This window comes from Sphingomonas sp. NY01, from assembly GCF_038809135.1.
GTDB lineage: Bacteria > Pseudomonadota > Alphaproteobacteria > Sphingomonadales > Sphingomonadaceae > Sphingomonas > Sphingomonas carotinifaciens.
In genome coordinates this window covers 717,352-938,882 of sequence record NZ_CP101722.1, presented here as the reverse complement: position 1 = coordinate 938,882, position 221,531 = coordinate 717,352, and the positions used below count along the sequence as shown (strand labels likewise).

The window sequence follows — 221,531 nt, the reverse complement described above, 5'->3', positions numbered from 1 at the left end:
GCGACCATCTCCTCACGGCTCAGCCCCCGCGCATCGATGAAGTCGGTCATGCCGAACTGGCGGCCCCAGCTTTCGCGCTCCGGGTTCAGGTCGACGCCGACGATGCGGTTCGCCCCCACCATCCGCGCGCCCTGGATGACGTTCAGGCCGATGCCGCCCAGCCCGAAGACCACGACATTGTCGCCTGCCTGCACCTTGGCGGTGTTGGTGACCGCGCCCACGCCCGTCGTCACGCCGCAACCGATGTAGCAGCTCGTCTGGAACGGCGCGTCCTCGCGGATCTTGGCCACCGCGATCTCAGGGAGCACGGTGAAGTTCGAGAAGGTCGAGCAGCCCATATAGTGGAAGATCGGCTGCCCCTTGTAGCTGAACCGCGTCGTCCCGTCGGGCATCAGCCCTTTGCCCTGCGTGGCGCGGATCGCGGTGCACAGGTTGGTCTTGCCCGACAGGCACGATTTACACTGGCGGCATTCGGGCGTGTAGAGCGGGATCACATGGTCGCCCGGCGCCACGCTGGTCACGCCCGCCCCCACCTCGCGCACGATCCCGGCGCCTTCATGGCCCAGCACGCTCGGGAACAACCCCTCGCTGTCCAGCCCGTCCAGCGTATAGGCATCGGTGTGGCAGATGCCCGTCGCCATGATCTCGACCAGCACCTCGCCGGCCTTGGGCCCTTCCAGGTCCAGTTCCACGATCTCCAGCGGCTTCTTCGCCTCGAACGCAACGGCGGCACGGGTCTTCATCGATGATCTCCTCGGGCGTGCCCTAACGCCGCTTGGGGGCGCCATGCAACCAACCGGGCCTCCCCGCCATTGACGCGTAGCTACAGGAGACGATCCATGACCGATTTCAAGAAGGGCGACGAAGTGACCTGGAAAAGCCATGGCGGCACCGCGCATGGCACTGTCGAAAAGAAGGTCACCAACGATACCAAGATCAAGGGCCATCAGGTCCGCGCGTCCAAGGACGAGCCGCAATACATTGTAGAGAGTGACAATGGCGGAAAGGCGGCGCACAAGGCGAGGGCGCTCCATAAGGCGTGATTCACACGCCCCCCGCACAAGGGGGACCGCTAGAGAATAGGAAGGACAGAGATGGCCACTGCCAAGCAGGAAGCCGGCGCCAAGAAGGCCGCGACGAAGCAGACCAACGAGGGCACGGGCATCCACGCCCCGGTCCAGCCGTCCGAGGAACTGGGCGCCATTGTCGGCAACGACAAGCTGCCGCGCAGCCAGGTAATCAGCAAGGTCTGGGACTATATCAAGTCCAACAACCTGCAGAATCCTGAGAACAAGCGCGAGATCCTCGCCGACGACAACCTCAAGAAGGTGTTCGGCAAGGACAAGGCGACGATGTTCGAGATGAACAAGTTCATCTCCGCCCATCTGAAGAAGTAAGACCGGCCGGGGGGCCCCGCCGCGCAGGTCGCAGGCGGCGCCCCCCGCCTCCTATAGACCGAACCGGAAACCGTATCCCACGCCCAGCGTGAACTGCGCCCGGCGCCCCCGCTCGCGGACGAGCGGCGAGTCGCCCGCGGCCTCGCCCAGCCGCTCCAGACTGCCGAACACGGTGATCGCGCTGCGCCGGTCCAGCGGATGCGCCATCGACCCGCCGACGCCGTAGGACAGCACGCCGCCATCCGCATCGTATCGCGCCAGCCCGGTGCGCAGCGACTGGCCCGCATCCACCCCGAAATAGGTCTGCATGAAATCCGGACTGGCCAGCGTCGCGCGCGGCCCGAACCGCACGATGCTGCGCCCCAGCCGCGCGCGGTAGCTGCCGCCGATATCGGCCACCACTCCCTGATGCCCGCCAAAACCCTGCCGCACCTCGCCGCGCAGGCTCCACTGCCGCGCCGGGCCGAACGCCTTCTCGACGAAGCCGCCCGCCTCGCCCGCCGCCTTCACATTGCCCATGCCGACCAGCGCATCGCTGCCGCCCCCGATCAGGAAAGGCGACCCGCCGTCGCGCTCGTCACGCCCGAACCGGATCTTGACCAGCGGCCCTGCACGCCACCCGCCGCCGTTCACCGCATTCCATCCGATCCCGTCGGGCACGGAGGCGAACAGCACGTCCCGGTAATTGATCCGCAGGTCCGGAAACACCGACAGCGACACGTCCCGCGATCCGAGCCAGGCCGGGCTCAACACCGGCGCCGCGCCGATCGTGATGCTCCACCCCTCGGGCTGCGCGGGCGGTATCCGTGCCGGTGCCGCCTCCGGTCGCGACTCCTGCGCCGCCACCGGCACGGCCAGCAACGCCGCCGTCATCAACGCCATTCCACGCATCACCATCATCCCCGATCAGCAGAGTTCGAGGATACTGCCCCGTCGGCAGCGAGATGGCGATAGTGGCGCACCCAAACGCGCCAGCTGCCCGGCATACCACTTACCAGTCCGAGTGGAATGCGATCGCCTTCGCTCACCCTCACCCTTTTCGCGGCTGCGCCGCTCCCTCCCGCATCGGGTCGGTCATGCCCCCGGCATGACCTGAACAGTGCGGGGCACTGTTCACCCGATGCTCCCGGCGGGAGAGGAAAAAGACGCTGCAGGCGGCGAAGGGTGAGGGCGACCACGTCTGATCGAATTCGACCCTAGAGCATCATGCGCAAAACCTGATGCAACATCCGTTCGGCCTGAGCGAAGTCGAAGGCCAAGCGCCAGGGGCTGTGCTTCGACTTCGCTCAGCACGAACGGAACGGGATGGATCGGATTTAACGCAGCTTGCTCTAGTGCCGCGCCCAACGACACAGCCCGGTCACACCCCTCCGCCGCCCCCCCCGTCCGTTCGTCTCGAGTAGCCGTCGAGTAGCAGCGCAGCTGCGTATCGAGACGGCGTATCGAGAGACAGGTTGGCGCACGCAGCGATGCCCCGGTACACCCCTGTCAGAACTGTGCGGCACGAACGGATCAGGTGCCCCGAACACCAGTTAGCGCAAATCCAGTTCCAGCGGCTTGCGCGCAGCGCGCTTCGCCGGCGTCGGACTCGCCTTCGCTACCGGCACCGCACGCGCCACCGGCGGTCGTGGCGTCGGCGTCGCTACCGGCACCGGCACCGGCTCAGGCTTGTCGACCACCCCCGCCTCGACCCGCGCCAGCCGATCCGCGACCAGCGTCGCATCCAGCATCTGCCGCGTATCCCGCAGCGCCGCCACCTCGCGTTCCAGCGCGTCGATCCGCGCCGCCATCATCTTCCACCGCACGGCATCCTGCGTTTCGGCGACCATCGCCTGTGCGGCCTTTTCCTGACGCGCCCGATCGGCCCGATCGGCGGCATCGAGGCGCGCGGTATCGTAATCCCCCGCCGGCGCCCGCTCGCAACCGCCAAGCATCATCGCCGCCACCAGCATCACGACAGGCAACGGCACCAATGGTCGCATCGCGGCAGCATCCGGCTGGATGGGAAAGGAAGGTGGTGACCCCGACTGGATTCGAACCAGTGGCCCCCAGATTAGGAATCTGATGCTCTATCCGACTGAGCTACGGAGTCACGCCGCGCCCTGATACAACCGCCATCGCGACGGGTCCAGTGGCCCCGGCGGCTCCGACAGGCCGACGCCGGATCAGTTCAACTGCTTGGGCGGCGCCACCGGCAGGGGCAGCGGCGCGATCGGCACACCCTCGTCGATCAGCGCCCGGGCTTCCGCCAGGCTGGCCTGCCCATGGATCACCGTCTCGGCGGCCTCGCCGGCATGGATCGCCCGCGCCTTTTCGGCAAAGGCGCTACCCACCCAGGTCGAGGATTCCAGCGCCTTGGCCTGCGCATCCGCCAGCATCTTCAGCGCCGCCTTCACCGTATCCGGCGATGGCGGTTTCCGGGACGGCTCCTGGCGCTGGTTGCCCTTGGCGCCGATCTGCGGGGCCATCACCGCCTTTTCGATCGTCGCATCGTCGCACAACGGGCAGCGCACCTGCCCCGCCTCGCGCTGCGCGGCATAATCCGCCGACGATCCGAACCACGCCTCGAAGACATGGCCGCCGCCGCAGCGCAGGTCGAACACGATCATGCCGGCACGACCTGCACCGGCGGGATCGCACGCCGATGCGACAGGGCCGGTACGCGTGCGCGCACCTCGGCCGTGCGCGCCGCGTCGATCTTGGCAAAGCCCAGTCCCGCCGCCTCGCCCAGATCGAGCAACACCTCGCCCCAGGGATCGACCAGTAGCGAATGGCCATAGGTCGCGCGGCCATCCTCGTGCAGCCCGGCCTGCGCCGCCGCCACGACATGCACCCCCGCCTCGATCGCCCGCGCCTTGAGCAGGACGTGCCAGTGCGCCGCCCCGGTCGGCCGGGTAAAGGCGGCGGGCACGCTCATCACCGTCGCCCCCGCTTCCGCCAGCTCCGCGAACAGCGCCGGAAACCGCAGGTCGTAACAGATGGCAAGGCCCAGCCGCCCGACCGGCGTGTCGACCGCGACCGCCGCCTCGCCCCCGGCATAGCTCGCTGATTCGCGCCAGCTTTCCCCGGTCGGCAGGTCGACGTCGAACAGATGCATCTTGTCGTACCGCGCGCGCACCGCACCGCTGCCGTCGATCACGAAGCCGCGATTGGCATAGCGGCCATCCTCGTGCCGCACCGCCAGCGATCCCAGATGCACCCAGACGCCGTGCTTCGCCGCCGCCTCGCGCGTCGCGGCCAGCACCCGGTCCTCGTCCTCCGCCACGATCGCCGCCGCGGCCCGCCCCCGGTCACGGTCAAGCACCCCCGACATTTCGGGCGTGAATACCATCGCGGCGCCCTCGGCCCGGCTCGCCGCCACCGCCTCGGCCACGGTGCGCGCGTTGACGGCGGGATCGATCCCGCTCGTCATCTGGAGGACACCGATCCTCATGCCGCCAGCAGCGGGTCCAGTCCTCCCTGCCGGTCCAGCGCCGCCAGATCGTCGGAGCCGCCGATATGCCGCCCGTCGATGAACACCTGCGGCACGGTGGTGCGCCCGTTCGCGCGCTGGATCATCTCCGCGCGCCGCGGGCCGCCCATCGTGATGTCGAACTCCTCGGGGCTGACGCCCTTGGAGGCGAGCAGCGACTTGGCGCGTGTGCAATAGGGACAGAACGCCTTGGTGTAGATTTCGACCTTTGCCATGCACGAACAGGTGTGGATGCCGGCCGGGCTTGTCAATCATCCTCTGCCAGCACGCGCGCCCAGCACAGCAGCGTCACCGACGCCGCGCCCGCCGCCAGCAGCGCGCGGGCGCACGCATCCGCGGTCGCTCCGGTCGTATAAACATCGTCGACCAGCACCACCCGCCGCCCGGCGACCGCCGCGCGCTCCACCACCCGAAAGGCGCCGCGCGTCACCCGCGCGCGTGCCTTGCCGCCCAGTCCGCGCAGCAGGGGCGTGCGCCGCCACCGCACCAGGGCACCCGGTTCGTGCGCCACCCCGGTCAACCGCGACAGCGCCTGCCCCAACAGCGCCGCCTGGTTGAACCCGCGCGACCATAGCCGCCAACGATGCAGCGGCACCGGGACCAGCACCTCCGCCCCCGCCGGCATCCGCGCCACCATCAACCGCGCCATCGTCTCGGCCAGCCCGATCCGCCCGCCATGCTTCAGCTTGACCGGCAACATCCGCGACACCGGCCCATAGGCCACCACCGCGCGCACCCCCGCCAGCCGCGGCGGCCGGGCGATGCATGAGGCGCACCGCGCCCCCGCGCCCCGATCATGCGAAAACGGCCGGTCGCATCCCACACAGGCCGGCACGCCCAGAAACCGCAGGCCGGACCAACAGGCGGTGCATAGCCGGTGATCCGCCTCCACCACTACCCCGCATGCCGGACAGCGCGGCGGCAGCGCCCAGCTTACCACCGGCGCACCCGTTCGCCGCCACGTCTTGCCCCACCACCCCATGCCGATGCTTGTCGTTGAGCCCGGATCGGCGCACAAGCCGGCGCGTGAACGCTCCTGCCATCTTCGACCGCGCGGCGCGCCGCCGCCGCCGCGACCGCGCCGCATCCCATTTCGCCGAATACGACTTCCTGCGCGCCGCCATGCTCGACGGCATCGCCGAGCGCCTGGGCTCGGTGAAGCGGTCGTTCGAGGCGGTTCTCGATCTCGGCTGTTTCGATGCCGGCTTTGCGGCCCCGCCCGGCGCCCGCGTCGTTCGCGTCGATCCCGGCTTCGCCTTTGCCCGCGCCGCCGGCGGCGTGCAGGCGGACGAGGATCGCCTGCCCTTTGCCGATGCCTCCTTCGATCTGGTGGTCAGCGCCGGTGTCCTCGACCAGCTGGACGACCTGCCCGGCGCACTCACCCTGATCCGCCGCGTGCTACGCCCCGACGGCCTGTTCCTCGGCGCGTTCACCGGCGCGGGCAGCCTGCCCCGCCTGCGCGCCGCCCTGCGCGCCGGTGAGGCGGAGCGTCCCGTCGCCCGCCTCCACCCCCAGGTCGATGTGCGATCCGCCGGCGACCTGCTGATGCGCGCCGGCTTTGCGTTGCCCGTCGCCGATCTCGAGACGCTCGATGTCGGCTACCGCGACATCGGCCGCCTGCTGGACGATCTGCGGGGCATGGCGGCATCCAACGTGCTGGCCGACCGGCGCGCGATCACCCGCAGCGCGCTCGCCGCCACTGCCGCCGCCTTTGCCGCGGATGCCGGCGACAATGGCCGCACCGTGGAGCGGTTCGGGATCGTCTTCCTGACCGGCTGGGCACCCGATCCCTCGCAACCGCTGCCCGCCCGCCGCGGCAGCGCTACCACCTCGCTCGCCCAGGCGCTCAAGCCACCCGGCTGAAGCGTCAGAGGATCATACCGCCCGCGTCGCGCGCCAGGATACGGCCCATCGCGTCGAACAACTGATCCATCGCCACCGGCTTGAAGATCACCTCGTCCGCGCCCGCATCGATGCAGCGCGCGCGCAGGTCGATCGCGGTGTCGGCGGTGACGACGATGATCGGCACCTGGCCGCGCGCGTCGCCGCGTGCGCGGATGTGGCGGATCGCGGTGATCCCGTCCATGCCGGGCATGCGCAGGTCGATCAGCACCACCTGGAAATCCTGCGCATCGATCAGGGCCAATCCGCGCTCGGCATCCTCCGCCTCGGTCATGCTCGCGCCCGCTACATCCAGCATGTCGCGAACCACGCGCCGGTTCATGCGGTCATCCTCGATGAAGAGCACGTTCATGGCGCTCGTCAGGCTCCTGCCGGCAGCGGGTCGTGGCGGCTGTTCATGGTCCGGCTGTAGTCGCTAAGCCGCTCGCGAGACAAGCACTTGCTCACCGTGACGCGACGGACCGAACAACGCGGCGACCACCGCGGCGCCGGCCACCGGCTTTGCTATCACCTGCGTTATGCCAGCGGCTTTCCAGGCGGCGATCTGCTGGGGATCGGGGGCCGGCCACAACAGGGCCACGGGCGGTCCGCCCCGCGCCGCGGCCGCGATCGCCTCCACCGCGCCTTCGTCGCGCACGCTGGCCTCGTCTACCAGCACGGCGGCGACATGGCCCTGCGCCATCCGCGTTGCCGCGTCCTCCGCCGATGCGGCAAAGGCAACCGCGCCGTGCGCCGCGAACAGGCTGCGCCACATCGCGCGCTGGATGGGATTGCGATCGACCACCAGCAGCACGCGCTCATCCGGAATTTCCACCGCATCCGGCGCCGCGGCGCGCACCAGCGGCAGGGTCAGCGTGAAATCGGTGCCTTCGCCGACCCGACTCGCCACCGCGACATCGCCCCCCATCGCCCGCGCCAGATTGCGGCAGATGGCCAGTCCCAGGCCGGTGCCACCGAACCGCCGCGTCGTGCTGGCATCCGCCTGCCGGAACGATTCGAAGATATCCTCCAGCTTGTCGGGCGGGATGCCGATGCCGGTATCGCGCACCCGGATGTGCAGCATCTCCCCTTCGCACCAGCCGGACAGGCCGACCGACCCCGCCTGGGTGAACTTCATCGCATTGGACAACAGGTTGAACACGATCTGGCGGACGCGCGCGGCATCGCCCTGCACCCAGCGCGGACATTCGCCCAGCGCCAGCGCGAAGGACAACCCCTTGGCCGCCGCCTGTTCTTCCCACAAGCGGCTGGCATCACGGATTGTCGCTTCCAGATCGTACGGCGCCTGCTCGATCGTCAGCCGCCCCGTCTCCATCTTCGCCACATCCAGGATATCGTCCACCAGCGCGCGCATCGTGATCCCCGCCCCATGCACCACCCCCAGCCGGTCGCGCAGGTCGGCCGACAGGCCACGGTCGGTCAGCATCACCTCCGTCATGCCCAATATGCCGTTCAGGGGCGTGCGGATTTCGTGGCTGGTGGTCGCCAGGAACTCGGTCTTGGCGGCCAGCGCCTTGCCCAGCGCCGCGTTCGTCTCCGCCAGGTCGTCATTGGCCGCCCGGATCGCGTTGCGGCTGCGTTGCAGGGTGAACAGCCAGATGCCGAGCAGCGCGATGATGATCGCGGTCGCCGCCACCGTGCCGATCAAGATCCATCGCTGCGTCCGCGCCTGTGCCCGCTCGAACAGGACCTTGCGCTGAAGGTCGTTGGCCTTCAGCGTGGCGATGCGGAGTTCCTGGTTCGCGAAGTCGAACCGCGCGCCCATCAGCGCCGTGCTCGTCGTCGTCGCCAGCTTCGTCGCCTCGTCGTCCAGCCGCTTCAGCGCCACCAGATGCGCCAGCGCCCGCTCCGCCTCCCCCAGCGCGCGATAGGTCTCGAACGCCGTCTGATGCGCCTCGCGCTGCACGATCGTGGTCTTGCTCAGGTCCACGCCCGCGAAACTCTCCCCGATCAGCTGCCCGGCCCGCGCTAAGTCCCCCTGCTGCAACGCCGCCTGCGCCGACACGCTGAGCAACGACCGCCGATCGGTGTCGCTTCCCTTCGGCAATAGATCTTCGGCAAGCGAAATTGAACGTCGTGCTCCTCTAAAATCCTCTCTCGCCAACTGATTTCTTGCGAGATTGCGCAGTATTTGTGCCTGCAATGTGGTGCTGCCCATCTGTTCCGCCAGATGGTACGCATTCTGAAGCTGTTTTACGGCAGCCAGTCGCTGACCATCATCCTCAAGAACAAGGGCTGTATTATTTAATATGGCCAGCGATAGGGCATCATCTACGCGATAATCCCGCCTTGCTTGGCGAAGATACCGCAAAGACGAACCATAGTCCTTGGCATCGAAATACAGGATGGAGATCTGCACGAGCGCCATGGCTTGGCTGCGTTCGATACCAAGTCGGTGAAATATCCGGTACGCGGCCTGATAACTTTCCAACGCGGCGGCCACTCTCCCCTGTGCTGAATCAAGCCCTCCTTTGGTCAGCATTATGTCGGCAAATAACCTCGTATTCGCGGACATGTTTTTGGCATGCTTGAAAGCATTAGAAATTGGGGAGGCCGCACGGTCAGGTTGCCCGAGGCGGATATATGCTTCTGCTTGCAGCCACATTGCAGTCGCTTGCGCGACGGCACGCGCCCGCTGGTCAGTCAGACTGACTGCCTCTTGAGAGGCAATCTGCGCGATCCGTGCGCTACTTGCCGGATCGCGCAGCATGTTCGCCTTGGCTGCTGCAATACCGCGGTCGACGCGTTCCGCCGAGGTTTCGGCTTGGGCGACAGCCGCCGGAAAGAAGAATATAACGAGAAAAAGGGTCAGCGATCGAAGAATGGCACCTTCAGCCACGCTGCACCCCGGAAAAGCGGGCAAATGGCAAACGCGCTTCGGATGTGGCCGCAAGATGCCGCCCCTCGTCGAAGAATTGCAGCAAGGCATCCAATCCGATCGGGCGACTGATCAGGAACCCCTGCACCATGTCGCACCCCATCACGGTCAGCAGCGCCAGTGCCGCCTGCGTCTCCACGCCTTCCGCGACTACCTCCATCTCTAGCGCGTGCGCCAGATCGATGGTCGACCGCACGATCAGGGGATCGCGGTTGGAACTGGTCAGTTGCGTGACGAACAGCTTGTCGATCTTCAACTCGCACGCCGGCAACTGCTTCAGATAGGCCAGCGATGACAGCCCCGCGCCGTAATCGTCGATGGCGACATCGATACCGATCTCGGCAAAGATCTTCAGATTGGCGATCGCGCTTTCCGGATCGCGGATCACCGAGGTTTCGGTGATCTCGAACCCGATCTTCGCGCCGCCATGCTGCACCAGAGTGCAGGCTTCGGCCACGAAGCGCGTATCGCTCAGCAACACGCCTGCGATGTTGATGAAGACGGGCACGTCATAGCCGCGTGCCGCCATCGTCTTCTGATCGGTGATGACCTGGCGCAGCGTCCACAGCGTCAGCGCGACGATATCGCGCGAATCTTCGGCGATGGGAATGAAGTCGCCCGGCAGCACTAGACCGCGCGTCGGATGCCGCCACCGGATCAATGCCTCGACGCTGGCGATCTGCTGGCGCCGGACATGAACCTTGGGCTGATATTGCAGAAACAATTCGTCCGAGCGGCCGATGGCGACGTGCAGGTCGCGCGCCAGGGCGATCCGATCGATTCGTGCCGTTTCCACCGGCAGGTCGCGTTCCACCGGGCGACGCTCGATCCGGGCATCGGCCAGCGCCTGCTCGGCCTCCTCGATCATCCGCACATCGTCATGGTGCGGCATGGAGGCCGCGGTGGCCCCCAGTGCCACATCCAGCGCATATCGCTCGCCATCGATGTCCACGGGCGAATCGAACAGCGCGGTCAGCACGTCCAGCATGGCGGCCAGCACGTCGCGGTCCTCGCCGAACGCGACGATCTCCACTTGCGTCGGCCCCAGCACACGCACCTGGGCGCCATCGATCGCCAGCAACGCCCGTTCGGCGACATCGGCCATCAAAACATCGCACCGCTGGCGTCCGACATGGCGGCGCAAAATGGCGAAGTTGACGATCTCGACCAGGATCAGGAACTGGAATCGCTTGCCCGCTCCGACAGGGGGAAAGCCGATTTCCCCCTCGTCTTCGGGCGGGATCGACGCCGGATCGAGCCGGGACAGGGAGGACGGGCTGCGCTTCACGCCTCCACCGCTACGCGTCGCGCCTTGAAGATTGGGTTAAGGATCCCACCCGAATTCCGCATTAAACGCCCGCAACAAAGATGGTTAATGGGTTCTTAACTGCGTTGTCGGGTGGTTAATTTTCTCTTAATAGATAGGGGCACCTCTTCCGGGGGTGCCAATGAGGAGAAAGCAAAATGCTGAAGTTCATTCTGGCGCTGATCCACGGCGAGACCATCCGCCCCTGGTAAGCGGTACCCGGTCCGGTGAACATGCGCTCGCGGTGCGGGGGCATGGTGCACCGGGCCACCTGCATGCCGCCCGGCGCTATCGGTGTCAGGCGCGCAGCGCGTCGATCAGGCGCAGCATGAACGCCGCGCCCCGCTGCATCTGAGCGATCTCGATATATTCGTCCGGCTGATGCGCCTGCTCGATCGAGCCTGGGCCGCAGATGATCGTTGAAAATCCCGCCTGCTGGAACTGCCCCGCCTCCGCGGCATAGGGTACCGCCCGCACCGGTCCGTTATCGCCTGCCAACCGGCGCGCCAGCGTCTCGGCGGCGCCGTTCTGCTCGGGCGCGAAGCTCGGGGTCAGGGATCGGCGCACCACCTCCACGCCTGCCCCTGGAAAGCGCGCGCGCAGCGACGCGTCTGCCTCCGCGCAGGCTCGCAGGAAGGGCGCCAGGATCGCCTCCGGATCCTGCCCCGGTATCGTGCGCAGATCGAAGGCGAAGCGACATTCGCGCGCCAGGATGTTGACCGCCGTTCCTCCCTGCACCTGTCCGATGGTCAGGGTGGCATGATGGGGACAAAATGGCCCGTCGGGATCGCCCTGGGTCGCCACTTGCTCCGCCAGATCCACCAGCCGCTGCATCAGGCGCACCGCGACCATGTTCGCGGAAATTCCCAGGTGAGTCAGGCTCGAATGCGCCTCATGGCCGGTGACGGTCACCACCCACGTCGCGATCCCCTTGTGCCCGGCGACCACCTCCATGTTCGTCGGCTCCCCCACCACCACCGCCGCCGGTCGGGGCAGCGTCCGCGCAATCTCCCCGATCATCGCCGGTGCCCCCAGGCACCCCACCTCCTCGTCATAGGAAAAGGCCAAATGCACCGGGCGTTGCAAACCGCGCCGCATGGCGAGCGGTGCGGTGGCCAGCGCCAGCGCCAGATATCCCTTCATGTCGCACGTACCCCGCCCGAACAGGCGGTCGCCCCGCTGCGTCAGGACCCAGGGGTCGCTCGTCCATGGTTGGCCATCGACCGGCACCACATCGCTATGCCCCGACAGCACGACCCCGCCCTCCACGACAGGCCCCAGCGTGGCATAGTAATTCGCCTTTGAGCCATCGGCGTTGCCGACCCGCCGACCCGTCACGCCGAGCGGCGCCAGCCGATCCTCCACATAGTCGATCAACGCGAGGTTCGACTCGCGCGAGGTGGTGTCGATCGCGATCAGATCCGACAGGACAGCGGTGGCTTCGGCGGCAAGCGTGTCTGGGGTCATCCCCCACCTTAGTCAGCCATGGCGCCCTGGCTCAACCCGCTGCAATTCAACATGGAACGGCCGCCGGATCCGCATGGTCCCGGCGGCCGCCCATCGTCACTCCCCTCGCGTCAATAATCGCGCGAGTAGCGAAGAGCCCCGCTCGATCCACCGAACGAGCCGGTGGCGGTCAACAGGCTCAGCGTCCGGGTCAACGCGATCTCCAACTGTGTCGCGGTGAAGCCACGGGCATCGGTGACGATCTCGATATAGATATCGTCGGTCAGATATTTGCCCGCCGCCAGGCTGGTGCCGCGGCCGGTCGCCTCATCGCCGCCCAGCACCCGCAGCCGGTCGAAGCCGGTGGCCGAGCGCAGCTTGCCCAGCGGGTTCAGCCCGCCGCCCGAACCACGCAGCGAGTTGAGCGCGGAGGCCAGCTGGATCGCCTCGGTCGCCGACAGGTTCTCGGGGTTGGTCCCGAACAACAGACGGCTCAGCACCTCGTCCTGCGGCAATGCGGGTGTAGAGGTGAAGGCGATCTGCGGCCGCTGGCCGGTGCCCGTCACGTTGATGACCGCGGTGATGCCATCGGTCGTGGTCGTCGCCTGGATGTTGATGTCCGGATCGGTCAGCGCACCGCCGCGGAAGCGGACGATGCCGCGGTTCACGTCGAACCGCTTGCCGGCGAACGAGTAGGTGCCGCGCACCAGGTCCAGCCCGCCAGAGATCGTCGGCGCCGCACTGGTGCCGCCCACGCGCAGGTCCATTTCCCATTCGGACTCGAGGCCCATGCCGGAGACGAACAGCTGGTTGTCGGCGCGGACGCGGATGTCGAGCTTGAACAGGCCGACGGGGGCGGCGGCGGGACGGTCGGTGGGGCGTCCGGGGCGCAGTTCGGAGCGGCGGCGGATGCCGGTCAGCTCGGGCACCTCGGCCTGCCCCTGGCGGATGATCTCATACCGTGCGTTGGGCACGGTCAGGTCGCCCTGGATCAGCCCGCCGTCGCGCCCGTGGGTCAACCGGATCGTGCCGCTGGTGGTAGCCGCCAGCGCATCGCTGTTCGCCAGCCGGGCGTTGTTCAGCTGCGCGCGGATATCGATCGGATAGCCGCTGTCCGCCGCCAACCCGACCGTTCCTTGCGCCTGCACGGTGCCGTCGCCGGCGCGCGCCTGCATCCGGGTGATCTCCAGCCGGTCGTTGGAGAAACGTGCCTGCAACTGCATCTGCGACAGGCGCGTGCCATAGGTTTCGTTGTCGTAGGTAAGGTTGTCGGCGCGGATCAGGCCGTTCAGCTGCGGTGCCGACACCCGGCCGGAGAAATCCGCCGCGATGGCGATCGGCCCGGTCAGTTGCTGCTCCGGCAGCGCCGCGAACGAGAACAACACGGCGGACGGACCATTATAGCGGATACCGCCGGACAGCGGCGCGGACATCAGCCGCTCCGTCCATGATCCGGCACCCGGCGGCAGCGGGCGGAGATTGGCGAGCATGCGGCCTACCACGGTCTGCCCGCGACGCACCAGCGCCCGCGCCTCGCCGCCATCGGCCAGCAGGCGACCGGCGAACACCACGTCCACCGGCTCCGACACCGCCGCAAGGCCGGTACGCTGGAAGTCGCTGATCGTCAGTCGTGCATCGGCGGTCGGGAAGGTCGCCCCGCTCGCCTGTGCATAGTCCAGGCTGCCGGTCGCCTGCCCGGAGATGCCCAGATTGGGCATGAAGGCGCTGAGCACCGCCAGGTTCATCCGGTCCAGCCGCACCTGCGCCTGGGTTGCCGCGCCATAGGAGCCGGCGAGACGCGCCGATCCCTGGTCGAACGTGATCTGCGTCGGCGCCAGGCGATAGGTACCGTTCGCATTGGTGATGCGGGCCGGATTGGCGGTGCGGAAATTGATTCCGTTCGCCAGCCCCTGCAACGCCACCAGATACTGGTTCGGCGAAAGCTGCGCATTGGCCGCCACCCGGAACGGCACGCCGCTCGATCCGGTCAGCAGCGCCTGCGCCGTGCCGCGCCCGCCGGTATAGTTCACCTTGGCCCGTGCCGCCTCGATCACCGTCGGGCCGTAGCGCGTATCGCCGAGCTGCACATCGGCCACGACCTGCGGGGCGGAGGGCAGCATGACGATGCTGGCATTGGCCAGCGCGCGACCGATGGTGAAATCGACCATGCCGGGCACGCGCGCATTATAGGCACGCGCATTCACGTCGGCGCGCTGGTTGCCGCCCTGATCGGCGAGACGCACCTGACCGGAGATGCCCTGACCGGCGAATTGCAGCCCGCCCGCAAAGGGCCCGCGCGGGCTCTGCACGATGCGGCCATTGGCGGTGATCCCCGCGAACAGCACGCGGCGCACGTCGACCGCCAGTTGATTGCCGGGCCGCACCAGCACGTCCGCGGTGAACGGGCCGTAATTGGTGCCGCCGGTGGCGTTCACCGCATAAGCACCGCCCTGCCCCACGACACGCGCATTGAGGTCGACCAGACCCACGCCGACCCCCGGCCGCGGCGCGCGCAGCACCACCACCGGATTGGTCTGCGATCCCGTCACCCGCGCGAACAGCGGGCCATATTGGGTGGAATAGGCATCGGCATTCACCGCCACCGCGCCGGAGGCCGGATCGTACCGTCCCTGCCCCTGCGTGATGCGGAATTGCGGCGCGTTCATCCGGAGATTGCGGAAGGTGACGATGCCTTCCGGGCTGTACCCGACATCGGCGCGGATCGCCGCATTGCCGCCCAGGAAGCTGCGTGCCCCTTCGTTGAAGATCTGCGAGGTACGCGCCACCACCCGGCCGGTCACTCCGAAGCCCGTCGGCGTCGCGACCAGATTGGCATCGGTCGACAGGTTGATGATGCCGATGCTCTCCACGCGGTAGTTGTTCACCCGCCCCTTCAGCGCACCGGTGTAGCGGCCCGTCTCCATGTTCGCGACGATCACCGCGGTCGCATCGATATTGTCGGAACGGATACGCAGATTGTCGGACAGGATGTTGGGCATCGCGATCGCGAAGTCACCCTGGATGGCGACGTTGTTGGCCAGCCCGCCCACCGCGGCGTTCAGCCCAGCGACGCGCTTCGCACGCGCCTTGACCGGCACCAGGATGCGGTCGCTGTTCACCCGCGCCAGACCTTCAGCGTACAGGTTCTCGACGCTGGTCTCGCCAAAGCCGATCGCGCCTGCGCGAACCTTGTAATCCACGGTCGGCGTCGCGAACGCACCGTCGAGGACCACGCGGGCCAGCACGTCCCGCCCGGTCAGGTTCGGCGCGATCGCGCCCGGCGTCAGCAGCCTGGCATCGACCGCGAAGTTGCCGAAGCGGCTGTTGGCGAGATCGATCAGACCGCCCGCATCCACCACCAGGGCATCGGAGCGCAGCTTGGCGCGGGTATCGGCCCGCCGCTCGTTCAACGTGGTATCGATCGCCACCTGCAACGCAGGCGCGGTCAGCCGTTCGACCGGCCCTTCCAGATACAGGCCGGGCCGCGTCTGTCCGCGAACTTCGATATGTCCGTCGCGTGCCGCAACCCGCAGATTGGCGAGTTCACCCCCGCCCAGCGTCGCCAGCGCGCGACCGTTCCACGACTTCCAGCCGCCCGCGCCGTCCACCGACACGTTCAGCGGCGCCTTCAGCGAGGCCATCGACGCCACCACGCCGCCCACCGGCGCGGACAGCTTCACATCGACGCTCAGCTTGTCCTGATCGGGTACCGCATCGAGGATCAGGCGCAGCGAGTCGCCGCCCGCGACGCCCTGCCCGCGCAGCGCGTTGGCAGAGGCCTGAATCTGCGCACGCCGGTCCGCGATATGGACCGCGCTGTCGATGCCCAGCACATGGCGCTGGCCGGTCACCGCCGGCTCGATCACGAAGCGCGCGATCCGCAAACGGTTCACGTCGATGTCGAGATCGGGCAGCAGCGGCGCATTGGGGTCGCTCGGCGTCGGCTTCAGCTCGGGCTGGCGCGCCAGCGTGACGAGACCGGCCGACAGGCTGCGCACATCGACATGGTTGTTCGCAAAGGCAAACGGGCGCCAGTCCACCTCCAGCCGCGGGCTGGACAGGAACACGCCCTTGGGATCGCTGACCCTCAGGTCGGACAGCGTCATGCGGCCATAAAGCGACCCGTCGATCCGCCCGACCTTGATGTTCAGCCCGGATGCGGTCGTGTACCCGCCCAACTGGTCCGCCACGAAGCGCCGGCCGGGATCGGTGTTGATCCCGAACACGATGATCGCCAGCAGGGCGACGATCGACAGGATGGCGATGCCGATCCATTTCAGCACGCGCTGCCACAAGGGGCGCTTGGCAGGCACCGGCGCCTGATGCGCGTTGTCCGGCTGCGGCTCGGCCATGGTCCGTTCGTCCGTCATCAGAAGGCCTGCCCGATCGAGATATAGAGCGCGATTCTGCCGTCTCCCGGTCGCTTGTTCAGCGGGGTCGCCACGTCGACGCGCATCGGCCCGAAATTGGTATAGAAGCGCCCGCCGATACCCGCACCGAAGCGCAGGTCGGAGAAGGAGGGCAGCGTGCTTTCATAGCTGTTGCCGGCATCGATAAAGGGCACGATGCCGAAATTGCCGAAGCGGTAGCGCGCCTCCAGCGCGAATTCGTTCAAGGAGCGCCCGCCGACCGGATTGCCGTCCGGATCGAGCGGCCCGAGCCGCTGGAAGCCGTAACCGCGCACCGATCCGCCGCCGCCGCCATAATAACGCCGCGACGGCGCCAGGTCGTCGCGGTCGATGCCGAAGATCGATCCGGCGCGCGCGCGCCCGGCGATCACGATGCTGCTGGTCGCGGGGTAGTAGAAGGTGCCTTCCACCATGCTGCGGCCATAGGGGCGCACCGCGCCGCGCACCGACGTTTCCGGGCTGAGGTTCAGCTTCAGGCGGAAGCCCTTGGCCGGGTTCAACAGGCTGTCGGACCGATCCCACACCACCTGTCCGGGCAGGGCCGCGATGCCATAGGTGCCACGCCGCCGCTCGCCACGCGCGAAATCATACACGCTCTCGTTGGTGCCGGTCAGTTCGACGCCGTAGCTATAGGTGAACGGCTTCTGCCAGATCGGGGTCGAATCATAGCTCCACCGTGCCGACAGCGTGCCGATAAAGGCGTCGAACGCGTCGTAATTCAGCCGGCTGGCGGAGGCGACGGCGGTAAAGGTCCGGTCGCGGCGCCCCGCGTTGGAACGGCGGAACGTGCCGCTCGCACCCTGTTCCTGCGTACCGGCGACGACGCTGGCGATCAGCGCGCCCTCCTGTGGGAAGAGGTTGCGATGCGTCCACGTCCCCTCGACCCGGATGCCCTGTCCGACCTGATACCCGGCCGAGCCGCCCAGCGACCGGGCAGGCCCCTTGCTCTGGTTCACCATCAGGTCGATCTGCTCGGTCCCGTCCGGGTTCATCCGGCCGGTTCGCTGCGGCTGGACGGACACCGTCTGGAACAGGCTGGTCGCGATCAGGGCCTCGCGCAGGTCGTCGGTCAGGCGCGAATCGTACAGATCACCCTGCTTGAAGCGCGGGAAGACGTTCAGATGCTCCAGATCGAACACCGGGTCGCCGCTGGTCGTCAACTGGCCGAACGACGATCGCGGCCCGGTTTCCACCGGCAGCGTATAGGCACCGGTCGGCTCGGGGCTCTCGTCTTCCAGCAGGATGTCGCGCTCGCCGACCTTGGCGAAGGGATAGCCCCGCTGCGGCAGGACCAGGCTGACATTGGCTTCCGCGCCCTGGACGCGGGCCGCCTCGATCGGGTCGCCCACCTTCAGCGGCAGGTTGCTGCGGATCAGGTCCGGCGGCGTGGTCGGCTCGGCGTTGATCGTCACCGACGACAGGCGATACAGCCGCCCCGGAGTCGCGGTGACCACCGCGCGCAGGCGGCCGGCCTTGCCATCCTCGCCCGGCACCTGCTCCACCGTCGAGATCGCGGTGGCGTCATAATAGCCCAGGCTGCGCATCAGGCGGATCGCCAGCTGCTCGTCCTCGCGGGCCCGCGCCGATACCTGCGTGGCATTCGCCGCCTTGCCACCGCCCTCGCGCAGCGCCGACAGCGACTTGAACTCGTCCTCCAGGTTCAGCGGCTCCAGCCCCCGGACCGCGGTTTCGTAGCGGATCTCGGGCTGGTCGGTGTCCTTCACATCGGCGGCGGTCTGCAGCGGGGTGGTGTCAAAGGTCGCGAGCGGCTCCAGCGGCTGGGCCAGCACCGGATCCTCGGGGGTGGGCGCGCCCAGCGTGTCGCCAACCTGCGGCGCTGCGGCGCCGTTCGCCGGCGGCAGCGGCTGCGTGGTCGGGCGGGTCGCCGTGCCGGAGGCGGCGGGCTGCGCCGGAGCATTCTGGATCATCGGCTCCAGCGGCGCATTGATGTCGCCGCTCAGCGGCGGCAGCGCGGCATCGAATTCGGATTCCGGGACGATCGGCGCATTCCCCTGGGGGTCCGCTTCCTGATCATCGGCGCGCGGTGCATCGGGGCCTTGCGCGGGCGCACTACCGGGCTGAGCGATCTGCGCTGAAGCGGGAGACACGGCCGCCAGAGCGAACGCCAACCAATATTGCCGGCCATGAAGTACTGCCACGCGAACGAAGTCCCCTTTCCGCTGCGGGGGACCCGTGTTCGGTTTGAACCCCACCTTGACCCGTAACGTTTCGGGTCTGTGTTGGTTTCACTCGGTCACGATCCGGCCCTATCGGCGGCACAGCCGACCAGCCCGGCCAGCGGCGCGACCAGTCCGTCCTGCCCCTCGCGCTCCAGCCGCAGCGTCGCGGCGGACACCAGCGCACCACCGGTCAGGTCCGCGCGCGGCTGCACCGTCAGGTCCAGCGTCGCGGTCGTGCCACCGGTCTGGTACACCGTCGTCGCGGCCAGCCCCAGGCCCGCCATGCCTGTCGCACTCGCGGCGGCCAGATCGACCGGCTTGCCGTCCAGCACGATGCGCAGCCGCCCCGGCTCGGCCATGCCGACGAAGCGGCGGTCGGACGGGCTCCACAGATAGGCGGCACAGCCGGTGCTGGGCAGCGCCTGTGCCGGCAGCGTGCCCAGCGTGGGCTCGGCGAACGGGGCGAAAGCGGCGGCAAGGATCGCGATCATGGCCCCCCTTCTACCATCAGCAGCCAGGCCGGGTAAGCCGCCGCGGCAAGCAGCACGCCCAGCGGCACCGCATCGCTTGCCCGCACCGTGTGTCCGCGCAGCATCCGGACCAGCACGACGGCCAGCCCCAACAGGCTCGCCGCCAGCAGGACCGGCGGCAACATCCGCCACCCCAGCCACAATCCGATCGCCCCCAGCAGCTTGGGGTCGCCGCCGCCCAGCCCTTCGCGTCCACGAACGTGCCGATAGGCAAAGGCGATCGCCCACAACGCGCCGAACCCCGCCACCCCGCCGATGATCCGGTCGGTGAGCGCCGGCAGGCCGGCGACCAGCCCGAGCACCGCCAACGGCCCGGTCAGCCGGTCGGGCAACCAGAAGGCGCGCAGGTCCAGCGCGCCCAGCGCCAGCAACAGCCATCCGAATACGGCCCCCGCCATGCCCGGCCAGCCGGCCACCCAGCCGGCGGACAGGCCGATCGCCAGCCCCAGCCCCTCGATCCGCCAATGAACCGGATCGATCTTCGTGCCGCAGCGGCGACACCGGCCCCGCTGGATACAGGCGCTGACGATCGGCACCAGCTCGCGCGCACGCAGCGTCACGCCGCATCCGTCGCAGGCGGAGCGCCCGGTGGCGATCGATCGTCCCTCCGGCCACCGGATCACCAGCGCCGCGATGAAACTGCCCAGGATCGCGCCCAACAGGCCGAGCGCGATGGCTGCCTCAGTCACCGACCATCCGCCATAGATACCGATACACCCCCAGCAGGTTGATTCCGAACAGCACCACATTCTGCGTGCCCAGCGCCCAATCCTGCGACAGGATTGCCCCGCTGATCCAGCAGATCGACGACGCGGTAAAGATCACGAATCCCCATCCCGTCACCCGCCGCCCGAAATCCAGCGACACCATGAAGGCGGCCAAGATGCCCGACAAGGCCGCCGCCCATTTCAGCGTGGTCATCAACGTTTCCATGATCGCGCCGGCATCCCTCTGCTAAAGCGAGGTTCCTCAACGCGGGATCGACCGCCTCTATCCCCCGGCCCCTTGGCGCCCTATGTCGCTCCCGAAAAAACAGAGTCCTCTGGAGAGAAGCATGTCCACCGATCCCGTCGTGATCCTGTCCTATGCCCGCACGCCCATGGGCTCGTTCCAGGGTTGCCTGGCAGGCGCCACCGCGACGGAGCTTGGAGCCGCCGCCGTCGCCGGCGCGGTCGGGCGCGCGGGTGTTGCGGCCGACGCGGTGGAGCGGATCCTGATGGGCTGCGTGCTTCCCGCCGGCCTGGGACAGGCGCCCGCCCGCCAGGCGGCGATCGGCGCCGGCCTTGGCACCCATGTCGAGGCGACGACCCTCAACAAGATGTGCGGATCGGGCATGCAGGCCGCGATCATGGCGGCGGAGGGGTTGGCTGCCGGATCGGCGGACCTGATCGTCGCGGGCGGCATGGAGAGCATGACGAACGCGCCCTATCTGTCGAAAAAGCATCGCGGCGGCGCGCGCATCGGCCACGACACGATGTACGACCATATGTATCTCGACGGGCTGGAGGATGCCTATGAACCCGGCCGCCTGATGGGCAGCTTCGCCGAGGATACCGCGGCGGAATATCAGTTCACGCGCGAGGCGCAGGACCGCTTCGCGATCGCCTCGCTGGAACGGGCCCAGGCCGCGCAGAAGAGCGGCGCCTTCGACCGCGAGATCGTGCCCGTCACCGTGCGCGGTCGCAAGGGCGACACGGATGTCACCCTCGACGAGCAGCCCGCGCGCGGCGACATTGCGCGCATCCCAACGCTGAAGCCCGCCTTTTCGCGCGACGGCACGATCACCGCGGCCAATGCGTCCTCGATCTCGGACGGTGCCGCGGCACTGGTCATGACCCGGATGAGCGTCGCCGAGCGCCTTGGCCTGACGCCGATCGCCCGCGTCGTCTCGCACGCCGCGCACGCCCATGCGCCCGCGCGTTTCACCACCGCGCCGGTCTTCGCGATGCGCAAGGCGCTGGACAAGGCCGGCTGGCAGGCAGGCGATGTCGACCTGTACGAGGTGAACGAGGCATTCGCCTGCGTCGCGATGATCGCGATGCGCGACCTGGACCTGGGTCATGAGCGGCTGAACGTGCATGGCGGCGCCTGCGCGCTGGGCCATCCGATCGGGGCCAGCGGCGCCCGCGTGCTGGCGACCCTGTTGTCCGCGCTGGAGACGCGCGGCGCACGCCGCGGCGTCGCATCCTTGTGCATCGGCGGCGGCGAGGCGACGGCGATGGCGGTGGAGCGCCTCTAGCCCCGCCTCAGGGCAGGCGCTCGCCCGGCTCCACGCCCCAGAGCCGGTCGACGGTGACATAGCCCGCCTGCCCCTTCACGTCGAACCGGCACCAGCCGCCGCCGCACGCGCTCAGCCGCCCGACCACGCCTGGCGCCGCGCGCCACGCGATGCTGGCGCCGTCGCTCGGCCGGGCATACATCGGCGCCGGCTCCGTTCCGCGCACGATCGCGGTGCGGGTATCGCGCAGCAGCGCGGCCAGCATCCAGCCCTCGGTACCGTCCGGGTCCTGCACGCGGCGCCATTCCTTGAACACCGCCACCACCTTCACCGGCAGGTCGACACGCCGGTACAGCCAGCTGGCCGGATAGCTGCGCGCCGGCCCGGTGCGCATCCGCGCCTGCCCCGCCCCGATCGAGGCATAATAGGGCAGCGCCCGCTTGCCCGGGGCATCGGCCGCCCCGGCATGGTCCGGCATCACCCCCGCCAACACCAGTGCCGCCACGGCACCCGCGATCCACCTGCGCATCGTCAATCAGCCCCCAGTCGTCTATCCGCGCTCTACGCCGAGCCGCCCGGCTCCATCAACCACCGTTGACGTTGGCGGGCGCATGGCTCAATCCGGCGTCATGTCCGACACGCGCCGCTGCCCCCATCCCCGGGTCATCGTCACCCGCGAACTGCCCGATGCGGTGGCCGACCGGATGACCGCGCTGTTCGACGCCAGGCTGAGCCGCGGCGACGCCCGGATGACCACGGACGAACTGGTCGCCGCCGTCGCCGCGTGCGACGTGCTGGTCCCCACCGTCACCGACGTGATCGATGCCGACCTGATCGCCCGCGCCGGCCCGCGCCTGCGCCTGATCGCCAATTTCGGCGCGGGCGTGAACCATATCGATCTTGCCGCCGCCCGCGCGCGCGACATCATCGTCACCAACACCCCCGGCGTCCTGACCGAGGATACCGCGGACATGACCATGGCGCTGATCGTCTCGGTCCCCCGCCGGCTGGCGGAGGGCGAGAAGCTGGTCCGGTCGGGCGAGTGGAAGGGGTGGAGCCCCGGCGGCATGCTCGGCCACCGTATCGGCGGCAAGGCGCTGGGCATCGTCGGCATGGGCCGCATCGGCCAGGCGGTCGCGCGCCGCGCCCGCGCCTTCGGCCTGTCGATCCATTACCATAATCGCCGCCGCCTGCCGCGCAGCATCGAGGACGAACTGGGCGCCACCTGGCACCCCGATCTCGACGAGATGCTGGCGATCGCCGACATCGTCACCATCCACACGCCCCTCAATGCCGACAGCCGCGACCTGATCGATCGTCGCCGCATCGGCCTGATGCGGTCCCATGTCTATCTCATCAACGCCAGCCGCGGCGGCATCGTCGACGAGGAGGCGATGGTCGATGCGCTGGAGGGCGGTCGCCTTGCCGGGGCCGGGCTGGACGTGTGGCGCCATGAACCGCAGATCGACCCGCGCCTGCTGGCGCTGCCCAATGTGGTGATGATCCCGCACATGGGCTCGGCAACGCTCGAAGGGCGCGTCGCGTCGGGCGAAAAGGTGATCGCCAATATCCGCATGTGGGCCGATGGCCATCGCCCGCCCGATCAGGTTCTCGACGGCTGGGCCTGAACAAAGTTTTGATCCAGATCAATTCACTGATCGGAACCGATTGCAGCCCTGCTGCATTGGCCTGTTGCAATTTACCGCAACAGGAGCTTCCAACCATGAAGAAAGTCGCGCTTTGCGTGGCGCTTGCCGCGTCCGCCCTCTCCATGTCCGCCTGCTCGACGCTGCGCGGCGCTGCGATCGGTGGCGCCGGTGGTGCGGGCGTCGCCGCCGCCACGGGTAACAGCGTGGAAAAGGGTGCCGCCGCCGGTGGTGCCGCGGGCGCCGTGATCGGCACCGTCGCAGACTAAACGGAAAGGCGTCAGCCTGATCCGACCAACCGTTCGTGTCGAGTAGCCACCGGGTAGCGGCAAGGCCGCATATCGAGATGGTGTATCGAGAGGCATGTTGCCGCCCATGGCCGCGATGTCCCGATACGCTCCTTTGGAGCTACTGGACACGAACGGATTGGATGAAAGTGCTCGATAAGGGCTACTGACGTCGGGCCTCTTATTTCGCCTGCTGCTCGACCGGCACCGGCGTCAATTCATAGACCTGCAGGTCCTCGCCCGGTAGCACCAGCCGCCAGCGAAACGGCCCGATCCGCTCGACCACGCCGAACAGGTCGCGCTCCGGATCCTCGCCATAGCCGAGCGATCCGTCGCCCGCCTGTTTCTGGCGCGCCCCCATGAACACATAGCGCTTCGTGCCATCGGGATAGAGCCACCCGCCCGGCAATGCGCTCCCCGTCTGCTTGGTGAAGCTCAGCCGCTCGCCATCCTCGCTGCCGACATAGCAGAAGAAAGCCGGAAAACTCCGCACCACCCGCCCGCTCATTACCAGCAATCGGCATTTGTACGATCCGGGTGGCAGGGCGGCATGGTCCAAAGCCGCATCGCCGCGCAACAGGTCGCCCTCGCTCGCCACCGTCGCCCGGCCGCGTCGCTCCAGCCCGGCCTGTGCCGCCGCCCACCGGGCCGGAAGTCCTTCCAGCCGCAGGGCATCGCCGGGGCTGATCGTGCTGCGCCAGGCGGGTTCCTCCTGCGAGGTCACGACCGGCGTCACCGCCGGGCGCACGGGTGCATGCCGCCCGCCACCACAGGCCGCCAGCGCGCCGCACAGGCCGATCCCGATCCACCGCATCATGTTCCCGCCCCTTCGCACCACCGAACCCGGCGATGCCGATACAGACGTTAACGAATGGTTAGAGCAACCCCGGCGATCGGGGTAGTCCGTATCACCAGCGCGACCGGCGATCCGTGAACGGCGCGATGTCGGTCTGCGGCCGATCAGGGCGGCGCGCGGTGCCTTGTGCAAACGGTTCGATCGCGACCGCGGCAAAACCGGCATAGCGCATGTCGGTTTCGGGCGGCATCGCGCATCCCTCCCCCGCCACCGCCATTTCCACCTGATCGATGCCACCGGTCTGGAGCACGTTGCGCACGGACCGGAAACGGTTCCAGGCGACCTGTCGCCCCGCCTCGTCGCGCGTTTCCAGCGGCACGCAGACCAGCGTCGTGCCCTCGGCCCACGCGGCGCCTTCGGGCGTCAGCGCGTCCAGCACCGGGCGCTGATTGGGGTGGAGTTCGCCCACCCCGCGCGAGAAATAGACCTTGCGAATGCCCGGCGCCACGACCGGCGGCGCGCCGTCGGCGGCCGGGCTCGCCGCCTGCAACGCCATCACCACGAGACCGACGATCATCGCATCATGCTCCTTCGCATCCTACAACGAAGAATAGGCGATTTCGGCCCCGATGCCCAGTATGCGGCCCGGCCGATCAGTCGCCGGTCAGGATGCGATCGACCAGTTGCTTCACCGACGGCACGAAGCCGTTGGAATAGAAGGGATCGCGCTTGAAGTTATACGCGGCATGGCCGGCAAACATCAGGTTGCTTTCGACGTCCCCGCCATGCGCGATCTCCTGCAACGTCTTCTGGATGCAGAAGCTGCGCGGATCGGCCAGTCGCCCGGTCGAATTCGTCTCGGTGTCCGCCCAGCTCGAAAACAGGCACTGCGACAGGCAGCCCATACAGTCCGCCTGGTCCTTGCGGATTTCCTTGGTTTCCTCGGGCGTGACGAAGACCAGCGTATTGTCCGGCGTCTTCAGCGCGGTGGTGAAGCCATGCCCGAACCATTCGCGCGCGCGCAGCAGGTCGTTGCGCGTCACCCAGAAATTCTTGCCCTTCACGCCCACGTCGAGCTGGAAGACATGGTCGCCCGCTTCCTGCGTGGAAAAGGCGATCTGCCGGTCCGACCGCGCTTCCAGGTTGCGCAGGAAGGGATTGCGCACCGCCGACGAATAGAAGCCGGTCGGGCTGAACCGGTGGAGCAGCACGTCGCCCTCCTCGATCGTCATCAGCCGCGCCTTCCACGCCTCGGGAATCGGGCTTTCGCGGGTCAGCAGCGGGCGGGTCCCGAACTGGAAGGCGATGCGCCCCAACTCGGGATTGTCGATCCAGTCGTTCCAGTCGCGCAGGTACCAGACGCCGCCGGCCATCACGATCGGCACCTCGTCCGAAATGCCGCCCTCGCGCATCGTCTCGCGCAGCGCCTTGACGCGGGGATAGGGATCTTCCGGCTTCAACGGGTTTTCGGCGTTGGACAGGCCGTTATGCCCGCCCGCCAGCCAGGGATCCTCATAGACCACGCCCGCCAGCCACTCGGCCGCCTTGGAATAGGCGCGCTTCCACAGCGCGCGGAACGCCCGGCCAGAGGACACGATCGGCAGATAGCTGACCTGATGCTCGGCGGCGATCTCGGACAGCTTGTACGGCATGCCCGCACCGCAGGTGACACCCGCGACCAGCCCCTTTGTCCGCTCCAGCACACCCTGCAGCACGCGCTGCGCGCCGCCCATTTCCCACAGCACGTTGATGTTGATCGCGCCGTTGCCGCCGGCAATGTCCCAAGCGCGCTTGACCTGCTGCACCGCGCCCTCGATCGCGTATTCGATCAGTTCCTCGTGCCGCTCGCGCCGGGTCAGCGCGCGGTACACCTGCGGGATGATCTTGCCTTCGGAATCGTAACTATCTGCATTTACTGCGGAAACCGTGCCAATGCCGCCCGCGGCAGCCCAGGCGCCGGCGGATGCGTGGTTCGTCGCGGCCACACCTTTGCCCCCTTCGACGATCGGCCAGACTTCGCGGCCGTTATACAGGATGGGGCTAAGGCCTTTGAACACGACGACACCTTATGGGGGACAGCAAAGCCCCCATATAGCGATTGCCTCGCGCCGTGCGAGCGAATTGCGACTCACCGCGCTCGGCGCAGGAACCCGCAAGGCCTCGCAAGCGCTTGGGCTCCCATGTCCGACACCGGCCTGACCGCCCGCATCCGCGAGAACATCGTCCTGTTCGGCGCCTTGGCCGCCAATCTGGGGATCGGCATCGCCAAGTTCGTGGCCGCCGGGATCACCGGATCATCCTCCATGTTGACGGAGGGCGTCCATTCGGTCGTCGACAGCGGCAATCAGGTACTGCTGCTCTATGGCCAGAAAAAGGCCCGCCGCGCCCCCGATATCGTTCACCCCTTCGGCTATGGGCGCGAGCTGTATTTCTGGGCCTTCGTCGTCGCGATCCTGATCTTCGCGATCGGCGCCGGCGTGTCGATCTATGAAGGGGTGCGCCACATCCGCACGCCAGAGCCGTTGCGCGACCCCACCGTCAACTACATCGTCCTTGTCATCGCCTTTCTGCTGGAGGGTGCGTCCTGGACGATCGCGGTGCGCGAGTTCGCCAAGGCCAAGGGCGATACCGGCTGGTGGCGCGCGATCCACCAGTCCAAGGACCCCGCCGGCTTCATCGTGCTGTTCGAGGATTCGGCCGCGCTGGCCGGCCTCGTCATCGCCGGCATCGGCGTCTGGGCCAGCCATGCCTATGCCGATCCGCGGATCGACGGCGTCGCCTCCGTCCTGATCGGCCTGATCCTTGCCGCGGTCGCGGTGCTGCTCGCCCGCGAGGCCAAGGGGCTGCTGATCGGGGAGCGCGCCGATCCGGTCACCGTTGAGCGCATCCGTGCGCTGGTCGATGCGCAGCCGTGGATCACGCACGTCAACCATGTCCGCACCGTCCATACCGCGCCCGACAGCATCTTCGCCGCGATCAGCGCCGATTTCGTCGACGACCTGCCCATGGGCGAGGCGGAGACGCTGATCGAGCATCTGGAGGACGATCTGCGCGCTGCCGTACCGATGCTCTCGTCCATCTATATTCGCCCCGAAAAGCGCGAAAATGCCCCTCCGCTCGGACCGCGACCTGCGATATGATGGGCCATGCGCCCGCTCCTTCGCCTGCTCGCTCCCCTGCTGCTCTGGCTGGCATCGGCGATGCCGGCGCAGGCCGCGGTCACCATCACCTTCTGGAGCCATGAGCTCGGCAACAGTTTCCCGCACACCTTTTTCAGCTTGCGGGGCGTGGCCGATGCCGGTGGCCCGCCGGTCGACAGCTATTTCGGCTTCACCGCCCGCTCGGTCAGCCCGGCGCTGTTGTTCGGGTCGGTGGCGGGCCGCCTCGATCGCCCCACCCCCGGCTATGTCGCGGGCAGCGACGCGCAATTCTCGGTGGTGATGACCGATGCGCAATATACCGAGATCCTGGCCCTGATCGCCGGCTGGAGCGAGGATGGCGGCGACAGCCGCTACGATCTCGGCACGCGCAACTGCATCCATTTCGTCAAGGAGGCGGCCAGCCGCCTCGGCCTGACCGGGCTCGACCAGCCGAAGCTGATGCGCAAGCCACGCTCCTATCTGAAGGCGGTGGCCGCGGCCAATGCCGGCCGCGTCACTCCGATCGGCCAGCATGGCAGGGCCTATCTCGCCACGCTGCCGCCGATCGCGCCGGTGGCCGCGGCTCAGCCCGCCGGCACGATCTCCACCACGTCGAGCAGCGATTCATAGGCGGGATAGGGCATCGCGATCCGCCAGCGCGCCGGCCCGACCCGCTCGACGATCCCCACCATGTCGCGCGCCCGGTCCCGGCCATAGGCCAGCGGCCGCGCCTCGTCCGCCAGCATCAGCGTCCCCAGAAACACCGCGCGCGCATCGGTATCGGCATAAAGCCGCCCGGCGAAGCGCTGCGATCCGTCCAGCTTGACCAGCCGGCTGCCGCCCTCCGACACCCGGCATCCGAAGAAGGGATAGGCGACGTAGCGCAGGCGCGTCATGCCCTTGGCGCCCAGCTTGATCGTGCGGCAGCGATAGTCGCCGTCGGGCAGCGCGGGGTCGGCCAGCGCCCGGTCGCCATCCGCCAGCGCGCCCAGCGCGGCCGCTGCCCCGGCATGTTCGCTGGCCCGTACCTGCGCCATCGCCTCGACCCATGCGTCGCGCCACTGCCGCAACCGTCCCCGATCCTCCTTGGTGGCCACCCGCCGCCAGTCCGCCCGATCCGCTGCCACGGCCGACCCCGCGACCACCACCAGCACCGCCGCCCCCAACACCCCCCTCATGCCGCGGTCCACCCCCCGTCCATCGCCAGGTTCGCCCCCGTGATCGAACGCGCCTCGTCCCGACACAGAAACAGCGCCATCGCGGCCACCTCCTCACAGGTCACGAACTGCTTGGTCGGCTGCGCGGCCAGCAGCACGTCGTTGATCACCTGATCGCGGCTCAGCTTGCGCGCGGTCATCGTGTCGGGGATCTGCTGCTCGACCAGCGGCGTCCAGACATAGCCCGGCGAGATGCAATTCACGGTGATCCCGTCCATCGCCACCTCCAGCGCCACCGTCTTGGTGATCCCCACCACGCCGTGCTTGGCCGCGACATAGGCCGACTTGTTGGGGCTGGCGACCTGGCTGTGCGCCGACGCGGTGGAGATGATCCGCCCCCAGCCCTTAGCGCGCATGTGCGGCACCGCCACGCGCATCATGTGCCACGCCGCCGACAGGTTGATCGCGATGATCGCGTCGAACTTGTCGACCGGGAACGTGTCGATCGGTGCGACATGCTGGATGCCGGCATTGTTGACGATGATGTCGCACGATCCCGTCTCGGCCACCGCCTGCTCGACCATCGCCGCGATCTCGTCGGGCTGGCGCATGTCGGCGGGCACGTACAGTGCCGCCGCCCCGCTCGCCTCCGCCAGCCGGGCGCGCTTCTCCTCGATCGCCTCCGCCTCGCCAAAGCCGTTGATGACCACCGACGCGCCCGCCTTGGCCAGCACCTCGGCAATCGCAAAGCCGATCCCCGAGGTCGATCCGGTCACGATCGCCGTCTTGCCCTGCAGGAACATGCTCATCCCCCTCACCCTTGCCTTGTGTTCGCCATCAGCATGACGCGAACCCATCGCCCCGTGCAACCGTCGAGGCCGGTCGGGGGTTCATCACGCCAACGCAACTTTCGCCAGGGAAGAGGGGCGCCCATGCGGCTCGACGATTATGACAACGACATCAATGTCGGTGAGGCGCAGGGTGGCGGCGGATTCGGCGGCGGTGGCGGCGGTCTGCTGTTCGGCCTGTTGCCGCTGATCGGCAGCCGCTTCGGATGCGGCGGCATCGTCGTCGTGCTGATCATCCTCGCCGTTCTCGGGCTGAACCCGCTTAATCTGCTTGGCGGCGGCGGTCAGGTCGGCACACCGGTCAGCCGCGGCCCTTCCACCGGCACCGACGTCCGCCAGGTCTGCGACGCCACCCCGGCCAGGCGGGAGACGTGCCAAGCCTACAGCAACGCGCAGAACACCTGGGAACAGATTTTCGCGCAATCGGGCCAGCGGTTCGAGGCGCCGATGCTGCAATTCTACACCGGCTCCGGCCGGTCCGGCTGCGGTGCGGCACAGTCCGCCATGGGTCCGTTCTACTGCCCGTCGGACAACGGCATCTATCTCGACACCAGCTTCTTCGACGAACTCGCCAACCGCTTCGGTGCCCAGGGTGATTTCGCGCGCTATTATGTGATCGCGCACGAATTCGGCCATCACATCCAGCATCTGCTCGGCACCTCGACCGAGGTCAGCCGGGCCCAGGCCAGTGCCGGCCGCGCGGAGGGCAACGCCCTGTCCGTCCGCCTTGAGCTACAGGCCGATTGCTATGCCGGCGTCTGGGCCGCCCGCAACCGCAACCGCCTGGAACCCGGTGATATCGAGGAAGGCATGACCGCCGCCCGCGCGATCGGCGACGACACGCTGCAACGCGAAGCCGGCGGTCGCGTGGTCCCCGACAGCTTCACCCATGGCACCTCAGAACAGCGGATGCGCTGGCTGCGCCGTGGCCTGGAAACCGGCGATCCGGCGCAGTGCAACACCTTCGACGCCGCGATCGGCTAGCACCGATCGGCCAGAACTGGGCATCGGGGGCGGTGACATCACTGCCCCTGACGCCGCGGAGCCAACCGCCGGATCAGAAAGGATGGATCGATCGCCGCCGGCGATCCGACCGATCGAACGGATAATGCCGCTGCCGGTCGGTGCCGCTCGGGCGCCAAAGGCCCACCTCCAGCGTCTGCCACCCTGACGGCATCGCATGATAGCCGTTGATCGACCAGAAAACCCGGCTCGGCATCACCGCGGGAGGATCGGTCACGCGCGTGCCCGGCGCGCCCTGCGGGATCATCCGGGGGAGCGGCGCGCTTTCCACCACGTCATTCGCCGGTATGGCGAGCACCGGTGCCTCCAACGGCGTCACCTTCTCGACCGCGGCGGTCCAACGCGCCTGATGCTCCGCCGCCTTCTCGCGCCGCCATGCATCGCGGCGCCTTTCGCGCCGGCCGCGGACGAAGTTGGAAACGGCGGCACCACTGCCGGCAAGCAGCGTGCCGCCCACGACGATCTCGACAATCACGATCAAACCCACCTACCCGATTACTCCGGACGGGTATATCAATTTGGATGACTGCGAACCTGCGCTGTTTTACAACTTATCAAAAGGTTCCCGGCCATCTAAAGTTTATCCGGCCAAGATCCGGTCACAGCTTCACAAGCATCTTTCCGGTGTTACCCCCGGAAAACAGGGCTAAAAATGCCTCCGGCGTGGCATCAAGTCCTTCAAACACCGTTTCCTGCCGCTGCAAGGCGTCATTCTTCACCAGATCACCCATGTCGGCATAGAATTCACCGGCGCGATCCAAATAGTCGCTGACGATAAATCCCTGCATTCTCACGCGCTTGCCGATCATCTGCGCCAGATGCCGGAGGCTGGTCGGCTTTGCCTCGTTATACACCTCGATCATTCCGCAAATCGCGAAGCGCGCGCGCGGACGGGCATGGGCCAGCGCCGCATCCAGATGGTCGCCGCCGACATTGTCGAAATACACGTCGATCCCCTTGGGCGCGGCTTCGCCCAGCGCCTCGGCGATCGGACGCCCGGACTTGTAATCGACCACCGCGTCCGCGCCGATCTCGCGCACCCATGCGCATTTTTCCGCGCCGCCGGCCGATCCGATCACGGTCATGCCCTTGGCCTTGGCCAGTTGCACCACCGTCGATCCGACGGCCCCGGCCGCGGCGGAGACGAACACCGTGTCGCCGGCCTTGGCCTCGGCCACCGCCAGCAGGCCGAAATAGCCCGTCATCCCCGGCATGCCGAGCTGCCCCAGAAAGGCCTGCGGCGCGACATCGATCGGCGGCAGCGCCTGTACCTGATCGGCAGGCAACACCGCCTCGTCACGCCATCCGGCCATGTGGCTGACCATCGTCCCGACCGGCACGGCATCGGCCCGGCTTTCCACCACCTCGCCCAGCGCATGGCCCTGCATCGGCTGCCCTAGCTCGAACGGCGGGACATAGCTTTTTACGTCGTTCATCCGGCCGCGCATATAGGGGTCGACCGACAGCCACCGGTTGGCGACGCGCACCTGCCCGTCTTCCAGGCTACCCGATTGCTGCTCGACCAGCGCGAAATCGCTGGCCTTGGGCAATCCCTTGGGCCGGTTCGTCAGCGTCCATGCCTGTGCCATCGCGGTGTCTCTCCTGCTTGTTTCTGCGCGGCGATCATGCCGCGCGCCCTGCCAAATCGAAAAGGCCAAATCAAAAAGGCCCGGGCATGCGGCCCGGGCCTTTTCCTTGAACATTCCGGCGGCGCACCGCCGGATCACCTCACCGGATCAATAGGTCCCGGAAAAGCTCTTGTTCAGCCCGTGCGAACCGTCCTGCCCGGCCTGACCCGACTGGCCGGCCTGCTTCGCCTGACCGGTCTGGTTCGACTGCCCGGCCTGACCCGTCTGGCTCATATGGTTGGACTGACCGGTCTGGTCGCGCCGCCCATCTGGGCGATCACCGAACAGCGCCTGTGCGTCTTCCTCGTCGCGCCAATGCTTCTTGGCCTCGTCCGCGGTCTTCGCCAGCGTCACCTTGGTGTCCACGGTCTGCAACCAGCGCGACGGGATGGAGTGATGACGACCACCCGCATCGCTGTCGTTCTTGGTCAGCAGGATGCGGTCGCCACGGACCTTGTCGACCGTGCCGACATGCGTCCCGTCAGAGCCGACCACGTCCATATGCTCGGTCACCTTGTTCAGTAGGTCTCGCTGCCCCTGGCGCTGGGTGCGCCACGTGCCGAACTCGTTCTCGAACTTGGAGCGGTTCTCGCTGCGATACTCGTCATAGTCACGATCGAGTGCCGCGATCTGGCCGGAGCGCCAGCTGTGATAATCATTGTCGCGCTCGGCATAATAACGCTCGTCATAGCGCGAATCGGCCTCGCGCCGACGCTCGGCCTCCTCGTCGCCGAACCACGAGCGGACCTCGTCTCCGGCGCGCGCCATGAAACCGCGCTCTTCATAGTCATAGCCCTGCGGCTGACGCCCGTAATCCTGCGAGGAACGGCCGCCACCGCGATGATCCTGCTGCTCGCGATAGCGCGAGTCCTGGCCGTATCCACCGCCGCGATAGTCGCTGCGCGCCGGACCGTAATCCTCGCCGGCGAAGCGACGATGCCCGTCACCGCGCGAGCCCTCGTCGCGCACGCCGTAGCGTTCGTGATTGCGATAACCGCCATATTCGCCGCCGCGGCCATAGCCGCGCTCGCCGCCACCGAATCGACTGCCCTGATAGTCCTGACCCCGGTTATCCTGACCCCGGTTATCCTGACCCCGGTAATCCTGGCTCCGATAGTCCTGGCTGCGGTAATCCTGGCCCTGCCCGTATCCGCGATCACGCTGGGCGTAACGCTGATGCCCGTAATCGCGCGTGCCATAGCCGCGGCGCTCGTCGTCGAACGACCCGGCGGCGTCATAATCACGCGCGCTGGAATAGGTGTAATCACGACCCGATCCATAGTCGCGACCATAGTCGAAATCGCGGTCGTCCCGGTTACCGCTCCGCGAATTGCGATCGTACGGCATGGTGTCCTCCTGATGTTCGGTCCTACGGCATCCGCCGTGCTGTGACGGCCCGGTCGGATATTCCAGGTTGAACAAGGGTCGAGGCGAATGATGGTTCCCGCCGGCCCGGACGAGCCGGTCGCCTCCCGCGACTAAATCTGGATCAATGCCGCCCGCCGGCGGTGCAGCCGAAAATACCGGGCGGGTGAAACCGCTGTTGCATCGCCCGATCGGCCTCGCTAAGGGCGTCACTTCCAGCCCTCGGGGCCGGACCGGGGCGGGGCCGTAGCTCAGATGGGAGAGCGCTGCAATCGCACTGCAGAGGTCAGGGGTTCGATTCCCCTCGGCTCCACCACCCCGCCTTTTCCGACATCGTCCGCACCGAACCGCCCCGGCACGGGACCCGCGCCCCCGATCCGCCACCTCGCGCGTTCCCCTGTCATGCCTCCTTCTGCGATGCCTGATGCCCTCCCGGCCGCTACCCTGATCCTGATGCGCGACCGCCCTGGCGCGGCATCCGAAATCCTGATGGTCGAGCGGGCCGCGGCACTCGCCTTTGCCGGCGGCGCGCTGGTGTTCCCCGGCGGCCGCATCGATCCCGCCGACCACGCGCGTGCCGATGGTCACGGCCTCCCCATCGACGACGCCGCCGCACGCATCGCCGCCATCCGGGAGACGATCGAGGAAGTCGGCATCGCAGTCGGCCTGGATGCAGCACCCGGCGCCGTGTCCGACCGGGCCGCACTTGCCGGGTCGCTCAGCGCAGCGACACTCGATCTTGCCGCGTTGATCCCCTTTGCCCGCTGGCGGCCGGATCATGCAGTGGCGCGCATCTTCGACACGCGCTTCTATCTCGCCCGCCTGCCCGCCGATGCCCCCGCGCCGGAACCGGATGGCGGGGAAACCGTGCGGGCCTTCTGGACGACGGCACAGGCCGTGCTCGACGCCGCCGAGGCCGGCCGGGCCATGCTCATCTACCCCACCCGCCGCACGCTGGAGCGCCTTGCCCGCTTCGCCGATTTTACGGAGGCCGCCGCCGACGCGGCCCGTCATCCCGTCCGCACGATCACGCCCTTTGTCGATCACCGGGCCGACGGCGACTGGCTCTGCATCCCGGAGGATTGCGGTTATCCGGTCACCGCGGAACGCCTCGCTGCGGCGACCCGCGGCTGATGCGGACGCTGCGCCGGGCGATCGCCGCACTGGTCATCGGCGCCGTCGTCGCGGCGCTGCTGTTCGTCGCCTGGGGAATAATGCGGGGTCGCCCGCAGGATCTGCCCTGGACCCCGCTCGATCTCGGCGCGCCGGTCGGGCTGTTCACCGGCCGCAAGCTGACCGCATTGGGCAGCGATTTTCCGCAATGCCAGCGCCTGCTCGACAAGGCCGGGGTCCGCTACACGGTTTTGCCCCCGCGACGGGACAGCGCGCAATGCGGCTATGACGATGCCGTCCGCCTGACCGGTACGGGCGCGCAGCGTATCGGCTATCGTCCCGCCGGGCTCGGCATCGCCTGTCCGGTCGCCGCAGCCCTGTCGCTCTGGGAATGGACCGTGGTCCAGCCTGCCGCCCAGAAGCGTTTTGGCAGTCGCGTCACCGCCATCGACCATTTCGGCAGCTACAACTGCCGCCGCATCTCCGGGCGCGACAGCGGCACCTGGAGCGAGCATGCCACCGCCGACGCGGTCGATATCGCCGGCTTCCGCCTGGCAGACGGGCGGCGCATCACCGTCGCACGCGACTGGACCGGCGGGGCGGACAATGCCGCGTTTCTGCGCGAGGTACGCGACGGCGCCTGCCGGCTGTTCGCCACGACGCTGTCACCCGACTATAACGCGGCCCATGCCGATCATCTCCATCTCGACCAGGCCGATCGCGGCACCGCCGGCTGGCGGGCATGTCGCTGACTGAAAGCTCTTTTATGCCCCAATCACGCAGCTACGCCGCCTTCCTCTTCGACATGGACGGCACCCTCCTGAACAGCATTCCCTCCGCCATCCGCGCCTGGACCCGCTTCGCACAGCGCCACGACCTGCCGGTCGAACACGTCCTCTCCATCATGCACGGCGTCCGCGCCATCGAAACGATCCGGCGCCTGGCACCGGCCGGCGTCGATCCGGTGGCGGAGGCGGAGGCGCTGACCCGGGACGAGATTGCCGATGTCGGCGATGTGGTGGAGATCCCCGGTGCTGCGGCGATGCTGGCGACGTTGCCGCCGGATCGGTGGGCGCTGGTCACCTCCGCACCACGCGCATTGGCGCGCGCCCGCCTTGCCGCCGCCGGCCTGCCCTTCCCCGCCCACATCGTCACGGCGGACGATGTCTCGCGCGGCAAGCCCGCTCCGGACGCCTTCCTCCTCGGTGCCCGGCGCCTCGGGGTCGACCCGGCCGATTGTCTGGTCTGGGAGGATACCATTGCCGGCATCACCGCGGCCGAGGCGGCGGGTGCCGACGTGATCGCGGTCACCGCCACCCATGCCGCGCCGATGGCAACCCCCTATGCCACCATCACGGACTATCGGACGCTGTCGGTAACCCAGGATGCCGATGGCAGGCTGATGCTGCATTTCGACCAAAAGTCGTAAGGTGTGGAAGGCGCGGTCGAGCCACGACCGGGCCCGCCACCTCAATTCGCCAGCGACGTCCCCGAATCTACCTTTTCCACCCAATGCGGGAAAAAGGCGGGCTGGCGGTTCGACCAGCCCGATGCGGTCGCCGCCGCCTCGCTGATCGACTGGAGCAGCTTGCGCCGCAGCTCGGGACTGAGATGCGGCAACGCCGCCGCCGCGCAAAAGGCCGCGGGCAGCCATGGCCGTACCTCGGCCCCGATCAGCCTCTCGTACAGGAAGCGGAATGCCGCAAAGCTGGTCAGCCGCCCCTGACCCAGATCGAACGCCGCCAGCGTGATGAGCGGCGCCAGAAACGGCTCGGCCGCCTCCAGTCCGCTATCACCCGGAATGCCGCGGCGCAGCTCCGGCAGTGCGTTGTAGAGCCGCGCCTGCGCCCGGATGCTTGCGGCCTCCACCACGTCGCGCGACCAGCGGAGCATGGCGTCCTCGCGGTCCAGCCCGATGTCCAGCGAGCGGCGGATATAGCGCTGGGTCGCCGCGCCGAAGCCGGCGAATTCCTTCATCTCGGCCAGCGTCATCGCGCCTTCCGCCGGTCTCATTCTCGATCCCATGTGCATCACCCCGCCCGCTCGCTCATCGACCGGATGATGATGCACCAGGATGGTTAACATGATCCTGAACGGCCACCACCGGCCTTATCATCAGAGGATCATGGAACGCGCTGCGCCGCAACAAAGATTGCGACGAACCGAAGCCCGCCGCAATCCCCGAAGTCTGTAATGATGCCAAAGGGCAACAATCCGTTGCGTCAGCCGTCTTTCAGGCGGCGCTCCGCTTCTTCGTCATAGCCCGACGAGGGCGCCGGACCGTGATTGTGGACCGGCTGGGTCGAGGAGGGCGGATCGCTGGCATCCATCGACTCGTCCAGCCCGGCGTCGAGCCGGGCATCCCGGCTTTCCGGGTCGCGCGCCAGCCGCTTGCCGATCGAACGATCGCGCCCGGCATCCTGCCGTTCGTTGCGGCCCTCGTTGTTGCTGCCGCTGTTGGATTCGGTGTCGTCGCTGCTCATGGCACACTCCCCATGTGAATACTCGTGTCGCAGGGAGAACGATCAAGCCCAACCGCCGTTCCTCCTGATACGGATCAGCAAAGTTCGCGCACGGTGACCGACTGACCATACATCACCGCCTCGCCCCAGATCGTCATGAAGGCGATATCCGTCGCATCCCGCCCGACCGCGACGCGCGCGATATCCCGGCACGACGCCATGCCGGTGGGGTCGACCAGGCGCCATGCACCGTCCAGCCACAGCTCGGCTACCGCATGGAAGTCGGGTGGATCGACACCGGGCGCATAGGCCGAGACGCACCGCGCCGGGATCGACGCCGCCCGTGCCAGCGCCACCAGCAGATGGGCATAGTCCCGGCACACGCCGGCGCGCATCGCAAAGGTGTCCAGTGCCGTGGTCACCCCGCTGCTCGTCCCCGCCTGGTACCGCAGGGACGCGCGCACCCAATCGGCCAGCGCCTGCGCCAGCGCTCCGCCAGACAGCCCGGCGAATTCGGCCCGGACAAAGCCTTCGAACCGGTCGGACGGACAATATCGGCTCGGCATCAGATAGGCGACCACGGCACCGGGCAGCGCGCGGACCGGGGTCGCGCCGTAGTCCGCCAACACCACCGCCGGCCGCTCCACCCGCACCACCGCGCGATATTCGGCAATCAGCCGCCCCTCGCCGCGTGCCCAGCATCGCTGCCCGATCCCGTCCTCGCCCGGCACCGCGGCGATCGCGGTATCGGACCAGAGGATGAGCGACTCCTGCTCGATACGCTGATCGGCCATCGCGGCGGCCTCCACCTGCAACAGCACGTCCGCCGGTTCGGCAAAGCCGTAGTCGAGCCGCACTTCGATCGACAGCCGCATCGCCCACCCCCAAAAAGAAAGGGCCCGCCGGGGTCGTCCCGACGGGCCCTGATCGCTCCGTTATTCCCTGGCGTCAGTCGCGATTGCCACCGAACAGGCGCAGGATGAACAGGAACATGTTGATGAAGTCCAGATACAGGCTCAGCGCCGACATGATGACCACCCGGCCCTGCATGTCCGTGCCGCGGACCTGATAATACATCTCCTTGGTCCGCTGCGTGTCATAGGCGGTCAGCCCTGCGAACAACAGGACGCCAACCGCGCTGATCACCATGCCCATCGGGCCCGACTGCAGGAACATGTTGATGATGCTGGCGACCAGCAGGCCGACGACACCGATGATCAGGAAGGTGCCGAACACCGACAGGTCACGCTTGGTGGTGTAGCCATACAGGCTCAGCGCCGCGAAACCGGCCGCGGTGGCGAAGAACGCCTGCGCGATCGCCAGCGGGCTGTAGACCAGGAAGATCGTCGACAGCGACAGGCCCATCACGATCGCGAATGCCCAGAACAGCATCTGCATCGTCGAGGTCTTCATCCGCATCTGGCCGAAGCTCAGCGCCAACACGAAGCCCAGCGGCGCGAACATGATGACGTATTTCAGCAGCCCGCCGCCCATGAACACCTGCGCGGCCGGGCTCGATGCACCGCCCCACGCGAACAGCAGCGCGACGATACCCGTCAGCAGCACGCCGGAGGACATGTAGTTGTAAACGGACAGCATGTACGAGCGCAGACCCGCGTCGACCGCGGTAGAGCCCGTCTTGTTGGCGGTGGTTCCGAACGGCGCGGCGCTCGGCCGTGGATCAGACCAGTTAGCCATGGTGAAATTCGCTCCTTTGCCCGGCCATATGCCGGTTGTTCGAAATATCGCTCTGACGACGACTCTTTTCAAGCCACCCGGTTCCGCCCCGCGTCCCAGACATGTTTTGTAACAGCCCGCCCGATTGATGCCCCGGATCGCCGGTTCGGATCGACGACCATGCGGATCGCGCCTACAGTTGCGACATGCCCCGCCTGTTCGTCGCCCTGCGCCCGCCCCCCGCCATTCGCGACCGGCTGATCGACGTGATGGACGGCGTGCCCCATGCCCGGTGGCAGGAGGACGAGCAGCTTCACTGCACCCTGCGTTTCATCGGCGAGGTGGAGCGGCCGGTGGCGGAGGACATCGCCGCCGCGCTGGCGCAGGTCCATGCGCCCGTGCCGGTGGTATCGCTGGCCGGCGTCGGTGCGTTCGACCATCGCGGCCGCGTCGATACGCTCTGGGCGGGGCTGCACCCGGTCGATGCGCTCGCCCATCTCCATCGCAAGGTCGATCAGGCCTGTGTGCGGGCCGGGCTGCCCCCCGAACGGCGCGCCTATCGCCCGCACATCACGGTGGCGCGCCTGTCCCGCTCCGCCGGCACCGCGCCCGAGATCGCCGGCTGGCAGGCCCGCCACCTCGCCTTGTCCAGCGCCCCCTTCCCCCTCCCCCACCTCATCCTCTACCAGAGCCACCTGACCGCCCACGCCGCCCACTACGAGCCCGTCGCCCGCTGGCCGCTGGAACCGGGCGAGGATTCAAGCGGTTCGCACGATGGATCACCGACAAACGATATCAGGGAGTGACAGGATGAAGACGCTTTCCATCGCCACCACCACGCTGCTGCTGACGCTTGCCGCCTGCAACGACGATCTGAAGACGGGCGCGCCCGTGCCGGAGGGCCGCTCGGCGACCGCCATGCTGCGCACCGCCGCCGGGGCCGATGCCGGCCGCGCCACCGCGACCGAAGTCGCCGACGGCATCCGCATCACGGTGGACGCCAGCAACATACCCGCCGGCACGCACGGCACCCATGTCCACACCACCGGCCGCTGCGACGCGCCCGACTTCACCACCGCCGGCGGCCACTGGAACCCCACCGAGCGCAAGCACGGCACGATGAACCCGCAGGGGCCGCATCAGGGCGACCTGCCCAACATGATCGTCGGCACCGACGGCCGCGGCACGATCGCCCTCACCGTTCCGGGTGCGACACTCGCCTCGCTGCTCGATGCCGATGGCGCCGCGATGGTCGTCCACGCGGCCGCCGACGACCTGAAGACCGATCCATCGGGCAACAGCGGCGGCCGCATCGCCTGTGGCGTGTTCCAGCCCGCCTGATCCGCGGGAAGCCGTGCGGGAGCGGGATGACATCGGATCGATCCATCCCCGTTCGGTCGTGTCGAGTAGTTGCCGCTACCCGACACGAACGGATCAAGGCGATGTCATCACCCTGTTAATTGATCGACCGCCCCCGGCGCAGCGTGCCGCGCTCCAGCCGGTCGAGCAGCGAATCGATGCTCGGCGGCTCGGCCTCGTCGTCGATCCGCGGTTCGGCCGCGATCGGCATCGGCGAAGCATCCTCCTCCACCCGGCGGATGGGCGTCATCGCAAAGGTCTCGATGCGCTCGATCTCCTCGGCCGAGGGGAAGGTCGCCACCTCGCCCGGCGGATCGATCCGGATGGTCGATCCCACCGAACCGGCCGGCGACAGCGGCCGGACCGGTTCGCGCGGCACCGCCAGGATCGCGGACGGATCGAACGCGGCAAGCGGCTGATCCAGGTCTTCGGGCAGTGTCCGTTCCTCGGGCGGCGGCGCGGGCACGACCGGCACCTCCAGTTCGGCCGCATTCAGCGGCCGGCGCGGCGGTGCATCCGGATGCGCGTCGGCCCGGCGGATTTCGGGCAGGTCCTCGTCGCTGCGGCGCGCGCGCGGCGCAAGCAGCCCGCCCGTGCCCCATAACAGGAACAGGGCGGACCAGACGATCGCCGCCGCACACCCGCCGCCAACCAGCGCCAGCAACAGCCGTGCGGTCGATCCCAGCGGTGGGTTCGCCGCGGGCACCAGTGCCGCAATCCCGGTCTGGCGCACCCAGCTTTCCAGCGCCTCGGCCCGCGAGGTGAAGACCAGCGCCAGCACCGCCAGCCCGGCGGCCAGGCCACCGGCGATCGGCAGATATCGGGTGGGGGCGGTGGCAGCCATCAGTGTTCCATCGGCGCGGCATCGATCAGCCGCTGATAGACAGGGGCATAGCGCGCAATATTTGACGACCAGTTACGCTCGTCTTCCACGAACTTGCGCCCCTTGTTCCGTCGTTCGTCCCATTGCCCGCGATCGTCCAGTAGCGTCGCCAGCGCATCCGCCAGCGCCGCCGGATCGTCGGGCGGGAACAGCGTGCCCGTCTCGCCATCGCGAATCAACTCGCGATGTCCCCCCACGTCCGATGCCGCGACCAGCCGCCGCTGCGCCATCGCCTCCAGCGGCTTCAACGGGGTGACCAGATCGGTCAGCCGCATCCGCTTGCGGGGATAGGCCAATATGTCGACCAGGCTGTAATATCGCTCCACCTGGTCATGCGGCACACGGCCGACGAAGCGGATCGCCGCGGCCACCGGCGACGCCGCCGCCTGCGCGCGAAGCGCCGCCTCCATCGGCCCGCCGCCGACCATCAGCAACCGGGCCAGCGGCCGTGCAGCCACCAGCCGCGGCATCGCCGCGATCAGGTCGTCCAGCCCTTCATAATCATAAAAGCTGCCGATGAAGCCGATCACCTCACCGCCCTCCAGTCCCAGTTCCGCCGCCAGCGCCGCGTCCCGCGGCAACGGCGTGCCAAACAGGCCGAGGTCGACGCCGTTGGGCGAGACGGTCAGCTTGGCCGGGTCGATCCCCCGTGCGATCAGGTCGGTCTTCAGCCCTTCGCAGATCACCGCCACCGCATCGGCCCGGCGACAGGCCCATGTTTCCAGCGCGCGCGTGGCGCGGTACCGCGCCGATCCTTCGCGCCCCGTGCCGTTGCCGACCGCCGCATCCTCCCAGAAGGCGCGAATCTCGTACACCAGCGGCAATTTGCGCCGCCGTGCGACGACCAGCGCGGCCAGGGCATCCAGCACTGGCGAATGGGCGTGCAGGATGTCGGGCCGAAACGCATCCACCGCCGCCTCGATCCGGCCGGCATAGCGCGCCACGCCGCCGATCTCGCCGCGCCATCCCGCCGGCACCGGCCCTGCTGTGCGGTGAAAGGTCAGGCCGTCCACCGCTTCCACCGCCTGCGCACTCGTGCCCTGGCGAGGGCCGGTCACCGCCGCGACCTGCCACCCGCGCGCTTCCTGGGCCTTCAGGATCGCGCGGGTGCGGAAGGTGTATCCGCTTTGCAGCGGCAGGCCATGGTCCAATATGTGCAGGATACGCATGATGGTCTTGTGAACGTCCCTGCCTTAACGCCGCGTCAATCCCGCCCGGCCTACGGGATGTCGCAACAAGGACCGTATGGGGCGGGTCATGAGGGCGGAGCAACAGGCATGACGGGGGGTGGGCGATGATCGACAATTTCGCGCTCGGCCTCACCCACGGCCTGATGCTGCTGGCGGCGTGGCTGCTCCTCAAGCGCCCCGATCTCGACCGCGAGGATGATGCGGGCGGTCCGCCTGCCCGGTTCAAGCGACGACACCCGCGTGCGTGATCTCGTCTTTATCGCATTTCTGGCGGCGCTGTTCGGCTTCGGGCTGAAACGGCCGTTCCTGCTCGTCCTCGTCTATATCTATATCGACATCGTTTCGCCGCAGCGGCTGACCTATTATCTGCTCAACGCGGTGCCGATCTCGCTCATCGCGGTGCTCGCCGCGGTCGGCGGCTGGGCCCTGACCGACGACAAGCGGGGCCTGCGCATCGCGCCCCGCCAGATCCTGATCGGGCTGCTGCTCGTCTATTGCGGCATCACCACGCGCTTCGCCGATTTCCCCATCGAGGCGGCCGACAAATGGGACTGGGTGTGGAAGGCGCTGGCATTCGGCGCATTTCTGCCGTTCACGCTGCGCACCCGGCTCAGGATCGAGGCGCTGTTGCTGTTCATGACGCTGTCGGCCGGGTCGATCATCATCGTCGGCGGGATCAAGACGCTGGCGTCGGGCGGCGGCTATGGCGAGCTGAACCTGATGGTGACCAACAATACCGGGCTGTACGAGGGCAGCATCATCTCGGCGGTGGCGGTCACGATGATCCCGATCATCCTGTGGCTGGCGAAATACGGTACCATCTTCCGGCCCGATTGGCGGGTGCGCGGCTTCGCCTGGGCGCTGGTTTTTGCCTGCCTGTTGATCCCGGTCGGCACCTCGGCGCGCACCGGCCTGCTGTGCATCGGCCTGCTCGCGGTCCTGATGCTGCGCGACGTGAAGCGGCGCCTGCTCTATCTGGCCGCGCTCGGTGTCGCGGGGCTGATCGCCACCCCGCTGCTGCCCTCTTCCTATACGGAGCGGATGGGCACGATCAAAACCTATCAGGGCGACGAATCCGCCTCTACCCGGCTCGCCGTCTGGGCATGGACCTGGGATTACGCCAAGTCGCATCCCCTGGGCGGCGGCTTCAATGCCTATCTGCAGAACCGGGTGAGCTACGAACTGGTCGAGACTTCAGGCACCGCGGCCAACACGCAAACCGACCGCCGCCGCGCGCAGGACAAGGCCCGCGCCTATCACAGCAGCTATTTCGAGGTGCTGGGCGAACAGGGCTGGCCCGGCGTCATCCTGTGGCTGTCGATCAATATCGGGGGACTGATCCGCATGGAAATCCTACGCCGCCGCCACCGCTCGGAGGACGATCCCCTGCGCTGGGGCGGCGCGCTCGCCGGCGCGCTCCAGCACGCGCACCTCGTCTATCTGCTCGGCGCCGCCTTTGTCGGCATCGCCTTCAACCCCTTCATCTACCAGTTGATCGGCGCCCAGATCGGCCTGGACACCTATCTGAATGCCAGACGCAGCGCCGCCACCAAACGCAACTTCGCGCGCCACGCCGCTCCGGCCGCTGCCTGATCCCCATGGCCGGACTGTTTCTCCACGCCCAGGGCGCCCACGGCCTCGTCGCCGACCCGCACGCCGCCGCCACCGCGCAGTTCACCGCGCTCGGCTTCACGCATCCCCACCACTTCACCTTTCCCGGCTGGCACGGCCTCCACGTCCCCTACATCCTCGGCGGCCCCGACACCCTGCTGGTCGACGGCCCCGACATGGTCGCGGTCGCAGGCACCCTCGCCTTCGACGGACAACTCGGGCAGGACGCCCTGCGCGCCCTGCTCACCGCGTTCGAGCCATCGCGGCTCGACTGGTCGCGTCTTGCCGGGCAGTTCGCGGTACTGATCCGCAAGCGCGGGCGCAGCTTCCTGTTCACCGACTGGTTCGGCGCCTTTCAGCTTTTCCATGACGAGGGCGGCCAGGTCTTCTCGACCTCGCTTCTCGCCGCGCTGGACGTGCAGCAACGCGTACGGTTCTCGCCCCAGGGGCTTTACGAATACGCCTTCAACGTCACGCCCATCGGCGACGATACCGTGTTCGAGGGGCTGCGCACGCTGGGGCCCGACCGCATCGTCGAGCTGCTGCCCGACGGCATCCGCTACCACCCGGTCACGCGCACGCTGCCCGGCATCGATCCCGCCCGCGCGCTGCCCGACCGGATCGCCTCGGCCAGGGCGCGGCTCCATGCGGTCGTCGCGCCGCATGTCGCGGCGTTCGACCGCATCAACAGCCCGCTGTCCGGCGGCCTCGATTCGCGCCTGCTCCTTGCCGCCCTGCGCGAGGCCGGCGCCCGGCCCGACCTCTACGTCTATGGCCCGCCGGGCAGCGAGGACGTCGCCGTCGCGCAGGCGATCGGGCGTGCAGAGGGCGTGCCCGTCGCCTGGATCAACAAGGCCGACACCCATATCGCGCCCGACGCCTTTGCCGACCATGTCGCGCGCGAGTTCCATGTCTGGGACGGCCTGCCCAATTACGGCAACATCTTCGACGGCGGCGGCAACACCGCCGCGGCCCATGCCCGCCATGCGAACGGCGCGCTGGCCGCCTCGGGCGGCTGCGGAGAAATCTTTCGCGATTTCTTCTATCTGCCCGACCGCGCGATGACCGCGGATGCGGTGGCCGCCACCTTCTTCGCCCGCTTCCTCGCCACCGACGCGACCGCGCGCTTCGACCCGCACGCCTTTCTCGACCGCATCGCCGCCAAGATCGCCTCCGCGATCGGCATGCCCCGCCACGCCCGCATCCCCCGCGACCGCATCGAACACATCTACCCCGCCGTCCGCTGCCGCGCCCTGTTCGGCCGCGAGATCAGCACCGAGGCGCGGTTCGGCGCCTATCTGATGCCGTTTCTGGATCACGGCGTCGTCGCCGATGCGATGACGCTGCCCCTGGGCCTGAAGCGCGCCGGCCGGTTCGAGGCGCAACTGATCGCCGCGATCGACCCCGGCCTTGCCGCGCATCCCTCGGCCTATGGCCATGACTTTTCCGGCCCGCCCTCGACCCGGCACCGTTTTTCCGAATGGCAGTCGCGCATCCGCCCGCCCTGGCTGCGCCGGCAAAGCTATGCGCTGCGCCGCCGCCTCGCCGCGCAGGGTGACGAGCATGGCGGCCTGCTCGCCCCCGAATATATGCACCGGGTGATCGATCCCGATTTCCCCGTCATGCGCCGCTGGTTCGAAATGGACCGCGTCGCCGACAGCGGGCTGTGGCGCCGGCTGGCGTGCCTGGAATATCTCGGCCAGTGGCTGGGCAGCCGACTGGCCGAGTGAGCCGGATCAGCGGCCGATCCACCCGCCAAGGCCGAGCATCGCCGGCACGCCGTCCATGACCTTGTTCAACGCCCGGTTCGCGGGCGATATGCAGCCGCGATCGTGCGTCAGCACCGTCTCACGCCCATCGTCCCCGACCCAGGCGATGCGATAGCCCTGCTGGTCGCTCACCTGCTGCTCGCACTGCGTCTGCGCGGTGACCCCGGTCATCGGGCGATAGGGGGCCAAAGCGGCGGCAAGGCGGCGATAGGCGGCGACGCCCGCCTGTCGTTCCTGCGGCCCCCTGGCGGCGACATGCTCCTGCCCGTCGAACGTCACCTGCCCGTTCGGCAACACCGTCACCGCATAGACCGGGCACGTCCCGTAGCAGGGCGACACGCTGTAGCGGATCGTCTCACCCGTTGCAGCCGCGGCCCCGCCCGCCGCGCTATCCGTCATCGTCGTGCAGCCGGCCAGTACTGCGGCCAGTGCGATCAGGCTCAAAGTCTTCGTCATGCGTCATGTCTCCCGTGCAATCGATGACAGGACGAAGCCGCCGGCCTCCAGCCTTTATCCCCCAGCCCTTATCTCGGCGTCACCAGCGCCTTGCGGTCAGGCTGATCCCCGCACCCAGCCGGTTGCCGCGCAGCACCAGCGCCTCGCCCGACCAGTTGCCGACCAGCACCGGCTTGTACGTCACCCCCGGCGCCAGCGTGGCGATGTTGTTCTCGACCACCAGCCCGGTCGAATCGTTCTTCGCCCCCTCGGGCGCGACGGTGATCAGCGTGGAATGATTGTCCTTGTTGCGCCCCACCACGAAGGTGTTGCCCGCAATCCGGCCCTGTGCGCCGTTGGACAGGTCGATCATGTAGTTGGTCGCCTGCCCGCGCGTATCATCGAAGCTGCTGTCGGCCACCGTGATCCGCTTGGCGCGGCTTTTCAGATAATGACCGCCCGTGCCCCGCTCGAACCGGCTGGCAGTGACGGTCAGCGCGCCATAACCACCGATATAGATGCCATGCGCGCCGTTACCGGTCGGGTCCTTGCCCAGCCCGGCAAAGGTCGAATGATCGATGGTGACCGTGCCGGCGGGATCGTCGGCGGACAGGATGCCCGACTGGCTGTCCAGGAACATCGCGTTCTCGACCGTCAGCGGGCCTTTTTCCAGACGGATGCCCGCGCCATTGCCGTCCGCCACCTCCAGATGGGAGAACACGATACCCTCGACACGCGCACCGCGCCCGCGCAACACCAGCGCCGCCTTGTCCTCGCAGGTGACGCGCGTGAACACCACCCGGCCCGGCACCGCCGCGACATAGGCTATGCGGCCCGCATCCTGCACCGCGCATTCGCGGTAGGTGCCCGGCGCGATGCGGATGGTCCCCTCGCCGTCGCCGATCGCGCCCACCGCCTCCTGCAACGTCGCAAAGCCGCGATTGCCGACGGTAAACGGCGCGCCACTCCCCTGTGCCACCGCCGGGCCGGCGATCAGGATCAGGGCAAGGGGAAGCATGAATCGCATCGCGGACTCTCCGACCGGGGGAATGTGCCCGCGATGCCATAGCGGGGCCGCCGACGCGACGGCGGCCCCGCTCATCCGCGTCCCGTTCCGGGTCAGGCCGGCTCGTCGGCCAGTTCCTCGACCAGCGCATCAATGATCGCCTGGTTGAACGCAGGAATGTCATCCGGCTTGCGGCTGGTGATCAGGTTGCCGTCGACCACGACTTCCTCGTCCACCACATCGGCGCCGGCATTTTCCAGATCGGTGCGGATCGAGGGGAAGCTGGTCAGCCGACGGCCATCCACCACGTCCGCCTCCGCCAGCAGCCAGGGGCCGTGGCAGATCGCGGCGACGATCTTGTCGTCCTCCATGAACTCGGTGACGATCTCCACCGCACGCTCGTTCAGGCGCAGCTTGTCCGGGTTGCAGGTGCCGCCCGGCAGCACCAGCGCGTCATAATCGTCGGTGTCGACCTCGTCGACGGTCAGGTCCGGCGTCGCGGTCTCCGCCTTGTTCAGATCCTGCTCCATGCCCTGGATCGGGCCGCGCTTCAGCGAGGCGAGGCTCACCTTGGCGCCCGCCGCCTCCAGCGCCTTGCGCGGTTCGAACAGCTCGACGGTCTCGAACCCGTCTGCCGCCAGCATCAGGACGCGGGCTTGGGATAGATCGGCCATGACAATTCTCCATGGGAGGAAGGGGTATCGGTGAAGGGGAACGCCGCCTCAACCCGCCGCCCCCTGCCCCCGTTCCGGAACGAAGCGACCGCCGGCGCATTTCCCAAGACCATCCGAGGGAGCAACGATGCCCACCAGACTCGTCTATTGCGATGACACCAAGCCCGGCATCACGCGCAAGAAGGTGCGTGGCGGCTGGGGCTATTGGAACGCGAAGGGCGAGCGCATCACCGACCGGGACGAGATCGACCGGCTGAACCGGATTGGCCTGCCCCCGGCCTATGTGAATGCCTGGTATTGCCCCCGGGCGAACGGCCACGTCCAGGCGGTCGGCTGGGACGAGAAGGGCCGCAAGCAATATCGCTATCACACCGACTTCCGCGAAGCGCAGGAAGCGGCAAAATACGAACGCTGCGCCGAATTCGGCCACGCGCTGCCGCGCCTGCGCAAACGGGTGGAGGCGGATCTGGCCTTGCGCGGACTTTGCAAGGAACGCGCCGTGGCCGCCGTCGTCCGGCTGCTCGACATCGCGCATATCCGCGTCGGGAACGAGGCCTATGCCGCCGCCAACAAGAGTTTCGGCGCGACCACGCTGCGCAAGCGCCATGGTCAGGTAAAGGGCCAGACGCTCAAGCTGCGCTATCAGGGCAAGTCGGGCAAGGTGCGCGACTGCCGCATCACCGATCGCTCGCTCGCGCGTTTCGTCAAAAGCTGCCAGGATCTCGACGAACAGCATCTGTTCGCCTGGCTCGACGATGCGGGCGAGGCCCATCCCGTCACCTCCTCCGACGTGAACGCCTATATCAAGCAGGCGACGGGCGGCGATTTCACCGCCAAGCATTTCCGCACCTGGGCCGCCAGCGTCACCGCGTTCGAGGCGCTGGCCCGTGCCGAAAGCGACCTCAGTTTGAAGGCGCTGCTCGAACCCGTCGTCGCACGGCTCGGCAACACCCCCGCCATCGCACGCAAAAGCTATGTCCACCCTTCGCTGATCGCCCTGGTCAAGAAGGGTCAGTCCAGCTTTCGCCAGGCGCTGCGCCTCCCGCGCGCAAAGCGCCACCTCAGCCGAGAGGAATGCGGCCTGATCGCCTTCCTCGAACAGGGCACGCCGGCCTTAGCGGCCGCCTGACCGGGAAGATTGATGTCGAATAATTCCGCCGCTGCCAAAGAGCCCATCTTCGATACCACCAACGTCCCCCGCCAGATCGATCGCCTGATCGACGCCAGCACGCTTTGGGTGCAGACGCACTGGCTGCAGGTGCTGATCGCCTTTGGCATCGGCGCGGTCATCGTCATCGCGCTCCACGCCGCCCGCCGCCTGGGCAATCGCCTGTGCGCGCGCCCCGGTCTCGCTGCGGGCTGGGGCATCATCATCGGCCGCGCCGTGGTGCGGACCAACAACTTCTTCATCATCATGCTCGCGGCGCAACTGGTCGTCGGCTATGCCGGTGCGCCGCGCGAGGTCGCCAGCACCGTCGGATTCCTGTTCACCGTCGCCGCCGTGTTCCAGGCCGCGATCTGGGCGCGCGAGCTGATCCTGGGCGCGATCGAACACCGCACCCAGTCCGAGCATTATTCGGGCGAGGCGCTGCTCTCCGCGATGGGGCTGATCCGCCTGCTCGTCACCTTTGCGCTGTTCGCGATCGCGCTTGTCGTCGTGCTCGACAATCTCGGGGTCAACGTCACCGGTCTGGTCGCCGGTCTCGGCGTCGGCGGCATCGCGATCGGTCTGGCCGCACAGGGCATCTTCGCCGACCTGTTCGCCGCGCTCGCCATCATCTTCGACCGGCCGTTCCGCCGCGGCGACACGATCAGCTACGGCACGACCAGCGGCGTGATCGAATCGATCGGGCTGAAATCGACCCGCATCCGCGCCTTTACCGGCGAGTTGCGCGTCATCTCGAACCGCCAGCTTCTCGACAAGGAGATCCAGAACACCACGGTGCGCAACCATATCCGCATCGGCTTTACCATCGGCGTCACCTACGAAACCGCGCCCGAGACGCTGGAGCGCGTGCCCGCCCTGCTGCGCGAGATCGCCGAGGCCGAAGAGGTGACCGTCGCCCGCGCCGGGTTCGAGACGTTCGGTGCCAGCAGCCTCGACTATGCGCTCCAGTTCGACATCGCCGGCAATGACTGGCCGACCGCCCACGCCAAGCGCGACCGGATCATGGTGGCGATCATCCGCCGCTTCGCCGCCGAGAAGATCGGCATCGCCTATCCGACCCAGACCACCTACACCGCCGCACCCGACGGCACGCTGGTCATGCCCTACGCCCCTTCGCTTACCAAGGGGGCGTAAGGGCCGGGAAGGCTGGATCAACCTTCCCCGATCCGTTCTTCTCCAAGAGGGATCGAACTGCCCCCCACTCCGTTCGCCTCGAGTAGGGATCGAGCTTGTCGAGAGCCCGTATCGAGAGGTGGCCTCCGATACGCCGTCTCGACAAGCTCGCCGGCTACTCCAGACGAACGGGATCGGATCATCGCTCCCGACCTGATAGCCGGCGGGCTCAGATCCCTCCTTCGTCCAGCGACAACAGCGTCGCGTTGCCGCCGGCCGAGGTGGTGTCCACCGACACCGCCCGCTCCGCGCAGAAGCGATACAGGTAATGCGGCCCGCCCGCCTTGGGCCCCGTGCCGGACAGCCCCTCGCCGCCAAAGGGCTGCGACCCGACCACCGCGCCGATCATCGACCGGTTGACGTACAGATTGCCCACTTCCGCCTCTGCCTCGGCGACTTCCACGGCGCGCGCGATACGGCTGTGCAGGCCCATGGTCAGGCCATAGCCCTTGGCATTGACCCGCGCGATCGTCTCGCTCAGCGTCCCCGCCGCCCAGGTCGCGACGTGCAGGATCGGGCCGAACCATTCGCGTTCCAGATCCTCGATCCGGTCCAGTCGGACCAGCGTCGGCGGCACGAACAGGCCGTCCGCCGGCGCGTCCAGCGTCTTGATGACACGCGCGCCCGCCTGCTGCCGATACGCCATCAGCTTGTCATAGGCCGCGCGGTCGATCACCGGCCCGACATCGGTCGCCGGGTCGCCCGTCGGCCCCAGCTTCAGCGTCTCCATCGCACCCGTCAGCATCGCGATCACGCCGTCCGCCACTTCCTCCTGCACCAGCAACAGGCGCAGCGCCGAACACCGCTGCCCCGCCGACCGGAAGGACGAGGTGACGACATCGGCGACCACCTGCTCGGGCAGAGCGGTCGAATCGACGATCATCGCGTTGATCCCGCCGGTTTCCGCGATCAGCGGCACGATCGGGCGGTCGTCATCGGCCACCAGCGTGCGGGCGATCCGCTTGGCGGTCGCGGTCGATCCGGTAAAGGCGACGCCCATCACCCGCGCATCCTCGGTCAGCGCCTGTCCGACCTCCGGTCCGCCCGTCACCAGCACCAGTGCGTCGGCCGGTACGCCAGCCCGGTGGGCAAGCGCGACCGCGGCCCGCGCGATCTCCGGCGTCTGCGGCGCGGGCTTGGCGACGACGGTATTGCCCGTCACCAGGGCCGCAACGGTCTGCCCCAGGAAGATCGCCAGCGGGAAGTTCCACGGGGCGACCGTCGCCCATACGCCACGCCCGTCCATGTGCAGCGTGTTGCGCTCGCCCGTCGGTCCGGGCAGCTCCACTGGCTGCAGCCGCGCCCGGGCTTCGCCGGCGTAATAGCGGCAGAAATCGGCGGCCTCGCGCACTTCCCCGATCGCGTCCGGAATCGTCTTGAACGCCTCCTGCACCAGGATCGCCATCAGCCGGTCGCGTTCCTCCTCCAGCAGATCGGCCAGCCGCTCCAGGATCGCCGCCCGCTCCGCCACCGGCCGCTTCGACCACTCTCCGAACGCCGCCTGAGCACGCGATACGGCGGCCTTGACGTCGGCAGTCTGCGCGTCGCCGGTCTCGCGCGCCACCGGCACATTGACGGCGGATCGAGTCCGCTCCAGCGTCGGAATGTCGCTCAGGTCGATGCCGCCCGAATTGCGATGCCCCGGCCGGAACAGATCGATAGGCAGCGGGATCGACGGGTGCCGCGCTCCGCCGACCGCCGCGATCTTCGCCACCGGGTCCGCCAGTATCTCCGCCTCGGTCAGCCGCGCATCGGCGAGCTGGTGCACGAAACTGGAGTTCGCCCCGTTCTCCAGCAGCCGCCGGACCAGATACGCCAGCAGGTCGCGGTGCCCGCCCACCGGCGCATAGATGCGGCAATGATACCCCTGCTCCCGCACCAGCCGCTCGTACAGCCCATCGCCCATCCCATGCAGCCGCTGAAACTCGAAATCGCGGTGGTTGCCCGCCCATTCCAGGATGGTGGCGACGGTCAGCGCATTGTGGCTGGCAAAGGCGGGGCGGATATTCTCGGCCGCCAGCATGTCCTTGGCGACCGCCAGATAGGACACGTCGGTTGCCGCCTTGCGCGTGAACAGCGGATAGTCCGCCAGCCCCTCGACCTGCGTGCGCTTGATCTCCGAATCCCAGTACGCGCCCTTGACCAGCCGCACGTTCATGATCCGGCCGAGGCTGTTCGCCCATTCGACCACCGGCCGCGCCCGCTTGCCATAAGCCTGCACCGCCATGCCGAAGCCTTCCCAGCCGTTCAGGCTGGGCAGCCCTGCGACCGCGCCGATGATGTCGAGACTCATCTCCAGCCGCTCGGACTCCTCGGCATCCACCGTCAGCGCGATTCCATGCCCCGCCGCCTGCACCGCCAGCGCCTCCAGCATCTCCGTCAGCGCCGGCACGCACTCCGCCCGCCGCGCGACCTCATACCGCGGATGCAATGCCGACAGCTTCACCGACACCGAATGTCCCGCCGCCGCATCGCGGCCCACCGCGTCGATCGCCTGCACATAAGCCTGGAAGTAGCGCTGGGCGTCCTCGTGCGTCCGCGCCGCCTCGCCCAGCATGTCGAAGCTGGCGGTAAAACCCTTGTTCTCCGGCTTCTTCATCCGGCGCGTCGCCTCGTCGATGGTGCGGCCCATCACGAAGATCTCGCCCATCATCCGCATCGCAGCGCCCACGCCCTGGCGCACGAACGGCTCCCCCGCCCGCGCGATCAGGCGCTTGAGCGGTCCCGTCTCGCCCTCGCCGACCAGCGCACGGCCGACGACCAGCCCCCAGGTGGCGGAGTTGACGAGGCGCGACGCCGACTTGCCGGTATGCGCGCGCCAGTCCGCATCGCCCAGCTTGTCCGCGATCAGCAGGTCCGCCGTTTCCGGGTCCGGCACGCGCAGGAATGCCTCGGCCAGGCTGAGCAGCGCGACGCCCTCGGACGAGTTCAGCCGATATTCCTGCAGGAACTGGTTCACCCAGCCACGGCTCTGCGCCGCGCGCAGGTCGGCGAGCAGGCCCGAGGCATGCCCCATGATCCGCTCCCGTGATTCCGGACTGGTTGCTGCGCGGTCCAGCAGCGGTTTTAGAACATCGGGTTCGGCAGCGCGGTACAGCTTGGCCATGTCTTTGCGGGCGTTGGACGCGATGGCAGTCGTCATGTTCAAATATCCGGTCAGGCAAGGCTTGCCGAACGACCCGGCCAGCCCCTAGAAAAGCGATACAGCGCGCTTAGCGCCAAATTCGATGGAGGGGTACTCGCCTGTGACGACGATTACCGTTGCAGCCATGCGGGATCGCATCGGTACGGAAACCGTGTCCGACTGGATCACCGTCACGCAAGCGATGATCGATGGTTTCGCCGAGGCGACCGGCGATCGGCAATTCATCCATGTCGACCCGGCCCGCGCCGCGCAGACGCCGTTCGGCGGTACCATCGCGCATGGTTTCCTGACCCTGTCGCTGATGCCGCAGCTTGCCGAAAAGGTCGCGGATGCCCCCGTCGTACAGGGCATGCGCATGGCGGTGAACTATGGCGGCAACTCCGTCCGCTTCGTCACGCCGGTGCGCTCCGGCGCGCGGATACGCGGCCGCTTCCAGCTCGCCGCCTTCGATGAAAAGCGACCGGGACAATATCAGCAGGTCACCGATTTCACCGTCGAAATCGAGGGTGCCGATACGCCCGCACTCGTCGCGCAGTGGATCACGCTGATCTATCTCTGACCAATTGGCAAAGGATTGTTCCCCGATGCGCTCTGCCGTCCTCGTTTCCACCGCCCGCACCCCGATCGGCCGTGCCTATCGCGGCGCGTTCAACGACCTGCCCTCGCCGACCCTGGCCGCCCATGCGATCAAGGCCGCGCTCGATCGCGCCCGCGTCGACGGCGCCGAGGTCGACGACGTGATCCTGGGTGCCGCGCTCCAGCAAGGTCATCAAGCGACCAACATCGCGCGCCAGTCGCTGCTCCGCGCCGGTTTGCCGACCAGCGTCGCGGGCATGTCGGTCGACCGGCAATGCGCCAGCGGCCTGATGGCGATCGCCACCGCCGCCAAGCAGATCGTCCATGACCGGATGGACGTGGTGATCGGCGGCGGCGTGGAAAGCGTCAGCCTGGTGCAGACGCCCAAGATGAACGTCGCGCCCGATCCGGAACTGAAGGCGATGCATCACGACATCTACATGCCGATGCTGCAAACCGCCGAGGTGGTCGCCAAACGTTATGGCATCACGCGCGCGCAGATGGACGAATATGGCCTGCGCTCGCAACAGCGCACCGCCGAGGCACAGGCGGCCGGCCGCTTCGATGCCGAGATCGTCCCCGTCACCGCGACGATGGCGATCATCGACAAGGAGACCAAGGCGATCAGCCACCGCGAGGTGCCCCTCGCCAAAGATGAGGGCAATCGCCCGGATACGACGGCGGAGGGTCTTGCCGCGCTCAAGGTGGTGCTGCCCGACGGCACGGTCACCGCCGGCAACGCCTCGCAACTGTCGGACGGCGCCTCGGCAAGCGTGCTGATGGAGGAAAAGGAGGCGGAGCGTCGCGGCCTTACCCCACTCGGCCGCTATGTCGGCATGGCGGTCGCCGGCACCGAGCCGGACGAGATGGGCATCGGTCCGGTCTTCGCCGTTCCCAAGCTGCTCGACCGGTTCGGCCTGAAGATGGACGATATCGGTCTGTGGGAGTTGAACGAGGCGTTCGCGGTCCAGGTGCTGTATTGCCGCGACCGGCTCGGCATCCCCGATGATCGCCTGAACGTGAACGGCGGCGCGATCGCGATCGGCCATCCTTATGGCATGTCGGGCGCCCGCATGACCGGCCACGCGCTGATCGAGGGCAAGCGCCGCGGCGTGAAGCATGTCGTCATCACCATGTGCGTCGGCGGCGGCATGGGGGCGGCCGGATTGTTCGAGGTGTTGTAATTGAATCGATAAACGCCGTCGTTTATATCGGACGAAGGCGAGGACATCCGCCTTTCTGCGAACCCCGGCCGCTGCTACGGCCGGGGTTCAACGTTTGGGGCCCGGGCTGCTACCCGAGTCCCGCCCGTGTGCTTACCTGCGCACGACCTCGATGATCTTCAGGACCAGCGTCCCGAAGGCAAAGAGCGTACCCAGGATCAGGCACAGATCGGCTACGGACATCCGTTTTCCTTTCTGCGTCTAGCGGCAGGATCGCCGCCACCACGGATGATGACCGCCTGGTCAGTCGCCCGCAACCATCCGGCCGCCCCCGTCGTTCTCCCGCCGAACACTAAAAGGAGACGATCGATGGCAGACCATGACAGCCCGCAGGAAATTGCCGCCAAGTTCATCGGCAAGCTGAAGGACAGCCCGTATGTGATGATCGGCCTGAACGACGGCCAGCACAGCGAACCGATGACCGCGCAGGTGGATGACGATCATCCCAACACGCTGTTCTTCTTTGCCGGCAAGGACAACCGCATTGCCAAGGGCGGTCAGGCCATGGCCCAGTTCGTCGGCAAGGGGCATGACTTCTTCGCATGCCTGTCGGGCAAGGTCGGCCAGCATAACGATGGCGCTCTGATCGACAAGCTGTGGGACAAGCAGGTCGAAGCCTGGTTCCCGGGCGGCAAGGAAGATCCCAATCTTGCGCTGCTGCGCTTCGATATCGACTCGGCGGAACTCTGGGAAACCGACGTATCGGTCTCCGGTCGCCTGAAGATGCTGTTCGGCGGCACGATCAGCGCGGAGGAATCGTCCAGCCACGCCAAGGTCAATTCGGTCGCCTGACCTTGGAGATGCGGGCGTCGGCCATCCGCCGCCCGCACCCTTTTGATCACCCGTTGGTGGCGATCCATTCCTCAACCACCGGCGCGATGCGGTTGCGCCACTTCGACCCGTTGAAGATGCCGTAATGGCCGACATTCTCGGCCATCAGATACTTCTTCTTGTTGTCGGGCAGCGCCGTCGCCAGCGTCAACGCCGCCTTGGTCTGGCCCAGCCCGGAAATGTCGTCGCGTTCCCCCTCGATCGCCAGCAACGCGATGTCGGTGATCGCCGCCGGATCGACCGGACGACCACGATGCGTCATCTCGCCCTTGGGCAGGGCATGCGTCTGGAAGACCAGCTTCACCGTTTGCAGGTAGAATTCGGCGGTCATGTCGCACACCGCGCGATATTCGTCGTAGAAGTCCTTGGTCTGCTCCGCGCCCTGACCATCGCCCTGAACCAGATGCTTGAACATCTCCCAATGGCTGATCATGTGGTTGCCCAGATTCATCGACATGAACCCGGCGAGTTGCAGAAAACCCGGATAGACGCGGCGGCCGGCGCCGGGATAGGTCATCGGCACCGTGGCGATGGCATTCTGTTCGAACCAGGCGTGCGGCCGCTCGGTCGCCAGCGTATTGACGGCAGTCGGCGCCTCGCGCGTATCGACCGGGCCGCCCATCATCGTCAGCGACTTCGGCCGGCACGGATGCCCATCCGCGCTCATCAGCGCCGCCGCGGCATAGCTGGGCACGGAGGGCTGGCACACCGCCAGCATGTGCGCGCCCGGCCCGATCGCTTCCAGAAAGGCGATCAGATAATCGATATAATCGTCCAGATCGAACCGCCCGGCGGACACCGGCACCAGCCGCGCATCGCGCCAGTCGGTGATATAAACCTCGCATGACGGCAGCATCCGCTCGACGGTGCCGCGCAACAGCGTCGCATAATGCCCCGACATCGGCGCCACGATCAGCAGCTTGGGGCTGTTCTCCACGCCCTCGCGCCGGAACCGCTTCAACTGCCCGAACGGCAGGCGGGTCACGATCTCCTCGGTCACCGCCACCTCGCGACCGTCGATCGTCGTGTGCGTCAATCCGAAGGCCGGCTTTCCGCGAGTCGCGGACGCATGGGCGAACACCTCCAGCGCCGATCCGATAATCGCACCGCCGCCGAAATAAGCGAAGGGATTGGCGGGGTTCTGCAACAGGCCGGCCCCGAAATTGGCCAGCGCGCTTGCACCCGCCATCATCGAACGGTGCATTTCATAGGCGTCGTACAGCATTCGCGATCCTCACTCCCCAAATGGGGTTAGGCCCTGTTTATCACGAAGTGGTCGCCGAATGATGACCAATATATGGCGTCTTCGTCATGTCGGGGCGTTTCGTTCCGCCATCGGATTGATCCCTCAACGCACGAACCCGCCCGTTCGATGCGACGCCCGCACTGTGCCGATCGACCCGCCCCCCGTTGAGCGGCCTGCCCCACACTGCTAGGCGCTTGTCGCATGGCTCGTTCCGCCGCTACTCCGCCCCGCCGTCTCGGCAGCCTGTCGATGGTCTGGACCTTCGCCTCGCGCTATCCGCTGCAGATCGCGATCGCCGCGCTGTCGCTGCTCACCGCGGCGGCAGCGACGCTGTTCATCCCGCGCACCTTTCAGAAGGTGGTCGACAACGGTTTCGCCGCCGGTGCCGACAAGAGCGATGTCGCACCCTATTTCCAGGGGCTGCTGCTCGTCGTGCTGGTGCTGGCGGTGGCGACCGCGGTGCGCTTCTACTTCGTGTCGTGGCTGGGCGAGCGTACCGTTGCCGACATCCGCGCCGCCGTGCACCGCAACCTCCTGCGCCTCGCACCCCGCTATTTCGAGGAAAACCGTCCGTCGGAGATCGCCAGCCGGCTGACCGCCGATACCGCGATCATCGAACAGGTGGTCGGCTCCACCGTGTCGGTGGCACTGCGCAACATGGTGATCGGTGCGGGCGGCCTGATCTACCTGTTCGCGCTTGCCCCCAAGCTGGCGGCGGCGCTGCTGCTCAGCCTGCCGGTCATCATCCTGCCCATCGTCCTGCTCGGCAAGCGGGTGCGCAATTATTCGCGCGACAGCCAGGACCGGCTTGCTGATATCGGTGCGATCGCGGTGGAAACGCTGGGCGCGATGAAGGTGGTGCAGGCGTTCGGCCAGGAAGCCCGCGAGGCCGACCGGTTCGAGGGTGCGGTGTCGCGCGGCTTCGCGGCCTCACGCCGTCGCTTTGCGCTGCGTGCGGTGATGACCGCGCTGGTCATCGGGCTGATCTTCACCGGCATCACCCTGATCCTGTGGGATGCCGTCGCCGACGTCGCCACCGGGGATCTGTCGGGCGGTGCGCTGACCGCGTTCGTCATCACCGGGATCATCGTCACCGGCTCCTTCCAGGCGCTGACCGAGGTGTGGGGCGACCTGCTCCGCGCCGCCGGCGCCGCGCAGCGCCTGGCCGAACTTCTTGCCGAACAGCCCGAGATCGCCGCGCCCCCCGCCCCCGTCGTCCTGCCGATCACCACAATGGGCGCGCTTCGCTTCGAGGACGTCCGCTTTCATTACCCCACCCGCCCCGAGATTGCGGCGCTGAACGGCTTCTCGCTCGACATCCATCCCGGGGAAACCGTGGCGGTGGTCGGCCCCTCGGGCGCCGGCAAGTCGACGCTGTTCCAACTGGCGGAGCGCTTCTACGATCCCGATGCCGGGCGCGTGCTGATCGACGGCGTCGACCTGCGCGAGGCGGACCCGAATGCCATCCGCAACCGCATCGCGATGGTCCCGCAGGAGACGGTGATCTTCGGCGCCTCCGCCCGCGACAATCTACGCTACGGCCACTGGGCCGCCACCGACGAGGAATTGTGGGCCGCGGCCGAGGTCGCCAACGCCGCGGATTTCCTGCGCGCCCTGCCGGAAGGGCTCGACACCTTTCTGGGCGAAGGCGGCGCCCGCCTGTCGGGTGGCCAGCGCCAGCGCCTCACCATCGCCCGCGCGCTGCTGCGCGATGCGCCCATCCTGCTGCTGGACGAGGCGACCAGCGCGCTCGACGCGGAAAGCGAACGCCTGGTGCAACAGGCGCTGGAACGGCTGATGGAGGGGCGCACCACCCTCGTCATCGCGCACCGCCTCGCCACGATCCGTCAGGCCCAGCGCATCATCGTGATGGACGGTGGCCGCATCGTCGAGGAGGGGCGCCATGCCCAGCTCATCACCGAGGGCGGCCTTTACGCCCGCCTCGCCAGCCTCCAGTTCCACGAAGCCGCCTGAGCGATCGCCCGGGCGCCCCTTGCCCCGCCCGCCCGAACCGGCGATGGAGCCACCCGAAAAAAGGGAATCGCCATGTCCATCCTGTCCGACCGCTGGATTCGCGAAACGGCGCTCGCCGATCGCATGATCGAACCCTTTGTGGAGGGGCAGCGCCGCGACGGCTGCATCAGCTACGGCCTGTCCTCCTACGGCTATGACGCGCGCGTCGCCGACGAGTTCAAGATCTTCACCAATGTCGACAATGCCCTGGTCGATCCCAAGGACTTCGCATCGAACAGCTTCGTCGATCGCAAGACGGACGTGTGCATCATCCCGCCCAACAGCTTCGCGCTGGCGCGCACCGTGGAATATTTCCGGGTGCCGCGCGACGTGCTGGTCATCTGCCTCGGCAAGTCGACCTATGCGCGCTGCGGCATCATCGTGAACGTCACCCCGCTGGAGCCCGGCTGGGAGGGACATGTGACGCTGGAATTTTCCAACACCACGCCGCTTCCCGCCAAGATATATGCGAACGAAGGCGCGTGCCAGTTCCTCTTCCTGAAGGGGAACGAGCCCTGCGAGGTCAGCTATGCCGACCGCATGGGCAAATATATGGGCCAGCGCGGCGTGACCCTGCCCAAACTGTAAGGTACTCCTTACAGGGCGAAGCCCCCCCCGATCCCGCGGGATCATGACGCATGAAGGGCGCCGCTCCCCGCGGACAAGGCGGAGAAACGGCACCCCTGTCACTGGACGGACGCCCGCCCCCGGAACGCCCGGCGGCGTGTCAGCGCGAGGCCATCGTCGGCGCGAGCCGGTTCAACCCGGCCTGCGCCACGGCATGCGACGACACCACCGCGCCCGAGGGCATGTCCATCTGCACCACGTCGCGGCGCAGCACGTCGCTGTACAGCGACCGCGCCTCGCTGGCCCGGTTCGTCGCGGCATAGATCGCCGCCAGGTTCAACATCAGTTCCGGACGATCGGGAAAGATGCGGCGTTCGGCCTGCAACGTCCGCTCGGCGCCCGAAAGGTCGCCCGCCGCGATCTGCACATAGCCCGTCCGCTCACCGGCCAATGCCGGCACTGCCATCGTCATCCCCGCCACAATCATCGCCACCCGCGCCACTGCACGCATCGCAACCTCCTATGTTTCACTTTTATGACGCGAGAGTGTCACTTTCGTGACGGCGATGCAAGCACCTATGTCCGGTTCGGCCACGCTTCGTCGCACGGCGAACCGGCCGCAGATTTTGCCGTTCCAATCCAACGTTTTGATCCAGATCAGCATCGGATCGGTATGCTGTTTGTACGATACCGGACCCTTGCTCGGCTGGCCGCGTTACCGGTTCGGACTATACCCACAATGAGGGTTAACGCCGGAACGGCAGCGGCCGGGTTCCGTTCGTTCCCGCATGACTACACGTCCCATGATCCTGGTCGTCGAGGACCAGCCTCTTCTGCTCCTGCACTGCCGGCTGGCGTTCGAGGATGCAGGGTATGACGTCATCCAGGCGGACGACGCGGATACCGCCTTGGAGGCGCTGTCACGTCATCCCGGAATCCGCACAGTGTTCACCGACATCGCGATGCCGGGATCGCTCAACGGCCTCGATCTCGCGGCGCTGATCCAGGCGCGCTGGCCCGACATTTCGGTGCTGGTGACCTCCGGCGCGGTTTCACCCCCGCTCAGCACCATCCCGCCGGGCGTCCGGTTCCTGCCAAAGCCCTATACGGTGCGTCAGCTCATCGACGCGCTGGCCTCGCCGCCGCCCCGTGCCCCGGCGCAGGCGGCCGGCCCCGTTCATGACTGCACCGGCTCTCAGCCGGCCGCCGTCACCGCCACCGCCCCCGTCAGCTTGGCAGGTGCGCCGACCAGATACCCCTGAACCTGCGCGCACCCTTCGGCGCGCAGCATCCGCATCTGTTCCTCGGTTTCCACGCCCTCGGCGACCACCAGCATGTCCAGGCTGCGCCCCAGCCCGATGGTGGCGCGCACGATGGAGCGCGAGGCCCGGTCGTCGCGCATATTGGCGACGAAACTGCGATCGATCTTGATCTTGTTGAAGCCGAACTGTTGCAGGCTGCTGAGCGACGAGCAGCCGGTGCCGAAATCGTCCATGACGACGCCCACCCCGGCGGATTGCAACGCCCGCAGGTTGGCGACCACCACCTCGCGCTCGTCGATCACCACGCCCTCGGTCACTTCCACCTCGATCCGGTGCGCCGCGATCCGGTAGGCGCGCGCGAGACCGAGCAGCCGCGCCGCCAGCGCCGGGTCGCGCAGCTGTTCGGGCGACAGGTTCACCGCGATCCCCTGCGTCGCCGGCCATCCGGATGCGACCGCCAGCGCTTCTTCCAGGATCCAGTCGCCGATCTCGCCCATCAGGCCGTTTTCCTCGGCGACCGGCACGAACACCGCGGGTGACACCGCGCCCAGCGCCGGATGCGTCCACCGCGCCAGCGCCTCGTATCCGACGATCGCCCCCGTGGCGCAATTGGCGATCGGCTGGAACACGACATGCATCTGGCCGCGGTTCAGCGCGTCGCGCAGTTCATGCGCCATCCAGCGCCGCTGCCGCCGTTCCTCGTCCATGCCGCCATCGTAGAGCCGTGCACGGTTCCGCCCGTCCGCCTTGGCCCGGTACAGCGCGATATCGGCGCAACTGTACAGTTCGTCGCCCTGCGTCGCATGGAGCGGCGCCAGCGCGACGCCGATGCTGAACCGTGCGCTCGGCTCGGCGGTTTCGCCGGCCGCCAGCGCGAAGATGCGATCGACCAGCGCGGCGGCATCGATCGCGCCGCCCGGCAGCGGGTGGATGATCGCGAACTCGTCGCCCCCCATGCGCGCCACCGTGTCGGCCGAGCTCGACGCCGCGATCAGCACCGCCGCCATCCGCCGCAGCACGGCATCGCCCGCGGCATGGCCCAGCGTGTCGTTCACGCCCTTGAACCCGTCCAGATCGATCGCCAGCAACGCGCACGGCGCGCCGCCCGCCAGCGTCCGCGCCAGCCGCTCCTCGAACAACAGCCGGTTCGCCAGCCCGGTCAGCGGGTCATGATGCGCCAGGAACTCCACCTGCGCCTCGATCCGCCGCCGTTCCTCCATGGCGCGTCCCATGGTGACGAGGCCACGCGCCAGCATGCCCAGCTCGTCCTGACGATCGACGCCGGCCACCTGGTCGATCTGCTGCCCCGCGCTCAGCCGGCGAAGACTGCCGGCGAAGTGCACGATCGGCACCATCACCCGCCGCCGCAGCCAGACCGCCAGACCGATGGTGAACAACAGCGCGACCAACGCGGCGAACGCCGTGCTGATCACGCCGCGCCGCCCCAGCCACAGCGACTGCGCAGTCGCCTGCTGCAACGCTTCGACCAGGCTCTGGCGGGTGGCGGTGCGACTGCTCTCCAGCGTCTTCAGGGCATCCAGAAAGGCCGGCATCCCCGCCTTGACCGATGCACCGTCGCGTTCGGCGGCATCCAGCAATGCCGTCGCCTGCATGCCGAAGGCGCGCGCACCGGCACGGGTCCGGGCGATGCCGTCGCGCACGGCCGCCGGGCTTTCCGGCATCGCCGCCACCGCGGACAGGGCGTCGCCCGACGCAAAACGCCCGGCATCGTCGCGCAGTGCCTGCAAACGCTCCGGGTCCACCGCCTCGCCGCGCTCCACCGCACGGGTCGCATCGCCGATCGCCAGGCGCAGACGGCGCAACTCGGCATCCGCGGCGTCCTGCTCGCGAACCAGTTGGGCAAGCGAATCGATCCGCTGATCGGCCCGCAACACCTGAAGCTCGGTCGACAGTCCCATTCCCAGGATGCCGAAGAACAACAGCAGCAAACCGATGCAGGTCAGGGAAACTCGGGTCCCAAGAGACGGAAGGTACGAGCCGGACTGCATGTCACGCCGGACTATAGCGAAAAGATTAGGATTGATTAAAAATGATATGCATCGACGCGGCGAAAGGGTTCAAATTGCTCCAAAACCGCAGCAATAATCCTTTTTTGCCACGCCTCATCTCCGCGGCATCAGCACGCCGGGCCGCCCCAATGCTTCTTCGTACAGGGCGGCATAGCGCGCGATCATCACGCTTTCGTCGAACTCCGCCCGCGCCTTGGCCTGATTGGCCGCGCCGACCGTGCGGCGCAGGTTCGCATCGCGCATCAAAGCCTGAATGGCATCGCGCAGCCGCACCTCACCGCCATGTTCGGTGATGAACGGCCGGTTCTCCTCCGCCACCATCAACGGCACGTCGCCCACCGGCGGGCTCGCGATCGGCAGGCCCGCCGCCATCGCCTCCACCACCGAAATCGGGAACTGCTCGCTGCGCGACGACAGCGCCAGCAGGTCGAAGTGCCGGATGAAGCGCCATGGCCGGTCGATGAACCCGGGCATCAGCAACCGGTCGCCGATCCCCATCGCCAGCGCCGCCTGCGCGATCCGCGCCCGCTCCGGCCCTTCGCCGACGATCACCAGCCGGAACCGGCCCGATACCCCGCCCATCGCGCGCACCAGCGCGGTCAGGTCCTTCACGTCGCGCAAGCCCGCCAGCGCCCCGACGACGACCTCCCTGGGATCGCGCACGAACCCCGGAATGGCATCGGCTTCGGGCTCGCGGGCATAGGCCATGGTGGCGATGCCGTTATGGATGCGCCGCACCCGCTCGCGCGGCTGTTTCCAGGTCTGGAGCGCAATTCCCTCCAGCGCCTGCGACGGCACCACCAGCGCGCGCACCGCGCCCAGCGCCATGCGGCGGTACAGGTTGCGCTCCACCTTCAGCCCGCCGGCCTCGTCGGCGTTGAACCCGTCCTCGTGATGGATGATCGGCGGCATACCCCTGGCAAAGACGCGGGCCGCCATCGGCCCGTCGATCGCGCCCCAATTGTAACTCAGCACCAGGTCGAACCGGCGCATATAGGCGGCGATCGCCTCGTATCGCCGGACCGACGGCTTGCCGGTCAGCGGCGGCGCGTCCTGCGCGATCTCGTACCGGATCCCCTTGGCGATGGCGTCGCGCGCGTCCAGCTCGCCGGGCACGCCCGACACGATCACATGCCGCGCGGCATCGCCGAACGCGTTCATCAGGCGTACCGCGCGCGCCTCCTTGCCGCCCAGTGAGAAGGCGGAATGCAGGTGCAGGATGCGAACGGGGTTCGTCATGCCGCCACCCGCGCCAGCAGGCGTTCGATCGCGGCGACCGCGGGCGGCTCGGTCAGCGTCGGCGCATGCCCCACCTCCGGCACGGTCACCAGTTCCGCATCCGGCAGCGCGGCTGCCATCCGCTCCGCCACCCCGGCCGACAATATGTCCGACCGGCCGCCGCGCACCACCAGCACCGGCACCCCCGCCAGCGCCGCCAGCGCCTGCCACATGTCCGGCCCCGCCTCCGCCCCCGGCACCCGAAACGGCTCGGCGATCTTCAGGTCATAGTCCAGCACGATCCGCCCCGATCCGGTCAACCGGTACAGCCGCTTGGCCATGCCCAGCCAGTCGGAAATGTCCCAGCCGGGATAGCTGTCGCCGTGATTCTCCGCCACGCAGCGCGCGGCGTGCATCCAGGTCGGGAAGCTCGATGCGCGACCGACATAGCCGCGGATGCGCGCCAGCCCCGCCGCCTCGATCTCCGGCCCGATATCGTTCAGCACCGCGCCGGCGATCCGCCCCCGCTCCGGCCCTGCCATCAGCATCGTCACGATACCGCCCAGCGACGTCCCGATCGCCACGAACCGCCCGATCCCCGCCTCTGCCAACAACGCCTCGATATCCTGCACATAGGTCAGCGGCACATAGGACATCGGGTCCTTGGCATAGGCACTTTCGCCGCGCCCGCGCATGTCGACCGCGATGACCCGGCGACGGCCGGCGAAACGCTGCGCCACTCCCTCGAAATCGCGCGCGTTGCGGGTCAGGCCGGGCAGGCAGATCAGCGGCGGCAGCGCCGGATCGCCCGGATAGTCGCGCGCATGCAGGCGCAGGCCATCGTTCGACCACCAATATAAATTCTCATACGCCGTCATGCTTGCACCCCGCGCTTAGGCGTCACCATATCGCGGCATGCCCGTTTCCCCGCAAGCATATCGCCCCGAAACCGCAATCCTGACGCTCGGCCCTGCCTTTTACGATCCCGTGGAGGCTGCGAACTTTCCTCAAACGATCCTGCGCTTCCGCAACGACCGTGCCGCCGCGGAGGTCGGTCTGGACGGGCTGGACGATGCCGAATGGATCGCCCATTTCGGCCGCTTCGCGCCCCTGGCCGGCACGCTGCCGCAACCGCTGGCGCTGCGCTACCACGGTCATCAGTTCCGTTCCTACAATCCCGACATCGGCGATGGTCGCGGCTTCACCTTTGCACAGATGCGCGACGACCGGGGCCGCCTGATCGATCTCGGCACCAAGGGTTCGGGACAGACGCCCTATAGCCGCTTCGGCGACGGTCGCCTGACGCTGAAGGGCGGCGTCCGCGAAATCCTCGCGACCGAAATGCTGGAAGCGTTGAACGTGCCCACCTCGCGCACCCTGTCGCTGATCGAGACGGGCGAGGCGCTGGAACGTGGCGACGAGCCTTCGCCCACCCGCGGCGCCGTCCTTGTCCGGCAAAGCCACAGCCATGTCCGCATCGGCACCTTCCAGCGCCTTGCCTATGAACGCGACGAGGAGGCGATGCGCCGCCTCGTCCGTTATGTGCTGACGAACCTCTACGGCGAGGATGGCGACGATCCCGTCCGCCTGCTCACGCTGGTGGTGGAGCGTACCGCCACGCTGGCATCGCGCTACATGGCGGCGGGTTTCGTTCACGGCGTGCTCAATTCGGACAATATCAACGTCACCGGCGAGAGTTTCGATTACGGCCCGTGGCGCTTCGCGCCGACCTGGGACCCGCAGTTCACCGCCGCCTATTTCGACCATGCCGGCCTCTACGCCTTTGCCCGCCAGCCCGAGGCGATCCACTGGGACGTGATGCAACTGGCCGCCTCACTCCGCCTGATTGCCGAAAGCGATCCGCTGATCGCTGCGTTGCAGGGCTTTGCCGAGCGCTATCAGGTCGCCATCCGCGACGCCTTGCTCTGGCGCCTCGGCGTCCGCCCCCGCGGCGAGACCGAGGACCGCACGCTGGTCCAGACGCTGGAGCGTACCCTGCGCGCCACCGATGCGGGCATCGACCGCGTCTTCTTCGACGCTTTCGGCGGCCCGCTCCCCGACTCCTACGACGACGCATGGAACGACCTGCGCGCCGCCCTCCAGTGCTACACCCCCCGCAAACCCCGCACCCACCCCTATTGGCACCGTGAAGCACCCTGTTCGATGCTGATCGACGAGGTGGAGGCGATCTGGGCGCCGATCGACGCGGCGGACGACTGGAGCGCGCTGCATGCGAAGATCGCGGCGATCCGCGTGATGGGGGAGGCGCTCGCCTGAGCCGCCCGGCGCCGTGCCACGCAATCTTGCCCCCCATCCCCCGATCCCCTACCGATACGCGCAACAAGAGGGGCAGGAATGGCCGAAGAGTTGATCTCCTTCGAACCCGCAACGGGGACGGAACTGGCGCGGTTCGCGGTCGGCACCGCGGACGTGGAGGTTGCCGCCGCGCGGGAGGCCTGGGCCGGCTGGGCCGCCCGCCCGCTCGCCTTCCGGATCGAGACGATGCGCCGCTTCGCCAATGTCGTGCGCGCCAAATCGGACGCCTTTACCGACCTGATCGCCCGCGAAACCGGCAAGCCGCTGTGGGAAGCGCGCACCGAGGTGGACTCGGTCGTCGCCAAGGTCGATATCTCGGTGTCCGCCTATGCGGATCGCACGTCGCAGCGCCGGATGGAACAGCCGATGGGCGCGCGCATCGCGGTCCGCCACAAGCCGCACGGCGTGCTGGCGGTACTGGGCCCCTATAACTTTCCAGCGCACCTCCCCAACGGCCACATCGTTCCCGCGCTGATCGCGGGCAATGCGGTGGTGTTCAAGCCGTCGGAGAAGACGCCGGGGGTCGGCGCCTTCATGGTCGACTGCTACCGCGAGGCCGGTGTGCCCGCAGGCTGCATCCGCCTGCTGATCGGCGGCCCGGCGGAGGGCAAGGCGCTGGCCGAACATGCCGGGATCGACGGGCTGCTCTTCACCGGCTCGGCGCGCACCGGCCTCGCCCTCAACCGCCTGTTCGCCGACCGCCCCGAAAAGATCCTCGCGCTGGAAATGGGCGGCAACAACCCGATCGTGGTGTGGGACACGCCGGACCTGCACAGCGCCGCGGTGCTGGTCATCCAGTCCGCCTTCACCACCGCCGGCCAGCGCTGCACCGCCGCGCGCCGCCTGATCGTGGAAAGCCGCCTGTACGACCCGCTAATCGAGACGCTGTGCGGCCTTGTCCGGCGCCTGATCGTCGGCGCGCCGCATGACCAGCCTGCCCCCTTCATGGGTCCGGTCATCGACAATGACGTCGCCGACCAGTTGGGCGAAAGCTTTCTTGCGCTGCTGATGCGCGGCGGCCGCCCGATCCGTCACCTCGAACGCCCCGATCCGGCCCGCCCCTTCCTGTCGCCCGCGATTATCGACGTGACCGGCATGGCGGAGCGGCCCGACATCGAACTGTTCGGCCCCATCCTGCAGGTCAGCCGGGTCGACGATTTCGACGCGGCGATCGCGGAGGCGAACGCCACCCGCTACGGCCTCTCCGCCTCCCTGGTCAGCCAGACCCCCGGCCTCTACGACCGCTTCTGGGCCAACATCCGCGCCGGCATCGTCAACTGGAACAAACCCACCAACGGCGCGGCCTCCAACGCGCCGTTCGGGGGCGTCGGCTGGTCGGGCAATCACCGCCCCAGCGCCTATTACGCCGCGGACTATTGCGCCTATCCGGTGGTCAGCAGCGAAGCCGACTCGGCCCGCGCGAGCCTTGGCGTCGGCCTGCGCGATGCGTAACAAGTTGCGCTAAGGCCTGCCAAAGCATCGGTGCATTGCCGCGCCGCCCATGTCGCGCCACATGGACGATCATGGCTACGCTTCTCGATCCGACCGCGCGGGGACGCGTGATCCTGGTAGGCGCCGGACCCGGCGATCCCGGCCTGCTCACCGTGCGCGCGGTGGAGGCGCTGAAATCCGCGGATGTCGTCGTCCATGACGGGCTGATCGATCCCCGCGTGCTCGACATCGCACCGGCCGGGGCCAGCCGCATCTCGGTCGCCAAGCGCCGCGCCCGCCACACCCTGCCGCAAGAGGCGATCAACGCGCTGATCGTCGCGCACGTGAAGACCGGCGCGATCGTCGTCCGGCTGAAGGGCGGCGACCCGTTCATCTTCGGCCGCGGCGGCGAGGAGGTGGAGGCGGTGCGCGCCGCCGGCCTGACCGTCGAGGTCATTCCCGGCGTATCGGCCGCGCTCGGCTGCGCCGCGGAGGCGATGCTGCCGCTCACCCACCGCGATCACAGCTCGGCGGTGACCTTTGTCGCCGGCCAGTGCAAGGGGCTGACCGATCAGGACTGGTCGGGCCTTGCCGGCCAGGGCCGCACGCTCGTCATCTATATGGGCGTGGCGACCGCGGACGCGATCGCCGACAAGCTGATCGCCGATGGCGTCGCGCCCGACATGCCCGTCGCGGTGCTCGAAAAGGGCACGCTGGAGGGTCACCGCGCGCTGAAGACGCTGCTCGCCGATCTGGGCGCCATGGTCGGCCGCGAGAATGTGCAAAGCCCCGCGATCATCGTCGTCGGCGAGGTCGTGGAACTCTCCGATGCACAGGACCGGCTTGCCGGATGGGCGCGGGTGGCCGAAGGACTGTCGGCATGAAGCTGTTGACCGGAAACGATCTCGCCTCGGGCGATGTGGTGTGGTGGACCGGCGAAAGCTGGTCGCGCCATGTCGAGGATGCGGTGGACGTCGGCACCGGTGGCGAGGCGATCCTGCAGGCGGAGGAAGGCGCGCGCCGCGTCAACGTCCCCTATCTGATCGATGCAGAGGCAGGCCCCGACGGCCCCCGCCCCGCGCATATCAAGGACCGTATCCGCGCGCTCGGCCCCACCGTGCGCCCCGACCTGACGCTGAAACCCGCCGATCCGCAGGCGGGAAGCTGGGTGATCTGATGTACCAGTATGACGAATACGACCAGTCCATCGTCGACGCCCGCGTCGAGGAATTTCGCGACCAGGTAGAGCGTCGCCTGTCCGGCGCGATGACCGAGGATCAGTTCAAGCCGCTGCGGCTGATGAACGGCCTCTATCTGCAACTCCACGCCTATATGCTGCGCATCGCGGTACCCTATGGCACGCTGGACGCGCGCCAGATGCGCATGCTCGGCCACATCGCGCGGAAATATGACCGCGGCTACGGCCACTTCACCACGCGCCAGAACATCCAGTTCAACTGGATCAAGCTGGCCGACGCACCCGATATCCTGGCCGAGCTGGCGACGGTGCAGATGCATGCCATCCAGACGAGCGGCAACTGCATCCGCAACATCTCGTCCGACCAGTTCGCCGGCGCCGCCGCCGACGAGGTGACCGATCCGCGTCCCTGGGCGGAGCTGATCCGCCAATGGTCGACCTTCCATCCGGAATTCACCTACCTGCCGCGCAAGTTCAAGATCGCGGTGATCGCGGCGGACGAGGATCGTGCGGCAATGCGCCTGCACGATATCGGCATCCAGTTGCTGGAGCGGGACGGCCAGCTGGGCGCGAAGATCTTCGTCGGCGGCGGCATGGGCCGCACCCCGATGATCGCGCACGAGGTAAACGACTTCATCACCGCCGACCATCTGATGAGCTATCTGGAGGCCTGCCTGCGGGTCTACAATCGCTATGGCCGGCGCGACAACATCTACAAGGCGCGGATCAAGATCCTGCTGCACGAGATCGGCCCGGACGAGTATCGCCGTCAGGTCGAGGAAGAGTTCGCCCAGATCCGCGACCTCGGCATCGACCCGCCGGTCGCCGAGCTGGAACGTATCTCGGCGATGTTCGCCGCGCCCGCCTTCGCCGCCGACGCGCCCGATATGGTGGATCGCAGCGATCCGGATTTCGCCGTCTGGCTCGACCAGAACGTATCCGCGCACAAGCAGCCCGGCCACGCCGTCGTCACGATCAGCCTGAAGCCGATCGGCGGCATTCCCGGCGATGCGTCCGCCGACCAGATCGACCTGATGGCCGACCTGGCCGAACGCTACAGCTTCGACGAACTGCGCGTCACCCATGCGCAGAACATCGTGCTGCCGCATGTCCGCAAGGCCGACCTGCACGCCATCTGGCAGCAGCTTCGCGATGCCGGACTGGCCGAGGCCAATCTCGACCTCATTTCCGACATCATCGCCTGCCCCGGGCTCGATTATTGCAGCCTGGCCAACGCCCGCTCGATCCCCCTGGCGCAGAAGATCGGCGTGCGCTTCTCCGGCCGCGAGCGCGAACTGGGCGAATTGAAGCTCAAGATCTCGGGCTGCATCAACGCGTGCGGCCACCATCATGCCGGTCACATCGGCATCCTCGGCGTCGACAAGAAGGGCACCGAGAATTACCAGCTGCTGCTCGGTGGTTCGGGCGCGGAGGACGTGTCGCTCGGCAAGATCACCGGTCCCGGTTTCGACGAGGACGGCGTGGTCGATGCGATCGAGCGCGTCACCGACCGCTACATCGCGGTGCGCGAAGAGGGCGAGCGTTTCCTCGACACCTATCGCCGCGTCGGCATGCAGCCCTTCAAGGAAGCGATCTATGGCTGATCTGGCCGGCAACACCGACGCGCTGCTGCGCTTCCGCGACGACGAGCCGCATGACGAGCCCGCCGTCACGCTCGACGCGTTCGCCAGCCAGACCAACGCCACCGCGGTCCGGCTGGAAGCGGGCGACGATGCGCGCGTCCTGATCCCCCATCTCGGCCAGATCGCGCTGGTAGAGGTCAGCTTCCCCACCTATCGCGACGGTCGCGGCTATTCCGCCGCACGGATCCTGCGCGAAGCGGGCTATGAGGGCGAATTGCGCGCCGCCGGCGACGTGCTGGTCGATCAACTGCCCCACATGCGCCGCTGCGGGTTCGACAGCTTCGCGCCCGAGACGCCGATCGATGCCGCGGTGCTGGAACGCAGCCTGTCGCGTTATCCCACGCCCTATCAGGCCGCTGCCGATGCGCGCGTGCCCGTGTGGAAGCTGCGCCATGGCTGAAGCCGCCCGCACGATCGACGCGATCGATACCGCACCGGCCTTCACGCCCGCCGACGCCGCCCGGATGCAGGCGCGCTTTGCCGGCGTGCCCGCGCCAGCGATGCTGGCCGAGCTGCTGACCGGCGAACTGGCCGGGCGGGTCGCGGCGGTGTCGTCCTTCGGTGCGGAGTCGGCGGTGCTGCTCCACATGGTCGCCGCGGTCGATCCGGGCATTCCCGTACTCTTCACCAACACGCAAAAGATGTTCGGGGAGACGCTTGCCTATCGCGACATGCTGGTCGAGCATCTGGGGCTGACCGCGCTGCGCGTCTTTCGCCCCGATCCGCATCTGCTCGCCATCAAGGACCGCGAGGGCATTCGCCACGGCTATGACCCCGATGGCTGCTGCGACCTGCGCAAGGTCGAGCCGCTGGCTCGCGCGCTCGCCCCCTTCGACGCCTGGATTTCGGGCCGCAAGGGTTTTCAGGCCGGCACCCGCACCGCCCTGCCCCGCTTCGAAGCGGATGGCGGGCGCCTGAAGATCAACCCGCTCGCCAACTGGGCGAAGGCCGATCTCGACGCCTATTTCGCGATCCATGCGCTGCCCCGCCATCCGCTCGAAGCGCAGGGCTATCTGTCGATCGGTTGCGCGCCCTGCACCAGTCCGGTGAAGCCCGGCGAAGACGCCCGAGCCGGCCGCTGGCGCGGCATGGGCAAGGTGGAATGCGGCATCCACCAGCCGGTGAGCGAACTCTCGCCACGCTGACTTGTGGCCGTCACAGGACGGATGCAGACTGGCGGTATGAGAGGATCGATCATGCTCGCCGCCGCACTGGCGGCGCATCCCGTCGGCGCGGCGGCGCCCTTCGACGTGCCACCTGCGCCAGACGGTGATCGCCCGCTTGTCGCCTGGATGCCCGGAACGGTGCAGTGCGATGGCGCCGTGGTCGGCCCCGTGACGATGCGACGCCCCTTGACCCGTCTTGGCTGGAGCGGATCGATGCCGCAGATCGCCAGCCTCGCCGTCTCGTTCGACATCGACCAGGCAGGCCGTCCGCTGTCGATCCGGCGGGTGTCCCCGGAATTTCGCCCGTTTTCAGAAGATGTCTTGCCCTCACTCGCCGCCAGCCGCTTTCCGGCGGGCGACGCCCGCGCAGGATGCCGGATCACCTATACGCACCGAATGACCGCGATGACGGATACGCCGGTGGAAGACCTGGTCTCCTACTCGCTGTACCGTCCCGATGGCGCGCTGCCTTGGTCTGGCTGGAACCGCATCTTCACCATGAACGGCAACTGCGCAGACAGGCCGCTCCCGCCACCTCTGGTGCAGGTCTATCCCGATTTTCAGAAGATTCCGGCGACACCGGGATCGCGCGACTGGTCGATGGTGACCTATGACCAGAACGCACGCGGCCGGACGCGAAACGTCCGCACGCTCTACAGCACCGGCAACGCCGCCCTGGATGCGGCAAGCGTCAAAGCGATGCGCGCATCCCGTCATAGCGGCGGCGCGCGTGCAGGCTGCGTGTATCCCTATTGGCGCGCGCCGATGCGGCTGGCGGCGCCCCCCTCACCCGACACCAAGTCGCTTCGCCCGACAACGAGCAACTGCGACGCAAGCGACGACACGTACGCGACACAGCCACGGCTGACCTATCCCGAAGCCTATAGCAAGCGATCGATCGAGGGATGGGCGATCGTCGCCTTCGATGTCGCGCCCTGGGGCGAACTCGGCAATCTGCGCGTGCTGGCCAGCCAGCCCAGCGAGGATTTCGGTCAACAGGCGCTTCAGGTCCTGCGATCGGCACGAAAGGCGCCGTCGCAGGCCGGGCGCGTCGGTTGCGTGGACAAGGTCGTCTTCCGCATGGGGCCGACCGACGAAGAGGCATCCGCTCTTTAAGGGCGGCTGCCTCTGTCTCCCTGCGCCCTCAATACCCCGCGTAGTCGGTAAAGCGGGTGATCGTCGGATCGAACTTCAGCACCACCTTGCCGGTCGCACCGTGGCGCTGCTTGGCGACGATCAGCTCGGCCAGACCGTACACCCGCTCCACCTCGCTCGCCCAGCGCGAATGGTCCTCGAACACCTTGCCGTCATCGCCCTCCATCGGTCGCTTCGGCTCGCGCTGCATCATGTAATAATCCTCGCGAAACACGAACCACACCATGTCCGCGTCCTGCTCGATCGATCCCGATTCGCGCAGGTCCGACAGCATCGGCCGCTTGTCCTCGCGCTGCTCCACCGCGCGGCTGAGCTGCGACAGGGCCAGCACCGGCACGTTCATGTCCTTGGCCAGCGTCTTCAGGCCGCGTGAGATTTCGGAGATTTCCTGCACGCGGTTGTTCTCGGACGATTTGCCCGATCCGCTGAGCAACTGAAGATAGTCGACCACCACCAGGCCGATCTGGTTGTTGTGCCGCCGCTGCAACCGGCGGACGCGGGTGTGCAGGGCGGAGATCGACAGGCCGCCGGTATCGTCGATGAACAGCGGCAACTGCTCCAGCTCCGCCGCGGCGGCCGCCAGCTGCGCGAACTCGCTGCGGCTGATCTTGCCCATGCGCAGCGATTCGGAACTGATCCCGGACTGTTCGGCCAGGATACGCGTCGCCAACTGGTCGGCCGACATTTCCAGGCTGAAGAAGGCGACCTTGGCGCCCACCGACTCGGCCGGCGGAATACCGTCCTGCATGTCGCGCATCCAACGGCGGGCGGCGTTGAACGCGATGTTGGTCGCCAGCGAGGTCTTGCCCATGCCCGGGCGGCCGGCAAGGATCATCAGATCCGAATGATGCATGCCGCCGATCTTGGCGTTGACCGAGTCGAGACCCGTGGTGATGCCCGAGACATGCCCGCCGGAATTCAGCGCGCGTTCCGCCATCTTCACTGCGATCGTCGTCGCCTGCGCGAACGTCTTGGTCGCTCCCTCGGCCCCCCCGTCGGCCGCCACCTTGTACAGCTCGTTCTCCGCCAGCTCGATCTGCGCGCGCGGGTTCACCTCCTCCGACGTATCCATCGCCCGGTCGACCAGCGTGCGGCCCACCTGCACCAGCGAACGCAGCATCGCCAGATCATAGATCTGCGTAGCGAACTGCCGCGCCCCGATCAGGCCGGCGCCCGATCCGGTGAGGCTGGCCAGATAGGCCGGGCCGCCCAGTTCCTTCATGCCCTCATCGGCGTCGAACATCGGGCGCAGCGTGACGGGGGTCGCCAGCATGTCGTTGCTGCGCAGCGTCTTGATCGCCGCAAAGATGCGGCCGTGGACCGGCTCGAAGAAGTGGATGGGCTCCAGCCGGTCGACCAGGTCGTCCGCCAGCCGGTTGTCGATCATCATCGCGCCGAGCATCGCGGCCTCGGCCTCGACGTTGCGGGGGAGCTGCTGCGGTTCGGCAGCGGCGGCAGGGGTCGGGAATGCAAGGGTGGCCATATCCGCCCGTTAGACCCGGCAGCCCGCGCCACTCAAGCGAGATTGCGGCGAATGGCCGCGATTGCAGGCGGTCTGGATCGTGTCTATCGCAACAATCCATGATGGCGGACCCGCGGATCATCAGCGTCGATCTTGACGAGCACAGCCTGGGCTGGCGCTCGGCCGACATCGAGCAGGAGCGGCGGATCGCGATCTTCGACCTGATCGAGACCAACTACTTCGCGCCGCAGCGGCCACAGGCGGACGGCTATGCCGGCCCCTACCGGATCAAACTGGAATCCGAGGAAGGCCGCTTGGGCATCCACATGCACCGCGAGGACGGCACGCATATCGAAACCCTTGTCCTCGCCCTTGGCCGCTTCCGCCGCCCGATCCGCGACTATTTTGCCATCTGCGACAGCTATTTCCAGGCGATCCGGCAGGCGAGTGCGCAGCAGATCGAGACGATCGACATGGCGAGGCGCGGCTTGCACAACGATGCGGCGGAAATGCTGAAGGAACGGCTGGCCGGCAAGATCGAGGTGGATTTCGATACCGCGCGTCGCCTGTTTACTCTGCTCTGCGTCCTGCATATCCGCGGCTGATGCGTCTTCTCCTGCGATTCGGGGCTGCGCTGGCAGCACTCGGCGGGCTCGGGGTCGGCGGCTGGAGCTATGCGACCGGCTGGCATCCCCCGACCGAACGATATCCACTGCAAGGCATCGATCTGCCCGAAAACCCGCCGCCGGTGGAGTGGAAGACGCTGCGTGCGAACGGCGCGGACTTCGCCTATCTGGTCGCGACCTCGGGCGCGGATCGCCGTGATGCGGCGTTCGAGGCGAACTGGGCCGCACTGCCCGATGCCGGCATGCGGCGCGGGGCGGTGCACCTCTTCTCGCTATGCCAGGATGCACTGGCGCAGGCCAACGCCTTCAACACCTTTGTGCCCCGCGCCGGGGACGCTTTGCCCGCCGCGATCGACATCAGCTATCATGATGATTGCACCGCACGGCCCGAACGCGCCGAACTGGTGGAGGATCTGCAGCACTTCATCCAGCGGGTCGAAACGCATCTCGCCAAGCCGGTGCTGCTGCGCGTGTCGAAGGCCGTGGACGCGGATTACCAGCTGTCCGGTGCGCTGCCGCGTCCGATCTGGGCGATGGGCAACATGCTGGAACCCGACTATGCCGCCCGCCCCTGGCGGATGTGGCGTGCCACCGACTTCCGCCGCATCGACGGCGTGGAAGGCCCCGTGAACTGGAACGTCGTCGCCCCATGACCCAAGCCGAAACGCTGATCGCCGCCGCCCGCGCTGCCGCCGTCCACGCGCATGCACCCTATTCGCGCTTCGCGGTGGGTGCCGCCTTGCTGATGAAGGACGGCAGCATCGTCACCGGTGCCAATGTCGAGAATGCCAGCTACGGCCTGTCGCTCTGCGCCGAGACGGTGGCCGTCGCTACCGCCAGTGCGGCGGGCCGTATCCGGGAGGTGGTCGCCGTCGGGGTGATCGGGGGGGCGATGGACGGGACGGGCCGCGCGACCGGCACCACCCCGGTCAGCCCCTGTGGCCGTTGCCGCCAGGTCCTGAACGAAGCCGCGCAACTGGGCGGCGTCGACCTGCCCGTCCATTGCGGATCGGCAGAGGGCGATGCGGTCCGCAGCTACCGCCTGTCCGAGCTGCTGCCCGACGCTTTCGGCCCGGCCGATCTGGGCATGGGGTGACGTAAGCCCCCCGCCCCCCTATCTCGTCACGATGAAGAAGCCGAAACAGGGCCTGCCCACCCGCGAACAGATCCTCGCCTTTATCGAGACATCGGACCAGCCCGCCGGCAAGCGGGAGATCGCGCGCGCCTTTGGCCTCGTCGCGCAGGACAAGATCGCGCTGAAGGCGCTGCTCAAGGACATGGGAGACGAGGGGCTGATCGACAGTGCCCCCGGCCGCGCCTTCCACCGCATGGGCGGACTGCCCCGCGTCACGGTGCTGCGCATCGCCGATGTTGACGATGCCGGCACTATCTGGGCCGTTCCGGAGCGTTGGGAGGCCGAGGACGCGGCGCCGCCGCGCCTGAGGGTGCGCGAGCGCAAGCGGGGCAGTCTTGGGATCGGCGACCGGGTGCTGGCGCGGACCGAGCAGGACGAGCGGGGGTGGACCGCGCATCCGATGAAGACGCTGCCGCGTGCGTCGGAGCAGGTGCTGGGCGTGCTGCGCGAGGAAGGCGGGCGGCTGTGGCTGACCGGCGTCGAGAAGAAGGAACGGCGCGAATTCCTCGTCGCCGACGCGGGCGATGCGGGTCCCGGCGACCTGGTGCTGGCCGAAAAGGCAGGGCGCCCGCCGCGCGTCACGGTGCGCGTGACCGAGCGGCTGGGCGATCCGTTCGCCCCGCGCAGCTTCTCGCTGATCGCGATCCACCGCCACGAGATCCCCGACCAGTTCAAGCCCGAGACGCTGGAGGAAGCGACACGTGTCGCCGCACAGCCGCTGGGCGACGACCGCGAGGATCTGCGTGCGCTGCCCATCGTCGCGATCGACCCGGCGGATGCGCGCGACCATGACGATGCGGTCTGGGCCGCCCCCGACGACGACCCCGCCAATCCCGGCGGATGGAAGGCGGTGGTCGCGATCGCCGATGTCAGCTTCTATGTACGCCCCGGCTCCGCGCTGGATCAGGACGCCCGGCGCCGCGGCAACTCGGTCTACTTCCCCGACCGCGTCGTGCCGATGCTGCCCGAAATCCTGTCCGCCGAGGTGTGTTCGCTGAAGGAAGGCGAAGACCGGGCCGCGCTCGCCTGCCACCTTCAGGTCGGCCGGGACGGCACGTTGAAGGGCTGGCGCTTCAGCCGTGCCGTTGTCCGCATCGCCGCCAACATCGCCTATGAGGACGCGCAGGCGGCGATCGACGGCACGGTGCCACATGCATTGACCGAGACGGCGCTGCGCCCGCTATGGGATTGCTGGGCAGCACTCGCCAAGGCGCGCGATGCGCGCGAGCCGCTGGACCTCGATCTGCCGGAGCGCCGCGTGGTGCTGGACGAGAAGGGCCGCATCCTGTCGGTCGCGCCGCGCGAGCGGCTGGATGCGCACCGCCTGATCGAGGATTACATGATCGCCGCCAATGTCGCGGCGGCCAAGGCGCTGGAAGCGCGCAAGGCGCCCGTCATGTACCGGGTCCACGAACCGCCCTCGCGCGAGAAGCTGGCGGCGCTGAAGGATTATCTGGAAACCTTCGACGTCGCCTTCACCCTTGGACAGGTGATCCGCCCAGCGACGTTCAACCGGGTGCTGGAGCGTGTCGGCGATGCCGATTTCCGCCCGCAGGTGATGGAACAGGTGCTGCGTACCCAGACCCAGGCCTATTATGCGCCGGCCAATCACGGGCATTTCGGCCTGTCGCTGGGCAGCTATGCGCATTTCACCTCGCCGATCCGGCGCTATGCCGATCTGGTCGTCCATCGCGCGCTGGTCGCCGCCTATGCGCTTGGCCCCGGCGGTGTGAAGCCCGATCCGGCCGAGATGGATCGCATCGGCGAGGGGATCAGCCGGCTGGAGCGCCGCGCGATGGAGGCCGAGCGCGAGACGATCGACCGCTATGTCGCGGCCTATCTGTCCGAGCATATCGGCAGCATCGTCGAGGTGCGGGTGACGGGCGTGCAGAATTACGGTCTGTTCGCCACGGTGGAGGGCATTGGCGGCGATGGCCTGCTGGCGGTTCGCGACCTGGGTGGCGAGTATTTCCGCTATGACGAGTCGGCCCGGACGCTGACCGGAGAGGATAGCGGCGACCAATATACGCTGGGCCAGCGCCTGTCGCTGCGACTGGCGGAGGCCAATCCGGTTTCCGGTGCGCTGCGCTTCGAACTGCCCGAAGGCGGCGGGGGCGGCGCGCTACCGGAACGCGACGGCAGGCGCGGGCGCGGCCATCCCCGCGTGCTGAAGCGGCGTGGACGCCCCGGCAACATCCGGCACAACGGGCGCCGGCGTTAATAGCCTCTTTGCCCCGGCGATGCTATCGGCAGGCCGGGGCATCGGGGGCGTGATGAGCAAGGCGAAACATTCGAGACGCAGGATCGTGCAGGCGCTGGTCGGGGCCGGCGCGACGCTGCCGGCGCGGGCGGTCGCGCTGGATGGCGGGGCGGATGCGCGGATGCTGCGGCGCATGGTGCGTTTCGGCGCCGTGGTGGAGGCCAAGCCCGGCCTGTATTATCTCGACGCACAGCGACTGGAAGGCTTTCGCGGCGCATTGCGGCGGCGAAGGGCCGCGCTCTGGGCGGCCCTGTCGGGCATGATCGGCACGATCATGACGGTGTTGCTGATGTCCGCGATCGCGGAATAGCCGCATCGGTGAAGGCCCGGAGGACAAGCCGTTTTCCGATAATCAAGCGCGGTCGCCCTCACCCTTCCGCGGCTGTGCCGCTCCCTCCAGCATCGGGTCGGTTATGCCCCCGGCATGACCTGAACAGTGCGGGGCACTGTTCACCCGATGCTCCCACCGGGAGAGGGAAAGACGCCGAAGGCGGCGAAGGGTGAGAGCGATCAGGCCCGACTTTCGCCGGGACCGGTTTGCCGATCAGTAAGCGCGGCCGATCAGGATGCGCTCCACCGCAGGCGCGCTGGTGAAGATGCAGGGGCCGTCATCGCATCCCGTCTGGCCGGCGGGCGCATTGCGGATCGTCAGCTTCAGCGCCTTCAGCCGCTCCACCACGCTATCGAGCGCGGCACCGGTCGGCTTGGACCAGCGCACATCGACCCAGCCGGGATTCTTCGCCGCCTCGGCGAAATGCGTCTCGACGCCGGCCCAGTCGTCGACGGGGACGATATTCGCGCGCAGCTTCTCGATCGACTGGGCATGCAGCGTCGCCTGGATATCCTCCAGCATCGCCGCGGCCTCACCGACAAAGGCGTCGCGCGCGACGACCTGCGAGTCGAGCTTGCCATCCTCGCGGTACAGGCGGTCGCGGCGGATGACCGAGACGTTGCCGCCGGCCACGTCGCGGCCACCGATCTCGATGACGATCGGCGCGCCCTTCTTCACCCAGCCCCAGCGCTTGGTCGCTGCCTTGGCAGGTCGTGCATCGACCATCGCGCGGATCGGCTCGCCCAGTGCGGACTGCTTCACCAGTTGCGCCTGCAATTCGCGGGCATAATCGACGATCGCGGCATCCTCGGGCTGGTCGCGCAGCATCGGGACGATCACGACCTGCCACGGCGCGATCATCGGCGGCACGCGCAATCCGTCGTCGTCGCCGTGCACCATGATGACCGCACCGATCATCCGGGTCGACACGCCCCAGCTCGTCGTGTTCGCCAGTTCCAGCTGCCCTTCGGCATTCTGGAAACGGATGTTCTGCGCGTGCGCGAAGTTGGTGCCCAGGAAGTGGCTGGTACCCGCCTGCAGCGCCTTGCCGTCCTGCATCATCGCCTCGATCGACCAGGTCTCGACCGCGCCGGGGAAGCGTTCATTCTCCGGCTTCTCGCCGGCAATGACATGGACGCCCAGGCAATCCTCCGCGAAGGAGCGGTAGACCTCCAGCATCTTCAGCGTCTCGCCCTTGGCCTCCTCGGCGGAGGCATGCGCGGTATGCCCCTCCTGCCACAAAAATTCGGCGGTGCGCAGGAACATGCGGGTGCGCATTTCCCAGCGCACGACGTTCGCCCACTGGTTGATGAGCACCGGCAGGTCGCGCCACGACTGCACCCAGCGCGAAAAGGCGGTGCCGATCACCGTTTCGGAGGTGGGGCGCACGACCAGCGGCTCCTCCAGCTTCGCCTCCGGATCGGGCATCAACCCGCCCTTGCCGTTCGGGATCAGGCGGTGGTGCGTGACGACCGCCATCTCCTTGGCGAAACCCTCGACATGCTCGGCCTCCTTTTCAAAATAGGAGAGCGGGATGAAGAGCGGGAAATAGCAATTCTCGTGCCCCGTCGCCTTGATCCGGTCGTCGAGCAGGCGTTGGATACGTTCCCAGATGCCATAGCCCCAGGGCCGGATGACCATGCAGCCGCGCACGCCTGAATCCTCGGCCATATCGGCCTCGGTGATGACGGATTGATACCAGGCGGCGAAATCCTGCTCGCGGGTGACGGAAAGCGCGTGTTTCATGGGGGTGCCCCTATATCAACCGCGGTATTTCGCAACCGGGGTTCCTTCCTCCTGCCCCCACGGCTAGGGCACCGCCATGCCCGGCGATCGAGTTCTTGCTGGCATCGCATTGCGGTTGCTCGCCATCTTCTTCCTGTCCACCATGTCTGCGCTGGTAAAGCTGGCGGAAAGCCGCGGCGCGACGCTGTTCGAGACCATGTTCTGGCGACAGGCGTGCGCGCTGCCCGTCGTGCTCGCCTTCGTCGCGCGCGGCCCGGGCGGGCTGGGATCGCTGCGCACCACGCGGCTGCGCGGGCATCTGGCGCGATCGATGGTCGGCGTCGTCGGCATGGTCTTCACCTTTGGCGCGGTGCTGCTGCTGCCGCTGGCGGAGGCGACGACCTTTCAGTTCACCGTGCCGATCTTCGCCACGATCCTGGGGGCGCTGGTGCTGCGCGAGCGGACCGGCATCCAGCGCTGGAGCGCGGTGCTGGTCGGCTTTGCCGGCGTGCTGGTGGTGGTGCAGCCGGGCAGCAACGATGTGCCCGTCGGCGGCGCGATCGTCGGGTTGCTCGCGGCATTGTTCGTTGCGCTGGTCGCGATCCTGCTACGCCAGTTGCGGGACGAGCCGTCGGGCACGACGGTTTTCTGGTTCTCGACATTGACGCTGCCGCTGATCGCCATTCCTTACGCCTTCCACCTGAAGGCGCATGATCCGCTGACCTGGGCCAATCTCGCCGCGATCGGCATCGTCGGCGGCATGGGCCAGTTGGCGCTGACCGGCGCGGCGAAGATGGCGCCCGTCTCCAGCGTGGTGCCGATGGATTATTCGGGGCTGATCTGGGCGACGCTCTATGGCTGGCTGCTGTTCGGCATGTTGCCGACGCCGATGACCTGGGTGGGCGCGCCGATCATCATCGCCAGCGGCCTGTTTATCGTGTGGCGCGAGCAGCGTCTGGGCAAGCAGCAGACGGCCACGGCCGCGCCGGACGATTAAGGGATCCCCGCGCCGCCGCCCACGAGGGACGGCGGCGCCGGCTCCTTATTCCGCGGCCTTGGCGAGCGTTTCCTTCCAGACCAGCACCGGCTTGCGCGCGGCCTGCGTCTCGTCGAGCCGTGCGCGCGGCGCGAAGTGCGGCGCGGTCTTCAGCGAGGCATCGCCCGCCTTGGCCCGCTCCGCCACCGAGCGCAGCGCGCCGATGAACTGGTCGAGCGCGGCCTTCGACTCGGTCTCGGTCGGCTCCACCAGCATCGCGCCGTGCACCACCAGCGGGAAGTACATGGTCATCGGGTGGAAACCCTCGTCGATCAGCGCCTTGGCGATGTCGATCGTCGAAAAGCCGTCCGCCAGCCCTTCGTCGGAGAAGATCGCCTCGTGCATGCACGGGCCGCTGTTCGCGAAGGGCGCGTCCAGCGTGTTCTCCAGGCTGCGCAGCACGTAATTGGCGTTCAGCACCGCGTCCTCGGCGACCTGGCGCAGACCGTCCGCGCCGTGGCTTAGGATATAGGTCAGCGCGCGGGTGAACATGCCCATCTGGCCGTGGAAGGCGACCATGCGGCCAAAGCTGTCGGCATGATGCTCGTCCGCCGTCTCCTCCTCGACCAGGCGGAAGCCTTCGCCGGTCTTTTCGACAAAGGGCAGCGGCGCGAACGGGGTCAGCGCTTCGGAGAACACCACCGGCCCCGAACCCGGCCCGCCGCCGCCATGCGGGGTGGAAAAGGTCTTGTGCAGGTTGATGTGCATCGCATCGACGCCGAGATCGCCTGGGCGCACGCGCCCGACGATCGCGTTGAAGTTCGCGCCGTCGCAATAGACATAGCCGCCCGCGGCATGGACCGCGTCGGAAATATCCTTCAGGTCGCGCTCGAACAGGCCGCAGGTGTTCGGGTTGGTGATCATCACGCCCGCCACGTCGGGGCCGAGGCGAGCCTTCAGCGCCTCGCTGTCGACCCGGCCATCGGCGGTGGCGGGAATATCCTCCACCTTGAAGCCCGCGAACGCCGCGGTTGCCGGATTGGTGCCGTGCGCCGATTCGGGGACCAGGATGACCTTGCGATGCCCCTCGCCCCGCTTCTCCAGCGCCGCCTTGATCGCGAGAATGCCGCACAGCTCGCCATGCGCGCCCGCCTTGGGGCTCATCGCGACCGAGGTCATGCCGGTCAGCGTCACCAGCCAGTGGGCGAGCTGATGGATCACCTCCAGCGCGCCCTGCACCGTGTCGACCGGTGCCAGCGGGTGCACGTCGGAGAAGCCGGGCAGGCGCGCCATCTTCTCGTTCAGCCGCGGATTGTGCTTCATCGTGCACGACCCAAGCGGGAACAGGCCGAGATCGATCGCGTAGTTCTGGCGCGACAGGCGCGTGTAATGGCGCACCGTCTCCGGCTCGGACAGGCCGGGCAGGCCAATCGCGGCGTCGCGCGTCAGGCCGCCGAGGCGGCTCGCCGCCTTGGGCGCGGGCACGATATCGACGCCCGTCGTGTCGGTGGACCCGATCTCGAAGATCAGCGCCTCTTCGAGCATCAGTGCCTTGTTGCCGGTGAAGGTGGCAGGCGCGCCGCCGTCCTTGGCCTCGGGCGCGCTGGGCTTCCAGCCGCTCTGGTTGATCGTCATGCCAGCACCTCCTGCAGCGCGGTGGCCAGGGTTTCGATATCCTCTGCGGTCGTCGTCTCGGTAACCGCGATCACCAGGCCGTTCGCCAGCGCGTCTTCGCCCGGATACAGCCGGCCGAGCGACACGCCAGCCAGCACGCCGCGCTCCGCCAGCGTGCGAACCACGGGGCGTGCCTCGACCGGCAGCGTCACGGTGAACTCGTTGAAGAACGCATCGTTGACGAGCGACACGCCCGGCACCTGCGCCAGCCGCTCCGCCGCCTGCACCGCCAGCGCATGGTTGAGGCCGGCCAGATCGCGCAGCCCCCTCTCACCCAGCAGCGTCATGTGGATCGAGAAGGCGAGCGCGCACAGCCCCGAATTGGTGCAGATGTTCGACGTCGCCTTTTCCCGGCGGATATGCTGCTCGCGCGTGGACAGCGTCAGCACGAAGCCGCGCTTGCCGTCCGCATCCACCGTCTCGCCGCACAGCCGCCCGGGCATCTGGCGGACATATTTGTCCTTGCACCCGAACAGCCCGACATAGGGTCCGCCGAATTGCAGGCCGACGCCCAGCGACTGGCCTTCGCCCACGACGATATCGGCGTCCATCTCGCCGGGCGAGCGGATCGCCCCCAGCGCGACGGGCTCCGTAACGACCGCGATCAGCAGCGCCTTGTTCGCATGGCACGCATCGGCCAGCGGCGTCAGGTCGGCGATGCGCCCCAGAATGTCCGGATACTGGACGACGACGCACGACGTATCGCCGTCGATCGCCGCGATCAGCGCGTCGATATCGGTTTCGGCGGTCAGTGTCGGCGCGGACGTTGCCAGCGCGTCGCCGGTATATTTCGCCATGGTCTTCGCGACCGAGACATAGTGCGGATGCAACCCCGAGGACAGGATCGCCTTGCCGCGCTTGGTGATGCGGCGCGCCATGCCGATCGCCTCCCAGCAGGCGGTCGAGCCGTCATACATCGAGGCGTTGGCGACGTCGGTGCCGAGCAGGCGCGCGACCTGCGTCTGGAACTCGAACAGCATCTGCAACGTGCCCTGCGCGATTTCCGGCTGATAGGGCGTATAGGCGGTCAGGAACTCGCCGCGCTGGATCATGTGGTCGACGCTGGCGGGCACATGGTGCCGGTATGCACCGCAACCCAGGAAGAAGGGCACCTCGCCCGCCACCGTGTTCTTGCGGGCCAGCGCGGTCATGTGACGCTCGACCGCGAGTTCGGAGGCGTGGTTCGGCAGGCCCGCGATCGGGCCGGACAGGCGCGCGGCTTCGGGTACGTCGACGAACAGATCGTCGACCGAGGACGCGCCGATGACCGACAGCATCGCGCCGCGGTCGGTATCGGTAAGGGGCAGGTAGCGCATCGATGGACTCCTCCCCTCCCAAATGCGGGAGGGGTCGGGGGAGGGCGTGGCGGCGGGGGTGGAAGGGCCTGGATCCCCCCTCCCCCGGTCCCTCCCGCAAGCGGGAGGGGAGATCAGGAATTACAGCTTGGCGACGAAGTCGGCGTAGGCGGATTCGTTCATCAGCGCGTCCAGCTCCGACGGATCGGACACCGTGATCTTGAAGAACCATCCCTCGCCCTCGGGATCGCTGTTCACCAGCGCCGGCTCGTCGGCGAGCGCGGGATTGCCCTCGACCACCGTGCCGGAAACCGGCGCATACACGTCCGACGCGGCCTTGACCGACTCGACCGTCGCGGCCTCGTCACCCTTGGAGAGCGCACGGCCTTCCTCGGGCACGTCGACGAACACGATGTCGCCCAGCGCACCCTGCGCATAGTCGCTGATCCCGACGATGCCGGTCTCGCCGTCGACGTCGATCCACTCATGATCCTGCGTGAAATAACGGCTCATCTTACTTGGCTCCTGCACGAACGTAGCGATGGGGGACGAAGGGCATGGCCGCGACGGTCGCGTCGTGCAGCTTGCCCCGCTGGATCAGCTTCACCGCCGTACCGGGCGTGGCCAGTTCGGCTGGCACATAGGCCATGGCGATCGGGGCACCCAGCGTCGGCGCGAACCCGCCGGAGGTGACGCGACCGATCACCGATCCGTCCTCGGCCACCACGCTGGCCCCTTCGCGCACCGGCTGGCGGCCGGCAACGGTCAGGCCGACGCGGCGGACGGCCGCGCCATTCTCGCGCTCGGCCAGAATACGCTGCGCCCCTGCGAAATCGGCGGCCTCGCGGCGACGCTTGGAAAGCGCAAAGCCCAGATCGGCCATCACCGGCGTCGTTTCCGGGTCGAGGTCGTGGCCGTAAAGCGGCAAACCCGCCTCAAGGCGCAGCGAGTCGCGAGCGCCAAGGCCGATCGGCTTCACCTCCGGCTCGGCGCACAGCGCATCGGCCAGCGCCGCGACCGCCTCGGCCGGCACCGAAATCTCGAACCCGTCCTCACCGGTATAGCCCGAACGGCTGATCCACAGCGGCGTGCCGTTCCAGTCAAAGGCACCGGCGGTCATGAACACCAGCCGCTCGACACCCGGCACCAGACGCGCCAGCGCATCGACCGCCTTCGGCCCCTGCAGAGCCAGCAGCGCCTGTTCGTCGAGCAGGTTCAGCGTCGCATCGTCGGGCATCTGGTCGAGCAGATAGGCGATGTCGTCATATTTGGTCGCGCCGTTGACGACGATGTACAGTTCCTCGCCATCCTCGCCGGTGCGGCGCGTGACCATCAGGTCGTCGAGAATGCCGCCTTCTTCGTTCAGCAGCAGCGAATAGCGCATCTTCGACTCGCCCAGCCCGGTCAGGTCGCCCGGCAGCACGGTTTCCAGCGCCTGCACCACGCCTTCGCCGGTGAAGACCAGCTGGCCCATATGGCTGACGTCGAACAGGCCGGCGGACTGACGGGTCCACAGATGCTCGGCCATGATGCCTTCATACTGGATGGGCATTTCATAGCCGGCAAAGGCGACCATGCGGCCGCCCTTCGCCCGGTGCCAGCCGTCCAGCGGCAATGTCTGGATGATATCGACGCCCTCGGGCGCGTCCTCGACGTTCAGGTCCTGCGTGTCGGTCACGGGCCGTCTCCAAAAGGGGCGATACGGCGCAGCCCCGATGGCGGCGCCCGATCCGATCCCCCTCTGTCACGGAACCTGAGAGCTTTCCCCCGGTTCTGCGACCGGAGTTACCCCTTCGGTGGCGACATGCCAATGACGGGCTGCCGCGCTTTCCAGAGTATCGATGGCCCGCGCGGTCCTTTGGCCTGAGAGATTCCGGGGTGGTTGCTCCTTCGGCGGCCTCGCACCGGCCTGAAAGGCCGAGAGGCGCTCTCCCGCGCGTACCCATGCCGGTTGCCCGACATCGACGCCGTCGCTCTGGCAACGGCGCCGATTCAAGTCAATCGCGTTTCGCCAAGAGGCTGTCTCTTTGAAAACGCGTCAAAGCATGTTTCGGCGGTACCGTCAGCGCGTCGCGTTGTAGCGCAACTGATCGTCGGTAAGCTGGAAGCCGACCAGCGCCTCGAACGAGGAACGCAGCACCGCCGCGCGCACCTCGGGCTGGGTCAGCGGATCGACGGCGGCATCCTCGTCGCCCGCCTTGCGCCGCCGGGTCAGCTTGTCGCGCACGTCCTGCGGAAGGGTGGCGGCCGCGCGCGACACGGTGGTCGTCGCCTGCCCGGCGACCGATCCGCGCGGCTGGCCTGCGTCGAAATGCACGTTCACCCGACCGATCCGCTTGGCGACGACGTTGCTGCCGCCGCGCACCACGGTGATGAAATAGGGCAGGGTCACGTCACGCGCGCCATCGGTGGCGGTGCGCCGTGCATCCACCTGGAAGGTGACGGTGGTGACGATATCGTCGCCGACATCGGCGCAGGTGGAGCGGACGTTGGTCATGTTCGCCACCACGTCGATCGCGCCGGCGTCCCGCGCATTGGCGGAGGTGAACAGCGTCACGTCGCCAGTGCCGGCCGGCACGCCCACCACCGGGCAGGCGGAGCGCACCGCGGTGATGCCGCCCGAGGCGTCGATCTCCCCGGTACGGGCGCAGCCGCCAAGCACGAGCGCCAAGGCCGCAGAAACGAGGATCGATGCTTTCACGAGGGGAACGCCTAAGCTGTGGAACCGGGATGGGCCCTGATAACCGGCTTGGAGGCACGCAAGCAATGGCGTAGAGCGCTTGGCCATGACCGACACGATTTCCCAGGACACGGGCAAGCCGGCGCTGGCGCTGCTGATCGCCGCCCCGCGAGGCTTTTGCGCAGGCGTGGACCGCGCGATCCGCATCGTGGAACTCGCCATCGAGAAGCATGGCGCGCCCGTCTATGTCCGGCACGAAATCGTCCACAACAAGTTCGTGGTCGACAGCCTGAAGGCCAAGGGCGCGGTGTTCGTGGAGGAGCTGCACGAGGTGCCGGACGGCGCGCACGTCGTCTTCTCCGCGCACGGGGTGCCCAAATCGGTGCCGGCCGATGCACAGGACCGTGGCCTCGACTATTTCGACGCGACCTGCCCGCTCGTCTCCAAGGTCCACCGTCAGGCCGAACGGCTGGTCGATCATGGCCGCCACATCGTGTTCATCGGCCATGCCGGCCATCCGGAGGTCATCGGCACCTTCGGGCAGGTGCCGCCGGGATCGATGTCGCTGATCGAAACGGTGGCGGATGCGGAGGTCTTCGCCCCTGCCGACCCGGCGAACCTCGCCTTCCTCACGCAAACGACGCTTTCGGTGGACGACACCGCCGCGGTCGTCGCGGTGCTGCAACGCCGTTTCCCGATGATCCAGGCGCCGCGCGGCGAGGATATCTGCTATGCCACCTCCAACCGGCAGGCGGCGGTAAAGGCGATCGCGGCATCCTGCGATGCGATGCTGGTGATCGGCGCACCCAATTCGTCCAACTCGGTACGCCTTGTCGAGGTCGCCGAGCGCGAGGGCACGCCCGCCATGCTGATCCAGCGCGCCAACGAGCTGGACTGGACCTTCCTCTACGGCGTCGGCACGCTTGGCATCACCGCCGGCGCCTCCGCCCCCGAACTGCTGGTCCGCGAACTGGTCGAACGCCTGTCGACCCGCTTCGACGTCACCGAGCAGGAGGTGGAGACGAACCGCGAGACGATCGCGTTCAAGCTGCCGCGCGCCCTCGACGCCGCCTGACTCCATGGCAGTCTATACGACGGTATCCGCCGAGGCGCTGACCGCGTTTCTGGCGAAGTTCGACCACGGCGCGCTCGTCTCCGCCAAGGGGATCGCCGAAGGGGTGGAGAATTCCAACTATCTGGTCGACACCACCACCGGCCGCTTCATCCTTACGCTGTACGAGAAACGGGTTTCGGCCGACGACCTGCCCTTCTTCCTGGCGCTGCTCGACCATCTGGCCGATGACGGCAATCCGGTGCCCCGCGCCCTGCCCGATCGCAGCGGCGTGGCCATTCACGAACTGGCGGGGCGCCCGGCCTGCCTGATCGAATTCCTGCCCGGCGTATCGGTGACGCAGCCGACGCCGGCGCAGGCGTGGGCCGCCGGCGCCGCGATGGGGGCGATGCATGACAGCCTGTCGGGCTTTGCCGCGACACGGCCCAACACGCTCGGCCCCGATGGCTGGCGCGACCTGCATGCGCGGTGCGGCGCCGATCTGGATGCGATCCATCCCGGCCTGTTCGCCGATACGGCCGCCGCGCTGGAGACGGTGATCGCCCGCTGGCCGACCGCGTTGCCCGTCGCCGCGATCCATGGCGACCTGTTTCCCGACAATGTGCTGATGCTGGATGACCGGGTGACCGGGCTGATCGACTTCTATTTCGCCTGCACCGATATCCGCGCCTATGACCTTGCCGTCATGCACACCGCCTGGGCCTTTGACGGCACCGGTGCGCGCTTCGATGCGGATGTCGGCACGGCACTGGTCGAGGGCTATGCCAGCCGCTTCGCCCTGTCGGGCACCGAGCGCGCCGCGCTGCCGGTGCTGGCACAGGGCGCCTGCCTGCGCTTCATGCTGACCCGCGCCTGGGACTGGCTGAACACGCCGGCCGATGCGCTGGTGACGCGCAAGGACCCGCTCGCCTATTGGCGGCGCTACCAGGCCTATGCGGCGGGTGCGCTGTGAGCGACGCAGCCCTGACCGCGGTCGAGATCGCCACGGACGGCGCGTGCAAGGGCAATCCCGGCCCCGGCGGCTGGGGCGCGCTGATCCGCTCCGGCACCCATGAAAAGGAATTGTCGGGCGGCGAGCCGAACACGACCAACAACCGCATGGAATTGATGGCCGCGATCGAGGCGCTGAACGCGCTGAAGCGCCCCTGCGCGGTGACGCTGTCCACCGACAGCCGCTACGTCATGGACGGCCTGACCAAGTGGATCCACGGCTGGAAGCGCAATGGCTGGCGCACCGCCGACAAGAAGCCGGTGAAGAACGCCGAACTGTGGCAGGCGCTGGTCGCGGCGGCCGAGCGGCACGAGATCAAGTGGCTGTGGGTGAAGGGTCACGCCGGCCACCCGGACAATGAACGCGCCGACAAGCTGGCCAGCGACGCCGCCAGGGCGATCGGCGGCCGCTAGCCCCCGAACCGGCGGGCGGCGTAGCGGTCCGCATCCAGATCGTCCGGCACCGCACCCCCCATCAGCACCGCCGCCGCCAGCGCGGCGCCCGCAGGCGCGGTCTGGATGCCGAAGCCGCCCTGCCCCGCGCACCAGAAGAAGCCCGGCACGCTCGCATCGAAGCCATAGACCGGCAGGCGGTCGGGCGCGAAGCTGCGCAACCCGGCCCAGCGCCGCTCCACCGCCTCGACCCGCCAGTCCACCGCCCCCTCCAACCGGTCGATCGCCACCGCCACATCCATATCCTCCGGCGCAGCATCGCACGGGTCGCTCGGGATCTCGTCATGCGGGCTCAGCCACAATCGGCCGACGGGCTCCGGCTTGAAGTAGAAGCCGCCGTTCACGTCCACCACATGCGGCAGGCCGGCGGGCACAGGCGGCGCGGTGCGCAATTGCACCATCGTCCGGCGATAGGGCGCGATGCCGATCGGCCGCGCACCGGCCACCCGTGCGACCTGGTCCGCCCAGGCGCCGGCCGCGTTCACCAGCACGCGCGCCGCATGGGTGCCGCCCGGCGTCTCGATCGTCCACACCCCGCCCCGACGTTCGGCTTTGCGCACGGCTGCGTCGGTCGCCAGCGTGACACCCGCATGGCGTGCCTGCGCCAGATACAGGGCATGCAGCCCGCCCACATCGATATAGGCGCAGCTCGGCTCGATCACCCCCAGCGTCCAGTCGGGACGCAGGCCCGGCACCCGCGTCGCCGGATCGATGCGGTGGAGTTCGACGCCGCTGCCCTCGAAGGACGCGAGGAACCGGTCGATCGCCGCGCCGTCCTGCGTGCGACCGATATGCAGCGATCCCAGCGGCTGGAGGAAACCGCCCGCCTGCAGCGCCGGGCCGGACGCGGTGGTCAGCGGCTGGATGCCGGGTCCGCCATAGGTTTCCGACCAGAACGCCGCCGAGCGCCCGGTCGCATGACGGCCGGGCATATCCTCCGCCTCCAGCAGCAGCACCCGCGCACCGCCGCTGATCGTCGCGGCCAGGCTGGCACCCGCAATGCCCGCGCCCGCAATCGCGATGTCGTAGATCACGGCGCCACCCGGTCGAGAAACCCGTCGATCGCGGCATAGGCGCGCGTACGGACGGGGGCGATCTCGCGCAGGATCTCATGCGCCGACTCAGGCCCGAAACGCACCACCTCGGCATGCGGCAGGCGGGTCGCGACGGCCGCCGCCATGCGCGCATCGACCAGCCGGTCGGCATCGGCCAGCACGAACTGCACCGGCGTCTTGATCGCCGACAGCCGCGGATCGGCGCGCAGCGCGGCGGTGGCGGCAAAGGCCTGCGCCACCCAGGACCAGCTTGGCGACCCCAGGCAGAGTTGCGGATTGTCCCGCCGCCACGCCTGCTGCTCGGCGAAACAGGCGATGTCGTGGGTCAGCCGCTGCTGGCGTCGTCGCGCGGCGCGCGCACTTTCGCCGCGGCGCCATGCCGGGCGGCGCGGGTCGCCCCGCCCCGCCATCCATGCCGCCAGCCGGTGGCCCAGCACCGCCCCCATCGGCGCGCGCAGGCCCAGCATCGGTGCGACCAGCACCGCGGCATCGGGCGCGAATCGTCCCTCGGCCAGGGCACGCAGGGTCAGGAACCCGCCCATCGAATGCCCCAGCACGGCGTGCCGGGCGCCCGGCCGGTGCCAATCCCGCCAGAAGGCGGCGAGATCGTCGACCAGCGTCGCGAAATCCTCGATATGCCCGGTGTCATCCTCGGCAAGCCGCCCCGATCCGCCCTGCCCGCGCCAGTCGAACGCCGTGATGCTCCACCCTTGCGCGTGGAAATGTTCGAACGCGTCCAGATACTTCTCGAACATGTCCGCCCGGCCGGTCTGAAACAGCAAACGGCGGCGATCGTCGGCGGCCGGCCAGTCGAAGCGGCGATGGCGCCAGCCGTCCGGCGCGGTCCATTCGCCGACGCGTGCGTTCGGATCGAGCTTTCGGCGGGGGGCGACCGGCATCATCCGCCCCGGTTACGTTTTCGAAAGCCCGCCCGTCTATACCCCTGATCCATGGGGTGGGATTTACCACGGGTCGCGCTGATCGCGCTTCTGGCGCTGCTGCTGCTGGCAGCCGGCATCCAGGATGCGCGTACGCGCGAGATCGGCAACGGCAAGAACGCCGCGATCGCGCTGCTCGCGCCCTTGTGGTGGTGGGCATGCGGGCTGTCGCCCTGGCCCGACATGGCCGCGCAACTGGCGATCGGGCTCGGCCTGTTCATCGTGTTCGCGCTGGCCTTCCGCTTTGGCATGATGGGCGGCGGCGACGTCAAGATGATCGCCGCCTTGGGCCTGTGGCTGCCGGTGCAACCGCTGGTCCGGATGCTGGTGGTGATGGCGCTGGCAGGCGGCGTGGTGACGCTGCTGATGCTGATCGAACATCGCTGGCTGCGCCCGCGCGATACCGACGGTCCGGTCGAGGTTCCGTACGGCGTGGCCATCGCCATTGCCGGCCTGCTCACCCTTCGCGAACCGATATTTAACCAGTTTCCGGGTACTTAAATCCTAATCCTCACGCGAACCCGTCGCGGCCACGCGTCCGAAAAGGCTCAAAGAGAATATGGACAGCCGTAAGATCATTCTGTTGGTGGGCGCGCTGGTGGTGGCCGCCGTCACCGCCTTCTTCGCCCGCACGCTGATCGCCGGCAGCGCCGCGCCACAGGCGACCGCAGCCGCCGCCGCGCCGGTGATCGACGGCCCCGAAGTGCTGGTCGCGACCCGCGCCCTGCCGGTGGGCACGATCCTGGACGCCAGCGCGCTGCGCTTCCAGCCCTGGCCCAAGGAGCTGGTCGACGGCGCCTATTACCTGAAGGCACAGACCGATCTGAAGGCGTTGCAGGGCACCGTCGTGCGCAACGCGATCACCGCCGGCCAGCCGGTCACGCAGGGCGCCCTGGTGAAGCCCGGCGACCGCGGCTTCCTGGCGGCGGCGCTCGGCCCCGGCATGCGTGCGGTCACCGTTCCGGTATCCGCGCAAGGGTCGGTCGCCGGCTTCGTCTTCCCCGGCGACCGCATTGATCTGGTGCTGACGCAGGAAGTGGCAGGCGGCGGCGATGGTCCCGCGCTGAAAGTGTCGGAAACCGTGATGCGCAACGTCCGCGTCCTCGCCACCGACCAGCGCACCGACAATCAGGTGGGCGAGGACGGCAAGACCGAGGTCCGCACCTTCTCCACCGTCACCGTCGAATCGACGCCCAAGATGGCCGAGCAGATCGCGGTCGCGCAGACGCTGGGCACCTTGTCGCTGTCGCTGCGCTCGATCGCGGACAATCCCGCCGAGCTGGAAGAGGCGATCGCCTCGGGCGCGGTGAAGGTGCCCGACGGTACCGATCCGGCCGCCGAAAAGGCGATGATGCTGCGCGTCGCCAGCCAGCCGCAGGCCGGCAGCAGCAGCTACGCCACCGGAGCGGACGTGTCGCGCTACCAGCGCAGCACCGTGCCCGGCCGTGCAGCCAGCCAGATGGGTGGCGACGCGCCGGCCGTCGGCGTCGGGGGCGGAACGGGCGGCGGCACCGTCGCCACCACCGGTATCCCGAGCGGCCCGGTCATCCGCGTCGCCCGCGGCAACAACGTGACCGCCGTGCCGGTCCTGGGGAAGTAATCCGATGCGTGCTTGCCTGAACGCCCCGATGTTGAGACCCGCGATACTTGCGCTGGCGGCAACCCTGCCCGCTGTCGCACAGGCCCGCCCGGCCGACCCCGCTCCTGCCGCTGCGGCGGCCGGGAGTGGCGGCGCCGTCATGCAGGTGAACACCGGCCGTGGCCGGCTCATCACCCTGTCCCGGCCGATGAGCGACCTGTTCGTCGCCGACGACTCGATCGCGGACGTGCAGGTCCGCTCGCCTACCCAGCTCTATGTCTTCGGCAAGAAGCCGGGCGAGACGACGATCTCCGCCACCGCGCGCGGCGGTGCGGTCGTCTATGCGACCACGGTGCGTGTCGGCAACAATCTGGATTCGGTCGGGCAGATGCTGCGCCTGACCATGCCGGAGGCGAACATCGTCGCCACCCCGATGAACGGCCTGATCCTGCTGACCGGCACCGTCGCCGCGCCGGAGGACGCCGCGGAAGCGGAGCGGCTGGTACAGGGCTTTGTCGGAGATACCACAAAGGTGCTGTCGCGTCTGAAGACCGCGACGCCGCTGCAGGTGAACCTGCAGGTGCGCATCGCCGAGGTCAGCCGCAGCTTCGTCAAGAATATCGGCGTCAATCTCGGTTCGCTCGACGCGACCGGAGGCTTCAAGTTCGGTATCGCACGAGGAAGCCGAGGAGCGTCGACCTTCACGCCGGGGGGGCCGCTGTTCACGGGCTTTACGGATTCGAGTACCGGCACCAGTCGCCTGCCGCCGAACGCCACCGGCGGCTCCACCATCGGCCTGGCCGGCAAGTTGCTGGGCCTTGATCTGCTGGCCGCGATCGATCTGGGCGAAACGCTGGGTCAGGTGACGACGCTCGCCAACCCGAACCTGACAGCGCTGTCGGGCGAGACCGCGACATTCCTGGCCGGCGGCGAAATCCCGATCCCGTTGGCCTCGGGCTTCGGCGCGGTGAACGTCGAGTTCAAGCAATATGGCATCAGCCTTGCCTATACGCCGACGGTGCTGTCGGACGGACGCATCTCGCTGCGGGTCCGGCCGGAGGTGTCGCAGCTCTCGTCTGCTGGCGCGGTGTCATTCGGTGGGACCACTATCCCCGGCCTGACAACGCGCCGCGCCGAGACGACGCTGGAACTCGGTTCCGGGCAAAGCATGATGATCGGCGGTCTGCTCCAGAACAGCAACGACAACTCGGTCGACAAGACCCCGTGGCTGGGCGACCTGCCGCTGATCGGCAGCCTGTTCCGCTCGAATTCATTCCGCCGCAGCGAATCCGAGCTGGTCATCATCATCACCCCCTATCTGGTGAAGCCGGTGAACAACCAGGCCGACATCGCGCTGCCCACCGACGGCGCGCGCACCCCGCGCGACATTGACCGGGTCATCAAGGGCGAGCTGGGCACCGGCGCCAGCGGCGAGCGCCGCCCGGTGCCGACCATGGCGCCGCCGCGCCAGTCCGCGCCCGCCATCGGCCTGTCCGCCCCTGCGACGGTGGCGCCGCCCACCGCCAAGCCTTCCAAGCCGGCCAAGGGCGTCCCCGCCCCCGGCTTTTCCAACTGATCGGTCCGGGATGCGACACGCCATGACCCACACCCTTACCCTGACATCCTCGCTGGCGGCGGCGCTGCTGCTCGCCGGCTGCACCGGCACGCAGAATCGCGGCGTCGAATCCGTCCACCAGCCGGTGGTTGACCGCAGCGATTATGCGCTCGACCTGGGCGTGATCGGCGGCCGGCTGGCCGCTGGCGAGGAAGAGCGGCTGGACGGCTGGGCGCGCACCCTGCGCCTGGGTTATGGCGACCATGTCGCGATCGACGATCCCGCGACCGAGGCGCCGGGCGCCCGCGCCGAGGTGGCCGAACTGGTCGCGCGCTACGGCCTGCTGCTCGACGAGGCGGCAGCCTCCTCGCAGGCACCGGTCACGCCCGCCACGATCCGCGTCGTGGTCAGCCGGACGCGCGCGGCGGTGCCGGGCTGCCCCGACTGGTCGCGCGACAGCAGCCTGGACTGGAACCAGAACACCTCGTCCAACTATGGCTGCGCGACCAATGCCACGCTGGCCGCGATGGTCGCCAACCCCGCCGATCTGGTCCGGGGCCATGCCGGCCGTGAAACCGCGGACCCGGCGCAGGTCTTCAAGAGCATCGACCTGTATCGCAAGGCCGTGCCCACCGGCGGCGGCGGCACCACGGTGGGCAGTGCCGGCGGCGCTGGTGGCGGTGGCGGCGGTGCCAGCGCGGGGGGCAGCCGCTGATGAACGCTCCCTGGAAACCCGGCGCCATCACCGGGCGCGATCCCTTTGTCGCCTATGTCTGCGACGAGGCCACCGCCGATGCGGTACGCCCGATCGTGACCGAACAGGGCTGGTCGCCGGACAAGGTGCACAAGGGCGGCCTGCGCAACGCGATCCAGTCGCTGTCCGTGTCCGCCAGCCCGCAGATCCTGCTGGTCGACCTGTCCGAATCGGGCGATCCGCTCAACGACATCAATGCCCTGGCCGAGGTGTGCGAGCCCGGCACGGTGGTGATCGCCGCCGGTCAGGTGAACGACGTCCGCCTCTACCGCGACCTGCTGGCCAGCGGCATCCAGGATTATCTGCTGAAGCCGTTGCACCGCGACATGCTGCGCGACGCCTTTGCCCATGCCCAGGCCCTGCTCAGCGCCCCCAAGCATGTCGAGGGGGGGAGCGAGCATCCGCATTGCGCGGTCGCGGTGATCGGCGCGCGCGGCGGGGTCGGCGCCTCCACCGTCGCCACGTCGCTCTCCTGGCTGCTCGCCGAGAAGGAAAAGCGCTCCACCGCGCTTCTCGACCTCGACGTGCATTTCGGCACCGGCGCGCTGGCGCTCGATCTGGAGCCGGGCCGTGGCCTGACCGACGCGATCGAAAATCCCAGCCGCATCGACGGCCTGTTCATCGAGCGCGCCATGGTGCGCGCCTCGGAAAAGCTCGCCGTGCTGTCGGCGGAGGCCCCGATCAACAGCCCGATCATCACCGACGGGTCGGCCTTTCGCGCGCTGGAAGAGGAAATGCGCGGCGCCTTCGAATGCATGGTGATCGATCTGCCGCGCGGCATGCTGGTCCAGCATCCGCAACTGCTCGCCGACGTGCAGACCGTGGTGCTGGTCACCGAACTGACGCTGGCGGCGGCGCGCGACACCATTCGCCTCCTCTCCTGGCTGAAGGCGAACGCAACCCAGGCGCAGGTCGTCGTGCTGGCCAACCGCATGCACCCCGCCGCGCAGGCGGAGATCAGTCGCAAGGACTTCGAAACCTCGATCGAGCGGCGCATCGACCATGTCATGCCCTTCGACCAGAAGCTGGCGGCGCAGGCGGCCAAGCTGGGCAAGACGCTGGCGGAGGCGGGCAAGGCGAGCAAGACCATCGCTCCGCTCGCCGAGATTGCCGGCAATCTGTGCTTTGCGGCGGCGGAAAGCGCCGCGCCGGGTGGCAAGGGCATCAAGGGCGGCCGCGGGCCATCGCTGATGGCGCGGTTCGACTTCAAGGGCCTGATGGCCAAGCGCCCGCCGCGCAAATGATCCGTTCCCGCCCCCAGTCCCGGTTCCCCGGCGGAGCGCCGCGATGAACGACATGCTGCCTTTCATCATGGTCATGGTCGGCATGGCGATCGTCCTGGCGATGATCGTGATGGCCTTTGCCGGCCCCTCCCCGGCCCGCGCACAGGCGCGCCGCATGGCGCAACTGCGCGAGCGGCATTCGGAGGTGGCGGTGATCTCCTCCACCCAGATGCGCCGCATCACCAATGCGCGCGACACGCGGATGGACGAGGCGTTCGGCCGCATCCTGCCCAACCCCGCGCTCCTCGCCAAGCGGCTGGCGATGACGGGCAAGGACTGGACGGTGGGCCAATATGGCATGGTCAATGCCGGCGTGACGCTCGCCATCGCGGTGTTGATGCTGGTGGAGGGGATGCCCTTCCTGCTGGCGCTGTTCGCCGCGATCTTCATCGGCGTGGGCATTCCGCATTTCGTCATCGGCAAGCTGATCCAGCGCCGGGTCGGCCAGTTCACCGCCAAGTTTCCCGACGCGATCGAGCTGCTGGTCCGCGGCCTGCGTTCGGGGCTTCCCATCACCGAGACGATGAGCGTCGTCGCGCAGGAGGTCGAGGGTCCGGTGGGGGAGGAATTCCGCACCATCACCGACAAGATGAAGATCGGCCGCTCGATGGACGTGGCGCTTCAGGAAACCGCCGACCGGCTCGGCACGCCCGAGTTCCAATTCTTCGTCATCACCATCGCCATCCAGCGCGAGACCGGCGGCAACCTGGCCGAAACCCTGTCCAATCTCGCCGACGTGCTGCGCAAGCGCGCGCAGATGAAGCTCAAGATCCGGGCGATGTCGTCGGAATCCAAGGCATCGGCCTATATCGTCGGCTCGCTGCCGTTCATCGTCTTCGGCCTGATCTTCATGGTCAATTCGGCCTATCTGATGAACTTCTTCACCGACGAGCGGCTGATGATCGCGGGGCTTGGCGGCCTGCTGTGGATGGGCATCGGCGTCTTCATCATGGCCAAGATGGTCAGCTTCGAGATCTGAGGGACGATCATGGCCCCCACCACTCCCACCATCCTGGGCATCGACGTGCTCTGGGTCGCGACGATCCTGTCGGGCGTCGCCGCCTTTGCGGTGATGGTCGCGATCTACGCGGTCACCACCTCGCGCGATCCGATGACCAAGCGCGTCAAGGCGCTGAACGACCGGCGCGAACAGTTGAAGGCGGGCATCACCGCCTCCACCAAGCGCCGCGCCAAGCTCGTCCAGCGCAACGACACCGCCGACCGGATGCGCGCCGTGCTGCAATCCCTGTCGGTGTTGCAGGAGGAACAGGTCAAGGCCGCGCAGATCAAGCTGCTGCAGGCCGGCATCCGTTCCAAGGAATGGGCCGTCGCCGTCATCTTCGGCCGGCTGGTCATGCCCATCGTGTTCGGTGGCCTCGCCCTGCTGTGGGTGTACGGCACCGAGGGCTTTGCCGACTGGTCGCCCTTGAAGAAATACATGCTGGTCGCCGGCACCTTCATCCTGTCGTACAAGGCGCCCGACCTGTTCCTGAAGAACAAGATCACCAAGCGGTCCGATGCGATCCGCAAAGGCCTGCCCGACGCGCTCGACCTGCTGGTGATCTGTGCGGAGGCGGGCCTGACCGTCGACGCCGCCTTTCACCGCGTCGCGCGCGAGCTTGGCCGCGCCTATCCCGAACTGGGCGAGGAATTCTCGCTGACCGCGATCGAGCTCGGGTTTCTGACCGACCGGCGTCAGGCGTTCGAGAATCTGGCGATGCGCGTCGATCTGGATGCGGTGAAGGGCGTGGTCACCACCATGATCCAGACCGAGAAATACGGCACGCCACTGGCCTCCGCGCTGCGCGTGCTCTCCGCCGAGTTTCGCAACGAGCGGATGATGCGCGCCGAGGAAAAGGCCGCCCGCCTGCCGGCGATCATGACGGTGCCGCTGATCCTGTTCATCCTGCCGACGCTGTTCGTCGTCATCCTCGGGCCGGCCGCCTGTTCGATCAAGGACTCGCTGATCAGCGGAAGCTGAAACCGACACGCGCCCGGGTCGTTGACCACCCGTAACAGGAGGTTGGCGATGCTGTTTTCGACACCCACGCAATATGCGGTGCTGGCACTGCTCTTCGTCGGCGGCTGGCTGCTGGGGCTGGCCAGCCATCCCGGCGGCCGCAAATGGCGCGAACGCTACACCGCGGAGCGCGATGCCCATGCCACGGTCCGCAAGGAACACGACGCCCGCCTCGACGCGGCGAACGTACGCATCGCGGAACTGGAGCGGGAGAATAACCGCCTTGCCCATGCCGCGCCCGTGGCAACGGCGGCACCGGTGGCGCCGACGGCGCCGGTGGCCAGCGCCCCCATCTCCACCGCGCACGTACCGCCGCGCCCCGTCGCCGCCAGCGCGGCCCGCCCGGCCTTTGGCGGAGAACGCCGCGGCTGGTTCGATTTCGGCGACCGCACCCGCCGTTAAAGCGGATGGGTTTGGCCCAAGTCTAATCGCGTTTCACTTAAAACCCCTCTCCCCTCTGGGGAGCATCAGGTAAACACCGCCCCGCGCTGTTTAATCCATGCCGGGGGCATGAACGACCTGATGCTGGAGGGGGCCGCTGCAAAGCGGTGGGAGGGTGAGGGGTCGCCAAGCAGCGCCGCACTGCTGGTCTACCCCTCACCCTTCCCACTACCTTTGGCAGCGGGCCCCTTCCCTCTCCCCTCTGGGGAGAGGGAGATTGGCCTCATGCATCCCCTTCAGGGCGGGGTATCCTACCCGTTCAGACCGCTCTCCCCGGAGGGGGAGAGAGCTGGGCCCTACTTCCGCAACGCCGCCTGCGCCGCCGCCAGGCGCGCGATCGGCACCCGGTACGGGCTGGCCGAAACGTAATCGAGCCCCACCTGCTCGCAGAACGCGATCGACGCCGGATCGCCACCATGCTCGCCGCAGATACCCAGCTTGATGTCGCCGCGCGTCGCCCGGCCACGTTCGGCGGCCAGGCTGACCAGTTCGCCCACGCCCTCCACGTCCAGGCTGACGAACGGGTCCTTGGCGTAGATGCCCTGCTCGACATAGGTGCTGAGGAAGCGCGCGGCGTCGTCGCGGCTGACGCCCAGCGTCGTCTGCGTCAGGTCGTTGGTCCCGAACGAGAAGAACTCGCCCACCTCGGCGATTTCACCCGCCTTCAGCGCGGCGCGCGGCAGCTCGATCATCGTGCCGACCAGATAGTCGACCTCGCGCCCCCGCTCGGCAAAGACCAGCTTGGCCGCCTTGTCGACCACCGCCTTCATCAATTCCAGCTCGCGCCGCGTCGCGACCAGGGGGATCATCACCTCCGGGATCGGTGCCTCTCCCGACTTCTCGGCCACGTCGATCGCCGCCTCGAAAATCGCCCGCGCCTGCATCTCGTAGATTTCCGGATAGGTGACACCCAACCGGCAACCGCGATGCCCCAGCATCGGATTGAACTCGTGCAGTTCGTTCGCGCGGCGCTTCAGCGTATCGATATCCAGCCCGGCGGCCTGCGCCACCTCGGCGAACTCGGCTTCCTCATGCGGCAGGAACTCGTGCAGCGGCGGATCGAGCAGGCGGACGGTGACCGGCAGGCCCGCCATCACTTCGAAGATCGCAGTGAAATCGCTGCGCTGTTCGGGCAACAGCCGGTCCAGTGCGGCGCGCCGCCCCTGCTCGTCCGATGCCAGGATCATCTGGCGCACCGCGGTGATGCGGTCCGCCTCGAAGAACATGTGCTCGGTGCGGCACAGCCCGACGCCCTCCGCGCCGAACTCGCGCGCGGTCTTGCAGTCGAGCGGCGTTTCCGCGTTCGCGCGCACCTTCAGGCGGCGAACCGCGTCGGCCCATTCCATCAGCGTGCCGAAATCGCCGGCCAGCTCGGGCTGCACGGTCGCGACCTCGCCCACCATCACCTCGCCGCTGGCGCCGTCGATGGTCAGCGTGTCGCCCTCGCGCACTTCACGGCCGGCGCAGCGCAGCACCTTGTCCTTGGCCGAGATCGCCAGCGACCCCGCGCCGGACACACATGGCCGCCCCATGCCGCGCGCCACCACCGCGGCGTGGCTGGTCATGCCGCCCCGCGCGGTCAGGATGCCCTTGGCGGCATGCATGCCGTGAATGTCCTCCGGGCTGGTCTCGACGCGGACCAGGATCACCGACTCGCCCGCCGCCGCGCGCTTTTCCGCCGTGTCGGCGTCGAACACCACCTTGCCCGATGCCGCGCCGGGCGATGCCGGCAGGCCCTTGGTCAGCACGTCGCGCTTCGCCTCGGGGTCCAGCGTCGGGTGCAGCAACTGGTCGAGTGCCGCCGGGTCGACGCGGGCGATCGCCTCCTCGCGGGTGATCAGCCCTTCGTTCGCCATGTCGACCGCGATCTTCAGCGCCGCCTTTGCGGTACGCTTGCCCGACCGGGTCTGGAGCATCCACAGCTTGGCCTGCTCCACCGTGAACTCGATGTCCTGCATGTCGCGGTAATGGGTTTCGAGCTGGTCGAACACCGCGGCCAGTTCGCGGTAGACCTCCGGCATCGCTTCTTCCATCGATGCGGGCTTGGCGCCGGCTTCCTCGCGCGCCGCCTTGGTCAGATATTGCGGCGTGCGGATACCCGCCACCACGTCCTCGCCCTGCGCGTTGATCAGGAACTCGCCATAATAGGCGCGGTCGCCCTTGGACGGATCGCGCGTGAACGCCACGCCGGTCGCCGAGGTGTCGCCCATGTTGCCGAACACCATCGCCTGCACGTTGACCGCGGTGCCCCAATTGGCGGGGATGTCGTTCAGCCGGCGATAGACCTTGGCACGCTCGGACTGCCACGAACCGAACACCGCGCCGACCGCACCCCATAACTGGTCATGCACGTCCTGCGGGAAGGGCTTGCCCCACTGCTCCTCGACCAGCGCCTTGTACTGCGCGACCAGCGCCTTCCAGTCGGCGGCGCTCATCTCGGTATCGAGGGTGAAGCCGTTGTCTTCCTTGGCGATCTCCAGCGCTTCCTCGAACGCGCCATGATCCAGTTCCAGCACCACGTCGGCATACATCTGGATGAAGCGGCGATAGCTGTCCCACGCGAACCGCTCATCGTCCGCCGCCTTCGCCAGGCCCTCGACGGTGTCGTCGTTCAACCCGAGGTTCAGCACCGTGTCCATCATGCCCGGCATCGACACCCGCGCCCCCGAGCGGACCGAGACGAGCAGCGGGTTCGCCGGATCGCCGAAGCGCTTCTCGGTCACCGCCTCGATATGCGCGATCCCCGCCGCCACCTCGTCACGCAAGCTTTGCGGAAACTGCTCGCCATCCTCGTAATAGCGCGTGCACATTTCGGTCGAGATGGTGAACCCCGGCGGCACCGGCAGGCCGATCGACGCCATTTCGGCCAGATTGGCGCCCTTGCCCCCCAGCAGGTTCTTGTCCCCCTTGCCGCCATCCGAAACACCGCCGCCGAACCTGTAGACGTAGGTCATTGTCTTTCCCCTGTTTCGTTTTGTGGTCGCCCAAGAGGGGGCGTATCAGCCTTCAATCCGCGAGAAGTCGGCAACATTGTGCACCGCGGCACGCACCCGCGCCAGCAGGTTCAGCCGAGCCGCCCGGCGCGCAGGATCGGCGTCGTTGACCGTCACCTGGTCGAAAAACGCATCGATCGGCGCACGCAAGGTGGCAAGGGCCGCCATCGCCCCCTCGAAATCCTCCCGCGCCACCGCCTCGCCGGCGCGCGGCTCGGCGGCATCGAGCGCGGCGATCAGATCGCCCTCGGCCTGTTCGGGTGCATAGGACAAAGCGGTCGCCTCGACACCAGTCACCCCTTCCTTCTTCAGGATGTTGGCCGCGCGCTTGTATCCAGCCAGCAGGTTCGCGCCGTCCTCCGTCCCGACAAACGCCTGCAACGCGCGCACGCGGGCGAGCAGCCGGACCAGATCGTCCTCACCGCCCAGCGCGAACACCGCATCGATCAGGTCATGCCGCACGCCCGCCTCGCGCTGCTGCACCTTCAGGCGGTCGGCGAAGAAATCGAGCACATCGCGGCTCACCGCGCTCGCCAAGCGAAAACGAAGTCCGTTGTCGAGGATCAGCGCGATCACGCCCAGGGCCGAACGGCGAAGCGCGAACGGGTCCTTGGAACCGCTGGGCTTCAGATCGGCACCGAAGAAGCCGGTGATGCTGTCCAGCTTGTCCGCCAGGCTGACCGCCACCGTCACCGGCGCGGCCGGCACGTCGTCGCCCTGCCCGACCGGCTTGTAATGGTCGCGCACCGCCTCGGCGACGCGGGTGTCCTCGCCCTGTGCCGCGGCGTAATAGCCGCCCATCAGGCCCTGCAATTCCGGGAACTCGCCGACCATGCCGGTGACGAGATCGGCCTTGGCAAGTCGCGCCGCACGCTCGGCAAGCGCCGCCAATTGCTCCCTCTCCCCTGCGGGGAGAGAGGGCGTTTGGGCACCCACAATGCCCTCTTCCACCAGCCAGCGCGCGAGCTTCGCCACCCGCTCCACCTTGTCAGCGACGGTGCCCAGCTTTTCGTGGAAAACAATCTTTTCCAGCTTGGCCGCCTGCTCTTCCAGCGGCGTCTTCAGGTCCGTCTCGTAGAAGAAGCGCGCATCCGACAGGCGCGCGGCCAGTACCTTACGGTTGCCCTCCACGATCTTGGCGCCGCCATCGCTCGCCGCGATGTTCGCGGTGCAGACGAACGCATTGGCCAGCTTGCCCGCGCCGTCACGACAGACGAAATATTTCTGGTTCACCCGCGCGGTAAGCTGGATCACCTCGGGCGGCACGTCGAGAAACGCCTCGTCGAAGCGGCCGAGCAGCGGCACCGGCCATTCGGTCAGCCCGGCATTCTCCGCCACCAGTCCCTCGTCCTCGACCAGCTCCAGCCCCGCCTCGCGCGCCAGCGTCGCGGCGCGGCTGCGGATCAGCGCGGCACGCTCGTCCTGATCGACCAGCACATGCGCCGCGCGCAGTTGCTCGACATAGCCGTCCGGACCGGTCAGCGTGATCGCCGCCGGCGCGTGAAAGCGGTGGCCGCGCGTCTCGGCGCCGCTGGCGATTCCGGCGATCTCGACCGGCACCACCTGTTCGCCGAACAGCGCGACCAGCCCGTGGAGCGGCCGCACCCAGCGCAGCGACTCGGTGGATTGCGAGGCATCGCCCCAGCGCATCGACTTGGGCCAGGGAAAGGCGCGGATGATCGCCGGGATCGCCTCGGCCAGCACCTCCGCGGTCGCGCGGCCCGGCTTCTCGGTGATCGCGAACAGCACGCCGTCGCGCTCCACCAGTTGCTCGCGCGTCAGCCCGGTCTTGCGCAGGAAGCCTTCCAGCGCCTGTGGCGGCGCGGCGGCACGCGGCCCCTTCACCTCCTCCGACACTGCCTGCGTCGCATCGGGCAACCCCTTCGCGATCAGCGCCAGCCGGCGCGGCGTGGCATAGGTGATCGTCTCGCCCGCGCTCAAGCCGGCCTTGGCCAGTTCGGCGGCGAACAGGCGGGCGAGATCCTCGCGCGCCTTGGCCTGCATGCGGGCGGGAATTTCCTCGGAGCGAAGTTCGAGAAGAAAGTCGCTCATGCCGCCCACCCGTTCTTCTCCATCCATGCGCCGCACGCGCCCTTCGCCAGATCGCGGACCCGCCCGATATAGGCCTGCCGTTCCGCCACCGAGATCACGCCGCGCGCCTGCAGCAGGTTGAAGGTGTGGCTGGCCTTGATCGCCTGTTCGTAGGCCGGGATCGGCAAACCGCGCGCCAGGCTGTTCTCGCATTCGGCCGCCGCCTTGCGAAAGGCGTCGAACAGCGTGTCGGTGTCCGCCACCTCGAAGTTCCACGTGCTCATCTGGCGCTCATTCTCCAGGAACACGTCGCCGTAGGTTACGCCCGCATCGTTGAACGCCAGGTCGTACACATTGTCGACGTCCTGGATGTACATCGCCAGACGCTCCAGCCCATAGGTCAGCTCGCCCGCCACCGGCTTCATGTCGAAACCGCCCATCTGCTGGAAATAGGTGAACTGCGTCACCTCCATGCCGTCGCACCAGACTTCCCAGCCCAGCCCCCAGGCGCCCAGCGTCGGGCTTTCCCAGTCATCCTCGACGAAGCGGATATCGTGCTTGCCCATGTCCACGCCGATCGCGGCGAGACTGCCCAGATACAGGTCCTGCAGATCGGCCGGGCTCGGCTTCAGGATCACTTGATACTGGTAATAATGCTGCAACCGATTGGGGTTCTCGCCGTAACGGCCATCGGTCGGGCGGCGGCATGGCTGGACAAAGGCGGCGTTCCACGCATCCGGCCCCAACGCGCGCAGCGTGGTGGCGGGGTGAAACGTGCCGGCGCCCATCTCCATGTCATAGGGTTGCAGGATCACGCATCCGCGGTCGCTCCAATAGTCATGGAGGGTAAGGATCATGCGCTGGAAGGATAGAGGCTGGGTCACGAGCGTGGCTTTGGCGGATGGGCCCAGAAGGGTCAAGCGAGTGGCACCGCGCGCGCGGAAGGGCTAGATACCGCTGCCACGACCCACCCGAGGAGACCCGGTTTGCTACTGCGTTCGTTCCGCGCGACCCTGACCTCGCTCGCCCTGCTGCTCGCCCTGCCGGCCTGCGCACAGTCCAGTCCCACCCAGGCCAAAGCCGCCAACGACGCCGATCCGGCGCTGTGGGTGGTCAAGGATGCGGACACCACCGTTTATCTGTTCGGCACCATCCACGTGCTGAAGCCCGGCCTGTCCTGGTTCGACGAGGCGGTGAAGACGGCGTTCGACAAATCCGGCGAGCTGGTGCTGGAGATGGTGCAGCCTGATCCCGCCGCCATGCAGCAGATCGTCGCCACCACCGGCATCAACCCCACCGGCCCGACGCTGACCGAGCAACTGCCGGAGGCCAAGCGCCCCGCCTATCTCAAGGCGCTGACCGAGGCGGGCCTGCCTTCCGCCGCGTTCGACCGGATGAAGCCCTGGCTGGCCGCGGTCAGCCTGTCGCTGATGCCGATCCAGAAGCTCGGCTATGACGCGTCGAACGGCCCGGAAACCGTGCTGGCAAGCGCCGCCAAGTCCGCGAACAAGCCGGTGATCGGCCTGGAAACCGCCGAACAGCAGATCGGCTATTTCAACGGCCTGTCGCAGCCGGCCCAGATGCAGTTCCTGGTGTCCACCGTCGATGAACTGCCCGAGGCGGGCAAGACGATGGCGACGATGGTCGACAACTGGTCGCATGGTGACCCGGAGGCCCTCGCCAAGACGATGAACGAAAGCCTGAAGGACTCGCCCGAGGTCGCAAAGGTGCTGCTCACCGAGCGCAATGCACGCTGGGCGAAGTGGATCGCAAACCGCATGAACAAGCCCGGCACCGTCTTCGTCGCGGTCGGCGCCGGGCACCTCGCCGGGCCCGACAGCGTCCAGGCGCAACTGGCCCGGGCAGGCGTGAAGGCGGAACGCGTCGCCTATTGAGGCCCCGCGATTGCCAGCGCGCATGGTTTCGGCTATGCGCGCCGGCTTCCGGCCATGGTCATCCCTGGAGGCGTGGGCGGAAAAGCACATCCATTCGTTTTCGGAGCATATCGCATGAGCGACACCATTACGCTCGCAGCCGAGACGCGTGACCGGGCTGGCAAGGGAGCCTCCCGTTCGCTGCGCCGTGAAGGCCGCGTCCCCGCCGTGATCTACGGCCAGAACAAGGAGCCTGCCGGCATCCATCTCGAAGAGAAGGAACTGGTCAAGGCTCTCATGACCGGTCACTTCTTCAACTCGGTCGTGATGCTGAACGGCGAGCGTACCCTGCCCAAGGACGTCGCGTTCCACCCGGTCACCGACCGTCCGCTGCACGTCGACTTCCTGCGTATCGGCGAGCATTCGACCGTCACCGTCGCGGTGCCGGTGGTGTTCACCGACGAGGACGAGTCGCGCGGCCTGAAGCAGGGCGGCGTGCTCAACATCACCCGTCACGAGGTCGAGCTGGTCGTCGACGCCGCCAACATCCCGGCGGAACTGACCATCTCGCTCAAGGGTCGCGAGATCGGCGATTCGATCCACATCTCCGACGTGGCGCTGCCCAAGGGCGCGCAGCCGGCGATCGAGGATCGCGACTTCGCGATCGCCACGATCGTGCCGCCGACGGTTCCGACTGCCGCCGACGAGGCCGCGGACGCCGATGCCGGTGCCGCTGGCGACGATACGGCCGAGGGCTGATCGTCCCGGTCCCTCCGGGGATCGCCGACGGAAAGGGGGGGCAGGTGGCGGCAACGCCCCTGCCCCCTTTTCGTTCTACCCGTTCGTCTCGAGTAGCCGTCGAGTAGCAGCAAAGCTGCGTATCGAGACGGCGTATCGAGAGACAGGTCGCGTGTGTGGCCCTGTCTCGATACGAGTTCTCGATACGCCCTGCGGGCTACTCGATCTCTACTCGACACGAACGGATGGAAATTGGGTGACTGCGCCAAACCGCCCACCAACCAAGGAGATCGCAGCGTGCAAATCTGGGTCGGACTCGGCAATCCGGGGCCGCAATATGCGATGCACCGGCACAATATCGGCTTCATGATGCTGGACGCGATGGCCGAGATCCACGGCTTCGGCGCGGTCAAGAAGCAGTTCCAGGGCTGGACGCAGGAAGGCCGCATCGGCGCGCACAAGGTGCTGCTGCTGAAGCCTGCCACCTTCATGAATGAAAGCGGCCGCTCGGTGGGCGAGGCGCTGCGCTTCTATAAACTCGGGCCCGACGCGCTTACCGTCTTTCACGACGAACTCGATCTCGCCCCCTTCAAGGTGAAGGTGAAGACCGGCGGCGGGACCGCGGGCCATAACGGCCTGCGCTCGATCGACCAGCATCTCGGGCCCGATTTCCGCCGCGTCCGCCTCGGCATCGGCCATCCCGGCCACAAGGACCGGGTGACCGGTTACGTCCTCGGCAACTATGCCAAGACCGAGATCGAGCCGCTGTCCGACCTGCTCGGCGCCGTCTCGGCGGAGGCCGGCTGGCTGGCGGACGGCGACGACACCCGTTTCATGAACGATGTCGCGCTTAGGATGGGTCAGGCATGAGCACTTCCGGGACGATACGCCGCCTGTTCGCCTCGCTGCTCTACGAGGGCCGGATCGACGATGCCGATCTGATGGCCGATTTGGAAGATAGCTGCCTCGCCCTCGCCGAGGACGACCGCGCCGGGCGCCGCTGGTCGAAGGAGCATGGCTATCGCGGCTATACCAGCTACGCCTCGCTGAACGACCTGCCGATCCGCGATCCGGTGTTCGCGGACCTGAAGAAGAAGCTCGACCGCCACGTCGCGGCCTTTGCGGCGCAATGCGCCTTTGATCTCGGCGGGCGCAAGCTGAAGCTGGACAGCCTGTGGGTCAACGTCCTGAAGCCGGGCGGGCATCATTCCGCGCACATCCACCCGCACAGCGTCGTCTCGGGCACGCTTTATGTCGCGATGCCGCCGGGTTCGGGCGCGTTGAAGCTGGAGGATCCGCGCCTGCCTATGCTGATGGCCGCCCCGCCGCGCCGCCTGGACGCGCCCGACGACCTCGCCACCTTTGCCACCGCGCAGCCGGAGCCCGGCACGGTCCTGCTCTGGGAAAGCTGGCTGCGTCACGAGGTCGTGCCCAACGCCGCCAAGGGCGAGCGGATCAGCGTCAGTTTCAACTACAGATAGTTACGCAGGCGAAAAGGTTCCATCGGTTCGGCGTCGATATGCCACGTTTCGTCGCGGCCTACTCGTCTCCTTAGCATCTGGCATGATTAACGGGCGCCACGCATGGCGCCCTGCCGTGCGGACCAGCGCAGAGAAATCGCACGACATGTTGGAAGCCGTTGTTTTCACCTATGGAATGCTCGCCAGTTTCGTCCTGTCGGGCGCGACTCGCAATGCCAAGGCGCGCCGCGCCAATCCGCGTATGCTGCAATATGTCGGTTATGTGCTGATGAGCTTCTCCGCCGCGCTCGGCATCATGCTGCTCGGCTATGCAGCGATGATGAGCCTGTCCGGCTAAGCATTGAGGTGAGGCGCCGGCGTCGCTAGAGCGGCGCTTTCGCCTCTCTCCACAGGAACGACGCATGGGTTTCCGCTGCGGCATCGTGGGCCTGCCGAATGTCGGCAAGTCCACCCTCTTCAACGCGCTTACCGAGACGGCCGCTGCGCAGGCCGCCAACTATCCCTTCTGCACGATCGAACCGAACGTCGGCAACGTCGCGGTTCCCGATCCGCGTCTCTACACGCTGGCCGAGATCGCCGGTTCGGCCAAGATCATCGAAACGCAGCTCGCCTTTGTCGACATCGCCGGGCTGGTTCGCGGTGCGTCCAAGGGTGAAGGGCTCGGCAACCAGTTTCTCGGCAACATCCGCGAGGTGGACGCGATCGTCCATGTGCTGCGCTGTTTCGAGGACGGCGACGTCACACATGTTGAGGGCAAGGTCGATCCCATCGCCGACGCCGAGACGGTCGAGACCGAGCTGATGCTGGCCGATCTTGAAAGCCTGGAGAAGCGCGTTCCCAATCTCGTCAAGAAGGGGCAGCAGGGCGACAAGGAGGCCAAGATCGGCGCCGCCGTGCTCGGCCAGGCGCTGGAGCTGCTCCGCGACGGCAAGCCCGCCCGCCTGACCCAGCCCAAGGATGCCGAGGAGGAGCGCGTCTTCGCCCAGGCGCAACTGCTCACCGCCAAGCCCGTCCTTTACGTCTGCAATGTCGAGGAAGCGAACGCGGCGAACGGCAATGCCCATTCGCAGGCCGTCTTCGCCAAGGCCGCGGCAGAAGGCGCGCAGGCCGTCGTCGTCTCCGCCGCGATCGAGGCCGACATCGCCACCATGCCGCCCGAGGATCGCCCCGAATTTCTCGGTGAGCTCGGCCTGTCGGAAACCGGTCTCGCCCGCGTCATCCGCGCCGGCTACACGCTGCTCAACCTGCTGACCTTCTTCACCGTCGGTCCCAAGGAGGCGCGCGCCTGGACCGTCCATGCCGGCGCCAAGGCTCCGCAGGCGGCGGGCGAGATCCACACCGATTTCGAACGCGGCTTCATTCGTGCCGAAACCATCGCCTTTGACGACTATGTCGCCTGCAAGGGCGAGGCGGGCGCCCGCGACGCCGGCAAGCTGCGCCAGGAAGGCAAGGAATATGTCGTCCATGACGGCGACGTGATGCTCTTCCGCTTCAACGTCTAATCGCTTCAAGCCCTCCCCCGGGTTGGGGGCCGCCGAACCACCGACCCCTCTCCCCCACGGGGAGAGAGAGGGGCCCACTGCCGTGAGGCAGTGGGAGGGTGAGGGGCCGCCCAGCAGTGCAACGCCGCCCGGCAACCCCCGCTTCCGCCTGTCACATTTCCCCGCTACGCGCTTGCGCCATCATGCGGAAAATCCTCCCCCTTCTCGCCAGCCTCGCCCTCGGCGCCTGCGCCTACCCGGCACACCCGCCTGCCCTCGCGTCGGTGACGCAGCCTGCCCCGCCCCCCGCGGCGAACGAACAGCGCGCACCCGTCACCATCCTCGTTTCGATCGACGGCTTCCGCCCGGATTATCTGAACCGCGGCGTCACCCCTCACCTCTCCGCCCTGGCCAGAACCGGCGTGTCCGCATCGATGCGCCCGTCCTTCCCGTCCAAGACCTTTCCCAATCACTGGACGCTGGTGACGGGCATGGTTCCCGATCGCCACGGCATCGTCGCCAACGGCTTTACCGATCCCGCCCGGCCGACCGAGCCCTTCACCATGGCCTCGGACGATCCTTTCTGGTGGAACGCCGCCGAGCCGATCTGGGTCACCGCCGAGAAGGCCGGTATCCGCACCGCGACGATGTTCTGGCCCGGCTCCAACGTCGCCTGGGGTGGCACGGCGGCGCAAGCATGGCCGCATCGCATCACCGGCGGCATCCGCCCGACCGATTGGCAGCAATTCAATCAGCAGGTGAACGACCGCCAGCGCGTCGACGCCGTGATCGACTGGCTGCGTCGCCCGGCCGAAACCCGCCCCCGCCTGCTCACGCTCTATTTCGACGAGGTCGATACCGCCGGCCACCAGAACGGCCCCGATGCGGCCGAAACGACCCAGGCGATCGCCGCCGTCGATCGGGCGATCGGCGAGCTGGTCGAGGGTCTGGCCCGCCTGAACCAGCCCGCCAACCTCGTCATCGTCGCGGATCACGGCATGGCCGCGACCAGCAGCACGCGCACGATCGCGCTCGATGCGCTTCTTAACCCGGCCGATTACGTCCTGAACGACAGCGGCCCCTACGCCACCTTCACGCCTGTGCCGGGCCATGAGGCGGCGCTTGCCGCCCGCCTGCTCGCCCGGCATCCCCATATGCAGTGCTGGCGCAAGGAGGCGATGCCAGCCCGCTTCCGCTATGGCCGCAACCGCCGGATTCCGCCTTTCCTGTGCCTCGCCGAGACCGGCTGGACGATCAGTGCCAAGGCGCCCGATCGCCCCACCAGCGGCGGCACGCACGGCTATGACCCGGCCGATCCGACCATGGCGGCACTGTTCATCGCCCACGGCCCCGCCTTCATCCCCGGACGACGCCTCGCCCCCTTCGACAACCCGGCGGTCGCCCCCCTCCTGCGCGACCTCATCGGCCTGCCCCCCGGCCAAGGACTCGACGGAACCGACGCCCCGTTCCAAAAGGTGCTGCGGCAATAAGCGAGGGAGGTGCGGGTGCAGTATTTCGAGGACATCGCGGTCGGCGACCGCGCCAGCTTCGGTCGCTACCCTGTCCAGCGCGGCGAGGTGATCGCCTTTGCCGAGAAATATGATCCGCAACCCTTCCACCTGTCGGACGAGGCCGCCGCCAAAACCCATTTCGGGCGGCTGGCGGCCAGCGGCTGGCATAGCTGCGCGATGATGATGGCGATGATCGTCGAACATGGCAGGGACCATCGCCAGGCCGGGCTCGGCTCCCCCGGCCTTGACGAGCTTCGCTGGCTGAAGCCCGTCTATCCCGGCGACACGCTACGCTGCGAAAGCGAGGTACTGGCGGCCCGCACCTCCGAAAGCCGCCCTGCCATCGGGCTGCTCAAGACGCGGGTGACGGTGTTCAACCAGGACGACATCGCGGTACTGTCCTGCGTGTCCAACATCATGATCGCCCGCCGCCCGGACTGAACGGCTCAGCGGCGGCCCCGCCAGTTACGGCCACGATCCCCGCGATAGCCGCCGCGGTTCACCGCACGGTTCTCTCGGCGAAGTTCGCGGCGATCCTGCCGCACGTCGCTGCGATATTCGCGCCGGGCATCGCGGCGCCCCTGCTGGAACTGATCGCGCGTGATCAGCCCGTTGCGATAGGCCTGCCGATTCTGCCGCAGGTCGCCGCGATAATCGCGGCGTTCGCGGCGGACGTCGCGGCCGAAATCGGCCCAGTTGTCGCGAATGGCATCGTTGCGGAAGCCGCGGCGCTGGCCCTGCCAGTAATTGCGCTGACGATCGTTCCAGCGGAACGGCCGGCGGTCGCGATCATAGACGTAGATGCCGGTGCCCGGATAATAGAAGTCGTTGTACCAGCCATAATAGGACGGCACGTAACCGCCGCCGAAGCCGCCGCCATAGGGATAGGCGTCGTAATAGCCCCGGCCATACCCCAGCGACGTGCCGCCATAGCCATAGCCGTCGGCGCAGCCCGACAATGCCGCCACGAACCCCATGGCCAGACCGGCCAAGCCCAGACGCTTCAACACCATCGAACCTCTCCCGAACACGAGGATGCGGCCAGGATACGCGCCGCCTATGGCGATGCAACTCGGCGCGCTTCGATGTTGTTCCGGAAAGCCCGCGTCTACCCTCGCGCGATCGCGACCAGCGCGTCGATCACGCTGCTGCCGGCCAGCGGCCCGAACAACAGCATCAGCAGGTTGAAGCCGATGACCCAGGTCAACACCTTCTCCTCGCGCCGGCTGATACGGCGCGGCGGCGGCGCCGGGGGCCAGGGCGGTGGTGGCGGCTGATCGCGAAAATCGACGAACATGGGGCAACTCCCGGCGGCCAGTCCTCTGCCCGCTGCGGGATCAACGCATCGTCGCGCGCGTCAGTGCCCGGGAAATGCGATCAGCGACGCCACCGCCACGCCGTCCGCCCGCAGGGCATCGGCCCCGCCCAGATCGGGCAGGTCGACCAGGAACTGCGCCTGCACCAACTCGGCCCCTGCCTTGGCCAGCAACCGAACCGCCGCCCGCGCCGTCCCCCCGGTCGCGATCAAATCGTCAACCAACAGCACGCGTGCACCCGGCGCACAGGCATCGGCATGGATCGCGATTCGATCCTGTCCATATTCCAGCGCATAATCCTCGGCGATCGTCGCCCCGGGCAGCTTGCCGTCCTTGCGGATCAGCAGCACGCCGGCGCGCAAAGGCGCCGCCAGCGCCGCGGCGAACAGGAAGCCGCGCGCCTCGATCCCCGCGACGAGGTCGATCGGCCCCGGGACCGCCGCGGCCATGCGGGCGATCGCGGTGGCAAAGCCATCGGCATCGAGCAGCAGCGTGGTGATGTCGCGAAACTGGATGCCGGGTTTCGGAAAATCCGGGATCGTGCGGATCAGCGCCTTCAGGTCGTCATTCTGGGCCATGTCCGCGCCCGTGGCAAAGCCGGCAGGGTCTGTCGAGCGCGAATATGCCGGACCGGGCCCGTTATGCCATCACGCACGGGCCTTGGGGCGGGGCACAGCGCCCCGCCCGCTCAATGCTTCACGTCGCGCCAGACATTCTGATACGCGCCCCAGGCGAGGACGCAGAAGATCGCGATAAAGATCATCGCCGCGAAACCCGCTGCATGGCGCTTTTCCAGATTCGGCTCGGCGGTCCAGGTCAGGAAGGCGGCGACATCCTTTGCCATCTGATCGCGGGTCGCGGCGGTGCCGTCGCTATACTGAACCTGTCCGTCGCTGGTGATCGGCGGCGGCATCGCGATGTTCAGGTTTGCGAAGTACGGGTTGTAGTGCAGCCCTTCCGGCGTCTTCACGTCCGGGAATTCGCGCAGCAGCGCGGCCGGCTGCGGCCGATAGGCATCGGGCCCGACCAGCGAGTAGATATAGTTGCCGCCGTCATGCCGCGCCTTGGCCATCAGCGACAGGTCGGGCGGCAGCGCATTGTTGTTCGCGGCGCGCGCGGCGACCTCGTTGGCGAAGGGCGAGGGGAAGCGATCGGACGGGATGTTCTTGCGCGTCGTCGCCTCGCCCGTCTCCGGATTGATCGTCGGCTGCTCGATCACCCACTGGTTGGCGATCGCCTTCACCTCGGGCTCGTTATAGCCCAGGGCCGCCAGGTCGCGGAACGCAACGAGGCGCAGCGAGTGGCAGGCGGCGCACACTTCCTTGTAGACCTGGAAACCGCGCTGCAACTGGCGCCGGTCGAACCTGCCGAAAATGCCGTCGGATGCCAGATGCGCCTCGCGCGGATGCAGGTGGAACTCCTCCTCCGCGGTCGGGGCGGGCGGCTCCGAGATCAGGCCGGAGACGCTGCCCCACAGCGCGATGGCGAGCACCAGCGTGAATGCGGCGCCGACCAGGAATGCGATCGTACGAACCATGATGTTGTCGGTCCCCTCTCCGGTTCGTGTCTTACGCGAGCGCGGTCTTGGCCGGGCTCGTGCCGCCATGCTTGGCCAGCACCGCCTCGGTGATCGAGTTGGGCAGCGGGCGCGGACGCTCCGACCGTGCGATCAGCGGCAGGATCACCAGGAAGTGCAGGAAATAATAGCCTGCGGTGATCTGGCTGAGGATGATGAAGAACGGCGTCGCCGGAGACCCCCCGCACCAGCCGAGCAGCAGCACGTCCACCACCAGGATCCAGAACGCGATCCGCGCCTTGGGCCGGAAGTTGTTCGACCGCACCGGCGACGAGTCGAGCCAGGGCAGGAAGAACAGCAGCAGGATCGACCCGAACATCGCCAGCACGCCCCACAGCTTGGCCGGCAGGATGAAATCGGCGGTGAAGGCGCGCAGGATCGCGTAGAATGGCCAGAAATACCATTCGGGCACGATGTGCGCGGGCGTGGAAAGCGGGTTGGCCGGGATGTAATTGTCCGGATGGCCCAGATAGTTGGGGAAGAAGAATAGCAGGAAGGCGAACAGCGCCAGGAAGATGCCCAGCCCGAACCCGTCCTTGGCGGTGTAATAGGGGTGGAACGGCACCGTGTCCTGCTCGCCCTTCACGTCCACGCCGGTGGGATTGCCCGAACCCGGGATATGCAGCGCCCAGATGTGCAGGATGATGACACCCGCGATCACGAAGGGCAGCAGATAGTGGAGCGAGAAGAAGCGGTTCAGCGCGGCATTGTCCGGCGCATAGCCGCCGAGCAGCCAGATGCGGATGGTATCGCCGACCACCGGGATCGCCGAGAAGAAGCCGGTGATCACCTGCGCGCCCCAGAAGCTCATCTGCCCCCAGGGAAGGACATAGCCCATGAAGGCGGTCGCCATCATCAGCAGGAAGATGGTCACGCCCAGCAGCCACACCATTTCGCGCGGCGCCTTGTACGATCCGTAATACAGCCCGCGGAAGATGTGGATATAGACGACGATGAAGAACATCGACGCACCGTTGGCGTGCGCATAGCGCAGGAACCAGCCGGCATTCACGTCGCGCATGATGCTTTCGACCGAATCGAACGCCACCGCGCCGTTGGCGGCATAATGCATCGCCAGCACGACGCCCGTCACGATCTGGATCGCGAGCGCAGCGCCGGCAAGGACGCCGAAATTCCAGAAATAGTTCAGGTTGCGCGGCACCGGATAGCCGGCGCCCACCGCGTTGTAGACGAGCCGCGGCACCGGCAGCTTCTCGTCCAGCCAGCGCATCAGCGGCTGCTTCGGCTCGTAATGCTTCGCCCAGGGAAAGCTCATCTGCCGCTCCTCAGCCGACCGTCACGACGGTGTCGGACGTGAATGCATAATCGGGCACCACCAGGTTGGTCGGTGCCGGGCCTTTGCGGATCCGCGCCGCAGTGTCGTAGGCCGACCCATGGCATGGGCAGAAATAGCCGCCGAACGGCCCCTTGTTCTCGCCCTCGCCGGCGCCCAGCGGCACGCAGCCCAGATGGGTGCAGACGCCCAGCGTGATCAGCCAGTTCTTCTTGCCCTCCTTGGTCCGCTCGGCCAGCGTCTGCGGATCGCGCAGCTCGGCGAGCGGCACCGCATCGGCCGCGGCGATCTCCGCCGGGGTCAGGTTGCGCACGAACAGCGGCTGCTTGCGGAAACTGGTCTTGATCGCCTGGCCCGGTGCGATCTTGGACAGGTCGATCTCGGTCGTCGACGCGGCCAGCACATCGGCGGACGGGTTCATCTGGTTGATCAGCGGCAACACGATCGCCACCGCGCCGACGCCCGCGAAGGACACAGCCGCGATATTGATGAAATCGCGGCGGCGGGGATCATGCACCTCTTCGTGGAACGGCTCCGGCGCCTCGCCCGGTGGTATTACGTTGTCCGCTACCGCCATTCCCGATCCCTCAACCCGTTTGCATCTCGTCCGTCCGGCGGCCTGTCGCCACCGTCGACGCCCCTCCGTCCTCGCGGGAGGCACACAAGTGTTAGCCGCGCCCGCCCCGTTTTGCCAACTGCCAATTTCCCATGCGCGCTTTCCGCGGCGAATTCCGCTAGGGACCCGCCCATGCGGATCGCCCTTTTCGAACCCGATATCGCCGGCAATGTCGGCACCATCCTGCGCACCGCCGCCTGTTTCGGCGTCGGCGTCGACCTGATCGAGCCGATGGGCTTCGCCTATTCGGACCGCGCCCTTGCCCGCGCCGGCATGGACTATGCCCGCGCCGCGCAGGTGGTACGCCATGCCGACTGGGATGCCTTTCGGGCGGCGACCCCGGCACGGATCGTCCTGGCCACCACCGCCGGCGCCGTACCCCTGCCCGACATGCGCTTCACCGCCGACGACGTCATCCTGCTCGGCTCGGAAAGCGCAGGGGTGCCGCCGCACGTCCATGCGGCCGTGGACGCGCGCGTCCGCATTCCGATGCGCCCCGGCTTCCGCTCGCTCAACGTCGCCGCCTCCGCCGCGATCCTGCTGGCCGAGGCGCGGCGCCAGACCGGGTGGGACAGGATGACCGATTGACCCCCGCCGCCCCGCCACCGATGACCCCGATGATGACTGCTATGATGAAGACCCGCCCGCTCGACCTGTTGCTCGATGCCGAACAGGACGCCGCCCGCATCTGGTTCGAATCCCTGCGTGATCGCATCTGCGCCGCGTTCGAGGCGATCGAGCGCGAGGCCGGCTCCGACGCCGCCTTCGACTATGTCGCATGGGACCGGCAGGACCCGTCGGGCACCCCCGGCGGCGGCGGCGTGCGCGGCGTGATGAAGGGCCGCGTCTTTGAAAAGGTCGGCGTCAACGTCTCCACCGTCGGCGGCACCTTCGAGGGCGAGTTCGGCAAGACGATCCACGGCGCGGGCGACGATCCCCGTTTCGTCGCCACCGGCATCAGCCTGGTCGCGCACATGGCCAACCCGCACGTGCCTGCGGTGCACATGAACACCCGCTTCCTGACCACCACGAAGCGCTGGTTCGGCGGTGGCGCCGACCTCAACCCGCCCTTGCCGGTGGCCGGGGACACCGCCGACTTCCACGCCGTGCTGCAGGCCGCCTGCGACGCGCATGATCCGGCGCATTATCCCCGCTTCAAGGCTTGGGCGGACGAGTATTTCTATATCCCCCACCGCCAGGTCCACCGCGGCGTCGGCGGCATCTTCTACGATCATCTGGAGGGCGATTTCGACGCCAATTTCGCCTTCACCCGCGCGGTGGGCGAGGCGTTTCTGGACGTCTACCCCCGCATCGTCCGCCGCCGCATGCACGATGCCTTCACGCCCGAGCATCTCGCCGAGCAGCGCCGCTGGCGCGGGCGTTATGCGGAGTTCAACCTCGTCTATGATCGCGGCACGCTGTTCGGGTTGAAGACCGGCGGCAATATCGATGCGATCCTGATGAGCCTGCCGCCGGTCGCAGAATGGGACTGATCGCGGTTGCCGACGATCAGCTCGCCACGATCGTCACCACGCTGGAGATGCGCGAGCGGCCCCGCCCGCGCCCCCTGCCCGATTCGCCGCTGCGGCTGGTGCTGTGGAACAGGCCCGATCCCGCCAAATACCGCGCCCTGTTCGCGCGCGTCGGCGCGCCATGGCTGTGGTTCTCCCGCCTTGCGATGGACGACGCGGCGCTGACCGCGATCATCCATGACCCCGGCATCGCCGTCTTCGCCGCCACCGACGCGCGCGGGATCGAGGTCGGCTTTCTGGAACTCGACCACCGCCATGCGAACACGTGCGAGATCGGCTATTTCGGCTTGGTCCCCGAACTGGCGGGGGCTGGCCATGGCCGCTGGCTGATGGCGCACGCGCTGATGCGCGCCTGGACGCCGGGCGTTACGCGGGTATGGGTCCATACCTGCACGCTCGACCATCCGAGCGCGCTCAACTTCTATCGTGCGCAGGGCTTCACCGCGACCGGCCGCACGATCGAGACCTTTCCCGATCCGCGCGTGCTCGGCCTGTTACCCCTGGATGCCGCGCCTCAGATTCCCCTGCTCGCCAGCCGGCGATAGGCGACCACCGCGATCAGCGCCTGTGCCACGGCGGTCGCCGCAACGACCGCCGCCGCGCACGCCTCCACCACCGCCACGCCGATCGGATTGCCGCCCCCCTCCCCGCTCAGCCAGTCGCCCAGCCACAGGAACGGCTGCCCCGCCAGAAACCCGCCCAGATACGTCACCGACGCCAACCCCATCAGCGCCAGCCCCGCCCCCCGGCTCACCCTGAAACTGCGCCGGAGCGCACCCGCGGCCGACATCCGCCCCTCCGCGACCAGCGCCGGCCCGGTGACCAGCAGACGCCCGGCGACATACAGGCCCGGCACGATCCACAGCAGCATGCCCGCCCCCGTCGGCAGCGACACCAGCACCATCGCCAACAGGAAGCGCGGCCACAGCCGCACCGCCCGGGTCAGCGCCTGGCACGCGGTCTGTTGCGGCGCCAGATACAGCAGCAGGATCGCCGCCGTGCCCAGAAAGCCGATCGCATAGGCGAGCAGATACCAGCCGCCATGCGCTGCGCCCCAATCGCTCAGCGCCTGCATCCACGCATCGGTCCGCGCGGCACCTGCCTCCGCGCCGCTCTCGGGCATCGGCGGCTCGGGTACCAGCAGCGCCAGCGCGAATGCCGGCAGGAAATGAAACACGCCCGCGATGCGCAGCAACAGGTCCCGGTCACGCCGGAACAGGGCCCACGCGTCGCGCAACACGGCGACGGGATCGATGGTCATCAGAATGCCGGAGGCACGTCCTTCTGCAAATCAACGGTCGCGGGCGCCACGACGCCGGCGGTGGCGACATAGAGCCGCGCCACGAAGACATAGGCGATGGTCAGCAACACGGCGTTCACCGCCGCACCCGCGATCCCGGACAATGCGACCGCGACGCCGCTGGACCCCAGCAGCAACCGGGCGACGACGCCTACTACGCCCTGTGCCGCGAGCAGCACCACCAAAAAAACGATGCCGAACAATATCAGGACGCCGATCAGCTTCAGCGTCAGCCCCCGCGTCAACCGAATCGCACGGCGAATCGCGCCCAGCCCCAGCCGCTCGTTCAGCACCACGGCATAGACCAGCATCAGCCGCGCGCTGGCCCAGATCGCCAATATCCCCAGGGCCAGCCCATAGAGCGCGATGAACGCCGCCGCACCGCCGGATAGCCGGGGGATCGCCATCGTATTTCCCTGCGTCGCGGCGGCCGCGGCGAAATCGAAGCCTCCCGCGATCAACGCGGCGAAGATGGGAACGAACAGCACCATGGCGATCACCGCGATCATCAGGGCGATGCCCAGCACGGGCAACAGGCGTGCCCAGCCCTGTCGGCTGGCATCGGCCCGCGTCGTCGCGGGGTGCGTCGCGACCGCCATCACCGCCATCTGCCCCCAGATCATCAGCACCGCCGCGGCCAGTGCGACGAGCGCGGTCAGCCCGCCGTGCAGCACATTGTTCTGGTCCACCACCAGCCCGACCAGCGTCTGGACGACGGACGGCAGGAAGAAGCCCAGCACCGCGATCGGCATCAACACGCCCGTGCGACCGCCCAGAACCTGCGTGGTGCTGTCCCAAATCGCACCGATCTTCACCGTCATGCCGTCCCCCGCTCTGGCCCTTGCCCTGCCGCCGTACGCTAGCGCACGCCGCTTGCTTTGACCATCGGCGTCGCGCCGGCCGCGGCTGCCCGCATCTTGCATGTCGGGCCGGGCGCGCGCACAGACGCGGGCGTGACCGACATTTCCGATATCGAATGGCGGGTCAGCGGCGGCCTGATCCCCTACCCGCAAGGGTTGGCCGAGATGGAGGCGCGCGCCGCGGCGGTGCATGACGGCTCTGCGCGCGAACTCGTCTGGCTGCTCGAACATCCGCCCGTCTATACCGCCGGGACCAGCGCCGATCCGGCCGAGCTGGTCGATCCGCGCTTCCCCGTCTTCGATACGGGGCGGGGCGGCCGCTACACCTATCACGGCCCCGGCCAGCGCACCGGCTATCTGGTGCTGGACCTCAACCGGCGCGGACGCGACGTGCGCGCCTTCGTCCACGCGCTGGAGGACTGGCTGATCGCCGCGTTGCGCGAGCTGGGTGTCGAGGCCTACAGCGTGTGCGGCCGCGTCGGCATCTGGACGCGCGACGGCGGGACTGAGGCCAAGATCGGCGCGATCGGGGTACGGGTAAAGCGCTGGGTGACGCTGCATGGCTTTGCCGTCAACATATCGCCTGATCTCAATCACTTCGGCGGCATCGTGCCGTGCGGCCTGCCCGATTATCCGGTGACCAGCCTGGCGGCGCTGGGTCGCGAGGGTTCGATGGCAACCTTTGATCGCGCCCTTGCGTTGACATTCCCGGCCTTCCTTGAAACTCTCGCTTTGGCCCGACAAAAGCAGGCTTGAGGGCCAGTCGGTATCCGGGTAATGTCCACCGAGATTTGGGTATTAAGGCCATCAAGCCGTTCCAAATCCTCTATCTAGGGAGCTTCCAATGCGTGCAATCATCTCCAAGGTCCTGACCGGCTCGCTCATCGCCGGCGCAGCACTGGCCGTTTCCGCTTGCGGCGGCTCGAACGAAGCCACGACCGAGAACACCATGGTCACCGACATGAACGCGACCGAGGGCATGGACACCATGACCGACAACATGACTGCCGTCGACGGCACCATGAACGGTGGCATGATGGCCAACGACACCATGGGCAACGACATGATGATGTCGAACGACACCATGATGATGTCGAACACCACCACCAACGCGATGTAATCATCGCCACGGGCCTTCGGGCCTTGGTGTGAAAAGGGCCGTCCGGGCGACCGGGCGGCCCTTTTGCCGTCTGGCGCACCGCCATCGGCTGCCAAATTCCCCTGCGTGCGCCATTATCCTTGCGCAACGATCGGCCATTCCCGCCGCTCCCCGCCTCATCCTTCGGAATCGCACGGTATTCCGCCGATTTCTATTGGGTCGCTTGGCGAAAAGCGGTATATTTTGCGGCGCTGAGGAGCACTCCGGGGGAAGGATCGGATCAAGATGATTGTGTTGCGTACCGCGCTCGCGCTCGGCGCGGCGTCGATGGGTTTGGCGGTGGCGGCGCCGGCTTCGGCGCAGTTCTTTTTGCAGTCGCGCGATTTTTCGGGCGCGCCGGTGCAGGGGGACGAGCCGGGGATTATCGGCCAGCCGCTTCCCGGGGCCACGCCGACCGAGCTTCGCGCCGGCCTGACCTGGACGATGCGCGCCGCGCTCAACGTGGCGGCCTTGCAGTGCCAGTTCGAACCGACGCTGGCCTCCGTCGCCAACTACAACGCATTGCTGGGCGACCATTCGGAGGAGTTGAAGAATACCTTCACCACCCTCGACAAGTATTTCCGTCGGAATGCCAAGACGGTGAAGGAGGGACAGATGGCGCTCGACCAGTTCGGCACGCGCACCTATTCCAGCTTCGCCACCGTGTCCGCCCAATATGGCTTCTGCCAGACCGCGGCCTCGATCGCGCGCGAGGCGGTGTTCGCGCCGCGCGGCGCGTTCGGCGATATCGCGTCACGTCGCATGCGCGAGCTGCGCAACAGCCTGACGCCGTGGGGCGAACAGCGCTTCTCGCGCTATATCGGCCGCGACTACACCACCATGCCGCGCCTGGACCCGATCTGCTGGAACAAGAAGGCGGAATGGGTCACCAAGAAGTGCGGCCTGCAAAACTGGCCACCCGCCGGCGGCACCGGCCTCGCCGCGCGTCGATAACCGATCGTGAAAAGGGCCGGGGGCATCGCTCCCGGCCTTTTTAGCAGCCCAGCGCCGCGCTCACTTGGGCGACGCGCTCGGCTACCGGCGCCGGCGCCACCATGACGATCTCATGGCCCAGCCATGTCAGCGCGCGGTGCAGCCGGCCATATTCCGCTATCGCTTCCGCCAGTCCATGCCGGCGATCGGGGTCGGCGACGTAGATCTCCGGCCATGGCGGCACCAGCAGCACGGGATCGTCATAGCGACAGTCCTGCGCGAGCACCGCCGATGGCGGCCGCCCCGCCGCATGCTCCAGCGCGACGCGCGCGTCGACGATCCCGCGGTCGAAGATCGTCGTGCCCGCGCCCACCCGCTTGAAGTCGTCGATCGCCATGGCAAGCGCGCGCTCGGCGAATGCTGCCGGGTCCACCCAGGGGAGCGCACGACCATCGCCGGCCTGTTCGGCCGCGATGATGCGCCGTCCCGGCTCCGGCACGATCTGCACGCCTTTTACGACGAGTGCGTTCAGCAGCGTCGATTTCCCGCCGCCCGAACATCCCGTCATCAGGATGCGGCGGCGGTGCATCAGCGCAGGCCGAGCAGCTTGTGCGTCTGCAACGACAGCCGCCACCGCGGCCGCGCCAGCACCATGTCGACGCAGGCCTCGCGATTGGCGTCGGCACGTGGATCGTCCAGCGGCTGGAGCAGATGATGGGTGAACGCCCATTCCTCCAGCGCTGCCGGGTCCAGTCCTGCCTGTGGCCATACCAGCTTCAGTTCGTCGCCCGCGCGCTGCACCACCATGCTGCCCGCCTTGGGGCTGATGCACACCCAGTCGATACCGGCATGCGCCGCGATCGTGCCGTTCGACTCGATCGCGATCGTAAAGCCTGCGCCATGCAGCGCATCGACCAGCGCATCGTCGATCTGGAGCATCGGCTCGCCCCCGGTCAGTACCACGAAGCGGTTGTCGACACCCTCGCCCCAGAAGCCCGCGACCGCGGCCACCAGCGCGCCGGCATCGGCGAACTTGCCGCCGCCCAGGCCATCGGTGCCGACGAAATCGGTGTCGCAGAAGCGGCACACCGCGGTCGCCCGGTCCTGCTCGCGTCCCGACCACAGGTTGCACCCGGCAAAGCGCACGAACACCGCCCGGCGGCCGGCATGCACGCCCTCCCCCTGCAGGGTCAGGAACATCTCCTTGACGGCGTAGCTCATCGGCTCAGCCCTGCGGGCTTACCGCATAGGCGGTGGGATCGGCGATGCCCGCATCCGCAAAGCCCTTGGAGCGCAACCGGCAACTGTCGCACGCGCCGCAATGCAGGTCGCCCGGCGCCGGGTCGTAACAGGACCAGCTCATCCCCAGGTCCAGCCCCAGCCGCGTACCCTCGCGCACGATATCGGCTTTGGTCATGTGCTGCAGCGGCGCCTGGATCTTGAACGGCTCGCCTTCCACGCCCGCCTTGGTGGCAAGCTCCGCCAGCCGCTCGAACCCGGCGATGAATTCGGGCCGGCAGTCCGGATAGCCGGAATAATCGAGCGCGTTCACGCCGATGAACAGGTCGCGCGCGCCCGCCGCCTCGGCCCAGCCCAGCGCCAGGCTCAGAAAGATCGTGTTGCGCGCCGGCACGTAGGTGATCGGGATGCCCGGTTGCACCCCGTCCTTGGGCACCGCGATATCGGCGGTCAGCGCCGATCCGCCGAACGCGGAGAGGTCCAGCGGCAGCACGATGTGTCGCTCCGCGCCCAGTTCGCGCGCGATCCGGGCGGCCGCCGCCAGTTCGACCTGGTGCCGCTGGTTATAGTCGACCGACAGCGCCAGCAGGCGGTATCCCGCCGCGCGTGCCATGGCTGCGGAAATCATCGAGTCCAGCCCGCCCGATACGAGCGCGACCGCAAGGGGTGCAGTTGATGTCATGATCCGCCCGCCGCTACGCCTGTTGGGCCATGCTTGCAACGAAAAGAAGGGCCGCACCGGCAGGGTGCGGCCCCAGAGAACCAGGCTCGAAGAACCCGATCAAGGGAGAAAGCGTGCTGAAAAACTTCAGGCACGCCAGCGCGTTAGCACGGCATTGGTGAAGGCGGAGTTAAGGTACGCTTTCGCACATACCCTTCCGCCCGATCAGGCGGGTTCCTCCACCGGCACTGGGAACTTCGTCGCGCAGAAGGCGCAGTCGACGTGGATCATCCCGTCGGCATCCGCCATCTCGCGCCGTTCCTCGACCGAGAAGCGCGCGATCACGCCGGCGATATAGTCCGCCGTGCACCGGCATCCGCGCACGATCGGGGTCGAGGCCAGGACGCGCACGTCCTTTTCCTCGTTGAACAACCGCCAGATCAGCGTTTCCAGCGACACGCCCGCATCGGTCAGTTCGTCCGCGCCGATCGTGGTGCCCAGCGCCACCACATGGTCCCATTCGGGATGGTCCAGCCGGACGTGCAGCCGCTCGCGCCCCACCTCGCCCTCGGGCAGGTGCTGGAGGAACAGGCCGCCCGCCACCGTCCGCCCGTCCGCATCCTTGGACACGCCGATGCGCACCAGGCTGGGGATCTGTTCGGACTGGACGAAATACGCCTCCGCGGCATCGGCCAGCCGTGCGCCATCGAGCGGCACGATGCCCTGATACCGCTCGCCCGTCGTCGCCAGGTCGAAGGTGATCGCCAGATAGCCCTGCCCGAAGAGCGCGAACAGCGTCGGCTCCGCCGGCAGTTCCGCCAGCCGCTCGGCATCATACTGGATATAGCCGCGCAGCTCGCCACCCCGGTAATCGCAGACCAGCAACTGCACCACGCCGGTGCCGCTGCGCGTCTGGATCGTCAACTGCCCGTCCACATCCTTCAGCGTCGCGCCGATCAGCGCGGTCAGCGTCAGCGCCTCGGTCAGCAACGCCTCGATCGCCGGGGGATAAGCATGGGCCGACAGGATCGTGTCCAGCACCGGCCCCAGCCGCACGACGCGGCCACGCGCATGGCGTTCCGGGATGGTGAAGCCCAGCGTGCGGTCGAAGTCGGGAAGCGTCGTGTCGTGCATCGGTCTGTCCTTGGCGCCGCGTCCATCCCCCCGCCGGTCGCAACCGGCGCGGCAGGCACGCACACGCATGAAGGGGAAAGAAGTCTCGCCCCTAGATGGGACGCGCCCCCCGCCCCCGCAAGTTCAGCCGATCTGGCCCATGCACCAGCGCAGCACCGCCTTTTGCGCGTGCAGCCGGTTCTCCGCCTCCGCCCAGATCAGCGAGTGCGGACCGTCGATCACGTCCGCGGTCACTTCCTCGCCGCGGTGCGCGGGCAGGCAGTGCAGGAACTTCGCATCGGCCTTGGCGAACGCCATCAGCTCGGGCGTGACCTGATAGGGCGCGAGCGCCGCCAGCTTCGCCTCGGCATGCGCCTGCCCCATCGAGATCCAGGTGTCGGTGACGACGATGTCCGCACCCTCGACCGCCTCGCGCGGGTCGAGTACCACGCGCGCCCGCCCCGACGCCGCGGTGATCGCGGCCTCGTGCGGCGCATATTCGGGCGGGCATGCCGCCACCACGTCGAAGCCGAGCAGCCCGCCCGCCTCCACGATCGAGGCGAGCACGTTGTTGCCGTCGCCCAGCCACGCGACCTTCATGCCCGACAGCGTCTTGCCCGCCTCCTGGATGGTCAGCAGGTCCGCCATGATCTGGCAGGGATGCGACGCATCGGTCAGCCCGTTGATCACCGGAACGGTCGCATAATGCGCCATCTCCTCGACCTTGGCATGGTCGTCGGTGCGGATCATGATCGCGTCGGTATAGCCCGACAGGATGCGCGCGGTATCCGCGATCGATTCGCCCCGGCCGAGCTGCATCGTGCCGGCATCCATCACGATGGAGGTGCCGCCGAGCTGGCGGATCGCCATGTCGAAGCTGACGCGGGTGCGCGTCGAATTCTTTTCGAACACCATCGCCAGCACATGGCCGGCCAGCGGCGCATCGGCATCGGCGCGCCCCTTGGTGAAGCCGGCGCGCGCCGCCTTGCGCGCCGCCGCATCGGCCAGCATGGCGACGACGCCATCGGTCCCCGCATCGGCGAGGTTCAGGAAGTGACGGAGGCTCATCGGATCAACTCCTTTTCGCACCGGCCACGATCCGGGGCGAAACAATCATCATCAATCGTCGGCAACGGGCACATAGACCCGCGCGGCGTCGGACAGCTTGGTGGCGAACTCGGCGACATGGCTTTCGTCGATCACCAGCGGCGGCAGGATGCGCACCACATTCTCGCCGGCCGATACCAGCAACAGCTTATGCTCGTCGCGGCAATGCGCGACGAAGCGGCGGCTGTCGCTCTTCATCTTCAGGCCGAGCATCAGGCCATGGCCGCGCACTTCCTCGAACAGATGATCGTGATTGGGGATCATCTGCTCCAGCGTGGCGCGCAGCCGCTGACCCATCGCCTCGACCTGCTCCAGGAAGCCCGGCTCCTGCAACACGTCCAGCACCGCCTCGCCTGCCGCCATGGCCAGCGGATTGCCGCCATAGGTGGAGCCGTGCGTCCCTGCGACCATGCCCTTGGCCGCTTCCTCGGTGGCAAGGCACGCGCCCAGCGGGAAGCCGCCGCCAATGCCCTTGGCCACCGCCATGATGTCCGGCGTCACGCCGTACAGTTCATGGGCGAAGAACTTGCCGGTGCGGCCATAACCGCACTGCACCTCGTCCAGCACCAGCAACAGGCCGTGCTTGTCGCACGCCTCGCGCAGGCCGCGCAGGAACTCCGGGCTGGCCGGGCGCAGGCCGCCCTCGCCCTGGATCGGCTCCACCAGGAAGCCCGCGGTATTGTCGTCGATCAGCGCCAGCGCGGCATCCAGATCGTCGAACGGCGCATAGGCGAAGCCCGGCAGCAGCGGCTCGAACCCGTCGCGCATCTTGGCCTGGTTGGTGGCGGAAATCGCCCCCAGCGTCCGGCCATGGAACGCGTTGTTGAAGGTGATCAGCGTGTGCCGCTCGGGATTGCCATTGGCATAGTGATAGCGGCGCGCGGTCTTGATCGCGCATTCCACCGCTTCCGCGCCCGAATTGGTGAAGAACACCGTATCGGCAAAGGTCGCATCCACCAGCCGCTGCGCCAGATGCTCGCCCTGCGGGCTGCCATACAGGTTCGACACGTGCATCAGCGTCGCCGCCTGATCGGCGATCGCCTTGACCAGCTTCGGGTGCCCGTGGCCCAGCGCGTTCACCGCGATGCCGCTGGCAAAATCCAGGAACTGCTGCCCGTCCTCACCATACAGGTACACGCCCTCGCCTCGGACCGGACGCACCCCGCACCGTGGGTAGACGGGCATCAGGGCGGTGATGGTCACGGGCGTGCTCCTTCAAACAGCAAGGGCGACCCGTGGTGGGCCGCCCGGAGCGGTGTGTTAGCGGAGATGGGATAGGGGAATCAACACCGCTACGAGGTGGCGGGCGTCGTGGCCGATGCCTGCTGCTGCGGCAGGGTAATATCCGTCACCTCCACGCGGCGTGCCGTCGAACGAACCGGTATGCGACTTCTGATGGAACCTCGCGTCCAGTCCGCCGCCGCGAAGTCCGCGACGAAACTATAGCGTTCCACCCGCGCCATGCCCTCCGGCGGGATCGAGGACGGGGCATAACGCCGGTCGCGCAGCCCGCGTGTGGCGATCTCCACCCAGCGCGGATCCACCTGCTCGGCACTACGCAACGTCTCCACCTCGATCACGCGACCATCGGGCGCGATGTGGAAGGCGACATCGGCCCATAGCGGCGTGTCATTCGCCACGGTGCCGAACACCGCGTCCTGCATGTCGATGGGCGGTCCATAGATCAGCATCGGTCCCTTTACGTTGGGATCGGGCTCGATCTGTTGCATCGCCGTCCGCACCGCGGCCTCGCGTTCCCGTTTGGGCGCCAGTTGCGCGCGCAGCACGCGCACGCCGTTGCGATAGGGCAGGAAAGCGGGCTCCTGCCGCGCCAGGATCGCATCCGCCGCACGCCGGGCGCTGGGCACATAGGATTTCACCATCGTCGCGATCACGCCGAGCAGCACCGCGGATCGCAACATCGCCTGCCCCTCTATATCGGGCATCCCCGACGCTTTGGCGCTCCTCGCCACCCAGGCATAATGATCCAGCGCGGCGAACGGGCGGCCTTCGCGGGCGAAGGCCTCGCCCACGCGCAGCCGTTCCATGAAGATACGCGGATCGTTCTCGGTCAGTCCCTTTTTCAGCGCATCGACCGCATCGATCGCTCCGATCCGCGCCGGGTCCGGAAGTCCGTTGACATTGGACAACAACGCCGTCGCGCGGTGCAGGTCCGCCACGTCGACAGGAAATTGCGCGGCATGGCGTGCGTTGCGTTTGCGCGCTTTCAACAGGGTCGCGCGGCTGCGTCGGTAATCGCCCGCAATGAACTGCGTCTCGGCCAGTGCCAGCGATCGCTGGATTTCCTCGGGCGGCGGGCACTGCCGGGCGATACACGCCGCCAGATCGTCGCGCAGCTTGGACAGTCGTTCACCCGTCACGACGATGCTGGGCGGGGCCGGCAGGGACTGCGGCGCGGACGAAGGCGGCGGAGCAGCGGTGGCCTGTGCGGCCCAGAACAGCGCAAGCATCATCATGTCGTGGCCCCTCCCGTGGCCGTCGGCCCACCTCCCCGGCGACCGACGCCGAATGGGCGCAAGCATCAGGCCATGAAGGGCCCGTCCGATCAAGCCCCTACTGCATTGTTTTCAGGCTTTCTTCGGTTCCTCTCCAGCAGCTGTCGCGTAGCGGCAAGGCCGCATATCGAGCCGGTGTATCGAGAGACAGGCTGCCCCACTCCCGGCCCCCTCGCGTAACCGGCGAGCAGCCGCGAACCTGGATACCCAGCCGCTGTACCGAAAAACAGGTTCCTCCCCTCCCCGTTCGTCTCGAGTAAGCGTCGAGTAGCAGCAAAGCTGCGTATCGAGACGCTGTATCGAGAGACAGGTGGCGCGAAAGCGATACCCGACGCCCCCCCTCAGGACGCTGAAGCCGTCCCCTCCGCCGCATCCAGCCGCGCCTGAAGCAAATTGCGGCAATCGCGATTGAACCGCTCCGCCTTGGCCGCGAAGAAGCCCACCGATCCGACCGCATAGGCCGATACCGCCACCGTGACCCAGGGCACCGCACGCCCGGCGACGCCCGCCGCCTTGGCCCCCTTGGCCACCCGCGCCGCCCCCGGCAGGCCCTTGGTCACCAGATGCCGCCCGGTCTTCATCAGCGTGCCGGCGCGCCTGGCATCGGCAACGATCTCCATCCCCTTCATCACGCCCGCGGACTTGCGCGCCATGTCCGCCAGCTTGCCCGCGCCCTCATGCAGGTCGATCCCCGCGGTCGGGCGCAGCCGCGCGCGGTCCTCTTCGGACAGGCCATAGGCGTCGGCGATCTGCCCGATCAGCGCGTCCAGGCTTTCGCGCCCCACGGTGAACGCCTTGATACCCGCCGATCCCGTCTTCTTCGCGATCAGCCAGCGATTGGCCTTGTAGATGCGGTCCAGCTCACCTTGCGTCATGCGTCGATCACCTCTTCGTCCAGCCGGGCCGCATTCTCCTGGATGAAGGCGAAGCGGTGTGCGGGATTGTTGCCCATCAGCCGGTCGACCAGATCCTTCACCCCCGCCCGCTCCTCATATTCCTGCGGCAGGGTGATGCGGATCATGCTGCGCTTGGCCGGGTCCATCGTCGTTTCGCGCAATTGCTGCGGGTTCATCTCGCCCAGCCCCTTGAAGCGGGCGACCTCCACCTTCTTGCCGCGAAACATGGTGCGCTCCAGTTGCGCGCGGTGCGCATCGTCGCGGGCATAGGCCGACTTGGCGCCTGCGGTCAGGCGGTAGAGCGGCGGCTGCGCCAGATACAGGTGCCCGCGCCGCACCAGGTCGGGCATCTCCTGGAAGAAGAAGGTCATCAGCAGCGTCGCGATATGGGCGCCGTCGACATCGGCGTCGGTCATGATCACCACCCGGTCGTAGCGTAGCTGCGTCGGGTCGCAATCCTTGCGCGTGCCGCATCCCAGCGCCTGGATCAGGTCGGCGATCTCCTGGTTCTGCAGGATCTTGGCGCTGGTCGCGGACGCGACGTTCAGGATCTTGCCGCGGATCGGCAGGATCGCCTGGCTCTTGCGGTCGCGCGCCTGCTTGGCCGATCCGCCGGCCGAATCGCCCTCGACGATGAACAGCTCGGTACCCTCCGGGCTGTCCGCCGAACAGTCGGTCAGCTTGCCGGGCAGGCGCAGCTTCCTTGCGCTGGTCGCCGTCTTGCGCTTGACCTCGCGCTCCTGCTTGCGGCGCAGGCGCTCGTCCATCTTCTCCAGCACATAGCCGAGCAGCGCCTTGCCGCGCTCCATGTTGTTGCTGAGATAATGGTCGAAATGGTCGCGCACCGCCTTCTCGACCAGCCCGGCCGCCTCGGCACTGGTCAGCCGGTCCTTGGTCTGGCTCTGGAATTGCGGATCGCGGATGAAGACCGACAGCATCACCTCGGAACCGACCATCACGTCGTCCGCGGTCAGCTCCTTGGCCTTTTTCTGTCCCACCAGATCGCCGAACGCGCGCAAGCCCCGGACCAGCGCCTGGCGCAGTCCCTGTTCGTGCGTGCCGCCATCGGGCGTCGGGATGGTGTTGCAATACCAGCTATAGCTGCCGTCGCTCCACAGCGGCCAGGCCACCGCCCATTCGACGCGCCCCGCCTCGCCCGGAAAATCCTGGTTGCCGCTGAAGAAATCGGCGGTGGCGCATTCGCGGCTTCCCACCTGTTCCTTCAGATGGTCTGCCAGACCGCCGGGGAACTGGAACACCGCGTCCGCCGGCGTATCGTCGGCGATCAGCTCGGGCGCGCAGTGCCAGCGTATCTCGACGCCCGCGAACAGATACGCCTTGGACCGCACCAGCTTGTGCAGCCGCGCCGGCTTGAAGTGCAGCTCGGGCCCGAAGATCTCGGTGTCGGGCGTGAAGGCGACGCTGGTGCCGCGCCGGTTGGGCGCTGCGCCGACGCTCTCCAGCGGGCCCAGCGTCACTCCGCGCGAAAAGCGCTGGCGATACAGTTGCCGCTCGCGCGCCACCTCCACCACCGTGTCCGACGACAGCGCGTTCACCACCGACACGCCCACGCCGTGCAGGCCGCCCGACGTCGCATAGGCCTTGCCGGTGAACTTTCCGCCCGAATGCAGCGTCGACAGGATCACCTCCAGCGCCGACTTGTCGGGAAATTTCGGGTGCGGGTCGACCGGGATTCCCCGGCCATTGTCGACAATGGTAAGTCGGTTGCCCGGCTCGAGTTTTACCTCGATCCGCGTCGCATGGCCGGCCACCGCCTCGTCCATCGCATTGTCCAGCACCTCGGCCGCCAGATGATGCAACGCCCGCTCATCCGTCCCGCCGATATACATACCCGGCCGCCGCCGCACCGGCTCCAGCCCCTCCAGCACCTCGATCGACGAGGCATCATAGGCGGGGGCCGGGCGGGCCGAACCCGCAAAGAGATCTTCGGACATAACGAGAACTATAGGGTGCGATGCGCCCGAGTACCAGCGTCGCCCTTGCCCATCTTAGGTGTGGCATAGCCGCAACAGATTAATTTGAATTAGGTAGGTTCCGGATAAAACCCAGCAAAACGAACGTTCCGCCGCCCGAGTATCATGAAACCGGGAGACACCATGCGCATCGCTTTCACCGCGGCCACCGCCGCCCTGACGCTGGTCGCAGCGCCTGCCTTCGCACAGGACAGCTACAACCAGGGCGCCGAGACGACCGCCGATGCCCCCTTCGCCGGCGTCTATGTCGGCGGCAGCTTCGGCTATGACGTCCAGCCGAACGACCAGGGTTCGCGCCTGCTGTTCGATCGCAATCTGGACGGCCGCTTCGGTGACACGGTCACGCTGCCCACCGGTGCCAACGCCTTCTCGCCCGGCTTCTGCAAGGGCGCGGCGCGCAGCACCCTGTCGCCGCAGAACGCCGCCACCGGTTGCCGCAACGACAAGAACGGCATCGCCTATTACGCCCGCGTCGGTGCGGACCATCAGGTCGGCAACATCGTGTACGGCGTCGTCGGCGAGTTCGGCAAGGCCGAGATCAACGACAGCGTCAGCGGCTTCTCCACCACGCCCGCCAACTATGTCATGACCCGCGAGCTGGATTGGGAAGCCTCGATCCGCGGCCGCGTCGGCTATGCGGTCGACACCACGCTGTTCTACGGCACCTTCGGCCCCGGCTATGCCCGCATCGACCGCAGCTTCACCACCTCCAACACCGCTAATGCCTTTGCCCTGTCGGGTGATCGCAACCAGTTCGGCTTCCTCGGCGGCGGCGGCATCGAGCAGAAGCTCGGCCGCAACTTCTCGGTCGGCCTGGAATATATGTACCATCAGTATCAGGATGACGACGCGCGCGTCCGCGTGACCCAGGGTACGGCACCGGCGACCAACCCGTTCGTGCTGGCTCCCAACACGAGCGGCACCGACATCCGTCGTTCGGACGACAAGTTCCGCTGGCACTCAATCCGCGCAACGGCGGCGTTCAGGTTCTAAGGCGCAGGCGTGGGTGCCAGTCGGCACCCACGCCGAAGCCCGGCCGTCGGCACACCGTGCCGACCGACGACGCGGCTTCGCCGCGGCGGGACCAAAAGGAAAACACCCGCCAGGAGCGATCCCGGCGGGTGTTTTCGTGTCTGCAATGGGCCCGTCATGGGCAAAAGCCCATGACGTCGGACGCGGCGATAGCCGCGCCGGCCGGGCGGACCACGGGTGCGCGAGCCGCCTTGGCGGCTCTTACCGGACCCGCGGGCCGCCGAACGGCAACGGCGGCGGCGGGCGGCGATCACGCCGCGGCAACTGCGCCTGATAGGCATGGCCGCAATGCTGCACGCAGTACGGGAAGCCCGGATTCACCTTCTGCCCGCAGAAATGGAAATCCGGCTCGCCCGGATGACCCAGCGGCCATTTGCAGATGCGGTCGTTCAGGTCGAGCAGCGTGGTCTTGCCCGCCATGTCGGCATTCGGCTTGGCCGGTACCAGGCGGCGCGGCGGCGCCGGGGTGGATGGCGGCTGCTGTTCACCGGGCGACTGGCGCACGAAGCCACCGGGGCCGACCGAACGCAACACCGGCTGCGGATCGCGCACCGGCTCCGGCGCCGGCGCGGCCTCGCGGACCGGCTCGGGTGCGGCCTCGCGCACCACCTCGCGGACCGGCGCCGGCTCGGCCGGTGCGGGCGGGGGCGGTGGTGCGGGCTCGGGCGGCGCGGCGGCGACCGGCTGCTCCTTCACCTCGGGCTCGTTCGGCTTCACCGGCGAGGGGCGCGCCTGCAGACCCAGCCGGTGCGCCTTGCCGATCACCGCATTGCGGCTGACCCCGCCCAGCGCCTCGGCGATCTGGCTGGCGGTCTGGCCCGCTTCCCACATCGTCTTGAGCGTCTCGATCCGCTCGTCCGTCCACGACATCAACACATTCCCTGCATTTTACCGCGCCTGCATCACGCCACCGGTTGCGGGCGACCCCGGCAGCGGTTACGCGCTTTGCCGATGAGCAGCCAGCCCCCAATCGGCGAAATCCAATCGGCGGTACAGCACGCCCCCGGCGTGCCCGTCATCCGGAACATCAACTGGGGGGGCCTTCGTACCCTCTATATCAAGGAGGTGCGTCGGTTCTTCAAGGTGCAGCTCCAGACGATCTGGGCACCGGCGGTCACCACGCTTCTGTACCTGATCATCTTCACCACCGCGCTCGGCGGCCGTCATGCGGTGCCGGTCGCGGGACAGCAGGTTCCCTTTGGCGACTTCATCGCACCCGGCCTGATCGTCATGGGAATGATGAACAACGCCTTCGCCAATGCCAGCTTCTCGCTGCTGGTCGGCAAGATCCAGGGCACCATCGTCGATTACCTCATGCCGCCCTTGTCCACCGCCGAACTGCTCGCCGCGCTGGTCGGTGGTGCGGTGACGCGCGCGGTGCTGGTCGGCCTGACCGTATGGCTCGCCATGGCGATCTGGCCGGGCGTCCATGTCACGCCCCACGCCATTTTCGCCGTCATCTGGTTCGGTTTGCTCGGCTCGGCCTTTCTGGCACTGCTCGGCGTGCTGACCTCGATCTGGGCGGAAAAGTTCGACCATGCCGCCGCGGTGACCAACTTCGTCGTGCTACCTTTGTCGCTGCTGTCGGGCACCTTCTATTCGGTCGACTCGCTCGCCCCCACCTTCCGCGCGATCAGCCACGCCAACCCGTTCTTCTACATCATCTCGGGCTTCCGCTACGGCTTCCTCGGCCTGGCCGACTCGCCCGTCACGATGGGCGGCATCGTCATGCTCGCCGCCGACGTTGCCATGGCGGTGCTGTGCTACACGCTCCTGCGCAAGGGCTGGAAGCTGAAGAACTAGGGCCTGCCCCCCTTCGCCTCCTCGTCCGTTCGTCTCGAGTAGCCGTCGAGTAGCGGCAACGCCGCGTATCGAGACGGCGTATCGAGAGACCCCCGCCGGATGGAAGCACCTCTCGACACGGTCCCTCGACAAGCTCGATCCCTAGTCGAAAGGCGAACGATCGGACAAGGGTCGATCGGGGCCCTTAGCCCCCCAACGCCTCCACCAGCGTTTTCACCTTCTGCTGCCGCCACTGCGGCAACGGCGCGACCAGCCAATAACCCTGTCGCGAGGGCAGCGCCTCTCCCACCTGCACCAGCCGCCCGGAGGCAAGATCGCGCGCGGCCAGCAGATGCGGCACCACCGCCCGGCCCAGCCCGGCCGCAGCGGCATCGATCGCCAGTCCGGCGTCCGTCACCCGGATCAACGGCACCCCCTCGTCGGGGCTGCCCGGCCAGCCGATCAGCGCGGCGCCGGCGTTACCGGGTGCCACCACCACGACCATGCCGTCCGATTCCAGCGCCTCGCCTTCATGCCCGCCGGGCCCGTCGCCCCAGCGGATCGCCAGGTCCAGGTTCGCTTCGGTGAAATCCAGCCCCTCGTCCGCCGCGATCAGGGTGAAGCGCAGGTCGCCGTCTCCGCCCGCAATCTCGGCCAGACGCGGCATCAGCCACTTTTCGGTCACGTCGCGCGGCGCTGCGATGGTCAGCGACTTGGACGATTGCCCCGCCTGCATGGCGCGCACCGCTTCCTCGAATTGCAGGAAACCGGCGCGGAGAGGGGCAAGCCCCGCCTCCGCCTCGGGCGTCAGTTCCAGCCCGCGGGTCGTGCGCCGGAACAGCACCACGCCCAGCGTGTCCTCCAGCGCGCGGATCTGCTGGCCCACCGCGGCGGGCGTCACCGCGAGTTCGTCCGCGGCGCGCGTGAAGCTCAGATGCCGCGCCGCTGCGTCCAGCACGCGCAGACCGTTCAGCGGCAGGTGCGTCCGCTTCAAGACGCCACCGCCGGTGCCAGCAGGGTGAAGCGCGGGATCGCCACGTCGAAAGTGACGCCGTCCGCGCCGATCATCCGGTACGTGCCCTGCATCGCCCCCGACGGGGTGGCGAGCGGACACCCGGATACATAGTCGAAGCTCGCGCCCGGCTCGATCAGCGGCTGCTCGCCCACCACGCCCTCGCCCTCCACCGAATGGCGCGCGCCGCGCCCGTCGGTGATGACCCAGTGGCGGGTCAGCAACTGCACCGCCGCCGCGCCGTCATTTTCCAGGCGGATATGATAGGCCCAGAACCAGCGCCCGCGCGCCGGCTCGGATTGTTCCGGCAGATAGCTGACCGACACGCGCACGGTAACGCCCGCGGTCGTGGCCGCATGCGGGAACAACGCCTTCACTGCGCCCTCGGTCAAGGCCATCAGCGTCTCCCTCGCACGCCGCCGCGCATCGTCACAGGCCCGCCTGCCGCAGCGCCTGGTCCAGGTCGTCGATCAGGTCGTCGGCATCTTCCAGCCCGACGTTCAGCCGCAGCATACCCTCGGATATGCCCATCTCCAACCGCTTGTCCTCGGCGACCCCGGCATGGGTGGTGGAGGCGGGATGCGTCATCAGCGAGCGCGAATCGCCGATGTTGTTCGAGATGTCGATCAGTTGCAGCCCGTCGAGCAGCGCATGCGCCTGGCTGCGCCCGCCATCCAGTTCGATCGCGAAGATCGCGCCTGCCGCCTTCATCTGGCGCATCGCCAGTTCGTGCTGCGGGTGGCTGGGCAGGCCGGGGTGCAGCACGCGCGGCACGCGGCCCTCCAGGAAACGGCCGACCTTCAGCGCGCTTTCCGACTGGCGGTGGATGCGCAGGTCCAGCGTCTCCAGCCCCTTCAGCACGACCCAGGCGTTGAACGCGGACAGGGTCGGCCCGGTGTTGCGGGTAAAGGGCAGCAGGGTGTTGGTGATGAAATCCTCGGTCCCGCACACGGCGCCCGCCAGCACGCGTCCCTGCCCGTCCATCATCTTGGTCGCCGAATAGGCGGTGACGTCCGCGCCGAAATCCATCGGCCGTTGCAGCGCGGGCGTGGCGAAGGCGTTGTCCACCACGGTCACGATCCCGCGCTCGCGCGCAATGGCGCAGATCGCCGCCAGATCGGCGATGTCCATCGTCGGATTGGCGGGCGTCTCGAAGAAGAAGACCTTGGTCTCGGGCTTTACCGCGTCCAGGAAGGCCTGCGGATCGCGTGCATCGACCACGGTCGTGCCGATGCCGAACTTGGGCAGCAGCGTGTCGGTCAGCCAGCGGCACGATCCGAACGCGGCCCGCCCGCCGACCAGATGGTCGCCCGCCTGCAGCTGGCTGAGCAGCACCGCGGTCATCGCGGCCATGCCCGATGCCATGGTGCGGCACGCCTCGGCGCCTTCCAGCAGGGCGATGCGTTCTTCCAGCATCTGCACCGTCGGGTTCTGCAGGCGGGAATAGGTCATCCCCTCCTGCTCGCCGGCGAACCGCGCCGCCGCGTCGCCCGCACAATCATAGGCGTAGCCGGAGGTGAGGAAGATCGCCTCGGAGGTTTCGCCATATTCCGACCGCGCGGTGCCCCCGCGTACGGCCTGCGTCGCGGGACGCCAGCCGGCGGTGATCGAACGGTCCTGACCAGTCTTGCGCTTCATGATTGCAGCCTTTGCCGGGGCCGGCGGTCATCGGCAAGCCCCGTTGCGGCCTTCCCAACCGCCATGTGGCACGCCACCATGGCGCACGATGCATGTCCCCGCCCCACTTCGTCGCCCCCTGCCCGTCGCGCTGCTGCTGATGGCGGCGGCGCAGGCGCTGTTCACCTGGCGGCTGACCATTCCGCATCGCCTCGTCTTTGACGAGGTGCATTACGTGCCCGCCGCGCGCACCCTGCTGGCGCTGACCGGGCACACCAATATCGAGCATCCCCTGCTCGGCAAGACGCTGATCGCACTCGGCATTCTGCTGTTCGGCGATGGTCCTGCCGGCTGGCGTGCGCTGTCGACGCTGGCGGGCACGGCGACGGTGGGCGGGGTGTTCTGGATCCTGTGGCTGACCACCCGGCGGCTGCGGCCCGCGATCCTCGGCACCCTGCTCGCGCTGTTCAACTTCACCCTGCTCGTCCAGGCGCGCATCGCCATGCTCGACGGCTTCATGGCCGCCTTTGTGGTGCTGGCCGTCGCCGCCATGTTGTGGGCGATGCGCGGGCCCCATGCCACCGCCCGCTGGACGCTGGGCGCCGTTCTGCTCGGGCTGGCCGCGGGAACGAAATGGACCGCGATCCCCTATGTCGGCTATGCCGCACTCGCCATCGCGATCCTTCGGCACCGCGACCCGGCGCGCTGGCCCGGCCTGTCGGTCGTGCGCGCCTGGCTCATCCTCGGCCTTGTCGGCGGCGTCACCTATCTCGCCACCTTCGCGCCCGCCTTTTTCTACTCGGACAATCCGCTGAGCATAGCCACGCTGCTCCCGTTCCAGCTCGACATCTATCACCAGCAGACACAGGTCCTGTCGGCGCACACCTATCAGTCGGACTGGTGGAGCTGGCCGCTGATGCTGCGCCCGATCTGGTATTTCTACGACGTCGCAGACGGCGCACAGCGCGGCATCCTGATGGTCGGCAATCCGGTGGTGATGTGGGGTGGCCTGGTGGCGGTCGCCGCCTGCCTCTGGGGGGCGGTGCGCCGCCGCGACGTCCGGCTGGGCGCGGTCGCCGCACTGTGGCTGGGCAGCTACCTGATCTGGGCGGTCATTCCGAAATCCCTCGGTTTTTTCTACTATTACTACCTGCCCAGCCTGTGGCTGCCGATCGTAATCGCGGTGGCCGCCGACCATTGGCGTGGTGCGTTGCGCGACGGGGACGATATGCTTCTGATCGGTGCTGCGGCCCTGTTCCTGTGGTTCTACCCGATCCTCTCCGCCGCCCCGCTGGCCCATGCCGATTCGTTCCGCCGCTGGACCCTGTTGCCGGACTGGAATTGATGCACGGCGAATCACCCCTGTGCTGAAATCGGCATAGCGGCGTGCAATTTTTCGCCAACGCGCCGCAGACGTTTCTTACAAAAACCAAGATTTCGAACGATTTGCGTTTGTTACATGATAGTAATCTCCCGGCTGGCATGTGGTCATCATGCGTGGGATAGTTGGACAAGATGTAGCGAACCGGACCGTCAGCCATGCCTTTCCGCCTGGAAGCCGAACGACTCACCTTGATCGAACTGGAGCAGCAGGACATCCTGAATGCGATCGACGCGGCCTTGGATGCCATGCGCTATTTCGAGGGACCGGTGATGTCCGACCTGGGGCGGTTCGACGATCCGCTACAGGCCGACCGGCAACTCATCGCCGCCCGCCAGGCGCTTGCCGAAGCCACCGAAGCCCTGCACCGGACCTATCCGGAGCTTGCCGCCGCGCCCCGGTGAGACGCCCTCAATACCGTCCCCAGACAAATCGGGATGACAGCGCGTAATTCCACACCGCGCCGATCAGCACCCCGACCAGCGCGGAGGCTGCCCATTCGCTGCTGCGCACGTCATGCAGGAAGGCGGCGACGCCGACATTGGCGACCGCCCCCACCGAACACACCACGCAGAACGACACCCATCCGTCGACCAGCGCGCGCACCCCCTTCAACCGCCGATCGCGATAGGTCAGCGCGTTGTTCAAAAGGAAGTTGAACGTCATCGCCACCACCGTGGCGAGGATCTGCGCCAGCAGGAAGCTGGCCCCCGCCCCCAGGAACACCAGGCTGAGCGTCGCCATGTGCACGCCCACCCCCAGCACCCCGATCGCCGAGAACATGGCAAAGCGCACCGGCACGAACCGCCCGAACATGCGGTCGTACAGCGCGATCAGATATTCCATCGCAACGACGTGATCGAGCTTCGACTCGCCCTCGGTCCGCACCCGGAAGGTATAGGGCATCTCGACAAAGGCCAGCGGCCGCGGCGCCGCGGTCATGATGTCGAGCAGGATCTTGAAGCCGATCGCCGACAATTCGGGCACCACGGCCCGCGCCACCGTGCTGCGGATCATGAAGAAGCCGCTCATCGGATCGGACAGGTCGGCCTTCAGCACGCGGCGCGACAGCCGGGTCGCCAGCGCCGATTTCGCCACCCGATCGCGGTCCCATTCGCCGGTGCCGCCACCGGCCACGAAACGCGATCCCACCACCAGGTCCAGCGCCTCGTCCCGCTGCAACCGGTCCAGCATCGCGGGCAGCAGCGTCTCGTCATGCTGGAGGTCGCCGTCGATCACCGCGACGAAGGGGGCCGCGGTCGCGCACATCCCCTCGATACAGGCGGAGGACAGGCCACGCCGGCCGATACGCTGGATCACCCGCACGCGTGCGTCCACCCGGCCCAATTCGCGCGCCGCCTCCGCCGTGCCGTCCGGGCTGTCGTCGTCGACGAAGATCGCCTCCCACCGCCGCCCCGCCAGAGCCTGGGTCAACCGCGCGATCAGCACGGGCACGTTCTCCCGCTCGTTGAACGTCGGGATGACGACCGCAAGCTCCAGCAGGTCGGCCATTACAGGCGGGCCAGCACCGCGTCCGTCATCGCCTCCGTCGACAGCGTCCCGCCCAGGTCGGCGGTACGCGCGCCGCCGCGGATCGCATCCGCCACCGCCGCGTCGATCCGGTCGGCCGCGGCCGCCTGCCCCAGCGAATGGCGCAGCATCATCGCGGCGGACAGGATCGCCGCGCACGGATTGGCCTTGCCCCGCCCGGCGATATCGGGTGCCGAGCCATGGATCGGCTCGTACAGCCCCTTGCCGGTCGCGCCCAGCGCGGCGGACGGCAGCATCCCGATCGATCCTGCGCACATCGATGCCTGGTCGGACAGGATATCGCCGAACAGGTTGCCGGTCACGATCACGTCGAACTGGCCGGGATTGCGCACCAGCTGCATCGCGGCATTGTCGACATACATGTGCGAGAGCGTGACATCGGGATAATCGCGCGCCACCTCCAGCACCACGTCGCGCCACAATTGCGAGGTTTCCAGCACATTGGCCTTGTCGACGGAGGTCAGCTTGCCGCGCCGCTTGCGCGCCGTCTCGAATCCGACCCGCGCGATCCGCGCCACCTCCGCCTCGTCATAGCGCATCAGGTCATGCCCCTCGCGCAGGCCCTCCGCGTTCCGGCCCTGCCCCTTGGCACCGAAATAGACGTCGCCGGTCAGTTCGCGCACGATCACCATGTCGATCGCGCTCGCCACCTCGGGGCGCAGCGCGGAGGCATCCTCCAGCCCGGCGAACAGCCGCGCCGGGCGCAGATTGGCGAACAGCCCGAAATGCTTGCGCAGGCCCAATATCGCCTGTTCCGGCCGGAACGCCCGCTCCAGCATGTCGAAGCGCGGATCGCCCACCGCGCCGAACAACAGCGCGTCGGCGCGCTCGGCCACCGCGATCGTCTCGGGCGGCAGCGGATGGCCCGCCGCCTCGTACCCGGCGCCACCGACCGCCGCTTCCTCGAAGGAAAGCCCCAGGTTCAGCGTTTCCAGCACGCGCCGCGCGGCGGCCGTCACCTCCGGACCGATGCCATCGCCTGCGAGTACCGCGATCGTCGCCATCCTGAACCCCTTCGCTTGTCGTCTGGATGCGCGGCCTCTTGCCGGCCGCGCCGCCGTCACGCAACCGCCCTTTTCAACCGCTCCACCAGTCGCTCGCGCGCGGCCAGCACGTCGCTGCGCGGCCCCGGCAGCAGGTCGCGTGCCAGGAAATGCCCGGTGATCCGCAATCCATCAAAGATGTCGGGCCATTCCGCCGCCCCCCCTTCGCGCAGGAAATCGGGCAGGGGCAGCAGCTTGGCCTCATAGCCCCGCGCGGCACCGCGTGCCACCGCCGCGCCGCTGCGTGGGCTGACATAGCCCAGATCCTCGGTCGCCCGGCTGACGGTGCAGGCGGACAGGTCCAGCCCGAAGCCCAGTTCGGCCAGCAACAGCAGCTCATAGCGCACCAGCCCCGTCGCCCAGCCCCGCGCAGAGGGGGCCGCCGCGATCGCGCCCAATACGCCGTCCAGTGCGTCATAGACCCGCGGATAGGGCTGTGCCTCCGGCAGCGCCGCCGCGGTCAGCGCGGTCAGCCATTCCAGCGCGCCCGCCGCCAGCGGCTCGCCGTGCAGCGTCGCGCGCGTATCCACCAGTTCCACGGTCAGCGCCGGCAGCTGCTCGGCGGTGCGCGCCCGCCATTCCCCCGATATCGTGTTCGCCGGCTGCAGGATCGGCCGCAACGTCCGCGACCGGCCGCCCCGGACATAACCGGCCTGCACCCCGTCGCTGCGCGTCAGCGCGCGCACGATCGCGCCATGCTCGCCATGTGCGCGGATCGACAGGATAATGGCGGGCCCCGCGATGCGCATGCGGGTTCAGCGTCTAAGGGTTCGCATCCAGCCACGCAACGGTGACGCCGCCAGGCCCCGGCGCGCCAGCGCGACGCCGCCTTCGAACCCGCCCAGCGTGGCAAGCACGACCCGGTTGACGATGGTCGGGCGCAGCATCAGCAGGTCCAGACATTCGGTGCCACCGGTCGCGAACTGCCGCTTGTGCTGCCCGTCGCCTTCCAGAAAGTCGAACCAGGCGAAGCGGTCGCTGAACAGATCGGCCAGCGCCTCCGCCATCAGCACCGTGCCCGGCGACCGGTCGGCAAAATCGGGATCATGCCCGACATGATCGTAACGAAGCGTCCGCCCCTGCCCGGTACAGCATAGATAGGCGATCGGCCGTTCCCCGACGAACATCGCCCAAGCACGCACCCGGTCTTCGCCCGCAGCCTGCACGATTCCCCGCCGGAACGCGGGGTCGTCGGACAGTGCCGCATCCAGTCCATGGCGCGCCTGATAGGTGCGCGCCGCCAGCGGGATCGCCAGGTCCAGGAACGCGCCGACCTCGGCCGCGCTGCGATATCTGCGCACCGTCCCGCCCAGCCGCTTCGTCTTGCGACGCAAGCCCGACCGCGCCTGACCGGACAGCCCGGCCATCCACGCCTCATGTCCGCGGGCAAGGTCGACATGATGGCGGGTATAACGCTGGCGCACCGCGGTCAGCGGCCACGCCCCCGACAGCGCGTCCAGATGCGCGGCGGGCAGCGAGGTGACCAGATACCCGTCCGCCGCCCCGATCGGCGGCAGCGCAGGGATCTCCCCGGAAAGCACCGCCTCCAGCCCGAGTGGAAGACGCTCCAGACGGCGGGACACGCCGGCCAGGGTCCGCGCGCCGACCTGGAATTTCAGCCTTACCCGCGTCGCGGTCACGCCCGCCGCTCTTCCACCAGGTTCGACCAAAGCTGTTCGGCCTGCCGCCAGCGGGTCCGCAGGCTGTCGGGGCCGAGGACCGCATCCTCCTGCCCCAGCCGCAACGCCGGCATCTCGGCGAAATGCCGGGTCGGCAGCACCGACGCCATCTGGTGCAGTATTTCGCAAAGCGCTTCGAACCGGCGGACATGCACGGCATTGGCACGGGTGGCGGACCGGTTGGCCAATTCGAAACTGTGGCTGACGATCGTCACCGCGGCGTGCCCGGATGCGGCGGCATGTTCCAGCGCGTCGCAGCTTTCCTCGGTCGACAGCGCGCAGATCTGAAAGGTCCGCAAATGTCCCGGCCGGTCCTCGATCACCGTTACCGGCACCTCGATGATGCCCGGTGACCCCGACGGCCATGTGACGGGCGCCACCTGCCGTGCGGGCAGGGTGATGCGGCTATGCTTCCGCTCCGCCCCGTTATGGCTGCTGTCATAGGTGAAGCCCAAGGCCGCCAGCGCCGCCAGCGTGTCGTCATTGGCGGCATAGCTGCCCGCGCGGAACGCGACCGGGCGCGGCGCCCCCGCCGCCATCAGCAACTCGGTCGCCCGGGCCAGCACCACCTGCTGCTCGTCGCGATCATATTCGTAGAGCTGGAACCGGTCATGTGCCGCGCCGCGGTCATCGACCCGCGCCTGCTGCCAGTGCGGGTGGCAGTGCAACTGCACCTCCTGCCCCGCTTCCAGCACCGCCTCCACCATCCGCCGGACGGGATCGATGCCGAAGATGTCCGCCGGCATCGGATCGATGAAAAAGGTCGCCTTCAAACCATGACGACGCAACACATTGAGTTGATAGCTTAATCCGACGCCCATCGGCTCGATGGAACGGTCATAGATCGCCTTCAAGTTCAGTCCGGCGCGATGATGGCGCCAGGCGAACTCGGTATCCACGGTCAGGAAGACAGGCGTCACCATGTCCCTGTGCATAACACAGGACAATGAACATTTCGCTTCCGGATTTCTATTCTCGCTCAACGCGCATGGTAGAAGTCGTAGACCTGCTGCGCAACGCCGGCCGATACGCCGGGCGCGCGCTTCAGGTCTTCCAGGCTGGCATTGCGCACCGCGCGACCGGTGCCGAAATGCATCAACAGCGCCTTCTTGCGCGCCGGGCCGATGCCAGGCACCTCGTCCAGCGGGCTCGCGCCCATCGCCTTGGCGCGCTTCTCGCGGTGCGCGCCGATGACGAAGCGGTGCACCTCGTCGCGCAATCGCTGGAGGTAGAACAGCACCGGCGCGTTCACCGGCAACTGGAACTCGCGACCGTCCATCATGTGGAATACCTCGCGCCCGTCGCGGCCGTGGTGCGGCCCCTTGGCGACGCCCACCAGGCAGACATCCTCGATGCCCAGATCCTCCAGCACCGCCTTGGCGGCGTTCAGCTGTCCGCGGCCGCCGTCGATCAGCACCAGGTCGGGCCAGGTGCCGTCGTCGCGGTCGGGCGCTTCCTCCAGCTGCCGGGCGAAGCGGCGACGGAACACTTCGCGCATCATCGCGAAATCGTCGTTGGTGGCGGCTTCGTTGCCCTTGATGTTGAATTTGCGATACTGACCTTTACGGAACCCCTCGGGCCCCGCGACCACCATCGCGCCCAGCGCGTTGCTGCCCTGGATGTGGCTGTTGTCATAGATTTCGATGCGGTCGGGCGGCTCGGGCAGGTCGAACAACTCCGCGACTTCGCGCAACAATTTGGCCTGGGTCGTACTCTCCGCCAGACGCCGCTCCAACGCCTCCACCGCATTGCGCTTCGCCTGGTCCATCAACCGCCGCCGGTCCCCCCGCTGCGGCACCGCGATCGACACCCGGTACCCCGCCCGCTCGCCCAGCGCCTCGCTCAGCAGCGGCCCCTCGGCAAGATCCCGGTCGAGGAGGATCGACTTGGCCGGTGGCACTTCCTCGTAGAATTGCGTCAGGAAGCTCGTCATCACCTCGTCTTCGGGCACGTCAGTGGTGTGCGCGGGGAAGAAGCTGCGATGCCCCCAATTCTGTCCGCCGCGGATGAAGAAGGCCTGGATGCCGATCACCCCGTCCTTGCACGCCAGCGCGAAGATGTCGGCATCGCCCACCCCTTCCGCGTTGATCGCCTGCGTGCCCTGGATGAAGGTCAGCGCCTTCAACCGGTCGCGCAGCACGGCGGCCAGTTCGAAATCCATGTTCTCCGCCGCGGCCTGCATCTGCGCGCCCAGCTTGGCCTGCACCTGCGTCGATTTGCCGCCCAGGAAGCTCTTCGCGTCCGCCACCAGCTCGCCATAGCCGGCGGCGTCGATCCGCCCCACGCACGGCGCCGAGCAGCGCTTGATCTGGTAAAGCAGGCACGGTCGGTCGCGCGTCTTGAAGAAGCTGTCGGTGCAGCTGCGCAGCAGGAACAGCTTTTGCAGTGCATTCAGCGTATTGTTGACCGACCCTGCGCTGGCGAAGGGGCCGTAGTAATTGCCCACCGCCCGCCTGGCGCCGCGATGCTTCTGCACTCGCGGGAAATCATGGTCCGACCGCAACAGGATGAAGGGGAAGCTTTTATCGTCGCGCAGCAGCACGTTATAGGCGGGGCGGTAATGCTTGATCAGCTGCGCCTCCAGCAGCAGCGCCTCCGCCTCGTTGTTCGTCGTGACGATGGTCATCGACCGGGTCAGCGACACCATGCGCTGCAACCGCTTGGGCAGCCGGTCGACCTGGGTATAGTTCGCCACCCGGTTTTTCAGCGCCCGCGCCTTGCCGACGTACAGCACGTCGCCGCGCGCATCCTGCATCCGGTACACGCCCGCGCGCAGCGGCAGCGTCGCCAGCACGTTGCGGATCGCCGCCACCCCCACCGCCAGATCGGGCGTATCGGCGCCGCGGATGGAGAAGGTGGACTTTTCTTCGTTGAAGCGGTCGACGGTTTTCTCGGACATCGCCCAGGGATTTAGGAGCGGTCACCCCGCCCCGCCAGCCCGTCGCCTCAACCGAAGCGGAAATTGACCGGCCTGGCCAGTGCCGCATTGCCGTCGAACGCATGCGCCTTGAACGGCCCGTCCCGCCCGACCCAGTGGCAGAACAGATGCGCCGACCACGCATTGGGATTGGGCGTGATGCGCCCATGCCGGCGATGCACCCCGCGGTAGAGCACCGCATCCCCCGGCTCCATCGCCAGGCTGGCATAAGGCTGCCCGGCAAAGTCCGCGGTCACCTCCGGCCTGGGATCGACCAGCGCCTCGGTCCCCACCTCCAGCGGCCACGGCTCGCCGTCGCTATAGTCGAGCGTCAGCGACAGGCTGTGGTCGCACGAGGGCCGATCCGAATGCACCCGGCACACATCGCCGTCGCGGTAGATGCGGAAATAATCATAGGTCGGCAGCAACGCCGCCCCCACCAGCGTCTCGATCGTCGGGGTCAGCGCCCAGAGAAAGCCGAGCAGCGGTGGATAATGATAGCCGTACAGTTCCACCGCCGGCCGCGCGAGCAGCGGCGATTCGCGGGCGATCGACTCCAGCCGGCCGCCCGCGCCCTCGATCTCGCCCTTCATCTGGTTGAGCAGCGCGTTGCACACGGTCCGGGGGATCAACCCGCGGACAAGCGCGTAACCATCACGCTGATAATCGCCGACAATCTCCATAGCGGATGGCTATCGCGCCGCGCTCTGGCCGACAAGTCAGGCAGAGGCGAAGAACTTCGTCCCCATCACCCCGATCACGGTCAGCGCCATGAAGGCCACCTGCACGCCGTTGAGCCGGTCGCCGAAGATCACCGCGCCGCCGATCACCACGCCGACCGCGCCCAGCCCGGTCCAGATCGCATAGGCGGTGCCCGCGGGAAGCCCGCGCATCGCCAGCGCCAGCAGACCCATGTTCACGAAGCTGAGCGTGATCGGCACCGCCGATGCCTGCCATGTCGCCACCGTCGCTGCCCATTTCAGGCTGAGCGCCCAGCAGATTTCGGAAAACACCGCGATACCCAGAATGACCCATGCCATCGGATTGCTCCTTTGCAACGGGCTCGTGTCTGACACGCCCGGCGCCGGAAACCCGAAAGAGGCGGCGGGCAAAAAAAGAAAAAGAGGGGCAGCGCCAGCGGCACGCCCCTCTCATACCCCTCGCGATGGAGGGGGTGATCCGTCGATCAGTTCGGCCGACCCAGCCCCGCAATCGTGCGATCCACCATCGCACGGTCGGCGGCGGCGCCGTGATGCTCGGCGATCAACAGACCGGCGGCCCGGGCGGCGGCCTCGGCGGCGCGGGCGCGCACCTCGGCCAGCGCCTGACGCTCGGCCGCGGCGATCTTGTCCTCGGCCATCTTGGCGCGGCGGTCCATCAACTGTTCGGCATCGACCTTGGCCTTGGCCAGGATCTGGTTCGCCTCCGCCTGGGCATGGGCCCGCATCGTCTCGGCATCGGCATGCGCCGACTTCGCCTTGGCCTCATATTCGGCCTTCAGCGCCTCGGCTTCCTTGCGGAGCTTGGCCGCCTCGTCGAGTTGCGTGCGGATCGCGGCGATGCGCGTGTCGAGGGTGCGACCGATCATGGCCGGCACCTTCTTCACGATCATGCCGATCAGCACGACCAGCGCGGCGATCCCCACCCAGCCGGTGGAATCGAACCCGAACGCGGTCGGGCTGGCGACGTGCTCGGCGCCGCCCGGCTCGGTGGTGGAGCCGTGCAGCCCCTCGCCACCGCGTACCGCCTGCGGCTGCAGCCCCTCCGCCGACGCGGCGCCGGACAGGTTTTCCGCCACCAGCGCGCTGCCATTTGCATTAGCCATGCGCCGTTACCTTCCGCACCGCATCCGCCGCCGCGTCCTGGCCCACCTGGGCTCCGGACAGCTTGGCGACCAGATCGCGCGCCGCATCGGCGGCCACGCCCTGAAGATTGGCCAGCGCTTCCGCCTTGGCGTTCGCGATGGCAAGATCATGATGCCCCAGCCGCTCGGCCAGGTCGGCATCTGCCGCCTTGACCTGCGCCTCGAAGGCCTGTGCCGCACGCTGCTTGGCGGCGGTGGTTTCGGCCTGCGCCGCGCTGCGCGCCGCGTCCATTTCGAGCCGCCACGCCTCTTCGACCGTATCGGCCTGTGCCCGCGCAGCCTCGGCCGCGGCGAGATCGCCGGCGATACGGGCTTCACGGTTGTCGACGGTCGCCTGGATCTTGGGCACCATTCCGCGGCCGACCACGAAGTACAGCAGGCCGAAGGTAATCAGGAGCCAGAAGATCTGCGACGCGTAGGTCGCTGCGATCTGAGCAATCTGTGGCATGGGGTCCTCGTGGCCATGTCCACCGGGCGACCAGCATGGCCGCCCGGCGCAACGACGATATTAGGCGACGAACACCAGGATGATCATCGTCACGAAGGCGAGCAGGCCGAGAAGCTCGGCACCGGCGAAGCCGATGAACAGACGGCCCTGCTGGCTGTCGGCCGCACCCGGATTGCGCAGTGCGCCTTCCAGGAACTTGGCGAACACGTTGCCCACGCCCAGCGAGGCGAGGCCCATGCCGATCGCGGCCAGACCGGCACCCAGCATCTTTGCGGCTTCTGCGTCCATTTCAATCACTCCAGTTCAAACACGTTCAGGTATAAAGTCGAAAGGGTCACGCCGTCGGGCGCCTGCCGATCAGTGCAGGTTCACCGCGTCGTTCAGGTACACGCTGGTCAACAGCGCGAACACATAGGCCTGGATCGCCGCCACCAGCAGTTCCAGCAGCGTGATGCCGATCATCAGCAGGAAGCTGGGCACGGTGATGAGCGCGGCATAGGCCGGACCCAGGTTGATGCCGTTGATGACGAACGCCGCCAGCACCTTCAGCAGGATGTGCCCCGCGGTCATCGCGACGAACAGTCGCAGACCCAGCGAGAAGGGGCGCACCAGGAAGCTCATCAGCTCCACGACGAAGATCAGCGGGATCATCAGCGCGGGCGTGCCGTGCGGCACGAACAGCGCGAAGAAGTGGAAGCCGTGGCGGCCGAAGCCGACGATCAGCACGATCGCGAACGAGATCAGCGCCAGGACGCCGGTCACGGTCAAATGGCTGGTCACGGTGAAGGGATGCACGCCCGGCACCACGCCGAACGGCATCAGGCCGATGACGTTGGCGAACAGGATGAACATGAACAGCGAGAAGACATACGGCAGGAAGCGCTTGCCCTCCGGCCCGATGTTCGACGTCAGCATGCCGTTGACGAAGCCGGTGAAGCCCTCCACCGCGGCCTGCCAGCGGCCGGGCACCAGATCGCGCTTCATGCCGCCGATCATGAACACCCACAAAGCGACCAGCGTCACCACCATCCACAATGCGGAATTGGTGAAGGACAGGTCGTATCCGCCGACGATCCACTTCTGGCCGAACACCGGTTCGATCAGGAACTGGTGCATCGGATCGATCTTGCTACCCGATTCTGCCGCCACGCCCGTTTCCCACATACGAAGAACGCCCGGTTATTCCGGGCGCTCGCCTGATATCCGAATAATCTGCCTGAACGCGACGGCTATCCCGAGGAACAGCATCACGATCAGCCCCCAGGGCGCGGTGCCGAACCAGCGGTCGATAAGCCAGCCGATCAGCGCGCTGCCGACAAGACTTCCGATCAGCGCGGAGATGATGCGACTACCCTGGGCATAACCCTTGTCGGTATCGACCTTCACCCCCTGCCGCGACGCTTCGCGGGCCCTGGCATCCCGTAGCCGCTCGTCGAGCGCGGAAAGCCGCGGGTCCTCCGCGCCGTGGAAATCCTGTCCGGGTTCGTTCTCCGCCACGCGCCCACCTCGCCTTTTGAACCTGTCAGCCGGAAGGAAAGCGCACGAACGGCGAGCGACCCCGCCAAGGCGCCGTCCGTTTAGAAAGCGTGGCCCCCCAAGTCAACCGGCTGGCCGCACTAGTGTCACAATCGAAATCTCATCCCCCTCCCCGAAGGGGCGAGGGGAAAGATTCCCATCATTGCCCGGCCTACCCCTCTCCCCAACGGGGAGAGGGAGGGGCCCGTCGCGAAGCGATGGGAGGGTGAGGGGCTGCCAAGCAGCGCAGCACTGCTGGTCTACCCCTCACCCTTCCCACTGCCTGAAGGCAGCGGGCCCCTTCCCTCTCCCCAGAGGGGCGAGGGAAAATATCCCCGCTCACACTCCGACTGCCACCCCCATCAAACGCAGCGCGAATCCCGCTCCGGCGCCGCGCCGGTGCGCGTCTTCCACACCCCGTCCGGCCCCTTGTACTTCTCGCCCGCATCGGTCTGGGCGATCAGGTTGCACCCGCTGGTGAACGCCATCTGCTCGACGGTGGCGCCACTGGCCTGCGCCTTCTGGGTATAGGCGGATTTGCGCTGGATATTGATATTGTTGACCAACGCGCGCAGCTCCGGCGTCGCGGCGCCGACGATGCCGATATAGCCGTCGGGCTGCTCGCCCACTTGGCCCGCCGAGCGCGCCGCCGCATAGGCGGGGTCGCGCTGCGCCCAGGCCGCCGCCGAAAGGCCGCCGATCGCCGCCGTGGCGACCATCATGTTCAACACGAAGCTGCGCATCTTAGAAAATCCCCGGGTTCTGCTGGATCAGCGACTTCGCCTCATTGTCCAGGCGATACACCACTTCCTGCGTCACGTTGATGTTGAGGTTGATCTCGATCGGCTTGTCGGGCGCCGAGATGTTCACGCATCCCCCCGGCGCCATGCCGACCAGCGCGATCGTTATCGCCCCAGCCATCTTCCCCAAGATCGGTGTCCTCTTGTCCATCGTCAATCCCGTCTCGTTTTTGGCACGGTTCCGCTTGCCGGCGGCTGAATGACCCCGCCCGTCGGGGCGGTGCCGGCGGGCGGCGCCGCGCGCTTGTTCTGTTCCTCGATCAGGCTCTGGAGGTTGCGCTGCACCAGTCGCTTGGGGTCCCAGAAGGACTGGGCGGAATCGAGCAGCCCGCGAAACGGCGCCTTGATCCGGATGTTGAACACGAAGGGCAGGCGCTGGAGCCGCCGGATCAGGAAGTTCGACTTGGCGCCCTTGCCCTGGCTCACGCCGGTAAAGCGCACATCGGTCACCATCTCGCCGGCCAGCGGCCCGTTCATCGTCACCCCCAGCGTGCGATAGCGCAGCGAGCGCAGCGCACCGAACGCCAGATTGCCCCACAATCCCAGGTCCTTCTGGCTGAGATCGCCGACATAGGCGAGGGTGCCGCCGCCTTCGCGTACCATCAGCGATCCCTGCTCGATCCGTCCGCCCCTGTCATCGAACACCATCGGCAACTCGCCATCGAACACGCCGGTCGCATTCAAATTCTCGAAGTCGAATTGTTGCAGGAACTGGTCGGCCGCCGCGCCGCGCACATGAAAGGTCATCCGCCGCTCGGCCGGCTGCGAAAAGTCGAGCAGCGTCGGGTCCAGCGTCAGCGATCCGCCGGCAAAGGGCCATGCGCCGCCCTCCACCTTCACTCGCGTATCGCGCAGCGTCCGGTAACGGATCACGCCATCGGTCACCGCGATACCGGGGTTGATCGACTTGATCGTGGCCACCTGATCCGGTGCGCTTTCCAGCGCCAGCAGGTCGGTGAAGCGGATCGTCCCGTTGATCCCCTTCACCGGTCCGAACGCCGCGGCCAGGTCGGTGCCGTCGGTGGCGAACGTTCCCGTCGAGGTGACGCCGTCCGCGCCCCACGCGATATGCCCGTCGCCGCGAACCGTGCCCCGCACATCGGCGATCACACCATAGGTCAGCATGGTGAGCAGCGTGGGCTGGAAGGTCTCGGTAAAGGTCAATCCGGGCACGCGCAGGTCCGCCGCACCCGTCCCGCTCGACAATTGGTGATCGATGGTGACATCGGCGACCTTCACCGTCTGCGACGGCTCGTACAGCGTTCCTGTGGCATGAACCCTGCCGTTCACCAGCGACAGCGTCACGTCGCGTGCCGCCATGCGCTGGAAGCGCGCCGTCTCGGCCGCATCATCCACGTCCAGCACCCCGTTCAGGGTCAGCGCGCCGCCCGCCAGCCGCCATGTCCCGCGCGCACCGTTCAGCAGCAGCGGCACATTGGCGATCTGCCCGCCGGCGCCGGCAAAGAAACCGCTCACCGCTCCGCCCTCGATCCGGCCCTCCAGCCGCCCGATATTCAACCGGGTCACCCGCTCCGCGCTGCCCAGTCGCGCCGCGACATCGCTCAGCACGAAGCCGCGGTCGGACAGGCGCAGCGTCGCATCCTGCGCCGCCAGCGTCACCGGCGTGCCGCCCAGCCGCCCGGCCAGCCGCGCCGTCGCCACCCGCGCGCCGCCGCTCACCCGGGTGCCATCGACCCGCACCACCGCCCCGTCCACCGGACACAGCCTGAGCGCCACGCCCGACAGCACCAGCCCCGACACCGCCACCCGTTCCGCCGCCACCGGCGCGCAACCGGGGTTGACGATCAATCGCCGCCGCCCGTCCCAGCGCGCCTCCACCGGCACCACCAGTCGCTCGATCCGCCCGTCGCCCAGCGGCCCCGACAGGGTCGCGCGCGTCTCGATCCGGGTCGCACCGTCCAGCGCCGCCGAAAAGCGCATCCGGTCCAGTGCCAGCATCGCGCCGCCCGCCCGGTACGGGGCCAGTGTGGCGGTGCCGCGCACCGGTGCGCCGACGCGCGCCTGGGCCAGCGTCGCCGTCACCTGCGGCATCCCGCCGCCTGCCATCGCCAGCCGCGTGTCGATGCGCGCACCGTCCGCACGCCAGTGCAGCCCGCTCCCGCCCGCCAATGCCACGCGCGCCCCGCTCCGCGACGCCAGCGTCAGCCGCGCCACCTCGACCGCCGTCTGCTCCCCCCCTCGCGCCTGCACGTCCGCCTCCACGGCGAACCCCGCCCCCGCCGCCCGCACCGCCCGCGCCAACGCCGACGCCAGCGGCGCCACCGGCGTCCCCTGCCCGCCCGACACCATGCCCGCCACGTCCGCCATCACCCGCGGCGCCACCACGCCCCCACCCAGCCGCACCCGCCCCTCGAACCGCGGCACATCCCCCACGCCATACCGACCGGAAACCGATAGCGCCCGTGCCGTGCCCTGCTCCGCTGTCACGCGTTCGGCGGCCAGATCGACTTGGCCGGATGTTTTGGCGACACTCCCGGCAAAGCTGATCGTGCCGCGCATCGCAGCCGCGCGTGCAAGGGGATGGCGGAAGGCATCCGTCATCAACCGCGCCTGCCCCTGCCAGCGATCCATCGCCGCGCCAAGATTGACCGACACGTCCGCCGCCACCCGCTTCCAGCGCGCATCACCGCACCGCGCATCACCGACACGGAAGACGCCGGAAATGGCGGGCTTGGCGTCGACGATGCGCAGACGCAGCGGCGTTGCAACTTGCGAAAACGTGCAGGAGCCGAATTGCAGGCTGGGCGCGATGGCGGCAATCCGCCCCGCAAAGCCGTCGTTCAGCTGTCCGCGACCGCGCACCGCGATGCCAACCGGTCCTGCCGGCGTTTCCAATCGGATACGGCCATCCTGCACGTCGACGAACAGGTCCGGCAAGGAAAACGGCTTGCCCGATGGCGGCGGCATCAGGCGGTCCAGGCTGCCCAAGGAAACCCGCCCGTCCTTCAGCCTCCCCCTGATCCTCACCCGCCCCGCCAGAACACCCACCACCTCTGGTCCTGAGAGTGTGATCCGCGTCTGGGTTTCAAGCCAATCCGCCACCAGATCGGGGTTTCGCGGATCACCGAAGACGACATTGGCCAGCCGCTGCCCGCCAAACCCCAACGCCTCGACATCATAGCGTGCCCGTACGCCCCGGCGAGCCAGTTCGCGATCGAGTATTCTGGTCGCCAGCGGCATGCGAAACAACCACAGGCCGACCATTCCCGCCACGAGTAGGACAGCCAGTCCCAGGATCAGCCGATATCGCTTCTGCATGCGGCGGGGAGGCGGCGGCGTCTGATCCTCCTCGCTCGCCCCGCTCACGCCTACCCTTCCCTTGCCAATCGTTTTTGCTCTCTACCTTGGGGGGTGGTGGGGTGGCAATTGGGTTGGGGCGGGGATAGTCTGATGGGATGGAGGGGGAGGCGATCATGCGGGGCATCGGGCACGGTTGCGGCAACGGTTGCTGGGAGGGGCCGGGCTGCTGGATCACGAGCTGATTGAATATCTGCTCGCCACCGCCATTCCTCGCCGCGATACCAAGCCCTTAGCCAAGAATCTGCTGCGCGAGTTCGGAGGCATCGGCGGCGTGCTGACCGCCGATGCGGACGCCTTGTTGAAGCAGGACGGAATGGGCGAAACCGCGGTCGCCGCGCTGAAGATCGCTCAGGCCTGCGCGTTGCGACTGGTGCAGACTCACACCGAATCGCGACCGATCTTGTCCAACTGGCAGGCGCTTCTCGACTATCTGCACGCCGACATGGCGCATCACGGCGTGGAGCGATTCCGGGTGCTGCACCTCAACACCAAGAACATGCTGATCCGCGACGAGGTGATGAGCAAGGGGTCGATCGACCAGGCCGCGGTCCATATCCGCGAGGTCATCCGCCGCGCGATCGACCTGAACTCCAGCGCGCTGATCCTGGTTCACAACCATCCGAGCGGCGATCCTTCGCCCAGCAGCGCCGATATCGAAGTGACGCGCAATATCGCGGAAGCCGGACGCAGGCTGGGCATCGCGGTGCACGACCACCTGATCATCGGGGCACGCGGGCATGTCAGCCTGCGCTCGCAGGGCTTGATATGAAAAGGGCCGCCGCCCCGTGACAAGGGGGCGGCGGCCCGGTCGATCAGCCCTGACCGGCGGTGAGGAAGCCCGTCACCTCGGACTTGCTGAGCGACTTGCTCTTGTCGGTGTCCGCCTGAGCGAAGGCAGTGCCCACCCACTTCTTGGTATCCGCCGATTCGGCCTTCGCGGACGGATCGGTCTGCGCCTTCAGGGCGACCATCCATTCGGAGAATTCGGCCTTGCTCAGCGAGCCGTTGCCGTCCTTGTCATAGGTCGCCCACTGGCTGTCCACGACCTGCGCGACCTGGCTGGCGGTCGCCGGCTGCGCCGCGGCTGCTTCGGCAGGAGCGGCCTGTGCCGGATCAGCGCCGGCAGGTGCCGCCGCCGGTGTCGCAGTCTGCGCCGCACCTGGCGAAGTTTGCGCCGGTGCCGTCGTCGTTTGCGCAAGCGCAGGAACAGCAACGGTCATGGCGGTTGCGAGCATAGCGTACTTCAACATCTCGTCTCTCCATTATCATGGTCGGATCGATAAACTGGTAGGATCACGATCGTGATCTTGCGTGAAGCTTGCATCAACCAAGCGTCGATTGTCCATATAGGGGCCGATCCGGTTTATTTGAAGAGGTCGCCCTGCCCTGCTAACGGCTCGGCACACCGTGCTTCCGGAGAGCGGAGCGGGGTGAACCGTGCCGTTCCCGAGACCGAGGTGTTCCATGATTCCGCGCTATTCCCGCCCCCAAATGACTGCGATCTGGGACCCGCAGGCCCGATTCCGCATCTGGTTCGAGATCGAGGCGCACGCCACCGACGCGCTGGCCGCCTTGGGCGTCGTGCCCAAGCAAGCAGCCGAGCGCATCTGGGAAGCCGACAAGGCCGCCGGCAACTTCGACATTGCGCGCATCGATGCGATCGAGGCCGAGACCAAGCATGACGTGATCGCGTTCCTGACCCATGTGTCCGAGCGTACCGGGCCGGAAGCGCGCTTCCTACACCAGGGCATGACCTCGTCCGACGTGCTCGACACCTGCCTGGCGGTGCAGTTGAAGCGTGCCGCCGACATTCTGATTGATGATCTGGACCAGTTGCTCGTCGTGCTGAAGCGTCGCGCCGAGGAGCACAAGCTGACGCCGACGATCGGACGCAGCCACGGCATCCATGCCGAACCCGTCACCTTCGGCCTGAAGCTGGCACAGGCCTATGCCGAGTTCGCACGCAACCGCACCCGCCTGATCGCCGCGCGTGACGATGTCGCGACCTGCGCGATTTCGGGCGCGGTCGGCACCTTCGCCAATATCGACCCTTCGGTCGAGGCGCATGTCGCAGAAAAGCTCGGCCTGTCGGTCGAGCCGGTATCGACGCAGGTGATCCCCCGCGACCGGCACGCGATGTTCTTTGCCACGCTGGGCGTGATCGCCAGTTCGATCGAGCGGCTGGCCACCGAAGTGCGGCATTTGCAGCGCACCGAAGTACTGGAAGCGGAGGAATATTTCTCGCCCGGCCAGAAGGGCTCCTCGGCGATGCCGCACAAGCGCAATCCCGTGCTGACCGAGAACCTGACCGGTCTTGCACGCATGGTGCGCGGCTATGTCACCCCGGCGTTGGAGAATGTCGCGCTGTGGCATGAACGCGACATCAGCCACTCCTCGGTGGAGCGCTATATCGGCCCGGACGCCACGATCACGCTCGATTTCGCACTGGCCCGGCTGACCGGGGTGATCGACAAGCTGGTGGTGTATCCGGCGCGCATGCAGAAGAATCTCGACCGCATGGGCGGGCTGGTCCACTCGCAGCGCGTCCTGCTGGCGCTGACGCAGGCCGGTGTCAGCCGCGAGGATTCCTATCGCTTGGTCCAGCGCAACGCGATGAAAGTGTGGGAATCGGACGGCGCGCTGTCGCTGCTCGACCTGCTGAAGGCGGATAGCGAGGTGACGGCGGCATTGCCCGTGGCGGAGATCGAGGCGAAGTTCGATCTCGATTATCACCTCAAGCATGTCGACACGATCTTTGCGCGCGTTTTCGGCTGAGGAACCTGCGTAAGCGATTGTAAAAGCAGGATGTTCCGAGCTGGCTCGACAGTTGCAATAATTGCAATTAAATTTGCTTAACTTGCAATTGCGGCAATCGCTTCGGCGGTGCAAAAAGACTGTGCCTTTCAGGCATCCTCTCCTAAAAACTTTTCGGCCGCTCTCTGAGCGGCCTTTTTTTTGGTCTGCGTTTCGCGTAGGCATCCGCCATCGCGTCGCCAAACAACGACAAAGACGATTTTCGGGAGAGAATGCCGCCGGAAAAACCGGCACGGTGGCGCGATATACGGGGGTCGAGCAGCGGCGGCTGCTCCCCCCGTTCCAACATCAACATCTCCGGTGCATCGCTGCTGGCAGGGTAGCCGTGCTCACGCGCCGCGACGGTCAGGTGGTCGCACGGAGGACGCAGGGCACCGTGCGCCGCAGGCTCTTCCTGATCACCAACGACGCTTGTCGGCCAGTCAAGAGATGAAAGACGTCGAGCAACAGGCTCTCTCCGCGTCTCCGCGTGAGCGTTCCTCCTTCGCGTCTTCGCGTGAAATTCCTTTTCCGGGACGTAAGCCGTCGGCCCAATCGGTAGAGGCCGTTCAGGGATCTGCCCGCGCCAAGGTGCAAGGAAGGGGATTTCACGCGAAGACGCGAAGATGTTTCGGACATCGGAAAGTCGCGCCCTCATCACTGGTGATGCTGGTCTTCCGATCGATCAGGAGGGAACGGCAATGGCCTGCCCGGGGCCAAATAGCACCTGAGGCGAATCGGCCAGCACCGGGGGGATAGAGGAAAGGCGGCTCCCGGGTGCTCCGCTCAGCTATGTTAGGGAGGTAGCCGAGCGGAGCGACACACCAGATGGGAGAATCGTGTGCCTTGGTCCCGCTGGGGGGCGGGACGCGCCTCTGATGGCGCGTCCACTGGCGCCTGAACAGTGCAAAAATGGAAACTCAGCCATCACGGACGGAAATTATCGGTCATTTCCGGTGGGATGAAGCGGGAAAGCCGACGGAAAAACCGTCAACGATCCCGCTTTCCGTAGCGTCACTCGCCCGCGAACACGTTTTTCAGCTTGGTGAAGAAACCCTGGCTTTCGGGGCATTCTTCACCGGTTTCCGTTTCCCGGAACAATTCCAGCAACTCGCGCTGGCGCGTCGACAGCTTGGTCGGCGTCTCCACCTCGATCTGCACGACCAGATCGCCCTGCCCGCGACCTTGCAGCACGGGCATGCCGGCGCCGCGCTGGCGCAGTTGCTTGCCCGACTGGATGCCCGCCGGAATCTTGATCTCATGCGTGCGGCCATCGAGCCCGGGAATCGACAGCGATCCGCCAAGCGCTGCGGTGGTGAAGCTGATCGGCGCGCGGGCGAACAGCGTCGTCCCCTCACGTTCGAACAGCGCATGCCGCTTGACGTGCAGGAAGATGTAGAGATCCCCCGGCGGTGCGCCCCGCGCCCCGGCCTCGCCTTCGCCCGACAGGCGGATGCGCGTACCCTCGTCCACGCCGGGCGGTACGTTCACCGACAGCGTCTTGGTCTTCTCGATCCGGCCATCGCCGCGACAATCGGCGCAAGGGTCGGCGATGACCTGGCCCGCACCCTGGCAGACCGGGCATGCGCGCTCGACCACGAAGAAGCCCTGCTGTGCCCGTACCTTGCCGTGCCCGTTGCAGTGCTGACAGGTGCGCGCGCTGGTTCCCGGCTTCGCACCGGTGCCGTGGCAGGTGTCACACGCCGCCGACACGTCGACGGTGATCTCCGTATCCTTGCCATGGAACGCCTCTTCCAGGCTGATTTCCATGTCGTAGCGCAGGTCCGCACCGCGCCGCGCGGATTGCCGCCCGCCGCCACGTCCGCCGCCCATGAATTCGCCGAAGACGCTTTCGAAGATGTCGGAGAAGCCGCCGAAATCCTGGGCACCGCCACCACCGCCGCCGCCCTGCTGAAAGGCGGCATGGCCGTACCGGTCATAGGCCGCGCGCTTCTGCGGGTCCTTCAGACAGTCATAGGCTTCGCTGATCGCCTTGAACTTGGCCTCGGAATCCTTGCACCCGGCGTTGCGATCCGGGTGATATTGCATCGCCAGCTTGCGATACCGCGACTTGATCGTCGCGTCGTCCGCAGTCCGCTCGCATTCGAGCAGTTCGTAATAATCGATCGTCGTGCTCATGCTCGTCCCCGCCCCGTGGGCCCCGTCCCCCGGGCGTTCGCGCCGGCGGGACGGGACGGGGTCATGCCCTTAGGCCTTGGTGTCGTCGACTTCCGAGAATTCGGCGTCGACCACGTCGTCCTGCTTGGACGCATCGGCACCGGCGGCGGGCGAAGCGTCGGCCTGCGCCTGCTTCTCGTAGATCGCCTGGCCGAGCTTCATCGCTACCTGGGCCAGGGCCTGGGCCTTTTCGGTCATGCGGTCGGCATCGTCCGATTCGACCGCCGACTTGGTCTCGGCGATCGCCGCCTCGATTTCCGACTTCAGGGCGTCGTCCACCTTGTCGCCATTCTCGGCAAGCTGGCGCTCGGTGGTGTGGATCAGCGATTCGGCGTTGTTCTTCGCCTCCGCTGCCGCACGGCGCTTCTTGTCCTCCTCGGCGAACTGCTCGGCATCGCGCACCATCTGCTCGATGTCGTTGTCCGACAGGCCTCCGCTCGCCTGGATGCGGATCTGCTGCTCCTTGCCGGTGCCCTTGTCCTTGGCGGACACGTTGACGATGCCGTTGGCGTCGATGTCGAAGGTGACCTCGATCTGCGGCACGCCGCGCGGCGCAGGCGGGATGCCGACCAGATCGAACTGGCCCAGCAGCTTGTTGTCCTGCGCCATTTCGCGCTCGCCCTGGAACACGCGGATGGTGACCGCGCCCTGGTTGTCGTCCGCGGTAGAGTAGACCTGGCTCTTCTTGGTCGGGATCGTGGTGTTGCGGTCGATCATCTTGGTCATGATGCCGCCCAGCGTCTCGATACCCAGCGACAGCGGGGTCACGTCGAGCAGCAGCACGTCCTTCACATCGCCCTGCAGCACGCCGGCCTGGATCGCGGCACCCATCGCCACGACCTCGTCCGGGTTCACGCCGGTGTGCGGATCCTTGCCGAAGAAGGTCTTCACCGCCTCGCGGACCTTGGGCATGCGGGTCATGCCGCCGACCAGCACCACTTCGCTGATGTCGTCGGTCTTGACGCCCGCATCGGCCAGCGCCTTCTTCATCGGCTCGATCGTGCGCTTGATCAGGTCGTCGACCAGACGCTCCAGATCGGCGCGCGTGATCGTCTTGACCAGATGCTTCGGCCCGTTCTGATCGGCGGTGATGAACGGCAGGTTGACCTCGGTCGAGGCCGCCGACGACAGCTCGATCTTCGCCTTTTCAGCCGCTTCCTTCAGGCGCTGGAGCGCGAGCTTGTCCTTGGCGAGGTCGATGCCCTCGTCCTTCTTGAAGCCCTCGGCCAGATATTCGACCAGCTTGTTGTCGAAATCCTCGCCGCCCAGGAAGGTGTCGCCATTGGTGGCCTTCACCTCGAACACGCCGTCGCCGATCTCCAGGATCGACACGTCGAAGGTGCCGCCGCCAAGGTCGTAGACCGCGATCGTCTTGCCGTCCTGCTTCTCCAGGCCATAGGCGAGCGCGGCCGCCGTCGGCTCGTTGATGATGCGCAGCACTTCAAGGCCGGCGATCTGGCCGGCGTCCTTGGTCGCCTGGCGCTGTGCGTCGTTGAAATAGGCCGGCACGGTGATCACCGCCTGCGTCACCGTCTCGCCCAGGTAGGATTCGGCGGTTTCCTTCATCTTCTGAAGGGTGAAGGCGCTGATCTGCGACGGGCTGTAATCCTTGCCGCCGGCCGAGACCCACGCGTCGCCATTGGGGCCGCGCGCAATCTTATAGGGCACCAGTTCGGTGTCCTTCTTGGTGATCGGATCGTCGAAGCGGCGGCCGATCAGGCGCTTCACCGCGAAAATGGTGTTGTCGCCGTTCGTCACCGCCTGGCGCTTGGCCGGCTGGCCGACCAGTCGCTCGCCATCCTTGGCGAAGGCGACGATCGACGGCGTCGTGCGCGCGCCTTCCGCATTTTCGATCACCTTGGGCTTGCCGCCTTCCATGACCGAAACGCAGCTGTTCGTGGTGCCCAGATCGATACCGATAACTTTAGCCATGAGTCCTGATAGCCCCTCACACTCTCTAAGAAATGCCCCGGCCGCGCCCCGTTACGGCGGCGCAACCGTTGCGTTGATGGGGCGGATATAGGTGGGCCAATGCTTGCCGCAAGATTGACGGCGTCATAGGGATGTGGACGATTTTCGGAACGGCACGGGAGAGACGGGCGTTGCGCACCGGTTTGGGCATTGTTTGGACGGTGCTGGCGCTCGCCGCGCTGCCCTCCTGCGACACGGCGCGCACCACGGTGGAAGCCGGCGACGCCTGGGCGCGCCTCGGTGCGGTACCGGGCCGACCGGCCGCGGCCTATTTCACCGTGCATGGCGGGCCGGAGGCCAAGACGCTGATCAACGTGACCACCGATGTCGCGATCCGCTCGGAAATGCATGAAAGCATGGCGAACGGCATGCGGCCGATCGCCTCGGTGCCGATCCCGGCGCATACCGACGTGGTGTTCGCGCCGGGTGGGCGGCACGTCATGCTGTTCGACGTCAATCCGGGCGTGAAGCCCGGACGCTACATCACCCTGACGCTGAGCTTCTCCGATGGCCGCCGCATCGTGACGGGTGCCAAGGTGATCGCTGCAGGCGCACCCCGCCCGGCAGATAGCTAATCGCGCGTTAAGCATATCCGGAAAAAGTCCGGATAGGCCGTCGCCGCGGCCCAACCGCATGATCCCCCGTCGGAAATGGGAGTCCGGCGGGAGGATTCGGGGTCATGACGGTCATCAACACCAACGGTGCGGCCCTGCGCGCGCTGGGCGCGTCGCGGCTGGCGGAGACGAGCCTCGACACCGCGATGAACCGGCTGTCGACCGGCAAGCGGATCAATTCGGCCAAGGACGACGCCGCCGGCCTCGCCATCGCGTCGACCATGACCGCACAGATCATGGGCATGCGCCAGGGGATGCGCAATGCGATCGACGGCACCTCGCTGGTCCAGACCGCCGATGGCGCACTGGGCGAGGTGACCAGCATGGCCCAGCGCATCCGCGAGCTGGCGGTGCAGGCGGCGTCGGGTACCTATAGCGACAATGACCGTGCGGCTTTGCAGGTCGAGGTGACAGCGCTCGCCAAGCAGATCGAAACGACGCTGAACAACACGCAATTCAACGGCGTGAAGCTGTTCGATACCGCGCTGTATCACTGGCCTTATGACGAGCCAGAACCGGAGCGTGGCACGAAGATTTCGGTGCAGGCGGGCGCGAACAGCAACGACAGGATCGACATCAAAATCGACAACCTGCCGCTATCTTACCATCGTCGATATAATGGAAGCCAACGGCTTGCGACCCCGGCTACGACATATTCCTCGCAGCAGCATCTCATCACATTCGAAGATTATGACGCCGGCGCAAAGCGTGCCGGGCAAGTGATCACAAAGGAACAGATCGGCACCACCGTTTACCAGCAGCCCGGCGACCAATGGCATGATGAGAATGGTGGCTACTACTATTATACGGGACACGAAGATTTCACCCTCACCGACGAACTGAACGTCACCAACCGCTATCGTTCCGAAAACACGATGAAGCGCATGGACGAGATGCTTTCCAAGGTATCCAGCATGCGCGCCGGCATCGGTGCCACCGCGAACCGGCTGGAATCGGTGGTCAACAACCTGACCACCAACACCACCAACCTGTCCGACGCACGCTCGCGGATTGAGGATGCGGATTTCTCGGTCGAGACGGTGAACCTTGCCCGCGCGCAGATCCTGAAACAGGCCTCCGCCTCGATGCTCGCCCAGGCCAATCAGAGCCAGCAGGACGTGATGAAGCTGCTCGGCAACTAGGGCTTTGCAAGCGCCCGCCGCCGTCCCACCTTTACGGGCGATGCAGCGACGTACCCTGACCCCTGCCGAAACCGCGCTGGCGCGCAGCGTCTTCGGCGACACGATCGACTATGACGCGGTCGGCCTGTCGCCGACCAAATGGGCCTTTTTCCAGCCACGCAATACGGTGATGGCCCCGCGCGGCTGCATCCATTTCCACCCCAAGGGCGGCCTGTGGCGCGAGGATTTCGGCGCCTGCCCGCTGCACGAGCAAGGGCTGTTCATCCACGAGATGGTGCACATCTGGCAGCATCAGCAGGGCATTTGCCTGCCGCTCGCGCGTCATCCTTTCTGCCGGTACGGCTATGCGCTGAAGCCCGGCCAGCCCTTTCGCCGCTACGGGCTGGAACAACAGGCGGAAATCGTGCGTCACGCCTTTCTGCTCGCACACGGGGGCCGGGTGCCCGGCGCCCCCGGCCTTGCGCAATATGAGACGCTGGTCCCCTTCCCTATCGGCCGGCGCTAGCCGTCACAGCGCGTCGAAGTCGATCGGCGCGGTCCGGTCCAGCCAGTTGGGCGCTTCCGGCATCGGGTATTTCAGGCCGGTCGCGCAGTTGAACAGCACGACGCGCTCACCCGCATCCACCTCGCCGGTCGCCAGCGCACCCCGATACGCCGCCAGCGTCGCGCCACCCTCCGGACAGAGCAACAGGCCATCATCGCGTGCGCAGTCCGCCACCGCGCGCAGCGTATCGGCATCGTCCACCGCCAGCGCCTTGCCGCCCGATTCGCGCACCGCGCGCAGGATCAGGAAATCGCCCACCGCGCGCGGCACGCGGATGCCGGCGGCGACGGTATGGGCATTCTCCCAGCGTTCGGCATGCTCGACGCCGTCGTCGAACGCCTTGACGATCGGCGCGCAGCCCGATGCCTGCACCGCGTACATGCGCGGCCGCTCCGGTCCGATCCAGCCGAGCTTTTCCAGCTCGTCGAACGCCTTCCACATGCCGATCAGGCCGGTGCCGCCGCCGGTGGGGTAGAAGATCGCATCGGGCAGCCGCCAGCCGCCCTGTGCGGCCAGTTCCAGCCCCATCGTCTTCTTGCCCTCGATCCGGTACGGCTCCTTCAGCGTCGACAGGTCGAACCACCGCCCCTCCGCCGCGCCCTTCCCCACGATCGCGCCGCAATCGTCGATCAGGCCGTTCACCCGCCACACGCGCGCACCCTGAGCCGCGATCTCCCGCACATTCACCTCGGGGGTGTCTTCGGGGCAGAAGACGATGGTCTCGATCCCGCAGCGGCTGGCATAGGCGGCAAGCGCCGCGCCGGCGTTGCCGTTGGTCGGCATGGCGATGCGGGTGACGCCCAGCTCCTTGGCCATCGCCACCGCCATGACGAGGCCGCGCGCCTTGAAGCTGCCGGTGGGCAGGCGCCCCTCGTCCTTGACCAGCACGTTGGCGCCGCCCGAGCGGGGCACCGGGATCAGCGGCGTCTCGATCTCGCCCAGGCTGACGATGTTTTCGGTACGACGGACAGGCAGCAGTTCGCGCCAGCGCCACAGATCGGTTTCCCGGCCCGACAGCGCATCCTTCGTCAATGCCGCCTGTACCGCATCCAGGTCATAGCGGACGAGCAGCGGGCGCCCGACCCGCGACAGGCCATGAAGCTGGTCCGCCTCGTAGCGCTCGCTGGTCATCGAGCATTCGAGATGGGTAACGAAGGTCGGCCGGTCGGCGCAAAGATTGTCGTTCATGGGCAGGGGTGTAGCGCAAGGATCGCCCTTGCCAACCCTCTCCCCCGCCGAGGGAGAGGGCGCAGCGATGGATCGATCAGTCCGGCTTCTTGGCGACCGCGACCAGTGCCGGGCGGAGCAGGCGATCCTTGATCATATAGCCCGACTGCATTTCCTGCACGATCGTGCCGGGCGCCGCGTCCGAGGGCATTTCCAGCATCGCCTGGTGGCGATTGGGGTCCAGCGTCTCGCCCATCGCGGCGATCTTGGTGATGCCGTGGCGGCCCAGCACGCTGTCCAGCTCGCGGCCCGTCGCCTCCAGCCCCGCGACAAGGCCCTTCATCTTGTCATCCTCGCGCAGGTCGGCGGGGATCGCCTGCAGCGCGCGGCCCAGATTGTCCGCCACCGACAGGATATCGCGGGCGAAATTGGTGGACGCATAGGCGCGTGCGTCCGACACGTCCTTTTCGGCGCGACGGCGGATATTCTGCACCTCGGCGCGGGCATACAGCGTCTGCTGCTGCGCCTCGGCCAGTTGCTCGCGCAAGCTTCCCAGCGCGTCATGCTCCGCCACTTCGGGCGCGGCCTCGGCCGTTTCCTCGCGCAGATCCTGCGTTTCCGGCTGCTTGGTCTCGTTCTCGTTCATCATATTCCCTGTACGCACAAGTCGGGGTCAGCCCATCAGTCGGGCAAGCGTCGCCGCGGTGAAATCCACCATGGGCACGACGCGGGCATAGTTCAACCGCGTGGGGCCGATCACCCCCACCACGCCAACCACCTGCCCGTCCAGCCCGCGAAAGGGTCGCGCGATCACCGAGGATCCGGACAGCGCGAACAGCTTGTTCTCCGCACCGATGAAGATCCGGGTCGAATCGCCCGCCCGCGCCGAATCGAGCAGGCTGGCGATTTCCTGCTTGCCCTCCAGATCGTCGAGCAGATCGCGCACCCGTTCCAGATCGGCGGCGGCGGCGGCATCGATCAGCCGCCCCTGCCCGCGCACGATCAGCACCGGCCGCCGCTCGCCATCCTCGCTCCACACGGCAAGACCGCGTTCGACCAGTTCGCGCGCCGCACCGTCCAGCGCCGCGCGCGTGCCCTTCAGCTCGCGCTCCAGCCGCCCCTGCGCCTCCGCCAGCGTCAGTCCGCCCAGCGTCGCGGTCATGAAATTGCCCGCCTCCACCAGTGCGGAGGAGGTCATGCCGCCCGGCACCTGCAGCACGCGGTTCTCGACCGATCCGTCCTCGCTGACCAGCACCGCCAGCGCCTGTACCGGCGACAGGGGCACGAACCCGATCGAGCGCAGCTTCACCTCGCGCTTGGGCACCATCACCAGCCCCGCGCAGGCCGACAGGCCGGACAGGATCGCGGTGGTCGCCGCCAGCGCCTCCTCGACCGGCCCATGCGTGCCCGCCCGCGCCTCGATCGCGGCGCGTTCCTCCGCACTCGGCTCATGGACGTGCATCATGCCGTCGACGAACAGGCGCAGGCCCTGTTCGGTCGGCATCCGCCCGGCGGAGGTGTGCGGCGCGGCGAGCAGCCCCACCTCCTCCAGTTCCTGCATCACGCCCCGGATGGAGGCCGGCGACAGGTTGATCCCCGACCGGGCGATCGTCTTCGACCCCACCGGCACGCCGCTTTCCAGATAGCTGTCGACCACCACGCGAAAGATGTCGCGGGCGCGCGCACTCAGTTCGATGATCGGCGGGGTGGCCATGGATGTGATCTAGGCTGGCGCACCCCCGAACGGAAGGCTAACCGGGCAACAAACATCCAGAATGAAGGAACGTCCATGCGCCCCTCCGGCCGCACGCCAGACCAGATGCGTCCCATCACCGTCGAGCCCCGTTTCACCCGCCATGCCGAGGGGTCGGTGCTGATCGGGTTCGGCGACACCAAGGTGCTCGTCACCGCCTCGATCGAGGAGCGGGTGCCCCCCTTCCTGCGCGGCAAGGGCGAAGGCTGGGTGACCGCCGAATATGGCATGCTGCCCCGCGCCACCCACACCCGCGGCAGCCGCGAGGCGGCCAAGGGCAAGCAGTCGGGCCGTACGCAGGAGATCCAGCGGCTGATCGGCCGTTCGCTCCGCTCGGTGGTCGACCTGAAGGCGCTGGGCGAGCGGCAGATCGTGCTCGACTGCGACGTGATCCAGGCGGACGGCGGCACGCGCACCGCCTCCATCTCGGGCGCATGGATCGCACTGCGCATGGCGGTCGACACCCTGCTGCGCGACGGCAAGCTGACCAGCGATCCGATCCGGCAGAAGGTAGCCGCGGTGTCGTGCGGCATCCATCAGGGTACGCCCGTCCTCGACCTCGACTATGTCGAGGATTCGGCCGCCGATGCGGACGCCAATTTCGTGCTGCTGGAGAACGGCCATATCGCCGAGGTGCAGGCGACCGCCGAACATGCCACCTATGACGAGGAAGCGCTGCTCCGCCTGCTCCGCCTCGCCCGCATGGGCTGCAACGAGATCTTCGCGGCACAGGCAAAGGCGGTTGCGGCATGAGCGGCGAGGGCCGCGAACCGCAGGCGATCCGCAAGCTCGGCCCCGGCAAGCTGGTGATCGCCAGCCATAACAAGGGCAAGATCGTCGAGATCCGCGAACTGCTGGCGCCCTACGGCGTCGAGCCGGTCTCGGCGGGCGATCTCGACCTGCCGGAGCCGGAAGAGACGGGCACGACCTTTGTCGCCAATGCCGAGCTGAAGGCGCTGGCCGCGGCGGACCTGTCCGGCCTGCCTGCGCTGGCCGACGACAGCGGCCTGTGCGTCGAGGCGCTGGGCGGCGATCCCGGCATCTTTTCGGCGCGCTGGGGCGGTCCGCAAAAGGATTTCGACATGGCGATGCGGCTGGTCGAGGATCGGCTTGGCGAAACCCCGGATGCCCCGCGCGACGCGCATTTCGTCTGCGCGCTGGCGCTGGCCTGGCCGGACGGGCACGTCGAATGGTTCGAGGGGCGGGTCGATGGCACGCTGGTCTGGCCGCCACGCGGCACCCAGGGCCATGGCTATGACCCGATATTCCGGCCCAACGGCTATGACACGACCTTTGCCGAAATGGATTCGGACGCGAAAAGCGGGATCAGCCACCGCGGCGACGCCTTCCGCCAACTGGTGAAGGCGGTGTTCTGATCATGTTTTGAGGGGAGGCGTAAGCACTGCTTGGCCCCCCCTCACCCCGACCCTCTCCCCGGAGGGGAGAGGGAGCAATACGAAAAACCCCTCTCCCTTCCGGGGAGAGGGAGGGGCCCACTGCCACAGGCAGTGGGAGGGTGAGGGGCAGCCCAGCAGTGCAACGCTCCCGGCTCCCCCCTCAATACGCCCGCTCGCCCACCACATTCCCGCTCGGCGCATAGCGGCACACCAGAAAATCATCCTTCGCGTTGCTCGCCATCGCACAGCCCACCTCGCGGCTGTTCCGCCAGACGATCTGCGCATAATGCCCAACATCCTCCCACCGCCCGGTGCGGCTGAAGTTCGGCGTCACGCCGTTCACGAAGTCGCGCTTCTCCGCCACCCAATGCCCGACCATCTCGTCATAGGCATAGGCGCCCCGCGTCCCCGTCCACAAATTCTCGCCTTCGCGGCCCGGTCCCTGCGGCTGGTCGGCATGGCGGAAGCGGCCGGTGCGCGCCATCTCCTCGGCATAGGCGCGCGCGCTTCTCGCCAGCGTGTCGCTCCATGCCAGCGGCGCGATGCCGAGCGCACCGCGCGCCGCATTCTGCCCGTCCAGCATCGCCCGCCGCAACAGCCCCTCGCCACGCGCGACCGGCGCGGTGGAGGGACGCGGCTCGACCACGCGTTCGGGTCCTTGCGCGCAAGACGCGAGCATCAACAGGGCGGCGATCAGCGGGTGGCGTAACGGGATCATCACGGCCATATCGGCGCGCATCATGCCTGCCGCAACGCCCCCCGATCTCGCGCTTTACGTCCATTGGCCCTTCTGCGTCTCCAAATGTCCCTATTGCGACTTCAACAGCCATGTCCGCGAGGCGGTGGATCAGGCGCGCTGGCGCGATGCGCTGCTCGCCGATCTCGCGCATGAGGTGGCGGCGCTGCCGGGCCGGCGGCTGGGTTCGATCTTCTTTGGCGGCGGCACCCCGTCGCTGATGCCGCCGGCCACCGTCGCGGCGATCCTGGACGCCGCCGAGCGCGCCTGGGGCTTTGCGCCGGACATCGAGATCACGCTGGAGGCGAACCCTTCCTCGGTGGAGGCGGCGCGCTTTGCCGATCTGGCCGCCGCCGGGGTCAACCGCGTGTCGCTGGGATTGCAGGCCCTCGACGATGCGGCGCTGCGCTTCCTAGACCGGGCGCACGGCGTGGATGAAGGGTTGCGCGCGCTCGCCACCGCGCAGGCGACCTTCCCGCGTGTCAGCTTCGACCTGATCTATGCCCGCCCGGATCAATCGCTGGCGGCGTGGCAGGCCGAGCTGGCCCGCGCGCTGTCGTTCGGGACCGAACACCTGTCGCTCTACCAGCTCACCATCGAACCCGGCACCCGCTTCGCCACGGAGGCCGCCGCCGGCCGCCTCACCATTCCCGACGGCGATGCCGCCGCCGACCTGTTCGAGGCGACACGCGCCATGACCGCCGCTGCCGGCCTCCCCGCCTATGAAACGTCCAACCACGCCCGCATCGGCGCGGAGAGCCGCCACAACCTCACATACTGGCGCTACGGCGACTATGCCGGCATCGGCCCTGGCGCGCATGGACGGCGCACGGGCCATGCGACCAGCCGCCGTCGCAAGCCGGAGAACTGGCTGTCCGCGGTCGATCGCAACGGGCATGGCATCGAGGTGGAGGATCACCTCGCCCCCGTCACCCGCGCGACCGAGGCGCTGGTGATGGGCCTGCGCCTGCGCGAAGGCGTCGACCTTGCCCGCGTCGAGGCGCTGGCGGACGGCTCAGCGATGATCGACGATGCCGCCGTCCGCCGCTTGTCCGCCCATGGCCTGATCGTCCGGGACGGCCCCCGCCTGATCGTGACGGAGGCCGGTGCGCTGCTGCTCGACGCGATCCTGCGCGACGTCGTGCTGGCCTGACCTACCGCCCGAAGCCGGTCGGCGCGGGCGAGACCGTCACCGTCGTGCCGCCGCGGATCTCCTGCACCTCCAGCGCGCGTTCGGCCACGCCGTCGCGGCCGAAGCGGAACGCCCCGTCGATGCCGGAAAAGCCGTCCTGGTCGCGCAGCCGCGCCTCCGGGAAGGGCGATCCGACCTTCCAGTCACGCGCGATCCGCACCGTCAGCAGCACCGAGTCGTAGCCGAGGCTGGACAGTCGGTACGGCGCCGCGCCGAAGCGGGCGCGGTATTTGGTGGCATATTGGCGGTACAGATTGTTCGACACGCTGGCGAACCACGCACCGTTCAGCGGGGCGCGCGATGCGATCGTGCTTTCCGAATTCCACAATTCGGTGCCGAGCAGGCGGGTGTTCGCACCCGGCCCGCGCTTCACGACCGGCGCCGCCGCGGCCGCCGCGGCACCGCCATCGGCGATCAGCACCGCGTCATAGGGCGCCTTGGCGGTCAGCCGCTGCGCCGCACCGGCAATGCCACCGGCCACGCGACCATAGGGCTGCAACGACACCACCTGCCCGCCGGCACCCTCGACCGCGCGCAGGAAGGCGGTCGATGCGCGTTCCCCGTACAGGCCGTTGGGCACCAAGCCGGCAAAGCTGGTCACGCCGCGCTCCCGGGCAAAGGCGACGACGCGTTCGATCGACTGGCCGGGGGCATAGCCCATCAGATAGGTGCCGTTACCCCCAACACCGGCGTCGTTCGAGAAGCTGACCACCGGCACGCGCGCGGCGCGTGCGACCGGCGCCACCGCGCGCACGTCTTCGGACAGGAGCGGCCCCAGGATCAGTTGCGCACCTTCCGCGATCGCACGCTGTGCCGCCGCCGCGGCGCCAGTGGCGGTGTCGTAGTTGGTGATCCGCACCTTGTCGTTCTGCGTATCGAGCAGCGCCAGCATCGTCGCGTTCGCGATCGAGCGGCCGACACCGGCATTGCTGCCCGACAGCGGCACCAGCAGGGCGACGCGGTTGCGCGCTACGTCGCGCGGGATGCCCGCCTCCACCGTCGGCGCTTCCTGAACCGGCCGGGTCGCCTCGCGCGGTGGCGGCGCCTCCACCGGCCCCCGCGGCACCAGCGTCTGACACGCCCCCAGCAGGCAGGCCGCCGCCAGCGCGATCCACCGCTTCGCCCCCCCGGCCCTCATGGCAAGCTTCGGTTGTATTGGCGCTGCTGCCTCTGCCATGACGTCCCCTGTGACCAACACTACGACCAAACTCGATCCCGGCCTGTATATCGTGGCCACCCCGATCGGCAATCTCGGTGACCTTTCTCCGCGCGCCGCCGATATCCTGGCCGCCGCCGACGTCATCGCGGTGGAGGACAGCCGCGTCACCGCCGGCTTGCTCCGCCATATCGGCGTGAAGCGGCCGATGCAGCCCTATCACGATCACAATGCCGAGCATGTCCGCCCCGCACTGGTGGCGCGCATGGGCGTGGAGGCGGTGGCGCTGGTGTCGGACGCGGGCACGCCGCTGATCTCCGACCCCGGCTACAAGCTGGTCCGCGATGCCCGTGCCGCCGGCCATGCGGTGGTGACGATCCCCGGCCCCTGCGCCGCGATCGCCGCGCTGACCCTGGCGGGCCTGCCCACCGACCGCTTCCTGTTCTGCGGCTTCCTGCCCCCCAAGGAAAAGGCGCGCGCCGACGCCATCGCTGAAATCGCGGGCATCCGGGCGACGCTGGTATTTTACGAGTCCGGGCCGCGGCTGGCAGCGACGTTGGCGGCGCTTGCGGTGGGGCTGGGGGACCGGGGGGCGGCGGTGACGCGCGAGATCACCAAGCGGTTCGAGGAAGCGGTGACGGGCACGCTGTCCACGCTCGCGGCGCGCTATGCGGAGGGCGGTCCGAAGGGCGAGATCGTCGTCGTCGTCGCCCCCCCCGGCGAGGCACCGCCGCCCAGCGCGGAGGATGCCGATACCGCACTGGCCGAGGCGTTGACCCGCCTGCCCGCCTCCAAGGCCGCGGGCGAGGTGGCCAAGCGCTTCGGGCTGGACCGCAAGGCTCTGTATGCCCGCGCGATGGCGATGAAGGCACCCGAATAAGGAACACCCGCCCCCCTCGCCGGTTCGCATGTCCGACAAAGGGGACGACGATGCCAGGATCGACAGCGGATCGGAATGCGCGCGGGCGCGGGGCGACCAGCCCATGGGCGGTGCCGCCGCGCGGGTGGAAGGACGTGCTGCTGCGGAGCTGGCGCGAGGCGGGCACCGACAACATAAGCCTGATCGCCTCCGGCGTCGCCTTTTGCGCGATCCTCGCCCTGGTGCCGATGCTGGGTGCGGTGGTGCTGAGCTACGGCCTGTTCGCGACGCCGCAGACAGTGGTCGACAATGTCCGCACGCTGATGGAGGTGATGCCAACCGATGCCGCGCAGCTGATCGGCGAACAACTGGCCAATCTGGTCACCAGTTCGGACGGCAAGAAGGGGTTCGGCCTCCTTATCGCGCTCGCCATCGCGCTATACGGCGCAATGAAGGGCGCGACCGCAGTCATCACCGCGCTCAACATCGCCTATGACGAGGAGGAAAGCCGCGGCTTCGTCGCGCTCAACCTGCTGGCGCTGGGCATCACCGCCGGGGCCGTGGTGCTGGCGGTGCTCGCCATCGTCTCGATCACCGCGCTCGGCGCGTTGCAGAGCCTGTTTCCCGATCTGCCGACCGTGCTGGTGGTTCTGGGCAAGATCCTGTCCTACGCGATCATGACCGGTGTCGCGGCCGCGGCGGCGGCGACGCTGTATCGCTTCGGGCCCGACCGCGATCATGCGCGCTGGATCTGGTTGACGCCCGGATCGCTGCTCGCCGCGCTCATCTGGCTGCTGGTGACGCTCGGCTTCGGCTTCTACGTCGCCAATTTCGGCAGCTACAACGCGACCTACGGGTCGCTGGGCGCGGCGGTGGTGTTGCTTACCTGGCTGTACCTGTCGGCCTATATCCTGCTGCTCGGTGCCGAGTTGAACTGCGAGCTGGAACGGCAGACGGCGGAGGACACCACCACCGGCGCGGCCCGCCCGATGGGCGACCGCAACGCCTATGCCGCCGACACGGTGGCGAGCGGCAGCGCCGCGGTGCATCCGGGCCCGAAACAGGCCGAGCCCGCCGGGCCGGTACGCGAGGCGGCACGGGGCTATGCGCTGACCCGCGTCGTTCCCGCCAGAAGCGGGCTGGTGCCGACCCTGCTCGTCACCGGCGGCCTGGCGCTGCTGCGCCGTCGCGGACGGGCCGGGGCAGGCGCGGCCCTGTTGGCGGCCGGTGGCACGATCAGCTTCCTGCGCCGCCGCTGAACCGATGCGAACGCCCTCCCCCGCCCGCCGCGCCGCCGAGTCCGCCGGGCGTCGCGGCGAACGTCTGGCCGGCTGGTGGCTGCGACTGAAGGGCTGGCGCATCCTCGCCCGCCGCGTGCGCACGCCGGCCGGGGAAGTGGACATCGTCGCCCGAAAAGCGGCCATCGTCGCATTCGTCGAGGTGAAGACCCGCAAGTCCGCCAACGATCTCGCCTTTGCGATCGACGAGCGCCGCCTGTCCCGCGTCGCCGCGGCGGCCGAAATGCTGGCACCGACCTATGCCGGGCCGGGTGACGATATCCGCATCGACGTCATCCTGCTCGCCCCCGGCACCCGGCCGCAGCATATCGAGAATGCTTGGCAGCCCTGAGCCCCTCCGGATGACAGGGCCGATGCCGCCCCCTACATGCCGCGACGACCATCTTTCCGAAAGGATCACCATGCCGCTCAACGTCGCCGTCCAGATGGACCCGCTCGACCAGATCAACATCGCGGGCGATTCTACCTTCGCGCTGATGCTGTCGGCGCAGGCGCGCGGCCACCGGCTGTTCCATTACGCCGCCGGGGACCTTAACTGGTCCGACGGCCGGCTGTGGACGAAGGCGCATCCGGTAACCGTGCAGCGGGTGGCCGGCGACCATTTCCACTTCGACGCACCGGTCAGGCTCGACCTCGGCGACGAGGCGGACGTGGTGCTGATGCGGCAGGACCCGCCCTTCGACCTCGGCTATATCACCGCCACGCACCTGCTGGAGCGGATCGCGCACAAGACGTTGGTGGTGAACGACCCCGCCCAGGTCCGCAACGCGCCCGAAAAGGTCTTCGTGCTCGATTATGCGCGCTTCATGCCGTCGACGCTGGTCACCCGTTCGCTGGAGGAAGCGCGCGCCTTCCTAGCCGAGCATGGCGAGATCGTGGTGAAGCCGCTGCACGGCAATGGCGGCAAGGCGATCTTCAAGGTCGGCAGCGACGGCGCCAACCTGTCGGCGCTGATCGAGGTATTCAACCAGACATGGCGCGAGCCACACATGATCCAGGCGTTCCTGCCGGCCGTCGCCAAGGGCGACAAGCGCATCGTGCTGGTCGATGGCGAAGTGGCAGGTGCGATCAACCGCCTGCCCGGCGAGGGTGAGATCCGTTCCAACCTGGCGGTCGGCGGATCGGCGGAAAAGACCGAACTCACGGCGCGCGAACGCGAGATATGCGAAGCGCTCGGCCCCGAACTGCGCGCCCGCGGCCTGTTGTTCGTCGGCATCGACGTGATCGGCGGCGAGTGGCTGACCGAAATCAACGTCACCTCGCCCACCGGCATCGTCGCGATCGAACGGTTCGACGGCACCGATGTCGCGGGCCTGATCTGGGACGCGATCGAGGGCAAGCTGGCCTGACCCCGCTCGTCCCGGCAGGGGAGAGGGAGCCGATTTCGGGAACCCCCGCCCCTCCCCGCGGGTAATCCTACCAGCACATGACCGATTTCATCCTGAACCTGATCGCCTGGGGCGGCTATTTCGGCATCTTCCTGCTGATGGCGCTGGAAAATATCGTGCCGCCGGTGCCGTCCGAGGTCATCATGGGGTTGGGCGGCATGGCGGTGGCGCGCGGCGACATGGCGATGATCCCGCTGATCCTGTGGGGAACGCTGGGCACCACCGTCGGCAACTACTTCTGGTATTATATCGGCCGCCATATTGGCTATGAACGCTTCCGCCCCTTTGTCGACCGGCACGGCCGCTGGCTGACGATGGAATGGGAGGATGTCGAGCGGCTGCACCGCTTCTTCGTCAAGCATGGGCAGTGGGTGGTGTTCGTCTTCCGCTTCATGCCCGCCTTTCGCACGATCATCTCGCTGCCCGCGGGCATGACGCGCATGCCGCTAGGGCGCTTCCTGGTGTGGACCTTTGCGGGCAGCACGATCTGGAACGCGATCCTGGCCTATGCCGGACTGTTGCTGGGATCGCGCTTCGAGGTGCTGGACCGGTATGTCGGCCCGGCCGCCGTCGCGCTGACCGTGTTGATCGTCATCGGCTATGTCTGGCGCGTCGTGACCTGGAAGCCGCGCGCCGGGCGCTAGGCCCGCGGATGCGCGTTGCGATACACATCCAGCAGGTGCGCGGCATCGACCGCGGTATAGACCTGCGTCGAACTCAGGCTGGCATGACCCAGCAGCTCCTGCAACTGCCGCAGATCGGCGCCGCGCCCCAGCAGATGCGTCGCGAAACTGTGGCGCAGCGCGTGCGGCGTGACCCGGTCGCCCAGGTCGAGCCGTGCCCGCGCCGCGCGAACCGAGCGCCGCACGACCGCCGGCGACAGCACCCCGCCCCGCGCGCCGCGGAACAGCGGCGCCTCGCGCTCCAGCCGCCACGGCTGCTCGGCGGCATAGGCCTCGACCGCGCGGGCGACCTGCGGCAGCAGCGGCACGATCCGCGTCTTGCCGCGCTTGCCCAGCACCCGGATCGTCTCGCCCAGCGGCAATATGCCCGCCGGCAGGGCCAGCGCCTCGCCGATGCGCAGACCCGCCCCGTACAGCAGCATCAGCACCGCCCAGTCGCGCGCCGCGATCCACGGTTCGCGCGCATCCTCCGACACCTCCTCCGCCAGCGCCAGCACGTCGGCAGGCGCCACCGGCCGCGGCACCCCGGCCTTTACCCGCGGCCCGCGCAGGCGCGGCGGCTCGACCCCCGCCCAGTCCAGAAAGGCGCGCACCGCCGACAGTTCGCGCGCGGCCGATGCGTTCGACAGCTCCTCGCCCCGCCGGTGCGCCAGAAACGCACGCAGGTCCGCGGCCGTGATCCGCGACAGGTCGCCCCTTGCCACCCGGCCGCCCCAATGGCTGCCCAGAAACGCCAGCAATCGCTCCGCCGTCGCCTGATAGGCGCGCACGGTATGCGGCGAGCGGCGGCGCGCATTCGCCAGATGATCGGCGAATGCCAATGGCAGGACCGCCGCTCGCCCCATATTGTCCATGTATTCCAACGACCTGTCGTAACTGACGAGAATTATTAACCTTGGCGATCTTAGACGGTCCCATGGCCTCCTCAACCCTGTCCCTCGATCCTGTGTTCGATGAAGAGCGGCGCATGGCGGCCCTTCAGGCGCATGCGCTGCTCGACAGCGAGCCGGAGCGCGAGTTCGACGCGCTGGTCAGCCTGGCGGCGGACATGCTGGACTGCCCGCTGGCCGCGCTCACCCTGATCGACCGCGACCGCCTGTGGGTAAAGGCGGGTATCGGCGACCTGCCGGTCGAGGTGCCGCGCAGCGTCGCCATCTGCAACCATACCATCCGCAAGCCCGACCAGTTCATCGTCGACGATCTGAGCAAGGATGCCGATTTCGCCGGCAATCCGCTGGTCGTTGAAAATGGCCTGCGCTTCTATGCCGGCATGCCGATCCATGCGCCCGACCGGCAGGGCGTGGCCCAACCGATCGGATCGCTGTGCGTGATGGACGCCACGCCCCGCTCGCTCAACGAATCGGGCATGCGGACGCTGCGCCATCTGACGACGCTGGCCGAGGCGCTGATCGCGGCGCGTGCCATTGCGCGGCGGGCGACCGACATCGCCGAACTCAGCGAACGCCAGGCCAGCGACCTGCGCGCCAAGGACCGCACCTTCCAGCAGGCCGAGCGCATTTCGATGATCGGATCGTGGCGCCTGTCGATACCCGAGCGGATCGCATCCTGGTCCGACGGCGTGTTCCGCATCCACGAACTGCCGCTGGGCGAGGAGCCCGATATCGATACCGCGATGAACTATTATCCGGCAAGCGAGCGCCAGCAGTTGAACGATGCCGTGGCCCATGCCGTCGAAACCGGCATCCCGTTCGACCTGGAGCTTGACTTCACCACCGCCACCGGCCGCCTGCGGCGCGTGCGGGTGATGGGCGAGCGGGAGGAAAGCGACGGGCAGGTGACCGCGGTCGTCGGCGTGTTCCAGGACATCACCGATCGCCACGCGCTGGAAATGACGCTGCGCCGCACCGCCAGTACCGACGCGTTGACCGGCATCTGCAACCGTGCCGCCTTCGACCGTGCGCTGGAGGGGGCGATCGATCGGGCGCGCCAATCGGGCGCGCTGATGGCGCTCGCGTTGATCGACCTCGACGGCTTCAAGCTGATCAACGACACGCTGGGGCACATGGCCGGCGACGACATCCTGCGCGAAGTCGGCCGGCGGCTGCGCGCGCCGTGGCTGCAGAACTGCTATGTCGCGCGACTGGGCGGCGACGAATTCGCGGTCATCGTCGAGGATGCGGGCCTGCTCGCCCGCATCGACCAGTTCCGCCAGCAACTGGAGGAAACGCTGTCGGTGTCGGTGACGGCCGAGGGCCTGACGATGACGTGCGCGGGCACGGTCGGCATGCGCCTGTGGACGCCCGAGACGCAGACGGTGCGCGATTTCGTTCACCGCACCGATGCGATCCTGTACGCCGCCAAGCGTGCGCGCGTCGGCGAGCGTCGCAAGGGTGATCGCCGACGCGCCGCCTGACCCGTTACGCTTCGGGGTTCACGACGAGTCATCCAGTGCCCATATAGCGCGGCCATGTCCTCGCGTGCCCGCGTCCTCGTCCTGAACTCCGCGCTCGGTCCCCTCGACTACCGTGTGCCGCACGGCATGACGGTCGAGCCGGGGTCAATCGTCGTCGCGCCCCTGGGTCCCCGCCAGCTGCTCGGCGTGGTGTGGGAGCCGGAGCGGATGCCATCGGATGCGGAGGTGGGCGACAACCGCCTGCGCCCGTTGCTCGGGGTCTCCGACGTGCCGCCGCTGGGCGACGCGCTGCGCCGGCTGATCGAATGGACCGCCGATTATTATCTGGCGCCGCCCGCCGCGGTGGTGCGCATGGCGCTGTCCTCCAACGCCGCGCTGGAGGGCGCGCGCACCGCCACCGAATACCGCGCGACCGGTCATGTTCCCGATCGCCTGACGCCGCAGCGCGCGCAGGCGCTGGAGCGGATCGGCGACCGCCAGGGCCTGATCCGCGAGTTGGCGACGATCGCCGACGTGTCGGATGCGGTGATCCGCGGCCTCGTCAAGGTCGGTGCGATCGAGGGAGTGGAGGTCGATATCGACAGCCCCTTTCCCCTGCCTGATCCGCAGCATCACGTTCCCGCATTGTCGGACGACCAGCGCGCCGCCGCCGACCGCCTCGTCGCCGATGTCGCCGCGCAGGCTTTCGCGCCCGTGCTGCTCGACGGCGTCACCGGATCGGGCAAGACCGAGGTCTATTTCGAGGCAGTGGCCGAGGCGGTGCGCGAGGGGCGGCAGGTGCTGGTCCTGCTGCCCGAGATCGCGCTCACCGAACCCTTCCTCAAGCGGTTTCACGACCGTTTTGGCTGCGAGCCGGTGGCCTGGCATTCGGGCCTGCGCTCGACGCAGCGGCGGCGCGCGTGGCGGGCGATCGCCAGCGGCCAGGCGCTGGTCACGGTGGGGGCCCGCTCCGCGCTGTTCCTGCCCTATCGCAACCTGGGGCTGATCGTCGTCGACGAGGCGCACGAAACCAGCTTCAAGCAGGAAGACGGCGTGCATTACCATGCCCGCGACGTGGCGGTGATGCGGGGCAAGTTCGAACCGTGCCCGGTCATCCTCGCCTCCGCCACCCCTGCGATCGAGACCCGCCAGCAGGTCGCACAGGGTCGCTATGCCGAGGTGAAGCTGCCCGGTCGCTTCGGTGCCGCCGAGATGCCCGCCATCGCCGCGATCGACCTGATCCACGAGCCGCCCGAGCGTGGCCGCTGGATTTCGCCCCGCCTCGTCAAGGCAATGACCGAGACGCTGGAGAAGCGCGAACAGTCGCTGCTGTTCCTGAACCGTCGCGGCTATGCGCCGCTGACGCTGTGCCGTACCTGCGGCCACCGCTTCCAGTGCCCCAACTGCACCGCCTGGATGGTCGAACACCGCCTCGTCCGCCGCCTCGCCTGTCATCACTGCGGCCACGTCATGCCGACCCCACGCGCCTGCCCTGAATGCCAGGGCGAGGACACCCTCGTCGCCTGCGGTCCCGGCGTCGAGCGCATCGCCGACGAGGTTGCCACGCTGTTTCCGGAGGCGAAAACGGCCGTCGTCACCTCCGACACCATCTGGTCCCCGGCCAAGGCCGCCGAGTTTGTCGGCCGGATGGAGGCAGGCGACATCGACATCGTGGTCGGTACGCAACTCGTCACCAAGGGCTACCACTTCCCCAACCTGACGCTGGTCGGCGTGATCGATGCCGATCTGGGGCTGGAAGGCGGCGACCTGCGCGCGGCCGAGCGGACCTTTCAGCAGATCTGTCAGGTTTCGGGTCGGGCCGGGCGCGGCGAGAAGCCCGGCCAGGTGTTCATTCAGACGCACAGCCCGAAGGCCGGCGTCATGCAGGCGCTGGTCACGGGCGATGCCGAATCCTTCTACGCCGCGGAGACCGAGGCACGGCGCGATGCCGGCGCACCGCCCTTCGGCCGTTATGCCGCGATCGTGGTGTCGTCGGAGGAGCAGGCCGCGGCGCAGGAGATCGCCAGCCTGGTCGGGCGCCGCGCGCCGCAGGTGGAGGGCATGCACGTCTATGGCCCCGCCCCGGCGCCGCTCGCCATGCTGCGCGGGCGTCATCGCTACCGCCTGCTGGTTCATGCGCGCCGGGCGCTCGACGTGCAGGCGGTGATCCGGGAATGGCTGGGCGCGCTGGAATGGTCGCCCAAGGTCAGGGTCGCGGTGGACGTCGACCCCTATAGCTTCCTGTAGCCGCCGCGCCGGGCGGCGCGGATCAGGCCGCGTGCTCGGCCAGGATGGTCAGGCCCTTGGGCGTGACCTCGGCAAAGCCGCCGCGGATGGTCAGCGTCTCGGGCTCGCCCTTTTCGGTGCGATGGATACGCAGCGCGCCGTCGCGGATCGTCGACATGAAGGGCGCATGCCCCTCCAGCACGCCGAAGTCGCCCTCGGTGCCGGGCACGACGACCATGTGCACCTCCTCCGAGCGGAGGAGCTTTTCGGGGGTGACGAGTTCGAAATGCAGCATTCTGGTAAGCTCCCCCCTCCCGCTCGCGGGAGGGGCTGGGGGAGAAAAGTTCGGCACAGACCCCGCGTCGCGCAGGACCATGCCGGGCCCCCTCCCGCGCGTGGCAGGAGGGGACAGGCGCCTTTAGGCTTCCTTGGCCATCTTCTCGGCCTTGGCGACGACCTCGTCGATGCCGCCGACCATGTAGAAGGCTGCCTCGGGCAGATGGTCATACTCGCCGTCGACCACCGCCTTGAACGAGCGGATCGTGTCCTCGATCTGCACGAACTTGCCCGAGATGCCGGTGAAGACCTCGGCGACGTGGAAGGGCTGGCTGAGGAAGCGCTGGATCTTGCGCGCGCGGGTCACGGTCAGCTTGTCCTCTTCGGACAGCTCGTCCATGCCCAGGATCGCGATGATGTCCTGCAGCGACTTGTAGCGCTGGAGCAGCGACTGCACCGCACGCGCGGTGTCGTAATGCTCCTGGCCCACCGTGCGCGGCTCCAGCACGCGGCTGGTCGAATCGAGCGGATCGACCGCCGGGTAGATGCCCAGCTCCGAGATCGCGCGGTTCAGCACGGTCGTGGCGTCAAGGTGCGCGAACGAGGTCGCCGGCGCCGGATCGGTCAAGTCGTCCGCGGGAACGTACACGGCCTGCACGGACGTGATCGAGCCCTTGTTGGTCGAGGTGATGCGCTCCTGCAGCGCGCCCATGTCGGTCGACAGCGTCGGCTGATAGCCCACCGCCGAGGGGATGCGGCCGAGCAGCGCCGACACTTCCGCACCCGCCTGGGTGAAGCGGAAGATGTTGTCGACGAAGAACAGCACGTCCTGGCCTTCCTGATCGCGGAAATATTCCGCAATGGTCAGGCCCGACAGGGCGACGCGGGCACGCGCGCCCGGCGGCTCGTTCATCTGGCCGAACACCAGCGCGACCTTCGAGCCCTCCGAGATCGGATTGCCGTCGGCGTCCTTGGCGATGACGCCCGCGTCCAGGAACTCGTGATACAGGTCGTTGCCTTCACGCGTCCGCTCGCCGACGCCTGCGAACACCGAGGTGCCGCCGTGACCCTTGGCGATGTTGTTGATCAGCTCCTGGATCAGCACGGTCTTGCCGACGCCGGCGCCGCCGAACAGGCCGATCTTGCCGCCCTTGGCGTAGGGCGCCAGCAGGTCGATGACCTTGATGCCGGTGACCAGGATCGCGCTTTCGGTCGACTGGTCGATGAACTCCGGCGCCTTGGCATGGATCGGCGCGCGCAGGTCGGTGCCGACCGGCCCACGCTCGTCGATCGGCTCACCGACGACGTTCATGATGCGGCCGAGCGTCGCGGGGCCGACGGGAACCGAAATCTGCGCGCCGGTATCGGTCACGGTCTGGCCGCGGGTCAGGCCCTCGGTCGAGTCCATCGCGATGGTGCGGACGGTGTTCTCGCCGAGATGCTGCGCAACCTCGAGCACCAGGCGGTTGCCGTTATTCTCGGTCACCAGCGCCGACAGGATCGCCGGCAGGGTGTTGGGGAAGTGCACGTCGACGACCGCGCCGATGACCTGCGCGATGCGTCCTACATTGTTCGTCTGGCCCGTCGACTGGATCGGGCGGATATCGTCAGCGGCGGTTGCCATGGCGGTTCTTCCTGCTTCGAAACTTAGAGCGCTTCGGCGCCCGAGATGATTTCCACCAGTTCGGTCGTGATCGCGGCCTGGCGGGTACGGTTATACTGGATGGACAGACGGTTGATCATGTCGCCCGCGTTGCGGGTCGCATTGTCCATCGCATTCATGCGGCTGCCCTGTTCCGATGCGGCGTTTTCCAGCAGCGCGCGGAAGATCTGCACCGCCACGTTGCGCGGCAGCAGGTCGTCCAGGATTGCCTCTTCGCTCGGCTCATACTCGACCACGGCATCGGCGGACACCGCGGACTTGGCCGGCTGCGGCGGCACGGGCACCGGGATCAGTTGCTGGCCGACCGGCTCCTGCACCAGCGCCGAGACGAACTTGGCGTAGAACAGATGCGCCACGTCGAATTCGCCGCGGCCATAGCGCGCGATCAGGTCGTCGGCGATCGCGCGGGCATCGTCGAACGCGACCGACTTGATCTGGCCCATCTCGTGATCGGCCAGGATCGCGTTCGGGAAGAAGCGACGCAGCACGCGCCCCTTCTTGCCGGCGATGTAGAACTTCACCGTCTTGCCTTGCGCGATCAGCTCGTCCGCCTTGCGACGCGCGGCGCGCACGATGTTGGTGTTGAACGCACCGGCCAGACCACGCTCGGAGGTCGCGACGACGAGAAGCTGCACCTGGTCCTTGCCGGTGCCCGCCAAGAGCGGCGACGCGCCGGTGCCGCCGACGCGGCTCGCCAGGCTGGCCATTACCGTCTCCAGCCGCTCGGCATAGGGACGGCCGTTCTGCGCCGCTTCCTGCGCACGGCGCAGCTTGGCGGCGGCGACCATCTTCATCGCCTTGGTGATCTTCTGGGTCGACTTGACCGAGTTGATCCGAACTTTGAGGGCCTTGAGGCTTGCCATCTTGGTCCTTGTTTCTCCCCCGCCACGGGAGCGGAGGTTGCCATCAACGGAAGCGCTTGGGGCGGCCCCTCACCCAGCCCCCTCCCCGGCGGGGAGAGGGCTATGGTTCACTTATGCGAAGGTCTTCGCGAACTGGTCGAGCGCAGCCTTGAGCTTGGCCTTGGCTTCGTCGCCCAGATCCTTGGTGTCGCGGATCAGGCCCAGCACGCCGGCGTGATTGGCGCGCAGGTCGGCGAGCATCGCCGCCTCGTAGCGCGTCACCTGCGCGACGGGGACGGTGTCCAGATAGCCTTGCGTGCCCGCGAAGATCGACGCCGTCTGCTCCTCAAAGGGCAGCGGGTTGAACTGCGGCTGCTTCAGCAACTCGGTCAGGCGCGCGCCGCGGTTGAGCAGCTTCTGCGTCGAGGCGTCGAGATCCGATCCGAACTGCGCGAACGCCGCCATCTCGCGATACTGTGCCAGCTCCAGCTTGATCGAGCCCGACACCTTCTTCATCGCCTTGGTCTGCGCGGCCGAGCCGACGCGGCTGACCGACAGACCGACGTTGATCGCCGGGCGGATGCCCGCGAAGAACAGGTCGGTTTCAAGGAAGATCTGGCCATCGGTGATCGAGATCACGTTGGTCGGGATGTAGGCCGACACGTCGCCCGCCTGCGTCTCGATGATCGGCAGCGCGGTCAGCGAGCCGTTGCCGTTGTCGTCGTTCATCTTCGCCGCGCGCTCCAGCAGGCGCGAGTGGAGATAGAACACGTCGCCCGGATAGGCTTCGCGGCCCGGCGGACGGCGCAGCAGCAGCGACATCTGACGATAGGCGACCGCCTGCTTCGACAGGTCGTCATACACGATCACGGCATGCATGCCGTTGTCGCGGAAATACTCGCCCATCGCGCAGCCGGTATAGGGCGCGAGGAACTGCAGCGGGGCCGGGTCCGACGCGGTGGCGGCGACGACGATGGAATATTCCATCGCGCCATTCTCTTCCAGCGTGCGGACGAGCTGCGCCACCGTGGAGCGCTTCTGGCCGACCGCGACATAGACGCAGTACAGCTTCTTCGACTCGTCGGTGCCGGCGTTCGCCGTCTTCTGGTTGATGAAGGTATCCAGCGCGATCGCCGACTTGCCGGTCTGACGGTCGCCGATGATCAGCTCGCGCTGGCCACGGCCGACGGGCACCAGCGCGTCGATCGCCTTCAAACCGGTCTGCACCGGCTCGTGCACCGACTTGCGCGGGATGATGCCCGGCGCCTTCACCTCGACGCGGCTGCGCTTCTCGGCGACGATCGGGCCCTTGCCGTCGATCGGGTTGCCAAGGCCGTCGACCACGCGGCCGAGCAGCCCCTTGCCCACCGGCACGTCCACGATGGTGCCGGTGCGCTTGACGGTGTCGCCCTCGCGGATCTCGGCGTCCGAGCCGAAGATCACGACGCCGACATTGTCGGCTTCCAGGTTCAGCGCCATGCCCTGCACGCCATTGGCGAACTCGACCATCTCGCCCGCCTGGACGTTGTCCAGACCGTAGATGCGCGCGATGCCGTCACCGACGGACAACACCTGACCGGTTTCGGAGACCTGGGCCTGGTCGCCGAAATTGGCGATCTGGTCCTTGATGACCTTGGAGATTTCTGCGGCGCGGATATCCATGGAACGTCAGCCTTTCATCGCGCTGGCGAGCGCATTCAAACGGGTGCGGATCGAGGAATCGATCATCTGGGAGCCGATGCGGACGACCAGCCCGCCGAGCAGCGAGGGATCGACCGACAGGTCGACCGAGACGTCGCGGCCGACACGCTGGCGCAACTGCTGCTTCAGCGCGGCGACCTGATCGTCGGTCAGCGGGTGGGCGCTCGTGACTTCCGCCGTCGTCTCGCCGCGATGGCGGCTGGCAAGCTGGCGAAAGGCGCGGATGATCTGCGACAACTGGCCCAGGCGACGGTTTTCCGCCAGCACGCCCAGGAAATTGCGGGTGGTGGCATCGACGCCCAACTGGTCGGCAACGGCGAGCACCGCCTTGACCGCCGCGCCGCGCGCCACGACCGGGCTGGTCGTCAGGTCGCGAAACTCGGCCGACTGGGCGAGCGCGTCGCGCACGGCCAGCAGGCTTGCTTCGACCGTGTCGATGCTGCGGCCCTGCTCGGCCAGTTCGAACAGGGCGAGCGCATAGCGTCCGCCCAAGCTCGCCTGGATGCCGCCTGTGCCACCTAGATTTCCGCCGGACATCTCCACGGACGCGAATTCCTCGTAATTACAAACGGGTTGCCCCCATGGGGAACGGGGCGCGAAATCGCGCCTCGGATGGGTTGGCGCGCGAGTAGCATCGGGAACCCGGCGATGCAAGCTGCGCCACCCCTTCCCATGACGGGATGGTAACAAGATCGTCATACCGGCGCCATGTCGTTTTGAACGCAATCCGCGGGATGCGGTTTTGCCGCGACCACCCTAGATCATGCACATGGACGAGGACCGGGCCTGGATCGCCTTTGCAAGCCGCGACCGCGACGCCGACGGCCGCTTCGTCGTCGCGGTGCGCTCCACCGGCATCTATTGCCGGCCGAGCTGCCCCGCGCGCCGCCCGGCACGCGACAAGGTCGCCTTCTACAAGGATGCCGCGGATGCAAAAGCGGCGGGCTACCGGTCCTGCCGCCGCTGCCATCCGGACACGGTGGCGCGCGATGCGACGGCGGTCGCACGGGCCGCAGCCATGCTGGCGCGGGACGGTGCAGTGCCGCTCGACCGGCTGGCGCAGGCGGTCGGCTATGCCCCGCATCATTTCCACCGGTTGTTCAAGCGCGCCACCGGCGTGACGCCCGCCGCCTATGCCCGCGCGCTGCGCTCGGGCCGGGCGATTGCGGCGCTCGCCGCGGAAAACAGCGTGACCGAGGCGATCTACGCCGCCGGGCATGACACGCCCAGCCGCTTCTATGCCGCCGATGCGCCCCGGCTGGGCATGTCGCCCAGCGCGTGGCGGCACGGCGGCAGGGGGAGACGATCCGCTGGACGATGGTCGCGACCGGCATGGGGCCGCTGCTCTTTGCTACGACCGCCCGGGGGCCGTGCCGGATTGCACTGGGCGAGGATGGCGCCGCACTCGCCGCCCGCTTCCCGGCGGCGACGATCCGGCCGGGCGACGCCGTCCTGCATGACCTGGCCGAGCGGCTCGTGACCTTGGCCGAATGCCCGGCGCGCAGCGACCTGCCGCCCGACATACGGGCCACCGCTTTTCAGGAAGCGATCTGGCAGGCGCTGCGCACGGTCCCGCCGGGCGCACCATGCAGCCACGCCGAATGCGTGGCTTCGGCCGGCGGCGCGGACTAGGGCGCCTCGCCCCCCGGCGCGGCCTGCTCGGCATTGCCGCGGATGCGGGCCAGCGCTTCCTGCACCTTGTCGCTGTCAAGCAGCGCCAGCAACTGTGCCGCCGGGTTGTCCGCCGGCGCGTGCGGATCAAAGGCCAGAGGACGCAGGGTCGCGCGCGCGCCCTTGACGTCGCCCAGCTCGATCGCCTGTGCCGCCACCATGAAGCGCAGGCCCTGGTCCTGCGGCACCAGCTCGAACGCGCGGTACAGCCCCTGCACCGCCGCATTGGTCGGCTTCGCGCCGGCCATGCGATAGCTGCGATAATAAAGCGACAGCGGCTCGGCGGCGTCGGGATCCAGCCGGTTCGCCTTCACGATCCAGCGCCGCGCCTCCGCCCACCGCGCCGCATCGCGGGAATTGCCCGCACGGCGCATCAGCACCATCGCCTTGTAGGTCAGCGCCTGCACGGACTTCGGATCCTTGGCCAGCGCCCGGTCCGCCGCCGCCTCGGCCGCCGCATCCTCCCCCGCATCATACGCCATCTCGGCCAGCCAGCCCTGCACCACCGGATCGTCCCCATAAGGCCCCACCGTGCGCAATGCGCGGTCATAGACGTCGCGGCCCGTTTCGCGATTGACGCCGCGTTCGGATCGCATGCGCAAACCGATCATCGCCTGCTCGCCCTCGCTCAGCGTGCGGACCGCGATGGGCGGTACGGGCAGCATCGTGTACGGCAGGATCACGTTGGTGATGCGCGACGAGTTGAGATAGCGATCGAGATCCTTGTCCAGCGCCTTCAAACCACCGAATGCCGCTTCCCCTGCCTTCAGGCTGGGCACGCCTTCGTTCAACTGGCGCAGATAGGTGCCCAACTGGTTCTCGCGCTCTTTGCTGAACATCAGATAATGGGTCAGCAGCCAGCCGCGCGCATAGACCGCCGCCCGTTGTTCGACACTGAGCTTGCGACGCGTGGAATCGAACAGCGTCTCGATGTTCATGTCGGTACGTAGCAAGCTGTAAGCGCGGTGCATCGCAGCCACGCCGACGCGCAGCGCCTCCTTGTCGAAGGTGGCGGTGCTGACGAACTCGGCATAGCCTTCCGAATACCAGGCCGGATAGGCGGTGGATGCGTTGCCCAGCAGGAAGTGATGGGCATATTCGTGGAACAGCACGATCTGCGGATCGATGCTGCCCTCGCTGCTGCCGCGGCGCGGCGTGAACGCGATCGACCCGCTGGCCCGCGGCTGGTAGAAGCCGGCGATGTTGGGGCATTTGCCGCACAACGACTGCACCTCGTTGGCGCTGGCCACCGTATAGACGGTGACCGGGTTGCTGGTCTGGCCGGGCTGCTCCGCCACCGCGTGCATGCGCCGCATCGCCCCGTCCAGCTGTTCCAGCCGCGTCGCCATGCGGCGGATATCGTCCTCGCCGGTATTGGCATAGATCACGAAGTGCTTCGCACGTGCCTCGCGCCATTCCGCCGCGGCCGGCGTGGCCATACCCAGCGCCAGCGCGACACCGGCGACCCATCCCCCGAAACGCATCATCCCGTCGGCCCTCCCAAGCCCGTATTTCGCCCTATAGCGAAACAGGGCCGATGTGCGAGGGGAAGATCACCCCGCCTTGCGACAGGAATAGACCAGCTTTTCGTTGGGTAGCGGCGGCAGCGTCGCGCGGATCGCCGCCTGCTGGCGGGCCAGCGCGTCCTGCACCGCGTCCGCCGCCGAACAGCCATTGACCGGCTTGCCGCCCCGCGCCGCGCGCGCCGCCGCCATGCCGGCTGCCGACAGGAAATAACGTGTATCGGCATAGGTGCGGGTCAGCGGGTCGAAGCGCTGCACGGACACCGTCTGCTCGTCGTCGGGCACCGCGATCCGTTCCCAACGCGCATCGCCCTCGGCAAATTGCTGCGTGCCGTTCATGCACCCCGCCCGGCCCCATTCCAGCGTCACCTCCGCGGTGGACGACATCGTCACCCGGCTGCGTTCGGGCTGCAGCGTGCAGACCAGCCGGCCAATGGCCGCGTCGCGGATCGGCATGGTCGCCGGCGCGACCGTGTCGGCGGGCAGTTCGGGCTCCCCCGATGGCCGCGCGACGAACACCACCACCGCCGCCAGCACGCCCAGCCCGCCACCGGACACCGCCCAGATCGCCGCGCGCCGCTGACCGCGCGATTCGAACAGCCCCGCCGCGCCGATGCCGAGCGCCCCTGCGACCAGCAGCAGCCCGGCCAGCGCCATCACATTCTCGCGCGTCCGCTCCGCCTCGTCACGGGCGTGGTCAAGCGCCGCCTGCCGCTTCAGCGCGGCGGCCCCTGCCGCCTCGCGGCGGGCGGCGGCGGCATCCTCGGTGGCGCGGGCATCGGCGGCGCTGTCCTCGCGCAGCCGTTCCTCGATTGAGGTGCAGGGTCCGCCGGCCGAGACATAAGGCTGCTGCGCGTCGCGCAGGAAGCCCATCAACTCGGTATCCGCGATCGCGAAGCCGAAGGTCGAATCACCCTCGTCGGCGCGGGTCAGCGCGGAGTTGACGCCGATCACCCGCCCGCACGGATCGAGCAGCGGTCCGCCGGAATTGCCGCGCGCGATGCTGGCGGTGTGGAGCAGCACCTCGATCCCCGTCAGACTGCGCCGCCCGGACGCCACGCCCTGCGAGCGGACCGGCGACAGCGGCCGGATATAATCCGCCGCCGACTGCGCGGTCGCCAGATCGACATTGCCGGGATAGCCCAGCGCGATCACCGCATTCCCCTCCGCCACCGGCCCCGTATAGAGCGCAACCGGCGGCAGCCGCGCCTCGGTGATCTCGATCAGCGCCAGGTCGCGCCGCGCGTCATAGGCGACGACCCGGCCCTGATAGGATTTGCTGCCCTCCGACGGCACGATGCCGACCACGACATTGTCCGGGTAACGCTCGGCCAGTTCCACGACATGCGCGTTGGTGACGATGCGGTTCGGTGCGACCGCGAAGCCCGATCCGTGGCCGAAGCCCGCGACCTGATCGTCGACCACCGCGATGGTCACCACCCGCACCACCCCCCGGGCCGCCGCCGCGATGTCGTCGGCCCGCGCGGGTACGGCCAGGCCGACAAGGAAAACGAATGCGAGGGCCAACCGGACGATCATCGCGCCCTCCTATCGCCCGGACGCGCCGCGCGGCAACCGCTTCTGCGCGGGCATGCGGGATCGGTGCGCGGGATCGTTGGTTAGGTATATGGTAAAGCTTGCCGTTTAGGCACCGATACCACTTGCAAGGGATTCGGGTCGGATGAGCGCGTTCGGGCGTCGCAGTGGAATGGGATCGGGTCAGCCCGCACGGCCGGCCTTTGGCGTCGCACGGCCGATGCACACCGGACAGGCCGGGGCGCGCGTGGTGCCGGCCGCCGAACAGGATCTGCCCCCTTCCGCCTTTGCCGCCCCCGAACCTGCCCCGCTGCCCGGCGGCGACATCGACGCCATCGGTCCCGGCACCATGCCCGGGCTGCAGATGGACGCGATGCAGCGCCTGGCCGATCGCCAGGCCTCCAGCGGTGACGCCGGCAGCAGCCGGGCCGAGGGGTTCGAAGCCTCGGTCCACAAGATCAAGGAACAGGTGCTGCCGCGCCTGCTGGAACGCGTCGATCCGGAGGCCGCGGCGACGCTCGGCAAGGACGAGCTGGCCGAGGAATTCCGCCCGATTATCGGCGAGGTGCTTGCCGAGCTGAAGCTGACGCTCAACCGGCGCGAGCAGTTCGCGCTGGAAAAGGTGCTGGTCGACGAGTTGCTCGGTCTCGGCCCGCTCGAGGAGCTGCTCGCCGATCCCAACGTGTCCGACATCATGGTCAACGGCCCCGAGCAGACCTATGTCGAGCGCAAGGGCAAGCTGGAGATCGCCAACATCCAGTTCCGCGACGAGGAACATCTGTTCCAGATCGCGCAGCGCATCTGCAACTCGGTCGGCCGCCGCGTCGACCAGACCACGCCGCTCGCCGACGCCCGCCTGAAGGACGGCAGCCGCGTCAACGTCATCGTGCCGCCGCTCAGCTTGCGCGGCACCGCGATCTCGATCCGCAAATTCTCCGCCAAGCCGATCACGCTCGACATGATGGCGGGCTTCGGCAGCATGTCGCCGAAGATGGCGACCGCGCTGAAGATCGCGGGCGCCAGCCGGTTCAACGTCGTCATCTCGGGCGGCACCGGCTCGGGCAAGACGACGATGCTCAACGCCCTGTCCAAGATGATCGACCCGGGCGAGCGCGTGCTGACCATCGAGGACGCGGCCGAGCTTCGCCTGCAACAGCCGCATTGGCTGCCGCTCGAAACCCGTCCCGCAAACCTTGAAGGTCAGGGCGAGATCTCGATCCGCGACCTCGTCAAGAACGCGCTGCGCATGCGCCCCGACCGCATCATCCTGGGCGAAATCCGCGGCGCGGAATGTTTCGACATGCTCGCCGCGATGAACACCGGTCACGACGGATCGATGTGCACGCTCCACTCCAACTCCCCGCGCGAGGCGCTGGCGCGTATGGAGAACATGGTGATGATGTCCGACATCAAGGTGCCCAAGGAGGCGATCAGCCGCCAGATCGCCGACTCGGTCGACCTCATCATCCAGGTGAAGCGCCTGCGCGACGGCAGCCGCCGCGTCACCAACATCACCGAGGTGATCGGCATGGAGGGCCCGGTGATCGTCACGCAGGAGCTGTTCAAGTTCGAATATCTGGACGAGTCGGCCGAAGGAAAGATCATCGGCGAATATCGCTCCATGGGCCTGCGCCCCTATACGCTCGACAAGGCCAAGCAGTTCGGCTTCGACCAGGCGTTCCTGGAGGCGTGTCTCTAAAGGGCACGGCGGCGCCACTGGCGCGTCGCCGGCGCTTGCTCTAGGGCCGGCGGCACGATGCGCCGCCTGCTGGTCCTGGCCCCCCTGTTGATCGCCCCGTTGGTGGTGGCGACGACCCATGCCGGGCAACAGGCGTCCCCGCCCAGCGTCGTGGCCGAGGCCACGCGCGATCCCGGCACGGGCCGGCTGGCGGACGACACCGAAAATCGCTGGGTGCCCTTCACCCTGACGCCGGGCAACCAGATCCGCTTCACCATGACGCTGGACGGGCGGCCGGTGTCGGCGATCCTCGACACCGGGGTCAGCTTCACCGTGCTGGCGCGCACCTCGAAGGCGGTGGTGCAGAAACGCCTGCGCAGCGGTGGCAGCGCGACCGCGATCGGCGGCGCGGTGGCGGTCGGCTGGATGCCGACGCGTCGCGTCGAACTGGGCGGCCTGACCCGCACCGGCGGCGGCGTCACCGTGGCGGACCTGCCCGCCATCGCGACGGGCGATGCCGAGCCGGTCGACCTGCTGGTCGGGCGCGACCTGACCGCGCTTTACGCGCTCGACATCGATTATGCGGGAAAGCGCTTCCGCCTGCTCCCCTCCGGCCGGATGCCTTTCGCCGGCGCGGTCGCCCCCCTCACCATCTCGGCGCAGCGGCGCGTGTACGAAAGCGCGATGCGGCTGGGTGCTGGCCGACTGGCGCCGGTCATCGTCGACACCGGCGACGGATCGTCGGTCACCGTCACCCGCGCCGGCTGGACCGCGGCCAGGCTCGATCGCCTGCCCGTCACCAGCACGATCGGCTTCGGGCTGGGCGGCGCCAGCGTCAACGACCTGGCGATCGTCCCGCACCTGACGCTGGGCACGCTCGACGCGCAGAATGTGGAGGTGCGGATCGAGCCGCCGGGCGGCTTCAGCCAGTCGATCGGCGTCGCCGGGCGCATTGGCTCGGGCTTTCTCGGGCGGTACCGCGTGCTGCTCGATCCCTATGCCGGGCGCATGGTGCTGAAGGGTGACGGCACGCAGGCCACCCCGCTGCGCTCGACCAGCGGCCTGCTCGTCGGCGTCGCGCCGGATCGCCTGCGTGTGCTGCACGTCATGCGCGGCAGCCCGGCCGAGGCCGCCGGCTGGCGCACCGACGACCTGATCTGCGCGATCGACGGCCAGCCGGTGACGCGGGATTATGCCACCAGCCCGCTTGCCCGATGGTCGGTGGCGGCGCCCGGCACGGTGGTGCGCCTGTCCGACTGCGAGGGGCGCACCCGCGCCCTCACACTGCGCCGCTTCTACTAAGGCGTCTCCCGGTGAAGCGCGCCCGCGACCTCCTGCTGTTGCTGCTCGCCGCCGTCGCGCTGCGCGGCTGGGATATCGGCAACCCGGTGATCCATGTCGACGAGCAATATTATCTGCTGGTCGGCACCCGGCTGCTGAACGGTGCGGTGCCCTATGTTGACATCTGGGATCGCAAGCCGATCGGGCTGTTCCTGCTCTATGCGCTGTTCGCCGCCGCCCCCGGCAAGGGGATCGTCGCCTATCAACTGGCCGCGCTCGCCGCCGCCTGGGGAACCGCGGCGCTGGTGTATCTGGCGGCGGGCCGGATCGGGGTGCGGCGGCGCGGTGCGCTGGCGGCGGGCGCGGTTTATCTGATCGCGCTGATGCTGCTCGGCGGGCGCGGTGGCCAGTCGCCCGTCTTCTACAACCTGCCCATGGCTGCCGCCGGCTGGCTGACGCTGGGCCTGCCCGCGCTCGCCGCGCAAGGGCGACGCACCCGCATCCTGTGGAACGGCGCCGTCGCCTGCCTGCTGGCGGGCATCGCGATCCAGATGAAATACACCCCCGCGATCGAAGGTGCGTTCTTCGGCGTCGCGCATCTCTGGTTCCTCCGCCGTGCACAGGTCCGCTGGCCCGCCATCGTTGCCGCCGCGCTGTTCTGGGCGCTGATCGGCCTTTCCCCCAGCCTCGCCGCGCTCGGCTGGTATTGGGCGCATGGCTGGCTTCAGCCTTTCTGGTTCGCCAACATCACCTCGATCGCGCTGCGGGCGCCCTATCCGCCCGACCAGCTGGCGATGCGGCTGCTCGGCATCGCCGCGCAGCTCGCCCCGGTCATTGTCTCCACCGCGATCGCCTGGCGCCGCCGCCCGCGGGAGGGCACCCGGGCAAGCGCGAACCTGCTCGCCTGGGGCTGGCTCGCCGCCGCCACCGCCGGCTTTTTCGCGATCGGCACCTTTTTCGACCATTATGCGCTGCCGCTGCTCGCCCCCCTGACGCTCGTCGCCGGCCGCTGCTGGGGCCGCTCGACCCGCGCGCTGGTCGCCACGCTCGGTCTCGGCCTGACGATCCTGTCGGTGGAGGCGCTGACCGCGCATGACGATGCGCCCGGTGCCTACCGCACCGCGCGGATCGTCGCCGCGAACAGCGGCACCGGCTGCCCCTATGTGTTCATCGGCGACACCATCATCTATCAACTGGCCGACACCTGCCTGCCGACGCCCTATGCCTTTCCCAACCTGCTCGCCTACACCACCGAGCAGGGCGCGACGGGCATCGACGAAGCGGCCGAAGTCCGCCGCATCCTGGCAAGACGCCCGCCGGTCATCGTCACCTCCGACCGGCGGATGCGGATCTGGAACCCCGGCAGCCTTGCCGCGCTGAAGGCGACGCTGACCCGCGATTACCGCGCCGTGTTCCGCACCCGCCGGGCAAGCTGGCACACCATCGTCTTCCTGCGCCGCGACCTGCCCTACCGCGACCCGCGCTGATCGGATCTAGCGCCGCTTCCCCCACTCCCGCGCCACCGTATAGCCCAGATATCCGGTGCCGAAGAGCGCGTAGAGCGGCTCCGGGATTGCCGCCAGATACGCCGCCATGCCGCGGATCATCGCCTGCGCCATTGCCGGGCGCAGCCCCGCGACGATGCTCATCGGCAGGCTCCACAACAGGAACACGTACATTACGTACAGGAATGCCGGCCGCGCCTGCGCCGTCCAGCGGTCGACCGGCTCGGCAGGTTCGTCGCCCGCCGTCATGCCCGCACCCCCACCCGGTGCGCCAGCCAGCCATACAGGAACGCCTCGTTCGCCGGCCGCCGCTCGGCCAGGGTGATATAGCGTTCGCCGCGCAGCGCCTCGATCGCCTTGACCAGCACCGCCTCGCCGCCACGCCCCCGCCGCACCAGATACGCATCCAGCGCGGTCAGCGTGGCATCGCCGATCCGCCCGTCACGCGCCACCTCCGGATAATCCACCGCGCCCCGGTTCAGCGCGTTCAGCGCGCGCTGAAGAAAGCCGATCGGAACGCGCGGTCCCATGTTCACGCCCCCGTCGAACAGTTCGGCCGCCAGCATCGGCGCGCGCCGCGCGACCCGGTCGATCCCCGGCCCCGTCCAGTAGCGGGTCCGGTAGATGTCCTCCGCCACGCTGCGCGGCAGTTGCCGGATCGCCCCCGCATAGCCCCCGCCCCGCGCCACCGCCTCGGTAATCCCGAAGCGCGTTGGCCCGCCCCGGTCGGCGGGATGGTCGACATAGCCCCCTTCGCGCGCGACCGCGCCTGCAATCAGCCCATCGATATCCGTCATGCCCGTCTCCCCCAGGCAGCAACGAACCATATCGGTTCGCTGTAGGACAGCGATTTCTGCAAGGGGCCGCTATTTTGTTGGAAACGCCCTCAGCGCGCCGGCAGCACCGTCTGCGCCAGCGCCAGCGTGCCGAGCGGCCCCGCCTGGTCGCCCAGTTGCGCGTGGACGATCCGGTTCGCCACCTGCGCGGCATCGACGAAGGGCAGATATCCGGCCAGTTTCGCCACCACCCGCTGCTGCACCATCGGCAACAGATGCTGCTGCCCCATGCCGACGCCGCCGCCGACCACGATCCGCCCGCACGCCAGCGTCAGGAACAACCCGACAAAGCTTTCCGCCAGCGCATCGGCGACAAAGGTCCATGCGGGGTCGTGCGCATCCAGCTCCTGCGCCGGCCGCCCCGCCCGCGCCGCGATCGCCGGACCGGACACCAGTCCCTCCAGGCAATCGCCATGAAACGGGCAAACCCCGGTAAAGCCGTCGCCCGGCATGCGCCGTACGCGGACATGCCCTGCCTCGGGATGCATCCGCCCCGATACCGGATGGCCGCCCGACACGATGCCCATGCCGACGCCGGTGCCGACGGTGACATAGACATGATCGCCCAGCCCCTTGGCCGCGCCCCAGAATCCTTCCGCCAGCGCCGCGCCGGTCACGTCGGTGTGGATCGCGATCCGCTCGCCAAAGCCTTCCGCCAGCGCGCCGCGCACATCCGCTCCGGCCCAGCCGGGCTTGGGCGTCGCCAGCATCCGCCCGTAATCGGCGCCATGGGCGTCCAGCGCGATCGGCCCGAAACTGCCGATGCCCAGCGCTTCGGGCGCATAGGCGTCACGCCATTCGGCCAGCTTGGCGGCCAGCACCCCAGCGTGGTGGCCGGATCGGTGGTGGGGAAGCGCTCGGACACCAGGATCTCACGTCCCCGGCCGATCAGCACGATCGACTTGGTGCCACCCAGCTCGACGCCGGCGACGATGCGATCGGCAGCTTCGGTCATTATTTTCTCCCAACCCCCATGATGTAATCGATTGTTGCGGTGCGCGGTACGACGGAGCGGGTCAAGGGGCTGTACGCCCCGCGCCGATCGCATCGATCCAGTCCGGCAGTTCGGCCAGCTTCGTCAGTTCGCGGAACCGCGGATGGTCGCTCGGCGCGCGGCCCTGTTCGTGCACCCACGCCCCCGGCTGCGGCACGAACGCCGCCCAGGCGCCCGCCTCCAGCGCGGGCAGCACGTCCGATCGCATCGAATCGCCCGCCATCACCGCGCGGGCCGGATCGATGCCATGGCGCGCGAACAGCCGGCGGAACGTGTCCGGCGTCTTGTCGCTGACGATCTCGATCCCCGCGAAACGGTCGCCCAGTCCCGAGGCCGCCAGCTTGGCTTCCTGGTGCAGCAGGTCGCCCTTGGTCACCAGGATCAGCCGCCCCCGCTCCGCCAGCCGGTCCAGCGTGTCCTCGATCCCGTCCAGCAGTTCCACCGGATGCGCCAGCAGCCGCCGACCCGCCGCCAGTATCTCGCCGATCGCCCGGACCGGCAGGCGGTCGCCCGCCAGTTCGATCGCGGTTTCCACCATCGACAGGGTAAATCCCTTCGCGCCGTAGCCATAGACGGACAGGTTGCGCATCTCGCACGCGTCCATCGCGGCCCGCGTCACCTGCGCATCGGCAAAGGGCTTGAGCAGCGCGAGCAACGCCGCCTGCGCTTCCTCGAAGTGGCGCATATTGTGCCACAACGTGTCGTCGGCATCCAGGCAGATGAGATCGATTGGCATGGCGCGGCCGTTAGATCAGAACGGCACGCCGGTCCATCGCAGGTCCGGTGGCGGTCACGGCTTCACCGTCACCATCACCACGCCGTGCGCCGGCACCTTGGCGGCGAAGCGCCCCGTCTTGCGGCCCAGCGAACGATGCGCCCACAGGTCGCGCACCTCGGCCCGCACCGCCTTGGTCAACCCGATCTCCGGCCAGTCGACCGCCATGTCCGCTGCCTGTTCCGAACGATTGAACAGGATCACCGCGCGGCTGCCATCCGCCAGCGGGCGTGCCCACACCTCCAGGTCGCCGTCGTCGCGCACCCGCCGGCCCTGTTGCCCCAGCGCATCCTGATCCACCGCGATCACCTCCCGGTTGAGCAGGATCGCACGCGTGTCCGCGCTCATCCCCACGATATCGTTCCCCGCGATCAGCGGCGCCGCCATCATCGCCCACAAGCTGAAATGCGCCCGATATTCCGTGTCGCTCATCCCGCCATTGCCGACCTCCAGCATGTCGGGATCGTTCCAGTGGCCGGGGCCGGCATGCGGGTAGAGCGGCTCGTTCAGGTCGATGATGTCGAGCAGGCCGATCGACCATTTCTCCCGGCCCTTCCAGGCATCACGGATGTCGGCGGACGTGCGCCAAAGATTGCCGATCTTCTTGCCCCATTCCCAGGGGCGGTTGTTGCCCCATTCGCAGATCGCCAGCACCACCGGCCGGCCGGTCGCCTTCAACGCGTCCGACATCAGCGCATAGGCTTCTTCGGCATTGCGCGTGCCGGTCGAGCACCAGTCATATTTCAGGTAATCGACGCCCCAGCGGGCATAGGTCAGCGCGTCCTGATATTCATGGCCCTGGCTGCCCGGCTTGCCGCCGCAGGTCTTGGCGCCCGCGTCCGAATAGATGCCGAACTTCAAACCCTTGGAATGAACATAGTCGGCCAGCGCCTTCAGGCCGGAGGGGAATTTCTCCGCGTTGGCGGTGATGAAGCCGTTCGCGTCGCGCTCGCCGTGCCAGCAATCGTCGATGACGATGTAGCGATAGCCCGCCTCCGCCATGCCATTGCTCGCGATCGCATCCGCCATCGCCCGAACCGTCGCCTCGTCGATACGGCACCCGAACTTGTTCCAGCTATTCCACCCCATCGGCGGCGTCAGCGCCAACCCGTTCGCCTTGCGATTGGGGTCGAGCGACGGCCGCAGCGTATTGGGATCGAGGAACTGGTCCTGTGCCGCGGCCGCACCACCGGTCATCAGCAACAGGGCCGCCATCGCATTCTTAAAGCAATTTGCCATTATTATCCCCTCCGCTGCGTGGTTTAGGCAGAGCCGCGGCGGGACACAAGGGTGGCAAAGTTGCCCGGCCGCATCATCCGTCAGGACGCTGCGGCCGGATCTGTTGCCTTGGATCGAATTCGATCAAACTTGGTCGCCCCCACCTTGCGCTGCTTCCAGCGTCTTTTCCCTCTCCCGCCGGGAGCGGCGCAGCCGCGAAAGGGTGAGGGTAAACGAAGGCGATCGAATTCCACTCTATAGGAAGGGGCGTCCGCCGGTCACCGCGATGGTAGCACCGGTGATGTAGCTCGCCTCGTCAGTCGCCAGCATCACATAGGGCGGCGCCAGTTCGGCGGGCTGCGCCGCGCGGCCCAGCGGCGTGTTCTCGCCGAATGTCTTCACCGCCTCGGGCGGCATAGTGGAGGGGATCAGCGGCGTCCACACCGGCCCTGGCGCGACCGCGTTCACCCGGATCTTCCGCTCGGCCAGCATCTGCGCCAGACCGGCGGTGAAATTGTGGATCGCGCCCTTGGTTGTGGCATAGGCGAGCAGCTGCTGGCTCGGCTGGTCGGCGTTGATCGAGGTCGTGTTGATGATCGACGCGCCCTCGCCCATGTGCGCGACCGCTGCCTTGGACAGGTAGAACATCGCATGGATGTTGGTGGCAAAGGTCTGCTGCCATTCCTCGTCGGGAATGTCCTCGATTGCCTGAAAGCTGCGCTGGTGCGCGGCGTTGTTGACCAGGATGTCGACCCGGCCGAACGCCTCCACCGCCTTGTCGATCACCGCGCGTGCCTGTGCCGGATCGCTGATGTCGCCAGGTACCAGCACCGCCTGCCGACCGGCTTCCTCGACCAGCCGCTTCGTCTCGGCCGCATCGTCATCCTCGTTCAGGTACGAGATCAGCACGTCGGCCCCTTCGCGCGCATAGGCGATGGCGACCGCGCGACCGATGCCGCTGTCGCCGCCGGTGATCACCGCCTTCTTGCCCTCCAGACGACCGCTGCCCTTGTAGCTGGTCTCGCCATGATCGGGGCGCGGGTCCATCGCATCGGTACGGCCGGGGATCGACTGCTGCTGTTCGGGATAAGGCGGCTGGGGACGGTCGGTCATGGGCAAGCTCCTGTATCTGCTCCCCTCCCCAATGGGTCGCAGCGCTCGACGTTCCCGCTCGCGAACCTGGGTTAACGACTTTTCCCCGGCCCGATGCCGTCATTCGAGACTTGCGTGGCCAAGCAATGAAATTACAACGGTCGCAAAGAGGCCCAACAGCCCACCGAAGCGAAGGAGAGTGTCATGCGCGTGATCGACCATGTGATCGCCGGTGCCGGCAGCGGCACCGCGGCGCCCCGCCACGGCGAGGTGTTCGACCCCAATAGCGGCCAGGTCCAGGCCCGCGTGCCGCTGGGCACCGCCGCCGATCTCGACCGCGCCGTCGCCGCCGCTCTTGCTGCGCAGCCCGGCTGGGCGGCCACCAATCCGCAACGCCGCGCACGCGTGATGTTCCGCTTCAAGGAGCTGGTCGAGCGCGAGATGGAGGCGCTGGCCCACCTCCTCTCCGCCGAACACGGCAAGGTCATCGCCGATTCGAAGGGCGACATCCAGCGCGGGCTGGAGGTGATCGAATTCGCCTGCGGCATCCCGCACGTCCTGAAGGGCGAATATACCCAGGGCGCCGGCCCCGGCATCGATGTCTATTCCATGCGCCAGCCACTGGGCATCGGTGCCGGCATCACCCCGTTCAATTTCCCTGGCATGATTCCGATGTGGATGTTCGGCGTCGCCATCGCGTGCGGCAATGCCTTCATCCTGAAGCCGTCCGAACGCGACCCGTCCGTCCCCGTCCGCCTCGCCGAACTGATGCTGGAGGCCGGCGCGCCCGAGGGCATCCTGCAGGTCGTCCACGGTGACAAGGAAATGGTCGACGCGATCCTCGACCACCCCGCCATCTCCGCCGTCAGCTTCGTCGGCTCGTCCGACATCGCGCACTATGTCTATCGCCGCGGTGTCGAGGCGGGCAAGCGCGTGCAGGCGATGGGCGGCGCCAAGAATCACGGCATCGTCATGCCCGATGCCGATCTCGATCAGGTCGTCGCCGATCTGGCGGGCGCCGCCTTCGGCTCGGCGGGCGAACGCTGCATGGCGCTTCCCGTCGTCGTACCCGTCGGCGAGCGCACCGCGGACGCGCTGCGCGAGAAGCTGATCCCGGCGATCGGGGCGCTCCGGGTGGGCGTTTCGACGGATGCGGACGCGCATTACGGCCCCGTCGTCAACGCGGCGCACAAGGCGCGCGTCGAGGGCTGGATCGCCAGGGGCGTGGAAGAGGGCGCAGAGCTGGTCGTCGATGGCCGCGGCTTCTCGCTCCAGGGCCATGAACAGGGCTTCTTCATCGGCCCCTCGCTGTTCGACCATGTCACGCCCGCGATGGACAGCTACCGCGAGGAGATCTTCGGTCCCGTCCTCCAGATCGTCCGCGCGCCCGATTTCGAAACCGCGCTCCGCCTGCCGAGCGAACATCAGTATGGCAACGGCGTCGCCATCTTCACCCGCAACGGCCATGCCGCGCGCGAATTCGCAGCGCGGGTCAATGTCGGCATGGTCGGCATCAACGTGCCGATCCCCGTGCCGGTCGCCTATCACAGCTTCGGCGGCTGGAAACGCTCCGCCTTTGGCGACGTCAACCAGCACGGGATGGAAGGCGTCCGCTTCTGGACCAAGGTGAAGACGGTGACGCAACGCTGGCCCGACGGCTCCGCGCTGTCCACCGGCAGCGAGGATGGCGGGCCGTCGCGCGTGCAGGACGCGTTCGTCATTCCGACCATGGGATGACGCCGATCCCTCCAGCGCCCACCCCCCGGTAACCATCCGATCGCCCGAACAGGACCGCCATGACCGACCAGTTCCAGTTGACCGACGAGCAGCGCGAGATCCAGGACCTCGCCCGCCGCTTCACCGCCGACCGCATCACCCCCTTTGCCGCCGAATGGGATGAGAATCACATCTTCCCGCGCGACACGATCAAGGCGGCCGCCGAGTTGGGCTTCGCCGCCATCTACGTGTCGGAAGAGTCGGGCGGCATCGCGCTCGGCCGGCTGGAGGCGGCGCTGATCATGGAGGCGATGGCCTATGGCTGCCCCTCTACCTCGGCCTTTATCTCGATCCACAACATGGCCTCCTGGATGATCGACCGTTACGGCGACCCCGATCTGAAGGCGCGCTACCTGCCCGATCTGGTCACCATGGACCGGCTCGCCAGCTATTGCCTGACCGAGCCCGGATCGGGCTCGGACGCGGCCGCGCTCAAGACGCGCGCGGTGCGCGACGGCGACGATTATATCGTCACCGGCTCCAAGCAGTTCATCTCCGGCGGCGGCGAGAACGAGGTCTATGTCACCATGGTCCGCACCGGTGAGGAGGGCCCCAAGGGCATTTCCTGCCTGGTGATCGACAAGGACATGCCCGGCGTCTCGTTCGGCGCGAACGAACGCAAGCTTGGCTGGCATTCGCAGCCGACGCGCCAGGTGACGTTCGATCAGGTTCGCGTGCCCGTCGCCAACCGCGTCGGCGCGGAGGGAGAAGGCTTTCGCATCGCGATGACGGGCCTCGACGGCGGCCGCCTCAACATCGGCGCCTGTTCGCTGGGCGGTGCGCAGCGCTGCCTGGACGAAGCGATCACCTATGTGAAGGATCGCAAGCAGTTCAACAAAGCCATCGCCGATTTCCAGGCGACGCAGTTCACGCTGGCCGACATGGCGACCGAACTGGAGGCGTCGCGCGCGCTGCTCTACCTCGCCGCCGCGAAGGTCACCGCCGACGCACCCGACAAGACCCGCTTCGCCGCCATGGCCAAGCGCCTCGCGACCGACACCGGCTCCGCGGTCGTCGACCGCGCGCTGCAACTGCATGGCGGCTATGGCTATCTGATGGATTATCCGATCGAGCGCTTCTGGCGCGACCTGCGCGTTCATTCGATCCTGGAGGGCACGAATCAGGTCATGCGCATGATCGTCGGGCGGGATCTGTTGCGCTGAGACTCCAAACCCCTCTCCCCTCCGGGGAGAGGGAGGGGCCCAGCGCGCAAGCGGTGGGAGGGTGAGGGGCAGACCAGCAGTGGAGCGCTGCTTGGCACCCCCTCACCCTCCCCACGGCTAAAGCCGCGGGTCCCCTCCCTCTCCCCGGCGGGGAGAGGGCAAAAACCTCAAAGACATCTCATAAAAGAAAAAGGCCGCGGGTCCCTCCGGAACCGCGGCCTTTCTCCCATCAAAGCCGAACCGCTTACGCCCCCAAGGGACTCGGCGAACCGAACGGCCCGCTCGGCCGCCGCGTCTTCGGGATCGACGTCCCCGCCTTGGCGATCGTCACCTTCTTCGTCGAAGGATCGGGACGATCCAGATCGTCACCGGCGATCAGCGTCTTGATCTCGTCGCCCGACAACGTCTCGTATTCCAGCAGCGCCCCCGCCAGCAGGTGAAGCTGGTCGACATGGTCGGTCAGCACCTGCTTGGCCTTGGCCAGACCGCCCTCGACGATGGCGCGGATCTCGTCATCGATCAGCTGCTGCGTCTGGTTCGACATCCGTACCGGCTGCGACGACGAATATCCCAGGAAGGATTCGCCCTCGGGCTGCGAATATTCGACCGGACCGACCTTGTCCGACATGCCCCATTTCGTGACCATGTCGCGCGCCAGACCGGTGGCATACTGGATGTCGCCAGACGCGCCGGAGGACACCTTGTCATAGCCGAAGATGATCTCTTCGGCGACACGGCCGCCCATCGACACCGCCAGGTTCGCGTACATCTTGTCGCGGTGATAGCTGTACGAGTCGCGTTCCGGCAGGCGCATCACCATGCCCAGCGCGCGGCCGCGCGGGATGATCGTCGCCTTGTGGATCGGGTCGGAGGCAGGCTCGTGCAGCGCCACGATCGCGTGACCGGCCTCGTGATAGGCGGTCATCCGCTTTTCGTCGTCGGTCATCACCATCGAACGCCGCTCGGCGCCCATCATCACCTTGTCCTTGGCTTCCTCGAACTCGGCCATCGCGACCAGCCGCTTGGACTTGCGCGCCGCCATCAGCGCCGCCTCGTTGACGAGGTTGGCGAGATCGGCGCCCGAGAAGCCTGGCGTGCCGCGTGCGATCGTGCGGGCATCGACGTCGGGCGCCAGCGGCACCTTCTTCATGTGCACTTCGAGGATCTTGACGCGACCATCGATATCCGGGCGCGGCACCACGACCTGACGGTCGAAACGACCGGGACGCAGCAGCGCGGGGTCCAGCACGTCGGGACGGTTGGTCGCCGCGATGATGATGATGCCCTCGTTCGCCTCGAAACCGTCCATCTCGACGAGCAACTGGTTCAGCGTCTGCTCGCGCTCGTCATTGCCGTTGCCGAGGCCGGCACCACGATGACGGCCGACCGCATCGATTTCGTCGATGAAGACGATGCACGGCGCGGACTTCTTGGCCTGCTCGAACATGTCGCGGACGCGGCTCGCGCCGACGCCGACGAACATCTCCACGAAGTCCGAACCCGAGATGGTGAAGAACGGCACGCCCGCCTCACCCGCGATGGCGCGGGCGAGCAGCGTCTTGCCGGTACCCGGCGAGCCGACCAGCAGCGCCCCCTTCGGGATCTTGCCGCCGAGGCGTGCGAACTTCGACGGGTCCTTCAGGAACTCGACGATCTCCTGCAATTCCTCGCGCGCCTCGTCGATGCCGGCGACGTCGTCGAAGGTGACCTTGCCTTCCTTCTGCGTCAGCATGCGCGCACGGCTCTTGCCGAAGCCCATCGCGCCGCTCGCGCCGCCGCCCTTCTGCATCTGGCGCAGCACGAAAAAGGCGATGCCCAAGAAAAGCAGGAACGGCAGCGCGTTGTAGATCATCAGCATCCACACCGAGGGACCCTCATCCACCTTGGCGGTGAAGGTCACGCCCTTTTCGCGCAGGCGCGGGATGAGTTGCGAGTCCTGCACCGGCGTCGTGCGGAACGCCTCGCCGGAGGACAGCGTGCCGGTGATCGATTCGCGCGAGATCACGGCGTCCTTCACCGTGCCCTCATCCACCTTGTCCAGGAAGGTTGAATATTCGATCTGGTTGCCACGCGCGGTCGCGGTCCGGCCGTCGAACATCGTCACGAACAGGGCCAGGGCCAGCAGAATGCCCACCCAGACCAGCAGGCTTTTCATCCAGGGATTGCCCCCACCATCATTGCCGGGGCCAGGCTGCTTGTCGTGGTCGCTCATCGGTGCGTGATACCTTTCCGACTGCCAAGATAGGCGCGGCCCGGTTAATGGCAATGGAACAACCCCGATCAATGTGATCGCCGGGCGCATAAGGGCGTCGAATGGCCCGAAATACCGGCGGCTGCGCCCTGGTCAGCCGGTTCGCCGCGGCGGCGCCGGGCGGAAGCGCCACATGTCGCCCCGCGCACTGCCGATCACGCCCGCCTGCGTCGCCCGCCGCCCCTCGGCCAGACCGTCGAGCAACGCCTCGATCTGCGCCGATTCGCTCCATGGCGGCGTCGTGATGCCCGCCGCCTCGCGCACCGTGCCGATCGCCCGCCGCACCAGCCGCCGCGTCACCTCACGCGGCAATCCCGCCGCCAGCAGCCGCACATTGTCCCCATCCACCTGCGCCCGCTCGCCCCAGAACCATTCGACCGTCGCGCGGATGTCGCCGTCCGCCTCCGCCAGCAACGCCGCGGCGCGCGCCAGATGCGGCGGGTCCAGCCACTCGTTGCGGTCCAACAACTGGCGAAAGCGGGTCCGGTCGTGTCGCGGATCGGCATTGGCGGGATCGTCCACGAACGGCGCCTCGGCCCGGCGGACGATCGCGCGCAACTCGGCACGTCGCCATTCCAGCAGGGGCCGCACCACCACGATCCCGGCGATCACCGTCCGCGCGCGCACCCCCGACAGGCCCGACAGCCCCGATCCGCGCGCCGCGCGCATCAGAAACGTCTCCGCTTGATCGTCGACATGATGCGCGGTCGCGATCGCCTCGGCCCCGATCGCCCGCGCATGCTCGGCAAGGAGCGCATAGCGCGCGGTGCGGGCCCGTGCCTGGATGCTGGAGCCGGCGATCGGCTCGGGCGGGACCAGCGTCGTGTGGGGCACGCCCAGCGTTTCGCACAGCCTGGCCACCATCGCCGCCTCCGCCGCCGCTTCGGGTCGCAGGCGATGGTCCACCGTCGCCGCCCTGATCCGCCCCGGCATCGCCGCCGCCGCCAGCAGCAGCATCGCCATGCTGTCCGGACCACCGGATACCGCCAGCAGCACGGTGGCCGGCCGGTGATTCAGCGCGGCGGTCAGGTCGGCTGCAAAGCGCGCTTCCTGCGCGGCGGCCGTGGCATCGGGGGACATGGATCGACTCGGGGATCTACTGGAGGAGAAACGCAAAACGGGTGCGCCCCGTGGCGCACCCGCTTTCGTTTCGCAAGTCCGTGTCGACCGGCATCAGTAGCGGGGCGGCACGCCCTGCTTGCTCATGCGGCGGCGGTCATAGGCCTTCTTCGCCGCATACCCGCCACCCAGCACCAGACCCAGCGGACCCAGCCGGCGCATGCCCCCGGCGACGATCGCGCCCAGTGCCGCACCCTTCAGTCCGCCCGAGCCGTCACGCCGGCTCATCTCGCGCCCGACCAGCGCGCCAACAATCTTACCGATCATGCCACTTCTCCAAAAACCTTGTCCTTCAGTTCACCGGCACCGCGCAGCACGGCCCAGCCGACCGCGTAGGTGATGGCGATGGGCACGACGACCTTCAGCACATTGGCGGTGATCGCGCCGATCAGCGCCCCGTCCGCGGCGCTGTCGTCGCCGCTCATGCTGTCGATCGCTCCCCCGACCAGCGCGCCTATCGTTGTTGCACCCATGTAAACGATCTCCTTTGTGCAAAGATGTTCGGGCCGGCGGATGGTTCCCGCGCCTATCGCCCGATCATCGCCTCGGGACGCACGACACGGTCGAAGGTCGCCTCGTCGACCAGCCCCAGTTCGAGTCCCGCCTGCTTCAGCGTCTGGCCCTGCTGGTGCGCATGCTTGGCGATCTTGGCGGCATTGTCGTACCCGATCTCGGGCGCCAGCGCGGTGACCAGCATCAGCGAACGATCGACCAGTTCGCCGATCCGCTCGCGATTGGCGGTCATCCCCTCCACCGTCCGCTCGGCAAAGCTTTCCATCGCCACGCTGAGCAATGCGATCGAGCGCAGCACCGCCGCCCCGATCAGCGGCTTGAAGACGTTCAGCTCCATATGCCCCTGCAGGCCACCGATGGTGACGGCGGTGTTGTTGCCCATCACCTGCGCGGCGACCATCGTCATCATCTCGGCCTGGGTCGGGTTGACCTTGCCCGGCATGATCGAGCTGCCGGGCTCGTTGGCCGGCAATTCCAGTTCGCCCAGGCCGGAACGCGGCCCCGACCCCAGCAGCCGGATATCGTTGGCGATCTTGGTCAGCGCCACCGCCAGGACGTTCAGCGTGCCGTGCAGGTCGACCAGCCCGTCATTCGATGCCAGCGCCTCGAACTTGTTGGGCGCGGTAACGAACGGCAGGCCGGTCAGTCCGGCGATCTCCGCGGCCACCGCCTCGGCGAACCCGGCCGGCGCGTTCAGCCCGGTGCCGACGGCCGTGCCCCCTTGCGCCAGCGGCATGATGTTGCGCTCCAGCGTGCCGGCGATCCGGTCGCGCGCATTGGCGAGTTGCTGGACATAGCCGGAGAATTCCTGGCCCAGCGTCAGCGGCGTCGCATCCTGCAAATGGGTACGCCCGATCTTGACCAGATCGTCCCATTCCGCCGCCTTGCCCGCCAGCGCGTCGTGCAGCCGGTCGAGTGCCGGATAAAGCTGCCCCGTCACCGCCAGCGCGGCGGCGACATGCAGGGCGGTCGGAAAGGTATCGTTGGAGGATTGGCCGCGATTCACATCGTCATTGGGATGCACCGGGCTCTTGCCACCGCGCGTGCCGCTCAGCACTTCGTTGGCGCGGCCCGCGATCACCTCGTTGGCGTTCATGTTGGACTGGGTGCCGGACCCCGTTTGCCAGATGACGAGCGGAAACTGGTCGTCCAGCTTGCCCGCCACCACCTCGGCCGCCGCCGACTCGATCGCCTCGGCCTTTGCCGCGTCCAGGCCATGCCTGCGGTTCACCCGCGCCGCCGCCTGCTTCACGATGGCGAGCGCCCGGACGATCTCCACCGGCATCCGCTCGCGCGGGCCGAAGGGGAAGTTTTCGAGGCTGCGTTCGGTCTGCGCGCCCCAATAGGCGTCGGCGGGAACGTCGATCGGGCCGATCGAATCGGTTTCGGTGCGGGTCTGGCTCATGCCACGGGCTACGCGGCTGGCCCCGAAAGGGTTCCCGTCTAAAGCCCTCTCCCCACCGGGGAGAGGTTTGGGTGAGGGGATGCCAAGCAGCGCAACACTGCTTGCCCCCCTTACTTATCGATCACTTCTTCCGCTTGAAGTCCACCGCAACGACGTTGCTGCCATCCTCGACCGGCGTGGCGACGGGGCCGTCATTCTCCGCCTCGTCATGCGGCTCGGGACCGTCGTTCGGCCCCTCGGTCGCCTGAAAGCGCAGTTCGAAATTCACCGCCGGATCGTGGAAGCCGGTGATCGCCGAATAGGGAATGTTCAGCTTCGACGGCACCTGGTTGAAGCTCAGCCCCACCGAGAAGCGCGAGTCGTCGACCAGCAGGTCCCAGTAGCGATTCTGCAGCACGATCGTCATCTCGTCCGGGAACCGGTCGATCAGCCGCTGGGGGATATCCACCCCCGGCGCCTGCGTCTTGAAGGTGATGTAGAAATGGTGGTCACCGGGCAATCCGCCGGCCGCCGCCACGGACCCGAGCACGCGGCCCACCACGGCGCGCAGCGCCTCCTGCACGATTTCATCGTACGGAATCAGGCTGTCTGGCAATCCATCGGTCATGCCCCTTGGACTAGCGGGGTTTGGTGGCGGGTCAAGATTGCTTGGGCCCAAGATTGCATGGAACGCGCCGTAGGGTATGGGGCAGGCATGCGCACCGCCACCGTCCACCGCGCCACCGCGGAAACCGCCATCGACGTGACCGTCAACCTCGACGGGACCGGCCGCTATGCCAACGAAACCGGCATCGGCTTTCTCGACCACATGCTCGACCAGCTTGCCCGCCACTCGCTGATCGACCTGGAGGTGAAGGTCGCGGGAGACCTGCATATCGATGGCCACCACACCACCGAGGATGCCGGGCTGGCGATCGGACAGGCCTTCGCCAAGGCGCTGGGCGACAAGCGCGGCATCCGCCGTTACGGCGAGGCCCTGTCGCCGATGGACGAGACGCTGACCCGCATCGCGCTCGACATTTCCGGGCGGCCCTGGCTCGTCTGGAACGCGACGTTCACCGTCCAGTCGCTCGGCACGCTGCAGACCGAGATGATCGAGCATTTCTTCCACAGCTTCGCGCAGGAGGCGGGCATCACCCTCCACGTCGACCTGCTGCACGGCCACAACAACCACCACATCGCCGAAAGCCTGTTCAAGGGCCTGGCGCGGGCGCTGCGCATGGCGGTGGAGATCGACCCGCGCAAGGCGGACGCCGTCCCCTCGACCAAGGGCGTGCTGTGACGCTGGCGCTGATCGATATCGAATCGGGCAACCTGCATTCGGTGGAAAACGCGCTGCGTGCCGCCGGCGCGACCGATATCGTCATCACCGCCGACCCGGATGTGGTGGCAAGGGCGGACCGCATCGTCCTGCCCGGTGTCGGCGCGTTCGGGGCATGTGCGGCCAATCTCCGCCGGGTCGACGGGCTGGAGGAAGCCCTGCGCACCGCCGCACTGGACCGCGCCCGCCCGTTCCTCGGCGTCTGCGTCGGCATGCAGTTGCTGGCCGACGCCGGCGAGGAAATGGGCACGCATCGTGGACTCGGCTGGGTTCCCGGCCGCGTCCGGCGGCTGGAGCCCGGCACGATGGCGGCCAAGGTGCCGCACATGGGCTGGAACGACGTGGTGCCGACCACCGGCCACCCGCTCATCGTGCCCGGCGAGGCCTATTTCCTGCACAGCTATGCCTTTGAGGGCGAGCATGTCCTCGCCACCACCGACCATGCCGGTCCGGTCACCGCCGCGATCGGCCGCGACACGGTGATCGGCGTGCAGTTTCACCCCGAGAAGAGCCAGCGCTACGGCATCGATCTTCTTTCCCGTTTCCTGGAGTGGCAACCGTGAGCCTGATCGTCTTTCCCGCCATCGATCTGAAGGGTGGCCAGGTCGTCCGCCTCGCCGAAGGCGATATGGACCGTGCCACCGTCTATGGCGACGATCCCGCGCACCAGGCCGAATTGTTCGCGGAAAGCGGCGCGCAGCATCTCCATGTCGTCGATCTCGACGGTGCCTTTGCCGGCAGGTCGGTGAACGGCGACGCGGTGCGCGGCATCGTGTCGCGCTTTCCGGGCCATGTGCAACTGGGTGGCGGCATCCGCACGCCCGAAAGCGTGGAGCAATGGTTCGATCTCGGCGTGTCGCGCGTCGTGATCGGTACCGCCGCGCTAGAAAACCCCGATTTCGTCCGCGACATGGCACGCGCCTTCCCCGGCGGCATCGTCGTCGCGGTCGATGCCAGGGACGGCATGGTCGCGACCAAGGGCTGGGCGGACGTCTCCACCGTCACCGCCACCGACCTTGCCCGCCGGTTCGAGGATGCCGGCGTCGCCGCTTTGCTCTTCACCGATGTCGGCCGCGACGGGCTGCTCAAGGGCTGCAATGTCGAGGCAACGGTCGATCTCGCGCGCAGCGTCGACATCCCCGTCATCGCCAGCGGCGGCGTCGCGGGGATCGGCGACATCCACATGCTCGCCGTTCATCACCGCGATGGGGTGGAAGGCGTGATCACCGGCCGCGCGCTCTACGACGGCCGGCTCGACCTCGCCGCGGCGATCAGCGTGGCGAACGCGGCATGACGGTTCGCGCACGCGTCATCCCCTGTCTCGACGTGGCGAACGGCCGCGTCGTCAAGGGCGTCAACTTCGTCGACCTGATCGATGCGGGCGACCCGGTCGAACAGGCGCGCGCCTATGACGCCGCCGGTGCGGACGAACTCTGCTTCCTCGACATCACCGCCAGCCACGAGGCACGCGGCACCATCCTCGACGTTGTACGCCGCACCGCTGCGGTCTGCTTCATGCCGCTGACCGTGGGCGGGGGCGTCCGCTCCGCCGACGATGCCCGCGCGCTGCTGCTCGCAGGCGCGGACAAGGTCGCGGTTAATTCCGCCGCGGTCACCCGCCCCGAAATCGTCGCCGACATCGCCGAACGCTTCGGCAGCCAGTGCTGCGTCGCCTCGATCGACGCGCGGCGGACGGAGGACGGCTGGGAGGTGTTCACCCATGGCGGCCGGCGCGCGACCGGGATCGATGCGGTCCAACACGCGCTGCGCCTCGCCGACCTTGGCGCTGGCGAATTGCTCGTCACCTCGATGGACCGCGACGGTACACGCGGCGGCTATGACCTCGACCTGATCCGCGCCATCGCCGACCGCACCAGCGTTCCCGTCGTCGCCTCGGGCGGGGTCGGCACGCTGGACGATCTGGTCGCGGGCGTCCGCGACGGCCACGCCTCGGCGGTCCTCGCCGCCTCGATCTTCCATTTCGGCGAGGCCACCGTCGCCGACGCCCACCGCGCGCTTGCCGCCGCCGGCGTACCGGTCCGGACGCACTGAATGGGGTCTACGGCGCAGGCTCCGGTCCATCCACCCAGAACGCACCCCGAACTCTCCGACCTCGCGCTCTTCGCCTGCGCCGTTGCCGCGATCTGGTTCGTCCGCCGCCGCCTGCGCGGACGCCGCCGGGATTGACCGCGCCCGCCGCAGCCGCCACCACGGCCGCCATGGACGCCTTCCACCGCCTCGAAGCCACCATCCGCGACCGGCGCACCGCCGACCCCGCCACCTCCTACGTCGCCAGCCTCTTCGCCAAGGGCCGCCCCAAGATCGCGCAGAAGCTGGGCGAGGAGGCGGTGGAAACGGTGATCGCCGCCATGGCACAGCCCGACAAGCTCGTCTCCGAAGCGGCCGACCTGATGTTCCACCTGTGCGTGCTGCTCGCCGACGCCGGCCTCGACCTGAACGATGTCCGCGCCGAACTCGACCGCCGCGAAGGATTGTCCGGCCATGCCGAAAAGGCCGCGCGTACCAAGGGAGCCTGACCGATGCCGATCGACGCCACCCAGCCCTATGACGACGGGAACATCTTTGCGAGGATCCTGCGAAACGAGATCCCGTCCAGCCGCGTGTACGAGGATGAATGGGCCGTCGCCTTTCACGACATCGCACCCGTCGCCCCGCAGCACATCCTGGTCATCCCGCGCGGCGCTTACGTCTCGTGGGATGATTTCACCGCCCGCGGTTCCGACGCGGAGATCGCCGGCTTCGTCCGCGCGGTCGGCCATGTCGCGCGCGAGGCCGGGCTGGTGGCGCCCGGCTACCGCCTGCTGGCCAATATCGGCGGCGATGCCGGGCAAGAAGTGCCGCATCTTCACGTACATATCTTCGGCGGCCGGCCACTCGGGCCCATGCTGGCGCGATAGGGATTGCGCGCAATAAAATTGCAGCTAACCTACGATCCCATCCAAGACCACGGGCGCACACGGTGCCCGGCTCCCCGGGGGGATTTAAGTACATGATTTTTGGGCGCGTTAAGCCTTTGGACGCCATTTTGGCGACCGCCGAGAAGCGAGGCCTCGAACGCACGCTCGGCGCCTTCCAGCTCACCATGCTGGGCATCGGTGCAGTGATCGGCACCGGCATCTTCGTTCTGACGTCGGAGGCCGCGCAAAAGGCGGGCCCCGGCATGATGATCTCGTTCGTCATCGCCGGGTTCGTCTGCGCGGTGGCCGCGCTCTGCTATTCCGAACTCGCCTCGATGGTCCCGGTCGCCGGGTCCGCCTACACCTATACCTATGCCGTGATGGGCGAGCTGCTCGCCTGGATGGTCGGCTGGGCGCTGATCCTGGAATATGCGGTCGGCGCCTCGGCGGTGGCGGTCGGCTGGTCCGGTTATGTCGTCGGGCAATTGCGCAACCTGTTGGGCATCGACATTCCGATGGAATGGGTGAACGGCCCGTCCGCGGGCGGCTATGTCAACCTGCCGGCGATGATCATCACCGTTCTCGTGACCTGGCTGCTGGTCGTCGGCACCACGGAGAGCGCACGCGTCAACGCGGTGCTGGTCGCGATCAAGGTGGCCGCCCTCACGCTGTTCATCGTGCTGTCCATCCCGATGATGAACGTCGAGAATTTCCAGCCCTTCATGCCCACCGGCATGGTCGGCGTGGCGGGGGCCGCGGCCTCGATCTTCTTTGCCTATGTCGGCTTCGACGCGGTCTCCACTGCGGCGGAGGAAACCAAGAACCCGCAGCGCAACGTGCCGATCGGCCTGATCGCATCGCTGCTCTTCTGCACCATCTTCTACATCCTGGTGTCGGCCGGCGCGATCGGATCGCCGCTGGGCGCGCAGCCGGTGCGCGATGCGGCCGGAACGCTGCTCGCCCCCGGTTCGTCCGAGATCGCCGCCCGCTGCCAGGCGCTGGTCGCGGGCGGTGCACTGGAGCCCCTGCCCTGCTCGCGCGAGGCGCTGGCCCATGTGCTGCGCACCTTCGGCTGGGTGAAGATCGGCAACCTGATCGGCCTTGCCGCCACGCTGGCGCTGCCCTCGGTCGTGCTGATGATGATGTTCGGCCAGACCCGCGTGTTCTTCACCATGGCGCGTGACGGCCTGCTGCCCGACAAGCTCGCCTCGGTGCACCCGCGCTACAAGACGCCGCACGTCGTGACGGTTGTCACCGGCATCGCCGCCACCATCGCCGCCGCCTTCCTGCCGGTGGGCAAGCTGGCCGATTATTCCAATTCGGGTACGCTGTTCGCCTTCTTCATGGTGGCGATCTCGGTGCTGGTGCTGCGCAAGGTCGACCCGACCCGCCATCGCCCCTTCCGCACCCCCGCCATCTGGATCGTCGCCCCGCTCGCGATCGTCGGCTGTCTGTACCTGTATTTCTCGCTGCCGCTGATCGCGATCTTGGTGCTGCCGGTATGGGGCGCGCTGGGGCTGCTCATCTATTTCGGCTACAGCCGCCGCCGCAGCTATGTCGGCCGCGGGATCATCGACGTGGTGGACGACCCCGCGATGCAGCCGGAGATCGCCAAGCCGCTCGACTGACGACTAGGTCGATCGACGCAAAAAGGGGCCGGGGGAGCGATCCTCCGGCCCCTTTTTCGTGGGACCACCCCTGATCAGGTCACCATAATAACAAGGGCCGGAGGATCGCTCCCCCGGCCCTTTGATCATGTCCCGATCGTTGCGCAGGCGTTACCGCGCGATACCGCCCGCCGCCAGCACCGCCAGCGTCACCAGCTCGCTGGCCGTGGAGGTCATCGGCGCGATCTGTACCGGCTTTTCCATGCCGATCAGCATCGGGCCGATCATGTCGTCGCCACCCAGTTCGCGCAGCAGCTTGGCCGAGATATTGGCCGATTGCAGCCCCGGCATGATGAGGACGTTCGCCGGCCCCGACAGCCGCGCGAAGGGGAAGTTCTTCATCTGCTTCGGGTTCAGCGCCACGTCCGGCGCCATCTCGCCCTCATATTCGAAGCTGACCTGCCGGCGGTCGAGCGCCGCCACGCCTGCCCGGACATTGTCGATCCACTGGCCATGCGGGTTGCCGAAGGTCGAGTAGCTGAGGAACGCCACCCGCGGCTCATGCCCCATGCGGCGCGCCACCGCCGCGGTGCGCTCGGCGATATCGGCCAGTTCCTCGCCCGACGGCCGCTCGTTCACCGTGGTGTCGGCGATGAACACGGTGTGGCTCTGCCCGACCAGCAGGTGGATGCCGAACGGCACCTTGCCGTCCACCGGATCGATCACCCGGCGCACGTCGCGGAAGGTCTTGGCATAGGTGCGGGTGACGCCGGTGATCATCGCATCGGCATGGCCGAGCTGGAGCAGCGTCGCGGCAAAGGTGTTGCGGTCCTGGTTGATCAGCCGCTCGGCATCGCGGCGCAGATAGCCGCGACGCTGCAGCCGCTCGTACAGGAAGTCGACCATCTCCGGCACCAGGGTCGAGGTACGGCTATTATGCACCTCATATTCCTCGGGCTTCGACACGCCGAGCGCTGCCAGTCGGTCATGGACATCGTCGCGTCCGACCAGCACCGGGATACCATAGCCGCCTTCCTTGAACGCGATGGCGGCGCGCAAGACCACCTCTTCCTCGCCCTCGGCGAACAGCACGCGCTTGGGATGCGCCCGTGCGCCCTCATAGGCCATGGTCAGTACCGACGTCGTCGGGTTCAGGCGCGCGCGCAGCTTCTGGCGATACGCCGCCATGTCCAGGATCGGCCGCGTCGCCACGCCCGAATCCATCGCCGCCTTGGCGACCGCGGAGGGCACCAGTTCCATCAGCCGCGGATCGAACGGCGCCGGGATGATATATTCGGGGCCGAAGCTGTGCTGCGTGCCGTAAGCCAGCGCCACTTCCTCCGGCACGCGCTGGCGCGCCAGTTCCGCGATGGCATTGGCGGCGGCGATCTTCATCTCGTCGTTGATGCCCGTCGCGCGCACGTCCAGCGCGCCGCGGAAGATGAAGGGGAAGCCGATGACGTTGTTGACCTGGTTCGGATAATCCGACCGGCCGGTCGCCACGATCGCGTCGGGCCGGGCGGCCTTGGCCAGTTCGGGGCGGATTTCCGGCTCCGGATTGGCCATCGCGAAGATGATCGGCGACTTGGCCATGTCCTTGACCATTTCGGGCTTCAGCGCGCCCGCGGCCGACAGCCCCAGGAACACGTCCGCGCCGTGCAGCGCCTCGGTCAGGGTGCGGCGATCGGTGACCGCGGCATGCGCCGACTGCCACTGGTTGATGTCGTCGCGGCCCTGATAGATCACGCCCGTGCGGTCGCACATGATGACGTTGTTCTGGCGAACGCCCATCGCCTTCATCAATTCGGTGCAGGCGATCGCGGCGGCGCCCGCGCCGTTCACGACGACCTTCACGTCCTCCAGCTTCCGGTTGGTCAGCAGGCAGGCGTTGATCAGGCCGGCGGCGCAGATGATCGCGGTGCCGTGCTGGTCGTCGTGGAAGACCGGGATGTTCATCCGCTCGCGCAACGTCTGCTCGATGATGAAGCATTCCGGCGCCTTGATGTCCTCAAGGTTGATACCGCCGAAGCTCGGCTCCATCAGCTCGATCGCATCGATCAGGCGATCGACGTCCTCGGTCTTCAGCTCGATATCGATCGAGTCGACATCGGCGAAGCGCTTGAAGAGCACCGCCTTACCCTCCATCACCGGCTTGGAGGCGAGCGCGCCCAGATTGCCGAGACCCAGGATCGCCGTGCCGTTGGAGATCACCGCGACCAGATTGCCCTTGGCGGTATAGTCATAGGCGGTGGCGGGATCGTCGGCGATCGCCTTCACCGGCACGGCCACGCCTGGCGAATAGGCCAGCGCCAGGTCGCGCTGCGTCGCCATCGGCTTGGACGCGATGATCTCGATCTTGCCCGGCCGCCCCTCGGAGTGGAACAGCAGTGCTTCGCGCTCGGAAAACTGGTCGGTGGGTTCTTCGGACATGGGCGACCTTCGTATGCGGATAACGGGACGCTACGGCTCTTGAAGCTTTCGCCCCCCGCTTTCAAGGCCGTTGCCCGCGCGCGGTGCAACCCCTAACCGGTGGCCATGTCCGCTCCCACCCCGATGATGGCCCAGTATCTCGCGCTCAAGGCGGAGGCCGAGGATTGCCTGCTCTTCTACCGCATGGGCGACTTTTTCGAACTTTTCTTTGAAGATGCGCGGGTTGCAAGCGGCGTGCTGGACATCGCCCTCACCAGCCGCGGCGAGCATGCGGGTGAGAAGATCCCGATGTGCGGCGTGCCCGTCCATGCCGCCACCGCCTATCTGCAACGCCTGATAAAGGCGGGGCACCGCGTCGCCATCGCCGAACAGACCGAAACTCCGGCCGAGGCCAAGGCGCGCGGCGGATCAAAGGCACTGGTCGCGCGCGGCATCGTTCGCGTCGTCACCGCCGGCACGCTGACCGAGGAGGCGCTGCTGGATGCCCGCACCGACAATTGGTGCGTCGCCATCGGTGAAGCGGGCGGCGAGGTCGCGCTGGCCGCCGCCGACGTCTCCACCGGCCGCTTCCTGGTGATCGACGCCAGCGCCGATGCGATCGGCGCCGAGCTTGCCCGCCTTGCGCCTGCCGAGACGATCGCCAGCGAGACGGGCGATTACACCCAGGCCGCCACCGGCCTGCGCCCCAGGGCGGATTTCGACAGCGCAGGCGGTGAGGCACGGCTGAAGCGTCTGTTCGGCGTCGCCACGCTGGATGGCTTCGGCCAGTTCGGCCGCGCTGCGCTCGCCGCCGCCGGCGGGCTCGTCGCCTATCTCGACCACACCGCGAAGGGTGCGCTTCCCTTCCTCCGCCCGCCCGTACTGGTGCAGGCGGCGGGGACGATGGCGATCGACGCCGCCACGCGTGACAGCCTGGAGCTCACCTGCACCACCGGCGGCCAGCGCAAGGGCTCGCTGCTCGACACCGTGGATCGCACCGTGACCGGCGCCGGTGCCCGCGCGCTTGGCGGCGATATCGGTGCGCCGCTGATGGACCGTGCCGCGGTCGAGGCGCGGCTGGATCTGGTGCAATTCTTCCACGACGATCCGGCGCTGCGCGAAACCCTGCGCGGCGCCCTGCGCGCGCTTCCCGATATCGGCCGCGCCCTCGGCCGCCTCGTCGCCCGTCGCGGCTCCCCACGCGACCTCGGCCAGCTTCGCGACGGCCTTGACGGCGCTTGGCGGCTCGCCAACCGGCTGGGGGACGGCCCCGTGCTGCTCGGACAGGTCGTGCCGCACCTGCGCGGCCACGGCGCGCTGATCGACCTGCTCGCCCGCGCGCTCGTCCCCTCCCCCCCGATCGAGGCGTCGGACGGCGGCTATATCGCGGCGGGCTATGATGCGGCGCTCGACGATCTGCGCGACACCGGTGCCGGCGGCCGCCGCGCGATCGCCGCGCTGGAGGCGGAGTTCCGCACCCAGACCGGCATCACGACGCTCAAGATCCGCCATAACGGTGTGCTCGGCTATCATGTCGAGGTGCCGGCGCGCGCCGCCGACGCGCTGATGAAGCCCGACTCGGGCTTTACCCACCGCCAGACCCTGGCCGGCGTCGTCCGCTTCAACACCCCCGCGCTGCACGAGGTCGCCGCGAAAGTGTCGCAGGCCGGCGCGCACGCGCTCGCTGCCGAGGCCGCGCATCTGGAGGAGCTGATCGCCCAGGCGCTCGCCGCGCGCGACCGGATCGCCGCCACCGCCGATGCGCTTGCCCGGCTGGACGTGGCGAGCGCACTGGCCGAGCGCGCGGCGGAGGGCGGCTGGGTCCGCCCCGAACTGGTCGATCATGCCTGTTTCGAGGTGACGGGCGGCCGCCATCCGGTGGTCGAGGCCGCGGTCGCACGCTCTGGCGAGCGTTTCGTCGCCAATGACTGCCAGTTGTCGGAAGGGTCGCGGCTCTGGCTGGTCACCGGGCCGAACATGGGCGGCAAATCCACCTTTCTGCGCCAGAACGCGCTGATCGCGGTACTGGCGCAGGCGGGCAGCTACGTTCCCGCCACCCGCGCGCGCATCGGGCTGGTCGATCGCCTGTTCAGCCGCGTCGGCGCGTCGGACAATCTCGCGCGCGGCCGCTCGACCTTCATGGTCGAGATGGTGGAAACCGCCGCGATCCTGGCACAGGCGACGCCGCGCAGCCTGGTCATCCTGGACGAGGTCGGCCGCGGCACCTCCACCTATGACGGGCTCGCCATCGCCTGGGCGGTGGTGGAGGCGATCCACGAGGATAATCGCTGCCGCTGCCTGTTCGCGACCCATTACCATGAACTGACCCGACTGGCGGAGCGCTGCGAAGCGCTCAGTCTCCATCATGTCCGCGCGCGCGAATGGAAGGGCGAACTGGTGCTGCTGCACGAGGTCGCCACCGGCCCCGCCGACCGCAGCTACGGCCTCGCCGTCGCCCGCCTCGCTGGCATGCCCCCCGCCACCATCGCCCGCGCCAAGTCCGTCCTCGCCCGGCTCGAGGCCGGCCGCGCCCGGACCGGCGGGCTCGCCGCCGGCCTCGACGACCTCCCCCTCTTCGCCGCCGTCGCCCAGGCCGAGGAAGAACAATGCGACGCCATCCGCAGCGCGGTGGAGGCGATCGACGTCGACAGCCTGTCCCCGCGCGAGGCGCTCGACGCGCTCTACCGGCTGAAGGCGCTGGCACGGGACGGATAAGGAACCGCGCCCGACCATCTGCGTAGAGGGGCAAACCCTTCACCCAGAGGCGCATTTTCCATGTCCGACACCCCCGTCTGGTTCATCACCGGCTGTTCCACCGGCTTCGGCCGTGCGCTGGCGGAACGCGTGCTCGCACGCGGATGGCGCGTCGTCGCCACCGCACGCGACCGCGCCCGCGTCGCCGATCTGTCGGGCGATGACGACAGCCTGCTCGCCCTCGATCTCGATGTCACCGACGTCGGCCAGATCGCCGCCGCGGTGGACGCCGCAAAAACGCGCTTCGGCCGCATCGACGTGCTGGTGAACAATGCCGGCTATGGCTACCAGGCCGCGATCGAGGAGGGCGTGGAGGAGGAGATCCGCGCCCAGTTCGACGCCAACGTCTTCGGCCTGTTCGCCCTCACCCGCGCCGTCCTCTCCCTCATGCGCCACGCCGGCCGCGGCCACATCCTCAACATCACCTCCGTCGCCGGCCTCGCCGGCTTCCCCGCCTCCGGCTACTACGCCGCCAGCAAACACGCGGTGGAGGGCTGGTCCGATTCGCTTGCCGCCGAAGTCGCGCCGCTCGGTCTCCACGTCACCTGCGTCGAGCCCGGCCCGTTCCGCACCGACTGGGCCGGCCGCTCGCTGCGCCAGACGCCGAACCGCATCGCCGCCTATGCCGAGACGGCTGGCGCCCGCATGAAAAGCACCAGCGACATCAGCGGTCAGCAGGCCGGCGACCCGGTTCGCGCCGCCGACGCGATGATCGCGCTCACCGAACGCGCCGACCCGCCCCGCCACCTCGTCCTCGGCCGCTGGGGGCACGACGCGGTCGTCCAGCGCCTGCGCGAGCGGCTGGCCGAGATCGAGTCGCTGCGCGACGAAGCACTGGCCACCGACTTTCCCGACGGCGGCTGACGCCCGGCACAACGCGGCTCAACTTGTTCGCGCCAAGCGGCTATGGCCTGATCCATGTCGAGCCGCTTCGAAACACTGTCCCACCGCCGCGCCATCGTCGATCGTCGGGCGCTGGCCGACCGCATTGCCGCGCTGGGGCCTCTACGCGGGGCGGAGGGGCGCAAGCGGATGACGCCGGTGCTGAAGGAGGCGCTGGAGGCTGGGCGGGCGGAGGTGTCGCGGCGCCTGATCGCCTATCCGTCGCGCGGGCTGGAGGCGGCGGCGGGGCAGGCCTATCTAGTCGACCAGATCCTGCGCGTGCTGTTCGATGCGACGACGCAGGGTCTTTATCCGCTCCACAACCCCACCGCCGCCGAACGGCTGACCCTGATCGCGGTCGGCGGCTATGGCCGGGGCGAGATGGCGCCGCACTCGGACGTGGATATCGGCTTTCTCACCCCCTGGAAGCAGACCCCGCATGCCGAGCAGGTCATCGAGTCGATGCTCTATTCGCTCTGGGACCTGGGGCTAAAGGTCGGCCATTCCAGCCGCTCGGTGGACGAGATGATCCGCCAGGCGCGCAGCGACATCACCGTGCGCACCGCCCTGCTCGAATCACGGCTGATCTGCGGCGACGCGGGGCTGTACGAAGAGGCCGGCCGCCGCTTCAAGGCCGAGATCCAGAAGGACACCCACCGCCAGTTCATCGCCGACAAGCTGGCCGAGCGCGATGCGCGCCACCGCAAGATGGGCGACACGCGCTATGTGGTCGAACCCAATGTGAAGGAGGGCAAGGGCGGCCTGCGCGACCTCCATGCGCTGTTCTGGATCGGCAAATACGTCCATGACGTGCAGCGCGCGACCGATCTGGTCGATGCCGGGCTGTTCACGCGGCAGGAATATCGCCAGTTCCACCGTGCCGACAATTTCCTGTGGGCGGTGCGGTGCCACCTGCACGACATCACCGGCCGCGCCGAGGACCGGCTGACCTTCGACGTGCAACGCCAGATCGCCGAGCGGATGCGCTATGCCGATCGCCCCGGCAAGCCGCGCGTCGAGCGCTTCATGCAATTCTACTTCCTACAGGCCAAGACGGTGGGCGCGCTGACCGGCGTCTTCCTGGCGCATCTGGACGAGCGGTTCGCGGCGCGCGGCCACCGCTTCGGCCTTCCCACCATCCGCCGCCGCCCCCGCCGCCTGAACGGCTTCGTCCTTGATCGCGGCCGGCTCGCCCTGCCGCATGACGGCTTCTTCGCCGAGGACCCGGTGCGCCTGATCGAGGTCTTCCAGCTCGCCGACCGTTACGAGCTGGAGGTGCATCCGCTGGCGATGCGCGCCGCCGCGCGCGACGCCAAGCTGGCCGACGAGATCCGCAACGATCCCCGCGCCAATGCGCTGTTCCTCGACGTGCTGACCAGCCCCCGCGATCCCGAACTGGTGCTGCGCTGGATGAACGAGGCGGGGGTGTTCGGCCGCTTCGTGCCCGATTTCGGCCGCGTCGTCGCGCAGATGCAGTTCGACATGTACCATCATTATACGGTGGACGAGCATACGATCCGCGCCATCGGCCTGTTGTCGCGGATCGAGCGCGGCCGGCTGCGCGAGGATCATCCGCTTGCCAGCACGGTGGCCGAACAGATCCTGTCGCGCCGCGTGCTGTTCGTCGCGGTGCTGCTCCACGACATCGCCAAGGGGCGCGGCGGAGACCATTCGATCCTGGGTGCAGGGGTCGCCCAGCGGCTGTGCCCGCGCCTGGGGCTGAGCGCGGCGGAGACGGAGACGGTCGCCTGGCTGGTCCGCTGGCACCTCCTGATGTCCGCCACCGCGTTCAAGCGCGACCTGTCGGACTTCAAGACGATCCTCGACTTCTGCGAAACCGTGCAAAGTCCGGAGCGGCTGCGCCTGCTGCTCGTGCTGACCGTGGTCGACATCCGCGCCGTGGGCCCCGGCACCTGGAACAGCTGGAAGCGGCAATTGCTGTCCGACCTGTACGAGGCCGCCGAGGAGGTACTGCGCCTCGGTCACAAGCAGCGCGGGCGCGGCGAGCGCATCGCCGCCAAGCAGGCGCGGCTGGCCGAGGCGCTCGGCTGGACGCGGGAGAATTTTCACGGCCATGTCCGGCGCCTGCCCGAAGCCTATTGGATCGCCGAGCCCGACGACGTGCTGGCGATCAACGCGCGGCAGATGGCCAAGGCCGGCGACGCGCAGCTGTCGATCGAGGCCGCGGTCGATCCCGATCGCGGCGCGACCCTGGTGTCGATCTACGCCGCCGACCATCCCGGCCTGTTCTACCGCATCGCGGGCGCGATCCATGTCGCGGGCGGCAACGTCATCGATGCGCGCATCCATACGACGCGCGACGGCATGGCGATCGACAATTTCCTCGTGCAGGACCCGCTGGGCCGCCCCTTCGACGATCCGGGGCAGTTGGCCCGCCTGAACCGCGCGATCGAGGATGCGCTGGCCAATCGCGGCAAGCTGGCCGACCGGCTGGTCGCCAAGCCCGCTCCCCGCCCCCGCGCCGAGGCGTTCGATCTGCAACCCAATGTCCTGATCGACAATCGCGCATCGAACCGCTTCACCGTGGTGGAGGTCCATGCCCGCGACCGGCCGGCGCTGCTCAACCGCCTGGCCCATGCGCTGTTCCAGTCCAAGGTCACGATCCATTCCGCGCACGTCGCCACCTATGGCGAGCGCGCGGTGGACGTATTCTACCTCACCGACCTGACCGGCGACCGCATCGTCGCACCCGCGCGGCTCAAGACGCTGGAAAAACGCCTGCTGGGTGCCGCCACCGGCGAGACCATGGAACTGGCGGCGTAACGCCCTCTCCCCAGCGGAGGGGCCTCAGGTAGGCAGCGCCCGGTGCTGGTTACCCATGCCGGGGGCATGACCGACCTGATGCTGAAGGGGCCCGCCGCGCAAGCGGTGGGAGGGTGAGGGGCAGACCAACAGTGCTGCGCTGCTTGGCGCTCCCTCACCCTTCCCTCAGAGGGGAGACGGCGTTTCCGCCCTACTTACACTTGGCCGCCGAACGCCCCGCTTCGACCTGCCCCTTCATCGCCGCCGACAGCTTGGCGCCGTATACGTCCGACAGCTCGTCATAGACCTTGCACGCATCCGCCGGCTTGTTCAGCTTGGTCAGCGCCTGTCCCAGATACAGCAGGCTGTCGGGCGCCCGCTCGCCATCGGGGAATTTCTTGTAATTCTCGTAAAAGGCCATGGAGGCGAGGCTGGGCTTGCCCGTATCGAGATAAGATCGGCCGAGCAGGTTCTGCGCATAGCTGGCGCGCTTGCTCTTCGGATAGGTCGCGACGACCTTTTTCAACTGCGCCTCGGCCTCCGGATATTTCTTCGCGCTCCACAGGCGGTATCCGTAAAGATACTCGTCCTCCGCCGCGTCGCCGGTCGAGGGCTTCTCCACCCCCGCCACCGCGACGGGCGCCGCGGTCGCAGCCGCGGCCGGCTTGGCGCTCGCGCTGCCGCCGGGCGCGCGGACCGGCGGCGGCGACACCGCAGCGCCCTCCAGCGGCGCGCTTTCGCCCGCCGGCGCGATCGGTGCCGGCCCGCCCTCGACCAGCTTCAGGCGATTGTCCGTGGCGCGCTTGTACGCCTCGAACTGTTCCTGGAGCTGACGGACGCGAAAGCCGTTCTGCTCGATCTGCCCGGTCAGCGACGCCAGCTGCTCTTCCAGCGAGGTCACGCGCGACGAGAGATCGGCGACCGCGCTGGTCGCGGGCACGCCGGCGGCCGTCTGCGGCGCCTGCGACGCGGTGA

The 221,531-nt window shown here is 67.8% G+C and carries 218 protein-coding genes, 2 tRNA genes and 1 riboswitch (2 of these 221 only partly in view); of the genes, 100 read left to right on the top strand and 120 right to left on the bottom strand.

Going from position 1 to position 221,531, the window contains the following annotated elements:
• On the bottom strand, nucleotides 1-743 hold the 5' portion of the coding sequence (locus NPJ82_RS04645) for an S-(hydroxymethyl)glutathione dehydrogenase/class III alcohol dehydrogenase (RefSeq protein ID WP_342658502.1). 370 nt of this gene lie to the left of the window's left edge; the window shows 743 of its 1,113 coding nt (coding positions 1-743); it begins with the start codon at nucleotides 741-743; its stop codon lies off the left edge, out of view.
• Between the two features lie 96 nt (nucleotides 744-839).
• Here NPJ82_RS04645 and NPJ82_RS04640 point away from each other — a divergent pair, with 96 nt between their 5' ends.
• Nucleotides 840-1,043, top strand: a complete 204-nt coding sequence (locus NPJ82_RS04640; protein ID WP_342658501.1) for a DUF2945 domain-containing protein — start codon at nucleotides 840-842, stop codon at nucleotides 1,041-1,043.
• Nucleotides 1,044-1,094: 51 nt separating this feature from the next.
• Nucleotides 1,095-1,397, top strand: a complete 303-nt coding sequence (locus NPJ82_RS04635) for an SWIB/MDM2 domain-containing protein (RefSeq protein ID WP_174236620.1) — start codon at nucleotides 1,095-1,097, stop codon at nucleotides 1,395-1,397.
• 51 nt (nucleotides 1,398-1,448) lie between these two features.
• Here NPJ82_RS04635 and NPJ82_RS04630 read toward each other — a convergent pair whose 3' ends face one another.
• From NPJ82_RS04630 to NPJ82_RS04600, 7 genes are all read right to left on the bottom strand, one after another.
• Nucleotides 1,449-2,279, bottom strand: a complete 831-nt coding sequence (locus NPJ82_RS04630; RefSeq protein WP_342658500.1) for a MipA/OmpV family protein — start codon at nucleotides 2,277-2,279, stop codon at nucleotides 1,449-1,451.
• A gap of 650 nt (nucleotides 2,280-2,929) precedes the next feature.
• Nucleotides 2,930-3,367, bottom strand: coding sequence for a hypothetical protein (locus tag NPJ82_RS04625; RefSeq protein WP_342658499.1), 438 nt, complete (start codon nucleotides 3,365-3,367; stop codon nucleotides 2,930-2,932).
• 45 nt (nucleotides 3,368-3,412) lie between these two features.
• Nucleotides 3,413-3,489: transfer RNA gene (locus NPJ82_RS04620), tRNA-Arg, on the bottom strand.
• A 73-nt stretch (nucleotides 3,490-3,562) separates the two neighbouring features.
• A complete protein-coding gene (locus NPJ82_RS04615; RefSeq protein WP_342658498.1) occupies nucleotides 3,563-4,006 on the bottom strand; it encodes a DUF1178 family protein in 444 nt (147 codons plus the stop codon).
• Nucleotides 4,003-4,830 carry a carbon-nitrogen hydrolase family protein gene (locus tag NPJ82_RS04610; protein ID WP_342658497.1) on the bottom strand — a complete coding sequence of 276 codons (828 nt, stop codon included), beginning with the start codon at nucleotides 4,828-4,830 and terminating at the stop codon, nucleotides 4,003-4,005. Before NPJ82_RS04610 ends, NPJ82_RS04615 begins: the two co-directional genes overlap by 4 nt.
• Nucleotides 4,827-5,084 (bottom strand): glutaredoxin 3, encoded by a 258-nt coding sequence (grxC, locus tag NPJ82_RS04605; protein ID WP_112382222.1) that lies wholly within the window; start codon nucleotides 5,082-5,084, stop codon nucleotides 4,827-4,829. The genes NPJ82_RS04610 and grxC overlap by 4 nt, the downstream gene beginning before the upstream one ends.
• A 32-nt stretch (nucleotides 5,085-5,116) precedes the next feature.
• Nucleotides 5,117-5,851, bottom strand: a complete 735-nt coding sequence (locus NPJ82_RS04600; protein WP_342658496.1) for a ComF family protein — start codon at nucleotides 5,849-5,851, stop codon at nucleotides 5,117-5,119.
• Nucleotides 5,852-5,895: 44 nt separating this feature from the next.
• Here NPJ82_RS04600 and NPJ82_RS04595 point away from each other — a divergent pair, with 44 nt between their 5' ends.
• Nucleotides 5,896-6,732, top strand: coding sequence for a class I SAM-dependent methyltransferase (locus NPJ82_RS04595; RefSeq protein ID WP_342658495.1), 837 nt, complete (start codon nucleotides 5,896-5,898; stop codon nucleotides 6,730-6,732).
• Nucleotides 6,733-6,736: 4 nt separating this feature from the next.
• Here NPJ82_RS04595 and NPJ82_RS04590 read toward each other — a convergent pair whose 3' ends face one another.
• The 9 genes from NPJ82_RS04590 to NPJ82_RS04550 all read right to left on the bottom strand — a co-directional run bounded on the left by NPJ82_RS04590 (nucleotide 6,737) and on the right by NPJ82_RS04550 (nucleotide 20,441).
• Nucleotides 6,737-7,123, bottom strand: a complete 387-nt coding sequence (locus NPJ82_RS04590; protein ID WP_112382220.1) for a response regulator — start codon at nucleotides 7,121-7,123, stop codon at nucleotides 6,737-6,739.
• Nucleotides 7,124-7,186: 63 nt separating this feature from the next.
• Complete coding sequence (locus NPJ82_RS04585; RefSeq protein ID WP_342658494.1) at nucleotides 7,187-8,818, bottom strand: ATP-binding protein; 1,632 nt, start codon at nucleotides 8,816-8,818, stop codon at nucleotides 7,187-7,189.
• Nucleotides 8,819-9,602: 784 nt separating this feature from the next.
• The gene (locus NPJ82_RS04580) at nucleotides 9,603-10,937 is read right to left on the bottom strand and encodes an EAL domain-containing protein (RefSeq protein ID WP_342658493.1); all 1,335 of its coding nucleotides are present in this window, start codon (nucleotides 10,935-10,937) and stop codon (nucleotides 9,603-9,605) included.
• A 315-nt stretch (nucleotides 10,938-11,252) separates the two neighbouring features.
• Entirely contained in the window at nucleotides 11,253-12,422 is a 1,170-nt protein-coding gene (gene argE / locus NPJ82_RS04575) for an acetylornithine deacetylase (protein WP_342658492.1), read from the bottom strand.
• 110 nt (nucleotides 12,423-12,532) lie between these two features.
• On the bottom strand, nucleotides 12,533-16,771 hold the full coding sequence (locus tag NPJ82_RS04570) for a translocation/assembly module TamB domain-containing protein (protein WP_342658491.1): 4,239 nt from the start codon (nucleotides 16,769-16,771) through the stop codon (nucleotides 12,533-12,535).
• Nucleotides 16,771-18,969 (bottom strand): BamA/TamA family outer membrane protein, encoded by a 2,199-nt coding sequence (locus tag NPJ82_RS04565; protein WP_342658490.1) that lies wholly within the window; start codon nucleotides 18,967-18,969, stop codon nucleotides 16,771-16,773. The genes NPJ82_RS04570 and NPJ82_RS04565 overlap by 1 nt, the downstream gene beginning before the upstream one ends.
• Before the next feature lie 95 nt (nucleotides 18,970-19,064).
• Nucleotides 19,065-19,481, bottom strand: a complete 417-nt coding sequence (locus NPJ82_RS04560; protein ID WP_342658489.1) for a hypothetical protein — start codon at nucleotides 19,479-19,481, stop codon at nucleotides 19,065-19,067.
• Nucleotides 19,478-20,209: an A24 family peptidase gene (locus tag NPJ82_RS04555; protein ID WP_342658488.1), complete on the bottom strand. Its 732-nt coding sequence runs from the start codon at nucleotides 20,207-20,209 to the stop codon at nucleotides 19,478-19,480. Before NPJ82_RS04555 ends, NPJ82_RS04560 begins: the two co-directional genes overlap by 4 nt.
• Nucleotides 20,202-20,441, bottom strand: a complete 240-nt coding sequence (locus NPJ82_RS04550; RefSeq protein WP_249042530.1) for a hypothetical protein — start codon at nucleotides 20,439-20,441, stop codon at nucleotides 20,202-20,204. Before NPJ82_RS04550 ends, NPJ82_RS04555 begins: the two co-directional genes overlap by 8 nt.
• 133 nt (nucleotides 20,442-20,574) lie before the next feature.
• Here NPJ82_RS04550 and NPJ82_RS04545 point away from each other — a divergent pair, with 133 nt between their 5' ends.
• Nucleotides 20,575-21,759: an acetyl-CoA C-acyltransferase gene (locus tag NPJ82_RS04545; RefSeq protein WP_342658487.1), complete on the top strand. Its 1,185-nt coding sequence runs from the start codon at nucleotides 20,575-20,577 to the stop codon at nucleotides 21,757-21,759.
• 7 nt (nucleotides 21,760-21,766) lie between these two features.
• Here the strand turns inward: NPJ82_RS04545 and NPJ82_RS04540 are convergent, their stop codons facing one another.
• Entirely contained in the window at nucleotides 21,767-22,267 is a 501-nt protein-coding gene (locus tag NPJ82_RS04540; RefSeq protein ID WP_342658486.1) for an SH3 domain-containing protein, read from the bottom strand.
• 100 nt (nucleotides 22,268-22,367) lie between these two features.
• On the opposite strand from NPJ82_RS04540, the gene NPJ82_RS04535 reads away from it, so the two are divergent.
• Together NPJ82_RS04535 and NPJ82_RS04530 are read left to right on the top strand one after the other, a co-directional pair.
• On the top strand, nucleotides 22,368-23,366 hold the full coding sequence (locus NPJ82_RS04535; protein WP_342658958.1) for a D-glycerate dehydrogenase: 999 nt from the start codon (nucleotides 22,368-22,370) through the stop codon (nucleotides 23,364-23,366).
• A 95-nt stretch (nucleotides 23,367-23,461) separates the two neighbouring features.
• Nucleotides 23,462-23,653, top strand: a complete 192-nt coding sequence (locus NPJ82_RS04530; protein WP_112382211.1) for a hypothetical protein — start codon at nucleotides 23,462-23,464, stop codon at nucleotides 23,651-23,653.
• 199 nt (nucleotides 23,654-23,852) lie between these two features.
• Here the strand turns inward: NPJ82_RS04530 and NPJ82_RS04525 are convergent, their stop codons facing one another.
• From NPJ82_RS04525 to NPJ82_RS04515, 3 genes are all read right to left on the bottom strand, one after another.
• Nucleotides 23,853-24,488, bottom strand: a complete 636-nt coding sequence (locus tag NPJ82_RS04525; RefSeq protein WP_342658485.1) for a DUF4893 domain-containing protein — start codon at nucleotides 24,486-24,488, stop codon at nucleotides 23,853-23,855.
• Between the two features lie 91 nt (nucleotides 24,489-24,579).
• Nucleotides 24,580-25,044, bottom strand: coding sequence for a hypothetical protein (locus NPJ82_RS04520; protein WP_342658484.1), 465 nt, complete (start codon nucleotides 25,042-25,044; stop codon nucleotides 24,580-24,582).
• 76 nt (nucleotides 25,045-25,120) lie between these two features.
• The gene (locus NPJ82_RS04515) at nucleotides 25,121-26,524 is read right to left on the bottom strand and encodes a nitronate monooxygenase (RefSeq protein ID WP_342658483.1); all 1,404 of its coding nucleotides are present in this window, start codon (nucleotides 26,522-26,524) and stop codon (nucleotides 25,121-25,123) included.
• A 123-nt stretch (nucleotides 26,525-26,647) separates the two neighbouring features.
• Between NPJ82_RS04515 and NPJ82_RS04510 the strand changes: the two genes are divergently transcribed.
• Both NPJ82_RS04510 and NPJ82_RS04505 read left to right on the top strand, forming a co-directional pair.
• The gene (locus NPJ82_RS04510) at nucleotides 26,648-27,607 is read left to right on the top strand and encodes a cation diffusion facilitator family transporter (protein WP_112382207.1); all 960 of its coding nucleotides are present in this window, start codon (nucleotides 26,648-26,650) and stop codon (nucleotides 27,605-27,607) included.
• A 6-nt stretch (nucleotides 27,608-27,613) separates the two neighbouring features.
• On the top strand, nucleotides 27,614-28,237 hold the full coding sequence (locus tag NPJ82_RS04505; RefSeq protein ID WP_342658482.1) for a hypothetical protein: 624 nt from the start codon (nucleotides 27,614-27,616) through the stop codon (nucleotides 28,235-28,237).
• On the opposite strand, the gene NPJ82_RS04500 is transcribed toward NPJ82_RS04505, so the two are convergent.
• Together NPJ82_RS04500 and NPJ82_RS04495 are read right to left on the bottom strand one after the other, a co-directional pair.
• A complete protein-coding gene (locus NPJ82_RS04500; RefSeq protein ID WP_342658481.1) occupies nucleotides 28,192-28,785 on the bottom strand; it encodes a DUF4893 domain-containing protein in 594 nt (197 codons plus the stop codon). The two genes, NPJ82_RS04505 and NPJ82_RS04500, sit on opposite strands and share 46 nt — an antisense overlap.
• Complete coding sequence (locus NPJ82_RS04495; RefSeq protein WP_342658957.1) at nucleotides 28,782-29,567, bottom strand: 3-hydroxybutyrate dehydrogenase; 786 nt, start codon at nucleotides 29,565-29,567, stop codon at nucleotides 28,782-28,784. The genes NPJ82_RS04500 and NPJ82_RS04495 overlap by 4 nt, the downstream gene beginning before the upstream one ends.
• Nucleotides 29,568-29,696: 129 nt before the next feature.
• On the opposite strand from NPJ82_RS04495, the gene NPJ82_RS04490 reads away from it, so the two are divergent.
• A complete protein-coding gene (locus NPJ82_RS04490; RefSeq protein WP_342658480.1) occupies nucleotides 29,697-30,596 on the top strand; it encodes a neutral zinc metallopeptidase in 900 nt (299 codons plus the stop codon).
• 73 nt (nucleotides 30,597-30,669) lie between these two features.
• Here NPJ82_RS04490 and NPJ82_RS04485 read toward each other — a convergent pair whose 3' ends face one another.
• From NPJ82_RS04485 to NPJ82_RS04475, 3 genes are all read right to left on the bottom strand, one after another.
• A complete protein-coding gene (locus tag NPJ82_RS04485) occupies nucleotides 30,670-31,110 on the bottom strand; it encodes a hypothetical protein (protein WP_342658479.1) in 441 nt (146 codons plus the stop codon).
• A 124-nt stretch (nucleotides 31,111-31,234) separates the two neighbouring features.
• Nucleotides 31,235-32,224, bottom strand: a complete 990-nt coding sequence (locus NPJ82_RS04480) for an NADP-dependent oxidoreductase (RefSeq protein WP_342658478.1) — start codon at nucleotides 32,222-32,224, stop codon at nucleotides 31,235-31,237.
• 147 nt (nucleotides 32,225-32,371) lie between these two features.
• Entirely contained in the window at nucleotides 32,372-33,610 is a 1,239-nt protein-coding gene (locus NPJ82_RS04475; protein WP_342658477.1) for a DUF2171 domain-containing protein, read from the bottom strand.
• 258 nt (nucleotides 33,611-33,868) lie between these two features.
• Here NPJ82_RS04475 and NPJ82_RS04470 point away from each other — a divergent pair.
• The 4 genes from NPJ82_RS04470 to NPJ82_RS04455 all read left to right on the top strand — a co-directional run bounded on the left by NPJ82_RS04470 (nucleotide 33,869) and on the right by NPJ82_RS04455 (nucleotide 36,170).
• Nucleotides 33,869-33,944, top strand: a tRNA-Ala gene (locus NPJ82_RS04470).
• Between the two features lie 101 nt (nucleotides 33,945-34,045).
• Nucleotides 34,046-34,762, top strand: coding sequence for an NUDIX domain-containing protein (locus NPJ82_RS04465; RefSeq protein WP_342658476.1), 717 nt, complete (start codon nucleotides 34,046-34,048; stop codon nucleotides 34,760-34,762).
• A complete protein-coding gene (locus NPJ82_RS04460; RefSeq protein WP_342658475.1) occupies nucleotides 34,762-35,493 on the top strand; it encodes an extensin family protein in 732 nt (243 codons plus the stop codon). The genes NPJ82_RS04465 and NPJ82_RS04460 overlap by 1 nt, the downstream gene beginning before the upstream one ends.
• A 14-nt stretch (nucleotides 35,494-35,507) precedes the next feature.
• Nucleotides 35,508-36,170, top strand: coding sequence for an HAD-IA family hydrolase (locus NPJ82_RS04455; protein ID WP_342658474.1), 663 nt, complete (start codon nucleotides 35,508-35,510; stop codon nucleotides 36,168-36,170).
• 41 nt (nucleotides 36,171-36,211) lie between these two features.
• Here NPJ82_RS04455 and NPJ82_RS04450 read toward each other — a convergent pair whose 3' ends face one another.
• The 4 genes from NPJ82_RS04450 to NPJ82_RS04435 form a co-directional block, all read right to left on the bottom strand.
• Nucleotides 36,212-36,766, bottom strand: coding sequence for a hypothetical protein (locus NPJ82_RS04450; RefSeq protein WP_342658956.1), 555 nt, complete (start codon nucleotides 36,764-36,766; stop codon nucleotides 36,212-36,214).
• A gap of 197 nt (nucleotides 36,767-36,963) precedes the next feature.
• The gene (locus NPJ82_RS04445) at nucleotides 36,964-37,224 is read right to left on the bottom strand and encodes a hypothetical protein (protein ID WP_240313443.1); all 261 of its coding nucleotides are present in this window, start codon (nucleotides 37,222-37,224) and stop codon (nucleotides 36,964-36,966) included.
• A gap of 74 nt (nucleotides 37,225-37,298) precedes the next feature.
• Nucleotides 37,299-38,078 carry a transglutaminase family protein gene (locus NPJ82_RS04440; protein ID WP_342658473.1) on the bottom strand — a complete coding sequence of 260 codons (780 nt, stop codon included), beginning with the start codon at nucleotides 38,076-38,078 and terminating at the stop codon, nucleotides 37,299-37,301.
• Nucleotides 38,079-38,151: 73 nt separating this feature from the next.
• Nucleotides 38,152-38,901, bottom strand: coding sequence for a Bax inhibitor-1/YccA family protein (locus NPJ82_RS04435; protein ID WP_342658472.1), 750 nt, complete (start codon nucleotides 38,899-38,901; stop codon nucleotides 38,152-38,154).
• Between the two features lie 185 nt (nucleotides 38,902-39,086).
• Here NPJ82_RS04435 and thpR point away from each other — a divergent pair, with 185 nt between their 5' ends.
• A complete protein-coding gene (gene thpR / locus NPJ82_RS04430) occupies nucleotides 39,087-39,686 on the top strand; it encodes an RNA 2',3'-cyclic phosphodiesterase (RefSeq protein ID WP_267349332.1) in 600 nt (199 codons plus the stop codon).
• Between the two features lie 4 nt (nucleotides 39,687-39,690).
• Nucleotides 39,691-40,221 carry a superoxide dismutase family protein gene (locus NPJ82_RS04425; protein WP_112382195.1) on the top strand — a complete coding sequence of 177 codons (531 nt, stop codon included), beginning with the start codon at nucleotides 39,691-39,693 and terminating at the stop codon, nucleotides 40,219-40,221.
• A gap of 115 nt (nucleotides 40,222-40,336) precedes the next feature.
• Here NPJ82_RS04425 and NPJ82_RS04420 read toward each other — a convergent pair whose 3' ends face one another.
• Complete coding sequence (locus tag NPJ82_RS04420; RefSeq protein WP_342658471.1) at nucleotides 40,337-41,083, bottom strand: hypothetical protein; 747 nt, start codon at nucleotides 41,081-41,083, stop codon at nucleotides 40,337-40,339.
• Nucleotides 41,083-42,291, bottom strand: coding sequence for a TIGR04063 family PEP-CTERM/XrtA system glycosyltransferase (locus NPJ82_RS04415; protein ID WP_342658470.1), 1,209 nt, complete (start codon nucleotides 42,289-42,291; stop codon nucleotides 41,083-41,085). The genes NPJ82_RS04420 and NPJ82_RS04415 overlap by 1 nt, the downstream gene beginning before the upstream one ends.
• Before the next feature lie 125 nt (nucleotides 42,292-42,416).
• Between NPJ82_RS04415 and NPJ82_RS04410 the strand changes: the two genes are divergently transcribed.
• From NPJ82_RS04410 to NPJ82_RS04400, 3 genes are read left to right on the top strand one after another with little or no spacing between them, the layout of a single operon-like run.
• Nucleotides 42,417-42,560, top strand: coding sequence for a hypothetical protein (locus tag NPJ82_RS04410; RefSeq protein ID WP_342658469.1), 144 nt, complete (start codon nucleotides 42,417-42,419; stop codon nucleotides 42,558-42,560).
• The gene (locus NPJ82_RS04405; protein WP_342658468.1) at nucleotides 42,553-43,905 is read left to right on the top strand and encodes a putative O-glycosylation ligase, exosortase A system-associated; all 1,353 of its coding nucleotides are present in this window, start codon (nucleotides 42,553-42,555) and stop codon (nucleotides 43,903-43,905) included. Before NPJ82_RS04410 ends, NPJ82_RS04405 begins: the two co-directional genes overlap by 8 nt.
• Before the next feature lie 5 nt (nucleotides 43,906-43,910).
• Complete coding sequence (locus NPJ82_RS04400; RefSeq protein WP_342658467.1) at nucleotides 43,911-45,653, top strand: hypothetical protein; 1,743 nt, start codon at nucleotides 43,911-43,913, stop codon at nucleotides 45,651-45,653.
• A gap of 6 nt (nucleotides 45,654-45,659) precedes the next feature.
• Here the strand turns inward: NPJ82_RS04400 and NPJ82_RS04395 are convergent, their stop codons facing one another.
• The 3 genes from NPJ82_RS04395 to NPJ82_RS04385 form a co-directional block, all read right to left on the bottom strand.
• Nucleotides 45,660-46,148, bottom strand: a complete 489-nt coding sequence (locus NPJ82_RS04395; RefSeq protein ID WP_342658466.1) for a DUF6438 domain-containing protein — start codon at nucleotides 46,146-46,148, stop codon at nucleotides 45,660-45,662.
• Nucleotides 46,149-46,227: 79 nt separating this feature from the next.
• On the bottom strand, nucleotides 46,228-47,154 hold the full coding sequence (locus NPJ82_RS04390; RefSeq protein WP_342658465.1) for a right-handed parallel beta-helix repeat-containing protein: 927 nt from the start codon (nucleotides 47,152-47,154) through the stop codon (nucleotides 46,228-46,230).
• A gap of 92 nt (nucleotides 47,155-47,246) precedes the next feature.
• Entirely contained in the window at nucleotides 47,247-47,807 is a 561-nt protein-coding gene (locus NPJ82_RS04385; RefSeq protein WP_342658464.1) for a type 1 glutamine amidotransferase domain-containing protein, read from the bottom strand.
• Between the two features lie 127 nt (nucleotides 47,808-47,934).
• On the opposite strand from NPJ82_RS04385, the gene NPJ82_RS04380 reads away from it, so the two are divergent.
• The gene (locus tag NPJ82_RS04380; protein ID WP_267349339.1) at nucleotides 47,935-48,936 is read left to right on the top strand and encodes a DNA topoisomerase IB; all 1,002 of its coding nucleotides are present in this window, start codon (nucleotides 47,935-47,937) and stop codon (nucleotides 48,934-48,936) included.
• Between the two features lie 12 nt (nucleotides 48,937-48,948).
• Nucleotides 48,949-50,109 carry a mechanosensitive ion channel family protein gene (locus NPJ82_RS04375; protein WP_112382186.1) on the top strand — a complete coding sequence of 387 codons (1,161 nt, stop codon included), beginning with the start codon at nucleotides 48,949-48,951 and terminating at the stop codon, nucleotides 50,107-50,109.
• A 208-nt stretch (nucleotides 50,110-50,317) separates the two neighbouring features.
• Here the strand turns inward: NPJ82_RS04375 and NPJ82_RS04370 are convergent, their stop codons facing one another.
• Complete coding sequence (locus NPJ82_RS04370) at nucleotides 50,318-53,290, bottom strand: L-glutamate gamma-semialdehyde dehydrogenase (RefSeq protein ID WP_342658463.1); 2,973 nt, start codon at nucleotides 53,288-53,290, stop codon at nucleotides 50,318-50,320.
• Nucleotides 53,291-53,393: 103 nt separating this feature from the next.
• Here NPJ82_RS04370 and NPJ82_RS04365 point away from each other — a divergent pair, with 103 nt between their 5' ends.
• From NPJ82_RS04365 to NPJ82_RS04355, 3 genes are all read left to right on the top strand, one after another.
• Nucleotides 53,394-53,852 (top strand): MaoC family dehydratase, encoded by a 459-nt coding sequence (locus NPJ82_RS04365; RefSeq protein WP_342658462.1) that lies wholly within the window; start codon nucleotides 53,394-53,396, stop codon nucleotides 53,850-53,852.
• 25 nt (nucleotides 53,853-53,877) lie between these two features.
• The gene (locus NPJ82_RS04360) at nucleotides 53,878-55,053 is read left to right on the top strand and encodes an acetyl-CoA C-acyltransferase (protein WP_342658461.1); all 1,176 of its coding nucleotides are present in this window, start codon (nucleotides 53,878-53,880) and stop codon (nucleotides 55,051-55,053) included.
• 348 nt (nucleotides 55,054-55,401) lie between these two features.
• A complete protein-coding gene (locus NPJ82_RS04355; RefSeq protein ID WP_342658460.1) occupies nucleotides 55,402-55,884 on the top strand; it encodes a pyridoxamine 5'-phosphate oxidase family protein in 483 nt (160 codons plus the stop codon).
• 46 nt (nucleotides 55,885-55,930) lie between these two features.
• Here the strand turns inward: NPJ82_RS04355 and phaZ are convergent, their stop codons facing one another.
• Nucleotides 55,931-57,148 carry a polyhydroxyalkanoate depolymerase gene (gene phaZ / locus NPJ82_RS04350; protein ID WP_342658459.1) on the bottom strand — a complete coding sequence of 406 codons (1,218 nt, stop codon included), beginning with the start codon at nucleotides 57,146-57,148 and terminating at the stop codon, nucleotides 55,931-55,933.
• 222 nt (nucleotides 57,149-57,370) lie between these two features.
• Between phaZ and NPJ82_RS04345 the strand changes: the two genes are divergently transcribed.
• Nucleotides 57,371-59,143 (top strand): ABC transporter transmembrane domain-containing protein, encoded by a 1,773-nt coding sequence (locus tag NPJ82_RS04345; protein WP_112382180.1) that lies wholly within the window; start codon nucleotides 57,371-57,373, stop codon nucleotides 59,141-59,143.
• A gap of 72 nt (nucleotides 59,144-59,215) precedes the next feature.
• Nucleotides 59,216-59,770: a dCTP deaminase gene (dcd, locus tag NPJ82_RS04340; protein ID WP_112382179.1), complete on the top strand. Its 555-nt coding sequence runs from the start codon at nucleotides 59,216-59,218 to the stop codon at nucleotides 59,768-59,770.
• Nucleotides 59,771-59,909: 139 nt separating this feature from the next.
• On the opposite strand, the gene NPJ82_RS04335 is transcribed toward dcd, so the two are convergent.
• Complete coding sequence (locus NPJ82_RS04335; RefSeq protein WP_235903985.1) at nucleotides 59,910-60,260, bottom strand: tetratricopeptide repeat protein; 351 nt, start codon at nucleotides 60,258-60,260, stop codon at nucleotides 59,910-59,912.
• 277 nt (nucleotides 60,261-60,537) lie between these two features.
• Here NPJ82_RS04335 and NPJ82_RS04330 point away from each other — a divergent pair, with 277 nt between their 5' ends.
• A complete protein-coding gene (locus NPJ82_RS04330) occupies nucleotides 60,538-61,011 on the top strand; it encodes a response regulator (RefSeq protein WP_112382178.1) in 474 nt (157 codons plus the stop codon).
• On the opposite strand, the gene NPJ82_RS04325 is transcribed toward NPJ82_RS04330, so the two are convergent.
• The 3 genes from NPJ82_RS04325 to NPJ82_RS04315 form a co-directional block, all read right to left on the bottom strand.
• Nucleotides 60,945-62,960, bottom strand: a complete 2,016-nt coding sequence (locus tag NPJ82_RS04325; RefSeq protein ID WP_267349345.1) for an EAL domain-containing protein — start codon at nucleotides 62,958-62,960, stop codon at nucleotides 60,945-60,947. The two genes, NPJ82_RS04330 and NPJ82_RS04325, sit on opposite strands and share 67 nt — an antisense overlap.
• 174 nt (nucleotides 62,961-63,134) lie before the next feature.
• Nucleotides 63,135-64,280: a glycosyltransferase gene (locus NPJ82_RS04320; RefSeq protein WP_342658458.1), complete on the bottom strand. Its 1,146-nt coding sequence runs from the start codon at nucleotides 64,278-64,280 to the stop codon at nucleotides 63,135-63,137.
• Nucleotides 64,277-65,137, bottom strand: coding sequence for an alpha/beta hydrolase (locus tag NPJ82_RS04315; protein ID WP_149682068.1), 861 nt, complete (start codon nucleotides 65,135-65,137; stop codon nucleotides 64,277-64,279). The genes NPJ82_RS04320 and NPJ82_RS04315 overlap by 4 nt, the downstream gene beginning before the upstream one ends.
• A gap of 37 nt (nucleotides 65,138-65,174) precedes the next feature.
• Here NPJ82_RS04315 and NPJ82_RS04310 point away from each other — a divergent pair, with 37 nt between their 5' ends.
• The 8 genes from NPJ82_RS04310 (at nucleotide 65,175) to NPJ82_RS04275 (ending at nucleotide 73,129) form a co-directional block, all read left to right on the top strand.
• Nucleotides 65,175-66,536 (top strand): YdiU family protein, encoded by a 1,362-nt coding sequence (locus NPJ82_RS04310; RefSeq protein WP_342658457.1) that lies wholly within the window; start codon nucleotides 65,175-65,177, stop codon nucleotides 66,534-66,536.
• A 78-nt stretch (nucleotides 66,537-66,614) separates the two neighbouring features.
• Nucleotides 66,615-68,027 (top strand): succinylglutamate-semialdehyde dehydrogenase, encoded by a 1,413-nt coding sequence (gene astD, locus NPJ82_RS04305; RefSeq protein ID WP_342658456.1) that lies wholly within the window; start codon nucleotides 66,615-66,617, stop codon nucleotides 68,025-68,027.
• Nucleotides 68,028-68,098: 71 nt separating this feature from the next.
• Nucleotides 68,099-68,890, top strand: a complete 792-nt coding sequence (cobA, locus tag NPJ82_RS04300) for a uroporphyrinogen-III C-methyltransferase (protein WP_342658455.1) — start codon at nucleotides 68,099-68,101, stop codon at nucleotides 68,888-68,890.
• The gene (locus NPJ82_RS04295) at nucleotides 68,887-69,183 is read left to right on the top strand and encodes a DUF2849 domain-containing protein (RefSeq protein ID WP_112382171.1); all 297 of its coding nucleotides are present in this window, start codon (nucleotides 68,887-68,889) and stop codon (nucleotides 69,181-69,183) included. Before cobA ends, NPJ82_RS04295 begins: the two co-directional genes overlap by 4 nt.
• A complete protein-coding gene (locus NPJ82_RS04290) occupies nucleotides 69,183-70,808 on the top strand; it encodes a nitrite/sulfite reductase (RefSeq protein WP_342658454.1) in 1,626 nt (541 codons plus the stop codon). The genes NPJ82_RS04295 and NPJ82_RS04290 overlap by 1 nt, the downstream gene beginning before the upstream one ends.
• Nucleotides 70,801-71,247 (top strand): DUF934 domain-containing protein, encoded by a 447-nt coding sequence (locus tag NPJ82_RS04285; RefSeq protein ID WP_342658453.1) that lies wholly within the window; start codon nucleotides 70,801-70,803, stop codon nucleotides 71,245-71,247. Before NPJ82_RS04290 ends, NPJ82_RS04285 begins: the two co-directional genes overlap by 8 nt.
• Nucleotides 71,240-71,992, top strand: a complete 753-nt coding sequence (locus tag NPJ82_RS04280) for a phosphoadenylyl-sulfate reductase (RefSeq protein WP_342658452.1) — start codon at nucleotides 71,240-71,242, stop codon at nucleotides 71,990-71,992. Before NPJ82_RS04285 ends, NPJ82_RS04280 begins: the two co-directional genes overlap by 8 nt.
• A 36-nt stretch (nucleotides 71,993-72,028) precedes the next feature.
• The gene (locus NPJ82_RS04275) at nucleotides 72,029-73,129 is read left to right on the top strand and encodes a TonB family protein (protein ID WP_342658451.1); all 1,101 of its coding nucleotides are present in this window, start codon (nucleotides 72,029-72,031) and stop codon (nucleotides 73,127-73,129) included.
• 28 nt (nucleotides 73,130-73,157) lie between these two features.
• On the opposite strand, the gene NPJ82_RS04270 is transcribed toward NPJ82_RS04275, so the two are convergent.
• The gene (locus NPJ82_RS04270; RefSeq protein WP_112382166.1) at nucleotides 73,158-74,651 is read right to left on the bottom strand and encodes a replicative DNA helicase; all 1,494 of its coding nucleotides are present in this window, start codon (nucleotides 74,649-74,651) and stop codon (nucleotides 73,158-73,160) included.
• A gap of 101 nt (nucleotides 74,652-74,752) precedes the next feature.
• Here NPJ82_RS04270 and NPJ82_RS04265 point away from each other — a divergent pair, with 101 nt between their 5' ends.
• Genes NPJ82_RS04265 through NPJ82_RS04245 form a run of 5 tightly spaced genes read left to right on the top strand, consistent with a single transcriptional unit; the run spans nucleotide 74,753 to nucleotide 78,961 of the window.
• Nucleotides 74,753-75,235: a UPF0262 family protein gene (locus tag NPJ82_RS04265; protein ID WP_267349361.1), complete on the top strand. Its 483-nt coding sequence runs from the start codon at nucleotides 74,753-74,755 to the stop codon at nucleotides 75,233-75,235.
• The gene (locus NPJ82_RS04260; RefSeq protein ID WP_149682075.1) at nucleotides 75,235-75,909 is read left to right on the top strand and encodes a GH25 family lysozyme; all 675 of its coding nucleotides are present in this window, start codon (nucleotides 75,235-75,237) and stop codon (nucleotides 75,907-75,909) included. The genes NPJ82_RS04265 and NPJ82_RS04260 overlap by 1 nt, the downstream gene beginning before the upstream one ends.
• Nucleotides 75,906-76,352, top strand: coding sequence for a cytidine deaminase (locus tag NPJ82_RS04255; protein WP_342658450.1), 447 nt, complete (start codon nucleotides 75,906-75,908; stop codon nucleotides 76,350-76,352). The genes NPJ82_RS04260 and NPJ82_RS04255 overlap by 4 nt, the downstream gene beginning before the upstream one ends.
• A 31-nt stretch (nucleotides 76,353-76,383) precedes the next feature.
• The gene (locus NPJ82_RS04250; RefSeq protein WP_342658449.1) at nucleotides 76,384-78,612 is read left to right on the top strand and encodes a VacB/RNase II family 3'-5' exoribonuclease; all 2,229 of its coding nucleotides are present in this window, start codon (nucleotides 76,384-76,386) and stop codon (nucleotides 78,610-78,612) included.
• Between the two features lie 52 nt (nucleotides 78,613-78,664).
• Nucleotides 78,665-78,961: a hypothetical protein gene (locus NPJ82_RS04245; protein WP_149682078.1), complete on the top strand. Its 297-nt coding sequence runs from the start codon at nucleotides 78,665-78,667 to the stop codon at nucleotides 78,959-78,961.
• A 234-nt stretch (nucleotides 78,962-79,195) separates the two neighbouring features.
• On the opposite strand, the gene proS is transcribed toward NPJ82_RS04245, so the two are convergent.
• Nucleotides 79,196-80,728 (bottom strand): proline--tRNA ligase, encoded by a 1,533-nt coding sequence (proS, locus tag NPJ82_RS04240; RefSeq protein ID WP_342658448.1) that lies wholly within the window; start codon nucleotides 80,726-80,728, stop codon nucleotides 79,196-79,198.
• Between the two features lie 76 nt (nucleotides 80,729-80,804).
• On the opposite strand from proS, the gene NPJ82_RS04235 reads away from it, so the two are divergent.
• Nucleotides 80,805-81,704, top strand: coding sequence for a DMT family transporter (locus NPJ82_RS04235; RefSeq protein ID WP_342658447.1), 900 nt, complete (start codon nucleotides 80,805-80,807; stop codon nucleotides 81,702-81,704).
• A gap of 45 nt (nucleotides 81,705-81,749) precedes the next feature.
• Here NPJ82_RS04235 and gcvPB read toward each other — a convergent pair whose 3' ends face one another.
• The 5 genes from gcvPB to NPJ82_RS04210 form a co-directional block, all read right to left on the bottom strand.
• On the bottom strand, nucleotides 81,750-83,318 hold the full coding sequence (gcvPB, locus tag NPJ82_RS04230) for an aminomethyl-transferring glycine dehydrogenase subunit GcvPB (protein ID WP_149682081.1): 1,569 nt from the start codon (nucleotides 83,316-83,318) through the stop codon (nucleotides 81,750-81,752).
• Entirely contained in the window at nucleotides 83,315-84,673 is a 1,359-nt protein-coding gene (gene gcvPA, locus NPJ82_RS04225) for an aminomethyl-transferring glycine dehydrogenase subunit GcvPA (protein WP_342658446.1), read from the bottom strand. The genes gcvPB and gcvPA overlap by 4 nt, the downstream gene beginning before the upstream one ends.
• Nucleotides 84,674-84,793: 120 nt before the next feature.
• A complete protein-coding gene (gene gcvH / locus NPJ82_RS04220) occupies nucleotides 84,794-85,165 on the bottom strand; it encodes a glycine cleavage system protein GcvH (protein WP_342658445.1) in 372 nt (123 codons plus the stop codon).
• A gap of 1 nt (nucleotide 85,166) precedes the next feature.
• Nucleotides 85,167-86,330 (bottom strand): glycine cleavage system aminomethyltransferase GcvT, encoded by a 1,164-nt coding sequence (gene gcvT / locus NPJ82_RS04215; protein WP_267351452.1) that lies wholly within the window; start codon nucleotides 86,328-86,330, stop codon nucleotides 85,167-85,169.
• Between the two features lie 163 nt (nucleotides 86,331-86,493).
• Nucleotides 86,494-86,597, bottom strand: a riboswitch (glycine riboswitch).
• A gap of 117 nt (nucleotides 86,598-86,714) precedes the next feature.
• Nucleotides 86,715-87,353, bottom strand: a complete 639-nt coding sequence (locus NPJ82_RS04210; protein ID WP_311732258.1) for a hypothetical protein — start codon at nucleotides 87,351-87,353, stop codon at nucleotides 86,715-86,717.
• Nucleotides 87,354-87,438: 85 nt separating this feature from the next.
• On the opposite strand from NPJ82_RS04210, the gene ispH reads away from it, so the two are divergent.
• From ispH to rnhA, 3 genes are read left to right on the top strand one after another with little or no spacing between them, the layout of a single operon-like run.
• Nucleotides 87,439-88,407, top strand: a complete 969-nt coding sequence (ispH, locus tag NPJ82_RS04205; protein WP_267351449.1) for a 4-hydroxy-3-methylbut-2-enyl diphosphate reductase — start codon at nucleotides 87,439-87,441, stop codon at nucleotides 88,405-88,407.
• Between the two features lie 4 nt (nucleotides 88,408-88,411).
• On the top strand, nucleotides 88,412-89,356 hold the full coding sequence (gene thrB / locus NPJ82_RS04200; protein ID WP_342658444.1) for a homoserine kinase: 945 nt from the start codon (nucleotides 88,412-88,414) through the stop codon (nucleotides 89,354-89,356).
• Nucleotides 89,353-89,808: a ribonuclease HI gene (rnhA, locus tag NPJ82_RS04195; protein WP_112382153.1), complete on the top strand. Its 456-nt coding sequence runs from the start codon at nucleotides 89,353-89,355 to the stop codon at nucleotides 89,806-89,808. The genes thrB and rnhA overlap by 4 nt, the downstream gene beginning before the upstream one ends.
• On the opposite strand, the gene NPJ82_RS04190 is transcribed toward rnhA, so the two are convergent.
• Nucleotides 89,805-90,881 (bottom strand): FAD-dependent oxidoreductase, encoded by a 1,077-nt coding sequence (locus NPJ82_RS04190; RefSeq protein ID WP_342658443.1) that lies wholly within the window; start codon nucleotides 90,879-90,881, stop codon nucleotides 89,805-89,807. The two genes, rnhA and NPJ82_RS04190, sit on opposite strands and share 4 nt — an antisense overlap.
• On the bottom strand, nucleotides 90,878-91,804 hold the full coding sequence (locus NPJ82_RS04185; protein WP_342658442.1) for an alpha/beta hydrolase: 927 nt from the start codon (nucleotides 91,802-91,804) through the stop codon (nucleotides 90,878-90,880). Before NPJ82_RS04185 ends, NPJ82_RS04190 begins: the two co-directional genes overlap by 4 nt.
• A gap of 48 nt (nucleotides 91,805-91,852) precedes the next feature.
• Here NPJ82_RS04185 and NPJ82_RS04180 point away from each other — a divergent pair, with 48 nt between their 5' ends.
• The 8 genes from NPJ82_RS04180 to NPJ82_RS04145 are packed head-to-tail and all read left to right on the top strand — an operon-like array spanning nucleotide 91,853 to nucleotide 99,433.
• Nucleotides 91,853-92,341, top strand: a complete 489-nt coding sequence (locus NPJ82_RS04180) for a prepilin peptidase (protein ID WP_267351441.1) — start codon at nucleotides 91,853-91,855, stop codon at nucleotides 92,339-92,341.
• Nucleotides 92,342-92,399: 58 nt separating this feature from the next.
• Nucleotides 92,400-93,440, top strand: a complete 1,041-nt coding sequence (gene cpaB, locus NPJ82_RS04175) for a Flp pilus assembly protein CpaB (protein ID WP_342658441.1) — start codon at nucleotides 92,400-92,402, stop codon at nucleotides 93,438-93,440.
• Between the two features lie 28 nt (nucleotides 93,441-93,468).
• On the top strand, nucleotides 93,469-94,995 hold the full coding sequence (locus tag NPJ82_RS04170) for a type II and III secretion system protein family protein (protein WP_342658440.1): 1,527 nt from the start codon (nucleotides 93,469-93,471) through the stop codon (nucleotides 94,993-94,995).
• Between the two features lie 22 nt (nucleotides 94,996-95,017).
• Nucleotides 95,018-95,689, top strand: coding sequence for a CpaD family pilus assembly protein (locus NPJ82_RS04165; RefSeq protein ID WP_342658439.1), 672 nt, complete (start codon nucleotides 95,018-95,020; stop codon nucleotides 95,687-95,689).
• Nucleotides 95,689-96,972, top strand: a complete 1,284-nt coding sequence (locus tag NPJ82_RS04160; protein WP_267351434.1) for a P-loop NTPase — start codon at nucleotides 95,689-95,691, stop codon at nucleotides 96,970-96,972. The genes NPJ82_RS04165 and NPJ82_RS04160 overlap by 1 nt, the downstream gene beginning before the upstream one ends.
• A 52-nt stretch (nucleotides 96,973-97,024) precedes the next feature.
• Nucleotides 97,025-97,990, top strand: a complete 966-nt coding sequence (locus NPJ82_RS04155; RefSeq protein WP_149682360.1) for a type II secretion system F family protein — start codon at nucleotides 97,025-97,027, stop codon at nucleotides 97,988-97,990.
• A gap of 9 nt (nucleotides 97,991-97,999) precedes the next feature.
• The gene (locus NPJ82_RS04150; protein WP_170295645.1) at nucleotides 98,000-98,992 is read left to right on the top strand and encodes a type II secretion system F family protein; all 993 of its coding nucleotides are present in this window, start codon (nucleotides 98,000-98,002) and stop codon (nucleotides 98,990-98,992) included.
• A gap of 48 nt (nucleotides 98,993-99,040) precedes the next feature.
• Entirely contained in the window at nucleotides 99,041-99,433 is a 393-nt protein-coding gene (locus tag NPJ82_RS04145) for a hypothetical protein (RefSeq protein ID WP_342658438.1), read from the top strand.
• Nucleotides 99,434-99,768: 335 nt separating this feature from the next.
• Here NPJ82_RS04145 and ppdK read toward each other — a convergent pair whose 3' ends face one another.
• The 3 genes from ppdK to NPJ82_RS04130 are packed head-to-tail and all read right to left on the bottom strand — an operon-like array spanning nucleotide 99,769 to nucleotide 105,353.
• The gene (gene ppdK, locus NPJ82_RS04140) at nucleotides 99,769-102,426 is read right to left on the bottom strand and encodes a pyruvate, phosphate dikinase (RefSeq protein WP_342658437.1); all 2,658 of its coding nucleotides are present in this window, start codon (nucleotides 102,424-102,426) and stop codon (nucleotides 99,769-99,771) included.
• 45 nt (nucleotides 102,427-102,471) lie between these two features.
• Nucleotides 102,472-104,517 (bottom strand): glycine--tRNA ligase subunit beta, encoded by a 2,046-nt coding sequence (gene glyS, locus NPJ82_RS04135; protein ID WP_342658436.1) that lies wholly within the window; start codon nucleotides 104,515-104,517, stop codon nucleotides 102,472-102,474.
• On the bottom strand, nucleotides 104,514-105,353 hold the full coding sequence (locus NPJ82_RS04130) for a glycine--tRNA ligase subunit alpha (protein WP_112382144.1): 840 nt from the start codon (nucleotides 105,351-105,353) through the stop codon (nucleotides 104,514-104,516). The genes glyS and NPJ82_RS04130 overlap by 4 nt, the downstream gene beginning before the upstream one ends.
• A gap of 129 nt (nucleotides 105,354-105,482) precedes the next feature.
• Here NPJ82_RS04130 and NPJ82_RS04125 point away from each other — a divergent pair, with 129 nt between their 5' ends.
• The 8 genes from NPJ82_RS04125 (at nucleotide 105,483) to NPJ82_RS04090 (ending at nucleotide 112,022) form a co-directional block, all read left to right on the top strand.
• Nucleotides 105,483-106,391, top strand: a complete 909-nt coding sequence (locus NPJ82_RS04125) for a TraB/GumN family protein (protein ID WP_342658435.1) — start codon at nucleotides 105,483-105,485, stop codon at nucleotides 106,389-106,391.
• 114 nt (nucleotides 106,392-106,505) lie between these two features.
• Nucleotides 106,506-107,129, top strand: coding sequence for a 50S ribosomal protein L25/general stress protein Ctc (locus NPJ82_RS04120; protein ID WP_149682097.1), 624 nt, complete (start codon nucleotides 106,506-106,508; stop codon nucleotides 107,127-107,129).
• 276 nt (nucleotides 107,130-107,405) lie between these two features.
• Complete coding sequence (gene pth, locus NPJ82_RS04115; RefSeq protein ID WP_342658434.1) at nucleotides 107,406-107,978, top strand: aminoacyl-tRNA hydrolase; 573 nt, start codon at nucleotides 107,406-107,408, stop codon at nucleotides 107,976-107,978.
• A complete protein-coding gene (locus tag NPJ82_RS04110; protein ID WP_342658433.1) occupies nucleotides 107,975-108,589 on the top strand; it encodes a TIGR02466 family protein in 615 nt (204 codons plus the stop codon). Before pth ends, NPJ82_RS04110 begins: the two co-directional genes overlap by 4 nt.
• Nucleotides 108,590-108,734: 145 nt before the next feature.
• Nucleotides 108,735-108,926, top strand: a complete 192-nt coding sequence (locus NPJ82_RS04105) for a hypothetical protein (RefSeq protein ID WP_149682099.1) — start codon at nucleotides 108,735-108,737, stop codon at nucleotides 108,924-108,926.
• Nucleotides 108,927-108,990: 64 nt separating this feature from the next.
• Nucleotides 108,991-110,091 (top strand): redox-regulated ATPase YchF, encoded by a 1,101-nt coding sequence (gene ychF / locus NPJ82_RS04100; RefSeq protein WP_112382140.1) that lies wholly within the window; start codon nucleotides 108,991-108,993, stop codon nucleotides 110,089-110,091.
• Between the two features lie 182 nt (nucleotides 110,092-110,273).
• Nucleotides 110,274-111,560 carry an alkaline phosphatase family protein gene (locus tag NPJ82_RS04095; protein ID WP_342658432.1) on the top strand — a complete coding sequence of 429 codons (1,287 nt, stop codon included), beginning with the start codon at nucleotides 110,274-110,276 and terminating at the stop codon, nucleotides 111,558-111,560.
• A gap of 15 nt (nucleotides 111,561-111,575) precedes the next feature.
• Nucleotides 111,576-112,022 carry a MaoC family dehydratase gene (locus NPJ82_RS04090; protein ID WP_342658431.1) on the top strand — a complete coding sequence of 149 codons (447 nt, stop codon included), beginning with the start codon at nucleotides 111,576-111,578 and terminating at the stop codon, nucleotides 112,020-112,022.
• A gap of 5 nt (nucleotides 112,023-112,027) precedes the next feature.
• On the opposite strand, the gene NPJ82_RS04085 is transcribed toward NPJ82_RS04090, so the two are convergent.
• From NPJ82_RS04085 to petA, 6 genes are all read right to left on the bottom strand, one after another.
• Nucleotides 112,028-112,594 (bottom strand): hypothetical protein, encoded by a 567-nt coding sequence (locus tag NPJ82_RS04085; protein ID WP_149682102.1) that lies wholly within the window; start codon nucleotides 112,592-112,594, stop codon nucleotides 112,028-112,030.
• A 95-nt stretch (nucleotides 112,595-112,689) separates the two neighbouring features.
• Nucleotides 112,690-112,878 carry a hypothetical protein gene (locus NPJ82_RS04080; RefSeq protein ID WP_112382136.1) on the bottom strand — a complete coding sequence of 63 codons (189 nt, stop codon included), beginning with the start codon at nucleotides 112,876-112,878 and terminating at the stop codon, nucleotides 112,690-112,692.
• A 60-nt stretch (nucleotides 112,879-112,938) separates the two neighbouring features.
• Nucleotides 112,939-113,475 (bottom strand): adenine phosphoribosyltransferase, encoded by a 537-nt coding sequence (locus NPJ82_RS04075; protein ID WP_149682103.1) that lies wholly within the window; start codon nucleotides 113,473-113,475, stop codon nucleotides 112,939-112,941.
• 110 nt (nucleotides 113,476-113,585) lie between these two features.
• Nucleotides 113,586-114,434: a cytochrome c1 gene (locus NPJ82_RS04070; protein WP_112382134.1), complete on the bottom strand. Its 849-nt coding sequence runs from the start codon at nucleotides 114,432-114,434 to the stop codon at nucleotides 113,586-113,588.
• A gap of 31 nt (nucleotides 114,435-114,465) precedes the next feature.
• On the bottom strand, nucleotides 114,466-115,749 hold the full coding sequence (locus NPJ82_RS04065) for a cytochrome b/b6 (protein WP_112382133.1): 1,284 nt from the start codon (nucleotides 115,747-115,749) through the stop codon (nucleotides 114,466-114,468).
• A gap of 10 nt (nucleotides 115,750-115,759) precedes the next feature.
• On the bottom strand, nucleotides 115,760-116,344 hold the full coding sequence (gene petA / locus NPJ82_RS04060; protein WP_174236627.1) for a ubiquinol-cytochrome c reductase iron-sulfur subunit: 585 nt from the start codon (nucleotides 116,342-116,344) through the stop codon (nucleotides 115,760-115,762).
• 171 nt (nucleotides 116,345-116,515) lie between these two features.
• Between petA and NPJ82_RS04055 the strand changes: the two genes are divergently transcribed.
• From NPJ82_RS04055 to NPJ82_RS04045, 3 genes are read left to right on the top strand one after another with little or no spacing between them, the layout of a single operon-like run.
• Complete coding sequence (locus NPJ82_RS04055; RefSeq protein WP_342658430.1) at nucleotides 116,516-116,971, top strand: tRNA (cytidine(34)-2'-O)-methyltransferase; 456 nt, start codon at nucleotides 116,516-116,518, stop codon at nucleotides 116,969-116,971.
• Nucleotides 116,972-117,000: 29 nt separating this feature from the next.
• The gene (gene hemF / locus NPJ82_RS04050) at nucleotides 117,001-117,876 is read left to right on the top strand and encodes an oxygen-dependent coproporphyrinogen oxidase (RefSeq protein ID WP_342658429.1); all 876 of its coding nucleotides are present in this window, start codon (nucleotides 117,001-117,003) and stop codon (nucleotides 117,874-117,876) included.
• Nucleotides 117,867-118,460, top strand: coding sequence for a GNAT family N-acetyltransferase (locus NPJ82_RS04045; RefSeq protein ID WP_342658428.1), 594 nt, complete (start codon nucleotides 117,867-117,869; stop codon nucleotides 118,458-118,460). The genes hemF and NPJ82_RS04045 overlap by 10 nt, the downstream gene beginning before the upstream one ends.
• On the opposite strand, the gene NPJ82_RS04040 is transcribed toward NPJ82_RS04045, so the two are convergent.
• Nucleotides 118,430-119,176, bottom strand: a complete 747-nt coding sequence (locus NPJ82_RS04040) for a hypothetical protein (protein WP_342658427.1) — start codon at nucleotides 119,174-119,176, stop codon at nucleotides 118,430-118,432. The two genes, NPJ82_RS04045 and NPJ82_RS04040, sit on opposite strands and share 31 nt — an antisense overlap.
• Entirely contained in the window at nucleotides 119,176-120,036 is an 861-nt protein-coding gene (locus NPJ82_RS04035) for a hypothetical protein (RefSeq protein ID WP_342658426.1), read from the bottom strand. Before NPJ82_RS04035 ends, NPJ82_RS04040 begins: the two co-directional genes overlap by 1 nt.
• A 132-nt stretch (nucleotides 120,037-120,168) precedes the next feature.
• Between NPJ82_RS04035 and lipB the strand changes: the two genes are divergently transcribed.
• From lipB to NPJ82_RS04020, 3 genes are all read left to right on the top strand, one after another.
• Nucleotides 120,169-120,831 (top strand): lipoyl(octanoyl) transferase LipB, encoded by a 663-nt coding sequence (gene lipB, locus NPJ82_RS04030; protein ID WP_112382287.1) that lies wholly within the window; start codon nucleotides 120,169-120,171, stop codon nucleotides 120,829-120,831.
• A gap of 88 nt (nucleotides 120,832-120,919) precedes the next feature.
• A complete protein-coding gene (locus NPJ82_RS04025; protein ID WP_112382128.1) occupies nucleotides 120,920-121,195 on the top strand; it encodes a hypothetical protein in 276 nt (91 codons plus the stop codon).
• Nucleotides 121,196-121,459: 264 nt separating this feature from the next.
• Nucleotides 121,460-122,167 (top strand): hypothetical protein, encoded by a 708-nt coding sequence (locus NPJ82_RS04020; protein ID WP_112382127.1) that lies wholly within the window; start codon nucleotides 121,460-121,462, stop codon nucleotides 122,165-122,167.
• A gap of 40 nt (nucleotides 122,168-122,207) precedes the next feature.
• Here NPJ82_RS04020 and NPJ82_RS04015 read toward each other — a convergent pair whose 3' ends face one another.
• From NPJ82_RS04015 to parE, 9 genes are all read right to left on the bottom strand, one after another.
• Nucleotides 122,208-122,735: an AAA family ATPase gene (locus NPJ82_RS04015; protein ID WP_342658425.1), complete on the bottom strand. Its 528-nt coding sequence runs from the start codon at nucleotides 122,733-122,735 to the stop codon at nucleotides 122,208-122,210.
• Nucleotides 122,735-123,367 (bottom strand): 7-carboxy-7-deazaguanine synthase, encoded by a 633-nt coding sequence (gene queE, locus NPJ82_RS04010; protein WP_342658424.1) that lies wholly within the window; start codon nucleotides 123,365-123,367, stop codon nucleotides 122,735-122,737. Before queE ends, NPJ82_RS04015 begins: the two co-directional genes overlap by 1 nt.
• A 4-nt stretch (nucleotides 123,368-123,371) precedes the next feature.
• Nucleotides 123,372-124,067 (bottom strand): 7-cyano-7-deazaguanine synthase QueC, encoded by a 696-nt coding sequence (queC, locus tag NPJ82_RS04005; protein ID WP_112382124.1) that lies wholly within the window; start codon nucleotides 124,065-124,067, stop codon nucleotides 123,372-123,374.
• 204 nt (nucleotides 124,068-124,271) lie between these two features.
• Entirely contained in the window at nucleotides 124,272-125,180 is a 909-nt protein-coding gene (locus tag NPJ82_RS04000) for an Hsp33 family molecular chaperone HslO (protein WP_342658423.1), read from the bottom strand.
• Between the two features lie 123 nt (nucleotides 125,181-125,303).
• Nucleotides 125,304-126,227 (bottom strand): ornithine carbamoyltransferase, encoded by a 924-nt coding sequence (gene argF, locus NPJ82_RS03995; RefSeq protein ID WP_342658422.1) that lies wholly within the window; start codon nucleotides 126,225-126,227, stop codon nucleotides 125,304-125,306.
• 51 nt (nucleotides 126,228-126,278) lie between these two features.
• On the bottom strand, nucleotides 126,279-127,469 hold the full coding sequence (locus NPJ82_RS03990) for an aspartate aminotransferase family protein (RefSeq protein ID WP_342658421.1): 1,191 nt from the start codon (nucleotides 127,467-127,469) through the stop codon (nucleotides 126,279-126,281).
• A gap of 89 nt (nucleotides 127,470-127,558) precedes the next feature.
• Nucleotides 127,559-128,743 carry a hypothetical protein gene (locus NPJ82_RS03985; protein ID WP_342658420.1) on the bottom strand — a complete coding sequence of 395 codons (1,185 nt, stop codon included), beginning with the start codon at nucleotides 128,741-128,743 and terminating at the stop codon, nucleotides 127,559-127,561.
• 380 nt (nucleotides 128,744-129,123) lie between these two features.
• On the bottom strand, nucleotides 129,124-129,657 hold the full coding sequence (locus tag NPJ82_RS03980) for a hypothetical protein (RefSeq protein WP_342658419.1): 534 nt from the start codon (nucleotides 129,655-129,657) through the stop codon (nucleotides 129,124-129,126).
• Nucleotides 129,654-131,633 carry a DNA topoisomerase IV subunit B gene (gene parE / locus NPJ82_RS03975; RefSeq protein ID WP_112382119.1) on the bottom strand — a complete coding sequence of 660 codons (1,980 nt, stop codon included), beginning with the start codon at nucleotides 131,631-131,633 and terminating at the stop codon, nucleotides 129,654-129,656. Before parE ends, NPJ82_RS03980 begins: the two co-directional genes overlap by 4 nt.
• A 162-nt stretch (nucleotides 131,634-131,795) precedes the next feature.
• On the opposite strand from parE, the gene NPJ82_RS03970 reads away from it, so the two are divergent.
• Nucleotides 131,796-132,665 carry a hypothetical protein gene (locus NPJ82_RS03970; protein ID WP_342658418.1) on the top strand — a complete coding sequence of 290 codons (870 nt, stop codon included), beginning with the start codon at nucleotides 131,796-131,798 and terminating at the stop codon, nucleotides 132,663-132,665.
• A gap of 240 nt (nucleotides 132,666-132,905) precedes the next feature.
• On the opposite strand, the gene NPJ82_RS03965 is transcribed toward NPJ82_RS03970, so the two are convergent.
• Nucleotides 132,906-133,574 (bottom strand): GcrA family cell cycle regulator, encoded by a 669-nt coding sequence (locus tag NPJ82_RS03965; RefSeq protein ID WP_342658417.1) that lies wholly within the window; start codon nucleotides 133,572-133,574, stop codon nucleotides 132,906-132,908.
• Between the two features lie 81 nt (nucleotides 133,575-133,655).
• On the opposite strand from NPJ82_RS03965, the gene NPJ82_RS03960 reads away from it, so the two are divergent.
• The gene (locus tag NPJ82_RS03960; protein ID WP_342658416.1) at nucleotides 133,656-134,507 is read left to right on the top strand and encodes an ABC transporter permease; all 852 of its coding nucleotides are present in this window, start codon (nucleotides 133,656-133,658) and stop codon (nucleotides 134,505-134,507) included.
• A gap of 184 nt (nucleotides 134,508-134,691) precedes the next feature.
• Here the strand turns inward: NPJ82_RS03960 and NPJ82_RS03955 are convergent, their stop codons facing one another.
• From NPJ82_RS03955 to NPJ82_RS03945, 3 genes are read right to left on the bottom strand one after another with little or no spacing between them, the layout of a single operon-like run.
• Nucleotides 134,692-135,480 carry a LysR family transcriptional regulator gene (locus NPJ82_RS03955; protein ID WP_149682117.1) on the bottom strand — a complete coding sequence of 263 codons (789 nt, stop codon included), beginning with the start codon at nucleotides 135,478-135,480 and terminating at the stop codon, nucleotides 134,692-134,694.
• Nucleotides 135,477-135,875: a Co2+/Mg2+ efflux protein ApaG gene (gene apaG / locus NPJ82_RS03950; RefSeq protein WP_112382285.1), complete on the bottom strand. Its 399-nt coding sequence runs from the start codon at nucleotides 135,873-135,875 to the stop codon at nucleotides 135,477-135,479. Before apaG ends, NPJ82_RS03955 begins: the two co-directional genes overlap by 4 nt.
• A gap of 52 nt (nucleotides 135,876-135,927) precedes the next feature.
• Complete coding sequence (locus NPJ82_RS03945) at nucleotides 135,928-137,136, bottom strand: aminotransferase class I/II-fold pyridoxal phosphate-dependent enzyme (protein WP_342658415.1); 1,209 nt, start codon at nucleotides 137,134-137,136, stop codon at nucleotides 135,928-135,930.
• An 88-nt stretch (nucleotides 137,137-137,224) separates the two neighbouring features.
• Between NPJ82_RS03945 and NPJ82_RS03940 the strand changes: the two genes are divergently transcribed.
• Both NPJ82_RS03940 and NPJ82_RS03935 read left to right on the top strand, forming a co-directional pair.
• Entirely contained in the window at nucleotides 137,225-138,460 is a 1,236-nt protein-coding gene (locus NPJ82_RS03940) for a phospholipid carrier-dependent glycosyltransferase (protein ID WP_342658414.1), read from the top strand.
• A gap of 194 nt (nucleotides 138,461-138,654) precedes the next feature.
• Nucleotides 138,655-138,900 carry a hypothetical protein gene (locus NPJ82_RS03935; RefSeq protein WP_112382112.1) on the top strand — a complete coding sequence of 82 codons (246 nt, stop codon included), beginning with the start codon at nucleotides 138,655-138,657 and terminating at the stop codon, nucleotides 138,898-138,900.
• Between the two features lie 7 nt (nucleotides 138,901-138,907).
• Here the strand turns inward: NPJ82_RS03935 and NPJ82_RS03930 are convergent, their stop codons facing one another.
• The 16 genes from NPJ82_RS03930 to NPJ82_RS03855 form a co-directional block, all read right to left on the bottom strand.
• Nucleotides 138,908-140,008 carry a glycosyltransferase family 2 protein gene (locus NPJ82_RS03930; protein ID WP_342658413.1) on the bottom strand — a complete coding sequence of 367 codons (1,101 nt, stop codon included), beginning with the start codon at nucleotides 140,006-140,008 and terminating at the stop codon, nucleotides 138,908-138,910.
• Entirely contained in the window at nucleotides 140,008-141,051 is a 1,044-nt protein-coding gene (leuB, locus tag NPJ82_RS03925) for a 3-isopropylmalate dehydrogenase (protein WP_342658412.1), read from the bottom strand. The genes NPJ82_RS03930 and leuB overlap by 1 nt, the downstream gene beginning before the upstream one ends.
• 56 nt (nucleotides 141,052-141,107) lie before the next feature.
• On the bottom strand, nucleotides 141,108-141,839 hold the full coding sequence (gene recO / locus NPJ82_RS03920) for a DNA repair protein RecO (protein ID WP_342658411.1): 732 nt from the start codon (nucleotides 141,837-141,839) through the stop codon (nucleotides 141,108-141,110).
• Between the two features lie 6 nt (nucleotides 141,840-141,845).
• Nucleotides 141,846-142,730 carry a GNAT family N-acetyltransferase gene (locus NPJ82_RS03915; protein ID WP_342658410.1) on the bottom strand — a complete coding sequence of 295 codons (885 nt, stop codon included), beginning with the start codon at nucleotides 142,728-142,730 and terminating at the stop codon, nucleotides 141,846-141,848.
• Nucleotides 142,727-143,692 carry a polysaccharide deacetylase family protein gene (locus tag NPJ82_RS03910; protein ID WP_342658409.1) on the bottom strand — a complete coding sequence of 322 codons (966 nt, stop codon included), beginning with the start codon at nucleotides 143,690-143,692 and terminating at the stop codon, nucleotides 142,727-142,729. Before NPJ82_RS03910 ends, NPJ82_RS03915 begins: the two co-directional genes overlap by 4 nt.
• Nucleotides 143,693-143,748: 56 nt before the next feature.
• Complete coding sequence (gene uvrC, locus NPJ82_RS03905) at nucleotides 143,749-145,668, bottom strand: excinuclease ABC subunit UvrC (protein WP_149682126.1); 1,920 nt, start codon at nucleotides 145,666-145,668, stop codon at nucleotides 143,749-143,751.
• Between the two features lie 47 nt (nucleotides 145,669-145,715).
• Nucleotides 145,716-146,369, bottom strand: a complete 654-nt coding sequence (locus tag NPJ82_RS03900; RefSeq protein WP_342658408.1) for a hypothetical protein — start codon at nucleotides 146,367-146,369, stop codon at nucleotides 145,716-145,718.
• A gap of 36 nt (nucleotides 146,370-146,405) precedes the next feature.
• Complete coding sequence (locus NPJ82_RS03895; protein WP_112382105.1) at nucleotides 146,406-146,726, bottom strand: multidrug efflux SMR transporter; 321 nt, start codon at nucleotides 146,724-146,726, stop codon at nucleotides 146,406-146,408.
• Nucleotides 146,727-146,872: 146 nt separating this feature from the next.
• On the bottom strand, nucleotides 146,873-147,511 hold the full coding sequence (locus tag NPJ82_RS03890; RefSeq protein ID WP_149682129.1) for a hypothetical protein: 639 nt from the start codon (nucleotides 147,509-147,511) through the stop codon (nucleotides 146,873-146,875).
• Complete coding sequence (locus NPJ82_RS03885) at nucleotides 147,504-147,998, bottom strand: ATPase (RefSeq protein WP_112382103.1); 495 nt, start codon at nucleotides 147,996-147,998, stop codon at nucleotides 147,504-147,506. The genes NPJ82_RS03890 and NPJ82_RS03885 overlap by 8 nt, the downstream gene beginning before the upstream one ends.
• Nucleotides 147,999-148,058: 60 nt before the next feature.
• Nucleotides 148,059-148,286, bottom strand: a complete 228-nt coding sequence (locus NPJ82_RS03880) for a F0F1 ATP synthase subunit C (RefSeq protein ID WP_112382102.1) — start codon at nucleotides 148,284-148,286, stop codon at nucleotides 148,059-148,061.
• A gap of 69 nt (nucleotides 148,287-148,355) precedes the next feature.
• The gene (locus NPJ82_RS03875; protein ID WP_112382283.1) at nucleotides 148,356-149,147 is read right to left on the bottom strand and encodes a F0F1 ATP synthase subunit A; all 792 of its coding nucleotides are present in this window, start codon (nucleotides 149,145-149,147) and stop codon (nucleotides 148,356-148,358) included.
• Between the two features lie 30 nt (nucleotides 149,148-149,177).
• The gene (locus NPJ82_RS03870; RefSeq protein WP_112382101.1) at nucleotides 149,178-149,495 is read right to left on the bottom strand and encodes an AtpZ/AtpI family protein; all 318 of its coding nucleotides are present in this window, start codon (nucleotides 149,493-149,495) and stop codon (nucleotides 149,178-149,180) included.
• 380 nt (nucleotides 149,496-149,875) lie between these two features.
• Nucleotides 149,876-150,256 (bottom strand): YdbL family protein, encoded by a 381-nt coding sequence (locus NPJ82_RS03865; protein WP_149682130.1) that lies wholly within the window; start codon nucleotides 150,254-150,256, stop codon nucleotides 149,876-149,878.
• A 1-nt stretch (nucleotide 150,257) separates the two neighbouring features.
• Entirely contained in the window at nucleotides 150,258-150,434 is a 177-nt protein-coding gene (locus tag NPJ82_RS03860; protein ID WP_112382282.1) for a YnbE family lipoprotein, read from the bottom strand.
• A 32-nt stretch (nucleotides 150,435-150,466) separates the two neighbouring features.
• A complete protein-coding gene (locus NPJ82_RS03855) occupies nucleotides 150,467-153,640 on the bottom strand; it encodes a YdbH domain-containing protein (RefSeq protein WP_342658407.1) in 3,174 nt (1,057 codons plus the stop codon).
• A 127-nt stretch (nucleotides 153,641-153,767) separates the two neighbouring features.
• Between NPJ82_RS03855 and radC the strand changes: the two genes are divergently transcribed.
• Nucleotides 153,768-154,403: a DNA repair protein RadC gene (radC, locus tag NPJ82_RS03850; protein ID WP_342658406.1), complete on the top strand. Its 636-nt coding sequence runs from the start codon at nucleotides 153,768-153,770 to the stop codon at nucleotides 154,401-154,403.
• 43 nt (nucleotides 154,404-154,446) lie between these two features.
• Here the strand turns inward: radC and NPJ82_RS03845 are convergent, their stop codons facing one another.
• Complete coding sequence (locus NPJ82_RS03845) at nucleotides 154,447-154,884, bottom strand: EF-hand domain-containing protein (RefSeq protein WP_342658405.1); 438 nt, start codon at nucleotides 154,882-154,884, stop codon at nucleotides 154,447-154,449.
• A 214-nt stretch (nucleotides 154,885-155,098) separates the two neighbouring features.
• Between NPJ82_RS03845 and purB the strand changes: the two genes are divergently transcribed.
• A complete protein-coding gene (purB, locus tag NPJ82_RS03840) occupies nucleotides 155,099-156,409 on the top strand; it encodes an adenylosuccinate lyase (protein ID WP_342658404.1) in 1,311 nt (436 codons plus the stop codon).
• Nucleotides 156,410-157,441: 1,032 nt separating this feature from the next.
• On the opposite strand, the gene dnaJ is transcribed toward purB, so the two are convergent.
• A complete protein-coding gene (gene dnaJ, locus NPJ82_RS03835; RefSeq protein WP_112382096.1) occupies nucleotides 157,442-158,566 on the bottom strand; it encodes a molecular chaperone DnaJ in 1,125 nt (374 codons plus the stop codon).
• Between the two features lie 69 nt (nucleotides 158,567-158,635).
• Complete coding sequence (gene dnaK, locus NPJ82_RS03830) at nucleotides 158,636-160,537, bottom strand: molecular chaperone DnaK (RefSeq protein WP_342658403.1); 1,902 nt, start codon at nucleotides 160,535-160,537, stop codon at nucleotides 158,636-158,638.
• 170 nt (nucleotides 160,538-160,707) lie between these two features.
• Here dnaK and NPJ82_RS03825 point away from each other — a divergent pair, with 170 nt between their 5' ends.
• From NPJ82_RS03825 to NPJ82_RS03815, 3 genes are all read left to right on the top strand, one after another.
• The gene (locus tag NPJ82_RS03825) at nucleotides 160,708-161,151 is read left to right on the top strand and encodes a copper chaperone PCu(A)C (RefSeq protein ID WP_342658402.1); all 444 of its coding nucleotides are present in this window, start codon (nucleotides 160,708-160,710) and stop codon (nucleotides 161,149-161,151) included.
• A 104-nt stretch (nucleotides 161,152-161,255) separates the two neighbouring features.
• Nucleotides 161,256-162,332 (top strand): flagellin, encoded by a 1,077-nt coding sequence (locus NPJ82_RS03820; RefSeq protein WP_342658401.1) that lies wholly within the window; start codon nucleotides 161,256-161,258, stop codon nucleotides 162,330-162,332.
• A 40-nt stretch (nucleotides 162,333-162,372) separates the two neighbouring features.
• On the top strand, nucleotides 162,373-162,837 hold the full coding sequence (locus tag NPJ82_RS03815) for a vgr related protein (protein ID WP_149682138.1): 465 nt from the start codon (nucleotides 162,373-162,375) through the stop codon (nucleotides 162,835-162,837).
• Between the two features lie 3 nt (nucleotides 162,838-162,840).
• Here NPJ82_RS03815 and NPJ82_RS03810 read toward each other — a convergent pair whose 3' ends face one another.
• The 3 genes from NPJ82_RS03810 to hrcA form a co-directional block, all read right to left on the bottom strand.
• Nucleotides 162,841-164,064: a threonine synthase gene (locus NPJ82_RS03810; protein WP_342658400.1), complete on the bottom strand. Its 1,224-nt coding sequence runs from the start codon at nucleotides 164,062-164,064 to the stop codon at nucleotides 162,841-162,843.
• A gap of 76 nt (nucleotides 164,065-164,140) precedes the next feature.
• A complete protein-coding gene (gene grpE, locus NPJ82_RS03805) occupies nucleotides 164,141-164,689 on the bottom strand; it encodes a nucleotide exchange factor GrpE (protein ID WP_112382281.1) in 549 nt (182 codons plus the stop codon).
• A 27-nt stretch (nucleotides 164,690-164,716) separates the two neighbouring features.
• Nucleotides 164,717-165,757: a heat-inducible transcriptional repressor HrcA gene (gene hrcA, locus NPJ82_RS03800; RefSeq protein WP_149682140.1), complete on the bottom strand. Its 1,041-nt coding sequence runs from the start codon at nucleotides 165,755-165,757 to the stop codon at nucleotides 164,717-164,719.
• 75 nt (nucleotides 165,758-165,832) lie between these two features.
• On the opposite strand from hrcA, the gene rph reads away from it, so the two are divergent.
• Together rph and rdgB are read left to right on the top strand one after the other, a co-directional pair.
• Entirely contained in the window at nucleotides 165,833-166,549 is a 717-nt protein-coding gene (rph, locus tag NPJ82_RS03795; RefSeq protein ID WP_267347375.1) for a ribonuclease PH, read from the top strand.
• Nucleotides 166,546-167,172 carry an RdgB/HAM1 family non-canonical purine NTP pyrophosphatase gene (rdgB, locus tag NPJ82_RS03790; RefSeq protein ID WP_342658399.1) on the top strand — a complete coding sequence of 209 codons (627 nt, stop codon included), beginning with the start codon at nucleotides 166,546-166,548 and terminating at the stop codon, nucleotides 167,170-167,172. Before rph ends, rdgB begins: the two co-directional genes overlap by 4 nt.
• A gap of 181 nt (nucleotides 167,173-167,353) precedes the next feature.
• Here rdgB and NPJ82_RS03785 read toward each other — a convergent pair whose 3' ends face one another.
• Nucleotides 167,354-167,935, bottom strand: coding sequence for a CAP domain-containing protein (locus tag NPJ82_RS03785; RefSeq protein ID WP_342658398.1), 582 nt, complete (start codon nucleotides 167,933-167,935; stop codon nucleotides 167,354-167,356).
• Here NPJ82_RS03785 and hemW point away from each other — a divergent pair.
• On the top strand, nucleotides 167,934-169,082 hold the full coding sequence (hemW, locus tag NPJ82_RS03780) for a radical SAM family heme chaperone HemW (protein WP_342658397.1): 1,149 nt from the start codon (nucleotides 167,934-167,936) through the stop codon (nucleotides 169,080-169,082). The two genes, NPJ82_RS03785 and hemW, sit on opposite strands and share 2 nt — an antisense overlap.
• A gap of 1 nt (nucleotide 169,083) precedes the next feature.
• On the opposite strand, the gene NPJ82_RS03775 is transcribed toward hemW, so the two are convergent.
• Nucleotides 169,084-170,259 carry a penicillin-binding protein activator gene (locus NPJ82_RS03775; protein WP_342658396.1) on the bottom strand — a complete coding sequence of 392 codons (1,176 nt, stop codon included), beginning with the start codon at nucleotides 170,257-170,259 and terminating at the stop codon, nucleotides 169,084-169,086.
• 37 nt (nucleotides 170,260-170,296) lie between these two features.
• Here NPJ82_RS03775 and rsmI point away from each other — a divergent pair, with 37 nt between their 5' ends.
• From rsmI to NPJ82_RS03750, 5 genes are all read left to right on the top strand, one after another.
• Nucleotides 170,297-171,157, top strand: coding sequence for a 16S rRNA (cytidine(1402)-2'-O)-methyltransferase (gene rsmI / locus NPJ82_RS03770; RefSeq protein WP_342658395.1), 861 nt, complete (start codon nucleotides 170,297-170,299; stop codon nucleotides 171,155-171,157).
• 50 nt (nucleotides 171,158-171,207) lie between these two features.
• Entirely contained in the window at nucleotides 171,208-172,395 is a 1,188-nt protein-coding gene (locus NPJ82_RS03765) for a YihY/virulence factor BrkB family protein (RefSeq protein ID WP_267347370.1), read from the top strand.
• A 4-nt stretch (nucleotides 172,396-172,399) separates the two neighbouring features.
• The gene (locus NPJ82_RS03760; RefSeq protein ID WP_112382083.1) at nucleotides 172,400-172,765 is read left to right on the top strand and encodes a YraN family protein; all 366 of its coding nucleotides are present in this window, start codon (nucleotides 172,400-172,402) and stop codon (nucleotides 172,763-172,765) included.
• A gap of 70 nt (nucleotides 172,766-172,835) precedes the next feature.
• Nucleotides 172,836-173,783 carry a glutathione synthase gene (gene gshB, locus NPJ82_RS03755; RefSeq protein WP_342658394.1) on the top strand — a complete coding sequence of 316 codons (948 nt, stop codon included), beginning with the start codon at nucleotides 172,836-172,838 and terminating at the stop codon, nucleotides 173,781-173,783.
• Nucleotides 173,784-173,860: 77 nt separating this feature from the next.
• Nucleotides 173,861-174,466 carry a DedA family protein gene (locus NPJ82_RS03750; protein WP_342658393.1) on the top strand — a complete coding sequence of 202 codons (606 nt, stop codon included), beginning with the start codon at nucleotides 173,861-173,863 and terminating at the stop codon, nucleotides 174,464-174,466.
• Here the strand turns inward: NPJ82_RS03750 and NPJ82_RS03745 are convergent.
• Nucleotides 174,463-175,350, bottom strand: a complete 888-nt coding sequence (locus NPJ82_RS03745) for a tyrosine recombinase XerC (protein WP_342658955.1) — start codon at nucleotides 175,348-175,350, stop codon at nucleotides 174,463-174,465. The genes NPJ82_RS03750 and NPJ82_RS03745 overlap by 4 nt on opposite strands.
• Nucleotides 175,351-175,472: 122 nt before the next feature.
• Between NPJ82_RS03745 and NPJ82_RS03740 the strand changes: the two genes are divergently transcribed.
• The gene (locus NPJ82_RS03740) at nucleotides 175,473-176,879 is read left to right on the top strand and encodes a diguanylate cyclase (protein WP_342658392.1); all 1,407 of its coding nucleotides are present in this window, start codon (nucleotides 175,473-175,475) and stop codon (nucleotides 176,877-176,879) included.
• A gap of 54 nt (nucleotides 176,880-176,933) precedes the next feature.
• Nucleotides 176,934-179,105, top strand: coding sequence for a primosomal protein N' (locus tag NPJ82_RS03735; RefSeq protein WP_342658391.1), 2,172 nt, complete (start codon nucleotides 176,934-176,936; stop codon nucleotides 179,103-179,105).
• Nucleotides 179,106-179,127: 22 nt separating this feature from the next.
• Here NPJ82_RS03735 and NPJ82_RS03730 read toward each other — a convergent pair whose 3' ends face one another.
• The 5 genes from NPJ82_RS03730 to NPJ82_RS03710 form a co-directional block, all read right to left on the bottom strand.
• The gene (locus NPJ82_RS03730) at nucleotides 179,128-179,379 is read right to left on the bottom strand and encodes an ATP synthase F1 subunit epsilon (protein ID WP_112382078.1); all 252 of its coding nucleotides are present in this window, start codon (nucleotides 179,377-179,379) and stop codon (nucleotides 179,128-179,130) included.
• 123 nt (nucleotides 179,380-179,502) lie between these two features.
• Nucleotides 179,503-180,984 (bottom strand): F0F1 ATP synthase subunit beta, encoded by a 1,482-nt coding sequence (gene atpD / locus NPJ82_RS03725; RefSeq protein ID WP_112382077.1) that lies wholly within the window; start codon nucleotides 180,982-180,984, stop codon nucleotides 179,503-179,505.
• Nucleotides 180,985-181,007: 23 nt separating this feature from the next.
• Nucleotides 181,008-181,886: a F0F1 ATP synthase subunit gamma gene (locus tag NPJ82_RS03720; protein ID WP_342658390.1), complete on the bottom strand. Its 879-nt coding sequence runs from the start codon at nucleotides 181,884-181,886 to the stop codon at nucleotides 181,008-181,010.
• 111 nt (nucleotides 181,887-181,997) lie between these two features.
• The gene (gene atpA / locus NPJ82_RS03715) at nucleotides 181,998-183,527 is read right to left on the bottom strand and encodes a F0F1 ATP synthase subunit alpha (protein ID WP_112382075.1); all 1,530 of its coding nucleotides are present in this window, start codon (nucleotides 183,525-183,527) and stop codon (nucleotides 181,998-182,000) included.
• Nucleotides 183,528-183,533: 6 nt separating this feature from the next.
• Nucleotides 183,534-184,103, bottom strand: coding sequence for a F0F1 ATP synthase subunit delta (locus tag NPJ82_RS03710; RefSeq protein WP_342658954.1), 570 nt, complete (start codon nucleotides 184,101-184,103; stop codon nucleotides 183,534-183,536).
• A gap of 232 nt (nucleotides 184,104-184,335) precedes the next feature.
• Between NPJ82_RS03710 and NPJ82_RS03705 the strand changes: the two genes are divergently transcribed.
• On the top strand, nucleotides 184,336-185,046 hold the full coding sequence (locus tag NPJ82_RS03705) for an Ada metal-binding domain-containing protein (protein ID WP_342658389.1): 711 nt from the start codon (nucleotides 184,336-184,338) through the stop codon (nucleotides 185,044-185,046).
• Nucleotides 185,047-185,194: 148 nt separating this feature from the next.
• Here the strand turns inward: NPJ82_RS03705 and NPJ82_RS03700 are convergent, their stop codons facing one another.
• Both NPJ82_RS03700 and NPJ82_RS03695 read right to left on the bottom strand, forming a co-directional pair.
• Complete coding sequence (locus tag NPJ82_RS03700) at nucleotides 185,195-186,724, bottom strand: hypothetical protein (protein WP_342658388.1); 1,530 nt, start codon at nucleotides 186,722-186,724, stop codon at nucleotides 185,195-185,197.
• Between the two features lie 66 nt (nucleotides 186,725-186,790).
• Nucleotides 186,791-188,299 (bottom strand): trypsin-like peptidase domain-containing protein, encoded by a 1,509-nt coding sequence (locus NPJ82_RS03695; RefSeq protein WP_342658387.1) that lies wholly within the window; start codon nucleotides 188,297-188,299, stop codon nucleotides 186,791-186,793.
• A 142-nt stretch (nucleotides 188,300-188,441) separates the two neighbouring features.
• Between NPJ82_RS03695 and NPJ82_RS03690 the strand changes: the two genes are divergently transcribed.
• From NPJ82_RS03690 to NPJ82_RS03680, 3 genes are read left to right on the top strand one after another with little or no spacing between them, the layout of a single operon-like run.
• Nucleotides 188,442-189,995, top strand: coding sequence for a CpaF family protein (locus NPJ82_RS03690; protein ID WP_267347360.1), 1,554 nt, complete (start codon nucleotides 188,442-188,444; stop codon nucleotides 189,993-189,995).
• A gap of 57 nt (nucleotides 189,996-190,052) precedes the next feature.
• Nucleotides 190,053-191,276: an aspartyl protease family protein gene (locus NPJ82_RS03685; protein WP_342658386.1), complete on the top strand. Its 1,224-nt coding sequence runs from the start codon at nucleotides 190,053-190,055 to the stop codon at nucleotides 191,274-191,276.
• Nucleotides 191,277-191,287: 11 nt separating this feature from the next.
• On the top strand, nucleotides 191,288-192,742 hold the full coding sequence (locus tag NPJ82_RS03680; RefSeq protein ID WP_342658385.1) for a hypothetical protein: 1,455 nt from the start codon (nucleotides 191,288-191,290) through the stop codon (nucleotides 192,740-192,742).
• 6 nt (nucleotides 192,743-192,748) lie between these two features.
• Here NPJ82_RS03680 and NPJ82_RS03675 read toward each other — a convergent pair whose 3' ends face one another.
• The 6 genes from NPJ82_RS03675 to NPJ82_RS03650 all read right to left on the bottom strand — a co-directional run bounded on the left by NPJ82_RS03675 (nucleotide 192,749) and on the right by NPJ82_RS03650 (nucleotide 197,696).
• Nucleotides 192,749-193,009, bottom strand: coding sequence for a 3TM-type holin (locus tag NPJ82_RS03675; RefSeq protein ID WP_149682158.1), 261 nt, complete (start codon nucleotides 193,007-193,009; stop codon nucleotides 192,749-192,751).
• Entirely contained in the window at nucleotides 193,006-193,557 is a 552-nt protein-coding gene (locus NPJ82_RS03670; RefSeq protein ID WP_342658384.1) for a glycosyl hydrolase 108 family protein, read from the bottom strand. Before NPJ82_RS03670 ends, NPJ82_RS03675 begins: the two co-directional genes overlap by 4 nt.
• An 89-nt stretch (nucleotides 193,558-193,646) precedes the next feature.
• Nucleotides 193,647-194,417: an ROK family protein gene (locus NPJ82_RS03665; RefSeq protein WP_342658383.1), complete on the bottom strand. Its 771-nt coding sequence runs from the start codon at nucleotides 194,415-194,417 to the stop codon at nucleotides 193,647-193,649.
• 195 nt (nucleotides 194,418-194,612) lie between these two features.
• Nucleotides 194,613-195,326, bottom strand: a complete 714-nt coding sequence (locus tag NPJ82_RS03660; protein ID WP_342658382.1) for an HAD family hydrolase — start codon at nucleotides 195,324-195,326, stop codon at nucleotides 194,613-194,615.
• A gap of 54 nt (nucleotides 195,327-195,380) precedes the next feature.
• The gene (locus tag NPJ82_RS03655; protein ID WP_211368586.1) at nucleotides 195,381-196,604 is read right to left on the bottom strand and encodes a glycoside hydrolase family 27 protein; all 1,224 of its coding nucleotides are present in this window, start codon (nucleotides 196,602-196,604) and stop codon (nucleotides 195,381-195,383) included.
• Between the two features lie 234 nt (nucleotides 196,605-196,838).
• Nucleotides 196,839-197,696: a glucose 1-dehydrogenase gene (locus NPJ82_RS03650; protein ID WP_112382066.1), complete on the bottom strand. Its 858-nt coding sequence runs from the start codon at nucleotides 197,694-197,696 to the stop codon at nucleotides 196,839-196,841.
• A 183-nt stretch (nucleotides 197,697-197,879) separates the two neighbouring features.
• On the opposite strand from NPJ82_RS03650, the gene NPJ82_RS03645 reads away from it, so the two are divergent.
• Both NPJ82_RS03645 and NPJ82_RS03640 read left to right on the top strand, forming a co-directional pair.
• On the top strand, nucleotides 197,880-199,412 hold the full coding sequence (locus NPJ82_RS03645; RefSeq protein ID WP_342658381.1) for a CoA-acylating methylmalonate-semialdehyde dehydrogenase: 1,533 nt from the start codon (nucleotides 197,880-197,882) through the stop codon (nucleotides 199,410-199,412).
• A gap of 59 nt (nucleotides 199,413-199,471) precedes the next feature.
• The gene (locus NPJ82_RS03640; RefSeq protein WP_342658380.1) at nucleotides 199,472-200,614 is read left to right on the top strand and encodes an acyl-CoA dehydrogenase family protein; all 1,143 of its coding nucleotides are present in this window, start codon (nucleotides 199,472-199,474) and stop codon (nucleotides 200,612-200,614) included.
• Between the two features lie 244 nt (nucleotides 200,615-200,858).
• Here NPJ82_RS03640 and ftsH read toward each other — a convergent pair whose 3' ends face one another.
• The 6 genes from ftsH to NPJ82_RS03610 all read right to left on the bottom strand — a co-directional run bounded on the left by ftsH (nucleotide 200,859) and on the right by NPJ82_RS03610 (nucleotide 206,509).
• Nucleotides 200,859-202,826, bottom strand: coding sequence for an ATP-dependent zinc metalloprotease FtsH (ftsH, locus tag NPJ82_RS03635; RefSeq protein ID WP_149682163.1), 1,968 nt, complete (start codon nucleotides 202,824-202,826; stop codon nucleotides 200,859-200,861).
• A 132-nt stretch (nucleotides 202,827-202,958) separates the two neighbouring features.
• Complete coding sequence (gene tilS, locus NPJ82_RS03630) at nucleotides 202,959-203,945, bottom strand: tRNA lysidine(34) synthetase TilS (RefSeq protein ID WP_342658379.1); 987 nt, start codon at nucleotides 203,943-203,945, stop codon at nucleotides 202,959-202,961.
• Nucleotides 203,946-204,038: 93 nt separating this feature from the next.
• Complete coding sequence (locus tag NPJ82_RS03625) at nucleotides 204,039-204,251, bottom strand: hypothetical protein (protein WP_112382061.1); 213 nt, start codon at nucleotides 204,249-204,251, stop codon at nucleotides 204,039-204,041.
• On the bottom strand, nucleotides 204,248-204,457 hold the full coding sequence (locus NPJ82_RS03620; RefSeq protein WP_112382060.1) for a hypothetical protein: 210 nt from the start codon (nucleotides 204,455-204,457) through the stop codon (nucleotides 204,248-204,250). The genes NPJ82_RS03625 and NPJ82_RS03620 overlap by 4 nt, the downstream gene beginning before the upstream one ends.
• Before the next feature lie 53 nt (nucleotides 204,458-204,510).
• Nucleotides 204,511-205,902: a class II fumarate hydratase gene (fumC, locus tag NPJ82_RS03615; protein ID WP_342658378.1), complete on the bottom strand. Its 1,392-nt coding sequence runs from the start codon at nucleotides 205,900-205,902 to the stop codon at nucleotides 204,511-204,513.
• Nucleotides 205,903-206,023: 121 nt separating this feature from the next.
• Nucleotides 206,024-206,509, bottom strand: a complete 486-nt coding sequence (locus NPJ82_RS03610) for a ClpXP protease specificity-enhancing factor SspB (RefSeq protein ID WP_112382058.1) — start codon at nucleotides 206,507-206,509, stop codon at nucleotides 206,024-206,026.
• Nucleotides 206,510-206,596: 87 nt separating this feature from the next.
• Here NPJ82_RS03610 and hisB point away from each other — a divergent pair, with 87 nt between their 5' ends.
• The 7 genes from hisB (at nucleotide 206,597) to NPJ82_RS03575 (ending at nucleotide 211,769) form a co-directional block, all read left to right on the top strand.
• The gene (hisB, locus tag NPJ82_RS03605) at nucleotides 206,597-207,184 is read left to right on the top strand and encodes an imidazoleglycerol-phosphate dehydratase HisB (RefSeq protein WP_267347349.1); all 588 of its coding nucleotides are present in this window, start codon (nucleotides 206,597-206,599) and stop codon (nucleotides 207,182-207,184) included.
• The gene (gene hisH / locus NPJ82_RS03600; RefSeq protein ID WP_112382056.1) at nucleotides 207,181-207,786 is read left to right on the top strand and encodes an imidazole glycerol phosphate synthase subunit HisH; all 606 of its coding nucleotides are present in this window, start codon (nucleotides 207,181-207,183) and stop codon (nucleotides 207,784-207,786) included. The genes hisB and hisH overlap by 4 nt, the downstream gene beginning before the upstream one ends.
• Entirely contained in the window at nucleotides 207,783-208,517 is a 735-nt protein-coding gene (gene hisA / locus NPJ82_RS03595) for a 1-(5-phosphoribosyl)-5-[(5-phosphoribosylamino)methylideneamino]imidazole-4-carboxamide isomerase (RefSeq protein WP_267347348.1), read from the top strand. The genes hisH and hisA overlap by 4 nt, the downstream gene beginning before the upstream one ends.
• Nucleotides 208,514-209,275 (top strand): imidazole glycerol phosphate synthase subunit HisF, encoded by a 762-nt coding sequence (gene hisF / locus NPJ82_RS03590; protein ID WP_342658377.1) that lies wholly within the window; start codon nucleotides 208,514-208,516, stop codon nucleotides 209,273-209,275. The genes hisA and hisF overlap by 4 nt, the downstream gene beginning before the upstream one ends.
• Nucleotides 209,276-209,442: 167 nt before the next feature.
• Nucleotides 209,443-209,760, top strand: a complete 318-nt coding sequence (locus tag NPJ82_RS03585) for a phosphoribosyl-ATP diphosphatase (protein ID WP_342658953.1) — start codon at nucleotides 209,443-209,445, stop codon at nucleotides 209,758-209,760.
• A gap of 3 nt (nucleotides 209,761-209,763) precedes the next feature.
• Nucleotides 209,764-210,141: a histidine triad nucleotide-binding protein gene (locus tag NPJ82_RS03580; RefSeq protein WP_112382053.1), complete on the top strand. Its 378-nt coding sequence runs from the start codon at nucleotides 209,764-209,766 to the stop codon at nucleotides 210,139-210,141.
• Nucleotides 210,142-210,233: 92 nt separating this feature from the next.
• Nucleotides 210,234-211,769, top strand: coding sequence for an amino acid permease (locus tag NPJ82_RS03575; RefSeq protein WP_112382052.1), 1,536 nt, complete (start codon nucleotides 210,234-210,236; stop codon nucleotides 211,767-211,769).
• Nucleotides 211,770-211,919: 150 nt separating this feature from the next.
• Here the strand turns inward: NPJ82_RS03575 and NPJ82_RS03570 are convergent, their stop codons facing one another.
• The gene (locus tag NPJ82_RS03570) at nucleotides 211,920-214,178 is read right to left on the bottom strand and encodes an NADP-dependent malic enzyme (protein WP_112382051.1); all 2,259 of its coding nucleotides are present in this window, start codon (nucleotides 214,176-214,178) and stop codon (nucleotides 211,920-211,922) included.
• 123 nt (nucleotides 214,179-214,301) lie between these two features.
• Between NPJ82_RS03570 and mutS the strand changes: the two genes are divergently transcribed.
• Genes mutS through NPJ82_RS03555 form a run of 3 tightly spaced genes read left to right on the top strand, consistent with a single transcriptional unit; the run spans nucleotide 214,302 to nucleotide 220,577 of the window.
• Nucleotides 214,302-216,872 (top strand): DNA mismatch repair protein MutS, encoded by a 2,571-nt coding sequence (mutS, locus tag NPJ82_RS03565; protein ID WP_342658952.1) that lies wholly within the window; start codon nucleotides 214,302-214,304, stop codon nucleotides 216,870-216,872.
• Nucleotides 216,873-216,932: 60 nt separating this feature from the next.
• Entirely contained in the window at nucleotides 216,933-217,775 is an 843-nt protein-coding gene (locus tag NPJ82_RS03560; RefSeq protein ID WP_342658376.1) for an oxidoreductase, read from the top strand.
• A 54-nt stretch (nucleotides 217,776-217,829) separates the two neighbouring features.
• Nucleotides 217,830-220,577, top strand: coding sequence for a [protein-PII] uridylyltransferase (locus NPJ82_RS03555; protein ID WP_342658375.1), 2,748 nt, complete (start codon nucleotides 217,830-217,832; stop codon nucleotides 220,575-220,577).
• 190 nt (nucleotides 220,578-220,767) lie between these two features.
• On the opposite strand, the gene NPJ82_RS03550 is transcribed toward NPJ82_RS03555, so the two are convergent.
• Nucleotides 220,768-221,531 carry the 3' portion of a tetratricopeptide repeat protein gene (locus NPJ82_RS03550; RefSeq protein WP_112382047.1) on the bottom strand. Its footprint extends 163 nt past the window's final position, so the window shows 764 of its 927 coding nt (coding positions 164-927); its start codon lies off the right edge, out of view — the gene reads right to left on this strand; its stop codon occupies nucleotides 220,768-220,770.

Excerpts from the sequence above, each read along its gene's own strand:
- NPJ82_RS04640 (WP_342658501.1), top strand. The coding sequence starts at position 840 with ATGACCGATTTCAAGAAGGGCGACGAAGTGACCTGGAAAAGCCATGGC.
- NPJ82_RS04635 (WP_174236620.1), top strand. The coding sequence starts at position 1,095 with ATGGCCACTGCCAAGCAGGAAGCCGGCGCCAAGAAGGCCGCGACGAAG.
- NPJ82_RS04630 (WP_342658500.1), bottom strand. The coding sequence starts at position 2,279 with ATGGCGTTGATGACGGCGGCGTTGCTGGCCGTGCCGGTGGCGGCGCAG.
- NPJ82_RS04615 (WP_342658498.1), bottom strand. The coding sequence starts at position 4,006 with ATGATCGTGTTCGACCTGCGCTGCGGCGGCGGCCATGTCTTCGAGGCG.
- NPJ82_RS04610 (WP_342658497.1), bottom strand. The coding sequence starts at position 4,830 with ATGAGGATCGGTGTCCTCCAGATGACGAGCGGGATCGATCCCGCCGTC.
- grxC (WP_112382222.1), bottom strand. The coding sequence starts at position 5,084 with ATGGCAAAGGTCGAAATCTACACCAAGGCGTTCTGTCCCTATTGCACA.
- NPJ82_RS04600 (WP_342658496.1), bottom strand. The coding sequence starts at position 5,851 with ATGGGGTGGTGGGGCAAGACGTGGCGGCGAACGGGTGCGCCGGTGGTA.
- NPJ82_RS04590 (WP_112382220.1), bottom strand. The coding sequence starts at position 7,123 with ATGAACGTGCTCTTCATCGAGGATGACCGCATGAACCGGCGCGTGGTT.
- argE (WP_342658492.1), bottom strand. The coding sequence starts at position 12,422 with ATGACCCCAGACACGCTTGCCGCCGAAGCCACCGCTGTCCTGTCGGAT.
- NPJ82_RS04570 (WP_342658491.1), bottom strand. The coding sequence starts at position 16,771 with ATGACGGACGAACGGACCATGGCCGAGCCGCAGCCGGACAACGCGCAT.
- NPJ82_RS04560 (WP_342658489.1), bottom strand. The coding sequence starts at position 19,481 with ATGATCGCGATCCTTGCCGCCGCTTTCGCCCCGTTCGCCGAGCCCACG.
- NPJ82_RS04550 (WP_249042530.1), bottom strand. The coding sequence starts at position 20,441 with ATGACCACGCTGAAATGGGCGGCGGCCTTGTCGGGCATCTTGGCCGCC.
- NPJ82_RS04545 (WP_342658487.1), top strand. The coding sequence starts at position 20,575 with ATGTCCACCGATCCCGTCGTGATCCTGTCCTATGCCCGCACGCCCATG.
- NPJ82_RS04540 (WP_342658486.1), bottom strand. The coding sequence starts at position 22,267 with ATGCGCAGGTGGATCGCGGGTGCCGTGGCGGCACTGGTGTTGGCGGGG.
- NPJ82_RS04535 (WP_342658958.1), top strand. The coding sequence starts at position 22,368 with ATGTCCGACACGCGCCGCTGCCCCCATCCCCGGGTCATCGTCACCCGC.
- NPJ82_RS04530 (WP_112382211.1), top strand. The coding sequence starts at position 23,462 with ATGAAGAAAGTCGCGCTTTGCGTGGCGCTTGCCGCGTCCGCCCTCTCC.
- NPJ82_RS04525 (WP_342658485.1), bottom strand. The coding sequence starts at position 24,488 with ATGATGCGGTGGATCGGGATCGGCCTGTGCGGCGCGCTGGCGGCCTGT.
- NPJ82_RS04520 (WP_342658484.1), bottom strand. The coding sequence starts at position 25,044 with ATGATCGTCGGTCTCGTGGTGATGGCGTTGCAGGCGGCGAGCCCGGCC.
- NPJ82_RS04510 (WP_112382207.1), top strand. The coding sequence starts at position 26,648 with ATGTCCGACACCGGCCTGACCGCCCGCATCCGCGAGAACATCGTCCTG.
- NPJ82_RS04505 (WP_342658482.1), top strand. The coding sequence starts at position 27,614 with ATGCGCCCGCTCCTTCGCCTGCTCGCTCCCCTGCTGCTCTGGCTGGCA.
- NPJ82_RS04500 (WP_342658481.1), bottom strand. The coding sequence starts at position 28,785 with ATGAGGGGGGTGTTGGGGGCGGCGGTGCTGGTGGTGGTCGCGGGGTCG.
- NPJ82_RS04495 (WP_342658957.1), bottom strand. The coding sequence starts at position 29,567 with ATGTTCCTGCAGGGCAAGACGGCGATCGTGACCGGATCGACCTCGGGG.
- NPJ82_RS04490 (WP_342658480.1), top strand. The coding sequence starts at position 29,697 with ATGCGGCTCGACGATTATGACAACGACATCAATGTCGGTGAGGCGCAG.
- NPJ82_RS04480 (WP_342658478.1), bottom strand. The coding sequence starts at position 32,224 with ATGGCACAGGCATGGACGCTGACGAACCGGCCCAAGGGATTGCCCAAG.
- NPJ82_RS04475 (WP_342658477.1), bottom strand. The coding sequence starts at position 33,610 with ATGCCGTACGATCGCAATTCGCGGAGCGGTAACCGGGACGACCGCGAT.
- NPJ82_RS04465 (WP_342658476.1), top strand. The coding sequence starts at position 34,046 with ATGCCTGATGCCCTCCCGGCCGCTACCCTGATCCTGATGCGCGACCGC.
- NPJ82_RS04460 (WP_342658475.1), top strand. The coding sequence starts at position 34,762 with ATGCGGACGCTGCGCCGGGCGATCGCCGCACTGGTCATCGGCGCCGTC.
- NPJ82_RS04455 (WP_342658474.1), top strand. The coding sequence starts at position 35,508 with ATGCCCCAATCACGCAGCTACGCCGCCTTCCTCTTCGACATGGACGGC.
- NPJ82_RS04450 (WP_342658956.1), bottom strand. The coding sequence starts at position 36,766 with ATGGGATCGAGAATGAGACCGGCGGAAGGCGCGATGACGCTGGCCGAG.
- NPJ82_RS04445 (WP_240313443.1), bottom strand. The coding sequence starts at position 37,224 with ATGAGCAGCGACGACACCGAATCCAACAGCGGCAGCAACAACGAGGGC.
- NPJ82_RS04440 (WP_342658473.1), bottom strand. The coding sequence starts at position 38,078 with ATGCGGCTGTCGATCGAAGTGCGGCTCGACTACGGCTTTGCCGAACCG.
- NPJ82_RS04435 (WP_342658472.1), bottom strand. The coding sequence starts at position 38,901 with ATGGCTAACTGGTCTGATCCACGGCCGAGCGCCGCGCCGTTCGGAACC.
- thpR (WP_267349332.1), top strand. The coding sequence starts at position 39,087 with ATGCCCCGCCTGTTCGTCGCCCTGCGCCCGCCCCCCGCCATTCGCGAC.
- NPJ82_RS04425 (WP_112382195.1), top strand. The coding sequence starts at position 39,691 with ATGAAGACGCTTTCCATCGCCACCACCACGCTGCTGCTGACGCTTGCC.
- NPJ82_RS04420 (WP_342658471.1), bottom strand. The coding sequence starts at position 41,083 with ATGGCTGCCACCGCCCCCACCCGATATCTGCCGATCGCCGGTGGCCTG.
- NPJ82_RS04415 (WP_342658470.1), bottom strand. The coding sequence starts at position 42,291 with ATGCGTATCCTGCACATATTGGACCATGGCCTGCCGCTGCAAAGCGGA.
- NPJ82_RS04410 (WP_342658469.1), top strand. The coding sequence starts at position 42,417 with ATGATCGACAATTTCGCGCTCGGCCTCACCCACGGCCTGATGCTGCTG.
- NPJ82_RS04400 (WP_342658467.1), top strand. The coding sequence starts at position 43,911 with ATGGCCGGACTGTTTCTCCACGCCCAGGGCGCCCACGGCCTCGTCGCC.
- NPJ82_RS04395 (WP_342658466.1), bottom strand. The coding sequence starts at position 46,148 with ATGACGAAGACTTTGAGCCTGATCGCACTGGCCGCAGTACTGGCCGGC.
- NPJ82_RS04390 (WP_342658465.1), bottom strand. The coding sequence starts at position 47,154 with ATGCGATTCATGCTTCCCCTTGCCCTGATCCTGATCGCCGGCCCGGCG.
- NPJ82_RS04385 (WP_342658464.1), bottom strand. The coding sequence starts at position 47,807 with ATGGCCGATCTATCCCAAGCCCGCGTCCTGATGCTGGCGGCAGACGGG.
- NPJ82_RS04380 (WP_267349339.1), top strand. The coding sequence starts at position 47,935 with ATGCCCACCAGACTCGTCTATTGCGATGACACCAAGCCCGGCATCACG.
- NPJ82_RS04375 (WP_112382186.1), top strand. The coding sequence starts at position 48,949 with ATGTCGAATAATTCCGCCGCTGCCAAAGAGCCCATCTTCGATACCACC.
- NPJ82_RS04370 (WP_342658463.1), bottom strand. The coding sequence starts at position 53,290 with ATGACGACTGCCATCGCGTCCAACGCCCGCAAAGACATGGCCAAGCTG.
- NPJ82_RS04360 (WP_342658461.1), top strand. The coding sequence starts at position 53,878 with ATGCGCTCTGCCGTCCTCGTTTCCACCGCCCGCACCCCGATCGGCCGT.
- NPJ82_RS04355 (WP_342658460.1), top strand. The coding sequence starts at position 55,402 with ATGGCAGACCATGACAGCCCGCAGGAAATTGCCGCCAAGTTCATCGGC.
- phaZ (WP_342658459.1), bottom strand. The coding sequence starts at position 57,148 with ATGCTGTACGACGCCTATGAAATGCACCGTTCGATGATGGCGGGTGCA.
- NPJ82_RS04345 (WP_112382180.1), top strand. The coding sequence starts at position 57,371 with ATGGCTCGTTCCGCCGCTACTCCGCCCCGCCGTCTCGGCAGCCTGTCG.
- dcd (WP_112382179.1), top strand. The coding sequence starts at position 59,216 with ATGTCCATCCTGTCCGACCGCTGGATTCGCGAAACGGCGCTCGCCGAT.
- NPJ82_RS04335 (WP_235903985.1), bottom strand. The coding sequence starts at position 60,260 with ATGCGTGCAGTGGCGCGGGTGGCGATGATTGTGGCGGGGATGACGATG.
- NPJ82_RS04330 (WP_112382178.1), top strand. The coding sequence starts at position 60,538 with ATGACTACACGTCCCATGATCCTGGTCGTCGAGGACCAGCCTCTTCTG.
- NPJ82_RS04320 (WP_342658458.1), bottom strand. The coding sequence starts at position 64,280 with ATGACGAACCCCGTTCGCATCCTGCACCTGCATTCCGCCTTCTCACTG.
- NPJ82_RS04315 (WP_149682068.1), bottom strand. The coding sequence starts at position 65,137 with ATGACGGCGTATGAGAATTTATATTGGTGGTCGAACGATGGCCTGCGC.
- NPJ82_RS04310 (WP_342658457.1), top strand. The coding sequence starts at position 65,175 with ATGCCCGTTTCCCCGCAAGCATATCGCCCCGAAACCGCAATCCTGACG.
- astD (WP_342658456.1), top strand. The coding sequence starts at position 66,615 with ATGGCCGAAGAGTTGATCTCCTTCGAACCCGCAACGGGGACGGAACTG.
- cobA (WP_342658455.1), top strand. The coding sequence starts at position 68,099 with ATGGCTACGCTTCTCGATCCGACCGCGCGGGGACGCGTGATCCTGGTA.
- NPJ82_RS04295 (WP_112382171.1), top strand. The coding sequence starts at position 68,887 with ATGAAGCTGTTGACCGGAAACGATCTCGCCTCGGGCGATGTGGTGTGG.
- NPJ82_RS04290 (WP_342658454.1), top strand. The coding sequence starts at position 69,183 with ATGTACCAGTATGACGAATACGACCAGTCCATCGTCGACGCCCGCGTC.
- NPJ82_RS04285 (WP_342658453.1), top strand. The coding sequence starts at position 70,801 with ATGGCTGATCTGGCCGGCAACACCGACGCGCTGCTGCGCTTCCGCGAC.
- NPJ82_RS04280 (WP_342658452.1), top strand. The coding sequence starts at position 71,240 with ATGGCTGAAGCCGCCCGCACGATCGACGCGATCGATACCGCACCGGCC.
- NPJ82_RS04275 (WP_342658451.1), top strand. The coding sequence starts at position 72,029 with ATGAGAGGATCGATCATGCTCGCCGCCGCACTGGCGGCGCATCCCGTC.
- NPJ82_RS04270 (WP_112382166.1), bottom strand. The coding sequence starts at position 74,651 with ATGGCCACCCTTGCATTCCCGACCCCTGCCGCCGCTGCCGAACCGCAG.
- NPJ82_RS04265 (WP_267349361.1), top strand. The coding sequence starts at position 74,753 with ATGGCGGACCCGCGGATCATCAGCGTCGATCTTGACGAGCACAGCCTG.
- NPJ82_RS04260 (WP_149682075.1), top strand. The coding sequence starts at position 75,235 with ATGCGTCTTCTCCTGCGATTCGGGGCTGCGCTGGCAGCACTCGGCGGG.
- NPJ82_RS04255 (WP_342658450.1), top strand. The coding sequence starts at position 75,906 with ATGACCCAAGCCGAAACGCTGATCGCCGCCGCCCGCGCTGCCGCCGTC.
- NPJ82_RS04250 (WP_342658449.1), top strand. The coding sequence starts at position 76,384 with ATGAAGAAGCCGAAACAGGGCCTGCCCACCCGCGAACAGATCCTCGCC.
- NPJ82_RS04245 (WP_149682078.1), top strand. The coding sequence starts at position 78,665 with ATGAGCAAGGCGAAACATTCGAGACGCAGGATCGTGCAGGCGCTGGTC.
- proS (WP_342658448.1), bottom strand. The coding sequence starts at position 80,728 with ATGAAACACGCGCTTTCCGTCACCCGCGAGCAGGATTTCGCCGCCTGG.
- NPJ82_RS04235 (WP_342658447.1), top strand. The coding sequence starts at position 80,805 with ATGCCCGGCGATCGAGTTCTTGCTGGCATCGCATTGCGGTTGCTCGCC.
- gcvPB (WP_149682081.1), bottom strand. The coding sequence starts at position 83,318 with ATGACGATCAACCAGAGCGGCTGGAAGCCCAGCGCGCCCGAGGCCAAG.
- gcvPA (WP_342658446.1), bottom strand. The coding sequence starts at position 84,673 with ATGCGCTACCTGCCCCTTACCGATACCGACCGCGGCGCGATGCTGTCG.
- gcvH (WP_342658445.1), bottom strand. The coding sequence starts at position 85,165 with ATGAGCCGTTATTTCACGCAGGATCATGAGTGGATCGACGTCGACGGC.
- ispH (WP_267351449.1), top strand. The coding sequence starts at position 87,439 with ATGACCGACACGATTTCCCAGGACACGGGCAAGCCGGCGCTGGCGCTG.
- thrB (WP_342658444.1), top strand. The coding sequence starts at position 88,412 with ATGGCAGTCTATACGACGGTATCCGCCGAGGCGCTGACCGCGTTTCTG.
- NPJ82_RS04185 (WP_342658442.1), bottom strand. The coding sequence starts at position 91,804 with ATGATGCCGGTCGCCCCCCGCCGAAAGCTCGATCCGAACGCACGCGTC.
- NPJ82_RS04180 (WP_267351441.1), top strand. The coding sequence starts at position 91,853 with ATGGGGTGGGATTTACCACGGGTCGCGCTGATCGCGCTTCTGGCGCTG.
- cpaB (WP_342658441.1), top strand. The coding sequence starts at position 92,400 with ATGGACAGCCGTAAGATCATTCTGTTGGTGGGCGCGCTGGTGGTGGCC.
- NPJ82_RS04170 (WP_342658440.1), top strand. The coding sequence starts at position 93,469 with ATGTTGAGACCCGCGATACTTGCGCTGGCGGCAACCCTGCCCGCTGTC.
- NPJ82_RS04165 (WP_342658439.1), top strand. The coding sequence starts at position 95,018 with ATGACCCACACCCTTACCCTGACATCCTCGCTGGCGGCGGCGCTGCTG.
- NPJ82_RS04160 (WP_267351434.1), top strand. The coding sequence starts at position 95,689 with ATGAACGCTCCCTGGAAACCCGGCGCCATCACCGGGCGCGATCCCTTT.
- NPJ82_RS04155 (WP_149682360.1), top strand. The coding sequence starts at position 97,025 with ATGCTGCCTTTCATCATGGTCATGGTCGGCATGGCGATCGTCCTGGCG.
- NPJ82_RS04150 (WP_170295645.1), top strand. The coding sequence starts at position 98,000 with ATGGCCCCCACCACTCCCACCATCCTGGGCATCGACGTGCTCTGGGTC.
- NPJ82_RS04145 (WP_342658438.1), top strand. The coding sequence starts at position 99,041 with ATGCTGTTTTCGACACCCACGCAATATGCGGTGCTGGCACTGCTCTTC.
- ppdK (WP_342658437.1), bottom strand. The coding sequence starts at position 102,426 with ATGACCTACGTCTACAGGTTCGGCGGCGGTGTTTCGGATGGCGGCAAG.
- glyS (WP_342658436.1), bottom strand. The coding sequence starts at position 104,517 with ATGAGCGACTTTCTTCTCGAACTTCGCTCCGAGGAAATTCCCGCCCGC.
- NPJ82_RS04130 (WP_112382144.1), bottom strand. The coding sequence starts at position 105,353 with ATGATCCTTACCCTCCATGACTATTGGAGCGACCGCGGATGCGTGATC.
- NPJ82_RS04120 (WP_149682097.1), top strand. The coding sequence starts at position 106,506 with ATGAGCGACACCATTACGCTCGCAGCCGAGACGCGTGACCGGGCTGGC.
- NPJ82_RS04110 (WP_342658433.1), top strand. The coding sequence starts at position 107,975 with ATGAGCACTTCCGGGACGATACGCCGCCTGTTCGCCTCGCTGCTCTAC.
- NPJ82_RS04105 (WP_149682099.1), top strand. The coding sequence starts at position 108,735 with ATGTTGGAAGCCGTTGTTTTCACCTATGGAATGCTCGCCAGTTTCGTC.
- ychF (WP_112382140.1), top strand. The coding sequence starts at position 108,991 with ATGGGTTTCCGCTGCGGCATCGTGGGCCTGCCGAATGTCGGCAAGTCC.
- NPJ82_RS04095 (WP_342658432.1), top strand. The coding sequence starts at position 110,274 with ATGCGGAAAATCCTCCCCCTTCTCGCCAGCCTCGCCCTCGGCGCCTGC.
- NPJ82_RS04085 (WP_149682102.1), bottom strand. The coding sequence starts at position 112,594 with ATGGTGTTGAAGCGTCTGGGCTTGGCCGGTCTGGCCATGGGGTTCGTG.
- NPJ82_RS04080 (WP_112382136.1), bottom strand. The coding sequence starts at position 112,878 with ATGTTCGTCGATTTTCGCGATCAGCCGCCACCACCGCCCTGGCCCCCG.
- NPJ82_RS04075 (WP_149682103.1), bottom strand. The coding sequence starts at position 113,475 with ATGGCCCAGAATGACGACCTGAAGGCGCTGATCCGCACGATCCCGGAT.
- NPJ82_RS04070 (WP_112382134.1), bottom strand. The coding sequence starts at position 114,434 with ATGGTTCGTACGATCGCATTCCTGGTCGGCGCCGCATTCACGCTGGTG.
- NPJ82_RS04065 (WP_112382133.1), bottom strand. The coding sequence starts at position 115,749 with ATGAGCTTTCCCTGGGCGAAGCATTACGAGCCGAAGCAGCCGCTGATG.
- petA (WP_174236627.1), bottom strand. The coding sequence starts at position 116,344 with ATGGCGGTAGCGGACAACGTAATACCACCGGGCGAGGCGCCGGAGCCG.
- NPJ82_RS04055 (WP_342658430.1), top strand. The coding sequence starts at position 116,516 with ATGCGGATCGCCCTTTTCGAACCCGATATCGCCGGCAATGTCGGCACC.
- hemF (WP_342658429.1), top strand. The coding sequence starts at position 117,001 with ATGATGACTGCTATGATGAAGACCCGCCCGCTCGACCTGTTGCTCGAT.
- NPJ82_RS04045 (WP_342658428.1), top strand. The coding sequence starts at position 117,867 with ATGGGACTGATCGCGGTTGCCGACGATCAGCTCGCCACGATCGTCACC.
- NPJ82_RS04040 (WP_342658427.1), bottom strand. The coding sequence starts at position 119,176 with ATGACCATCGATCCCGTCGCCGTGTTGCGCGACGCGTGGGCCCTGTTC.
- NPJ82_RS04035 (WP_342658426.1), bottom strand. The coding sequence starts at position 120,036 with ATGACGGTGAAGATCGGTGCGATTTGGGACAGCACCACGCAGGTTCTG.
- NPJ82_RS04025 (WP_112382128.1), top strand. The coding sequence starts at position 120,920 with ATGCGTGCAATCATCTCCAAGGTCCTGACCGGCTCGCTCATCGCCGGC.
- NPJ82_RS04020 (WP_112382127.1), top strand. The coding sequence starts at position 121,460 with ATGATTGTGTTGCGTACCGCGCTCGCGCTCGGCGCGGCGTCGATGGGT.
- NPJ82_RS04015 (WP_342658425.1), bottom strand. The coding sequence starts at position 122,735 with ATGCACCGCCGCCGCATCCTGATGACGGGATGTTCGGGCGGCGGGAAA.
- queE (WP_342658424.1), bottom strand. The coding sequence starts at position 123,367 with ATGAGCTACGCCGTCAAGGAGATGTTCCTGACCCTGCAGGGGGAGGGC.
- queC (WP_112382124.1), bottom strand. The coding sequence starts at position 124,067 with ATGACATCAACTGCACCCCTTGCGGTCGCGCTCGTATCGGGCGGGCTG.
- NPJ82_RS04000 (WP_342658423.1), bottom strand. The coding sequence starts at position 125,180 with ATGCACGACACGACGCTTCCCGACTTCGACCGCACGCTGGGCTTCACC.
- argF (WP_342658422.1), bottom strand. The coding sequence starts at position 126,227 with ATGAGCCTCCGTCACTTCCTGAACCTCGCCGATGCGGGGACCGATGGC.
- NPJ82_RS03985 (WP_342658420.1), bottom strand. The coding sequence starts at position 128,743 with ATGATGATGCTTGCGCTGTTCTGGGCCGCACAGGCCACCGCTGCTCCG.
- NPJ82_RS03980 (WP_342658419.1), bottom strand. The coding sequence starts at position 129,657 with ATGACGCAAGGTGAGCTGGACCGCATCTACAAGGCCAATCGCTGGCTG.
- parE (WP_112382119.1), bottom strand. The coding sequence starts at position 131,633 with ATGTCCGAAGATCTCTTTGCGGGTTCGGCCCGCCCGGCCCCCGCCTAT.
- NPJ82_RS03970 (WP_342658418.1), top strand. The coding sequence starts at position 131,796 with ATGCGCATCGCTTTCACCGCGGCCACCGCCGCCCTGACGCTGGTCGCA.
- NPJ82_RS03965 (WP_342658417.1), bottom strand. The coding sequence starts at position 133,574 with ATGTCGTGGACGGACGAGCGGATCGAGACGCTCAAGACGATGTGGGAA.
- NPJ82_RS03960 (WP_342658416.1), top strand. The coding sequence starts at position 133,656 with ATGAGCAGCCAGCCCCCAATCGGCGAAATCCAATCGGCGGTACAGCAC.
- NPJ82_RS03945 (WP_342658415.1), bottom strand. The coding sequence starts at position 137,136 with ATGAAGCGCAAGACTGGTCAGGACCGTTCGATCACCGCCGGCTGGCGT.
- NPJ82_RS03940 (WP_342658414.1), top strand. The coding sequence starts at position 137,225 with ATGCATGTCCCCGCCCCACTTCGTCGCCCCCTGCCCGTCGCGCTGCTG.
- NPJ82_RS03935 (WP_112382112.1), top strand. The coding sequence starts at position 138,655 with ATGCCTTTCCGCCTGGAAGCCGAACGACTCACCTTGATCGAACTGGAG.
- NPJ82_RS03930 (WP_342658413.1), bottom strand. The coding sequence starts at position 140,008 with ATGGCCGACCTGCTGGAGCTTGCGGTCGTCATCCCGACGTTCAACGAG.
- leuB (WP_342658412.1), bottom strand. The coding sequence starts at position 141,051 with ATGGCGACGATCGCGGTACTCGCAGGCGATGGCATCGGTCCGGAGGTG.
- recO (WP_342658411.1), bottom strand. The coding sequence starts at position 141,839 with ATGCGCATCGCGGGGCCCGCCATTATCCTGTCGATCCGCGCACATGGC.
- NPJ82_RS03910 (WP_342658409.1), bottom strand. The coding sequence starts at position 143,692 with ATGGTGACGCCTGTCTTCCTGACCGTGGATACCGAGTTCGCCTGGCGC.
- uvrC (WP_149682126.1), bottom strand. The coding sequence starts at position 145,668 with ATGTCCGAGAAAACCGTCGACCGCTTCAACGAAGAAAAGTCCACCTTC.
- NPJ82_RS03900 (WP_342658408.1), bottom strand. The coding sequence starts at position 146,369 with ATGGAGATTGTCGGCGATTATCAGCGTGATGGTTACGCGCTTGTCCGC.
- NPJ82_RS03895 (WP_112382105.1), bottom strand. The coding sequence starts at position 146,726 with ATGGCATGGGTCATTCTGGGTATCGCGGTGTTTTCCGAAATCTGCTGG.
- NPJ82_RS03890 (WP_149682129.1), bottom strand. The coding sequence starts at position 147,511 with ATGGCTAATGCAAATGGCAGCGCGCTGGTGGCGGAAAACCTGTCCGGC.
- NPJ82_RS03885 (WP_112382103.1), bottom strand. The coding sequence starts at position 147,998 with ATGCCACAGATTGCTCAGATCGCAGCGACCTACGCGTCGCAGATCTTC.
- NPJ82_RS03880 (WP_112382102.1), bottom strand. The coding sequence starts at position 148,286 with ATGGACGCAGAAGCCGCAAAGATGCTGGGTGCCGGTCTGGCCGCGATC.
- NPJ82_RS03865 (WP_149682130.1), bottom strand. The coding sequence starts at position 150,256 with ATGCGCAGCTTCGTGTTGAACATGATGGTCGCCACGGCGGCGATCGGC.
- NPJ82_RS03860 (WP_112382282.1), bottom strand. The coding sequence starts at position 150,434 with ATGGCTGGGGCGATAACGATCGCGCTGGTCGGCATGGCGCCGGGGGGA.
- NPJ82_RS03845 (WP_342658405.1), bottom strand. The coding sequence starts at position 154,884 with ATGTTGAAGTACGCTATGCTCGCAACCGCCATGACCGTTGCTGTTCCT.
- purB (WP_342658404.1), top strand. The coding sequence starts at position 155,099 with ATGATTCCGCGCTATTCCCGCCCCCAAATGACTGCGATCTGGGACCCG.
- dnaJ (WP_112382096.1), bottom strand. The coding sequence starts at position 158,566 with ATGAGCACGACGATCGATTATTACGAACTGCTCGAATGCGAGCGGACT.
- dnaK (WP_342658403.1), bottom strand. The coding sequence starts at position 160,537 with ATGGCTAAAGTTATCGGTATCGATCTGGGCACCACGAACAGCTGCGTT.
- NPJ82_RS03820 (WP_342658401.1), top strand. The coding sequence starts at position 161,256 with ATGACGGTCATCAACACCAACGGTGCGGCCCTGCGCGCGCTGGGCGCG.
- NPJ82_RS03815 (WP_149682138.1), top strand. The coding sequence starts at position 162,373 with ATGCAGCGACGTACCCTGACCCCTGCCGAAACCGCGCTGGCGCGCAGC.
- NPJ82_RS03810 (WP_342658400.1), bottom strand. The coding sequence starts at position 164,064 with ATGAACGACAATCTTTGCGCCGACCGGCCGACCTTCGTTACCCATCTC.
- grpE (WP_112382281.1), bottom strand. The coding sequence starts at position 164,689 with ATGAACGAGAACGAGACCAAGCAGCCGGAAACGCAGGATCTGCGCGAG.
- hrcA (WP_149682140.1), bottom strand. The coding sequence starts at position 165,757 with ATGGCCACCCCGCCGATCATCGAACTGAGTGCGCGCGCCCGCGACATC.
- rph (WP_267347375.1), top strand. The coding sequence starts at position 165,833 with ATGCGCCCCTCCGGCCGCACGCCAGACCAGATGCGTCCCATCACCGTC.
- rdgB (WP_342658399.1), top strand. The coding sequence starts at position 166,546 with ATGAGCGGCGAGGGCCGCGAACCGCAGGCGATCCGCAAGCTCGGCCCC.
- hemW (WP_342658397.1), top strand. The coding sequence starts at position 167,934 with ATGCCTGCCGCAACGCCCCCCGATCTCGCGCTTTACGTCCATTGGCCC.
- NPJ82_RS03785 (WP_342658398.1), bottom strand. The coding sequence starts at position 167,935 with ATGATGCGCGCCGATATGGCCGTGATGATCCCGTTACGCCACCCGCTG.
- NPJ82_RS03775 (WP_342658396.1), bottom strand. The coding sequence starts at position 170,259 with ATGAGGGCCGGGGGGGCGAAGCGGTGGATCGCGCTGGCGGCGGCCTGC.
- rsmI (WP_342658395.1), top strand. The coding sequence starts at position 170,297 with ATGACGTCCCCTGTGACCAACACTACGACCAAACTCGATCCCGGCCTG.
- NPJ82_RS03765 (WP_267347370.1), top strand. The coding sequence starts at position 171,208 with ATGCCAGGATCGACAGCGGATCGGAATGCGCGCGGGCGCGGGGCGACC.
- NPJ82_RS03760 (WP_112382083.1), top strand. The coding sequence starts at position 172,400 with ATGCGAACGCCCTCCCCCGCCCGCCGCGCCGCCGAGTCCGCCGGGCGT.
- gshB (WP_342658394.1), top strand. The coding sequence starts at position 172,836 with ATGCCGCTCAACGTCGCCGTCCAGATGGACCCGCTCGACCAGATCAAC.
- NPJ82_RS03750 (WP_342658393.1), top strand. The coding sequence starts at position 173,861 with ATGACCGATTTCATCCTGAACCTGATCGCCTGGGGCGGCTATTTCGGC.
- NPJ82_RS03745 (WP_342658955.1), bottom strand. The coding sequence starts at position 175,350 with ATGGGGCGAGCGGCGGTCCTGCCATTGGCATTCGCCGATCATCTGGCG.
- NPJ82_RS03740 (WP_342658392.1), top strand. The coding sequence starts at position 175,473 with ATGGCGGCCCTTCAGGCGCATGCGCTGCTCGACAGCGAGCCGGAGCGC.
- NPJ82_RS03735 (WP_342658391.1), top strand. The coding sequence starts at position 176,934 with ATGTCCTCGCGTGCCCGCGTCCTCGTCCTGAACTCCGCGCTCGGTCCC.
- NPJ82_RS03730 (WP_112382078.1), bottom strand. The coding sequence starts at position 179,379 with ATGCTGCATTTCGAACTCGTCACCCCCGAAAAGCTCCTCCGCTCGGAG.
- atpD (WP_112382077.1), bottom strand. The coding sequence starts at position 180,984 with ATGGCAACCGCCGCTGACGATATCCGCCCGATCCAGTCGACGGGCCAG.
- NPJ82_RS03720 (WP_342658390.1), bottom strand. The coding sequence starts at position 181,886 with ATGGCAAGCCTCAAGGCCCTCAAAGTTCGGATCAACTCGGTCAAGTCG.
- atpA (WP_112382075.1), bottom strand. The coding sequence starts at position 183,527 with ATGGATATCCGCGCCGCAGAAATCTCCAAGGTCATCAAGGACCAGATC.
- NPJ82_RS03710 (WP_342658954.1), bottom strand. The coding sequence starts at position 184,103 with ATGTCCGGCGGAAATCTAGGTGGCACAGGCGGCATCCAGGCGAGCTTG.
- NPJ82_RS03705 (WP_342658389.1), top strand. The coding sequence starts at position 184,336 with ATGGACGAGGACCGGGCCTGGATCGCCTTTGCAAGCCGCGACCGCGAC.
- NPJ82_RS03700 (WP_342658388.1), bottom strand. The coding sequence starts at position 186,724 with ATGATGCGTTTCGGGGGATGGGTCGCCGGTGTCGCGCTGGCGCTGGGT.
- NPJ82_RS03695 (WP_342658387.1), bottom strand. The coding sequence starts at position 188,299 with ATGATCGTCCGGTTGGCCCTCGCATTCGTTTTCCTTGTCGGCCTGGCC.
- NPJ82_RS03690 (WP_267347360.1), top strand. The coding sequence starts at position 188,442 with ATGAGCGCGTTCGGGCGTCGCAGTGGAATGGGATCGGGTCAGCCCGCA.
- NPJ82_RS03685 (WP_342658386.1), top strand. The coding sequence starts at position 190,053 with ATGCGCCGCCTGCTGGTCCTGGCCCCCCTGTTGATCGCCCCGTTGGTG.
- NPJ82_RS03675 (WP_149682158.1), bottom strand. The coding sequence starts at position 193,009 with ATGACGGCGGGCGACGAACCTGCCGAGCCGGTCGACCGCTGGACGGCG.
- NPJ82_RS03670 (WP_342658384.1), bottom strand. The coding sequence starts at position 193,557 with ATGACGGATATCGATGGGCTGATTGCAGGCGCGGTCGCGCGCGAAGGG.
- NPJ82_RS03660 (WP_342658382.1), bottom strand. The coding sequence starts at position 195,326 with ATGCCAATCGATCTCATCTGCCTGGATGCCGACGACACGTTGTGGCAC.
- NPJ82_RS03655 (WP_211368586.1), bottom strand. The coding sequence starts at position 196,604 with ATGGCAAATTGCTTTAAGAATGCGATGGCGGCCCTGTTGCTGATGACC.
- NPJ82_RS03650 (WP_112382066.1), bottom strand. The coding sequence starts at position 197,696 with ATGACCGACCGTCCCCAGCCGCCTTATCCCGAACAGCAGCAGTCGATC.
- NPJ82_RS03645 (WP_342658381.1), top strand. The coding sequence starts at position 197,880 with ATGCGCGTGATCGACCATGTGATCGCCGGTGCCGGCAGCGGCACCGCG.
- NPJ82_RS03640 (WP_342658380.1), top strand. The coding sequence starts at position 199,472 with ATGACCGACCAGTTCCAGTTGACCGACGAGCAGCGCGAGATCCAGGAC.
- ftsH (WP_149682163.1), bottom strand. The coding sequence starts at position 202,826 with ATGAGCGACCACGACAAGCAGCCTGGCCCCGGCAATGATGGTGGGGGC.
- tilS (WP_342658379.1), bottom strand. The coding sequence starts at position 203,945 with ATGTCCCCCGATGCCACGGCCGCCGCGCAGGAAGCGCGCTTTGCAGCC.
- NPJ82_RS03625 (WP_112382061.1), bottom strand. The coding sequence starts at position 204,251 with ATGATCGGTAAGATTGTTGGCGCGCTGGTCGGGCGCGAGATGAGCCGG.
- NPJ82_RS03620 (WP_112382060.1), bottom strand. The coding sequence starts at position 204,457 with ATGGGTGCAACAACGATAGGCGCGCTGGTCGGGGGAGCGATCGACAGC.
- fumC (WP_342658378.1), bottom strand. The coding sequence starts at position 205,902 with ATGAGCCAGACCCGCACCGAAACCGATTCGATCGGCCCGATCGACGTT.
- NPJ82_RS03610 (WP_112382058.1), bottom strand. The coding sequence starts at position 206,509 with ATGACCGATGGATTGCCAGACAGCCTGATTCCGTACGATGAAATCGTG.
- hisB (WP_267347349.1), top strand. The coding sequence starts at position 206,597 with ATGCGCACCGCCACCGTCCACCGCGCCACCGCGGAAACCGCCATCGAC.
- hisF (WP_342658377.1), top strand. The coding sequence starts at position 208,514 with ATGACGGTTCGCGCACGCGTCATCCCCTGTCTCGACGTGGCGAACGGC.
- NPJ82_RS03585 (WP_342658953.1), top strand. The coding sequence starts at position 209,443 with ATGGACGCCTTCCACCGCCTCGAAGCCACCATCCGCGACCGGCGCACC.
- NPJ82_RS03580 (WP_112382053.1), top strand. The coding sequence starts at position 209,764 with ATGCCGATCGACGCCACCCAGCCCTATGACGACGGGAACATCTTTGCG.
- NPJ82_RS03575 (WP_112382052.1), top strand. The coding sequence starts at position 210,234 with ATGATTTTTGGGCGCGTTAAGCCTTTGGACGCCATTTTGGCGACCGCC.
- NPJ82_RS03570 (WP_112382051.1), bottom strand. The coding sequence starts at position 214,178 with ATGTCCGAAGAACCCACCGACCAGTTTTCCGAGCGCGAAGCACTGCTG.
- mutS (WP_342658952.1), top strand. The coding sequence starts at position 214,302 with ATGATGGCCCAGTATCTCGCGCTCAAGGCGGAGGCCGAGGATTGCCTG.
- NPJ82_RS03560 (WP_342658376.1), top strand. The coding sequence starts at position 216,933 with ATGTCCGACACCCCCGTCTGGTTCATCACCGGCTGTTCCACCGGCTTC.
- NPJ82_RS03555 (WP_342658375.1), top strand. The coding sequence starts at position 217,830 with ATGTCGAGCCGCTTCGAAACACTGTCCCACCGCCGCGCCATCGTCGAT.